204 protein-coding genes, 2 tRNA genes and 2 pseudogenes (1 of these 208 cut by a window edge) are annotated in these 230,686 nt (G+C 61.9%); 81 read left to right on the top strand and 127 right to left on the bottom strand.

Translation table 11 applies throughout. The features are described from left to right. Positions 1–1,144, top strand: the 3' portion of a protein-coding gene (locus NKI49_RS09455) for an ABCB family ABC transporter ATP-binding protein/permease (RefSeq protein ID WP_352607935.1). It extends 743 nt beyond the left edge of the window; 1,144 of the gene's 1,887 nt are visible here — the last part of the coding sequence; its start codon lies beyond the left edge, outside the window; its stop codon occupies positions 1,142–1,144. A 105-nt stretch (positions 1,145–1,249) separates the two neighbouring features. Beyond that, entirely contained in the window at positions 1,250–1,591 is a 342-nt protein-coding gene (locus tag NKI49_RS09450; RefSeq protein WP_352607933.1) for an antibiotic biosynthesis monooxygenase, read from the top strand. On the opposite strand, the gene NKI49_RS09445 is transcribed toward NKI49_RS09450, so the two are convergent. Next, positions 1,588–2,454, bottom strand: coding sequence for an SMP-30/gluconolactonase/LRE family protein (locus NKI49_RS09445; RefSeq protein WP_352607931.1), 867 nt, complete (start codon positions 2,452–2,454; stop codon positions 1,588–1,590). The two genes, NKI49_RS09450 and NKI49_RS09445, sit on opposite strands and share 4 nt — an antisense overlap. 243 nt (positions 2,455–2,697) lie before the next feature. On the opposite strand from NKI49_RS09445, the gene NKI49_RS09440 reads away from it, so the two are divergent. Then, positions 2,698–3,396: a phosphatidylserine decarboxylase gene (locus NKI49_RS09440; RefSeq protein WP_352607929.1), complete on the top strand. Its 699-nt coding sequence runs from the start codon at positions 2,698–2,700 to the stop codon at positions 3,394–3,396. A 3-nt stretch (positions 3,397–3,399) separates the two neighbouring features. After that, positions 3,400–4,218, top strand: a complete 819-nt coding sequence (locus tag NKI49_RS09435) for a CDP-alcohol phosphatidyltransferase family protein (protein ID WP_027026362.1) — start codon at positions 3,400–3,402, stop codon at positions 4,216–4,218. A 42-nt stretch (positions 4,219–4,260) separates the two neighbouring features. Here the strand turns inward: NKI49_RS09435 and cimA are convergent, their stop codons facing one another. The 7 genes and pseudogenes from cimA to cysS all read right to left on the bottom strand — a co-directional run bounded on the left by cimA (position 4,261) and on the right by cysS (position 10,365). Then, positions 4,261–5,883 (bottom strand): citramalate synthase, encoded by a 1,623-nt coding sequence (cimA, locus tag NKI49_RS09430; RefSeq protein ID WP_352607926.1) that lies wholly within the window; start codon positions 5,881–5,883, stop codon positions 4,261–4,263. Between the two features lie 205 nt (positions 5,884–6,088). Continuing rightward, on the bottom strand, positions 6,089–7,039 hold the full coding sequence (pip, locus tag NKI49_RS09425; RefSeq protein ID WP_352607924.1) for a prolyl aminopeptidase: 951 nt from the start codon (positions 7,037–7,039) through the stop codon (positions 6,089–6,091). After that, positions 7,036–7,512, bottom strand: coding sequence for a GFA family protein (locus tag NKI49_RS09420; RefSeq protein WP_352607922.1), 477 nt, complete (start codon positions 7,510–7,512; stop codon positions 7,036–7,038). Before NKI49_RS09420 ends, pip begins: the two co-directional genes overlap by 4 nt. Then, the gene (locus tag NKI49_RS09415) at positions 7,509–8,000 is read right to left on the bottom strand and encodes a GFA family protein (protein WP_352607920.1); all 492 of its coding nucleotides are present in this window, start codon (positions 7,998–8,000) and stop codon (positions 7,509–7,511) included. The genes NKI49_RS09420 and NKI49_RS09415 overlap by 4 nt, the downstream gene beginning before the upstream one ends. A 6-nt stretch (positions 8,001–8,006) precedes the next feature. Next, a complete protein-coding gene (locus NKI49_RS09410) occupies positions 8,007–8,393 on the bottom strand; it encodes a VOC family protein (protein ID WP_352607917.1) in 387 nt (128 codons plus the stop codon). Then, a pseudogene (locus NKI49_RS09405) lies at positions 8,390–8,518 on the bottom strand (endonuclease domain-containing protein); the annotation flags it as partial. The gene NKI49_RS09410 and the pseudogene NKI49_RS09405, both read right to left, overlap by 4 nt. A gap of 395 nt (positions 8,519–8,913) precedes the next feature. After that, positions 8,914–10,365 carry a cysteine--tRNA ligase gene (gene cysS / locus NKI49_RS09400; protein WP_352599739.1) on the bottom strand — a complete coding sequence of 484 codons (1,452 nt, stop codon included), beginning with the start codon at positions 10,363–10,365 and terminating at the stop codon, positions 8,914–8,916. 165 nt (positions 10,366–10,530) lie between these two features. On the opposite strand from cysS, the gene NKI49_RS09395 reads away from it, so the two are divergent. Beyond that, positions 10,531–10,671, top strand: coding sequence for a hypothetical protein (locus tag NKI49_RS09395; RefSeq protein ID WP_352599737.1), 141 nt, complete (start codon positions 10,531–10,533; stop codon positions 10,669–10,671). A gap of 320 nt (positions 10,672–10,991) precedes the next feature. Here NKI49_RS09395 and NKI49_RS09390 read toward each other — a convergent pair whose 3' ends face one another. After that, positions 10,992–11,753: an SOS response-associated peptidase gene (locus tag NKI49_RS09390; RefSeq protein WP_352599735.1), complete on the bottom strand. Its 762-nt coding sequence runs from the start codon at positions 11,751–11,753 to the stop codon at positions 10,992–10,994. 127 nt (positions 11,754–11,880) lie between these two features. Here NKI49_RS09390 and NKI49_RS09385 point away from each other — a divergent pair, with 127 nt between their 5' ends. From NKI49_RS09385 to NKI49_RS09370, 4 genes are all read left to right on the top strand, one after another. Further along, on the top strand, positions 11,881–12,315 hold the full coding sequence (locus NKI49_RS09385) for an NUDIX hydrolase (RefSeq protein WP_352599733.1): 435 nt from the start codon (positions 11,881–11,883) through the stop codon (positions 12,313–12,315). Positions 12,316–12,377: 62 nt separating this feature from the next. Next, entirely contained in the window at positions 12,378–12,755 is a 378-nt protein-coding gene (locus NKI49_RS09380) for a TIGR02301 family protein (RefSeq protein WP_352599731.1), read from the top strand. Between the two features lie 451 nt (positions 12,756–13,206). After that, a complete protein-coding gene (locus tag NKI49_RS09375; RefSeq protein WP_008874920.1) occupies positions 13,207–13,464 on the top strand; it encodes a hypothetical protein in 258 nt (85 codons plus the stop codon). A gap of 69 nt (positions 13,465–13,533) precedes the next feature. Beyond that, positions 13,534–14,322, top strand: a complete 789-nt coding sequence (locus NKI49_RS09370; protein ID WP_352599728.1) for a hypothetical protein — start codon at positions 13,534–13,536, stop codon at positions 14,320–14,322. A gap of 47 nt (positions 14,323–14,369) precedes the next feature. Here NKI49_RS09370 and NKI49_RS09365 read toward each other — a convergent pair whose 3' ends face one another. Continuing rightward, positions 14,370–15,701, bottom strand: a complete 1,332-nt coding sequence (locus tag NKI49_RS09365; RefSeq protein WP_352599726.1) for a dihydroorotase — start codon at positions 15,699–15,701, stop codon at positions 14,370–14,372. An 82-nt stretch (positions 15,702–15,783) separates the two neighbouring features. Here NKI49_RS09365 and ygfZ point away from each other — a divergent pair, with 82 nt between their 5' ends. The 3 genes from ygfZ to NKI49_RS09350 all read left to right on the top strand — a co-directional run bounded on the left by ygfZ (position 15,784) and on the right by NKI49_RS09350 (position 19,491). Further along, on the top strand, positions 15,784–16,650 hold the full coding sequence (ygfZ, locus tag NKI49_RS09360; protein WP_352599724.1) for a CAF17-like 4Fe-4S cluster assembly/insertion protein YgfZ: 867 nt from the start codon (positions 15,784–15,786) through the stop codon (positions 16,648–16,650). Further along, positions 16,650–17,285 carry an HD domain-containing protein gene (locus NKI49_RS09355; protein WP_352599722.1) on the top strand — a complete coding sequence of 212 codons (636 nt, stop codon included), beginning with the start codon at positions 16,650–16,652 and terminating at the stop codon, positions 17,283–17,285. Before ygfZ ends, NKI49_RS09355 begins: the two co-directional genes overlap by 1 nt. 139 nt (positions 17,286–17,424) lie before the next feature. After that, on the top strand, positions 17,425–19,491 hold the full coding sequence (locus NKI49_RS09350; protein ID WP_502899491.1) for a putative bifunctional diguanylate cyclase/phosphodiesterase: 2,067 nt from the start codon (positions 17,425–17,427) through the stop codon (positions 19,489–19,491). A gap of 16 nt (positions 19,492–19,507) precedes the next feature. Here the strand turns inward: NKI49_RS09350 and NKI49_RS09345 are convergent, their stop codons facing one another. The 21 genes from NKI49_RS09345 to rpoZ all read right to left on the bottom strand — a co-directional run bounded on the left by NKI49_RS09345 (position 19,508) and on the right by rpoZ (position 39,977). Then, entirely contained in the window at positions 19,508–20,335 is an 828-nt protein-coding gene (locus NKI49_RS09345; protein WP_352599718.1) for a fatty acid desaturase family protein, read from the bottom strand. A 306-nt stretch (positions 20,336–20,641) separates the two neighbouring features. Beyond that, positions 20,642–22,105, bottom strand: a complete 1,464-nt coding sequence (locus tag NKI49_RS09340) for a RimK family ATP-grasp domain-containing protein (RefSeq protein WP_352599716.1) — start codon at positions 22,103–22,105, stop codon at positions 20,642–20,644. Further along, positions 22,102–23,208 (bottom strand): peptidase C39 family protein, encoded by a 1,107-nt coding sequence (locus NKI49_RS09335; protein ID WP_352695611.1) that lies wholly within the window; start codon positions 23,206–23,208, stop codon positions 22,102–22,104. The genes NKI49_RS09340 and NKI49_RS09335 overlap by 4 nt, the downstream gene beginning before the upstream one ends. A 207-nt stretch (positions 23,209–23,415) precedes the next feature. Beyond that, entirely contained in the window at positions 23,416–24,207 is a 792-nt protein-coding gene (locus tag NKI49_RS09330) for an anti-sigma factor family protein (protein ID WP_352599714.1), read from the bottom strand. Continuing rightward, positions 24,204–24,722, bottom strand: coding sequence for a sigma-70 family RNA polymerase sigma factor (locus NKI49_RS09325; protein WP_352599712.1), 519 nt, complete (start codon positions 24,720–24,722; stop codon positions 24,204–24,206). The genes NKI49_RS09330 and NKI49_RS09325 overlap by 4 nt, the downstream gene beginning before the upstream one ends. Positions 24,723–24,886: 164 nt before the next feature. After that, entirely contained in the window at positions 24,887–25,321 is a 435-nt protein-coding gene (locus tag NKI49_RS09320) for a type II toxin-antitoxin system VapC family toxin (RefSeq protein ID WP_352599710.1), read from the bottom strand. Beyond that, positions 25,321–25,563: a type II toxin-antitoxin system VapB family antitoxin gene (locus NKI49_RS09315; protein ID WP_352599708.1), complete on the bottom strand. Its 243-nt coding sequence runs from the start codon at positions 25,561–25,563 to the stop codon at positions 25,321–25,323. The genes NKI49_RS09320 and NKI49_RS09315 overlap by 1 nt, the downstream gene beginning before the upstream one ends. A gap of 61 nt (positions 25,564–25,624) precedes the next feature. After that, complete coding sequence (locus NKI49_RS09310; protein WP_352599706.1) at positions 25,625–28,369, bottom strand: DUF2339 domain-containing protein; 2,745 nt, start codon at positions 28,367–28,369, stop codon at positions 25,625–25,627. 83 nt (positions 28,370–28,452) lie between these two features. Beyond that, a complete protein-coding gene (locus NKI49_RS09305) occupies positions 28,453–28,971 on the bottom strand; it encodes a PaaI family thioesterase (RefSeq protein WP_352599704.1) in 519 nt (172 codons plus the stop codon). Continuing rightward, entirely contained in the window at positions 28,968–29,744 is a 777-nt protein-coding gene (gene recO / locus NKI49_RS09300) for a DNA repair protein RecO (RefSeq protein WP_352599702.1), read from the bottom strand. The genes NKI49_RS09305 and recO overlap by 4 nt, the downstream gene beginning before the upstream one ends. A 134-nt stretch (positions 29,745–29,878) precedes the next feature. Further along, positions 29,879–30,973: a porin gene (locus tag NKI49_RS09295; protein ID WP_352599700.1), complete on the bottom strand. Its 1,095-nt coding sequence runs from the start codon at positions 30,971–30,973 to the stop codon at positions 29,879–29,881. A gap of 492 nt (positions 30,974–31,465) precedes the next feature. Next, complete coding sequence (locus tag NKI49_RS09290; protein ID WP_352599698.1) at positions 31,466–32,362, bottom strand: aminoglycoside phosphotransferase family protein; 897 nt, start codon at positions 32,360–32,362, stop codon at positions 31,466–31,468. A 109-nt stretch (positions 32,363–32,471) separates the two neighbouring features. Next, entirely contained in the window at positions 32,472–33,398 is a 927-nt protein-coding gene (era, locus tag NKI49_RS09285) for a GTPase Era (protein WP_352599696.1), read from the bottom strand. Next, positions 33,395–34,120: a ribonuclease III gene (gene rnc / locus NKI49_RS09280; protein ID WP_352599694.1), complete on the bottom strand. Its 726-nt coding sequence runs from the start codon at positions 34,118–34,120 to the stop codon at positions 33,395–33,397. Before rnc ends, era begins: the two co-directional genes overlap by 4 nt. Before the next feature lie 4 nt (positions 34,121–34,124). Continuing rightward, entirely contained in the window at positions 34,125–34,874 is a 750-nt protein-coding gene (gene lepB / locus NKI49_RS09275; protein ID WP_352599692.1) for a signal peptidase I, read from the bottom strand. A 79-nt stretch (positions 34,875–34,953) separates the two neighbouring features. After that, positions 34,954–35,367, bottom strand: a complete 414-nt coding sequence (gene acpS, locus NKI49_RS09270) for a holo-ACP synthase (protein ID WP_027026391.1) — start codon at positions 35,365–35,367, stop codon at positions 34,954–34,956. Continuing rightward, the gene (locus tag NKI49_RS09265; RefSeq protein ID WP_352599690.1) at positions 35,364–35,963 is read right to left on the bottom strand and encodes a DUF2062 domain-containing protein; all 600 of its coding nucleotides are present in this window, start codon (positions 35,961–35,963) and stop codon (positions 35,364–35,366) included. The genes acpS and NKI49_RS09265 overlap by 4 nt, the downstream gene beginning before the upstream one ends. A gap of 258 nt (positions 35,964–36,221) precedes the next feature. Beyond that, positions 36,222–36,602, bottom strand: coding sequence for a VOC family protein (locus NKI49_RS09260; RefSeq protein WP_352599688.1), 381 nt, complete (start codon positions 36,600–36,602; stop codon positions 36,222–36,224). A 13-nt stretch (positions 36,603–36,615) separates the two neighbouring features. Next, positions 36,616–37,194: an orotate phosphoribosyltransferase gene (pyrE, locus tag NKI49_RS09255; protein WP_352599686.1), complete on the bottom strand. Its 579-nt coding sequence runs from the start codon at positions 37,192–37,194 to the stop codon at positions 36,616–36,618. Positions 37,195–37,218: 24 nt separating this feature from the next. Then, on the bottom strand, positions 37,219–39,447 hold the full coding sequence (locus NKI49_RS09250) for a RelA/SpoT family protein (RefSeq protein WP_352599684.1): 2,229 nt from the start codon (positions 39,445–39,447) through the stop codon (positions 37,219–37,221). 128 nt (positions 39,448–39,575) lie between these two features. Beyond that, a complete protein-coding gene (gene rpoZ, locus NKI49_RS09245) occupies positions 39,576–39,977 on the bottom strand; it encodes a DNA-directed RNA polymerase subunit omega (protein WP_027026396.1) in 402 nt (133 codons plus the stop codon). Positions 39,978–40,298: 321 nt separating this feature from the next. On the opposite strand from rpoZ, the gene NKI49_RS09240 reads away from it, so the two are divergent. Next, positions 40,299–40,880, top strand: coding sequence for a LabA-like NYN domain-containing protein (locus tag NKI49_RS09240; protein ID WP_352599682.1), 582 nt, complete (start codon positions 40,299–40,301; stop codon positions 40,878–40,880). Between the two features lie 11 nt (positions 40,881–40,891). Continuing rightward, positions 40,892–41,548: a uracil-DNA glycosylase gene (locus tag NKI49_RS09235; RefSeq protein ID WP_352599680.1), complete on the top strand. Its 657-nt coding sequence runs from the start codon at positions 40,892–40,894 to the stop codon at positions 41,546–41,548. 61 nt (positions 41,549–41,609) lie between these two features. On the opposite strand, the gene NKI49_RS09230 is transcribed toward NKI49_RS09235, so the two are convergent. Further along, positions 41,610–42,083 (bottom strand): Lrp/AsnC family transcriptional regulator, encoded by a 474-nt coding sequence (locus tag NKI49_RS09230; RefSeq protein ID WP_352599678.1) that lies wholly within the window; start codon positions 42,081–42,083, stop codon positions 41,610–41,612. Positions 42,084–42,221: 138 nt separating this feature from the next. On the opposite strand from NKI49_RS09230, the gene NKI49_RS09225 reads away from it, so the two are divergent. Beyond that, positions 42,222–43,112, top strand: a complete 891-nt coding sequence (locus NKI49_RS09225; RefSeq protein ID WP_352599676.1) for a DMT family transporter — start codon at positions 42,222–42,224, stop codon at positions 43,110–43,112. Between the two features lie 16 nt (positions 43,113–43,128). On the opposite strand, the gene NKI49_RS09220 is transcribed toward NKI49_RS09225, so the two are convergent. From NKI49_RS09220 to dapA, 3 genes are all read right to left on the bottom strand, one after another. Next, positions 43,129–43,839, bottom strand: coding sequence for a glycoside hydrolase family 25 protein (locus NKI49_RS09220; protein WP_352599674.1), 711 nt, complete (start codon positions 43,837–43,839; stop codon positions 43,129–43,131). Between the two features lie 77 nt (positions 43,840–43,916). Next, positions 43,917–44,396, bottom strand: coding sequence for an SsrA-binding protein SmpB (smpB, locus tag NKI49_RS09215; protein WP_013896388.1), 480 nt, complete (start codon positions 44,394–44,396; stop codon positions 43,917–43,919). A gap of 25 nt (positions 44,397–44,421) precedes the next feature. Further along, the gene (gene dapA / locus NKI49_RS09210; protein ID WP_352599671.1) at positions 44,422–45,303 is read right to left on the bottom strand and encodes a 4-hydroxy-tetrahydrodipicolinate synthase; all 882 of its coding nucleotides are present in this window, start codon (positions 45,301–45,303) and stop codon (positions 44,422–44,424) included. A 249-nt stretch (positions 45,304–45,552) separates the two neighbouring features. Between dapA and NKI49_RS09205 the strand changes: the two genes are divergently transcribed. Both NKI49_RS09205 and NKI49_RS09200 read left to right on the top strand, forming a co-directional pair. Continuing rightward, positions 45,553–47,583: a lytic transglycosylase domain-containing protein gene (locus NKI49_RS09205; RefSeq protein WP_352599669.1), complete on the top strand. Its 2,031-nt coding sequence runs from the start codon at positions 45,553–45,555 to the stop codon at positions 47,581–47,583. 183 nt (positions 47,584–47,766) lie between these two features. Beyond that, on the top strand, positions 47,767–48,666 hold the full coding sequence (locus NKI49_RS09200) for an alpha/beta fold hydrolase (RefSeq protein ID WP_352599667.1): 900 nt from the start codon (positions 47,767–47,769) through the stop codon (positions 48,664–48,666). A 250-nt stretch (positions 48,667–48,916) separates the two neighbouring features. Here the strand turns inward: NKI49_RS09200 and NKI49_RS09195 are convergent, their stop codons facing one another. Then, positions 48,917–49,975 (bottom strand): tyrosine-type recombinase/integrase, encoded by a 1,059-nt coding sequence (locus tag NKI49_RS09195; RefSeq protein WP_352599664.1) that lies wholly within the window; start codon positions 49,973–49,975, stop codon positions 48,917–48,919. A 239-nt stretch (positions 49,976–50,214) separates the two neighbouring features. Then, positions 50,215–51,315, bottom strand: a complete 1,101-nt coding sequence (locus tag NKI49_RS09190; RefSeq protein WP_352599662.1) for a porin — start codon at positions 51,313–51,315, stop codon at positions 50,215–50,217. 453 nt (positions 51,316–51,768) lie between these two features. Between NKI49_RS09190 and NKI49_RS09185 the strand changes: the two genes are divergently transcribed. The 4 genes from NKI49_RS09185 to NKI49_RS09170 all read left to right on the top strand — a co-directional run bounded on the left by NKI49_RS09185 (position 51,769) and on the right by NKI49_RS09170 (position 54,719). Further along, positions 51,769–51,859 (top strand) — tRNA-Ser (locus tag NKI49_RS09185). A 57-nt stretch (positions 51,860–51,916) separates the two neighbouring features. Next, on the top strand, positions 51,917–52,174 hold the full coding sequence (locus NKI49_RS09180; RefSeq protein ID WP_352599660.1) for a GIY-YIG nuclease family protein: 258 nt from the start codon (positions 51,917–51,919) through the stop codon (positions 52,172–52,174). A 97-nt stretch (positions 52,175–52,271) separates the two neighbouring features. Next, positions 52,272–53,468 (top strand): porin, encoded by a 1,197-nt coding sequence (locus tag NKI49_RS09175; RefSeq protein WP_352599658.1) that lies wholly within the window; start codon positions 52,272–52,274, stop codon positions 53,466–53,468. A gap of 138 nt (positions 53,469–53,606) precedes the next feature. Beyond that, positions 53,607–54,719: a pyridoxal phosphate-dependent aminotransferase gene (locus NKI49_RS09170; protein ID WP_352599656.1), complete on the top strand. Its 1,113-nt coding sequence runs from the start codon at positions 53,607–53,609 to the stop codon at positions 54,717–54,719. Here NKI49_RS09170 and NKI49_RS09165 read toward each other — a convergent pair. Beyond that, positions 54,716–55,246 carry a MarR family transcriptional regulator gene (locus NKI49_RS09165; protein WP_352599654.1) on the bottom strand — a complete coding sequence of 177 codons (531 nt, stop codon included), beginning with the start codon at positions 55,244–55,246 and terminating at the stop codon, positions 54,716–54,718. The two genes, NKI49_RS09170 and NKI49_RS09165, sit on opposite strands and share 4 nt — an antisense overlap. A 184-nt stretch (positions 55,247–55,430) precedes the next feature. On the opposite strand from NKI49_RS09165, the gene NKI49_RS09160 reads away from it, so the two are divergent. From NKI49_RS09160 to NKI49_RS09135, 6 genes are all read left to right on the top strand, one after another. Beyond that, on the top strand, positions 55,431–55,715 hold the full coding sequence (locus NKI49_RS09160) for an acylphosphatase (RefSeq protein ID WP_352599652.1): 285 nt from the start codon (positions 55,431–55,433) through the stop codon (positions 55,713–55,715). A 64-nt stretch (positions 55,716–55,779) separates the two neighbouring features. Next, positions 55,780–56,421 carry a TetR/AcrR family transcriptional regulator gene (locus NKI49_RS09155; RefSeq protein ID WP_352599650.1) on the top strand — a complete coding sequence of 214 codons (642 nt, stop codon included), beginning with the start codon at positions 55,780–55,782 and terminating at the stop codon, positions 56,419–56,421. After that, positions 56,390–57,553: an isovaleryl-CoA dehydrogenase gene (locus NKI49_RS09150; protein ID WP_352599648.1), complete on the top strand. Its 1,164-nt coding sequence runs from the start codon at positions 56,390–56,392 to the stop codon at positions 57,551–57,553. The genes NKI49_RS09155 and NKI49_RS09150 overlap by 32 nt, the downstream gene beginning before the upstream one ends. A 1-nt stretch (position 57,554) precedes the next feature. Beyond that, positions 57,555–59,162 (top strand): carboxyl transferase domain-containing protein, encoded by a 1,608-nt coding sequence (locus NKI49_RS09145; protein WP_352599646.1) that lies wholly within the window; start codon positions 57,555–57,557, stop codon positions 59,160–59,162. A 1-nt stretch (position 59,163) separates the two neighbouring features. Then, on the top strand, positions 59,164–59,691 hold the full coding sequence (locus NKI49_RS09140) for an O-acetyl-ADP-ribose deacetylase (RefSeq protein WP_352599644.1): 528 nt from the start codon (positions 59,164–59,166) through the stop codon (positions 59,689–59,691). Positions 59,692–59,817: 126 nt separating this feature from the next. Next, on the top strand, positions 59,818–61,800 hold the full coding sequence (locus NKI49_RS09135; protein ID WP_352599642.1) for an acetyl/propionyl/methylcrotonyl-CoA carboxylase subunit alpha: 1,983 nt from the start codon (positions 59,818–59,820) through the stop codon (positions 61,798–61,800). Positions 61,801–61,882: 82 nt separating this feature from the next. On the opposite strand, the gene NKI49_RS09130 is transcribed toward NKI49_RS09135, so the two are convergent. Further along, on the bottom strand, positions 61,883–63,004 hold the full coding sequence (locus NKI49_RS09130; protein ID WP_352599640.1) for a branched-chain amino acid ABC transporter substrate-binding protein: 1,122 nt from the start codon (positions 63,002–63,004) through the stop codon (positions 61,883–61,885). A gap of 391 nt (positions 63,005–63,395) precedes the next feature. Further along, positions 63,396–63,662 (bottom strand): SEL1-like repeat protein, encoded by a 267-nt coding sequence (locus tag NKI49_RS09125; RefSeq protein WP_027026420.1) that lies wholly within the window; start codon positions 63,660–63,662, stop codon positions 63,396–63,398. Between the two features lie 452 nt (positions 63,663–64,114). Here NKI49_RS09125 and NKI49_RS09120 point away from each other — a divergent pair, with 452 nt between their 5' ends. The 5 genes from NKI49_RS09120 to NKI49_RS09100 all read left to right on the top strand — a co-directional run bounded on the left by NKI49_RS09120 (position 64,115) and on the right by NKI49_RS09100 (position 67,818). Further along, entirely contained in the window at positions 64,115–64,456 is a 342-nt protein-coding gene (locus NKI49_RS09120; RefSeq protein ID WP_027026421.1) for a DUF2147 domain-containing protein, read from the top strand. A 216-nt stretch (positions 64,457–64,672) separates the two neighbouring features. After that, positions 64,673–64,837, top strand: coding sequence for a hypothetical protein (locus NKI49_RS09115; RefSeq protein ID WP_352599765.1), 165 nt, complete (start codon positions 64,673–64,675; stop codon positions 64,835–64,837). A gap of 40 nt (positions 64,838–64,877) precedes the next feature. After that, positions 64,878–65,072: a hypothetical protein gene (locus tag NKI49_RS09110; RefSeq protein WP_352599636.1), complete on the top strand. Its 195-nt coding sequence runs from the start codon at positions 64,878–64,880 to the stop codon at positions 65,070–65,072. A 116-nt stretch (positions 65,073–65,188) separates the two neighbouring features. Continuing rightward, positions 65,189–66,649 (top strand): AMP nucleosidase, encoded by a 1,461-nt coding sequence (locus NKI49_RS09105; protein ID WP_352599634.1) that lies wholly within the window; start codon positions 65,189–65,191, stop codon positions 66,647–66,649. Positions 66,650–66,807: 158 nt separating this feature from the next. Further along, positions 66,808–67,818: an endonuclease/exonuclease/phosphatase family protein gene (locus NKI49_RS09100; protein WP_352599632.1), complete on the top strand. Its 1,011-nt coding sequence runs from the start codon at positions 66,808–66,810 to the stop codon at positions 67,816–67,818. A gap of 20 nt (positions 67,819–67,838) precedes the next feature. Here NKI49_RS09100 and NKI49_RS09095 read toward each other — a convergent pair whose 3' ends face one another. Together NKI49_RS09095 and NKI49_RS09090 are read right to left on the bottom strand one after the other, a co-directional pair. Next, entirely contained in the window at positions 67,839–68,435 is a 597-nt protein-coding gene (locus NKI49_RS09095) for a DUF922 domain-containing Zn-dependent protease (RefSeq protein ID WP_352599630.1), read from the bottom strand. 139 nt (positions 68,436–68,574) lie between these two features. Next, complete coding sequence (locus NKI49_RS09090) at positions 68,575–70,254, bottom strand: electron transfer flavoprotein-ubiquinone oxidoreductase (protein WP_352599628.1); 1,680 nt, start codon at positions 70,252–70,254, stop codon at positions 68,575–68,577. A 219-nt stretch (positions 70,255–70,473) separates the two neighbouring features. Here NKI49_RS09090 and NKI49_RS09085 point away from each other — a divergent pair, with 219 nt between their 5' ends. The 3 genes from NKI49_RS09085 (at position 70,474) to NKI49_RS09075 (ending at position 73,083) form a co-directional block, all read left to right on the top strand. Continuing rightward, positions 70,474–71,118, top strand: a complete 645-nt coding sequence (locus tag NKI49_RS09085; RefSeq protein WP_352599626.1) for a hypothetical protein — start codon at positions 70,474–70,476, stop codon at positions 71,116–71,118. A 174-nt stretch (positions 71,119–71,292) separates the two neighbouring features. Beyond that, on the top strand, positions 71,293–72,174 hold the full coding sequence (locus NKI49_RS09080) for a uracil-DNA glycosylase (RefSeq protein WP_352599623.1): 882 nt from the start codon (positions 71,293–71,295) through the stop codon (positions 72,172–72,174). A 99-nt stretch (positions 72,175–72,273) separates the two neighbouring features. Next, the gene (locus NKI49_RS09075; protein ID WP_352599620.1) at positions 72,274–73,083 is read left to right on the top strand and encodes a helix-turn-helix domain-containing protein; all 810 of its coding nucleotides are present in this window, start codon (positions 72,274–72,276) and stop codon (positions 73,081–73,083) included. Between the two features lie 25 nt (positions 73,084–73,108). On the opposite strand, the gene NKI49_RS09070 is transcribed toward NKI49_RS09075, so the two are convergent. Next, entirely contained in the window at positions 73,109–74,011 is a 903-nt protein-coding gene (locus NKI49_RS09070) for a DMT family transporter (RefSeq protein ID WP_352599761.1), read from the bottom strand. Positions 74,012–74,082: 71 nt separating this feature from the next. Then, the gene (locus NKI49_RS09065; RefSeq protein ID WP_352599618.1) at positions 74,083–76,389 is read right to left on the bottom strand and encodes a xanthine dehydrogenase family protein molybdopterin-binding subunit; all 2,307 of its coding nucleotides are present in this window, start codon (positions 76,387–76,389) and stop codon (positions 74,083–74,085) included. Positions 76,390–76,539: 150 nt separating this feature from the next. On the opposite strand from NKI49_RS09065, the gene pepN reads away from it, so the two are divergent. Further along, on the top strand, positions 76,540–79,185 hold the full coding sequence (pepN, locus tag NKI49_RS09060; protein ID WP_352599616.1) for an aminopeptidase N: 2,646 nt from the start codon (positions 76,540–76,542) through the stop codon (positions 79,183–79,185). A gap of 43 nt (positions 79,186–79,228) precedes the next feature. Here the strand turns inward: pepN and NKI49_RS09055 are convergent, their stop codons facing one another. Both NKI49_RS09055 and NKI49_RS09050 read right to left on the bottom strand, forming a co-directional pair. Then, positions 79,229–79,534 carry an addiction module antidote protein gene (locus tag NKI49_RS09055; RefSeq protein ID WP_352599614.1) on the bottom strand — a complete coding sequence of 102 codons (306 nt, stop codon included), beginning with the start codon at positions 79,532–79,534 and terminating at the stop codon, positions 79,229–79,231. A 1-nt stretch (position 79,535) separates the two neighbouring features. Further along, positions 79,536–79,823: pseudogene (locus tag NKI49_RS09050) on the bottom strand (type II toxin-antitoxin system RelE/ParE family toxin); the annotation flags it as partial. Positions 79,824–80,041: 218 nt separating this feature from the next. Between NKI49_RS09050 and NKI49_RS09045 the strand changes: the two are divergent. Continuing rightward, positions 80,042–82,363, top strand: coding sequence for a PAS domain-containing sensor histidine kinase (locus tag NKI49_RS09045; RefSeq protein ID WP_352599612.1), 2,322 nt, complete (start codon positions 80,042–80,044; stop codon positions 82,361–82,363). Positions 82,364–82,406: 43 nt separating this feature from the next. Here the strand turns inward: NKI49_RS09045 and NKI49_RS09040 are convergent, their stop codons facing one another. The 19 genes from NKI49_RS09040 to NKI49_RS08950 all read right to left on the bottom strand — a co-directional run bounded on the left by NKI49_RS09040 (position 82,407) and on the right by NKI49_RS08950 (position 103,247). After that, a complete protein-coding gene (locus NKI49_RS09040) occupies positions 82,407–82,895 on the bottom strand; it encodes an EF-hand domain-containing protein (RefSeq protein WP_352599610.1) in 489 nt (162 codons plus the stop codon). Between the two features lie 150 nt (positions 82,896–83,045). Beyond that, a complete protein-coding gene (locus NKI49_RS09035; protein ID WP_352599608.1) occupies positions 83,046–86,000 on the bottom strand; it encodes a bifunctional [glutamine synthetase] adenylyltransferase/[glutamine synthetase]-adenylyl-L-tyrosine phosphorylase in 2,955 nt (984 codons plus the stop codon). Further along, on the bottom strand, positions 86,000–87,475 hold the full coding sequence (locus tag NKI49_RS09030; protein WP_352599606.1) for a sensor histidine kinase: 1,476 nt from the start codon (positions 87,473–87,475) through the stop codon (positions 86,000–86,002). Before NKI49_RS09030 ends, NKI49_RS09035 begins: the two co-directional genes overlap by 1 nt. An 8-nt stretch (positions 87,476–87,483) precedes the next feature. Further along, positions 87,484–88,158, bottom strand: coding sequence for a response regulator transcription factor (locus NKI49_RS09025; protein WP_352599604.1), 675 nt, complete (start codon positions 88,156–88,158; stop codon positions 87,484–87,486). A 352-nt stretch (positions 88,159–88,510) separates the two neighbouring features. Continuing rightward, positions 88,511–90,058, bottom strand: coding sequence for a Do family serine endopeptidase (locus tag NKI49_RS09020; RefSeq protein WP_352599602.1), 1,548 nt, complete (start codon positions 90,056–90,058; stop codon positions 88,511–88,513). A gap of 131 nt (positions 90,059–90,189) precedes the next feature. Next, on the bottom strand, positions 90,190–90,657 hold the full coding sequence (locus tag NKI49_RS09015) for a cytochrome c-type biogenesis protein (RefSeq protein WP_352599600.1): 468 nt from the start codon (positions 90,655–90,657) through the stop codon (positions 90,190–90,192). Further along, complete coding sequence (locus tag NKI49_RS09010) at positions 90,654–92,645, bottom strand: heme lyase CcmF/NrfE family subunit (RefSeq protein WP_352599597.1); 1,992 nt, start codon at positions 92,643–92,645, stop codon at positions 90,654–90,656. The genes NKI49_RS09015 and NKI49_RS09010 overlap by 4 nt, the downstream gene beginning before the upstream one ends. Positions 92,646–92,677: 32 nt before the next feature. Next, complete coding sequence (gene ccmE, locus NKI49_RS09005; RefSeq protein WP_352599594.1) at positions 92,678–93,121, bottom strand: cytochrome c maturation protein CcmE; 444 nt, start codon at positions 93,119–93,121, stop codon at positions 92,678–92,680. Between the two features lie 7 nt (positions 93,122–93,128). Further along, positions 93,129–94,265 (bottom strand): c-type cytochrome biogenesis protein CcmI, encoded by a 1,137-nt coding sequence (gene ccmI / locus NKI49_RS09000; protein WP_352599592.1) that lies wholly within the window; start codon positions 94,263–94,265, stop codon positions 93,129–93,131. 129 nt (positions 94,266–94,394) lie between these two features. Next, on the bottom strand, positions 94,395–94,832 hold the full coding sequence (locus NKI49_RS08995; RefSeq protein WP_352599759.1) for an RT0821/Lpp0805 family surface protein: 438 nt from the start codon (positions 94,830–94,832) through the stop codon (positions 94,395–94,397). A gap of 187 nt (positions 94,833–95,019) precedes the next feature. Then, positions 95,020–96,453 (bottom strand): ATP-binding protein, encoded by a 1,434-nt coding sequence (locus tag NKI49_RS08990; protein ID WP_352599590.1) that lies wholly within the window; start codon positions 96,451–96,453, stop codon positions 95,020–95,022. After that, positions 96,437–97,102 (bottom strand): response regulator transcription factor, encoded by a 666-nt coding sequence (locus NKI49_RS08985; protein WP_027022797.1) that lies wholly within the window; start codon positions 97,100–97,102, stop codon positions 96,437–96,439. The genes NKI49_RS08990 and NKI49_RS08985 overlap by 17 nt, the downstream gene beginning before the upstream one ends. A 69-nt stretch (positions 97,103–97,171) precedes the next feature. Continuing rightward, positions 97,172–97,471: a hypothetical protein gene (locus NKI49_RS08980; RefSeq protein WP_352599587.1), complete on the bottom strand. Its 300-nt coding sequence runs from the start codon at positions 97,469–97,471 to the stop codon at positions 97,172–97,174. 266 nt (positions 97,472–97,737) lie between these two features. Beyond that, positions 97,738–98,145 carry a DUF3168 domain-containing protein gene (locus tag NKI49_RS08975; RefSeq protein WP_352599585.1) on the bottom strand — a complete coding sequence of 136 codons (408 nt, stop codon included), beginning with the start codon at positions 98,143–98,145 and terminating at the stop codon, positions 97,738–97,740. A gap of 138 nt (positions 98,146–98,283) precedes the next feature. Next, positions 98,284–99,090, bottom strand: a complete 807-nt coding sequence (locus NKI49_RS08970; protein WP_352599583.1) for an ABC transporter permease — start codon at positions 99,088–99,090, stop codon at positions 98,284–98,286. Positions 99,091–99,092: 2 nt separating this feature from the next. Continuing rightward, a complete protein-coding gene (locus NKI49_RS08965) occupies positions 99,093–99,926 on the bottom strand; it encodes an ABC transporter permease (RefSeq protein WP_352599581.1) in 834 nt (277 codons plus the stop codon). Between the two features lie 22 nt (positions 99,927–99,948). Next, positions 99,949–101,064, bottom strand: a complete 1,116-nt coding sequence (locus NKI49_RS08960) for an ABC transporter substrate-binding protein (protein WP_352599578.1) — start codon at positions 101,062–101,064, stop codon at positions 99,949–99,951. Between the two features lie 72 nt (positions 101,065–101,136). Beyond that, positions 101,137–102,231 (bottom strand): ABC transporter ATP-binding protein, encoded by a 1,095-nt coding sequence (locus NKI49_RS08955; RefSeq protein ID WP_352599575.1) that lies wholly within the window; start codon positions 102,229–102,231, stop codon positions 101,137–101,139. A 119-nt stretch (positions 102,232–102,350) separates the two neighbouring features. After that, positions 102,351–103,247 carry a LysR substrate-binding domain-containing protein gene (locus tag NKI49_RS08950; protein ID WP_352599573.1) on the bottom strand — a complete coding sequence of 299 codons (897 nt, stop codon included), beginning with the start codon at positions 103,245–103,247 and terminating at the stop codon, positions 102,351–102,353. A gap of 77 nt (positions 103,248–103,324) precedes the next feature. Between NKI49_RS08950 and NKI49_RS08945 the strand changes: the two genes are divergently transcribed. From NKI49_RS08945 to NKI49_RS08880, 14 genes are all read left to right on the top strand, one after another. Beyond that, entirely contained in the window at positions 103,325–104,953 is a 1,629-nt protein-coding gene (locus tag NKI49_RS08945; protein WP_352599571.1) for a zinc-binding metallopeptidase family protein, read from the top strand. Next, positions 104,940–105,872 carry a dimethylarginine dimethylaminohydrolase family protein gene (locus tag NKI49_RS08940; RefSeq protein ID WP_352599569.1) on the top strand — a complete coding sequence of 311 codons (933 nt, stop codon included), beginning with the start codon at positions 104,940–104,942 and terminating at the stop codon, positions 105,870–105,872. Before NKI49_RS08945 ends, NKI49_RS08940 begins: the two co-directional genes overlap by 14 nt. Positions 105,873–106,032: 160 nt before the next feature. Further along, positions 106,033–106,650: a cupin domain-containing protein gene (locus NKI49_RS08935; protein WP_352599566.1), complete on the top strand. Its 618-nt coding sequence runs from the start codon at positions 106,033–106,035 to the stop codon at positions 106,648–106,650. A gap of 139 nt (positions 106,651–106,789) precedes the next feature. Further along, positions 106,790–107,731 carry an ABC transporter substrate-binding protein gene (locus NKI49_RS08930; protein WP_352599563.1) on the top strand — a complete coding sequence of 314 codons (942 nt, stop codon included), beginning with the start codon at positions 106,790–106,792 and terminating at the stop codon, positions 107,729–107,731. A 98-nt stretch (positions 107,732–107,829) separates the two neighbouring features. Further along, positions 107,830–108,630 (top strand): ATP-binding cassette domain-containing protein, encoded by an 801-nt coding sequence (locus tag NKI49_RS08925; protein WP_502899489.1) that lies wholly within the window; start codon positions 107,830–107,832, stop codon positions 108,628–108,630. Beyond that, positions 108,627–109,640: an ABC transporter permease gene (locus tag NKI49_RS08920; RefSeq protein ID WP_352599558.1), complete on the top strand. Its 1,014-nt coding sequence runs from the start codon at positions 108,627–108,629 to the stop codon at positions 109,638–109,640. Before NKI49_RS08925 ends, NKI49_RS08920 begins: the two co-directional genes overlap by 4 nt. Position 109,641: 1 nt before the next feature. Next, positions 109,642–110,730 (top strand): phosphotriesterase family protein, encoded by a 1,089-nt coding sequence (locus NKI49_RS08915; RefSeq protein ID WP_352599555.1) that lies wholly within the window; start codon positions 109,642–109,644, stop codon positions 110,728–110,730. Positions 110,731–110,760: 30 nt separating this feature from the next. After that, on the top strand, positions 110,761–111,531 hold the full coding sequence (locus NKI49_RS08910; RefSeq protein WP_027022812.1) for a glutamine amidotransferase: 771 nt from the start codon (positions 110,761–110,763) through the stop codon (positions 111,529–111,531). 2 nt (positions 111,532–111,533) lie between these two features. Next, a complete protein-coding gene (locus NKI49_RS08905) occupies positions 111,534–112,445 on the top strand; it encodes a ribokinase (RefSeq protein WP_352695609.1) in 912 nt (303 codons plus the stop codon). Beyond that, the gene (locus NKI49_RS08900; protein ID WP_352599757.1) at positions 112,442–113,290 is read left to right on the top strand and encodes a BtpA/SgcQ family protein; all 849 of its coding nucleotides are present in this window, start codon (positions 112,442–112,444) and stop codon (positions 113,288–113,290) included. The genes NKI49_RS08905 and NKI49_RS08900 overlap by 4 nt, the downstream gene beginning before the upstream one ends. Further along, entirely contained in the window at positions 113,287–114,531 is a 1,245-nt protein-coding gene (locus tag NKI49_RS08895) for a Zn-dependent hydrolase (protein ID WP_352599553.1), read from the top strand. The genes NKI49_RS08900 and NKI49_RS08895 overlap by 4 nt, the downstream gene beginning before the upstream one ends. A 252-nt stretch (positions 114,532–114,783) precedes the next feature. Beyond that, positions 114,784–116,937 carry a transglycosylase domain-containing protein gene (locus tag NKI49_RS08890; protein WP_352599550.1) on the top strand — a complete coding sequence of 718 codons (2,154 nt, stop codon included), beginning with the start codon at positions 114,784–114,786 and terminating at the stop codon, positions 116,935–116,937. 104 nt (positions 116,938–117,041) lie between these two features. Continuing rightward, complete coding sequence (locus NKI49_RS08885; protein ID WP_352599548.1) at positions 117,042–117,626, top strand: DUF1214 domain-containing protein; 585 nt, start codon at positions 117,042–117,044, stop codon at positions 117,624–117,626. Then, the gene (locus NKI49_RS08880) at positions 117,619–118,188 is read left to right on the top strand and encodes a DUF1254 domain-containing protein (protein ID WP_352599545.1); all 570 of its coding nucleotides are present in this window, start codon (positions 117,619–117,621) and stop codon (positions 118,186–118,188) included. The genes NKI49_RS08885 and NKI49_RS08880 overlap by 8 nt, the downstream gene beginning before the upstream one ends. A gap of 55 nt (positions 118,189–118,243) precedes the next feature. Here NKI49_RS08880 and NKI49_RS08875 read toward each other — a convergent pair whose 3' ends face one another. Next, complete coding sequence (locus NKI49_RS08875) at positions 118,244–118,429, bottom strand: hypothetical protein (RefSeq protein WP_352599542.1); 186 nt, start codon at positions 118,427–118,429, stop codon at positions 118,244–118,246. 211 nt (positions 118,430–118,640) lie between these two features. On the opposite strand from NKI49_RS08875, the gene NKI49_RS08870 reads away from it, so the two are divergent. Next, positions 118,641–119,669 carry a hypothetical protein gene (locus NKI49_RS08870; RefSeq protein WP_352599539.1) on the top strand — a complete coding sequence of 343 codons (1,029 nt, stop codon included), beginning with the start codon at positions 118,641–118,643 and terminating at the stop codon, positions 119,667–119,669. Here NKI49_RS08870 and NKI49_RS08865 read toward each other — a convergent pair. The 3 genes from NKI49_RS08865 to NKI49_RS08855 all read right to left on the bottom strand — a co-directional run bounded on the left by NKI49_RS08865 (position 119,647) and on the right by NKI49_RS08855 (position 122,551). Continuing rightward, positions 119,647–119,994, bottom strand: a complete 348-nt coding sequence (locus tag NKI49_RS08865) for a DUF1491 family protein (RefSeq protein ID WP_352599537.1) — start codon at positions 119,992–119,994, stop codon at positions 119,647–119,649. The genes NKI49_RS08870 and NKI49_RS08865 overlap by 23 nt on opposite strands. Positions 119,995–120,066: 72 nt before the next feature. Continuing rightward, entirely contained in the window at positions 120,067–120,828 is a 762-nt protein-coding gene (locus NKI49_RS08860) for a peptidoglycan-binding domain-containing protein (protein ID WP_352599534.1), read from the bottom strand. After that, on the bottom strand, positions 120,803–122,551 hold the full coding sequence (locus NKI49_RS08855) for an ATP-binding protein (RefSeq protein ID WP_352599755.1): 1,749 nt from the start codon (positions 122,549–122,551) through the stop codon (positions 120,803–120,805). The genes NKI49_RS08860 and NKI49_RS08855 overlap by 26 nt, the downstream gene beginning before the upstream one ends. 534 nt (positions 122,552–123,085) lie before the next feature. Between NKI49_RS08855 and NKI49_RS08850 the strand changes: the two genes are divergently transcribed. Both NKI49_RS08850 and NKI49_RS08845 read left to right on the top strand, forming a co-directional pair. After that, complete coding sequence (locus tag NKI49_RS08850; protein ID WP_027022824.1) at positions 123,086–123,439, top strand: DUF5330 domain-containing protein; 354 nt, start codon at positions 123,086–123,088, stop codon at positions 123,437–123,439. Positions 123,440–123,540: 101 nt separating this feature from the next. Continuing rightward, on the top strand, positions 123,541–123,969 hold the full coding sequence (locus tag NKI49_RS08845) for a SufE family protein (protein ID WP_352599532.1): 429 nt from the start codon (positions 123,541–123,543) through the stop codon (positions 123,967–123,969). Between the two features lie 126 nt (positions 123,970–124,095). On the opposite strand, the gene NKI49_RS08840 is transcribed toward NKI49_RS08845, so the two are convergent. Both NKI49_RS08840 and NKI49_RS08835 read right to left on the bottom strand, forming a co-directional pair. Continuing rightward, entirely contained in the window at positions 124,096–124,521 is a 426-nt protein-coding gene (locus NKI49_RS08840; protein WP_352599530.1) for a Ros/MucR family transcriptional regulator, read from the bottom strand. 410 nt (positions 124,522–124,931) lie between these two features. Further along, entirely contained in the window at positions 124,932–125,300 is a 369-nt protein-coding gene (locus tag NKI49_RS08835) for an SH3 domain-containing protein (RefSeq protein WP_352599753.1), read from the bottom strand. Between the two features lie 116 nt (positions 125,301–125,416). Here NKI49_RS08835 and NKI49_RS08830 point away from each other — a divergent pair, with 116 nt between their 5' ends. The 3 genes from NKI49_RS08830 to NKI49_RS08820 all read left to right on the top strand — a co-directional run bounded on the left by NKI49_RS08830 (position 125,417) and on the right by NKI49_RS08820 (position 128,715). Next, a complete protein-coding gene (locus tag NKI49_RS08830) occupies positions 125,417–127,540 on the top strand; it encodes a S9 family peptidase (RefSeq protein ID WP_352599528.1) in 2,124 nt (707 codons plus the stop codon). Next, positions 127,537–128,163, top strand: coding sequence for a LysE family translocator (locus NKI49_RS08825; protein ID WP_352599526.1), 627 nt, complete (start codon positions 127,537–127,539; stop codon positions 128,161–128,163). Before NKI49_RS08830 ends, NKI49_RS08825 begins: the two co-directional genes overlap by 4 nt. A gap of 150 nt (positions 128,164–128,313) precedes the next feature. Further along, the gene (locus NKI49_RS08820; RefSeq protein WP_352599524.1) at positions 128,314–128,715 is read left to right on the top strand and encodes an SET domain-containing protein; all 402 of its coding nucleotides are present in this window, start codon (positions 128,314–128,316) and stop codon (positions 128,713–128,715) included. Here NKI49_RS08820 and NKI49_RS08815 read toward each other — a convergent pair. The 4 genes from NKI49_RS08815 to NKI49_RS08800 form a co-directional block, all read right to left on the bottom strand. Next, on the bottom strand, positions 128,712–129,668 hold the full coding sequence (locus NKI49_RS08815; protein ID WP_352599522.1) for a cytochrome c: 957 nt from the start codon (positions 129,666–129,668) through the stop codon (positions 128,712–128,714). The two genes, NKI49_RS08820 and NKI49_RS08815, sit on opposite strands and share 4 nt — an antisense overlap. Before the next feature lie 14 nt (positions 129,669–129,682). Continuing rightward, on the bottom strand, positions 129,683–130,120 hold the full coding sequence (locus tag NKI49_RS08810) for a c-type cytochrome (protein ID WP_352599520.1): 438 nt from the start codon (positions 130,118–130,120) through the stop codon (positions 129,683–129,685). Positions 130,121–130,371: 251 nt separating this feature from the next. After that, the gene (locus NKI49_RS08805; RefSeq protein WP_352599518.1) at positions 130,372–130,974 is read right to left on the bottom strand and encodes a superoxide dismutase; all 603 of its coding nucleotides are present in this window, start codon (positions 130,972–130,974) and stop codon (positions 130,372–130,374) included. A 433-nt stretch (positions 130,975–131,407) separates the two neighbouring features. After that, positions 131,408–132,286, bottom strand: coding sequence for a branched-chain amino acid aminotransferase (locus NKI49_RS08800; protein ID WP_352599751.1), 879 nt, complete (start codon positions 132,284–132,286; stop codon positions 131,408–131,410). A 156-nt stretch (positions 132,287–132,442) separates the two neighbouring features. Between NKI49_RS08800 and NKI49_RS08795 the strand changes: the two genes are divergently transcribed. Then, on the top strand, positions 132,443–133,105 hold the full coding sequence (locus NKI49_RS08795; protein WP_352599749.1) for a haloacid dehalogenase type II: 663 nt from the start codon (positions 132,443–132,445) through the stop codon (positions 133,103–133,105). 224 nt (positions 133,106–133,329) lie between these two features. Continuing rightward, positions 133,330–134,160 (top strand): L,D-transpeptidase, encoded by an 831-nt coding sequence (locus NKI49_RS08790; RefSeq protein ID WP_352599516.1) that lies wholly within the window; start codon positions 133,330–133,332, stop codon positions 134,158–134,160. Positions 134,161–134,300: 140 nt separating this feature from the next. On the opposite strand, the gene NKI49_RS08785 is transcribed toward NKI49_RS08790, so the two are convergent. After that, positions 134,301–135,848 (bottom strand): helicase HerA-like C-terminal domain-containing protein, encoded by a 1,548-nt coding sequence (locus tag NKI49_RS08785; protein WP_352599514.1) that lies wholly within the window; start codon positions 135,846–135,848, stop codon positions 134,301–134,303. A 279-nt stretch (positions 135,849–136,127) separates the two neighbouring features. Here NKI49_RS08785 and NKI49_RS08780 point away from each other — a divergent pair, with 279 nt between their 5' ends. From NKI49_RS08780 to NKI49_RS08765, 4 genes are all read left to right on the top strand, one after another. Continuing rightward, positions 136,128–137,570: a methylmalonyl-CoA mutase subunit beta gene (locus NKI49_RS08780; protein ID WP_352599512.1), complete on the top strand. Its 1,443-nt coding sequence runs from the start codon at positions 136,128–136,130 to the stop codon at positions 137,568–137,570. Beyond that, positions 137,567–139,687, top strand: a complete 2,121-nt coding sequence (gene scpA / locus NKI49_RS08775) for a methylmalonyl-CoA mutase (protein ID WP_352599510.1) — start codon at positions 137,567–137,569, stop codon at positions 139,685–139,687. The genes NKI49_RS08780 and scpA overlap by 4 nt, the downstream gene beginning before the upstream one ends. A gap of 74 nt (positions 139,688–139,761) precedes the next feature. Further along, on the top strand, positions 139,762–139,983 hold the full coding sequence (locus tag NKI49_RS08770; RefSeq protein ID WP_352599508.1) for an AbrB/MazE/SpoVT family DNA-binding domain-containing protein: 222 nt from the start codon (positions 139,762–139,764) through the stop codon (positions 139,981–139,983). After that, positions 139,980–140,369, top strand: a complete 390-nt coding sequence (locus NKI49_RS08765) for a type II toxin-antitoxin system death-on-curing family toxin (protein WP_352599506.1) — start codon at positions 139,980–139,982, stop codon at positions 140,367–140,369. Before NKI49_RS08770 ends, NKI49_RS08765 begins: the two co-directional genes overlap by 4 nt. Here the strand turns inward: NKI49_RS08765 and greA are convergent. Then, complete coding sequence (gene greA, locus NKI49_RS08760; RefSeq protein ID WP_352599504.1) at positions 140,366–140,839, bottom strand: transcription elongation factor GreA; 474 nt, start codon at positions 140,837–140,839, stop codon at positions 140,366–140,368. The two genes, NKI49_RS08765 and greA, sit on opposite strands and share 4 nt — an antisense overlap. A gap of 118 nt (positions 140,840–140,957) precedes the next feature. Between greA and NKI49_RS08755 the strand changes: the two genes are divergently transcribed. Continuing rightward, positions 140,958–142,334 (top strand): TIGR03808 family TAT-translocated repetitive protein, encoded by a 1,377-nt coding sequence (locus tag NKI49_RS08755; protein ID WP_352599502.1) that lies wholly within the window; start codon positions 140,958–140,960, stop codon positions 142,332–142,334. A 9-nt stretch (positions 142,335–142,343) separates the two neighbouring features. Here NKI49_RS08755 and NKI49_RS08750 read toward each other — a convergent pair whose 3' ends face one another. Both NKI49_RS08750 and NKI49_RS08745 read right to left on the bottom strand, forming a co-directional pair. Next, the gene (locus NKI49_RS08750; protein ID WP_352599500.1) at positions 142,344–143,348 is read right to left on the bottom strand and encodes an asparaginase; all 1,005 of its coding nucleotides are present in this window, start codon (positions 143,346–143,348) and stop codon (positions 142,344–142,346) included. A 123-nt stretch (positions 143,349–143,471) separates the two neighbouring features. Then, positions 143,472–144,638: an acetyl-CoA acetyltransferase gene (locus NKI49_RS08745; RefSeq protein ID WP_352599498.1), complete on the bottom strand. Its 1,167-nt coding sequence runs from the start codon at positions 144,636–144,638 to the stop codon at positions 143,472–143,474. A 200-nt stretch (positions 144,639–144,838) separates the two neighbouring features. Between NKI49_RS08745 and betI the strand changes: the two genes are divergently transcribed. Genes betI through betB form a run of 5 tightly spaced genes read left to right on the top strand, consistent with a single transcriptional unit; the run spans position 144,839 to position 151,140 of the window. Further along, positions 144,839–145,429, top strand: coding sequence for a choline-binding transcriptional repressor BetI (gene betI, locus NKI49_RS08740; protein ID WP_352599496.1), 591 nt, complete (start codon positions 144,839–144,841; stop codon positions 145,427–145,429). Beyond that, on the top strand, positions 145,426–146,955 hold the full coding sequence (betC, locus tag NKI49_RS08735; RefSeq protein WP_352599494.1) for a choline-sulfatase: 1,530 nt from the start codon (positions 145,426–145,428) through the stop codon (positions 146,953–146,955). The genes betI and betC overlap by 4 nt, the downstream gene beginning before the upstream one ends. Continuing rightward, positions 146,952–147,962, top strand: a complete 1,011-nt coding sequence (locus NKI49_RS08730; protein ID WP_352599492.1) for a threonine/serine dehydratase family protein — start codon at positions 146,952–146,954, stop codon at positions 147,960–147,962. Before betC ends, NKI49_RS08730 begins: the two co-directional genes overlap by 4 nt. Positions 147,963–147,965: 3 nt before the next feature. Beyond that, positions 147,966–149,618: a choline dehydrogenase gene (betA, locus tag NKI49_RS08725; protein ID WP_352599490.1), complete on the top strand. Its 1,653-nt coding sequence runs from the start codon at positions 147,966–147,968 to the stop codon at positions 149,616–149,618. A 58-nt stretch (positions 149,619–149,676) separates the two neighbouring features. Then, a complete protein-coding gene (gene betB / locus NKI49_RS08720; protein ID WP_352599488.1) occupies positions 149,677–151,140 on the top strand; it encodes a betaine-aldehyde dehydrogenase in 1,464 nt (487 codons plus the stop codon). A 190-nt stretch (positions 151,141–151,330) separates the two neighbouring features. Here betB and NKI49_RS08715 read toward each other — a convergent pair whose 3' ends face one another. Together NKI49_RS08715 and NKI49_RS08710 are read right to left on the bottom strand one after the other, a co-directional pair. After that, positions 151,331–153,571: an AGE family epimerase/isomerase gene (locus NKI49_RS08715; RefSeq protein WP_352599486.1), complete on the bottom strand. Its 2,241-nt coding sequence runs from the start codon at positions 153,569–153,571 to the stop codon at positions 151,331–151,333. 4 nt (positions 153,572–153,575) lie between these two features. Beyond that, positions 153,576–155,102 (bottom strand): phosphomannomutase/phosphoglucomutase, encoded by a 1,527-nt coding sequence (locus NKI49_RS08710; protein ID WP_352599484.1) that lies wholly within the window; start codon positions 155,100–155,102, stop codon positions 153,576–153,578. Positions 155,103–155,300: 198 nt separating this feature from the next. Between NKI49_RS08710 and NKI49_RS08705 the strand changes: the two genes are divergently transcribed. Together NKI49_RS08705 and NKI49_RS08700 are read left to right on the top strand one after the other, a co-directional pair. Continuing rightward, positions 155,301–155,377: transfer RNA gene (locus NKI49_RS08705), tRNA-Pro, on the top strand. Positions 155,378–155,742: 365 nt separating this feature from the next. Further along, the gene (locus tag NKI49_RS08700; protein ID WP_352599482.1) at positions 155,743–156,087 is read left to right on the top strand and encodes a hypothetical protein; all 345 of its coding nucleotides are present in this window, start codon (positions 155,743–155,745) and stop codon (positions 156,085–156,087) included. A 48-nt stretch (positions 156,088–156,135) separates the two neighbouring features. Here the strand turns inward: NKI49_RS08700 and NKI49_RS08695 are convergent, their stop codons facing one another. The 4 genes from NKI49_RS08695 to NKI49_RS08680 form a co-directional block, all read right to left on the bottom strand. Continuing rightward, the gene (locus NKI49_RS08695) at positions 156,136–157,755 is read right to left on the bottom strand and encodes an ABC transporter ATP-binding protein (RefSeq protein WP_352599480.1); all 1,620 of its coding nucleotides are present in this window, start codon (positions 157,753–157,755) and stop codon (positions 156,136–156,138) included. Positions 157,756–157,772: 17 nt separating this feature from the next. Further along, on the bottom strand, positions 157,773–158,894 hold the full coding sequence (locus NKI49_RS08690; RefSeq protein ID WP_352599478.1) for an ABC transporter permease: 1,122 nt from the start codon (positions 158,892–158,894) through the stop codon (positions 157,773–157,775). After that, entirely contained in the window at positions 158,887–159,810 is a 924-nt protein-coding gene (locus NKI49_RS08685) for an ABC transporter permease subunit (RefSeq protein ID WP_352599476.1), read from the bottom strand. The genes NKI49_RS08690 and NKI49_RS08685 overlap by 8 nt, the downstream gene beginning before the upstream one ends. 160 nt (positions 159,811–159,970) lie before the next feature. Beyond that, positions 159,971–161,563, bottom strand: coding sequence for a peptide ABC transporter substrate-binding protein (locus NKI49_RS08680; protein WP_352599474.1), 1,593 nt, complete (start codon positions 161,561–161,563; stop codon positions 159,971–159,973). Positions 161,564–161,932: 369 nt separating this feature from the next. Here NKI49_RS08680 and NKI49_RS08675 point away from each other — a divergent pair, with 369 nt between their 5' ends. Both NKI49_RS08675 and NKI49_RS08670 read left to right on the top strand, forming a co-directional pair. Then, positions 161,933–162,388, top strand: coding sequence for a TadE family protein (locus NKI49_RS08675; RefSeq protein WP_352599472.1), 456 nt, complete (start codon positions 161,933–161,935; stop codon positions 162,386–162,388). Beyond that, the gene (locus NKI49_RS08670) at positions 162,389–164,143 is read left to right on the top strand and encodes a Tad domain-containing protein (RefSeq protein WP_352599470.1); all 1,755 of its coding nucleotides are present in this window, start codon (positions 162,389–162,391) and stop codon (positions 164,141–164,143) included. A 21-nt stretch (positions 164,144–164,164) separates the two neighbouring features. Here the strand turns inward: NKI49_RS08670 and bglA are convergent, their stop codons facing one another. The 10 genes from bglA to NKI49_RS08620 form a co-directional block, all read right to left on the bottom strand. After that, complete coding sequence (gene bglA / locus NKI49_RS08665) at positions 164,165–165,781, bottom strand: beta-galactosidase BglA (RefSeq protein ID WP_352599468.1); 1,617 nt, start codon at positions 165,779–165,781, stop codon at positions 164,165–164,167. Further along, complete coding sequence (gene glgX, locus NKI49_RS08660) at positions 165,781–167,784, bottom strand: glycogen debranching protein GlgX (RefSeq protein ID WP_352599466.1); 2,004 nt, start codon at positions 167,782–167,784, stop codon at positions 165,781–165,783. The genes bglA and glgX overlap by 1 nt, the downstream gene beginning before the upstream one ends. Positions 167,785–167,935: 151 nt before the next feature. After that, positions 167,936–169,564, bottom strand: a complete 1,629-nt coding sequence (locus NKI49_RS08655; RefSeq protein ID WP_352599464.1) for an alpha-D-glucose phosphate-specific phosphoglucomutase — start codon at positions 169,562–169,564, stop codon at positions 167,936–167,938. A gap of 3 nt (positions 169,565–169,567) precedes the next feature. Next, complete coding sequence (gene glgA, locus NKI49_RS08650) at positions 169,568–171,013, bottom strand: glycogen synthase GlgA (protein ID WP_352695608.1); 1,446 nt, start codon at positions 171,011–171,013, stop codon at positions 169,568–169,570. 76 nt (positions 171,014–171,089) lie between these two features. Beyond that, entirely contained in the window at positions 171,090–172,355 is a 1,266-nt protein-coding gene (gene glgC / locus NKI49_RS08645; RefSeq protein WP_027022864.1) for a glucose-1-phosphate adenylyltransferase, read from the bottom strand. A 35-nt stretch (positions 172,356–172,390) separates the two neighbouring features. Continuing rightward, the gene (glgB, locus tag NKI49_RS08640) at positions 172,391–174,604 is read right to left on the bottom strand and encodes a 1,4-alpha-glucan branching protein GlgB (protein WP_352599459.1); all 2,214 of its coding nucleotides are present in this window, start codon (positions 174,602–174,604) and stop codon (positions 172,391–172,393) included. A gap of 101 nt (positions 174,605–174,705) precedes the next feature. Further along, the gene (locus NKI49_RS08635) at positions 174,706–177,174 is read right to left on the bottom strand and encodes a glycogen/starch/alpha-glucan phosphorylase (protein WP_352599457.1); all 2,469 of its coding nucleotides are present in this window, start codon (positions 177,172–177,174) and stop codon (positions 174,706–174,708) included. Between the two features lie 133 nt (positions 177,175–177,307). Next, entirely contained in the window at positions 177,308–178,090 is a 783-nt protein-coding gene (locus NKI49_RS08630; protein WP_352599747.1) for an ATP-binding cassette domain-containing protein, read from the bottom strand. Positions 178,091–178,092: 2 nt separating this feature from the next. Continuing rightward, positions 178,093–179,154: an ABC transporter permease gene (locus NKI49_RS08625; RefSeq protein WP_352599455.1), complete on the bottom strand. Its 1,062-nt coding sequence runs from the start codon at positions 179,152–179,154 to the stop codon at positions 178,093–178,095. A 157-nt stretch (positions 179,155–179,311) separates the two neighbouring features. Continuing rightward, entirely contained in the window at positions 179,312–180,289 is a 978-nt protein-coding gene (locus NKI49_RS08620; protein WP_502899492.1) for a sugar ABC transporter substrate-binding protein, read from the bottom strand. A 269-nt stretch (positions 180,290–180,558) separates the two neighbouring features. On the opposite strand from NKI49_RS08620, the gene NKI49_RS08615 reads away from it, so the two are divergent. The 4 genes from NKI49_RS08615 (at position 180,559) to NKI49_RS08600 (ending at position 184,553) form a co-directional block, all read left to right on the top strand. Next, positions 180,559–181,779, top strand: coding sequence for an ROK family transcriptional regulator (locus NKI49_RS08615; protein WP_352599453.1), 1,221 nt, complete (start codon positions 180,559–180,561; stop codon positions 181,777–181,779). Continuing rightward, positions 181,780–182,220, top strand: coding sequence for an RbsD/FucU family protein (locus tag NKI49_RS08610; protein WP_352599451.1), 441 nt, complete (start codon positions 181,780–181,782; stop codon positions 182,218–182,220). Positions 182,221–182,222: 2 nt separating this feature from the next. Beyond that, on the top strand, positions 182,223–183,146 hold the full coding sequence (locus tag NKI49_RS08605; RefSeq protein WP_352599449.1) for a carbohydrate kinase family protein: 924 nt from the start codon (positions 182,223–182,225) through the stop codon (positions 183,144–183,146). Between the two features lie 264 nt (positions 183,147–183,410). Then, positions 183,411–184,553, top strand: a complete 1,143-nt coding sequence (locus NKI49_RS08600; protein WP_352599447.1) for a DegT/DnrJ/EryC1/StrS family aminotransferase — start codon at positions 183,411–183,413, stop codon at positions 184,551–184,553. Positions 184,554–184,566: 13 nt separating this feature from the next. Here the strand turns inward: NKI49_RS08600 and cysQ are convergent, their stop codons facing one another. Genes cysQ through cysD form a run of 3 tightly spaced genes read right to left on the bottom strand, consistent with a single transcriptional unit; the run spans position 184,567 to position 188,214 of the window. Further along, positions 184,567–185,358 carry a 3'(2'),5'-bisphosphate nucleotidase CysQ gene (gene cysQ, locus NKI49_RS08595; protein ID WP_352599743.1) on the bottom strand — a complete coding sequence of 264 codons (792 nt, stop codon included), beginning with the start codon at positions 185,356–185,358 and terminating at the stop codon, positions 184,567–184,569. 10 nt (positions 185,359–185,368) lie between these two features. Then, positions 185,369–187,306, bottom strand: coding sequence for a sulfate adenylyltransferase subunit CysN (cysN, locus tag NKI49_RS08590; protein ID WP_352599445.1), 1,938 nt, complete (start codon positions 187,304–187,306; stop codon positions 185,369–185,371). Between the two features lie 2 nt (positions 187,307–187,308). Continuing rightward, a complete protein-coding gene (gene cysD / locus NKI49_RS08585) occupies positions 187,309–188,214 on the bottom strand; it encodes a sulfate adenylyltransferase subunit CysD (protein WP_027022876.1) in 906 nt (301 codons plus the stop codon). Positions 188,215–188,678: 464 nt separating this feature from the next. Between cysD and NKI49_RS08580 the strand changes: the two genes are divergently transcribed. Together NKI49_RS08580 and NKI49_RS08575 are read left to right on the top strand one after the other, a co-directional pair. Continuing rightward, a complete protein-coding gene (locus NKI49_RS08580; RefSeq protein WP_352599442.1) occupies positions 188,679–189,977 on the top strand; it encodes an O-antigen ligase family protein in 1,299 nt (432 codons plus the stop codon). 17 nt (positions 189,978–189,994) lie between these two features. Further along, entirely contained in the window at positions 189,995–190,942 is a 948-nt protein-coding gene (locus NKI49_RS08575; protein WP_352599440.1) for an NAD-dependent epimerase/dehydratase family protein, read from the top strand. A gap of 38 nt (positions 190,943–190,980) precedes the next feature. Here the strand turns inward: NKI49_RS08575 and NKI49_RS08570 are convergent, their stop codons facing one another. The 3 genes from NKI49_RS08570 to NKI49_RS08560 form a co-directional block, all read right to left on the bottom strand. Next, positions 190,981–191,520: a sugar transferase gene (locus NKI49_RS08570; protein ID WP_352599438.1), complete on the bottom strand. Its 540-nt coding sequence runs from the start codon at positions 191,518–191,520 to the stop codon at positions 190,981–190,983. Positions 191,521–191,642: 122 nt separating this feature from the next. Continuing rightward, on the bottom strand, positions 191,643–192,575 hold the full coding sequence (locus NKI49_RS08565; protein ID WP_352599436.1) for a glycosyltransferase family 2 protein: 933 nt from the start codon (positions 192,573–192,575) through the stop codon (positions 191,643–191,645). 105 nt (positions 192,576–192,680) lie between these two features. After that, positions 192,681–194,663: an SDR family NAD(P)-dependent oxidoreductase gene (locus NKI49_RS08560; RefSeq protein ID WP_352599434.1), complete on the bottom strand. Its 1,983-nt coding sequence runs from the start codon at positions 194,661–194,663 to the stop codon at positions 192,681–192,683. A 283-nt stretch (positions 194,664–194,946) separates the two neighbouring features. On the opposite strand from NKI49_RS08560, the gene NKI49_RS08555 reads away from it, so the two are divergent. Continuing rightward, entirely contained in the window at positions 194,947–196,734 is a 1,788-nt protein-coding gene (locus NKI49_RS08555; RefSeq protein ID WP_352599432.1) for a capsular polysaccharide synthesis protein, read from the top strand. Here NKI49_RS08555 and NKI49_RS08550 read toward each other — a convergent pair. The 14 genes from NKI49_RS08550 to NKI49_RS08485 form a co-directional block, all read right to left on the bottom strand. After that, the gene (locus NKI49_RS08550) at positions 196,631–198,139 is read right to left on the bottom strand and encodes an ABC transporter ATP-binding protein (RefSeq protein WP_352599430.1); all 1,509 of its coding nucleotides are present in this window, start codon (positions 198,137–198,139) and stop codon (positions 196,631–196,633) included. The two genes, NKI49_RS08555 and NKI49_RS08550, sit on opposite strands and share 104 nt — an antisense overlap. After that, on the bottom strand, positions 198,129–198,917 hold the full coding sequence (locus NKI49_RS08545) for an ABC transporter permease (RefSeq protein WP_352599428.1): 789 nt from the start codon (positions 198,915–198,917) through the stop codon (positions 198,129–198,131). Before NKI49_RS08545 ends, NKI49_RS08550 begins: the two co-directional genes overlap by 11 nt. 17 nt (positions 198,918–198,934) lie before the next feature. Continuing rightward, positions 198,935–200,980, bottom strand: coding sequence for a methyltransferase domain-containing protein (locus NKI49_RS08540; RefSeq protein WP_352599426.1), 2,046 nt, complete (start codon positions 200,978–200,980; stop codon positions 198,935–198,937). A gap of 24 nt (positions 200,981–201,004) precedes the next feature. Beyond that, entirely contained in the window at positions 201,005–204,997 is a 3,993-nt protein-coding gene (locus tag NKI49_RS08535; protein ID WP_352599424.1) for a glycosyltransferase, read from the bottom strand. Continuing rightward, positions 204,994–205,896: a dTDP-4-dehydrorhamnose reductase gene (rfbD, locus tag NKI49_RS08530; RefSeq protein ID WP_352599422.1), complete on the bottom strand. Its 903-nt coding sequence runs from the start codon at positions 205,894–205,896 to the stop codon at positions 204,994–204,996. The genes NKI49_RS08535 and rfbD overlap by 4 nt, the downstream gene beginning before the upstream one ends. After that, the gene (rfbB, locus tag NKI49_RS08525; RefSeq protein WP_352599420.1) at positions 205,893–206,963 is read right to left on the bottom strand and encodes a dTDP-glucose 4,6-dehydratase; all 1,071 of its coding nucleotides are present in this window, start codon (positions 206,961–206,963) and stop codon (positions 205,893–205,895) included. Before rfbB ends, rfbD begins: the two co-directional genes overlap by 4 nt. A gap of 40 nt (positions 206,964–207,003) precedes the next feature. Then, entirely contained in the window at positions 207,004–207,558 is a 555-nt protein-coding gene (rfbC, locus tag NKI49_RS08520; protein ID WP_352599418.1) for a dTDP-4-dehydrorhamnose 3,5-epimerase, read from the bottom strand. Beyond that, positions 207,559–208,440, bottom strand: coding sequence for a glucose-1-phosphate thymidylyltransferase RfbA (gene rfbA / locus NKI49_RS08515; protein ID WP_352599416.1), 882 nt, complete (start codon positions 208,438–208,440; stop codon positions 207,559–207,561). Positions 208,441–208,583: 143 nt separating this feature from the next. Continuing rightward, positions 208,584–209,918 carry an O-antigen ligase family protein gene (locus tag NKI49_RS08510; protein ID WP_352599414.1) on the bottom strand — a complete coding sequence of 445 codons (1,335 nt, stop codon included), beginning with the start codon at positions 209,916–209,918 and terminating at the stop codon, positions 208,584–208,586. Beyond that, on the bottom strand, positions 209,915–211,174 hold the full coding sequence (locus tag NKI49_RS08505) for a tetratricopeptide repeat protein (protein ID WP_352599412.1): 1,260 nt from the start codon (positions 211,172–211,174) through the stop codon (positions 209,915–209,917). Before NKI49_RS08505 ends, NKI49_RS08510 begins: the two co-directional genes overlap by 4 nt. Then, the gene (locus tag NKI49_RS08500; RefSeq protein WP_352599410.1) at positions 211,062–213,440 is read right to left on the bottom strand and encodes a GumC family protein; all 2,379 of its coding nucleotides are present in this window, start codon (positions 213,438–213,440) and stop codon (positions 211,062–211,064) included. Before NKI49_RS08500 ends, NKI49_RS08505 begins: the two co-directional genes overlap by 113 nt. Positions 213,441–213,453: 13 nt before the next feature. Continuing rightward, positions 213,454–214,059, bottom strand: coding sequence for a polysaccharide biosynthesis/export family protein (locus NKI49_RS08495; protein ID WP_352599408.1), 606 nt, complete (start codon positions 214,057–214,059; stop codon positions 213,454–213,456). A 321-nt stretch (positions 214,060–214,380) separates the two neighbouring features. Next, positions 214,381–214,992, bottom strand: coding sequence for a hypothetical protein (locus NKI49_RS08490; RefSeq protein ID WP_352599406.1), 612 nt, complete (start codon positions 214,990–214,992; stop codon positions 214,381–214,383). A gap of 700 nt (positions 214,993–215,692) precedes the next feature. Continuing rightward, positions 215,693–215,947, bottom strand: coding sequence for a DUF1127 domain-containing protein (locus NKI49_RS08485; RefSeq protein ID WP_352599405.1), 255 nt, complete (start codon positions 215,945–215,947; stop codon positions 215,693–215,695). Between the two features lie 125 nt (positions 215,948–216,072). Between NKI49_RS08485 and NKI49_RS08480 the strand changes: the two genes are divergently transcribed. Then, a complete protein-coding gene (locus NKI49_RS08480) occupies positions 216,073–217,590 on the top strand; it encodes a winged helix-turn-helix domain-containing tetratricopeptide repeat protein (RefSeq protein WP_352599403.1) in 1,518 nt (505 codons plus the stop codon). A 48-nt stretch (positions 217,591–217,638) separates the two neighbouring features. Here the strand turns inward: NKI49_RS08480 and NKI49_RS08475 are convergent, their stop codons facing one another. The 12 genes from NKI49_RS08475 to NKI49_RS08420 form a co-directional block, all read right to left on the bottom strand. After that, a complete protein-coding gene (locus tag NKI49_RS08475; protein ID WP_352599401.1) occupies positions 217,639–218,031 on the bottom strand; it encodes a GFA family protein in 393 nt (130 codons plus the stop codon). Between the two features lie 108 nt (positions 218,032–218,139). Continuing rightward, positions 218,140–219,258, bottom strand: a complete 1,119-nt coding sequence (locus tag NKI49_RS08470; protein ID WP_352599399.1) for a glycosyltransferase family 4 protein — start codon at positions 219,256–219,258, stop codon at positions 218,140–218,142. 144 nt (positions 219,259–219,402) lie between these two features. Continuing rightward, complete coding sequence (locus NKI49_RS08465; protein WP_352599397.1) at positions 219,403–219,714, bottom strand: type II toxin-antitoxin system RelE/ParE family toxin; 312 nt, start codon at positions 219,712–219,714, stop codon at positions 219,403–219,405. Beyond that, positions 219,711–219,986, bottom strand: coding sequence for a type II toxin-antitoxin system ParD family antitoxin (locus NKI49_RS08460; RefSeq protein WP_352599395.1), 276 nt, complete (start codon positions 219,984–219,986; stop codon positions 219,711–219,713). Before NKI49_RS08460 ends, NKI49_RS08465 begins: the two co-directional genes overlap by 4 nt. 131 nt (positions 219,987–220,117) lie before the next feature. Beyond that, a complete protein-coding gene (locus NKI49_RS08455) occupies positions 220,118–221,242 on the bottom strand; it encodes a glycosyltransferase family 4 protein (RefSeq protein WP_352599393.1) in 1,125 nt (374 codons plus the stop codon). Beyond that, a complete protein-coding gene (locus NKI49_RS08450) occupies positions 221,239–222,576 on the bottom strand; it encodes a lipopolysaccharide biosynthesis protein (RefSeq protein WP_352599391.1) in 1,338 nt (445 codons plus the stop codon). The genes NKI49_RS08455 and NKI49_RS08450 overlap by 4 nt, the downstream gene beginning before the upstream one ends. Beyond that, entirely contained in the window at positions 222,569–223,819 is a 1,251-nt protein-coding gene (locus NKI49_RS08445; protein WP_352599389.1) for a hypothetical protein, read from the bottom strand. The genes NKI49_RS08450 and NKI49_RS08445 overlap by 8 nt, the downstream gene beginning before the upstream one ends. A gap of 50 nt (positions 223,820–223,869) precedes the next feature. Further along, a complete protein-coding gene (locus NKI49_RS08440; RefSeq protein ID WP_352599387.1) occupies positions 223,870–225,087 on the bottom strand; it encodes a glycosyltransferase family 4 protein in 1,218 nt (405 codons plus the stop codon). Then, positions 225,017–226,159 carry a glycosyltransferase gene (locus tag NKI49_RS08435; RefSeq protein WP_352599741.1) on the bottom strand — a complete coding sequence of 381 codons (1,143 nt, stop codon included), beginning with the start codon at positions 226,157–226,159 and terminating at the stop codon, positions 225,017–225,019. Before NKI49_RS08435 ends, NKI49_RS08440 begins: the two co-directional genes overlap by 71 nt. Positions 226,160–226,224: 65 nt before the next feature. Further along, on the bottom strand, positions 226,225–227,250 hold the full coding sequence (locus tag NKI49_RS08430) for an NAD-dependent epimerase (RefSeq protein ID WP_352599385.1): 1,026 nt from the start codon (positions 227,248–227,250) through the stop codon (positions 226,225–226,227). Then, complete coding sequence (locus NKI49_RS08425; RefSeq protein WP_352599383.1) at positions 227,250–228,524, bottom strand: nucleotide sugar dehydrogenase; 1,275 nt, start codon at positions 228,522–228,524, stop codon at positions 227,250–227,252. Before NKI49_RS08425 ends, NKI49_RS08430 begins: the two co-directional genes overlap by 1 nt. 41 nt (positions 228,525–228,565) lie before the next feature. After that, positions 228,566–229,891 carry a sugar transferase gene (locus NKI49_RS08420; RefSeq protein WP_352599381.1) on the bottom strand — a complete coding sequence of 442 codons (1,326 nt, stop codon included), beginning with the start codon at positions 229,889–229,891 and terminating at the stop codon, positions 228,566–228,568. Positions 229,892–230,686 lie beyond the last annotated feature (795 nt).

Below are 230,686 nucleotides of genomic sequence, written 5' to 3'. Positions count from 1 at the left end.
CGACCGCTCGATGGCGCGTTACGAGCTCGCCGCCACAAGGACCTGGACCTCGCTCGGCTGGCTGAACTTCGGCCAGGGCGTCATCTTCGGCCTCGGCACGGTGGTCGTCATGTGCATGTCGGCGCTCGAGGTACAGGCCGGCACGCAGTCGGTCGGCGATTTCGTCTTCATCAATGCCATGCTGGTGCAGCTTTCCGTGCCGCTCAACTTCATCGGCTTCATCTACCGCGAAATCCGCCAGGGGCTGACCGATATCGAGCACATGTTCGACCTGCTCGACGTGCCGCAGGAGATCGTCGACAAGCCCGATGCAAGGCCCTTGGTCGTCGGCGCCGGCAAGGTCGAGTTCCGCGACGTGCATTTCTCCTATGATCCGAACCGCAAGATCCTGAAGGGTGTCAGTTTCGAAGTGCCGGCCGGCAAGACGGTCGCCATCGTCGGTCCGTCAGGCGCCGGCAAATCCACCATCTCGCGGCTGCTGTTCCGCTTCTACGACGTGCAGGCCGGCCAGGTGCTGATCGATGGCCAGGACATTCGTGACGTGACGCAGGAAAGCCTGCGCGCCGTGCTCGGCATGGTGCCGCAGGACACGGTGCTCTTCAACGACACCATCGCCTATAACATCCGCTACGGCCGGGTCGGCGCCAGCGAGGACGAGGTGCGCAAGGCGGCCGAACTTGCCCAGATCGGCCCGTTCATCGACAAGCTTCCCGACGGCTATAAGTCCATGGTCGGCGAGCGCGGCCTGAAGCTTTCCGGTGGCGAGAAGCAGCGCGTGGCGATCGCCCGCACCATCCTCAAGGCGCCGCCGGTCCTGATGCTCGATGAAGCCACTTCCGCGCTGGACAGCCACACCGAGCAGGAGATCCAGGCCGCACTCGATCTTGTCAGCAAGGGCCGCACCACCATCGTCATCGCCCACCGTCTGTCGACGGTGATCTCCGCCGACGAAATCATCGTGCTCAAGGACGGCCAGATCGCCGAGCGCGGCACCCATGCCGAGCTGATGCGCGCGCACGGCCTCTACGCCTCGATGTGGGATCGCCAGCGCGAGGCGACGGAGGCCGAGGAGCGGCTGCGCATCGCCCGCGAGAGCGACGAACTCGGCGTCGTCGTCCGCCGGCGGACGTCGGAGATGTCGTAGGAATTTTGGAGCGCCAATTTCCTGAAATTCCGCTTGACCTCAACTTTGGTTGAGATTGTACGCCGTCCTTGGAGCCCGCGAACATCCAGGAACGGAACAATCAAGATGAGCAAGAAAAATCAGAATGGCGGCAGCGTGTTCAGGGTGGACAAGTTTGTCGTCCCCGCCGCCGCCCGCGAGGAAATACTCGCCAAAGTCAGGACAACGCATGAATTGCTGCGCCGGCAGGATGGTTTCGTGCAGGATTTCCTGCTCGAGCAATTCTCCGGCCCCGGCGAGTTCAACCTCGTTACCATCGTCGAATGGGAAAGCCAGGCGGCCGTCGACCAGGTGGTGCCGATCGTCAAGGCAGCGCATGAGCGCATCGCCTTCGACCCGAAGGAGACGATCGCCCGGCTCGGCGTGCGGGCTGATATCGCCAACTATCGGCGAGTGCCCGGGCTCTAGCCAGGCCAGCCAACGCCAGGTGCCGGGGCTCCAACGCCGAGCACCTGGCCGGTGCGGGCATCCCCCGTCATGTGCTCGAATCCTCGCCATTCGGCAGCGACGATGAACAGCGTTTGCCTGCCCGCACCGCCCAGCATGCAGGCAAAGCAACCGCGATCGACAGCGACCGTCTGCAACACTGCCCCGCCTTCGCGCACCCGCACGCAGTGTTTGTTCGGTACGTCTGCATACCAAATCGCCCCTTCTGCATCGAGGCAGATGCCGTCGGGATAGCCGTCGAGATCGGCCCAGACGCGGCGTTTGGACAAGGCGCCGTCGGCTGCGATGTCGAACGCCGTCAACCGGTTGGCGTGGGATTCGGCAACGATCAGCGTCCTGTTGTCCGGCGTCACGGTCATGCCGTTGGCAAACGCGATATCTTCCGCCACTTGCCGGACTGCGCCGTCCGGCGTGATCAGCACGATGGTACCCGGACCGAAATGCTGGCCGGGAGCCGGCGCCGGCCCGCCGCCGTTGACATAGATGTTGCCGCGGCCATCGACCACGATCTCGTTCCACGGACTTGTCGAAAGGGCACGCAAATCTGCATGGACGACGAGGGCGCCGTCGGCTTCCTGCCGCAGCAGCAAGCCTTCGCGGCCGGACACGACGAGCAGACGGCCGTCCGGCAACCAGTCGATGGAGTAGGGCAGCACAGCCGGTAAGGTGAGCATGAGTTCGCTGTTGCCGCCTGCACCGACCGCGACGATCTCGCCCGTACCCCAGTTGCAGACCCACAGGCGTCCATCATGCCAGCGCGGCGACTCGCCGAAAGCGAGGCCGGAGGTAACGAGACGCGTTTTAGGGACTGGTGGTTTCTGCATCTGCGAGAACTCCTTGTTGCGCACGGCATCATGGCCGAGATGGCCGTGAGAGGCGTCGTCTCACCAAGGACGGACGAGCAGCCCTGGTTCCTACACCGCCTTGTCGCTTTTCGCACCCTCCTGCCGTTGCACACCGCCACCTCTTCAAGCTGCGGCCAATGCGGTCTCCGCTATTGTTGCGTTGCGGCGATGAGGGCTTTCGGCTATTGAGGCCGGACTTGAAACGGAGCCCGCCCCAGCCCGATGAGCCTTGTCGATACGGTCAAGAACGCGTTCGTACCGATCCATCGCGAAGGCTACCCCTTCATCGCGGCCTTTGGCGCGGCGACGCTTTTCCTCGGCTATTTTTCTTCGATCCTGTTCTGGATCGGCCTTATCCTGACCGCATGGTGCGTCTATTTCTTCCGCGATCCCGAGCGCGTCACCCCGGTCGACGACCGCCTGGTGATCAGTCCCGCCGATGGCATCGTCTCGGCGGTCGGACCGGCGGTGCCGCCGCGTGAGCTTGGCCTGGGCAATATCGAAATGACCCGCATCTCGGTGTTCATGAACGTCTTTTCCTGCCATGTGAACCGCGCTCCGGTGCGCGGCCGCATTGCCAGGATCGAACATCGGCCCGGAAAATTCCTCAATGCCGAACTCGACAAGGCCAGCACCGAGAACGAGCGCAACGGGCTCGTGATAGAAAGCCCCAACGGCACGGTTGCCGCGGTGCAGATCGCCGGCCTGGTGGCGCGACGCATCGTCTGCTGGGCCGAGGCCGGCGGTTCTATCGGCATCGGCGAACGTTTCGGGCTGATCCGCTTCGGCTCGCGCGTCGACGTGTTCCTGCCTTTGAGCGCCACGCCGCGTGTGGCCGTCGGCCAGACGGCGGTCGGCGGCGAAACCGTGCTGGCCGAATTCGGCGGCGTCGCCGGCACGCCCCTCGTGCGGGTTTCCTGACCGGTGGGCACGCAATACAAGAAGTTCGAGGCTCACGGCAGCGGAGGCCCGCGCATCCGCGAAATCCCCATGCGCATGGTGCTGCCCAATCTGGTCACCGTGCTTGCCATCTGTGCCGGCCTGTCCGGTATCCGCTTCGGCTTCGAAGGCCGCTTTGAGCCGGCGGTGGTGATGGTGCTGCTCGCGGCGTTCCTCGACGGCATTGACGGCCGCCTGGCGCGGATGCTGAAGGCGACCTCGAAATTCGGCGCGCAGATGGATTCGCTGGCCGATATCGTCAATTTCGGCGTAGCGCCCGCGCTGGTGCTTTATGCCTTCCTGCTCGACCGCGCCGGCTCGCCGGGCTGGATCGCAGCCCTTCTGTTCGCCATCGCCTGCGGGCTACGGCTCGCCCGTTTCAACGTGCTCGACGACGAGAAAGGCGAACGCCCGATATGGCAGAGCGAATATTTCGTCGGCGTGCCGGCACCGGCGGGCGCGGTGCTGGTAATGCTGCCGCTCTATCTCTATTTCCTGCGCCTCGGGCTGGAGCCCAGCCGCCCCGCCGCCTTCGTTGCCACTGGATTCACCGTCCTGGTCGCCTTCCTGCTGGTCAGCCGGTTGCCGGTCTATTCCGGCAAGAGCCTCAAGATCCCGGGCGACCGGGTGCTGCCGATCATCCTTGGCGTCGTGCTCTACGTCCTCTTGCTGATGACTTATCCCTGGTACACGCTGACCGCTTCGGTCGCCGGTTACCTGATCTTCCTGCCGTTCAGCGTGCGCGCCTATTCCAAGCGCGCCAAGCTTGAAGGCGAGAAGGTGCCGCCTTCGGACATTGGATAGGCTGGATCGGAGGGCGACCTCAGCCTCTGACTGCTTCGCGCATCACTCCGCAGCCACCAGTCCCGCCATTTCCCGGTTCTTCATCAGCTTGTAGACGATCGAATCCATCAGCGCCTGGAACGAGGCGTCTATGATGTTTTCAGAAACGCCGACCGTCCACCAGCGCGCGCCGGTGCCGTCATGCGATTCGATCAGCACGCGGGTGATCGCCTCGGTGCCGCCATTGAGGATACGCACCTTGAAGTCGGCGAGCTCGAGATCGGCGATTTCGCTCTGGTACTTGCCGAGATCCTTGCGCAGCGCGATGTCGAGTGCGTTGACCGGGCCATGCCCCTCGGCCACGGACATCTTCTCCTCGCCGTCGACCAGCACCTTGACGATCGCTTCGGAGACCGTCTTCAGCTGGCCGTTGGCATCGAAGCGGCGCTCGACCATGCAGCGGAAGGAGGTGACGTTGAAAAACTCCGGCAATCCCTGCAGCATCTTACGCGCGAGCAGCTCGAAAGAAGCGTCGGCGCCTTCATAGGCATAGCCCGAGGCCTCGCGCTCCTTGACGACAGCGATCAGCGCATCGAGCCGATGATCGTCCCTCGGCACATCGATGCCGCGCCGCTTCAGCTCGGCAAGGAAATTGGCCTTGCCGCCCTGGTCGGAGACCATGACGCGGCGGCGGTTGCCGACCGCTTCGGGGGGGACATGCTCATAGGTCGCCGGCTCCTTGGCAAGTGCGGAGGCATGGATGCCGGCTTTGGTGGCGAAGGCCGAGGCGCCGACATAGGGTGCCTGGGCTTCAGGCGCCCGGTTGAGGAGTTCATCGAAAGCGCGAGAGAGCCTGGAGATGCCCATGAGCGCTTCGGCTGAAATGCCCGTCTCGAAGCGATCGGCGAAGGCCGGCTTCAGCGCCAGCGTCGGGACGATGGAGATCAGATTGGCGTTGCCGCAGCGTTCCCCGATGCCGTTCAGCGTGCCCTGGATCTGGCGCACGCCGGCCTCGACGGCGGCTAGCGAATTCGCCACCGCCTGGCCGGTATCATCGTGGGCATGAATGCCGAGGCTGTTGCCGGGAATGCCGGAGGCAATCACCCGCTCGACGACAGCGCGGATTTCCGAGGGCTGCGTGCCGCCATTGGTGTCACACAGCACCACCCAGCGCGCACCGGCATCATGGGCGGTCTTGGCGCAGGCGAGCGCATAATCCGGATTGGCCTTGAAACCATCGAAGAAATGCTCGCAGTCGACCATCGCTTCCTTGCCGGAAGCGATCGCCGCCTCGACCGAAGTCTTGATCGACTCCAGATTCTCCTCGTTGGTGCAACCGAGCGCGACTCTAACGTGATAGTCCCAGCTCTTGGCGACGAAGCAGATGGCATCGGATTTCGATTGCACAAGCGCCGCAAGGCCGGGATCGTTGGAGGCCGACACCCCTGCCCGTTTGGTCATGCCGAAGGCGACGAATTTGGCGTTCGCCGTGCGCTTCTCCTGGAAGAAGGCCGTGTCGGTCGGATTGGCGCCGGGATAGCCGCCCTCGACATAATCCATACCGAATTCATCAAGCAGTTTTGCAATCGCGATCTTGTCCTCGACCGAGAAGTCGATGCCGGGCGTCTGCTGGCCGTCGCGCAGGGTCGTGTCGAAGAGGAAGAGGCGTTGCTTTGTCATGGTCATAGCTCGAAAGGCCGCGATCCTTCGCGCCCCCCTCTGTCCTGCTGGACATCTCCCCCACAAGGGGGGAGATCGAACCGCACACCGGCTTTCGCTAATCTCCAGCGCTGCACGGCGAGCGACATGGCCGAAGCTGCCAATCTCCCCCCAAGTGGGGGAGATGTCCGGCAGGACAGAGGGGGGCGCCGTAGTGCACGAACCTGCATGGTTATTTCCCCGCAAACCCATCCGTCGCGCGGATCAGCCGGTCCAAAATCCCGGGCTCCGAATAGGAATGGCCGGCGCCCTCGATCAGGTGAAAATCCGCCTTCGGCCAAGCCTTGTGCAGGGCCCAGGCGTATTTCGCCGGGCACGGCATGTCATAGCGGCCATGAACGATGGTGCCGGGGATGTCCTTGAGCTTGTGCGCATCGCGCAGCAGCTGTCCCTCGTCCAGCCAGCCGGCATGGACGAAATAGTGGTTCTCGATGCGGGCAAAGGCGATGGCATAGTCGTCCTCGCCAAACTTGCCGCTGGTTTCCGGCTCCGGCAGCAGCGTGATCGTCTCGCCTTCCCACAGGCTCCAGGCGAGCGCCGCTTCCAGTTGCGCCTTGCGGTCGGACCCGACCAGCCGCTTGCGATAGGCCGCCATCATGTCGCCGCGCTCGGCCTCGGGGATTGGCGCCACGAAACGTTCCCACTTGTCGGGAAACATCTCGGACACGCCGAACTGATAATACCATTCGAGTTCCGCACGGGTCAGCGTATAGATGCCGCGCACCACCAGTTCGCTGACGCGATCCGGGTGGGTTTCGGCATAGGCGAGCGCCAGTGTCGAGCCCCAGGAGCCGCCGAAAACCAGCCATGTGTCAAACCCAGCCATCTCGCGCAGGCGTTCGATATCGGTCACGAGATACCAGGTGGTGTTGGCTTCGAGCGAGGCGTTTGGCGTCGATTTCCCACAGCCGCGCTGGTCGAACAGGATGATGTCGTAAAGTTTCGGGTCGAACAGCCGCCGGTGTTTTGGCGAGATGGTGCCGCCCGGACCGCCATGCAGGAACACCGCCGGCTTGGCGCCCTTCGTGCCGGAACGTTCCCAATAAACCATGTGGCCGTCGCCGACATCGAGCATGCCCGAGTCAAACGGTTCGATCTCGGGGTAGAGGGTGCGTAAGCTCATAGTTTAAGGCCTTGCTGCGGCCAGTTGGCCATCTCGTGATCTGGATGCTGGAAGGAGATGATCTGCTCCTGCCTGGCGTAATAGTCGGGATCGTCATGGACCGGCGCCTTGAAGATTGTCTCCACCCAGGGCAGCCGCGCGGCGTAGTTGACCTGGATTTGCGGCGCCAGGTCCGAACGGTCATCGAAGGCGCCGATGGCGATCTCCAAGCCGCCCGGCTGCCGGTAGGTCAGCGGCGTGCCGCAGCGGGCGCAGAAGCCGCGATCGATATTGACCGAGGATTGGAAATAGCTCGGCTCTTCGTGAGTCCATTCGACGCCGTCTTGCGGCACCGTCACCAGCGCACCGAAGAAGGAGCCGAACTGTTTCTGGCACATGCGGCAATGGCAGATCGACGGGCGTCCGAGCGCGCCCTTGATGCGGAAGCGCACGGCGCCGCACTGGCAGCCGCCGGTTCGAACGGTTTCGGTCATGATATCTTCTCCGGCGGCCATTGCTCGGTGTCGTGGTCAGGATGCTGATAGGAAACGAGATCAGCCAGATAGGGGGCCGAGTCGATGTCGGCCATCGTGTCCTCACCCGGCAATTGCGGGATGGTGTCGACGTAGGGGAGCTTTGCTTCCGTGCCCCACTGGACCACCGGCACGATTTCGGCCGGATTGTCGAACGCGCCAATGGCGAGGCCGACCCCGTCGGGCGCGGTGAAGGTCAGAGGCGTGCCGCAATCGGCGCAAAAACCACGCTGGACATGGTTGGACGAACGGAAGTATTTCGGCTCGCCGCGGGTCCAGTCGAGCTTGGCGCCGCGCACCGAGACCAGCGGCGCATAAAACGAGCCGAACGCCTTCTGGCACATGCGGCAGTGGCAGATCGAGGCTTCGCCGAGCGCGCCTTCGACGCGGAAGCGCACCGCGCCGCACTGGCAGCCGCCTGTGTAGACCGGCCTGTTGTCGAGGCTCATCACGTCTCACTCCGGATCATGACAGACGGCCTCGACATTGTTGCCGTCCGGATCGAAAACGAAGGCGCCGTAATAATTCGGGTGATAGTGCGGGCGCAGCCCCGGCGCACCATTGTCCTTGCCACCAGCAGCAAGGGCCGCGAGATGGAACGCATCGACCTCGGCGCGGCTGCGCGCGGTGAAGGCGACGTGCTGATGGGCCCTGGGCTTGTCCTTACCGGCATGCAGCCAGAACACCGGCCGCTCGCGGCCATAGCCGCCGACCTTGGCACCGCCAGTGTATTCCTGCGGCACCATATAAAGCAGCGCCGCCCCCAGCGGCGCCATCGCCCTGTCGTAGAAAGCCTTCGAAGCATCGAAATCGGCAACGGTGATACCGAGATGGTCGATCATGAAACGGACTCCCTTGCTGGTTCGCCCACCGGCATTTCAGCTGCGGCCAAACCGGCCTCGATCACGATATGCTGGCAGACATTGTCGATATCGCGAATGACGTCGTCGTTCCAGAAGCGCAGGAGCACCGGCGAGAGCCTCCTGACAGTTTCGAAGCTTATTGCGGTTCGTGTTCTATGGCGCCCCCCTCTGTCCTGCCGGACATCTCCCCCACTTGGGGGGAGATTGGCCGTCATGGCGGCTTTCGCCAATCTCCAGCGTCGCAAAGGCAGCGCAGTCGACGAAGCTACCGATCTCCCCCCTTGTGGGGGAGATGTCCGGCAGGACAGAGGGGGGCGCTGCCCCGCCGGCCTGTCGGCTTGAGACCACTGTGCGCTCGGGAAAAGAGAGGAGTCAAAGCGAACAAGCGGAAACGTCGGCGATCCTTCACACCCCCCTCTGTCCTGCCGGACATCTCCCCCGCAAAGGGGGAGATCGGCTGTCGCCACCGCTTTCGCCAACTTGGTATTCAGCACCACCCTCACCGCTTGACCTCCCACGTCGTCACGCGCTCACCGGTGACCGGGTCCTTGCCGTCCTTCAATTGCACGCCTTGCGCCAGCAACTCATCGCGTATGCGATCGGCCTCGGCCCAATTCTTGGCGGCGATCAATTCCAGGCGCCTGGCGATCGCCTCAGCGATCGCGGCCTCATTCACTTTGGCCGCGCCGACATCGAAGCCGAGGAAGGCAAGCGCCGCCTTCAGCGAGGCTGCGGCAGCGTTTTCGCCATTTTCATTGAACTCGATGGCCTCGCTTGCCAGTTGGGTGAGTTGCTGGAAAGCGGCATAGGTGGCAAGATCGTCGGACAGCGCCGCCACGACCTCTGTCGGCACCTGCCCTGCCGCTGCCGGCGCCAGATCCGCCGCCCGTTTCCATTTGCGCAGTGTATTCTCGGCCTCTTCCAGCTTGCGCACGGAAAAGTCGATCGGTTCGCGGTAATGCGTCATCAGCATGGCCAGCCGCAGCACCTCGCCCGGCCATTTGCGGCCGCCGAACGTATCGGTCTCCAGCAGCTCATGGATCGAGTAGAAATTGCCGACGCTTTTCGACATCTTCTGCCCTTCGACCTGCAGGAAGCCGTTGTGCATCCAGACATTGGCCATGACATCGGTGCCATGGGCGCAGCGCGACTGGGCGATTTCGTTCTCGTGGTGCGGGAAGATCAGGTCGAGGCCGCCGCCATGGATGTCGAAGACATCGCCGAGATAGGCGGCCGACATCGCCGAGCACTCGATGTGCCATCCCGGACGGCCCCTGCCCCAGGGCGAATTCCAGCCCGGCTCTTCCGGCGACGACAGCTTCCACAGCACGAAATCGCCGGGACTTTTCTTGTGAGCGTCGACGGCGACGCGGGCGCCGGCCTGCTGCTCGTCGAGATTACGCTTCGACAGTTGGCCGTAGGCCGGCATCGACGCCGTGTCGAACAGGACTTCGCCTGCGGCGACATAGGCATGGCCGCGTCCGATCAGGCTTTGAATCAAGGTGATCATGTCGGCCTTGCCATCGGCCCTGGGCTCGACGAATTCGGTGGCGCGCGGCTCGACGGTCGGCTCCAGGCAACCGAGCGTGGCGACATCCCTGTGGTACTGGTCGGCGGTTTTTTCCGTCACCCGGCGGATCGCCTCGTTGAGCGACAATTTTCCGGCGGCGATATCGCCGCCGAAGTCGCGCAACGCGCGCGCGTTGATCTTGTCGTCGACGTCGGTGATGTTGCGCACATAGGTGACATGCGCCTCCCCGTAGAAATGGCGCAGCAACCGGAAGAGCACGTCGAAGACGATCGCCGGCCTGGCATTGCCAATATGCGCGAAGTCGTAGACTGTCGGGCCGCAGACATACATGCGTACATTGCGCGCATCGATCGGGACGAAGTCCGCCTTCGTCCGCGTCAGCGTATTATAGAGGCGCAGGCTCTTCGATGCGTCAGACATTCCATGCCTTCCCGGTCCAGAACTTTTGTTTGGATGGAGCCAGCCTCGCGCCGAGACGCAAATAAGACTCCAGCCTGCTGGCCGGGGCGTTTGTCCAATCTGGGGAAAGATGAGGCGAAAACGTCCGGACCAGCGCGAGGCTAGCCAATAATGCAAATGCCACAAATGGCGAAAGACGTTTTCATGGGCGGCTTTATCGCCCTGGCCGGTGTTGCCGTCAAGTCGCTGGTCCTAGGAAAAATGTCGAGAAGACTGGCAAATGCGTCGCTCGATCACACGGAATCAGGCAGTGAAACATTTTATTAAACATGTCGGCACAGTCATGAAACATTCGCCGGCTAGATCAACAAGCGTCACGATTTGGTCCGATTCGGCAATCAAACGCAGGCACGAAAACATTATCTGGGAAGAGACACATGCCTCGAAGCAAGCAAGACGCCAGCCGCGCCAAGCAACCGGCGCTGGCTAGCCACTATCGTGCAATCGGCCCGGCCGCGATTGTCGCCGCCCTTCTTCACACAGCAAAGAAGAAAAAGCCGGCGCAGAAGATCGTATCGCCCCGCGCTGCCTGAAGCTGCCGGCGCCACTCTGGTGAATTCGGACGCCGGAATGGATAACGGCTTGCGCTAGAACAGCGTCATTTGACTGTCGTCCGCGCCGGGCTTCTTGCGCGTCACCTTCTCTGGCTCCGGTCCAATCTCGCCTCTCTCCTGAATCTCCGGTCCGGTGTTGGCGACCTTGTTGACGAGGTCGGACACGGGAATTGCTTCGAAGAAATCGAGCGGGGCCGGCCGCAGCAGGCCGGCTACATCGCGTGGCTCGAGCGTGCGGCAATCAAGCCAGCGGGCGAAATCCCTGATATCGATGACCACCGGCATGCGATCGTGGATATGCGCTATATCGGCATTGGCGTTGACGGTCAGGATGGCGCCGGTGTCCATTTCCGAACCGCCAGGCTCGGCGTAGGTCTCGATCAGGCCGGCGAAGGCGACCAGTCCGCCGTGTTTGGGCCGAATCCAATAGGGCTGCCCCTTCTTGCCGCCGCTTTGCCGCCATTCGTAGAAGCCGGATGCCGGCACCAAAGCGCGGCGATGACGCATGGCGGTCTTGAACGAAGCCTTTTCGATTGCGCCTTCAGAGCGTGCGTTGAACAGCAGCGGAAATTCCCTGGTGTCCTTGACCCAGGCGGGGATCAGCCCCCAACGCACCAGCATCGGTTGCCGGTCCGGCAGATTGGAGCCAGGCGCCCTCGGAACGCCGGCGATCGCCATCAGGATCGGCTGCGTCGGCGCGATGTTGTAGCGTGCCGGAAATTCCTCCAGTTCAGCCAATCCCAGGAAGGCAGCCGTCTGGTCCGGCGTCGCGGTCAAGGCAAAGCGTCCGCACATGATCGATCGGGCCTTTCGAACGGTTGGATTTTGAAAGTGGCGATCGAACCGGCGTTGCGCAACCGCTAAAGCTTCCCCATGCTGGGCGGTCCACAAGACCTGCCTTCAAATGAGCTGATCGAAAACTATGAATGAAGCACGCAAGGTACTTCCAGCAGTCTCGGTGGCTGTGGTGCGTGGCGACACCGTGCTCCTGGTCAGGCGGGCAAGGGCGCCTTCGCAAGGGCTCTACGCATTCCCGGGCGGCAAAGTGGAGGCCGGAGAGACGCTGGAGGACGCGGCACAACGCGAACTGCTGGAAGAGACCGGTTTGCGGGCGACCGGTTTTCGCCCCCTCCGGGAAATCCATATCGACGGCAGCGACGAAAGCCACCCGGTCGATTATCTCCTCACGGTCTTTGGCGCCGCCTACGCTGCCGGCGAGGCCGTAGCCAGCGACGACGCCGAGACGGCGGCATTCTACACACTGCGCGAGATGACGGCGCTGCCGCTCGCCGGTTCGGTGTTCGCGGTGGCCGAGGACTTGCTCGGTCGAACCGACGGTTTCCCTGAAAGTCCCTGAATTCCCGGTTCGCCGCGCCGAAATCGCCTTGCAGGCGACAAATTGTTTGGCCACATAGACTTATGAGCCGCACTTCTTTTCTCGTTGCCTTGTGCCTTGCCGTCAGCATGGCCGTAACGGCACGACCGGCGATGAGCGCCGAGTCGCCGTTCGAGCCGGGGCTGATGCGATTGGCCGAGGTTTTGGGGTCGCTGCATTTTCTGCGCAATCTGTGCGGCGAGAAAGGCGACCAATGGCGCGTCGAGATGCAGAAGCTTCTTGATTCGGAAAATCCCGACGCCGAACGGCGCGCCCGCTTCATCGCCAGCTTCAATCATGGCTACCGCTCCTTCGGCGGCACCTATACGCGGTGCACCGCTTCAGCCGCCGAAGCCATCAGCCGTTACATGAAGGAAGGCGAAACGCTGTCGCGGGACATCGCCTCGCGCTACGGCAACTAGGCAATTCCAGCAAAAGCTTGAACCGGTATCCGTCCGTAATTGCACCAGGGCAAGACGAGAAGCGGTTCTGCGTTTCAGCGAAAAACGATGAACCGCTCCAGGCATTCATCAACAGGTATTCGGGCTGTTGCCAGCGAGCGCTGATCTATCCGGCTTGTGCCGGTCGATATCTTGGTGCAATCCTGATGTTGCACTTCTGCAACAACATTAATGAAACGTTACGGGGCAAATGCGGAATTAACTCAAACTGAAGGTTTTCACCCCGCGAGCCGGCCTAATCGGCTAAGTTTGATCCGAACTGAACGCAGCTTCGCCAGACGCAGCGGACCCCCTGTAAAACCGACCAAAAAAATGTCGTATTTACAGGCACTTAATTCGGTCCAATGTGAACGGAACAGATCGAGCCTGATCCACACGGATGGATCGCCGCTTGAAAGGGTGGACATCGCTTATGGAACATGGTGTCAACGACATCGACGCGCTGGTCAGGGAAGAAAAACGCCTGACGGCGGTGGAGAGCCACAGCGAAGCCTGGGCGGAAGGCCTTTCGGCGGGGATCGAGCCGGAGATCATTGCCGAGGCGGCGCTCGAGACTGCCTTCGGTGAAATGTTGCGCGCCAACGGCGAGACCTCGGCACTTGCCTTGCTCGACCGCATGCGGGAAAAGGTGATTGCTGGCGCCTTCGAACCTGAGCGGCTGCGGCACTGAACCGACGTCCGGTTCTTTGGCGATAGATGCCGTTCGGGCAAAATGCCCGGGAGCAGGGAGATACGGGCAGTGAATTTCACGATGTCAGGCAAGCCGAAGGGCTTGGTCCTCTACATCCGACTCGCTGCTTGCTGTGCCGCGATTACCTTGCTGACGTGCCTGGCGAGCAGCCCAGCCCACGCCTTGAGCGAAATCAAGCGCGAAGAGCTTCCCTCTCCCGTCACACCGTCGGCGGATGACGATATCTCGTCGCCCGGAAGCGCAATTCCCATGCCCGATCCCGTGGAGGCACCGCCTTCGACCAGCCGGCCGGCTGCTCCGGACGCAGCGGAGCCCGACAGTCCATCGGATGGCACCAGCAACAGACCGCGTGTCGATCCGGAAGCACCCTTGCCCGAGGTCGTCTACGACCTCGGCAAACTGCCCGAACCGGTGCGGCGTATGCACGACCTGATCGTGGAGGCCTGCAAGGGCGGCGACATCGAAAAGCTGAGGCCTTTGATCGGCCAGGGCGAGAGCATGACGCAGATATCGCTGGCCGACATAGACGGCGACCCCATCGCCTTCCTCAAAGGCCTCTCCGGCGATCCGGACGGCCAGGAAATCCTGGCTATTCTGGAAGAGGTGCTTACCGCCGGCTACGTTCACGTCGACGCGGGGACACCGCAGGAACTCTATGTCTGGCCGTATTTCTTCGCGCTGCCGCTGGACAAGCTCGACGCCAAGCAGCGGGTCGAACTGTTCAAGATCGTCACCGCCGGCGATTTCGACGACATGAAGCAGTTCGGCGCTTATATCTTCTACCGCGTCGGCATCACGCCCGCAGGGCAATGGACCTTCTTCGTCGCCGGGGACTGAACCTCTAATCCTCTCCTTGTGGGGGCGCCGAAGGCAAGACAGGGAGCCTAGCGGGGCAACGCCTCGGAAAATTCCACAGCCCTGCCCTGACCCAGCGTAACGATCTCGCCTTCCCACATGATGCGCTGGCCGCGAATGACGGTGCCGATTGGCCAGCCGGTCACTTCCTTGCCGTCATAAGGCGTCCAACCGGCTTTCGAGCCGGCCTGAGCATTGGTGATGGTCTCGCGCCGCTTCATGTCGACAATGGTGAAGTCGGCGTCGTAGCCGGCGGCGATGCGGCCCTTGCGCGCCATGCCGAAGATCCGCTGCGGGCCATGGCTGGTCAGGTCGACGAAGCGCTGCAGGGTCAACCGGCCGGCATTGACGTGGTCGAGCATGATCGGCACCAGCGTCTGCACGCCGGTCATACCCGATGGCGAGGCGGGATACGGCTTGGCCTTCTCGGCCAGCGTGTGCGGCGCATGATCGGAGCCGAGCACGTCGACGATGCCTTGCGCAATGCCGTGCCAGACACCGTCGCGATGGCGGGCAGCGCGCACCGGCGGGTTCATCTGGATCAGCGTGCCGAGCCGCGCATAGTCGTCGGCGCTCAGTGTCAAATGGTGTGGCGTCGCCTCGCAGGTCGCGACGTCCTTGTGATGTTCAAGGAACGAGATCTCCTCGGCTGTCGAGATGTGCAGGACATGGATGCGGGCGCGAACGTTGCGCGCGATACGCACCAGTCGCTCGGTGCAGCGCAAGGCCGCGATCTCGTCGCGCCACACCGGATGCGATGACGGATCGCCTACGATGCGTTCGCCCAGGCGTTCGCGCAGCCGGAACTCGTCCTCGGAATGAAAGGCGGCACGGCGGCGCGTATTCCTAAGGATCGAGGCGACGCCTTCGTCGTCTTCGACCAGCAGGTCGCCGGTGGAAGAGCCCATGAAAATCTTGATCCCGGCCGCGCCCGGCAACCGCTCGAGTTCGCCGACGTCTTTTGCATTCTCGCGGGTGCCGCCGACCCAGAAGGCAAAGTCGCAATGCATGCGGCCGCTGCCACGCCGGACCTTGTCGGCGAGCGCTGCCTCGCTGGTGGTCAGCGGATTGGTGTTGGGCATCTCGAACACCGCGGTGACACCGCCAAGCACCGCCGCCCGGGAGCCCGTCTCCAGGTCTTCCTTGTGCTCCAGTCCCGGCTCGCGAAAATGCACCTGGCTGTCGACGACACCCGGCAGGATGTGCAGGCCACGGCAGTCGATCATCTCGCCGGCCGAGGCCTGGCGGAGATCTGCGATGGCGGTGATGCGCCCGTCCTTCACGCCAATATCGCGAAGACCCTCGCCGTCATGGTTGACCACCATGCCGCCTGTCAGGATGAGGTCGTAGGTATTGGCCATGCTGATCGATCTCTTGCGGGGGGAGTGTCAGCGGCTTACGTAATGACCAACCGTTTTGCAAGATCAGGCTTTTATTCGCCCCATGCCCTTTGCCCTCCTGAACGACCGCGCGCTCATCTCCGTCTCCGGCCCGGATGCCGAGCACTTCCTGCAGAACATCCTGACCACCGATCTCGATGCGCTTGGCGCCGGCGAAGCAAACCCCGGCGCGCTGCTTTCGCCGCAAGGCAAGATCCTGTTCGACTTCCTGATCTCTCGCGCCGGCGAAAACGCATTCCGGCTCGAATGCCGTGCCGACATTTCAGATGATTTCGTACGCCGGCTGACGCTTTATAAGCTCCGCGCGAAAGTCGAGATTGCCAAGTCCGAACAAGCGTTTGTCACCGTTGCGTGGGGGAAAGAGTCAATCGCCTCGCAAACTGATTCAACCGTGGTTGCCGACAGACGCTTCCGCGATGAAAGCGTCACCCGCTCTTATGCCGGTGCCGGCAGCTCAGAAAACAGCGACACCGCAGCGTGGCAGGCTCTCCGCGTCGCCCAAGGTATTGCCGAAAGCGGGGTCGACTATGCGCTCGGCGATGCCTTCCCGCATGACGTGTTGCTCGACGAGATGGGCGGCGTCGGGTTCAAGAAGGGCTGCTATGTCGGCCAGGAAGTCGTCTCGCGCATGCAGCACCGGGGCACCGCCAGGCGACGCGTGCTGATTGTCCGGTCCGAGCGTCCCCTGCCCCCCGCAGGTGCCGAACTCACCGTGGGGGGACGACCGGTCGGCACGCTCGGCTCGAATGCCGGCACGACCGGGCTTGCCATTGCTCGCATCGACAGGGTCAAGGCGGCGTTGGATCTCGGTCAGCCGATCCTGGCGGGAGACCAGCCGGTGACGCTGACTATCCCCGTCTGGGCGAAGTTCAGTTTCCCGCAGGAAACCGTCGGCGCGGAGGAAGCCTGATGGCGGCGGACCGCACCGGCGCGCCGCCACGCGCCTGGCAGCGCATGCTGTCCGGCCGCCGGCTCGATCTGCTCGATCCCTCGCCGCTCGACATCGAGATTTCGGACATTGCCCATGGGCTCGCACGCGTCGCCCGCTGGAATGGCCAGACCAGCGGCGAGCATGCCTTTTCGGTTGCCCAGCACTCTCTGTTGGTCGAGGCCCTGTTCAACGACCTGATGCCGGCAGCTTCGCCCGACGACCGGCTGGCGGCCCTGCTGCACGATGCGCCGGAATATGTCATCGGCGACATGATCTCGCCGTTCAAATCGGTGATGGGGGGCAGCTACAAGGATTGTGAGTTGCGCTTGCAGCGCGCCATACACCTGCGGTTCTCGCTGCCTCCCGAACCGGCTGCCGCGCTGCGCAAGGAGATCAAGCGCGCCGACCAGATCGCCGCCTATTTCGAGGCAACGCTGCTTGCCGGCTTTTCGGCCGCCGAGGCGACGGAGTTCTTCGGCCGCCCGCGCGGCTTCAGCGCCGAACGCTTCGATTTCACGCCGCGCTCGGTAATTTGGGCACAGAACGCATTCCTGAAACGATTTTTTGCAATCGAGAAGTCGCGGCGCCAGGTCCCCGCACCAGCGGTTGGATAGCAAACGCTAAATTAACCGTCAGCGACCACAGTATCCCGTCATATCACGAGCCGCAGGCACGCTCATGCCCGTCGCCGATGACAAGGGTAGTTCGTTCGTCCCGGGACGGGATGCAGAAGGCGTGGAGCGCTCGCAACGCATGGAAGACGAACTGCGCGCGCAGAACGAACGCTTCGCAGCCGCGGTCGAGAACATGTCACATGGCCTGTGCATGTTCGATGCCGACGAGCGCATGATCATCTGCAACGGCAACTATATCAATCTCTTCCGCCTCGACGCCAAGGTGATGCAGCCGGGTATCCGCTTCATCGACATTCTGAGGCACAGCGTCGATATCGGCGTCGCCTCGCAAAGCGCCGACGAACTCCATGCCATCCGCAAGCCCTATATCGACCAGGCGAAACCCTCGACCTACGAAGAGACGCTGTCGGATGGTCGCATCATCAGCATCTCGCACCGCCCGCTGGCCTTGGGCGGTTGGGTCTCGATCTACGAGGACATCACCGAACAGCGACGCGCCGAACAGGATCTGAAGGAGCAGCACCGCCGCTTCGACGCGGCACTCGCCAACATGTCGCAAGGCCTGGTGATGTACGATGCCGACGGCAAGATGATCGTGCGCAACCGGCGTTTTCTGGAGCTCTACAATGTCACCGAGGCGGACTTCCCGCTTGGAACCACGCATCGCGACGCTCTCGAACGATTGCTGGAACTCGGCATCTATACGAAGATCGACGTCGACAGCGAAGTCGCCAAAACCGAAGCCTGCCTGAAGGCGGCAAAAATCCATTCGGCCTATCGGCATCTTACCGACGGCAGGACGGTTCTGGTCACACGTCGACCGATGAGCGGCGGCGGTTGGGTAGTGACCTTCGACGACGTTACCGAACGTCGCCGCATCGAAGAGCGCATGACCCATCTTGCGCATCACGACGCCTTGACCGGACTGCCCAACCGCTCGATGTTTCGCGAACGGCTCGACCTGGCGCTCGAGGATGCGGCGGCTGCGCCGTTGGCGATCTTCTCGCTCGATCTGGATCGCTTCAAGGCGGTCAACGACACCCTGGGACATCCGGCTGGCGACTGGCTGCTGAAGAGCGTGGCCGAGAGGCTGCGGCGTTGCCTGCGCAATGAAACAGACATGGTTGCCCGTTTCGGCGGCGACGAATTCGTCGTTATGCAGTTCAATTTCAAGGGCATCGCCAATGCTGAAAAGCTGGCGAAGCGCATCATAGAATCAATCGCAAAACCCTTTCGCGACAAGAGCCTGGACATGCATGTCGGTATCAGCTTGGGCATAGCTGTTTTCCCCGACGACGGCACGGATGCCGACACACTGCTGAAAAACGCCGACACCGCGCTCTATCGGGCGAAGAGCGAAGGGCGCAATCTCTATCGCTTCTTCGAACCCGCAATGGACGCCATCGTGCAGGCCCGCCGGGCGCTTGAGGTCGACCTCGAGGCCGCGGTGCCACGCCAGGAATTCGATCTCGATTTCCAGCCCATCATGAACATCGCCTCCGGCGAGATCGTCGGCGCGGAGGCCTTGATGCGTTGGCATTCGCCGGCGCGCGGCACGGTGGCGCCGGACGAATTCATTCCGGCTGCCGAAGAGACCGGAGTAATCGTGCCGCTCGGCGAGTGGGCGCTCCGGAAAGCCTGCACGACGGCCGCAAGCTGGCCTCCCGGCTTGCGCATTGCGGTCAATGTCTCGGCCGTTCAGCTCAAAAGCGGCGGTTTTGCTCGCGACGTCATCTCAGCTCTGGCCTTTTCAGGCGTGCCGGCCGGACAGCTGGAACTGGAAATCACTGAAACCGTGTTGATGGACGAAAGCAAAGCCGTGCTGAAGACACTGCGACAGTTGCGCGAACTCGGCATCCACATCGCGCTGGACGATTTCGGCACCGGCTATTCCTCGCTCGGCTACCTCAGGCGTTTCCCGGTCGACAAGATCAAGATCGATCGCTCATTCATTCACGACATGGGCAATCGCGACACGGCGGCCATCGTTCGCACCATCATCGGGCTGGGTGCAGAACTCGGCATCATAGTCACCGCCGAGGGGGTCGAGACCGAGGCGCAGCTCGACATGCTACGCAAGAATGGCTGCGTCGAGGCGCAGGGTTATTTGATTGGCGTGCCGTCAAGGGCAGCGGACATCCCGCGTCTGTTGAAGCTGCGTGCGTTGCACAGCCAGACGGGCTGACGGCATCGGCGGAAGGTCAGCTCAGCGCCTCGATATATTTCTCATGGAAGCTGACATAGCCCGGCTCGACCACCTTGAGATGCCGCTCGATCAGCGCGTGAAACTGCGGCAATTGGTGAAACGGCACACCGGGATAGGCATGATGCTCGGCATGGAACGGCATGTTCCAAGCCAGCTTGCGCACCACCCAATTGGTCAGCGTGGTTCTTGTATTCTCCAGCATGTTGGCGACGAACGGACAACGGCCATGCTCGGCCAGGAGATAGAGGCGCAGAAAGGGTTGACCGAGCAGAGCCGGAACGATCCAGGCATAGAGAATCAGGGTGAGCCGGAAATAGACGGCAAGCAGAAAGACCGCCCCGTAAAACACGATCATGGCGCGCGCCTCGGCGCGTACCTTGGGCCGGCCTTTCGGCGGCACATAGCTTTCCTTGCTGCCTCGGGTCGCGTTGGCGCAGAGCGTCTTGAAATGGCCCCACCACAGCGGGATTCCGGAAACATGCACGAGGTACTGCCATAGCGTCTCGGGCTTGGGAGATGCCAATTCCGGGTCGTTCTCGGGATCCTGGGTGAAGCGGTGATGGGCGAAATGGAAATAGCGGAACCAGTCGGCCGGCAGCGCGAGCGCCAGACTACAGACCCGCGCCACCGCATCGTTCAACCATTGCGTCTCGAAAGCCGTGCGGTGAACCGTTTCGTGGAGGACCGTGAACAGGAATACGATCAGTATGCCTTGCGGCAACATCAGTAGCGGCCAGAACGGCACCCTGGCGGCGATCAACGCTCCTAAAAGGATGATCGCTCCCCAGTGGACGGCGAGCTGAGCTAGGCATACATGGACCATCGCGACGTTATCGCATCCCTGACGCCGGAAGAGCGCAATCGCCTCACCGCCAAATCGGACGCGTTCGCCGATTGAGTTCATCGCGCCAAGATACCTCGACATGGGGAATGCCTGCGCAGGAGCGTGACGTCGTCAGCCCCGACCAACAGGAAGCATCGACTCATCTCCGCCGCGATCCAGCTGTGGTGCACGACAAGTTCGTCCGGTTTTAGGCGGCCCGGTCGCGGAAGCGACGATAGATCTCCTTGCGATCGCAGCCGGCAAAATCCTCTATGACGATGAACTGCATGTTTTGCCCCAATTAAACTACCGCCCCGGCCGGTCCAACCGTTCCAGGAACCACTGCGTCAATCGCACCCATACCTCGTCCTTCTCGCCGGAGTCCTCCCAGCCATGGTCGAGATTGGGATTGTCGTTGACCTCGATGACGAAGACGCCGTCCTTGGTCTCCTTGAGGTCGACGCCGTAGAGGCCGTCGCCGATGCAGCGCGCCGCCTTGACTGCGGTCTCGACGACATGTGCCGGCGTCTCCTTCAGTGTGAAGGTCTTGATGCCGCCCTGGTCGGGCTTGCCGCTGGCCTTGTGGTTGACGATCTGCCAGTGCTTCTTGGCCATGAGGTAGTGAACGGCAAAAAGCGGTTGGCCGCCGAGCACCCCGACGCGCCAATCATATTCGGTCGGAATGAATTTCTGGGCGATCAGGAGATCGGAATCCTCCAGCCACTCGGTGGCGAGCCGCGTCAGCTCCTCCAAATTGGCGCATTTCTTGACGCCGCGAGAGAAGGAAGAATCCGGGATCTTCAAGACCAGTGGAAAACCGAGCGTCTGCGCCGCCAGTTCGAGGTCCGAGGCGCCGGCGATCATCACCGTCGGGGGCACCGGTACCTTGTTGTATGCCATCAATTCGTTGAGATAGACTTTGTTGGTGCAGCGGATCATCGACAGCGGATCGTCGATGACGGGCATGCCTTCCTGCTGGGCGCGGCGGGCGAAACGATAGGTGTGGTTGGAGATCGACGTCGTCTCGCGGATGAACAGGGCGTCGTAATTGGCAAGCTTGGCGAGGTCCCGCTTGGTGATGGGTTCGATTTCGACGCCCATCTTCTCGGCGATCTTGGCCCAGTAGCGCAGCGACGAGATTTCCGAGGGCGGCAATTCCTCGTGCGGGTCGACCAGCGTGGCGAAGGTATAGCGCGCCGGCGTGCGGCCCTTTGTGTCGCGCCATTCGCGGTTGGTGTAGGTCTCCAGGCACTGGATGAAGCTTGCTTCTTCGTCCTCCGTCATCCGCGCCAAGGGATGGAAGCCGATCTTGCGAATCGAGGCCCATTCGGCGCTATCCTTGACATGAACTTCGAGCGCGGGTGCGCGGAACCAGTCGAACAGCAGCTTGGCGAAGCGGTCCCAGACTTTCGATGGACCGATGCCGAAAAAGATGCAGACCTTTGCCGGGAAGACACCACCAAGATCCTTGCGGCACTTGTTGAGCGCCAGTTCGAGTTCCGGCAACGCATGCTCGTAGAGCTTGCGTTCCGACAGGTCGATCATCGTCTCGACGGTTGGGATGACCTTGTGGCCGCGCGAGCTCGCCAGCAGTGACGCATAATAGCCACGGCTTTGATAGCCGTAGTTATTCGACAGGTTGATGACCTTCGGCCGCTGGCCGCGAAACAGCGCCGGATGCGCAAGATAATCGCGATTGGTGATGATCTTGTGCGGCGTCGCCACCTGGTCGAGATCGCTCTGCCGGCCGGTAAGGATGACCCAGGTCATTGTCTGTCGCGCTTTCCCAGAGTGATGGCGGCACGCAGTCCATCGCGGCCGAACTGCGCCATATTCATGAAGATGCCGTAGGGCACCGGAATATTGGCGGCATCAAGGATGGTCTCCTGCCTTTCGTCCTCGACCCAGGGATCGTGGATCAGGATATGGTCGCCGTCATCTCCGATGGCCAGCACCCAGTGCGGCACTTTCTTGCCGAACATCAGGAAACCGCTGATCAGCACCAGAACCAGTTTCCCCCCGGCGATCGCGGCGCGAATGTCGTCGATGGTGAACGGACGGTAATTCACCGGGATGCCGTAAAGTTCCGCGCGGCGGCGAAAGTCGACCTGGGCCAGTTCCATGACCCGGCGCTTGTCCTCGCTGCGCACCGATTGCAGGAACAGCGCGCCGTAGAAGGAGACGTAGACCTCCGCCGCAAGCCCGCTTTCATATCCCGAGACAGCGAGACCGAACGGCTCGCAACCGCCCGGTCCCGACATCATGAAGACGGTCGTCGCCTCGCGCCAGAGGCGGATTTCCATCACCGGATCGGGCACGAAGCCTGGGTCGAAATTGGCCATGGCCATCATCAGGCAGCAAGGGCCGCAGGTGAACTCGCAGGTCTGCTGATAGAACGGCACCATGGTGGCGGCCGGAAGATCACCGCGCAGGGTCTTTTCATAGCGAAGCGCCGTCTCACCGTCCTCATAGTAGCCCGGCTCACGCCCAATCTTGCGGTAGCCGGCCTGCTCATAGATGCGAATGGCGCGCCCGTTGTCCTCCCGCACTTCGAGACGCAGCATCATGCGGCCATGCTCGAAGGCGGCATCCTCCGCGGCTGCGAGCAACTGACGGCCGACACCAAGTCCGGCGAAAAACGGTCCAACGGCTAGGGAATAGAGCCGCGCCACACCGCTGCCCTTGCGAAACAGCACGATCGCGTAGCCGGCGACGCGGCCATGGACCTCGGCGATCAAGATCTCGGCGGTCTCGCGCTCGATGAACAGGCGGAAGGAGCGGCGGGAAATGCGGTCGCTCGAGAAAACGGCTTTCTCGATGGCGGCGAGGTCATCGACGTCAGACGCGCGGGCCGTGCGGATCTCGGCAGGCATGCGGGCTTGGAAAACCTCGATTGGATTGTGGAAAAGGCCCGATCAAAAGCGTCGCAAATACCGCCTGAAGCGCCGGTATTCGTCAAGCGCTATCGCTCCTTGATTAGGGCCGAATTGTGACAGTTTCCGCCGCGGCAAGGAAGCACTCGGACTTTGAACAGGATCGCCTTTTTTAAAGGCTACCGGCCGCGAAAAGCCGCGGCCGATTCAGCTTGCGAGACCGGCCAAAAGCTGGCCGTAGGCGCTCTTCGCAACGATCGCCAATTGCTCGCGCGGCAGCGAGCCGACGACGGCACAGCCATAGCCCTTGTCCAGCCAATAGACAGCCTGCGGGCCGTCTTGCGCCGAGGCATAGGTACCCTTGGCGTTCTCCGTCGATTCTGCGGTGACGAAGAGAGATATGCGCTCGCCCTTGTCGTCCTCGTAGAGCAGCATCGCGGCCTTAGCCTCGCCGGCCGGCAGCAATCGGCCACCGATCAGCTGAAAACCGTTCGCGGTCAGGTCCGGCGCCACCAGCTTCAGCCCGACCCGGTCGGACAGCCAGGTCTGCAGGTGATCCTTGTCGTTGGCAGGCACCTCGACCGCGTGCCGCTTTTCGGCGGCATAGATGACATGGGCGGCGATTGCCTGTTCGGCGAGCTGATCTTCCGCCTGGTCCTCCCGTCCGACGCCGCCGATGCCGGCAAGATATCCGCCAAGTCCACCCGCGGCCAGAAGTACGGCCGCGGCGGCGGCAAGCCACCAGCGCGGGCGTAGCGCGGCGGCCTTGGCCGGCGCCTCACCGAGCACCACATTGCGCAATCGCGCTGGCACGGGTTCATCCAGCACGCTGGCGAGGGCCGCACGCATCGCATCCCGGTCGGCGGCGAAGCGGACGCTCCTGGCCTTCATTTCGGGGTTGGCGTCGAGCCAGGCATCGTAGGCGATGCGTTCGTCGGCTGGCAGTTCGCCGTCGAGCGCCATGTGGATGTCACGTTCGGAAAAATCGCGGCGGATCATTTCTCGACGATCCTTATCGTACGGCGGCGGGCCGTGTCGTCCAGTAGCCCGCGCAGTTCCTCGCGGCCACGCGCGATGCGCGACATCAGCGTGCCGGCCGGTACACCCAGAATGTTGGCGGCCTCGGCATAGGAAAAGCCTTCGATGGCGACCATGACAAGCGCCGCGCGGCGGTCGGGGCTGATCGCCTGCAACGCATCCATGATCTCGCGCGAAGCGATGCCTTCCAGCTGCTCGGCCGGCTGGGCAACCGCCTCGCCGGCTTCCAGCGGCAGCATCGCCGCCTCGCCGCGACGGTTCACCTTGCGCATCTGGTCGATGAACAAATGATGCATGATCGTAAACAGCCACCTCCTGGGGCTTTCTCCTGTCTGCCAGTTGTCGAGCCGCACAAGCGCACGCTCGAGGCAATCCTGGACGAGATCGTCGGCGGCATCGCGGTCGCGCAAAAGCGAGCGCGCGTAGCGTCGCAAACGCGGTATTTCGCCGAGGATTGCTGCCTTCTTTTCGTCCATGACCGCTGGTTCTGAGGTCGCCCTTGTTGATCTCGATTGAACGCGCCTTCCGGGCGCGGCGCAAGCGGCCAGCGCGAAGCGGTCCGCCGCCCCGGTCACCCAAGCAATGAGACAACGCCGGCGGGTGCCGGTTTATTCCCGGCTACCAACGGTCAAACCTTGATTTATGCTAAATCCGTCTGAAGGAAATCGTTGCCCTTGTAGAGCAACGGAACATCGAGCGCCTTTGCGCAGGCATAGGCAAAACAGTCGCCAAGATTGAGATCGGCCGGATGACCGACCGCTTTGCCGTAGCGGATACTGGCGTCAATGGCGCGCTCGCCAATATCTCCATCGATGGAGACATTGCGAGCGTCGATCTCGACAAGGAACGCATCGACCAGATCGCGCGCCGCCACGAGCATTCCGGGGGTCGGTTTTCTTTGGTCACCAGCACTCATTCGTCCAAGGCCGATTCTTCCAAGGCCAAGCGTTGCTTCGAGTCGGACGAACGCAGAAATATACAATGGACCGGCGGCGCCGGCGATCTGCTTGAACAATTCCTCCCAGCCCGGTTCCCTGGCGAGAATCGCAACGATCACTGACGCATCGACGAACATCAGTCTTCCCACATCTCGTCCATGAACGCTTTCATGTCGAAGTTTGGATCGGGCGACCCCAACGCAGCCGCCTGGGCCTGAAGAACGGCAATCCTCTCGCGCAGCGGCTTGCGGTCGCGATTGCGTTCAAGCTCATGCAAAAGTGCGGTCCGCACTGCTTCCGTCTTGCTCGGCGCGTTCGTCTCGCGCTGCAGCTTCGTCGCCAGTGCATCCACCTCGTCGTCGCGGATATAAAGCGGCATTGTGAATATCTCCTATGGAATATTCATATATTCCATTTTGAATATTCCGACAACCCAATCCTCAAGCCTCCCTTGCCGCGCGCGTCAAAAGCCGCTGGTAGAACAGGCCGATGCCGATCAGCACCGCGCCAAGCCCGATGAAGGACAGCGCCCTGAGCACGCCTTCCAGCTCGGACATGTCGAAGAGAAAGACCTTCAACACCGCGACCGCGATCAACGCGGCGGACGCAATGCGCAGCACCTGCGACTTCAGCCAGACACCGGCGGTGAGCAATGCAACGCCGATGACCAGCCAGAGCGCCGAGTAGGTGTAGGTTTCCAACTGGCCAAGGCCGCTCCACAGGCCGATGAACTCGCCTTTGAACAGGCGCCTGACCGACAGGGTGGCATAGGCGAAGGCAAGCACAGCCGCCACCAGCGCCAGCATCTGCGCATACCATTTCGGCCGCTTGTCCCTGCTATAGAGCGCCAGCCCGCCGGCGGCGACGGCCGGCAGGAGATAGGCGAGGAACAACAGGTTGAAGGCCGGGATCCGGCCGGTCGATTCGTCGGTGAACAGCGGGTTCAGCACCACGAAATGCCGGATAACGATGAGGGCGACCGATGCCACACCGGCGGCCATCGAACCATAGCGCAGCACCGAGCTTGGCGAGCGCATGTCGATGGCGACCAGAATGGCGCCGGCGCCGATGGCGATCAGTGTGTAGATCGCTTGTTCGGCGAGCGTGATGGCACCCGTGTCGATGACGCCGCCATGCATGGCATGGCGCACCAGCATTGCGAGCGTGAGCAGCGCAAACAGTGCCGCGGCTGCTTCCATGGCGAGGCGCGGCCGGCCATTGGTGGTGCGGGCGAGCTGCCAGGCGCAAAAACCGAAGACCAGTGCTGGTATGCCGTAGCCCGGCAACAGCCAGTTGAACACGGGTGTCGTGGACAGGAATTCGGCGCCGACGATGGTCGGGTCGAAGGCGATGCGGCTAAGCACGGCGATCACGGCGCCAACCGAAATCCAGCCAAGCACGGGATAGGAGCGCCAGCGCGTCGCCAGCGCCGGCACGATGGCCGCGGCGCCAAGCAGGATGGTGGTCCAGCCGGAACCGAAGGCCATGTGCAGCATCAACAGGCCCGCGAGCGCTGCGCCACTCATGGCGAACGACACGGCCGCGCCTCCCCTGAGCGGCGGTTCTTCGCCGCGCGCGATCCATTCGCCGCCGGCAGCGAAAACCAGGACCAGCAGAGCCGCGACGGCGGCATATGCAAAGTCACGGTCGAGATTGCCGAAGGTGGACCAGAGCGCCAGCAGGATGACCAGCGGCACGATGACCGCTGATGCCGCCCACGAGGTGGCGCGAATCCAGGTCGCGGCGGCAAATTTGCGCGCGGCCCACAAGCCGGCGCCGATGAAGACAAGGCCAAGCGCGATGCCGATACGCAACGTCAGGGCGTCGGACGCCACCACGGGCTGGCCGTCGACGCCTAGAGCACCGCTGGAAAAATCCGACGCCACCGATGTTGGCGGAATGATGCCGAGATAGATCAGCACCGTCGCCAGTCCGGCCGCATAAAGCAGCGGCAGCGCCATTGGACGATAGAGTGCGACTGCGACCATCGCAGCGAGGATCATGGCGGCCTGCAAAGCATCGCCAGCGGCGGCGAAGGCCGGGTCGACGGACAGGCCCAGCGCCGAAAATGCTACGAACAGGCCAGGCGCGATCGACGGCCAGTCGAAGACCCTGGCTGATCCGGCTGCGTCGTCACGGCGGCCGAGCCAGACAAGGGCGAGCACGGCCAGCGTGACGGCATCGATGAAGAGGATGGCGGAGAGGTTCGCGCCCGGCGCATCCATCATGTAGAGAATGGTCCAGATGCCGGTGCCGACAAAAGCCGCCGCCATCAGCGATTTCCAGTCGCGCATGCGCGCGATGACGCCGGTGGCGGCGAGCACGATCGCGAGATAGCCGAACAGCGCCCAAGGATTGGGCGCCTGCGAAGCAATCAGCATCGGCGTCACCATGGCGCCGACGAGGCCGATACCGGCCAGCGCCAGGCCATGGACAAGGGCAGCAGCGATGGTGGCAACGCCAATGGCGCCGAGCAGCGTGAAAGCGAGCGCCGGGCCGATGAAGCCGTAAATGCCATGCGCGGCATAAACGGTGCCAAACAGGATGAAGGCACCCGCCGCAGTCAGGATGGCCGGAATATAGGCACCGGCCGCGCCCTGGACCGGTACCTTGAGGCCGGTGCGCCGGATGAACTCGCCAGCGGCGACCAGCACCAGGCCGAGCACGGCCGCCATGATGAGCCGCGCACCGGGACCAAAAATGCCGGACTCGATCGTGTAGCGGATCAGGAACAAACCACCCAGCGCCAGCGCGATGCCGCCGACCCAGACCGCCCACCGGGTGCCGAGCGCCGTTTCGACATTGGACTGGCGAGCGGCGGCTAGCGCCGCTGCGGCCGGCTCGACAACATCGGCTGTCTTCGGCGCCGCCTCACCGGCGGCCCATGGGCCGGGCACAGGCTCGCCAGTCGGGATCTCCGCCTCTGCCGCCGGCGTCTGCGCGCCCTCGCTCACCACCGGTGAGGCGATATCGGCCGGTGCCACAGCCGCGTCGGCCACATCGGCAGGCTTGCTATCGGCAGCTGCCTGTTCGGACGGTTTGTTCACGGGCGGCACGGCGCCCGAAAGCACAAGGCTGCGCAACGCGCCAAGCTCGCGCTCGACGAGAGCTATCCGGCTCTGCTGGCGCGAAATGATGACGAACAAGGCGATGATGGCCACAAGGCCGATCAGGCTTTCAAACATGGCGGTTCCCCCAAACCAGGCCAGTTTTCACTGACGTTCAGTCTCACTGACATTCAAATGCGGCGGCCAAACGGCCACAAGACTCAGCGTGCCGACAGATTGGCGGCTGGAAAGATCGAGCATGTCTCGGTGCCGAAAGCCCGCAGCTTGCCGCCGGCATCCTTCAGCGTCGCTTCCGATACCGCCAGCGTACGGCCTTTGTGGACTACCTTGCCTTCGCAGACGACCTCGCCGGTCCTGGGCGTGATCGGCCGCGTCAGATTCACCTTGAACTCAGCCGTGGTATAGGCCTCGCCCTTTTCGAGCAGCGTCTGCACGGCGCAGGCCAGCGCCGAATCGAGCAGGGTCGCCGCCCAACCGCCATGCACACCACCCAGCGGGTTCAGATGGCGCTCGTTCGGCACGCCTCGGAACACGGCACGGCCTCCCGAGACTTCGGTCAGCGCGAAGCTGAGCTGGAAGGAGATCGGGGGCGCCGGATATTTGCCATCGACGATGCGCTGCAAAAGTTCCAGGCCGGTATAGTCAAGGATATCGGCATGCGGAATGGTGCCGAGGCCGAGCGGCGAAACCCGGCCCGGATAAAGCTCGACTTCGCTCATGTGATGATTTCCCTGGCGGCATTCTCTCCAGCAACGGCCTTGCGCGTCGCGTGGTGCTTGCGCAGCGCCGCAAGGAAGCCGGCACGGGCGCCGGGCTCTTCGATACCACGCGGCTCATAGACGTGGCGGGTGAAGAAGAAACCAGTTAGCCGGAAGGCATCCTCGACCGCTGCCGGATCCGCGCGCAGGCCCGAGCCGCGCTGCAGGAAGGACGGCAGCGCCAGCATCTTGTCGCGCCATGGCGCGCCGGCCTCTCGCGAAACCGCCCGTCCCGATTTCGGCGAGACGTAGGCAAGGTCCTGTTGAGTGCCGGTGGCGGCGCAGCGGCTGAGATCGAGACCGAAGCCGAGTTCATCGAGGATCAGAAGCTCGAAGCGCGCCACCAGTTCGCCGGCGGCATCGGCATCGTCGAGATGGCCGATCATCACCGCAAGCGCCTCGTAGAGGCCGCCATGGCCGTCGCGCTCGGGCAGCAGGCGCAGATGCGCGGCCATGGTCTGCAGCCCATAGACGGCAACCGCGCTGTCCATCAGCCGGGCGGCGTTCATCTCGATCGCCTCGGCCTGAAACGTGCCGAGATGCTCGTCAAGGCGCGCCCGCCATAACAGGTCGACACGATTGCCTGGCTGGAGAACGGGCTGCTGCTTGCGCGAACGACCACCGCGGACGAGACCGAGATGGCGGCCATGCGCGCGCGTCATCACCTCGAGGATGGCGCTGGTTTCGCCATGCTTGCGGGTGCCGAGAATGATTCCCTCGTCGCGCCATTCCATGCCCAAGCTTTTCACCGGTTGGGTGGCGAAATCAAGGTATGGATTGGTGCCCGGCGGGGCCGACTTTCACATCGGCAAACAAAAGCCGCCCGCAGCGATGTGCCGCGGGCGGTCTGGTAAGGTCGGTCTATCCGTTAGAACGAGCGCTGGAAGCGAACGATGCCGCCGACGCCGTCCTTGAATTTGTCGTCGAAATTCTTGAAGTAATCGACTTCGGCCGTGATCGTGTAGCCGGGGACGATGGTGTAGGCGACGTTCGCGGCAACCGCGAAGTCCTCGAAGTCGGTGTAGGAGACCTGCGCGTTGAGCTGGACCTTCTTGTTGACGGTGTAGGTGCCGCCGCCCCAGACGGCGAAGTTGCCCGTCCACGGCTTGTAGAAGTTGGTCGCCTTGTTGTCGTCGGTGCCGTAACCGCCCATGATGAAGAGCGTCAGGTCCGAGGTCGCCTTGACATCGAGGCGGACCTTGCCGGCCCATTCTTCCCAATTGCTGTTATAGGCGCCAACGGCGGTGATCGCACCCCAATCGCCCTTGTACTTCACACCGCCCACGACATGCGGAACGTAGCTGTCGATGGTCTCGGCGCCCGAACCCTCTTCAAGCGAGGCCACCGCCGAGAAGCCGTTGCCGGCATCGAAGTAGTAGCTGATCAGGTTCGTATCCTTGAGGCCGTAAGGAATGATCGTGTCCTGGACGACGTTGCCGGCATAACCGATGAAGCTGTCATAGGCCGTTTCGTCCTTACCGACGCGCAGCCCGCCAAGCTGGATCCAGGCGAAATGCAGATCGGCAGCCTTGTTGCCGGCCTCGCTGTCAATCGCGAAGCCATCGGCGCCTCTAGCGGTGGTTACACTACCGAAGTTGAAGCGTGTCTCGGTGTAGGTCTTCAAGGTGCCGAGTTCGGTCTCCTGGCCGGTCCACGTCTTCAGCGTGAAGCGCGCGTTCTTGTTCCAGGTGTCGTTGATGCCGCCATCCATCGAATCTATGGCCTTGGTGCCGTCCAGCACGCGATTGCCATCACCGAAGCTGGCGTCGTAGCGGATATAGCCGCCGATGCGCAGGCATGTCTCGGTGCCCGGAATATAGAAGTAGCCGGCGCCGTAGACGTCGCAGATCTTGACGTATTCGGCCGGCTCCGGTTCGGCGACGACGACAGCATCCGCGGCGCGTGCGCCGGAAACCGCGATCAGCGCCGCGGCTGAGCCGAGAAGGAGGCTCTTGATATTCATTTTCTGACCTCTCCAGTCAAAGTTAAAAATGGCTTCGGATTTGTGGATGGCGGCAATGTTTTCCCACCTCACCCCCACAATGAAAAAGGCTCGCACCGCTCCCCCTTTTCGGCGGCGAACATACCCATCGAACTCCCGCCTTCAATGACGATTTCCAAAATAAATGAGATTATTCAAACAGATTAATGCTGTGTTGCACAAATAACACTTACAAAAACACAAGATGGCACAATCGGCACACCGTCATTAATTCAATATATATCTGAATACTTTCTCCGGCTAATTACATTTCTGATATCTGTAAATCCACGAAAACGTCAAAGAAGGGGCTTTCCTGACGATTCCGAGTGAAAATATCAATATTTCGCCACTCGCCCCTCCGCTGTCACCCATCCGCTAAACCGTCCTTTGGTGTTGCGGGGAATACCGATTGCCGGTTGGCTCGGCCGCAGGCTCTCCAACTCAACGCGAGAAGCGTGGCCGAACGAGGAATCACATCGCGCTGCGTCTGTGGTCGGCAAGCACTTCATCGATCACTTGCCAGGATTTTCCAACCTCGACCGGGTCGACGTCGATATGGCCCGCGGCGGTGATCAGCGCCTTCCACAGCGCCCAGCCACGCCCTCGTGCCCAGATCGCCTTATCGGCGGCAAGACCGGCGCGGAACGCCTCCCGGCTTTCCCCTTCGAACAGCGTCCAGGCAATCGCCAGATCGCAGGACGGGTCGCCGACACCGGAGGTGCCGAAGTCGATCACGGCGCTCAAGCGGCCGTTTTCGACAAGGAGATTGCCCCAACTGACATCGCCATGGAACCAGACAGGAGGACCTTGCCAGGTCGCGGCCAGTGCCGCGTCCCAAATGGCGCTGGCTGCTCCGGCATCGATGCTGCCCTCGAGCGCGGCGATCGCCTGTCTCGTCTCGCCGTCATAGACGGTCAGCGGTCCACCGCGAAAGAAGTTGTGCTGCCCCGGCGCCGGGCCGCCGGTAGCATCGATCCGTCGCAAGGCGACGAGGAACTCGGCCAGATCCGTCGCGAAATGCGACAGGTCGGCGATACGCTCTCGCTTCACCGTCTCGCCTTCGATCCAGCGGTAGACGGACCAATGCCAGGGATAATCCTCGGCCGGAACCCCCATCGCCAACGGCACAGGAATCGCCAGCGGCAGCAGCGGCGCGAGTCTCGGCAACCAGCGATGCTCCTTTTCCACTTGCAGGGAATAGGCGGCCGCACTCGGCAGCCGCACGGTCATCTCGTCGCCGAGATGAAAGGTCCTGTTGTCCCAGCCGCCAAATTCAACCGGGCTGACCGCGAGGTCCTTCCAGCGGGGAAACTGCGTGGCGACCAAACGGCTGACCAGCGCCGTGTCGATGGTGAGCTTGCCGTCCATGCCCCCTTGCGCGGGTTGGGCGTCTCACGGAAACCCGAACCGCCTTCATCTCTCTGGTTGACGCAATTCAGGACGGACAACCCGTTTTCGCACTTTTCGCGGAATTGCTTTAACGCGGAAACTCCAGCCCCATCTCGCGGTAGCGTTCGGGATCATCGCCCCAGTTCTCGCGGACCTTGACGAACAGGAACAGGTGCACTTTCTGCTCGAGGATGCCAGCGATCTCCATGCGCGCGGCCTGGCCGATGGCGCGGATCGTCTCGCCCTTGTGGCCGAGAACGATCTTCTTCTGGCTGTCGCGTTCGACATAGATGGTCTGGTCAATGCGCACCGAGCCGTCCGGCTTCTCTTCCCATTTCTCGGTCTCGATATGCGAGGAATAGGGCAATTCCTGATGCAGCCTGAGATAAAGCTTTTCGCGCGTGATCTCGGCGGCGAGCTGGCGCATCGGCAGGTCGGAAATCTGGTCTTCCGGATAGTACCAGGGGCCAGCCGGCAGCGCTTCGGCAAGATAGTCGAGCAGGTCCTTGCAGCCCGAACCGGTCAGCGCCGAAACCATGAAGGTACGCTTGAACGGCACTTTTTCATTGGCTGCCGCCGCCAAGGCCAGCAGCGCCTCGTGCTTGACGCGGTCGACCTTGTTGAGAATCAACACCATCGGCTGGCGCACATCCTTCAGCCGTTCGAGGATGGCGTCGGCGTCGCCCCTGATGCCGCGCTCGGCGTCGATCAGCAGCAAAACGATGTCTGCGTCCTTGGCGCCGCCCCAGGCCGTGGTCACCATCGCCGTATCCAGCCGGCGCTTGGGCTTGAAGATGCCTGGCGTGTCGACGAAGACGATCTGCGCATTCTTATGCGTGGCGATGCCCCGCACGATGGCACGTGTCGTCTGCACCTTATGAGTGACGATCGACACCTTGGCGCCGACAAGCTGGTTGACCAGCGTCGACTTGCCCGCATTCGGGGCGCCAATCAGCGCAACGAAGCCGGAGTGCGTGGTTTCCGGTCCAGGAGTTGTGTCTTCGATGGCGGTCATGCCGCGCTCCCTTCATTGGCCCAGACGCCTTCGCGAACAAGCAGTGCTGCCGCGGCGGCCTGCTCGGCCTCGCGCCTGGAACGGCCACTGCCGGTGGCCGGCAGAAATGCGCCTACCCTGACGCTGACCGTGAACAACGGATCATGGTCCGGCCCCTCACGGCTGTCGATTCGATAGACCGGCACCGCGCTGGCCGCCTGATGCGCCCATTCCTGCAATTCGGTCTTGGCGTCCCGGCGAGCGGCACCGGAGGCCTGCGAACGCGGCTGCCAGTATCTGTGGATGAAAGCGCGCGCCGCTTCCAGCCCGCCATCGAGATAGAGCACGGCGATCAACGATTCCAGCGCATCGGCGCGCAGATTGACGCGCTTGCGCCCATCGAGCCCACGCACATCCGATCCGGCGCGGATCAGGGCCGGCAGCCCGATTTGCTCGGCGATGTCCGACAACGCCTCGGCGTTCACCAACGCGTTGAGCCGCAGCGACAATTCACCTTCCGCCGCATCCGGAAATGCCTCAAGCAGCATGTCGGCAACGACCAGGCCGAGAACCCGGTCGCCAAGAAACTCGAAACGCTCATAGTCGGTGCCTGCATTGACGCCGCGGGCACTGGCGTGCGTCAAGGCCCGCTGCAAACGCTGACGGTCGGCAAAGGCATGACCCGTGCGTTCCACAAGCGCTTCGGCGAGCGCGTCGGCGGTCAACCGTTTTGTTGCCGCCATGACCCTAGTTGACGAAATGGAACAGGCGCGAAGCGCGCATCAGCGACGGCCATTTCCAGATTTCGAGCGGGCTCGCCTTGCCGCCGATCGAGAAGAAGACGAGATTGGCGCGGCCAACCAGGTTCTCAGCGGGAACGAAGCCGACGGTGAAGCGGCTATCGGCGGAGTTGTCCCTGTTGTCGCCCATCATGAAATAATGGTCTGGCGGCACGTCGAACTCGCGGGTGTTGTCGCCGATCGAGTTCGGCGACAGGTCCAGCGTGTCGTAGCTGACGCCGTTGGGGAGCGTCTCGCGGTAGACGTCGATCGGATAATCCTTTTCGGTGATGTCGGGATTGTCGATCTGACCTGTCTTCACGCGCGGCACGCCGACGCCGTTGATGAACAACTGGCCATCCTTCACCTGGATCTTGTCACCGGGCAGGCCGACCACGCGCTTGATATAGTCGACGGAAGGGTCCGGCGGGAACTTGAACACCGCCACGTCACCGCGCTTCGGCTCGGAGCCCCAGATACGGCCAGAGAAAATGTCGGGTCCAAAAGGCAGCGAATAGCGGGAATAGCCATAGGACCATTTGGTGACGAACAGGTAGTCGCCTTCCAGGAGCGTCGGCCGCATCGATCCCGACGGGATCGAAAAGGGCTGGAACAACAGCGTGCGGATGACCAGGGCGAGCAAAAGCGCCTGGACGATGACGCTGACGGTTTCGCCAAGCCCGCCGGATTTCTTCTGGGATTTTTCAGCCACGCTCATGTCGTCCTCGATTGTGCGTTGGATGGGTATAGAGTCTCGGCGCGCGCTGGGCAACGTCAATGCCGGTGGTCAGATGCAATCAATGTGGCGCTTGTTCGACCGGCAGCGCTTCTATGATCACAAAGGCTTGAGCAAGCGGGAAATCATCCGTGATGGTGAGGTGGATCGCCGCACGGTGGCCCTTTGGCAGTATCTTATCCAACCGGGCCAAGGCGCCGCCGGTCAACGCCATCGTCGGCGCACCGCTGGGCAGGTTGACGACGCCCATGTCGCGCCAGAAGACGCCTTGCGCCAGACCGGTACCCAGCGCCTTGGCGCAGGCTTCCTTGGCGGCGAAACGCTTGGCGTAGGAGGCCGCACGGGCGCGCCGGTTCTCCGACCGCGCCTGTTCCATCTCAGTGTAGATTCTCTGGATGAAGCGCTGGCCGTGACGCTCCAGCGACTTCTCGATCCGTCTGATGTCGATCAGGTCGCTGCCGATGCCGATGATCATTGTGCGGCGGAGCCGATGCCGCCTCTGGGATGGGGCGATTGTCCATGACGGGTTGCGCGCTCGGCAAGGCGCTTGCGCCGCTGCTCGCGAAAAGCGCTCATACCCCAGCGCGTGATGCCGTAGAACAGAAGTCCAAAGACCAGTCCGAGTGGCACCGCACCGATCAGCATCGGCTCAAGCACCGGCTTCCACAATTGTGCGAAGGAAAGCTTGTGCAGCATCTCGCCCAGATGAGCGGGCGGGCCATGCGCCGGCAGGCGGTCGTGCAAGATCAGCTTGCCGGTTTCCCAGGACGCGCCCCACAATAATGGAAAGGTCAACGGATTGCCGAAGAAAACAGCGCCGAGTGCCGCCGCCACCAAATTGCCGGCGATGAGCCAGCACAGAACCGCGGCAATGGCGAAGTGGAACCCCACGGGGAAGAACGAGGCGAAGACGCCAGCAGCGACACCGGCGGCGACGGCATGCGGGGTGGCCTTCAGCCGCAGGATGCGCTTGGAGAAATACTGGAGCGAGCGCGAAAACGAACGGCGCGGCCACAGATAGGTACGCACCCGCTCTAAAAGGCCATCAGGCTTGCGGCGTCGAAAAAGCACTCTGTTCCCGTTCCACAGCTTCCGCCCCGGCTTTTTTCAGCCGGGCAGGACAGCCACATCTTGCGCTTGACGATCGCCCGATGGCAATCGCTACCTTGATATAGAGACGCGCTGGCGGAAGAACAACCGAACGCCACCCTCACGGCCCGCCTGTGCCAACCGTCTCGGATGGCGCTGTTCGCTTCGAACAGGGGACGATCAAGGCGAATTTATGGAACCGGCGTGCCGTATCGCCTGAAGAGGCGGCGTCCGTGGCGGCTACGGCTGGTATTCACTGACCTCGACCAGATTGCCATCGGGGTCGCGGAAATAGACCGACATCATCGCACCCCGCGCTCCAATGCGTTCGACAGGCCCGAGCTCCACCGCCACGCCATTGGCCTCCAGGCTGGCGAGGAGTTCGTCGAGCGGCCGGTCCGTGATCAGGCAAAAATCGCCGGATCCCGGCGTCGGCGACTTCGCTTTCGGCTCGAAGGTGCGGTCGACCTCGTGCACATTGATCTTCTGGTTGCCAAAAGCCAGCGCTGTCGGCCGGCCCGGCGCATCGATGCGTTCAAAGCCCAGCACGCGCTGATAAAAGGCACAGGTCGCATCGAGCGAAGCGACCGTCAGCACGAAATGATCGATGCCGGCGATCATTTCTGGCTCCTTGTCAGATGTTGCGGCTACCGGGCTTAACGGCCGGAATAGCGGCGAGTTCCGGCGGCAGCCGGTCGGCCGGGTAGGCAGGGACCTCATATTCGGCGAGCGCGATCAGCGGCACGCCGACATCGGTCTTGCCGGCCGAACGGTCGATGATGCAGGCGGCGGCAACCACTTCGGCGCCGAGCTCCCGCAGGCACTCGATGGTTTCGCGAATCGACAGGCCGGTGGTGACGATGTCCTCGACGATGACGACACGCGCGCCCTTGGCGATCTCGAAGCGGCGCAGCCTGAACTTGCCCCCCTCCCGCTCGACCCAGATCGCAGGCACACCCAGATGCCGCGAGGTCTCGTAGGCCGGGATCAGGCCGCCGATCGCCGGGCCGACGACATAGTCGATCTTACCGGGTACGCCCGCGCGGATCTTTTCGGCCAGCGCCTTGCACAGCCGCTCGGTCTTGTCGGCATGCATGAACACCCGTGCCTTCTGCAGGAAGACCGGGCTTCTCAGGCCCGAGGTCAAAATGAAATGTCCTTCCAGAACAGCACCCGCCTCGCGAAAAACGTCCAGCACTTCATCGGTCTTCATATAGCCTGTCCCAGATCAGCCGTGTCAGCCATTGACGCGCCTTGCATCGCTGACGCTCGAATTGTCCTTGAGCTGCGACAGCAGCCGGTTGAGGTGCTTCAAATCCCAGACTTCGAGATCGATCAGCATTTCGGTGAAGTCTGGCGCGGTGCGCACCATCGACAGCGTATGGATGTTGGCATCGTTCGACGCAACGACCTGAGCGATGTCGGCGAGCGACCCCGGCGCATTGATGGCGGTGACCGAGACACGCGCCGGAAAGCGTTCCTTGGTGCGCTCGTCGATATCCCAGCGCACGTCGATCCAGCGCTCCGGCTGGTCGTCGAAGGCCTGTAGCGCCGGCGATTGGATCGGATAGATGGTGATGCCCGTGCCCGGCTGGACGATGCCGACAATACGATCGCCTGGGACCGCCCCTTCCGGCGCGAACCGCACCGGCAAATCGCCACGCACGCCGCGGATTGGAACCGCGCCGTCGCGCGGCTGGTCCTTGTCCTTGCGCGCTGCGCGGCCCGGAATCTGGAACAGCATGCCGGCGGCATTGCGGATCTTCGACCAGCCCTCCTCTCGCTGCTTGGGAGCCGCCGGCGTGACACGCTCGTCCTTGTAGTCGGGGAACACCGCCTTCATGACGTCGGTGGAGGCAAGCTCGCCACGGCCGACCGAAGCCAGCACATCCTCGATGTCCTTGCGCGCCAGCCGGTGCAGCACGGGCTTCAGGCTCTCCTTGGTGAAAGTCTTGCCCGCCCGTTCGAAGGCGCGCTCCAGGATACGGGCGCCAAGGCCCGAATACTGTTTGCGGATGGCGTTCTTGGTGGCACGGCGGATGGCGGCGCGGGCCTTGCCGGTGACGACGACCGACTCCCAGGCGGCAGGCGGCACTTGCGCCTTCGAGCGGATAATCTCGACCTCGTCGCCGTTCTTCAGTTCCGTCATCAGCGGCATGATGCGGCCGTTGACCTTGGCGCCGACGCAGGTATCGCCGACATCGGTGTGCACGGCATAGGCAAAGTCGATCGGCGTGGCACCTTTCGGCAGCGCGATCAGCATCCCCTTTGGCGTGAAGCAGAACACCTGGTCCTGGAACAGCTCGAGCTTGGTGTTTTCGAGGAAATCCTCGGGATTATCGCCCTCGGCCAGCTGTTCGATGGTGCGCCGCAACCAGGCATAGGCGTTGGTCTCCTTCGAGATCGCATGGGCGGCGCCGTTGGTCTTGCCGCCGGTGTCCTTGTAGATCGAATGGGCGGCGACGCCGTATTCGGCGATCTTGTTCATCTCGCGGGTGCGGATCTGCAATTCTACGCGCTGACGCGACGGACCGACGATGGTGGTGTGGATCGAGCGATAGTCGTTCTGCTTCGGCGTCGAGATGTAGTCCTTGAAGCGGCCGGGCACCATCGACCATGTAGTGTGAATGGCGCCGAGCGCGCGATAACAATCCTCGACCGTATCGAGAACGACGCGGAAGCCGAAAATGTCGGACAGTTGCTCGAAGGACAGCGCCTTGGCCTCCATCTTTCGGAACACCGACCATGGCTTCTTCTGCCGGCTTTTGACGCCGGCATTGATCGCGTGTTTTTCGAACAGAGCCGAAAGTGCCTTCTCGATCTCGGACAGCACCCCCTTGTTGCGCTCGAATATTTCGGCCAGCCGGGCGGTAACGGCCCGATAGGCCTCCGGATTGATGTAGCGGAAGGCGATCTCCTCCAGCTCCTCGCGCATGCCTTGCATGCCCATGCGCCCGGCCAGCGGCGCATAGATGTCCATCGTCTCTTCGGCGATGCGCAGGCGCTTGGCCTCCGGCATATGGTCGAGGGTGCGCATGTTGTGCAGGCGATCGGCGAGCTTGACCAGAAGGACACGGACGTCTTCCGAGATCGCCAGCAGGAGCTTGCGCAGGTTCTCCGCCTGCTCGGCCTTCTTCGACACGAGGTCGAGCTTCTTCAGTTTGGTCAGCCCCTCGACCAGCTTGCCCATTTCTGGCCCGAACAGCTCGTCGATCTCGGCCCTGGTGGCGGTCGTGTCCTCGATGGTGTCGTGCAGCAGGGCGACGGCGATCGTCGCCTCGTCCATGTGCATTTCGGTGAGGATGGCGGCGACTTCGAGCGGATGCGAGAAATAGGGATCGCCGGAGGCGCGCTTCTGGTGACCATGCTTCTGCATGGCATAGACATAGGCTTTGTTGAGCAGCGCCTCATTGACGTCAGGCTTGTAGCGCTGGACGCGCTCGACAAGCTCATACTGACGCATCATGGGCGGAATCTCTCGGCGGTGAAATGAATCATGCGCCGCACTGCTGTACGGCGCATGTCATAGATAACCACGAAACTGCCGAGACGGAAGTGCCGGAAGATCGTTCCAGGCGCTTCCGTGGAGCTGTCTTAATAGTCGTCGCTCTTTTCCGGCGGCACAAGACCTTCGATGCCGGCCAGCAGGTCTTCCTCGGTCATGCGATCGAAGGTGACATTGTCTTCGGCGTCGTCGGTATCGGCGGCCGCAACAGCGCCACCGGTCTGGTCGGCGATCGCCTCGCCATCTGCTTCGGGCTCGTCGACTTCGACATGCTTCTGCAGCGAATGGATCAGGTCTTCCTTGAGATCGTCAGGCGACAGCGTCTCGTCGGCGATTTCGCGCAATGCGATGACCGGGTTCTTGTCGTTGTCGCGCGGCACGGTGATCTGCGCGCCCTGGCTGATCTGACGCGCACGGTGGCCGGCAAGCAGCACCAGCTCGAAGCGGTTGTCGACCTTGTCGATGCAGTCTTCAACGGTTACGCGGGCCATGGATTGCCCCTTTCATGCCTGGATTTGATGGAGAACAGGCGCGGTCCATAACCCGGATGCCGCCAAAATACAAGCATTTTGGCAATGGCCGGACTATAGGGCGCTCGATCCTCGTTCAAACACCGGATTTGACAAAACGATGCCGCACTTACGGTCCGGCGCCGCGATCACAATTGCTTGCAGTGCGGCGACCGCCCTTGGATTGCCACCAAACTGGCGTTATTTCGATTGATGGAAGGTCAGCCGGATTATTATGACCTGACTGGTAGTCGCTACCGCATTTCGTTTAGACGACCGCTTATTTCGAAAAGGGTATTTTCCATGTTCGATCCCCGTGAAAAAATCGCCCTGTTCATCGACGGCGCCAATCTCTACGCCACCTCGCGCGCGCTCGGCTTCGACATCGACTATCGCAAGCTCCTGTCGAGCTTCCAGAAGCGCGGATACCTGCTGCGCGCCTATTATTACACGGCACTCGTCGAGGACCAGGAGTACTCCTCGATCCGCCCCCTGATCGACTGGCTCGACTATAACGGCTTCAAGGTGGTGACCAAGCCCGCCAAGGAATTCACCGACTCGACGGGCCGCCGCAAGATCAAGGGCAATATGGACATCGAGCTCACGGTCGATGCGCTGGAACTCGCCGATGTCGCCGACCACTATGTCATCTTCTCGGGCGATGGCGACTTTCGCACGCTGGTCGAGGCTTTGCAGCGGCGCGGCCGCAAGGTGTCGATCGTCTCGACCATGGCCTCTCAGCCGCCAATGATCTCCGATGATTTGCGCCGCCAGGCCGACCATTTCATCGATCTGATAACGCTGAAGAACGAGGTCGGCCGCGATCCCTCCGAGCGGCCGGTGCGCCGGTCCGAGCCGGCCGAAGTCGACGAGGACGATTACTGAGAGCGGTCGCCTTGACCGCCCTTACCTCTTCCGAACCCGACCGCGATTGCCCACTCTGCCCGCGGCTGCACGACTTCATCGCCGAGTGGCGGCAGCGCGAGCCCACCTGGTTCAATGCACCGGTACCGACCTTCCTGCCGCCGGAGGGGGACGACACGGTCAGGCTTCTGATCGTCGGCCTGGCGCCCGGCCTGCGCGGCGCCAACCGCACCGGACGTCCCTTCACCGGCGACTATGCCGGCGACCTGCTCTACTCGACGTTGATCTCGCACGGTTTCGCACGCGGCGAGTTCAGGGCGCGGCCCGATGACGGGCTCGAGCTAGTCGGCACGGCGATTACCAACGCGGTGCGCTGCGTGCCGCCGGAGAACAAGCCAGTCGGCGCCGAGATCGCCACCTGCCGGACATTCCTGGTGCCGACGATCGCCCGGTTCCCAAACCTGCGCGCCGTGCTGACGCTGGGATCGATCGCGCACCAGTCGACGGTGCGCGCGCTTGGCCAGCGCGTTGCAGCCTATCCATTCAAGCATGGCGGGCAGCAGCCGGCCGGCGGCATCACGCTGTTTTCGAGCTATCACTGCTCGCGCTATAACACGAACACCGGCGTGTTGACGGAGGCGATGTTCGTCAAGGTTTTCGGCGAGATCGCGGCGTTCCTGAAGAACTGATCGGGCTCGCCCGCGGCAAAGCGGACTCTAGTCTCCGGCCAGCGCTTACACCGGCGAGGGCTTACACCGGCAGCAGTGCGTCGGGTTTTACGTCGCCGATCGAGGCATAGGTGTGCGTCTCCTTCACTCCCGGCAGCGGCAGGATCACACGTTTGAGAAAATCCTGGTAATCGGCCATCTCGGCAATGCGCGCCTTCACCAGATAGTCGAAGCCGCCGACGACCATATGACATTCCAGAACCTCGGGTGCCTTTGCCACAGCCTCGGCGAAACGGTCAAAGATGTGCGGAGCGGTGTGGTCGAGCCGAACCTCGATGAAGACAAGCGTGCCGCGGCCAATCTTTGCCGGGTTGAGGACGGCCCTTACAGCAGTGATGAACCCGTCGCGAAACAGGCGTTTGACCCGCTGGCTGGTGCCTGTTGGCGACAGGCCGACGCGCGCCGCCAGATCAAGCGTGGTGCGGCGGCCATCTTCCTGCAGCAACCGAAGGAGACTGCGGTCGACCGGGTCGAGATCACTTGCTCCGGGATTCACGTTTGAGCCGTCCTGTTTGCGTGAATTTCACTCAACTATTTCAAAAAGAATGTATTTTATCGCGGCGTCACCGGCAATAGCGTGTGCATGCGCCACACTGGAACCATCTCCGGCGCGGCATCTTTACGGTGGCAGGACGTGGCTGAGAATTCGGGAAACACAAGGCTGGCGATCATTGCCGGGCTGACCATGATCGGCATTTATGCCGTGCAATTCGTCGCTGCCCGCTTCAGCCTCAGAGAGCATCTGACAGTGACCGACATGGCCACCCTTCGCTTTGCGGGTGCAGGCGTGGTCTTCTTGCCGATTGTCTGGCGAAACGGCCTGGAACAGCTGAGGGCATTGGGCTGGCGCAAGGCATTGGCGTTGGCGGTGCTGGCCGGATTGCCTTATCCACTGATCATCAACTGGGGGCTGACCTATGCGCCTGCCGTCCATGGCGCGGCGCTCTGCCCCGCCTCGATCGTGTTCTTCTCGTTCCTGCTGTCGCTCCTCGATGGACGCGCTTCAAAGCAGCGCACCATCGGCGTTGCCACGATCCTCGCCGGCTTGTTGCTGTTCATCGCGCCGGCGCGCGTCGGCACGAACGAGGTTCTTTTCGGAGATCTGCTGTTCGTCGGATCCGGGCTGATGTTTTCCGCTTATGCGACCTCTGTGCGGCAATGGCGTATTGATCCTGTCACAGCCACCGCCGCCGTCGTGCTTCTGTCATGCCTGCCGCTGCCGCCTCTCTATCTCTTCGCGCCAAGCGGCTTTCATGCCGCGGCGGGCGCCGAGATCGTCAGCCAGATCATCGTCCAGGGTCTTCTCGCCGGCGCCGCCGCAATGTTCCTCTACACCTACATCGTCGGCCAACTCGGGTCGCAGGCTGCATCGCTGTTCATGCCGGGCGTACCGATCGCCACGGTGATGGTCGGCATGGCCGTGCTCGGTGAAACGCCGACGACGATACAATTGGCTGCCATAGCGATCATGGCAGCGGGAATGGGCCTCTCAGCAATGCCGAGGCGCGCCGCCCGGGTGGTTTGACGATGTCGGCCGCCCCTCAATGCGTATATGCAAGTAGCGTCGCCAGTTTTTCCTGGCCGCCCTGAAGCACATTCAGATCGACATCGCCATCGATGCCGTCGACACGCCCCCTGTTGTGGTATTGCCAGTAGACCCAATCGCTGCGATCCGGCTGCAGGAGCAATGAGCGAAGCCAGAGCGGGCGCGCGGCGATTTGACCGGCATAGGCAATCGCTGCCTCATCGGTCAGATACACGATGGCTTTCTTTCCGAAAACAGCCTCTACCGGTCCGAGGAAAGCTTGGAGTTCGGTGTTCAGTTGCTCTGGCGTTGGCCGCTGCGGACAATTGCCGCCGAACTCGATGTCGACGACCGGTGGCAGCAAGGGCTGGTCGTGCGGCACCACCGCGATGAAATTTTTCGCCTGGTCGAGGCCAGGCCGGCAGAAGGTGAAGAAATGATAGGCGCCGACGGCGAGCCCGGCGGCGCGCGCCTCGCGCAGATTGGTCGAGAAGGCGTTATCGACATGATCGCCGCCCTGGGTCGCCTTGATGACGGCGAAGGCCACGTCGTCGGCGGCAACGCGGCGCCAGTCGATCCGGCCCTGATGATGGGAAACGTCGATGCCCCTGACCGGATACTTCTCGCGGTCGGGAGAGAAGGTGCGGAAATAGAAAAGGCCGGCCGCCGCGACGAAACACGCCAGGACCAGACTGGCCAGGCCCCACAGGACGATCCGGTTCTTCAAGACGATCTCCTGTTGCCGGCTCGGATTGCCCGAAACTTGAAAGCCTGACTGTTGCTTTTTTCAGGCTATCGCCTTTCTCACCCGCGCTCCTTCAACAGCCGGCCTTTTTCGCGCGACCAGTCGCGCTGCTTCTCGGTCTCGCGCTTGTCGTGCAGCTTCTTGCCACGGCCGACGGCGAGCAGCAGCTTGGCGCGGCCCTGATCGTTGAAATAGATTTTCAGCGGCACCAGCGTCATGCCTTCGCGGTCGACGCTCTGCGCCAGCTTGGCCATCTCGCGCTTGTTGAGCAGGAGTTTGCGGCGCCGGCGCGGCTCGTGATTGAAGCGGTTGGCCTGCAGATATTCCGGCAGATAGGAATTGATCAGCCAGATCTCGCCGCCCTCGACAGAGGCATAGCTGTCCTGGATGTTTGCCTGGCCCTGGCGCAGCGACTTGACCTCGGTGCCGGTCAGCACCAGGCCGGTCTCGATCGTGTCGAGCACCTCATAGGAAAACCGCGCTTTGCGGTTTTCCGCAACGGTCTTGTTGTTGGGATCGGCTTTTCTGACTTGATTCATGATGCGGAGAGGTGGCGCCTCATCCCTAATTTATCAAGCCGGCGTGCTTCATCGCCGCATCGATCTTCTCGGCGGTCGACTGCTCGACCGTCACCAGCGGCGAACGCAGCACGTTCTCGACCTTGCCCAGCATCGACAGCGCATATTTGGCGCCGGAAACGCCGGGCTCGATGAAGATCGCCTTGTGCAGCGGCAGCAGGCGGTCCTGCAATTCCAGCGCCTTGGCGCTGTCGCCGGAAAGCGACGCTTCCTGGAATTCGGCGCAGAGCCGCGGCGCGACGTTCGACGTCACCGAGATGCAGCCGATGCCGCCATGCGCGTTGAAGCCGAGCGCTGAAGCGTCTTCGCCGGAAAGCTGGATGAAATCCTTGCCGCAGGTAGCGCGCTGCTCGGACACCCGCTCGACCTTGCCGGTGGCATCCTTGACGCCGACGATGTTTTTGAAGTCGTGCGCCAGCCGTCCCATCGTCTCCGGCATCATGTCGATGACCGAGCGCGGCGGGATGTTGTAGATGATGATCGGCAGCTTGGTCGCCCTGGCGACGGCAGCGAAGTGCTCGTAGAGGCCGCGTTGGGTCGGCTTGTTGTAATAGGGCGTGACGACCAAGGCCGCGTCGGCGCCGGCCTTCTCGGCATATTGCACGAGGCCGACCGCTTCCTCGGTGTTGTTGGAGCCGGCGCCGGCGACGACCGGAGCCCGGCCCTTGGCCACTTCGATACAGACCTTGACGACGTGGCGATGCTCGTCGTGCGACAGCGTCGGCGACTCGCCAGTGGTGCCGACCGGGACCAGGCCCGTCGTGCCTTCGCCGAGTTGCCATTCGACGAACGCGCGAAAGGCTTTCTCGTCGAAACGCCCGCTCTTTTCGAACGGTGTCACGAGCGCAGTAAGCGAGCCTCTCAGCATATCGTCCAACTCCTTGGGACTTATCGAATTTTGGCGTTCGGGTTAATCGTGCGCGCCTTCTAGCCGAAAGCGAAGCCGCGCACCATAGTCTCGACATGGTTGCGCGGCAAGCATTGCCGTGGTGCCAGCGAGCGCAATTCGGACGACCTCGATAACTCTTTGTTTACGGGCTCTTCACGACCTAAGTTTAGGCTTCGAGGCTTCTCGGCCTGCCGGTAGAATGCCAGGACAAGGAAAGACCCAAAGACCATGCCGGCCAGTCGGCCTCACCTCCTCGCGCTGCTTGGCGCCATCGCCGCACTGATGCCCGGCGGGGCGATCGGCGGCAGCGTCGATGTGCGGGTCACGGCGGCCATTCCGATACCTGGCGTTCAGGCCGAGGCGCAGCAGGATCCCTCGCCTGGCGTGGCTCTCTTGAAGAGCGGACTGGATGCGCTGGCGGCCGGCGATATTCCAACCGCGCGTGGCGTGCGCGACGCGCTTCCCGTTCATTCGCTCGACCAGCATATTCTTGCATGGGCGATCGCGCTTTACGGTGGCGACAAGGTTCCGAGGGGCGACATCGCCGCCGCCGCGAAAATGCTGCCCAACTGGCCGGGCACCGTCGCGCTGCGCAAGAATAGCGAGCGAGCGCTCTATCGCGAGAACCCTGCCCCAGACATCGTGATTGCGGCCTTCGACGGCAGCCAGCCGCAGACATTCGAGGGTGTGATGGTTCTCGCCCGCGCCTATGTGTCGTCGGGCAATGCCAACGCGGCGCGCTCGGTGCTGTCGCCGTTCTGGCGCACCGCGATCCTGGAAGCCAAGGACGAGACGGCGCTGATCAAGGAGTTCGGCAGCCTGATCCCTGCCGCCGACCACCGTTTCCGCATGGAGCGCATGTTCTATGCCGACCGGGTGAATTCCGCCTTGCGTGTCGCAGGCCTGGCCGGTGCGCAGCCACTTGCCGATGCCTGGGCAGCCGTCAATAAAGGCGACAAGAACACGCCCAAACTGCTGAAGGCAGTGCCGGCGGCACAGCGTTCGGCGGGCTATTTCTTCGCGCAGGCCGAATATCTGCGCAAACAGGAGAATTTTGCCGACGCAGCCGCAGTGGTGATGAAGGCACCGACCGATCGCGAAGCCTTGGTCGATCCGGACGCCTGGTGGGTCGAGCGCCGGGTGTTGTCGCGCGAATTGGTCGACCAGGGCGACATGAAGACAGCATACAAGATTGTCGCAACGCACGCCGCCGAAAGTGCCGCCGATGCGGCGGACGCCGAATTCCATGCCGGCTGGTACGCGTTACGCGGCCTGAACGATCCAGTGCTTGCCGCAACGCATTTTTCGCGCATCGCCGATCTCGCGCAGGGGCCGATGACGTCGTCGCGCGCCTACTATTGGCTCGGCCGTGCGGCGGAGGTCGGCGGCCCCGGCAACGCCAAGGACTATTTTGGGCGCGCGGCCACCTATGGCACGACATTTTACGGCCAGCTGGCCGCGGAGCGTGTCGGCCGGCAGGCACTGACCATTGCCTACCCGCAGCCTGATGCCGCCGACCGGCAGAACTTTGCCGGCCGCGAAGCCGTCAGCGCCATCAAGCGGCTGCAGGAGGCCGGCTACGACCGCTATGCCGAAACGCTCTATCGCGACCTTGCCGGGCAGCTGACCAGCCCAGGCGAACTGGCGCTGCTGGCTGTCCTCGCCGAAAAGCAAGGCAATCATTTCATGTCCCTGAAGATCGGCAAGATCGCCGGTGCGCGTGGCATCGATGTCGGCGCGCTGTCGCATCCGCTCGGCGTCATTCCCGATTCGGCCAACATTTCCGGTTCGGGCAAGGCGCTGGCCTATGCCATCGCCCGCCAGGAAAGCGAATTCAACATCGGCGCGGTGTCCAGTGCCGGCGCGCGCGGGCTGCTGCAGCTGATGCCAGGAACCGCCAGGCAACTGGCGAAGAAGGCCGGATTGCAGTTTTCGCAGGCGCGGCTGACCACCGATGCCGGCTACAACGCGACGCTTGGCTCGGCCTTCCTCGGCCAGCAACTCGACCGCTTCAACGGCTCCTATGTGCTGACCTTCGCGGGCTACAATGCGGGTCCCAACCGGGCCAGCCAATGGGTGGCCAAATATGGCGATCCGCGCGGCAAGGACATCGACGCAGTCGTCGACTGGATCGAACGTATTCCCTATACCGAAACAAGAAGTTACGTGCAGCGCGTGATGGAGAATTACGAGGTCTACAAGATGCGTATTTCCGGCAAGTACGACATCGTGGGCGATCTTGTGAACGGGCGCAGTTGACAGCGCGTTCCGCCACTTCGCACCGCGACGTTTATACGGAATTCAAAGACCTTCGATCGAGTTCCTTCGCCCCCCTCTGTCCTGCCGAGATATCCAAATTCCCAGCGCGCAGGCGCTTCAATTGACCGTCCCTGCGCTCGCCTGTAGCAGTCGGGAACAATCCGGTCAGGGAGTCCTTGTCAGATGGCGGGCGAGCAGGGTTTTTTCGACTATTTCTACGCCGCACCGGATAGGCTTCGGCTTCATGCACGCCTCTATGGCGAATCGAATTCCGGCCATTGGCCGGTCGTCTGCCTGCCCGGCCTGACCCGCAACGCGCGGGATTTCCACGAACTGGCGCTCTATCTTTCGACACGGCCCGTGGCTCCACGCAAGGTCGTCGCCTTCGACTATCGCGGGCGCGGGCAATCCGCCTACGATCCCGATATCAGTCACTACAATATCGGCGTCGAGGCCGGCGATATTCTCGCCGGGCTCGCGGCGCTCGGCATTGAAGAGGCGGCCTTCATCGGCACCTCGCGCGGCGGGCTGATCATCCATGTCCTGGGCGCATTGCGGCCGGCCGTGCTGAAAGCCATTGTTTTCAACGACATCGGGCCGGTGATCGAGCCAGCCGGGCTTGCCCATATCCAGTCCTATCTCGGGAGCAAGCCGACGCCGAAAACCCATGCACAGGCTATTGCCGCCCAGCGTAGCGTGCATGGTAAGGACTTCACCGCACTTGGTGGGCCGGATTGGGATCGGATGGTATGGGCGCTCTACCGCGAAACCGACAGCGGCCTAGTGCCGGATTTCGACCCGAGGCTGGTCGGCACGGTTGCCAGTCTCGATCTGACGCTGCCGCTGCCTGATCTATGGCCGCAATTCGAGGCGTTGGCCGCGATTCCTCTGCTTGCCATACGCGGTGCCAATTCGAGATTGCTGTCCATCGCAACGCTCGAAGAAATGCGAAAGCGTCATCCCAATATCGAGACGATCACAATCGACGGCCAGGGCCATGCCCCTTTCCTGGAGACCGACAAGATGCCAGACGCCATCGCGGCCTTTCTGGATCGGACCGAGCGACGAGCCGATTCAGAGTAACGCAGCAGAGTGACAGTAAAAACGTCTGGGAATTCTGGGCGAAACGCCGAGTTAATGATCGGAAAGCGACCACTTGTCGAAATCGGCGCCGCCCCCTCATTGCCCTGCCCGTCCTCCGCAGCAGCTGCGCGGCAGCTGCGGAGCGTGGACCAGGCATTTCTCCCCGTATAGTGACGGCGAGAAAGTAGCTCGCCCAGCGTTGGCGCGCCCTTGCCCGGAACGGGCTTAAAAGGTCAAGCAGGTAATACTGTTAGGATTTTGCTCTTTTCTTGACGATCTTCGAAGGCTTTTCATCCACGGGCGACTTAATTTCCTTCTCGCCCACCGTCGAGTGTGAAGGACATGGAGAGCTTTCCACGCTACTGCCTGCCCCACTGCATCGAGGTGTTTCCAGCACGACGACGCAGCCGTCAAGATCGTTGGTGGCAAGGTGTGCGTAACGCATGGTCATCGACAGCGTCTGGTGGCCGAGCCACATCTGCACGCGCCTGATGTCGATGCCGCCCTGGACGAGACGCGAGGCGCAGGTGTGGCGCAAGATGTGCGGCACCACCTGGTCGTCGGCGCCAAGGCCGACTTCGGCCTTCGCATCGTTCCAGATGGCACGGAACTGTGCCTGGCTGAATTTTGTGAACGGGCCTTTCGGCCGGCGACCTTCGGCCGGAGGCAGCTTGATGACCTCCTTGACCCGCTCGGTCATCGGGATGGTGCGACTGCGGCCGGATTTTGTGATCCAGAAGGAGACGCGATGCTCCTGGATGTCATTCCAGATCAGCCCGAGCGCCTCGCCGAGACGACAGCCGCTATCGACCAGGAAGACGGAAAGCCGGTAGGCATCCTCGCTGCGGCCCTTTATGGCGGCAAATAGCCGCGCCTCTTCGTCCCTCTCGAGGAAACGAATCCGTCCCGCCCGCTCTTTCTGGCGGCGGAACTCGGGCAGGCTGTGGATATCCCCCATCTTGTGAGCCTTGCGCAGCAGTTTGCTGAGGGCAGCCATCTTTCGATTGATGGTTGCGTTGCTGTTGCCGCGCTGGCGCAAGGTGCCGATAAGGTTATCCAGGGTACTCTGGTCAAAGGCGCTGAAACGCTCCCCAAGGAGAATCTCGTCTATTTCGCCGATGAAGGAGCTGACATTGTATTTATGCCGCCCATCATCCCACAATATGTCCCGAGCTGAAAACAGCTCTCCAACCCTATGCGATTTTACTTCTCTAATCTTGTTGTACGTGTAGTTAAACTTCGAATTTTGAGAAGAGAACACCGCAAAATGATCAGAGGGATATCCCTCTTGAATCGCTTCGTTTGTCATTATTTGACCACACCCCCCGGTTGATAGGTCCACCTATCCTACCTGGAAGTGTCCTTTCAAGAGTTTTTGTCCGACAAATCGATTTCATCCGCGAACCGCGGTTCCCACGAAATCGTTCCACAGACTTTATTCAGCTACCGTTACCCCCTGTTCCTTCTGTTTCCCAAGCCAATCACGAAACAAAAACAGCCCGGGCGGTGAAACGCCCGGGCTGGATTTTACCTGTAAGGAACCAGCCCTTAGAACGAGCGCTGGAAGCGGAGGATACCGCCGAAGCCGTCGTCGCTGACGTGGTATTTGCTGTCGCCAAGGTTGACGTAATCAACTTCGGCCGTGATCGTGAGGCCTGGGACGATGTCGTAGGCAACGTTTGCCGCCAGGGCGAATTTCTTGCCCTCATCATACGCAAGCTGAGCATTGAACGAGGTCTTCTCGTTGATCTTGTAGGAGCCGCCGCCCCAGACCGCCCAGCTGCCGTCCCACTTCTTGTAGAAGTCATGACCGCCGCTGAAGACATTGTCGTCGCCAGTGCCGTAGCCGGCCATGACGAACAGCGACAGAGCGTCAGACGCGGTCACGTCCAAGCGGACCTTGCCGGTAACTTCTTCGTAGTTGCTGTCATAAGCAACGACGCCGGAGATCGCGCCCCAGCCCTGCGTGTACTTCACGCCGCCGACGACGTGCGGAACGTAGCTGTCGATCGTGTCGACATCCGAGCCTTCTTCAAGCGAGACCACGGCCGAGAAGCCGTTGCCAGCGTCGAAGTAGTACTGGATGACGTTGGTGTCGTACGGACCGTCAACAACGAGATCGTCGTCGATGACGTTACCGGCGTAACCGATGAAGGTCTGGAATGCCGTTTCATCCTTACCGACGCGGAGACCACCGAGCTGGATCCAGGCGAAGTTCAGCGAGACGTCGCTGTTGCCAGCCTGCCAGCCGTTACCGCGGATTGCATAATCGCCCGCGCTGTTGCCGAAGTTGAAGCGGGTTTCGGTGTAGGTCTTCAAGGTGCCGAGTTCGGTTTCCTGGCCGGTCCAGGTCTTCAGCGTGAAGCGAGCGCGCTTGAAGTAGGTGTCGTGCTCGCCGTCACCCATGTGATCCGGAACGTTCTGGACGCCGTTGATGTCACCCACGCCGATGTCGTAGCGGACATAGCCGCCGATGCGCAGGCAGGTCTCGGTGCCGGGGATGTAGAAGTAGCCAGCGCCGTAGACGTCGCAGATCTTGACGTATTCAGCGGGTTCCGGCTCGGCGACGACGACGGCGTCGGCGGCGCGCGCACCGGAAACTGCGATCAGGGCCGCAGCGGAGCCGAGAAGAAGGCTCTTGATGTTCATTTTCTGACCTCCAGTCAAAAGTTAAAAAACGGGTCTGGGTATTCTTTGCTGAAGGACAGCGTTCCCTGCCCCATCCCCACTACCGAAAAAGATGCGCACCGCGCCGCTCCTTCGAAATCGACATTACCCATGAGGCGGCGGGGTTCAACCACGATCGTACCGGCGAAAGGACTGTTCGGCTGCTATCCCCTGGCGTTGTTGCACAAATGACACGATTTGGCCTCACTCAGAAAGCTCTCGTTAACCATCCGGCCCGCCGCAACCGCCTGTTTCCGGCCGAATCCGGCGGTCGGCCGACGGAATCATGGCAACGCCGCGAGTCGCGAGCCAGGGATTTGCCGCGGAACCGCCGCACCCGTGGAAGGCCGGCAGCTCGGTGCGTCCTTATTTTTCCATATTAATGGCTGGGGCTTGTTGATTGTGCCCGCACTTTTCTTTATCCAGCGGCGCAACGGAGAGGTGGCCGAGTGGTCGAAGGCGCTCCCCTGCTAAGGGAGTAGAGGTCAAAAGCTTCTCGTGGGTTCGAATCCCATCCTCTCCGCCACCCTACGCCCTGCGGGCTTCGGGTGGCAGGCCACCCGAAGCCGCATTTGGGCGCAGGGTGTCGCCCGAAGCTACGAAGTACCTGCAGCTCCGTAACGGCGATGTCTATGTCGGATCGACAAACGATCTCCGACGCCGGCTCGAATCGCATCAATCAGGCTATGTGACGTCGACCAAGGCTCATCTGCCTGCCGCTTTGAAGACGTATATTGCGGTTGAAACCGAGGCCAATGCACGGCAACTCGAGCGATATTTCAAGACCGGGTCGGGCAAGGCTTTTGCGAACAAGCGGTTTTGGCCGATAGAGCCTCACTGACGACCTCCAGACCTATCTCTCTGAAATCAAAAGAAAAACCGCCAAAATAGTTGCGTTTCGCCGACCTCCACCCGCGATTCTGACTGGAGGTCAGAAAATGAACATCAAGAGCCTTCTTCTCGGCTCCGCTGCGGCCCTGATCGCAGTTTCCGGTGCGCGCGCCGCCGACGCCGTCGTCGTCGCCGAGCCGGAACCCGCTGAATACGTCAAGATTTGCGACGTCTATGGCGCCGGCTACTTCTACATCCCGGGCACCGAGACCTGCCTGCGCATCGGCGGCTACATCCGTTACGACATCGGCGTGGGTGACGTCGGCTCGTTCGATGGCGCCCGGACCGGTGACACCGAGGACGCCAGCGAGAACGACACCTACTGGAAGCGTGCTCGCTTCACGCTGAAGACCTGGACCGGCCAGGAAACCGAACTCGGCACCTTGAAGACCTACACCGAGACCCGCTTCAACTTCGGCAACAGCCAGGCTTCTGCCGATTCCGTCACCAATCCTGACGGTAGCGTCACCTTCTTCCCGAATGCCGCCGGCAACAGCGGCGTCTCGCTGAACTTCGCCTGGATTCAGCTCGGTGGCCTGCGCGTCGGTAAGGACGAATCGGCTTTCGACACGTTCATCGGCTACGCCGGCAACGTCATTCAGGATACGCTGGTTCCCTACGGCGATTTCGACACCAACGTCATCCAGTACTACTTCGACGCTGGCAACGGCTTCTCGGCCGTGCTTTCGCTCGAAGAAGGTGCGGGGGGCGGCGTTGATGGCTCATACGGCGTGGGCACGATCGACAGCTACGTTCCGCATGTCGTCGGCGGCGTGAAGTGGACGCAGGGCTGGGGCGCCATCACCGGTGTCGTCGCTTATGACAGCAACTACGAAGAAGTCGCTGGCAAGGTGCGCTTGGATGTGAACGCCACCAACGAACTGTCGCTGTTCTTGATGGCCGGTTACGGCACTGACGACAACCTCAGCGATCCGACCTATGCATTCGCGGCCGGCGGCCGTGGCTTCTACAAGCAGTGGGGCGGCAACTGGGCAGTTTGGGGTGGCGGCACCTACAAGTTCAACGAGAAGACCTCGTTCAACCTTCAGGCGTCGTATGACGAGTGGAAGAATCTCGGCATTGCCGCGAATGTCGCCTACGACATCGTCCCCGGGTTCACGGTCACGGCCGAAGTCGACTACCTCAATGCAGGCAAGTTTGACGACGCCGATTTCTCGAACTGGACCCATGCCACCAAGAAGAGCAATATTGGCGGCCTTCTCCGCTTCCAGCGCTCGTTCTAATAGATTTCGCTTCGTCGAAATCGAAAACCCGGCGGGCAACCGCCGGGTTTTTTCGTGTTGAAAACGGACCTCACCGCAACTTGCGCCCACCCACCCGGCGCGCTAGCAAGAAAGCCCGTTTTCAAGCGAGCTTCCGTCATGCGCCAACGCCCTCCCCTCACGCCGCTTGTCGGCGCGCTTCCGTCGACCGTGCCGTTTGTCGGCCCCGAAGCGCAGGAGCGGGAGCGCGGCCACGCTTTCCGTGCCCGCATCGGCGCCAATGAGAGCAGTTTTGGGCCGTCGCCGCGCGTCATCGCGCGCATGGCCGAGATCGCCCCAGAGATGTGGATGTATTGCGATCCCGACAATTACGATCTGAAGGTTGCGGCTGCCGCGCATCACGATGTTAAAGTCGACAACGTCGTCGTCGGCGAAGGCATAGACGGCCTGCTCGGCCTCGTGGCGCGCATGTATGTGGCATCAGGCGATGCGGTGGTCACGTCGCTCGGCGCCTATCCGACCTTCAATTTCCACGTTGCCGGCGTCGGTGGGCGGCTGTTCACGGTTCCCTATGAGAACGACCGCGAGAGCCTGGACGGCCTGCTCGCGGCGGTTCGTCGGGAAAAGGCGCCGCTGGTCTATCTGTCCAACCCGGACAATCCGATGGGGAGCTGGTGGGAAGCGGGCGAGGTCATCCGCTTCATCGAAGCGCTGCCGGAAACCACCATGCTGGTGCTCGACGAGGCCTATGGCGAATTGGGGCCGGCCTCGGCGCTGCCGCCGATCGATATTTCCAGGCCGAACGTCATCCGCATGCGCACCTTCTCGAAGGCTTACGGACTTGCCGGAATTCGCTGCGGCTATGCGGTGGCGGAAGCCCAGACGATCCGCGATTTCGAGAAGATCCGCAACCATTATGGCGTCAGCCGCATGGCGCAGATCGCGGGTGTCGAGGCGCTTGCCGACCAGGCCTATCTCGAAACCGTGGTGGCGAAGGTGGCTGCCGGGCGCCGGCGCATCGCGGCAATCGCCGAGCAAAACGGGCTGAAGCCGCTGGCATCGGCGACCAACTTCGTCACAATCGACTGTGGCCACGATGGCGCTTTCGCGCTGAAAGTGCTGCAGGGCCTGCTTGCGCGCGACGTCTTCATCCGCAAGCCGATGGCGCCCAGGCTCGACCGCTGCATCCGAGTCAGTGTCGGCCTCGACCACGAACTGGACATTTTCGCCGAGGAACTGCCCGGCGCCTTGGCGGCCGCGCGAGGAAACTAGAGCGCTTCGCCGGGTCCGGAAGCCCTCGCCCCGCCGAGCAGGCGCGCAGCCTTCTCCAGCGCCGCCGAAAGCGCGGCGGCTTCGTCGTCTGCCAGGCCAACCGTCAGACGGGCGAGATCGCGATCCGCCGCCGCTTGCAGTCCGGCCAGCACGGTATCGCCCCGGGCGGTCAAGGACAGGATGCGTCGACGACGGTCGTCCGGATCGGCGCGCAGCTGGATCAGGCCGGCAGCGGCGAATTTTCTCGGGATTTTCGTCACGTAGGCTGGATCGAGCCGAAGTTCGCGGGCGATCTCCGACACAGCGGGCCCGAGATCGAGGCCGAACGCACGCGCCAGGAAACCGGCCTTGCCGCTACGGTGGGCAGCAGCAGAGGTCGGCCGACGACCCAATTCGAACAGCACGCGTGCTTCGGTCAGCGTGTAGGGACTGTGCATGAGCGTCTCGTCGAGCAGACCGACCAGGCCGGTGTAGAACCGGCTGAAGCGGCGGATATCGGCGACCAAGGCATTCCGATCGACTGGCATGTCGGGCGCTTTCCCAAGAGATGCCACACCGCCAGATCATTGCCCCAAAAGTTGACTAAGTCAATTATCTATTCGCTCGGAGCCATCTCCGAACGAGCCCGGCGTCAATTCGACAGTACCAATCCCTCCAAGCCAGTTGCTTTCGCTCGATCCTGAGCCAGATTCTGAGCCAAGGGAGCGAGCGATGAACGACCGGAAAAGAGCGGTGCAGGCCCGCGTGCACGGCAAGGTGCAAGGTGTCGGCTATCGGATGTGGGCACGAGGCGAAGCGATGGAGCTTCGGCTGTCGGGTTGGGTGCGCAACGAAAGAGACGGCTCGGTGACGGCGTGGTTGGCCGGGGCCGATGCGGCGGTTTCGGCCATGATCGAACGGCTTTGGCAGGGCCCGGCGGGCGCGGCGGTCTCACGCATCGATGTGGAGGAACTCGAGACCTGGACGGCACCCGAAGACTTCAAGATCGTCGCGTAGGACAAACCGCCCCTTGAATTAATTGAACGTTCGTTTTATTATTCACCGTCTTAGCGAGGCAGTCATGGCACGCACAGCCGGATCCGATGGTGAAAAGACCGAGGCAGCCATCCGCGAGGCGGCCGTCAACCTGATCGCGCGCTTTGGCTACGAGGCGATGTCGATGCGCCGGCTCGCCGGCGAAGTCGGCGTCCAGGCGGCCGCGCTCTACCGCTACTTTCCGACCAAGGAAGACCTGCTGTTCACGCTGATGCGCGAGCATATGGAAGGTTTGGCGGATGCTTGGGAAGCAGCCAGGCCGGCAAGTGGCGATCCGGCGCAGCGGCTTTCTGCCTATGTCGAAAACCACATCGCTTTCCATATCGAGCGCCGGCACGCCACGCATGTGTCGAACATGGAATTGCGCAGCCTTTCGCCCGGCAGGCTGACGCAGATCCTGCGCATGCGCACGGCCTATGAAAAGGAACTGCGAGGCATCCTGCGCGACGGCGCCGAGATGGGTGTCTTCAGCATCGACGACACCGGCCTGACCGCCATGGCGCTGATCCAGATGATGACCGGCGTCATCGTCTGGTTCCGGCCGGGCGAGCGGCTGTCGGTCGATGAAGTGACGGCGACATATCTTTCGATGACAATGCGCCTGGTCGGCGCGACATCTGCCGTGGAGGAACGAGATGTACACGAACACGCTCAGCTTCGGGCATGACGAGGACATCGAGGCGCTACGCGACATGGTGCGCCGCTTTGCCCAGGACAGGATCGCGCCAATCGCCGCCGACGTCGACCGCGCGAACGAATTTCCGGCGCATCTCTGGGGCGAACTCGGAGCGTTGGGGTTGCTCGGCATCACGGCAGATCCCGATTTCGGCGGCAGCGGCATGGGCTATCTCGCCCACGTCATCGCGGTGGAGGAGATTTCCCGCGCTTCGGCATCGGTCGGCCTCTCCTACGGCGCCCACTCCAACCTCTGCGTCAACCAGATCAACCGCTGGGCGACGCCGGAGCAGAAGGAAAAATTCCTGCCGCCGCTTTGCTCGGGCGAGCGTGTCGGCGCGCTTGCCATGTCGGAATCCGGCGCCGGCTCGGATGTGGTGTCGCTCAAGCTGCGCGCCGAAAAGCGCAACGACCGATATGTGCTCAACGGCACCAAGATGTGGATCACCAACGGGCCGGATGCCGAAACACTGGTCGTCTACGCCAAGACCGATCCGGAGCGGGAATCGCGTGGCATAACCGCCTTCATCGTCGAGAAAACAATGGCCGGGTTTTCCGTGGCGCAGAAACTCGACAAGCTCGGCATGCGCGGTTCCAACACCGGCGAACTGGTATTCGAAGATGTCGAGGTGCCTTTCGACAATGTGCTGCACGAGGAAGGATGCGGCGTCGAAGTGTTGATGTCCGGGCTCGACTATGAGCGCACTGTGCTCGCCGGCGGCCCGATCGGCCTGATGGCGGCTTGCCTCGACGTGGTGATCCCTTACGTGCACGAGCGCAAGCAGTTCGGCCAGCCGATCGGCGAATTCCAGCTCGTGCAAGGCAAGCTGGCCGACATGTACACGACGATGAACGCCGCACGCGCCTACGTCTATGCCGTCGCCTCCGCTTGCGACCGCGGCCAGACGACGCGCAAGGATGCCGCCGGCTGCGTGCTGTTTGCCGCCGAGAAGGCGACACTGATGGCACTCGACGCCATCCAGCTGCTTGGCGGCAACGGCTATATCAACGACTATCCGACAGGCCGCCTGCTGCGCGACGCCAAGCTCTACGAGATCGGCGCCGGCACCAGCGAAATCCGCCGCTGGCTGATCGGGCGCGAAATCATGGCGGAGGGGGTGTAGCGTGGCCGTCCTCCAAACCCAGATATCCCTCGCCTCCGACACCTTTCGCGCCAATGCCGAGCGCATGAGGGCTTTGGTCGCCGACATCGCCGAGAAAGCTGTGACCGTCGAGCTCGGCGGTTCGGAGGAAGCGCGCGAGCGCCATGTTTCGCGTGGCAAGCTCTTGCCGCGCGAGCGTCTCGCGCAATTGCTCGACACCGGCTCGCCCTTCCTCGAGATCGGCCAGTTCGCCGCGTGGTCGATGTATGGCGAGGAGATTTCGTCGGCCGGCATGATTGCCGGCGTCGGTCGCGTCGAAGGCACCGAGGTAATGGTCGTCGTCAACGACGCCACGGTGAAGGGCGGCACCTATTATCCGCTGACGGTGAAGAAGCATCTGCGGGCGCAGGAGATCGCGCTGCAAAACAATCTGCCCTGCATCTATCTCGTCGACAGCGGCGGCGCCAACCTGCCCAACCAGGACGAAGTGTTTCCCGACCGCGAGCATTTCGGCCGCATTTTTTACAACCAGGCCAATATGTCGGCGGCCGGCATTCCGCAGATCGCCTGCGTCATGGGCTCCTGCACGGCGGGCGGCGCCTATGTGCCGGCGATGTCGGACGAGACGATCATGGTGCGCAACCAGGCGACCATCTTTCTCGGCGGGCCGCCGCTGGTGAAGGCAGCCACCGGCGAGGACGTCAGCGCCGAAGACCTTGGCGGCGCGGATGTGCATACCAGGCTGTCCGGCGTCGCCGACTACTATGCGCTGGACGACGAGCATGCCCTGGCCATTTGCCGACGCATCGTCAGAAACCTGAATCGGAACAAGACTGTAAACCTGGCTTTGCAGAAATCGATTCCGCCGCTTCATCCGGCGGACGAGCTCTACGGCATCGTGCCGACCGATCTGCGCCAGCCCTACGACGTGCGCGAAGTGATCGCGCGTATTGTCGACGGCTCCGAATTCGACGAGTTCAAGCAGAACTACGGCACGACGCTGGTCACCGGCTTTGCCCACCTTCACGGCATGCCGGTCGGCATCATCGCCAATAACGGCGTGCTGTTTTCCGAAAGCGCGCTGAAGGGCGCACATTTCATCGAGTTGTGCTGTCAGCGCAGGATTCCGCTGGTCTTCCTGCAGAACATCACCGGCTTCATGGTTGGCCGGAAATACGAGGCCGGCGGCATCGCCAAGGACGGCGCCAAGCTGGTGATGGCCGTTGCCACCGCCAAGGTGCCGAAGGTGACCGTCATCATCGGCGGTTCGTTCGGCGCCGGCAATTACGGCATGTGCGGCCGCGCCTACTCGCCGCGCTTCCTGTGGATGTGGCCAAATGCGCGCATCTCGGTGATGGGCGGTGAGCAGGCGGCGACGGTGCTTGCCATGGTCAAGCGCGAAGGCATCGAACGCAAGGGCGGAGAATGGAGCGCCGAGGAGGAAGCCAAGTTCAAGAAGCCGATCCTGATGAAATACGAGCATGAAGGCCATCCGCTCTACTCGTCCGCCCGTCTTTGGGACGACGGCATCATCGATCCGGCGAAGACGCGCGAGGTGCTGGCACTCAGCCTGTCCGCCGCGCTCAACACCGAAATCGAGGAGACACGCTTCGGCGTGTTCCGGATGTGAGATGAGCGCGGCGCAGGACAGGATTCGCATCCACACCGGCGACATCACGAAGCTGGATGTCGACGCCATCGTCAACGCCGCCAACACCTCGCTGCTCGGTGGCGGCGGGGTCGATGGCGCCATTCACAGGGCAGCAGGACCGGAGCTCCTGGACGAATGCCGGATGCTGAATGGGTGCAAGGTCGGCGAAGCCAAGATCACCGACGGGTACAGGCTGCCCGCACGCCACGTCATCCACACGGTCGGACCGGTCTGGCAAGGTGGCAACGAGGGCGAAGCCGAACTACTGGCCTCCTGCTATGTCAAGTCGCTTGAACTCGCCGCTGCCAATGACTGCCGCACGGTGGCGTTTCCGGCAATTTCGACCGGTGTTTACCGCTACCCGAAAGATGAGGCGACGAAGATCGCCGTCCGTACGGTCAGCACGTTCATCGAAGAGCAAAACATGCCGGAAACTGTCATTTTCTGCTGCTTCGACGAGCCAATGGCGGAACTATATCGTGCCGTTGCTTCCGGTGGTGGAGGCTAGACTTATGGACAGGAGCGCTATTTCAGTCATCGCAGGTAAGGTTCGTGACATCGGACAGCTAGGCTGGCGGGACAGCGCGAAGGAACGTCTCCCTAACCTGAAGCACTCTCTGGCTGCGGAGGCACCATGTTCGCCAAGATCCTGATCGCCAATCGGGGCGAGATCGCTTGCCGTGTCATTCGTACGGCGCGGAGGCTGGGTGTTCGCACTGTCGCCGTCTATTCGGATGCCGACGCGAAATCCATGCATGTCGAGATGGCTGACGAGGCGGTGCATATCGGCCCCTCGCCCGTCGGCGAAAGCTATCTGCGCGGCGACAGGATTGTCGCTGCTGCCCTGGCCACGGGCGCCGAAGCGATCCATCCGGGCTATGGCTTCCTGTCGGAAAGCCCCGATTTCGTCGACCAGGTGGTGGCGGCGGGGCTGATTTTCATCGGCCCATCGGCGGCCTCGATCCGTGCCATGGGGCTCAAGGATGCCGCCAAGCGGCTGATGGAGAAGGCCGGGGTACCAGTTGTACCGGGCTATCACGGCGAGGCGCAGGAGATCGTGTTGCTTGCCTCCAAGGCGCGCGAGATCGGCTATCCCGTACTGATCAAGGCACGCGCTGGCGGCGGCGGCAAGGGCATGCGGCGCGTCGAGCATCCAGATAATTTTTCCGAAGCATTGTCCAGCGCGCGGCGCGAGGCGAAGGCCGCCTTTGGCGACGACCATGTGCTGGTCGAGAAATATGTCGACAAGCCACGACATATCGAAGTGCAGGTCTTCGGCGACAGCTTCGGCAATGTGGTGCATCTCTTTGAGCGCGACTGCTCGGCGCAGCGCCGCCATCAGAAGGTGATCGAGGAGGCGCCTGCCCCCGGCATGACACCGGCACTGCGCAAGGCGATGACCGACGCGGCAGTGAAGGCCGCCAAGGCCATAAACTATTCCGGCGCCGGCACCATCGAGTTCATCGTCGATGCCTCGCAGGGCCTGCAGGCCGACCGCTTCTGGTTCATGGAAATGAACACCCGTCTGCAGGTCGAGCACCCGGTCACCGAGATGGTCACCGGCACCGATCTTGTCGAGTGGCAGTTACGGGTCGCCAGCGGCGAGAAGCTGCCGAAGACGCAGAGCGAGATCGCGCTTGGCGGTCATGCCTTCGAGGCGCGCATCTATGCCGAGGATGCGGCAAGGGGCTTCCTGCCGGCGACCGGCACGCTGCACCATCTCAAATTTCCCGAAACGGCCCCCGAAGGTGCGTCTATGCGCATCGAGACTGGCGTGCGGGCCCGCGATGCCATTTCGCCCTACTACGATCCGATGATCGCAAAGCTGGTCGTCCACGCAAAGGACAGGAAGGCGGCACTGGAAGCGCTCGGCGAAGCGTTGTCACGAACCGAGATCGCCGGCTCCACCGTCAACACCGCTTTTCTCGCAGCTCTTGCCGCCGATCCGGATTTTTGCGCGGGCAATGTCGATACCGGCCTGATCGGCAGGCACCAGCCAGCGCTGACCGAGGTCGCGCCACCGAATGGAGAAACCGTTGCTGCAGCCGCCGTTGCAGCGTCGAGTGCCGGAGTATCGCCGCCAACCGACGATCCCTGGTCATCCCTTGCCGGCTATGCGCATTTCCACAGCGTGGCGCGGCGTACGCGGCTGAAGTTCGGCGAAGACGACATTTTGGCAAAGGTGTCGGTGCGGCCGGACGGACATTTCCAAGTGGCGCTGGACACACCATATGACAGCGCCAATTCGCATGATTTGCGCGCAGCGCCACGCCTCGCCCACTGGCCAGGCCACATCACCGTATTCGAAGGCGCCGTTGGCTATACTTTCGCCGTACCGGACCCGCTGGCCAGAACCGACGAGGCCGCGGCAGCCTCCGGCAGCCTGCGCGCGCCGATGCCAGGGCTGGTCAAACTAGTCCGCGCGGCAAAGGGCGACGCCGTGATCAGGGGGCAGCCGCTGCTGATCCTCGAGGCGATGAAGATGGAGCATACCATCGCCGCTCCGCATGACGGGGTGATCGCCGAAATCGCCACGGAAGGAGCGCAGGTCACTGACGGAACGGTGCTGGTGCGGTTCGTCGAGGAACAGGGTGCCTCGACCGCGGTTGCGGGCTGACAGCCGGAACGGACGGTCGGCCGCAAAGAAAATGGCCGGGACGAACCCGGCCATTTCTCAAGCTGTTTGGTCGCCGGAGCGACTACTGCGCGATCGGCGCGTACTTGCCGTCATGCCACTGGTTGATGTCGTAGCTGGCATTCTTGAGGTCACCCTTCTCGTCGAAGGTGACATCGCCAACAACGGTGCTGATCGGCGTGCCGTTCTTCAACGCTTCGGCAACCTTGGCCGGATCGTCGCTGCCCGCGCGCTTGATGCCCTCGGCGAAAGCCTGGATGGTGGCGTAGGAGAACAGCGTGAAGCCTTCCGGCACGAAGCCGCCCGCCTTGATCTTCTCGACGGCCGCCTTGGCTTCGGGCTTTGCCTGCGGATCCGACGGGAACACGAACATCGTGCCCTCACCGGCGGGGCCGGCAACCTGCCAGAATTCCGGCGAAGCGATGGAGTCCGGCATGATCAGCTGGAACTTGAGGTTCTGCTCCGCCGACTGACGCAGGATCAGGCCAGCTTCAGGGTGGTAGCCGCCGAAATAGACGACGTCAGCCTTGAGATCCTTGAGCTTGGTGACGAGCGCCGAATAGTCCTTCTCGCCAGGATTGATGGCGTCATAATACACTTCCTTGAGGCCGCCGGCGTTCATGGTTGCCCTCACGGCATCCGCCACGCCCTGACCGTAAGCGCTCTTGTCGTGCAGGACGACGACGTTCTTGCCGGCATATTTCTTGGCGATCCACGGGCCGATGAATGCGCCCTGTGCATCGTCACGCGTGTAGAGACGCATGATTGTCGCCCAGCCGGCCTTGGCCGCGGCATCGGTCAGCACCGGGTTCGAGGAAGCGGGGCTCATCATCAGGGCACCGGCTTCGGCATAGACGGCCGAGGCTGGGATGCTCGAGCCCGAGCAGGCATGTCCGTCGATGAACTTGACGCCGTTGGCGACGATGCGGTTGGCGACCGATACGGCCTGCTTGGGATCACACTGATCATCCTCGATATCGAGCTTGACCTGGCGCCCTTCGATGCCGCCCGCCGCGTTGATGGCGTCCGCAGCAGCCTGTGCGCCCTGCTTGAACTGATCGCCGATTGTGGCGAGTTGTCCAGTCATCGGGCCGACCACCGAGAAAGTAATGTCCTCGGCGAATGCGGCCGGCGCACTCATCATCAGGCCGAAAACGGCCGCGCTCAAAATACTCAATTTTTTCATTGTGGTATAACTCCTCCACTCACGCGCGGCCGCCCCGGCCACGCTTCTTCCAGAGAGGCGGGACAATTTCATCGTTCACTGGGCGTGTCTAGGCGCATCGGCGCCGCTCGATTGGGCCTGCAAAGACGTTTCAGCAAAGCAAAAGCCGCGCCAGCCTTGTTTCGGCTGGTCGCGGCCTTGCCTGTCGAGCCGTTTCCCAAGTGCCCCCGCACCCAGACCCCAACTCGCCTTCCCTGTCTTCCCGGCCGGCTGGAAGCCGGATCGTTGCACGGCTTGGATTCTACCCGCCGCATTCTCGTTTTTGTAGTTCGACTGTCTTACGCAGCCTATCCCTGTTCTGGCCCGACCGTCTGGTGCGGCCTTGGCCAAGCCTTCCCCATCCTGGCGGAACTCAGTGCATGGTCATCCATTCGCGGGCTTCGCGCAGCGCCTTGGCGATCTCGATCTTCGACATGGCCGCCGACAGTTCCGAGCGCAGTTCCGCGGCGCGCGCCGAGCCCTTGATGGCGGCGATGTTGAACCATTTGTGGGCCGCGACGACGTCGGTCTCGCAATCGCGGCCGGTCGCATACATCATGCCCAATTCGAAAAGAATGTCGGCCTGGGCAGTTGCCCCCATGGCGCCGAAGCCTGCTTCAAGCATTTCAAAACGTGCCATTTTTCAATCCCCTTGTTCTGGCCCTGTCCGGCTCCCGAGAGCTGCCTCCGTTTGTCTGTCCGGGCCGCTCCTTCGATGCTTTCGAGAATGCCGGCTAGGCTTGAATCCGTCGTTAAATGGCGTGCTTAATTTGGGGAAAACAAAGCTAAAACAATAGGTAAACGTCGAAATTCGTTAAGGATACGAAGCCAGCAATTCAGCTGGTTTTCTCCAAATTTGACGAAAATTTTCGCGCCCGGAAGCAACACTCTGCTAACCACGGGAAACAAACGGCATGCAGGGATCGTTTCATATCCGCGCTGGCGTGGCGCATTCAGGCCGCTTCAGAATCCCCAACTCTTCCCTTGCGGCACCCGCTTTTGTTTTGCCGGGAGCTGGATTAGCTTACGTTTGCGTAAGCGGCAGACCGGCGAGGCGGAGCATCCTGCCGGATATCCAAAGGGAGGAAGATCATGTTGCGAAAAGTGAGGCTGGCCCTTGCGGCCACCTTCATCATGACCGGTGCGGCGTGGGCCGATCCGATCGAAGGCAATTGGAAGACGCAAGCGGGCGATACTGCGGCCATTGCTGGCGGCGGCGCGTTTTCCATCACCCTCAAATCCGGCAAATATGCCGGCAAGACCATCGGCTCGCTCAAGGCGGCCGGCGACAACAAATATGCCGGCAGCATCACCGACCCGGCAAACGACAAGACCTATTCGGGCAAGGCAACCCTGTCGGGCACCTCGCTCAAGATGAGCGGCTGCGTGCTCGGCGGACTGATCTGCAAGAGCCAGACTTGGCACAAGCTCTGATCGACCGTATCTCTGCGACCTGACGACGGGGCCCCTCACGGGCCCCGTTTTCGTTTCATCGACATGTGATGCACTGGTGTTCGATGTTCCGGCCGGAGGATGTCCAGACCGACCCCGGCCATTCAGATCCCGTCAATCAATTTGAACCGCAGATGAACGCCGGCATCAGAGCCGGTTCAGAGGCGTTAGGGCATTCTCCGGCGTGTTGAAGGAGACATGAACCCAATGCTCGCCCGCCGCTTCACCATCGTCTGCCTGTTGATGAGCCTGTTTGGAATATTCTTCGCCATCCTCGTCGCCGAAGCGGGCCGTCCGGCCCGCTCCTGGGACGGGGCCACAGGGATCTGCCGCTTCGCCTGCCCAGCCAGCCTTCGCCACTGAAACAGAGAACTGAGACCTCGAAAAGAAAAGCTGAAACATCATGGACCGCATCGCCGCCAGCGCCCTCAAGACCCTCCGGCTTCTGCCGCGGGCGGCGCTTATCCTGATGCTCTTGGCAGCTCCGGTCCTGGCCGTGCCGATGATGCGCGCCGATGCCGGCTCGACGATCGAGGCGCCGGCCCTTAGGAAGTCCGGCGTCGGCTTCGTGCTGCTGGTCAGCCTGCGGCGGGGATAAAGAAAAATGGCACTTTGGGCGCCTTCGGCGGCCGGCCCCCTCCCAACGGCCCGTTCAAGTCTCTATATTGGGCCATGGAAAAGCGAATCTACCCACAAGCCATCGAATCCGTCGTCATGCCGGAGCCATTTGGCCGGCAGAGCTACAACAGCGCCGAAAAGGCCGTCGCCGCGCTGCAGGCGCTCTACGATCGCAACACCAAGTTCCTGCGCGACTCCTTCGCAGCACTTGCCGCTGGCGGCGACAGCAGCAAGCGCTACCGGGCGTTCTATCCCGAGATCGGCGTCACCACGAGTTCGTTCACCCAGGTCGACTCGCGCCAGGCTTATGGCCATATGCCGACGCCCGGTCATTTCGCCACCACGATCACCCAGCCCCAACTGTTCTCGACCTATCTCGTGGAGCAGCTTCGCCTGATCATGCGCAATCACGGCGTGCCGGTGACGGTCTCGGAATCGACCACGCCGATCCCGCTGCATTTCGCCTTCCTGGAGGGCACCTACGTCGACGGCGCCGCGGCCGAACGCATAAAGCGGCCGATCCGCGATTTGTTCGACGTGCCGGATCTCGACGGCACCGACGATCAGATCGCCAACGGCACGTTCGAAGTCGCGTTCGGCGAACCCCGGCCGCTGGCGCCGTTCACGGCGCAGCGCATCGACTACTCGTTGCACCGCATGACACATTATACGGCCACCAGCCCGCAGCATTTTCAGAACTTCGTGCTGTTCACCAACTACCAATTCTACATCGACGAGTTCGTCGCCCGTGCGCGCGAACTGATGGAGAATGGCGGCGACGGCTATGTGGAATTCGTCGAACCGGGCAATGTCGTGACCCGCGCCGGCGGCGGCATGGCAAGCGAAGGCACGCCGCCCGCCCGACTGCCGCAAATGCCGGCCTACCACCTGAAGAAGCCGAACCATGGCGGCATCACCATGGTCAATATCGGCGTCGGCCCCTCCAACGCCAAGACGATCACCGATCATATCGCGGTGCTGAGGCCGCATGCCTGGGTGATGCTCGGCCATTGCGCCGGGCTGCGCAACACACAGGCGCTGGGCGACTATGTGCTGGCGCATGCCTATGTACGCGAGGACCACGTGCTTGACGACGATCTCCCGGTCTGGGTGCCGATCCCGCCGCTGGCCGAGATCCAGGTGGCGCTGCAGGAAGCGGTCGCCGAGGTCACCGGCCTGTCCGGCTATGATCTGAAGCGCATCATGCGCACCGGCACGGTCGCCACCATCGACAACCGCAACTGGGAACTGCGCGACCAGCGTGGACCGGTGCAGCGCCTGTCGCAGTCGCGCGCCATCGCGCTCGACATGGAATCGGCGACCATCGCCGCCAATGGCTTCCGCTTCCGTGTCCCCTACGGCACGCTGCTGTGCGTTTCCGACAAGCCGCTGCATGGCGAGTTGAAGCTGCCAGGCATGGCGACCGAGTTCTACAAACGGCAGGTGGCGCAGCACCTAACGATCGGCATCAAGGCGATGGAGAAACTTGCCGAGATGCCGATGGAGCGGCTGCATTCGCGCAAGCTCAGAAGCTTTTCGGAGACGGCGTTCCAGTAGAGGTGGCGTTCCAGTAAGTGGTGCTGCGGGCGGTGCACTTTGGCCGAGATCGCATTGGGCTTTTGGCCATCTTGATTGAGCCGCATTTTTGCCGATAACCGAGCCAGGACCATCTCCAGCACCCGTGCAGACCTGACCCGATGAGACGCAGTCGATACATGGCGGCTTCACTGGCATTCATCGCGATGATGATGTTCTCGGTTGCGCTGGTGGCCGGGTTCTTCGGCACGCTGCATCACGCACTCGATTCCTTCGCCCATTTCCGCATCCATCTCGCCGTGCTGATGGCGCTTTGCGCGCTGCCGCTGCTGGCGACGTCGTTTCGCCTTCAGGCGGCCGCGGCTCTGGTCTTTGCCGTGGCAGCTCTTGCCACGACCTCGAACGCGCTGCCTCGTCTATGGCCGGTTCAAGCGGTCGCCGAACCCGCAGACCAGATCGTCTACAGCCTGCTCCAGATGAATCTGCGCTACGACAATCCGACGCCAAAGAAGGTGCTGTCACTGATCGGCCGGACCAATCCCGACGTGATCACCCTCGACGAGGTCTCGGCGATGTGGACGACCGAGCTTGGTTATATCAGCAGCGCCTATCCATACCGAATCCTCTGTCCCTATCCGAACGGCATATTCGGCGTCGCACTGCTCTCGCGACGGCCGTTTGCCGCCGGAACAGAACCGCGATGCGAGTGGCGCGGCGCGATGGCGACCGCGACCGTCGATTTCGGCGGCACGGGTGTCGACGTTGCCGCCATCCATCTCAGCTGGCCGTGGCCTCGCGAGCAATATTGGCAGATCGGCGAGTTGGCGGGAACACTCTCTTCCCTCGGCGAAACGGCGATCATGGCCGGCGACTGCAACGCCGTGCCGTGGAGCGCGGCGGTGCGCCGTGTCGCTTCGCTCGGCGGGCTGACAATCATGCCGTCAGCGGGACCGACCTGGACCTACATCAAGTTTCCGGATTTCCTGCGGCGTTTCGCCGGCCTGCCTATCGACCAGGTGTTCAGCAAGGGAGCGGTGCTGATCCACGGCGCATCCAGGCTCGAGGAGACCGGCTCCGACCATCTGCCGGTCCTGGTAGAATTCTCACTGCGGCCCGCTGACAAGCAGCCCGAGGATGAAGGCGCGACAGCACTCGCGGCGCGCGACCTGCCCGGCGCGCCGCGCGGCTGACGCACGAACGGATCGCTCCTTCAGCGCTTGCCCACCAGGGCCGCGATCAGATGCTCGACATGCCCGTCGTCCCGATGCTCGCGCGCGTCGAAAGCGTTCTGCCTGGCCTCGTATTTGGCATAGACCGCCCGAATGCGTCGCTGTGCCTCGCGACGTACCTTGTAGCAGGACGGATCCTCGGTGATCTTGAGGCTGGCGAGCGACCTTTCCGTGGCGCGCATCATCTCTCCGGCGATGCGGCCATGCGTTTCCTCATGAGCGCGTACACCGGCGAAAAACCGGTTCCAGCGTCTCTTCAGCACCGGCGTCGTCGATGAAGCAATACGAGGGAAGGTGTAGAGGAGATTGAGCGTGCCGTTGGCCCGCCGAACCCGGCAGAGGCCATTGTCTTGGCCGGTGTCGAGAGTCCAGTCGACGGTATAGGCGGTCTGAGCGATGGCATGCGTCATGAAGCCGTGCTTGGGGCCCTTGCTGTCCATGGCCTCGACGAGGGCAGCGCCCGAGTTTCCCATGATGTCGTAGGTCCGCGTTTGGACCACAGCCTTGGTGCCGGCCAGCGCCTCCGGTGCGCCCAGCGCACCGATGGCGGCAAGACATGTTAGAATTGTCCGGCGCATGGGCCTTCTCCCTATCTGGAGAGGGAACCATAGACCGGCGACCGTTTCAACGGTGCTGCTGTCCTACATGGCGAGATGGACAGGTGCCTTCGCTCGCATTTTTGCTGCCAGCAGTGGAGACAGCCCGGTCGGTGCGGGCTTACATGTTCTGGTAGACCGGGCCTTCGCCGCCTTGTGGCGGCACCCAGTTAATGTTCTGGTTCGGGTCCTTGATGTCGCAGGTTTTGCAGTGGACGCAGTTCTGCGCGTTGATGACGAAACGCACGTCCTTCGCCGCCGGATCCGCGGCGGCATTGCCGTCCTTGTCGACCCACTCGTAGACGCCGGCCGGACAATAACGCGTCGACGGCCCGGCGAAGACATCGTGTTCCGACCGTTTCTGTAGGTCCATGTCGCCAACCAGCAGGTGGACCGGCTCGTTTTCCTCGTGATTGGTGTTGGACAGGAACACCGAGGACAGGCGATCGAAGGTTAGCACGCCGTCTGCTTTCGGATAGGTGATCTTCTTGTGCCGGGCGGCAGGTTCGAGCGTGGCATAATCGGCCTTGCCGTGTTTCAGCGTGCCGAAGGGCGAGACGCCGAACAGCGTGTTCAGCCACATGTCGAGCCCGCCGAGGCCGACGCCGACAATGGTGCCGAAGCGCGACCATAGCGGCTTGACGTTGCGCACCTTCTTCAAATCCTTGCCGATGTCAGTCGCACGCCACGCCGCTTCGTAGGAGGAAAGCTCGTCATTGGCGCGGCCGGCACCGATCGCCTCGGCGACATGTTCGGCCGCCAGCATTCCGGAAAGCACCGCATTGTGCGAACCCTTGATACGCGGCACGTTGACGAAGCCCGCCGCGCAGCCCATCAGCGCACCGCCGGGGAACGACAGTTTCGGCACCGATTGCCAGCCGCCCTCGGTGATGGCCCGCGCGCCATAGCCCAGCCGCTTGGCACCTTCGAACGTGCCTGCGATCGCCGGATGCGTCTTGAAGCGCTGGAATTCCTCGAACGGCGACAGATACGGGTTCTTGTAATTGAGGTGGAGGACGAAGCCGACCGCCACCTGATTGTCCTCCAGATGATAGAGGAACGAGCCGCCGCCGGTCTTCATGTCGAGCGGCCAGCCGAAGGAATGCTGGACAAGGCCCGGCCGGTGGTTCTCCGGCTTGACCTGCCAGAGCTCCTTGAGGCCGAGACCGTACTTGCCGGGCTCGCGGCCATCCGAAAGCTTGTATTTCGCGATCAGTTGCTTGGCGAGCGAGCCGCGGGCGCCCTCGCCGATCAGGACATATTTGCCCATCAGTGCCATGCCCGGCGCGAAGCCGGGGCCATGCGTGCCATCCTTCTCGACGCCCATGTCGCCGGTGATGACACCGGTGACGGCGCCCTCTTCGTTGTACAGCAGGCCGGCGGCGGCAAAGCCCGGATAGATCTCGACGCCAAGCGCTTCCGCCTTGGTCGCCAGCCAGCGGCAGACATTGCCGAGCGAGACGATGTAATTGCCGTGATTATTCATCAACGGCGGCATCAGGAAGTTGGGCAGCCGGAACGATCCGGCAGGGCCAAGAACGAGGAAGTGATCCTCGGTGACCGGCGTCTTGAATGGATGGCCCTCCTCCTCGCGCCAGCCGGGCAGCAGCCGGTCTATGCCGATCGGATCGACGACAGCGCCCGAAAGGATGTGGGCGCCGACTTCGCCGCCCTTTTCCAGCACCACGACGGAAAGCTCGGGATTGACCTGTTTGAGGCGGATGGCGGCGGCGAGGCCGGCCGGACCGGCGCCGACGACGACCACGTCGAATTCCATGCTTTCGCGTTCGATGTCGCTCATCAACCCCTCCGCACTGGCTTATCCCATTCGGGCATCTTGCTGGCTCCTGCGCTGCATAGCGCATCAATTGGCGACAGGAAACCGGCGCATACGTGACAATGCGGATTTGGCCAAAAAGTCGCGCACCCGAGCGGCACCACGGCTGTTTTGCCCGGCGGGCCTGGTTTCGCTCACGTTTTTAAGTGTTCGGCGGCTTGCTTATCGGCCATACTTCGCGCCATGCGCATTCCTGGGCCAGCCGGCTTCACATCGACGCGCTTTCCATCGACGCCCGGCCGGGCCTGCCGGGCGCTTCTTTTGGCTCTTCTGATGGCGACACCGACCAGCGTTGCGGCGGACGAGGTGAAGGTCTGGGCGACAGGCGCTTATTCGTTTTCCGACGAGCTCGGCGGCTTCCGCATCACCAGTGTGTCCGGTATCGGGACCAAGGATGATCCGCTGGTCATCACCGAAGAGCTGAATTCGGCGACGCCTGTCACTTTGACCATCCGCACGGCAAAGCCGATACAGGCCTTTGGCAAGGCCGGCGAGTTCGCCAATGGCATCATGTATATGCGCATCGACGTGCTCAACAACAGCGGCCAGGCCTGGATCGAATTCCAGTTCGAGCTGCAGGAGATACTCGATCGGCCGAGCGTGTTCGGCGACGGGCTGTCATTCGATCAGCGCAACAAGACGCCCGACAACATCCAGTCCAGCAACTTCGCCGATTTCGGCCGCGATTTCGAGCCGTATGATCGTCTGCTGTTCAGGAACGGCAAGGTCGATCCGCTGAAGACTGTCAGTTTCGAATTTCTGATCACCGACTACACGCCGCGCTGGACCTTCTATCTCGTGCAGGATCCGCGCATACCGACGGGGTAAAGCCCGCTCTGAGTGGAAAGCGAATTGGCGAAATTCGCCGAGGAGAGGCTGGACGCGCAAAGCCCCCGCTCCGACCCGCTGGCCATTTCCTCTTCAAGGAGAAGATTGGCTGTCACCACCGCTTTCGCCAATCACAAACTTGCAAATGGTGCTCGCCCGGACGAATGTGCGGACATGACTGCCGCCTCCCCAAACAACAGACCGGACCTTGCCGACCTTTTGGCTTTCTACGCCAGCGCGGGTGTCGACGAGGCGCTTGAAGACCAGCCTGTCAACAGGTTCGCCGAGGCAGCGCCAAGGCCAGCGGAGCGCGCGCCGAGGACGGCGCCCTCGACTGACACCACCGAACCGCCGCCTCGCTCGACGAGCTTGTCCCGCGCTGAGGCCAGCGACAGAGCAAATGCGCCGCCGGCAGCGCGCGTGCTCTCTGCCACAACGGTTCCCGACGAAGCGCAGGCAGCGCTGGCGCGCCAGCTGGCGGCAACGGCTATGACCCTGGAGCAGCTTCGCCAGCACATGGCGGCATTCGACGGCTGCAATCTCAAAGCCACGGCCAAGAACCTCGTGTTCGCCGACGGTAATCCGGAGGCCGCCGTGATGCTGGTCGGAGAAGCGCCCGGCCGCGACGAGGACATCGAGGGCCTGCCCTTCGTCGGCCGCTCGGGCCGGCTGCTCGACCGCATGCTGGCGGCGATCGGGCTAGATCGGACATCCGTCTACATTGCCAATGTCATTCCCTGGCGGCCACCTGGCAATCGCACGCCGACGCCGCACGAAACCGAAATCTGCCGGCCGTTCATCGAGCGGCAAATCGAACTGGTCAATCCCAAAGTGCTGATCAATCTCGGCGGCCCGTCGGCCAAGACCTTGCTCAACACCTCGGAAGGCATCTTGCGGCTACGTGGCAATTGGCGCGTCCATACGACAATGTCCGGCATCGCCATCCCCGCCATGCCGACGCTGCATCCTGCCTATCTGCTCAGGACGCCTGCGCACAAGAAGCTGGCGTGGCGGGACTTTCTTGAGGTGAAGGCGAAGTTGCGAACGCTGGGTTGAAGACGCGCGAGTAGCCGATCTCCAAAGTTATGAAAATGTCCGCTCCCATGACCTCGCAGGTAATTGAAGTGCCGTCCCTGCCGGCCTAGTCATCCCATCATGACAACCATCCAAACCTCCGCCGGCAGCCTCATTCGCGAATGGCGTACACGGCGTCGCCTGAGCCAGCTCGATCTCGCCATGGAGGCGGAGATCTCGCAGCGGCATCTGAGCTTCGTCGAAAGCGGACGTGCCGCGCCCTCACGCGACATGGTGCTGCATCTGGCCGAGCAACTGGCGATCCCACTCAGGCAACGCAACCAGTTGCTGCTCGCCGCGGGCTTTGCGCCGAGCTTCGGTGAACGGCCCCTCTCCGACCCGACGCTGGCGCCAGCGATGGCGGCGGTGGAGATAGTGCTGAAGGGACATGAACCGTTCCCGGCGCTTGCTGTCGACCGGCACTGGAACCTGGTTTCGGCCAATGCCGCCATCGCGCCTTTTCTCGCCGACGTCAGCGAAACTTCGCTGCTGACGGCACCAGTCAACGTACTCCGCCTCAGCCTGCATCCAGGCGGCATCGCGCCGCGCATCGTCAATCTCGGCGAATGGCGGACGCATCTGCTCGAGCGTCTCAGGCACCAGAATGACGCCACAGGCGATCCGGTGCTGGTCGAACTGGAGCGAGAGCTGCGCAGCTATCCTTCCGGTCTCAAGGGCAGCCGGCCGGCGCCGGTCGAGCCGGACGCCATCGTCCACCCGCTCAGGCTTGCCCATGGTGACCAGGTGCTGTCGTTCATCAGCACCATCACTGTCTTCGGCACACCGCTCGACGTGACGCTGTCGGAACTGGCGATCGAATCCTTTTTCCCGGCCGACGAGCAGACACGGGCGGTGCTGGTGCGGCTGGCGAGCGAGCGCGGCACCACATAGCCTCGCAGAATCCGGCTCGGCTAGATCACCCCTGCGGCAAGGCCGCCTTACGTGTGCGAGTGCGTTCCAAACCCAGCTGGCGTTCGCGCCAGATTATGAAGATACCGGCGGCAACGACGATCAGACCACCGGCCAGCGTGTTGAGCGTGGCGACGTCGCCGAAGACGAGATAGCCGACGACGACGCCGAGGATCATCGAGGTATATTCGAAGGGCGCCACCACCGACGCCTCGGCGTGACGATAGGCCGATGTCATCAGGATCTGGCCAAGGCCACCGCAGAAGCCGGCGGCGACAAGAAGAGCCGCTTGCACCGACGTCAGCGCCTGCCAGCCGAAGGGCAGCGACAGCAGCGCCATGGCGCTCGCCGTCACCGAAAACCACAACACGATGGTCGCGGTGCGCTCGCTTTGGACGAGGTTGCGCACGAGCAGCATCGCGACGGCCGAGATCGCCGCCGCGACAAGAGCTGCAACGACACCGAGCACTTCCTGATCGTCGAGCGCCTCGTGCGAACTCAGCAGCGTCAGTTCGGGCCAGGAGATGATCAGCACGCCGACCAGACCGACGGCGACCGCGCTCCAGCGGTAAACGCGGATGGCTTCGCCGAGGAACATCGAGCTGAACACCACCACCAGCAGCGGCTGCGCATAGTTCAGCGTGATCGCCTCGGGCAGCGGCAGCCGGGTCAGCGCGAAGAAGCCAAGGCCCATCGCGCAGACACCGACGACACCACGCGCGATGTGGTTGAGCGGGCGCTTGGTCGAAAAGGCCGTGCCAAGGTTCCCCTTGAGGGCGAGGAAGCCGATGATCGGAAAGATGGCGAAAAAGGAGCGGAAGAACACGATCTGGCCCGCCGGCACCGTACCGGCCGCCTTGATGCAGGTGGACATGCAGACGAAGACCGCGACCGAGACGATCTTGAGCATGATGCCGGTGAGCGTGTCGTGCCCGACGGCATGATCGCTGGGCGCGACCGATGAGCTGACCGGGCTTGCGGTCACGCTCCCGTGGCTTCCCGGATCGCGGCCCAGATTCGCGCCGGTGTTGCCGGCATCTCGATATGCCGGATGCCATAGGCGCGCCAGAGTGCGTCGGTCACGGCATTGAGGGCCGCCGGTGTCGCGCCGATCGTGCCCGCCTCGCCTGCCCCCTTGATGCCCAGCGCATTGGTTGTCGAAGGCACGTTGCGGGTCTCGAAATGGAAAAACGGGAAATCGTCGGCGCGAGGCATGGCGTAGTCCATGAAACTCGCCGTCAGCAGCTGCCCATCCTCGCCATAGACGGTGTCCTCGGTCAGCGCCTGGCCGATGCCTTGCACGACGCCGCCATGCACCTGACCGGCAAGCAGGAGCGGATTCACGGTGACGCCGAAATCGTCGACGATGGTGTAGCGGACGATCTCGGTGGCGCCGGTATCGGGATCGATCTCGACCTCGCAGATGTGGGTGCCGTTCGGATAAGTGCACTCGTCCTGGACGAACTCGCCGAACCCTTTGAGATCGTCCGGCGTCTTGGCGGCCTTGGCGATGGTTGAAAAATCGATCGTACGGTCGGTGCCGACGATGCGGGCAACTCCATCAGACAATTCGATATCGCCGGCCGAAGCTTCCAGCTCATCGGCGGCGATGCGCTTGATCTTGTTGGCCAGGTCCTCGCCGGCGCGCGAAGCCGAGACGCCGCCGAGCGGGATCGAACGCGAGCCTCCGGTGCCGCCGCCTGCCTTCAATTCGTCGGTGTCGCCCTGGCGGACATGGATCTTGTCGATGTCGAGGTTGAGCTTTTCCGACAGGAACTGCGCGTAGGCGGTGGCGTGTCCCTGCCCGTTGGTCTGGGTGCCGATCTTGAGCGTCACCGTGCCGTCGCCGTTAAGTTCGACAAAGGCTGGTTCGGAGCCGGGAAACGCGCAGGCCTCGATATAGGTCGCCATGCCGATGCCACGGATCTTTCCGCCTGCCTTCGCCTGCTCGAGGCGGTTTGGAAATGCCTTCCATTCCGCCTGTTCGATGGCGCGGTCCATATGGCCGGCGAATTCGCCGGTGTCGTACAGGCGGCCGGTCTGGGTGCGGTAGGGAAACTGCTCGGGCCGGATGAAGTTGCGGCGGCGGATCTCTTCGACGGGCAGGCCGAGATCATGGGCGCAGGCATCGACCAGCTTTTCGAGCAGGAACGCCGCTTCCGGCCGGCCGGCGCCGCGATAGGCATCGACCGGGCAGGTGTTGGTGTAGAGGCCGGTCACCGAAACGTCGAGCGCCTGGATATCATAGACCCCGGTCGACATGGTGACGCCGATGTAGGGAATAAAAGGGCCGTATTGCGAGACATAGGCGCCGATATTGGCGAGCAGGTTCACCCTCATGCCAAGGAAGCGGCCATCCTTGTCCAGCGCCATTTCGGCCGTCACCGCATTGTCGCGGCCTTGCGCGTCGGTCAAGAAGTGCTCGGTGCGGTCGCCGGCCCATTTCACCGGACGGCCGAGCCGTTTCGCCGCTTCGAGCACCAGGGGATGTTCGCGGTAGACGAAGCTTTTCGGCCCGAAACCGCCGCCGACATCCGGCGTGATGACGCGAATCTGACCCTTTTTGATCTTGAACAGGCCGGCCAGGATATACTGCATGGAATGCACGCCCTGCGACCCCGTGGTCAGCACGAAGCGGTTCTCCTGCGTGTTCCATTCGCCGATCGCCGAGCGCGGCTCCATGTAGTTGCAGACCAGCCGGTTGTTGACGAATTCGATACGGGTGACATGAGCGGCCTTGGCAAAAGCCGCGTCGGTCTTGGCTTTGTCGCCCATGTGGTAGGTAAATGCGCGGTTCGAGCCGAGTTCCGGCCAGACCAGCGGCGTGCCTTCCGCAAGCGCCGTCGCCGTGCCGGATGCGGCGTCCTCGGAGTCGTAGTCGACGTCGATCAGTTCGGCGGCATCCTGCGCCAAAGCGCGGCTGTCGGCGACGACGAAGGCAACGGCGTCGCCGACATAGTTGACACGGTCACGGCAGAGGATCGGAATGTCGCGGGTCGGCGCCTTGGTTCCGTCCGGCTGGTCCTGCATGACGCCGGACCTGAGGTCGCCAAGGTGCGCGAGGTCCTTGCCGGTCAACACCAGATGAACGCCGGGTGCCGCCTTTGCCGCATCGGTCGAACCGATGGTGAAACTTGCCTTGGCGACCGGCGAGCGCAGGACATAACCATGCAGGACGCCGGCTGGCTGAATGTCGTCGGTGTAGCGGCCCTGCCCCTGGATGAAGGCCGTATCCTCGCGCCGCAGCACGGATGCACCCATCCCGAATTTCGGAGTGACGATGGTCATGGATGCCTCGCGATGATGGAAAGGAAGGCCTGAAATAGGCTCTGCCGCAGTTTTGTCGAGGGACCGTTTCGTGTAAAGAGCGCGGGCTTCAAATTTTTTGGATCAGGCCCAACATGCCCGGTCGCTGGAAAAGACAGGAAAAGCCAGGGAATGCGTACCGACACCGGCCAGGTCTTCAAACTCGAGGACTATCGCCCCAGCGACTACCTCATTCCGGAAACGAACCTTGAATTCCGTCTTTCGCCAGACGCCACGATCGTCACCGCAACACTGACGGTCGAGCGTCGTGACGGCATAGCGGCATCGGCGCCGCTGGTGCTTGACGGTGACGGGCTGGCGCTCAAGCGCGTCGAAATCGATGGCAGGAAAGCGAAGCCCGCGGATTTGCTGGCGACATCAGACCAACTGACCATCCTCACGCCGCCTGCCGCGAAACGCTTCCAATTGCTGATCGAGACCGAGTTGGCGCCGGCGGGCAACGAAGCGCTGATGGGCCTCTATCGCTCCAGCAACGTTTATTGCACGCAATGCGAGGCCGAGGGCTTTCGCCGCATCACCTATTTCCTCGATCGCCCCGATATCCTATCCGTCTACACCGTGCGGATCGAGGCGCGGCGCAACGAGGCGCTGCTGCTCCTGTCCAACGGCAACCCCGTCGACGGTGGGGACCTCGGCGATGGCTGGCACTTCGCGGTCTGGCATGACCCCTTCCCCAAGCCCTCCTATTTGTTCGCGCTGGTGGCCGGCAATCTCGGCAAGGTCGCCGACAGCTTCGTCACCCTGTCCGGCCGCAAGGTCGAGCTCGGCATCTATGTCGAGCCCGGCAAGGAGAAGCTGGCTGGCTATGCCATGGACGCCCTGAAACGATCAATGAAGTGGGATGAGGAGGCGTTTGGCCGTGAATACGACCTCGACGTCTTCAACATCGTCGCCGTCTCCGACTTCAACATGGGCGCGATGGAGAACAAGGGTCTCAACATCTTCAACGACAAATATGTGCTGGCTGATCAGGAGACCGCGACCGACGCTGATTTCGCCAACATCGAAGCGATCATCGCGCATGAGTATTTCCACAATTGGACAGGCAACAGAATCACTTGCCGCGACTGGTTTCAGCTTTGCCTGAAGGAAGGGCTGACGGTCTTCCGCGACCACGAATTCTCCGCCGACCAGCGCTCGCGGGCGGTCAAGCGCATCGCAGAAGTGCGCACGCTGCGCGCGCATCAGTTTCCCGAGGATCAGGGCCCGCTGGCGCATCCGGTGCGACCGCGCCGCTACCGCGAGATCAACAATTTCTACACGGCGACGGTCTACGAGAAAGGCTCCGAAGTGGTGCGCATGATCCGCACCATTCTTGGGCCGGATGCGTTTCGTGCCGGCATGGACCTCTATTTCGAGCGCCATGACGGCGACGCGGCGACAATCGAAGATTTCATGAAGGTGTTCGAGGATGCGTCGGGTCGCGACCTGTCGCAGTTCGCGCTCTGGTACCAGCAGGCAGGCACGCCAAACCTGACGGTCAGTTCGACGCACAATCCGGCTGCGCACGAATTCACGCTCGAAATCGAGCAGTCGGTGCCGCCGACGCCCTCCGAAAGCCGCAAGCGGCTGATGCATATCCCGCTCGCCTTCGGCCTGATCGGCGCGAGCGGCAAGCCGGTCGAGTATAGCGGCGTCGAGGGCGCCAGCGTGGAGAACGGCGTCATCCATGTCCGCAAGCGCCGCCACATGGTGCGCTTTTCGGGCGTTGCCGAACGGCCGGTCGTGTCGCTCAATCGCGGTTTTTCGGCGCCGGTAACGCTTTCCATCGAACAGAAGGCCGACGACCAGTTCTTCCTCGCTCGCCATGACAGCGACGCCTTCTCACGCTGGCAGGCTTTCAACACGCTTCTAACCGATGCGCTGATCGCCGCGTTCCGCGAGATTCTCGGCGGCAAACGACCAGTGTTCGCGTCGCGACTGACCGAGCTTGCCGGCGGCATCGCCGGCGACGAAACGCTCGAGCCGGCCTATCGGGCACTGGCGCTGGCGCTACCCGGCGAAGCCGACATTGCCCGCGACATCGGCAGGAATATCGACCCTGATGCCATTCACACGGCCCGCGAGGCGCTGGCATTGGCGATTGGCAGCGCAAATCGCGACGTCTTTTCCAGCCTCCATGACCGCCTCGCCGACAAGGAAGCGTTCAGTCCTGACGCGGCAAGCGCCGGACGGCGTGCTCTTCGCAACGTCCTGCTGGACTATCTCTCACTGCAGCCGGGCGGTGCGGCACTTGCCACCGCGCATTTCCAGTCGGCGAGCAATATGACCGACCGCGCGGCAGCACTCGCCGCACTCGCGCACCGCCATCACGGTTCGTCCGAGGCCATCAAGGCACTGGCGATTTTCGAGACGCAATATGGGGCCGACCCGCTGGTCATGGACAAATGGTTCCAGATCCGGGCGAGTGTGCCTGGGCCGCAAACGGTCGAGACGGTGCGCGCGTTGACCAATCATCCGGCCTTCTCGATGGGCAATCCCAACCGGGTGCGCTCGTTGATCGGCACATTCTCCAGCGCCAACCAGACCGGTTTCCATCGCGCCGACGGCGAAGGCTACCGGTTCTTCGCGCAGACGGTGCTCGAGGTCGAAAAACGCAACCCGCAAGTGGCGGCGAGGCTGGCGACAGCGCTGCGGTCATGGCGTTCGCTCGAACCTGGCCGGCAAGCCAAGGCCAGGGAGGCTCTGCTTTCGATCGGCAATGCAGAAAACCTGTCGGCGGATCTGCGTGATATCGTCGAGCGAACGCTGGCTTAGCCCTTCCCTTGCGGGACAACGAAATTGGAGTTCCGGATGGCCGTCAAACCAGCCCAGGCTGATGTTGCTGGGGCTTTGCGGTCAATTCGATCCCTAGCGCCTTCATTACGGCAATCGTCGTTTTCAGAGTCGGATTGCCGTTTTCGCTGAACGAACGATAAAGCTGCTCGCGCGAAAGTCCCGTCTGGCTCGCTATTTGGGCCATACCTTTAGCGCGGGCTACGACACCCAGCGCGTGTGCGATATAGCCGGAATCTTCGGAAGAAAACGCTTCCGCCATGAATGCGGCAATTGCCTCGTCGGAGGTCAGGCCTTCAGCCGGATCAAAAGTTGTCAGTTTTTCAGCCATGTCACTCACTCCATTCTCTTGCCAGACGTTTCGCCACCTTGATGTCCTTCTTCTGGGTGCCTTTGTCGCCGCCGCACAGGAGCACGATGATCGTGCTCCCTCGCTTCTGAAAATAGATGCGGTAGCCGGGGCCGTAGTGAATACGCAATTCGCTTATCCCTTCTCCTACCGGCTCAACATCTCCCGTATGCCCATAAGCAAGCCGGTCGAGCCGGGCGAAGATCGCGCCTCGGGCGCGCTCATCCTTTAGCCGCGTCCACCATTTTCGGAACGTCTCAGTCTGCTTTAGATGATCATGACAGGATGTAGTTTATAAACTACATCCTGTCAACGATCCGTGCTCCACGCCGAGCATTGCCCATTTCGGCGTTATTTTAGTCGATTTTTAATCTTTTTTGGCCGGACCACTGGACAAGGCGAATCACCTTTGATTCTTTACTGACGATTCGGAAGTGCGGTGTTTGCCGGATCACCAGACAGCATAGGCAAATTCGGGGAGTGCCATTTATGGCGAAGGCGGACGCGTGGGGCGCGCCCGGTGGGATAGCTTTTACGCGTCGCGAGACGCGAAGCGACGGCCTTGCCGGAAACACGCGGCTCATCGCCGAACCGGCCTACAAGCGGCTTCTGGCCGCCGAGCCGCTGCTGCGCCGATCGATACCGGCTCTCATCATCATCTTCCTGATGGTCATCGCGGCGCTGCGCGTCCTGTCGCTGATGAACGAGCGCGACGATGTGGAGCGCGATGCCAAGGCGATCCTTACCCTGGCGGCTGGCCAGCTGGCCAGTTCGCTTGCCACCACGTCGGATACGCTGCCAGGAGCCATACAGGATCTGCTGGAGACCACCAGCCGCCAAGGCGCTATGGGTCGCAGCCACGTACTTGTCATCACCGACGACGCCTTCAAGATCACCGCGGTGACCCCGCGCTCGGTGCCCTGGCAGGGCCATTCGCTGGACGGCCTCGTCCAGGGCGGCCAGCCCCTGTTCATGTTCGGTGACCGCGCAGGCGTCATGGAGGTCAACATAGGCGGCCAGGACTGGTATGCGGCGGTCAGCCTGGCCAAGGACAGGAAGGGAGCCGCGGCGGCGCTGGTGCCGCAGGAAGCGGTCTTCGACGCATGGCGAAAAACCGTCTCGCTGAACGTCACGCTGTTCGTGCTGACAGCCGGCGTTCTGATCATCATTCTCTACGCCTATTTCGGACAGGCGGCGCGCGCGCAGGCGGCCGACCGCATCTACCTTGAAGCGCATCAGCGCATCGACATGGCACTGGTTCGCGGCCGCTGCGGCCTGTGGGATTGGGACATGGTGCGCGGCAAGATGTACTGGTCGCGCTCGATGTACGACATGCTGGGCTACGAGCCATGCGACACGATGCTGTCCTTCGGCGAGGTCGACGAGATCATCCACCCCGAGGACGGCGACCTGTTCCAGATCGCCAACCGAATAGTCGCACGCGAGATCGACCAGATCGACCAGGTGTTCCGGATGCGGCATGCCGACGGTCAATGGGTTTGGATGCGTGCCCGCGCACAGGTCATGGATCCGGAGGCACCGGAGATCCAGTTGATCGGCATCGCCGTCGACGTCACCGAACAGCGCCATCTGGCGCTGCGTTCGGAGGCGGCCGATCTTCGGCTGAGGACCGCGATCGAGAACATCAACGAATCCTTCGTGCTCTGGGATTCGGCCCAGCGCCTGATCATGTGCAACTCCAAGTACCAGCAGGACAACGGGCTTTCGGATCGCGATGTGATGCCGGGTGTGACGCGCGCGGCCTTGGAAGAACGCATGCTGGCCTTTGCTTCGGAACGGCGCCTCGCCAACACCAATGGGTTGCAAGGTGGCGCCACTTTCGAGCGGCAGCTGTCCGACGGCCGCTGGCTACAGGTCAATGAACTGAAGACCAGGGACGGCGGCATCGTCTCGGTCGGGTCCGACATCACCCAGATCAAGCTGCACCAGGAAAAGCTGGTCGACAGCGAACGCCGGCTGATGGCGACGATCCATGATCTCAGCCTCGCCCGCCGGGCCGAGGAGGAGCGCTCGCGCGAACTGGTCGACCTCAACCGCAAATACATGAAGGAAACCGAGCGCGCCGAGGCGGCAAATCGGGCCAAATCCGAATTCCTGGCCAACATGTCGCATGAACTGCGCACGCCGCTGAACGCCATTATCGGCTTCTCCGAGCTGATGGAGCAGGGTCTGTTCGGTCCGCTGGGATCGGCACGCTATGAGGAATATGCCACCGACATCAACAGCAGCGGCAAATATCTGCTGGGCGTCATCAACGATATTCTCGATATGTCCAAGATCGAGGCCGGCCAGTTCTCGCTGGACCGCGAACAGATCGATCTCGGTCCGCTGATCAGCGAAACGGTCCGCGTCGTCTCGCTTCAGGCGGCACAGAAGGCGATCGCCGTGGAGACGCGCATCGCCGACGCGTTGACGTTGTTCGCCGATCGCCGCGCGATCAAGCAGATCGTCATCAATCTTCTGTCCAACGCGGTGAAATTCACCGGCCAAGGCGGCCACATATCGGTCAGGGCCCGCAACACATCCGCGGCGCTGGTGCTGACGATCGAAGACAATGGCTGCGGCATCCCGAAGGAGGCGCTCGGCAAGCTCGGGCGTCCCTTCGAGCAGGTGCAGAACCAGTTCTCCAAAAACCATGCCGGATCCGGGCTCGGCCTCGCCATCTCCCGCTCACTGGCTGAACTGCAAGGTGGCGCGCTGAAGATCCGCTCGACCGAAGGTGTCGGCACGATCGTGTCGGTGCGCATTCCAGTGAGAAAGCCGCAACCGGCGATCAGGGAAGCAGCCTGAACCAGGCTCCGGTTGACGTTGCCGGAGCCCGGGTCAGCCAATCTCACTGCATGCCGTCGTCGTCGTTGTCGTTGCCTTCGTCGCTCCACTGGCGGTGACGGCCAAAGTGGCCGCCCTTTGGCAGTTCGCCCTTCTCGATCTTGCCGTCATTGTTCCTGTCGATCATGGCGAATATCTTCTTCTCACGACCGGTAATGTCCTCGGTGGTCAGCGTGCCGTCGCCCTTGGTGTCGTAGCGGGCGATGATACGTTTTGCCATCCGCTCGAAACGCGCCTTCTCCAGCGCGTCGGCGAGTTGGGCGACGGTCAGCTTGCCGCCATTGTCGGCAACGAGCTTCTTCAGCCGCGCGTTCATGGCATCGGAAAACTGGTCGAAAGTGATGGTGCCGTTCGAATCCTTCATCGCTTTGTCGAGGCGCATCATCATGCCATCACGCATTTTCGCGCTGGCATTGTTTTCGGCATAGGCGGTGGTGCCAACGGCGCCGGCAAGGGCTACGAAGGCAAGGGCAAGTTTGGTCGACTTTCTCATAGTCTTCTCCTGTTGCATCGTCACCCCCGATGCCAGAGCGTCGGATCTTCGATCCTGTCGCCGCTCCGTCTCTCAGTTCGAGCATCGGATTTCCCAAAACCGGTTCACACTTTCGGGTCCGGTGCTCTGGCCGGAACAACCGCGTCGCGGTCATCCCGTGCGAAGCAAAAGATCAAAATCCTTCCTGACCTTTCGCGACGTCTCTTTGAGGTGTGCCTCCAGCACACCGAAATCCGGCAGGTCGGTGACGGCCAGAAGCAGATCCGAAAGCCCCGGCGGAACATCGTCACGTTCGAAGGCGCCGGTCAGGCACAGCCGTGTCATCTGGGTCAGCGCCAGATAAAGCGCATAGGCGTCGCCAAGCTCCTGCCTGACTCCGGCACCGGCAAAGCCAGGCGCGAGACGAGACAGGACCTCGGCCGTGCCGGTGGCACGCGGCCCGGCTTCGATCTGCCCGGTTATGACAGCCACCTGGGCGATGAATTCGAGGTCGATCAGCCCGCCGGGGATCAGCTTGATGTCCCACAGGTCGCGCGGCGGCTTTTCCTTCTCGATCATAGCGCGCATGTCCGAGGCCTCGGCCATCACCTTTGCCGCGTCGCGCGGCTGGCCGAGCAGTGTCGCGACCTCGGTTTCAACTTCGGTGCAAAGCCCGGCATCGCCTGCAACGGCGCGCGCCCGCGACAGTGCCATATGCTCCCAGGTCCAAGCCTCCTGGCGCTGGTATTTTTTGAAGGCATCTATATGGGTGGCCACCGGCCCCTTGTTGCCGGACGGCCGCAGCCGCAGGTCGAGTTCGTAAAGCACCCCCTCCGCGGTCGGCGCGGATACGGCCGATATCAGCCGCTGCGTCATGCGGCTGTAGTAGTGCGACGGCGCCAGCGGCTTTTCGCCATCGGACTCCTCGGCGTCCGGATCGTGGTCGTAGAGCAGGATGAGGTCGACATCCGATCCGGCGGTCAGTTCACGGCTGCCGAGCTTGCCCATGCCGAGCAGCGAAACCACACCGCCGGCAACCCTGCCATGCCGGTTTTCGAACTCGGTCATCACGGCCTGCAACGCGGCCTCGATGGTGAGATCGGCCAGATCGGAAAAGGCGCGGCCGGCCCGGGCCGGGTCGATCGAGCCGGCAAGCAGCCGCACACCGATCAGGAATTTCTGCTCGGAGGCAAAGATGCGCAGCCGGTCAAGCACGTCCTCATAGGCTTTGTCGCCTTCGAGGAAGGCGGAAAGCCGTGCCGAGAGATAGGCTCGGTCCGGCAATTCGCTCAGCAAGGCCGGGTCGAGCAGGCCGTCAAAAACGTGCGGCCGGCGCGTGATGATCGCCGCCAGCCGACGTGCGGCGCCCATGATCGTCGCCATCAGCTTGAGCAATGCCGGGTTCGATTGCAGCAATGAGAACAGCTGGATGCCGGCCGGCAGGCCGGCAAGAAACTCGTCGAAGCGGATCACGGCCTCGTCGGCCCGGCGCGTCTGGCCAAAAGAGCGCAGCAGCGCCGGCGTCAATTCCGTCAGCCGTTCGCGCGCCTCCGCCGACTGGGTGACGCGGTAGCGCCCGAAATGCCAGCCGCGGATGACGCGGCAGATGTCGCTTGGCCGCTGGAAGCCGAGACCATGCAAGGTCCGCAAGGTGTCGGGGTCGTCGACATCGCCGGTGAAGACCAGATTGCCGATGCCCGCCGAAAGCTCCGGCGCTGTTTCGAACAGCGCGGCATAGTGCCGTTCGACCTGCTGCAACGAGGCACGGAACGCTCCGGCAAAGCCTGCCGCATCGGCAAAGCCGAGCATGCGGGCGATGCGCTCCAGCCCTTCGTCGTCTTCCGGCAACGTATGCGTCTGCTCGTCGGCCACCATCTGCACGGCGTGTTCGACGCGGCGCAGGAACCAATACTGGCGGGCGAGCGCATCGCGTGCGTCGGCGGTGATCCAGCCACGTGCCGCAAGCTGGCCGAGCATCGGCACGGTCTCGCGGCCGCGCAGTTCCGGGAAGCGGCCGCCGGCGATCAACTGCTGGGTCTGGACGAAGAACTCGATCTCGCGGATGCCGCCGCGTCCGAGCTTGACGTTGTGGCCCTTGACGGCGATCTCGCCATGACCCTTGTGAGCGTGGATCTGGCGCTTGATCGAGTGGACGTCGGCAATCGCCGCGTAGTCCATGTATTTGCGCCAGATATAGGGCTGGAGTTCCTTGAGGAAGGCAGTACCCGCGGCCAGATCGCCGGCCACCGGCCGCGCCTTGATCATTGCGGCGCGCTCCCAGTTCTGGCCGCGCGCCTCATAGTAGCGTAGCGCGGCTTCGACCGGGATCGCCAGCGGAGTCGAACCTGGATCGGGGCGCAACCTGAGATCGGTGCGGAAGACATAACCGTGCTCTGTGCGGTCCTGCAGAATACGCACCAGGCGTCGCGTCAGGCGCGAAAACAATTCGGTGGCATCGAGCAGGTCGACGACAGCAGGCGCTTCCGGATCGAAGAATACCACGAGATCGATGTCGGAAGAGAAGTTCAGTTCGTGCGCGCCGAGCTTGCCCATGCCGAGCAGGATCCAGCCCGATTGTCGGGACGGATTGTCGAGGTCGGGCAGCTTAAGCTTGCCCTGACCGTGGGCGTCACGCAGCAGGAAGTCGACGGCGGCACGGGTGCAGGCGTCGGCAAGGTCGCTCAACCGCCGCACGGTCAGCGACGGTTCGGCCTCACCTGCGAGATCGGCCAGCGCGACCAGGAAATGCGCCTCGGCCTTGCATTGGCGCAGCTCCATCATCAGGCCGGATTCAGAGACCGCCTTGGCCAGCGGCGACTGATCGACCGCAGCGCAGATCGCTTTCAGCCGAGCCTCGACTCCCTGGTCGAAAAGTCTGTCCAGGATCTGCGGCCGGCGACGCGCCACGTCGCGCAGGAACGGCGACAGGTCGAAGACCGCGGCCAGGAAATCCTGGCGCTCCCCCTTGCCGGACAGGAATTTGGCCAACCGCGCCAACCCTTCTTCGCGGGCAACGGCAGCGATTTCGGCCAGTTCCTGGCGTGCCCGGCCTTCGTCGAGAGGGGCAAGCGTGGTCGCCGGCTTCAGCAGCCAGTCCGTCGCTGTCCGCTTGGCAGCCGCCGCCATCAATGATCCTCCCGTGCGGGGAAACTCATGACGACGGACAGTCCAGGATTGCCCGGCAAGAGGTCAAGCCGTCCGTAGTGGAACGTCATGACCGCCTTGGCGAGGCTAAGACCAAGACCGGAACCCGGCTGTGAGCGGCTCTTCTCCAGGCGCACGAAACGTTCGGTCACCCGGGCGCGATCGGCATCGTCCGGGATACCCAGGCCGTTATCGGTGACGGAAAGCCTGATCTCTCCATTTGTGCGCTCGAGCGTCACCCGGACCGACGGCCTGGAGGTGGAATCGGTGGAATATTTGATCGCATTGTCGACGATGTTGGACAGCGCCTGACCGATCAGCTCGCGGTTGCCGTCGACAACGAAGGCGCCGTTCACCTCGGCTTCCAACGAAACGCCAGCCTCTTCCGCCGCCGGCTCGTAGAGTTCGACGACATCGCGCACCGCCACGGCCAGATCGACGCGGCTGGTGCTCTCGGAAGAATAGCCAGCCTCCAGCCGAGAGATCATCAGGATGGCGTTGAAGGTCTTTATGAGCTGGTCGGACTCGGTGATCGTGCCTTCCAGCGCCTGGCGGTAGTCGGTGATCCTGTGCTTTCCGGAAAGCGTTGCTTCGGCCCGGTTGCGCAGCCGGGTCAGCGGCGTCTTCAAATCATGCGCTATATTGTCGGAAACCTGCTTCAGACCTTCATTGAGCGTTGCGATCCTCGCCAGCATGGCATTGAGGTTCTCCGAAAGCCGGTCGAACTCGTCGCCGGTCCCGGTAACCGGCAGCCTGCCGGAAAGATCCCCGCCCATGATGCGACGACTCGCCTCCGACACGCCGTCGATACGCTTCAGAGCTGCGCGGCCGACGAAGAACCAGATCAGCAGCCCGCCGAGCCCCATCATGCCGAGCGCCAGCGTCAGGGCGCGGCGGATCACGGCGCGGAACCGTTCAGGCTCCCCCAGATCGCGGCCTACGAGCATGATCATCTGGTTCGGCAGCCGAAGCACCAGGGCAATGGCGTTGTGGCCTTTCTCGCCCTGCGCCTGCGTTTCGTTCTGCTCGGGCTGCGTGGTTCCCTGCTCGGCGGACAGGTTGCGCTGGCGCTCGAGTTCTCCCTCGCCAAACCGCTGGTAGGAGAACGGATTGCTGGTCCAGCCTTCATCGTCGAGAACGCCCGGCTCCAGGCTCTGCACGTTGCCGGTCAGGACCTGGCCGTTGGCATCGGCAATCAGATAGAGATTGGCGCCGGGCTGGCGCGAGCGCTGCTCGACCACGCGCACCAGCACCGGCAGGCCGCCGCGCTGGTAGGCCCGGGCCAGACCGAGCACTTCGTCGTTGATGGTCTCTTGCGTCTGCGCGGTCAGCATGCGCGCCGACAGCGAGGTCATGTAGAAGACAAGCAGCACCGCGCAGAGCGCGAATAGCAGCAGATAGAGCGCCGAAAGCCGCGCAGCCGTCGTCTTCATGATGGCGGGCACGGAAAGGGCCATGCCGCCGCCTAGCCGCCCTTCAGCATGTAACCGGCACCACGAATCGTATGCAGGATGGGCTTGTCGAAACCTTTTTCGATCTTGCCGCGCAGCCGCGAGATGTGGACGTCAATGACATTGGTCTGGGGATCGAAATGATAGTCCCAGACGTTTTCCAGCAGCATGGTGCGCGTCACCACCTGGCCGGCATGGCGCATCAGATATTCGAGCAGGCGGAATTCACGCGGCTGCAGCGTGATCTCGCGCGACGCGCGCCGCACCGAATGCGACAGCCTGTCGAGTTCGAGATCGCCAACCCTGTAGACGGTTTCGGCCTCTTTGGCGCTGGCGCGGCGGTTCAGAACCTCGACACGTGCCAGAAGTTCGGAGAAGGCATAGGGCTTGGTCAGATAGTCGTCACCACCGGCGCGCAGGCCGGTGACCCGGTCGTCGACCTCGCCCAGCGCAGACAGGATCAGCACCGGCGTGGTGTTGCCCCTGGAGCGGAGACCGGCAATGACCGACAGGCCGTCGCGGCGCGGCATCATCCGATCGATGACCATCACGTCATAGTCGCCGGTGTCGGCAAGCGCGAAGCCGGTCTCGCCGTCACCGGCGACATGCGCGGTATGACCGGCTTCGGTGAAGGCTTTCTGCAGATAATCCGCGGCTTCGCGATCGTCTTCCATGACGAGAATCTTCATAGGGCCGTTATACGCGATTTCGCTGGAAGGTTGAGTGGCTAGCATCTGCATTTAGCCTTTGCCAAAGCGCATCGCGATCAAGATGATCCGGACCATGCGCGACAAAATCTTTGTTCTCCGGTGTCGTTACGCCGGGCATTTCCAATTCCGGGGCATGCCGCCATCCCGAAATCACCGCGATCCTCGGTCCGCCCCGAGGCGGCTTGGCCGGATCATTGATGTGCGGCAGCGGGCGATGGGAAGCCCGCTGCCGTCGGAGGAGGGCACGATGACTGACTAACGTGCCCGGCTCCATGCTCTTCCATGCGGCGGCTCGGGGGTGTTTAAGCCGCCGCATCGGAAAAGTCGCTGGTCACCCCTTGGCGACGGGCAGTGCAACGAAGCGATTGGTGTCGTCGCGGGTTATCTGCATCAGCACGGCCTTGCGCCCCGATTTCACCGCTTCGGTCATTGCCTTGGAGACATCGTCGGTGCCGTTGATTTCCATCGAATTGACAGCGGTGATGACGTCGCCCGGCTGGATGCCGCGATCGGCGGCATCGCTGTCGGGATCGACATCGGTTACCACCAACCCCTTGCCGTTTTCGGACTTGGTGACGGTGAGACCGAGATCGGCCAGCGTGTCGGGCTTCGCCGGAGCGGCGGGCTGCTGCTGGTCGGCCGACGCTTGCTTGTCGCTCGAGGGCAGTTTGCCGAGATCGACCTTGACGGTCTGGCTCTTGCCGTCGCGCCACACGGTGACATCGACTGACTTGCCAGGCGAGTAGGCGCCGATCAGCCGAGCCAGTTCCTTCGGTGAGGCAACGTCCTTGCCGTCGACCTGGGTGATCACGTCACCGGCTACGATACCGGCTTTCTTGCCGGGACCATCGTCCTGTGCACTGGACACCAGTGCGCCGTTCTGGGACTTCAGGCCAAGCGATTCGGCAATGTCCGACGTGACCGGCTGGATCTCGACGCCGAGCCAGCCGCGCTGCACGGCGCCGTTCTTCGTCAGGTCCTCCACGACCTGCTTGGCGGTCGAGGCAGGAATGTCGAAGGCGATACCGACGCTGCCGCCCGAAGGCGAGAAGATCGCGGTGTTGATGCCGACCACCTGACCGTTAAGGTTGAAGGTCGGGCCGCCCGAGTTGCCGCGGTTGACCGAGGCGTCGATCTGGAGGAAATCGTCATACGGGCCGGCGCCGATGTCACGGCCGCGCGCCGACACGATGCCGGCGGTTACGGTGCCACCGAGACCGAACGGGTTGCCGACGGCCACCACCCAGTCGCCGACGCGAACCTTGGAATCGTCGGCGAAATCGACATAGGTGAACTTGCCGCCACCCTCGACCTTGAGCACGGCGAGGTCGGTGCGCGGATCGGTGCCGACCAGCTTGGCGTCGAGTTCCTTGCCGTCATTGGTAACCACGGTGAAGGCGCTGCCCTCTTCGACGACGTGGTTGTTGGTTACGAGATAGCCGTCTTCCGAAATGAAGAAGCCGGATCCCTGTGCCACCGGGCGCGGCTGATCGTTGTTGTGGTCGCGGCGTCCAAACCGGCGGTGACCATCATCGTTCTGGCCGCCTTGATCGCCAAAGCCGCGGAATTCCTTGAAGAAGCGGCGCAGCTGCGGATTGTTGGGAAGATTGTCGAGACCGTCCTGATCGTCGGAGCCGTCATCGGCCGTCGGCTGCATCTTGGCCTTCACCTTGACACTGACCACGGCGGGCGAAACCCGCTCGACGACGTCGGCGAAACCAGGAACCTGCGGAGCCTCGACACGCACAGCATCGGCCAGAACAGGGCCTGTCCCACTGGTCAGCGCGCCAACGCCGATCGCGCCGGCGACGGCGACGGAAGCGGCGGCGGCCAGGAGACGCTTGCGGGTGCGGGAATATGAATTGGGGGCGATATTCATGGGTCTCGTATCCTCTTGCAAAGGGACGCGCCTTAATCGGCATCCTCGGAAGAGAGAATTAGAGAGGCGTACATTACGGCGCCATTTCCGATACATGAAACTTTGGTAATGTTTGCAGGCCACCGCAGCCGTCAGTCACGGTGCAGGATCGCGTCCAACGCCGTCTGTTCTTCGGCCGACAGGGATTTTGTCGCCAGATTCCGGCGCGATCGCGCGCCCAGCAAAATAAACGCGCCACCCACCAAAAGCAGCAGGACAGGCGTGCCCCAAAGCAGCGCGTTGCGCAGATCGAAACGGGGCTTCAGCAGCACGAACTCGCCGTAGCGCGAAACCACATAGTCCATCACCTGCTGATCAGTGTCGCCGGCGGCGAGGCGCTGACGCACCAGGATACGCAGGTCGCGAGCGAGGTCGGCGTCGGATTCGTCGATCGACTGGTTCTGGCAGACCATGCAGCGCAGGCCTTCGGACAGCGCGCGAGCCCTCGCCTCCAGCGCCGGGTCGGCCAGCATCTCGTCGGGCTTCACCGCTTGCGCCGCGCCGGAGAAGAGCAGCGCCAGCAACAGGACAAGCGAGGTCAGCGAAAGCCTTGCGTTCATGACGTGCCCGCGGGTGTAACGGCGCTCGCCTGCTTGCGGCGGCGCGATGGCGCGCCGACGCGCAGGCGCCTGTCCATCAGCGACATGGCCGCGCCGGCCATCATCATCAGGCCGCCGCCCCAGATCAGCGTCACCAACGGTTTCCACCACAAACGCACCACGACCGAGCCATCCTTGCCCTCGTCGCCCAGCGAAATATAGAGTTGGGAAAGGCCAAGGGTCTTGATGCCGGACTCCGTCGTCGTCGTCTGCCGCACCGGATAGAAACGCTTGGCGGAGCTGATTTCGCCGACAGGATTGCCGCTGACACCGATCAGTTCGAAGCGGCCGCGATCCTCGCTGTAGTTCGGTCCCTGGGCAGGATAGAGCCCGACGAAACGTATCGTGCGGCCGGACAGTTCCACCGTCTCGCCGGCACGCATCGAGAGGATCCTTTCGGTGCCGAAGCAAAGCGTGCCGACGATGCCGAGCACGGTCAGGCCGAGGCCAAGATGAGCCAAGGCAGTGCCGAAGACCGAGCGCGGCAAGCCGAGCAGGCGCCGCAACATGACCTTCGCCGCAACATTGCCGAAGCCGGATTTGACCGCAAGATCGGTGAGCGCGCCAAGGATCAGCCAGACGGCAAGGCCCATGCCAAGCGCCGCGAACACCGAAGCACCATCGATCAAAAGGGCAGTGACCAGCGTCGCCAGCAAGGCGGCCCCGAACGCCACCATCAAGCGTTGCGCGACAGCGAAGACATCGCCGCGTTTCCAGGCGAGCAGCGGTCCGAACGGAACCACGATCAGCAGCGGCACCATCAGCGGCCCGAAGGTCAGGTTGAAAAACGGCGCGCCGACCGAGATCTTGTCGGCGGAGAAGGCCTCGACGGCGAGCGGATAGAGCGTGCCGACGAGCACGGTGGCGGTGGCCGTGGTCAGGAACAGATTGTTGAGGACAAGCGCGCCTTCGCGCGAAATCGGGTGGAACAAGCCGCCGGCGGCCAGCCGCGAGGCGCGCAGCGCAAACAGCGCCAGCGAGCCGCCGATGAACAGCATCAATATGCACAGGATGAAAATGCCGCGCGTCGGATCGGTGGCGAAGGCATGGACGGAGGTCAGGACGCCCGAGCGCACCAGGAAGGTGCCGAGCAGCGACAGCGAAAAGGTAAGGATGGCGAGCAGCAGGGTCCAGATCTTCAGCGCCGAGCGCTTTTCCATGACGATCGCGGAATGCAGCAGCGCGGTGCCCGCCAGCCACGGCATGAAGGAAGCGTTCTCGACCGGATCCCAGAACCAGAAACCACCCCAGCCAAGCTCATAGTAAGCCCAGTACGATCCCATGGCGATGCCGCCGGTCAGGAACATCCAGGCGACCAATGTCCATGGCCGCACCCAGCGCGCCCAGGACGCGTCGATGCGGCCTTCGATGAGGGCGGCGACCGAGAAGGAAAAGCAGATCGAAAAGCCGACATAGCCGAGATAGAGCAGCGGCGGATGGACGGCGAGTCCGAGATCCTGCAGGACAGGGTTGAGATCGCGGCCTTCGATCGGTGCCGGATTGAGCCGTACGAAAGGATTGGAGGTTACCAGGATGAACAGGAAAAAAGCCGCGCCGATCGCGCCTTGCACGGCAAGCACATTGGCGCGCAGCGTCGCCGGGAGGTTGGAGCCGAAAGCAGCGACAAGCGCGCCGAAGAAGGTCAGGATCAGCACCCAAAGCAGCATCGAGCCTTCGTGATTGCCCCAGGTTCCGGTGATCTTGTAGATCAGCGGCTGCAGCGAATGCGAGTTCTCCCAGACGTTTTCCAGCGAGAAATCGGAGCTCGCATAAGCACTCGCAAGCGCGGCGAAGGACAGGGCCGTCAGAGCAAAGCCGGTCACGGCGACGGGGCCGCCGACGGCCATCAGGCGCTGGTTGTTCAAGCGCGCGCCAAACAGTGGCACGATCGTCTGCACCAGCGAGAGCGCAAACGCCAGAACCAGGGCGAAATGTCCGGTTTCAACCATGCCCGTAATTCGCTCCCATTTCCCTGCCGCGGCTACTCACTCTTGCTCTCCTGCCAGACACCCTTGGCCTTCAGGCCGTCGGCCACCTCCTTGGGCATATAGCGCTCGTCGTGCTTGGCCAGGACGCTGTCGGCAACGAAAATCCCGTCCGGGCCGAAGGTGCCTTCGGTGATGACGCCCTGCTCCTCGCGAAAAAGGTCGGGCAAGATCCCGGTGTAGGTGACCTTGACCGTTTTGTGCGTGTCGGTGACCGAAAAGGCGACCGTCGCCCCCTGCCCGCGCTGGATGGTGCCTTTTTCGACCAGACCGCCGAGCCGGATGCGCTGGCCGGGCTGGACGCTGGCGGTGGTGAGATCGGCCGGCATGTAGAAATAAGACGCTTTCTGGCCGAGCGCGTAGAAGGTCAGCCCGGTGGCGGCGCCGAGGAAAGCCAGCCCACCCGCGATCACCGACAGCCGTTTCTGCTTGCGCGTCATGTCAGTCCTACTCCGTCGCCGTCAGGCCGAGCGAGGCGGCGAACGCGGTGAATTTCTTTGCCTCGTCACTGTCGGCTCCGAAGACGGCAATAGCGCGACCCAGTGCGTCACGCGCCTGATCGGGCTTGCCCAGCACGACATAGGAACGAACGAGCCGCATCCATCCTTCCGGATCGCGTGGATTTTGCCGCAGTTTCTCGCCGAGACCAGCCACCATTGTGTTGATCATGGCCTCCCGATCTTGCGGCGACATTGAGGACGCGGCGTCGATATCCGCGGCATCGGGCCCTTTCGCTGCTTCGCCGGCGGCCATTTCGGGGTTGCCGGACTTGGCCAACGCCTGCTCGACAGCCCCGCGCCATGGCGAATCTGGCGGCAGCTTGCCCAGCATTGCCTGCCAGGCGGCAACCGCTTCCTTGACGCGGCCTTCCTGTGCCAAGGCGACAGCCAGGTAGAAGCTGGCCTTCGCATTGGCCGGATCGAGCTTTTGCGCCGCTTCGAAGGCCTTCTGTGCATCGGCCGAAACAATGCCCCCTGCCGCACCGGCAATCGCCTCGCCAAGACCGGCCTGGCGGACGGCGCTGTCGCCGTCGAGGCGAATAGCGTTGCGATAGGCGGCCACCGCGTCGGAGAAGCGCTGCATGCGCAGATAGACCGGCGCCAGTACGTCCCAGCCCCTGCCATCGGAAGGATTGGCGGCGAGATGGGCTTCCGCGCGCGCCACCAATTCGTCGACCGAACTGTCGGCTGGATTCTTGGCCAGCCGCTCGCTGAGCGGCTGTGACGGCAAATCAGGCGAGCCGATCTTGGCGTAGAGACCCCAGCTGACCAGCGGCACCACGAGCACCGCCATCGTCGCGACCAGCTTTGCCGCGACCGACGCCCGGCTGGTGGATGTCTTGCCGGCCGAACCGCTATCGAGGCGAAGGATGCGGCGGGCGATCTCGGCGCGTGCCTCGGTCGCTTCCGCCGGTTGGATCAGGCCACGCGCGGCGTCGCGGTCGAGCTCGGACAATTGATCACGATAGACTTCGAGATCGTGATCGCCGCTCGACGACACGCCCTTCGCGCCGCCGGCCAGCGGCAGCAGCACCGCCAGGCTCGCACCCAGCGTGAGAATTGCGGCTATGACCCAGAACAGCATGGTTATTCCAATAACGGCAGAGCTCTGCCCTGCCAACACGGGCGTCCTGCGACGCTTTGACGGCAGCCACGCCTGATGTCCTTGATCGACGTCAACCCGGGCCGATCTCGGCTGGATCCGGCCAGAGCGTCAGGTCAACGGCGTCCAGCTGCCGTCGGCGTTGCGGCAAGCGGTTCCGCGGGCCGTCACCCCGGCCCCGCCGGTGAATACGGTCTGCGTGTACTGGCGGCAATCCTGCGAACCGACGCGGTAGGGCTGGGCCGGAACCACCTCGCCATAACGCGAGGCCTGGGCGCCCTTCCACGTCACCTTCTGACCGCTCGTCGTGTATTCGAGCGCCTTGTATTCAGCCTCGAGCGCGCTTCGCTTCTCAGCATCGCTGAGGCCGCTGCCAATCGATCCGCTAACGAGGCCACCGCCCATCGCGGAAATGATCGACGTGGCAACCTTGCCACCGGAAGGAGGCGTCGAGGCCGGCGTCGGCGCAATCGTGGGGCCCTTGCCGCTCAAGGTGGTGCAGCCGGACACGGCCAGCAATGCGGAAATAAGCGCGACGCGAATCTTCATGCCAACAACCGGTTTTCTTGAGTTGAAGCCTGCCATGGATGAGCCGGGTGCCGCGTCATCGGGGAAGTGGGCGTGGCCATAGTGTTGATATTTGTCGGAAATTTGGCCGCTGACAGCCGATCATGGACCAATCGAAATGCCGCCATAACACGCGCCATGCATCGATGTCGATTGGCTTGGGAAAGCATCATTGAAGGCTCCGCAGCCGCACCACGGCCTTCAATCCGCCCATGCCGGACCGTTCGAGCGCCAGAACGCCCCCATATTCGTTGACGAGGTCGGCCACGATGGCAAGTCCCAGGCCCGTTCCCGGCTTTGTCTCGTCCAGGCGCCGTCCCCGCTTCAGCGCTTCGCGCGCCTTGTCCTCGGGAATGCCCGGGCCGTCGTCCTCGATGCTGATCTCGAACAGGCTGGCGGGGTCGTCCTTGCCGGTCGAAGGTACGACCGACACCGACACCGCGCCTTTTGCCCATTTCATCGCGTTTTCGAGCAGATTGCCAAGCAGTTCCTCCAGGTCCTCGCGCTCACCAGCAAAGACGATCTCGCTGGGCGGCAGCGACAGCGACAGACTGGTCTGCGGGTTGAGCTTTTGCAAAACCCGCACCATGCGCTGCACCAGCGGCGCCACAGGCGTGCGGTAGACGACGCTGTCGCGTTGCGCCGCGACGCGGGCACGTTGCAGATAATGATCCACCTGTTTCTGCATGGAAGCAGCCTGATCGGCGATCAATTGCCCCTTGGCGCCGCCAAGCGCGCGGCCCTCGTTGAGCAGCACCGCGAGCGGTGTCTTCAACGAATGGGCGAGATTGCCCACCTGGGTCCGGGAACGCTCGACGATGCGTTTGTTGTTTTCGATCAATGCGTTGGTTTCATTGGCTAATGGTTCTATCTCGGCCGGAAACCGCCCATCGAGTCTTTGCGCGGTACCCTCGCGTACCATGGCGAGTGCGTTCCTCACCCTGCGCAGAGGCTGCAGGCCAAGCAGGATAGCGATCGCGTTGATGGCGATCATGCCGACGCCGAACAGGGACAGATAAGTCAGCAGCCGGCCCTGAAAGGTGGCGATCTCCTGTTCGAGTTCGCTCTGGTTGCCCATGACGCGAAAACGGGCGGCGCGGTTCTTGGCGTCGAGAACGAATTCGCTTTCGAACACTTCGAGTTGCTCGCCGTCGATGCCTTCGGCCGCATAGCTGCGCTGGAAGCTGGAGTTGAAAGGCACCTCGGCAACGCTTGGCGAAGGGATGGTTTTGGTCATCGAGGATGAATGAAGATCGCCATGCACGCCTTCCGAGGCGGGTTCCACCGACCAATACCAGCCCGAACCCGGCTCCGAGAACCGCAGGTCGCCCAGATCGGGCGCGCCGGTGAGCGCTCCCGTGTCGGAAATGCCGATGGAGCCGATCAGGTTGAACAGATGTGCCGAAAGCAGGCTGTCGAAGCCCCGCTCGCTGGCCTGACGGTAGAGCGTGGTGATCAGGGTGAAAATAACCACCAGGGTCAGGATCGCCCAGACCGTGGAAAAGGCGATCACGCGGAACGTCAGCGAACGCGGCCACGAACGCAGCGAAAGCAACGTCCTTACGGTTGGTTTGAGCGGTTCCGAGTTACGCCTCCGGCTCACGCATGCGGTAGCCCATGCCGCGCACGGTTTCGATCATGTCGATGCCCATCTTCTTACGCAGCCGCCCGACAAAGACCTCGATGGTATTGGAATCGCGGTCGAAATCCTGATCGTAGAGATGCTCGACCAGTTCAGTCCGCGAGACGACCTCGCCCATATGGTGCATCAAATAGGCAAGCAGGCGGAATTCATGCGACGTCAGCTTCAGCGGCATGCCATCGACATCGGCCTTCGATGCCTTGGTGTCGAGACGCAGCGGTCCGCAGGTCAGTTCGGACGAGGCATGGCCGGCGGCGCGCCTGATCAGGGCCCTGAGCCTCGCCAACACCTCCTCGATGTGGAACGGTTTGGTGACGTAGTCATCGGCGCCGGCGTCGATGCCGGAGACCTTGTCGCTCCAGCGGTCGCGCGCCGTCAAGATCAGCACAGGCATCTTGCGACCGCCGCGCCGCCAGCGTTCGACCACGCTGATGCCGTCCATCTGCGGCAGGCCGATGTCGAGCACGACGGCGTCGTAGGGCTCGGTGTCGCCGAGGAAATGGCCTTCCTCGCCATCGAAGGCGCGGTCGACGACATAGCCGGCATCGACCAGCGCATCCGCTATCTGCCGGTTGAGATCCTTGTCATCCTCGACGACGAGTACGCGCATGCGGAGTTCGATACCTGTTGAAGAGCTAGGCAGATATAGGCCGATTCCAGCCGCTGGGAAACGGCAGGGTCAGTTCTGCGGAACGACGATTTCGGTACGGCGCGGGCGTTGTCCGTCCTTACCCGGGACAAGCACGACAATGACGCAGACCGGCTGGCCGCCGCGTGTCGACTGCGAGGCCTTGGCCAGCGTTCCGCCATTCTGTTCGGCTACCTGTTGGCCGATGGCATAACAATCGGACGCAGCCAATACGACCGGGCTCGACTGGTCGGGCGCGATGACCGGCATCGCCATCGCCTGCGACGCGAACAGCCCGGCAGCACAGAGCGCCAGTGTCGCGGTTCGGAAGTGGGAGCGAAGCGTTTTCATGTCCGGCGTTGTAACGCATCGGTGCTGAACGTGAAATGAACGGTGAACGCCATCAATAACATGCCCGCTACACCCCTGAAACGCGAGACAATCGATCGGAATCCGCCGCCCACCCGGCGAAACCCGAAGACGGCAGTCTAGATCAATTCCGGGAAAAGTGTGAAGCGGTTTTCCGTCCGGAATTGCGTCGAAACAAAGAGATAGAGTGTTCGGCGTTTCGTGAAACGTGAACCGCTCTGGACCCCATTCCGGCAACATTGACAGCGTCAGGCGCTTTCCTGCGTCAATGCACGAAAGCGCAGCATCCCATGGTGGACGAGGAGCTCCTCGTCGTAACGGGCCTCGGTGAATTCCAGCGACAGACGCGTCTGACCGCGAGGACCTATCACCAACACCGCGTCGGCGAGGCGAGCCTCGATGGCGTCCATTATGGCAAGCGTTTCGTCCTCGCCCTGGGCTTTCGACCAGACATGCAGCGTGATCAGCTGATCGTCGCTGTTCTCGGCACCCGTATCCCAGTCAAAGGCGCTGGTCTGGCCGCAAGTCACGTAGGGAAAGGCGGCATTGTCGGTTACCCGTTCGAGCAACCCAGCGCCACTCAGCAGCGCCGACAGCGGTGCATCGCTTTTGAGCCTCAAAAACAGTGCCTGCTGCAAATCGCCGGGCGCGGTCATCGTCCTTGTCCTCTTGCCAGTGCGGTGGCGACCGGTGCTGCCTTGCCAGATACAGCCATTCGCCGCACGCAGGCGGTGGCGATCATCGGAAGGAGGAATGCCGACGATCTCGAAAATACGAATTCGCCGACAGGCTCTTCAGCTGATGTCGCGCAGCCTAACGATGAAGCTGCGAAGCGCAAGCACCAGCACCGTGATGATGATCAAGATCACCGAAAGGGCTGCGATCGCAGGATCGATGTTGTCGCGCAGGCCCATCCACATCAGCCGTGGCAGCGTGATGGCATTGACCGAGGTGATGAACAGGGTGACGCCAATCTCTTCCCAGGAGAGCACGAAGGACAGCAACGCCGCGGTGACGATGCCGAACTTGATGTTGGGCATGATGACGCGCGTGGCGCGCTCCCATACCGTGGCGCCGAGGCCCCGCGCGGCGAGGTCGATGCGCCGGTCGAGCTGGCTGAGCGAGACCAGGATCAGCACGGTGGCGAAAGGCACCGTCATCACCGAATGCGCCATGGCGACGCCGAGCCAGGTGTCGTAGCCGAAGAAGGAGCTGACGCCGGAGATCGAGGTGAGCAGAAAATAGAGCGTCACCGCCGAGACCACCGGCGGCACCACCATCGGCAACAATACGAAGCCGACCAGAGCGGCTGTGAAGCGCGGCTGGAACATCCACACGCCGAGGCTGAAGCATAGCGCCAGCACGGTGGAGATGGCACTGCTGAGGATGCCTATCCGGATCGAGAGCAGGATGGACTGGAGCCAGCGCGGATCCTCGATCAGCGACCGGTAGTGGCGCAGCGACAGCTCGCCCGACGGCATCGCCAGCATGCGGCTCGGCGTCAGCGAGACCGGGATGACGGCCAGCAGCGGCAACAGCAGGAACAGCGCCACCAGCACGGCGAGGATCAGCGAGACGGGTCCAGGGCGATAAGTCGGCATCGCTACACCAGTTGCTTCGGTCTGACATAGCGGAACAGCAGCGCCATCAGCGCGCCCACGAACAGCACCAGCACGACGCTGATCGCCGCGCCCAGCCCCCAGTCAGGGCTCTGGAATATCCTGAGATAGATCAATTCGGCGATCATCACGCTGCGGCCGCCGCCAAGGATCGCCGGCGTGACGAAGAAGCCGAGCGAAAAGACGAAGACGATCAGCGCCGAGCCAATGATGCCGGAGCGCGTCATCGGCACGAATACCGTCCAGAAGGTGCGCATGCGGCTGGCGCCCAGCCCGCGCGCTGCGAGCAGCACGCGCTCGTCAAGGCTGCGCATGGCGGATGCCAGCGGAAAGACAGCGAAGGGAATGAGGAAGTGCGTCATACCGACGATGACGTCGAACTCGTTGCGCACCAGGGTCAACGGCTCGGAGACGAAGCCGATCGATTGCAGCCAAGTGTTGATCAGGCCGCGATTGGACAACAGCGCCACCCAGCCGAAAGCCCGCGTCAGCACCGAAATCCAGAACGGCACCAAGATACAGAATTCGGCAACGAGGCGCTGGGCCGGCGTGCCGCGCACCCAGACCACGGTGATGGCATAGGCAGCGGCGACCGAGCCGATGGTAACGATGGCGGCAATGCGCAGCGTGCGTATGAACACTGACTGCACGAGGCTATCGGTGAGCAACGCCCGATACTGGCCCAGCCCCGGCGTCGGCAGCGTGAAGCTCCATTTGACGACGCCGAGGAACGGCCAGGCATAGGCCAGCACGAGGAACAGGAGCAGCGGCGCCATCAACAGCGCCGCGCCCATCCTGTTGGAGAGAACGCCTCTCATATCAGGTCAATATCCCCGTCGGTCAGGCGGAGATTATCTTGGTGTATTCGTCGAGCGCGGCGCCGTAGTTCTTGGCATACCAATCCATGTCGAGCGCGATCTGCTTCTTCATGTTCTCGGGGTCGACCGGGTTGATACGCTTCTTGTCGGCCGGGATCAGCGCGTCGGTCGCCGGATTGGCCGGGCCCTGTCCGAGCTTGTCGAACATGACCAGCTGCTTTTGCGGGTCCTGTGCGCTGGCGATGAACTTCATCGCCGCGTCCTTGCCGCCGGGGTTGTTCTTGAGTACGGCAAGCGCACCGGGCGAGATCAGGCCCTGGTCCCAGATGAACTTGATCTTGCCGCCCGAATCCTGCTCGATCAGCGAGGCGCGGGTCGACCAGACGATGGCCATCGAAGCTTCACCGTTGAGCAGCACGCTCTGGCTCTCGGCGCCACCGCCCCAATAGGCGACGATGTTCTCCTTGAAAGCGGCGATCTTGTCATGCGCGCGCTTCAGGTCGAGCGGGTAGAGCGATGCCGGTGCGATGCCGTCGGCCAGCAGGGCGACTTCCCAGCTCGATACGCCCCATTTGTAGAGAGAACGCTTGCCGGGAAACTTCTTCACGTCGAAGAAATCGGCCATGCCGGTAGGTGCATTGCTGCCATATTTTTCGGAATCATACGCGATCACATAGGAGAAGAAATAGGTCGAGGCGGCATAGTCCCAGCCGAAGCCGGGGCGCATCTTCTTCTTGTCGACGATTGTGTAGTCGATCGGCTCGAGCATGCCTTGCGCACCGAGCGTGATGGCCGAGAACGGGTCGACGTCGACCAGGTCCCAGGTGGGCGCGCCGCTCTTGAACTGCGCCGCAATGGCGCCTTCGGTCGGGCCCGAGCCGTCCATCTTGACGGTGATGCCGGTATCCTTGGTGAAGGCCTGGCCGTAGGCGGCGTCGTAAGCCGTGATGGCGTCGCCGCCCCAGTTCACCAGCACCAGTTCTTTTGCCGCGGCAAAAGATCCGGTCGAGCGCAACAGCATCGGCGTGCCGGCCAGTGCGAGTGCCGCCAACTGCGTGAATTGCCGGCGAGAGATCTCACCGCGAACCGCCCTGGCGGACAGGCTCTCGATGGCTTCTTTCTTGGTATCTTTTGTCATGTCAGTTCCCCTTTTTTGTTGTTGATCATTTCCGGAAAGCCGGTGCGGCGGATATCAGGCCGCGCCAGCCGCTCATTGTCCTCCGTCCGGAAGGAGGAAACCTTTTTCCGCCGGCCACGTCAGCCAGACGGAATTGCCGTTGCTGAGTGCGGCGGCCGCGACTTCATTCGGCACCGAGACAGTCACTCTGGCACCCTGCCGCGTCGTCAGGTCGAGCTTGGTCGCGGCACCCATGTAGGTCGAGGCTATGGCGGTCGCGGCGATGCCGTTCTCGCCGACGGCCGCCTCGCGCGCAATCGACATATGTTCGGGCCGGACCGCGAGAATGGCGTCACCACGGACTTTCTCGGCCTTGCAGTGCATGTTGACGGCGCGATCCTCACAGAGTCCCGTCGAGCCATTGTCGGCCGGGCGTACCCCTTTGAGCGGCAGCATGTTGATCTCGCCGAGGAACTCGGCGACGAAGCGGTTGTCCGGCCTGTCATAGACCTCGTCCGGCGCGCCGACCTGCAGCAGCTTGCCGTGATTGAAGATGGCGACGCGCGACGACAACGCCAGCGCCTCGCTCTGGTCGTGGGTGACGAAGACGAAGGTGGTGCCGGTCTCCTGATGCAGCCGCTTCATCTCGGCCTGCATCTGGCCTCGCAGGCTCTTGTCCAGCGCCGAGAATGGCTCGTCGAGCAGGAGTACGCCGGGTTCGAACACCAAGGCGCGGGCGAGCGCCACGCGTTGCTGCTGGCCGCCGGAAAGCTGCGCCGGCAATTTCTTCTCGTGACCGATCAGGCCGACACGCTCGATCATTTCCCCGACCCGGCGCTTGACCTCGGCGGCTGACTTCTTGCGCACCTTGAGCGGGAAGGCGATGTTAGCCTCCACGCTCATATGCGGAAACAATGCATAGCCCTGGAACACCATGCCGGCGGCGCGCTGCTCGGCCGGACGATCGGTGATGTCGGTGCCGTCGCTGAAGAGCCTGCCCTCGGTCGGCTGTATGAAACCGGCCAAGATCATCAGGAAAGTGGTCTTGCCCGAGCCGGAGGGGCCGAGCAGCGTCAGGAACTCGCCACGGCCTATATTGAGCGTCAGATCGTCCAGCGCACGGAACGAGCCGAAGCTCTTGCCGATCCCGATTGCCTTGATCTCTGCGGCCCGGCCGGGTTGCTGCATTCTGCCTCTTCCTCAGTCCAAGATGAAATCGTAGGCAGGCCGGCGGCTCACCGCAACCGAATAGTTTTCGCCTGATCGGCAAATTTCATTCATCTATGGTGCGTTGCGAGATCGAACTCTCAATACGGCCGAACGCGGTTCTCCGACAGCTTCGACCTCAGCCATCCGCCAAACGCTTCCAGCACCGGGTGGCTCGCCTTGGCATGCTCGGACACCAGGAAATAGGAGCGCGGCGATTTGATCGCTATGTCGAAGGGTTTGACCAGCCGGCCCTCGCTCAGCGCCTTGCGGCTGGTCAGTTCGTCTCCCATGGCGATGCCCTGGCCGGCAATCGCCGCCGAGAAGACGAGGTTCATGTCGGAAAAAAAGATGCCGCCTTCGGTATCCGGGTTCTCGACCTTGGACAACGCCAGCCAGCGCGCCCAGTCCTCGGTATCGCCAAGGTGGAGGAGATTGGCGCGCAGGACATCGGCGGGCCTGGAAAAGCCACCGACCTTGTTGAGCAGCGTCGGGCTGCAGAGCGGCGTGAACGAGATTTCGCACAGCAGCTCGACCGCACGGTTCGGCCAGTTGCCGACACCGAAGGCGATGAAGGCGTCGGCCTCGGCGTTGCTGACGTCGTCGAGCCGCCTGGGCGTCAGTATATGCAGCGCCACATCCGGATACATCTGCCGGAACTCGGCGATATGGGTGCACAAAAACAGCGAGGCGAAGCCCGGCGTGCAACTGACGGCGAACGAACCGCCGACGCCAGTACCTGCATCGCGCGTCACCGCATCGCCGAGCACGGTCAGCGCCTTGCGCACGTCGCTGGCATAGCGTTGGCCGCGTGGCGTCAGGGCCACGCCCTTGCCGATGCGCTCCAGGAGGTCGAAGCCGAGATCGCGTTCGAGCAGGCGAAGTTGATGGCTCACCGCGCTGCGGGTCAGGTGCAGTTCGTCGGCGGCGCGCCAAACGCTGCCATGGCGGGCGAAACTGTCGAGGGCGCGCAGCGCCTGTGTGGAGGGAATTCTCAAGAGGTGAACCGAATTTGCATGAACCGGGAAAACATATCACTTTTTGGCGAGCCGCTTCACTGCTTTCTTCTCTCGCCATGGAGAAAGCGGTCACCACACCGGCGCAAGCGACCGCGCTTGCCTGCCTCGATGGCATCCAGCCATCGCTGTCGCAATGGACGCGCACGATTTTCGACTACGGCGAGACTGCCTGGCGTGAATATCAGTCGGCCGCCTGGTATGTGGCGCGGCTGAAGCATGAGGGCTTTTCGGTCGAGGAGGGCTCGGGCGGGATGCCGACCGCGTTTTGCGCCCACTGGACGAACGGCGCAGGCCCAACCATCGGCATGTATGCCGAGTACGACGCGGTGCCCGGAAACTGCCAGGACGCAGTGACGGTGAAGCAGGCACGCCCCGGTCTCGGTTTCGAAGCGGGCGGCCACACCGATCCGCATTCGGGATTGGGCATGGCGGGCCTCGGCGGTCTGCTCGCCACCAAGGCTGCGATGCAGCGACACGGCATTCCTGGCACGCTGCGCTTTACCGGTGAACCCGCGGAAAAGGTGCGCGGGTCGAAGCCTATTCACGCGGCCAAGGGCTATTATGACGGCCTCGCCGGCATGATCTCCTTCCATCCCTTCTACATGCTGCCGCTCTGCAACACGGCGCGCTGGGACACGCATTGCGGCGCGGCTTACGCCATGATCTACCGCTTCATCTGCGACGAGCCGGAGAGCTGGGTACTGGCGGGCGACGGCGCGCCGATCCCGCAGGCGCACTCGGCGGTCCGCGCGCCCGGCGCCAACGATGCGCTGATGACGATGTACATGGCCTCCAAGGCGCTACGTGACTCCATGCTGCCGCACCAGGGCGGCTGGTCGATCAGCGAGGCGATCCTGACTGCCGGCCAGGCCACCGCCGACAATCTGCCGGCCGGACTGGCGGAAATCCAGTACATGATCCGCGTGCCGACGCTTGCCATGGCCGAACAGGTCACCGCAGCGCTCGATCGTAATGCCGCCGCCGCCGCCGCGATCAGCGGCTGCCGCTACGAACGGCATTGGGTATCGAAGTCGCGGCCGGGGCTGGCCAACCACGCCATGGCCGAGATCGCCTATGAGGCTCTGTCGACGGTCGGCCCGCCCCAATGGGATGAAGCCGCGAAGGCGATCGCCCGCGAGATCCAGATCAATGCCGGCGGCGTGGCGACCGAAAACCCGTTCATCGACGAGCTGGAGCAACTGGTCGACCCCAAGCAAGCCGAGGCGATCCTGCGGCGTGACCTGCCGCCCTCGCAGGTGAATTCGACCTCGGACGACTACACGGACATGAGCTGGCACGCGCCGACGGCGCGCTTCTATGTCGCCCGTCCGGCGCTGCGCTCCACAAACGGTCGTGCCTATCCGGCCTGGGTGATGAATGCGCTGGGCGGCATTCCGGCGACGATCGATCCGATGGTCACCTGCGCGGCAAAAACGATCGCGTGCTCCGCCCTTCGCCTGCTGGAGGACAAGACGGCCCGCGATGCGGCGATGGCCGAATTCATTGCCCGAACCGCGGGCGGCATTGGCGGCTCGAACTGGATCGCGCCGCTCTGCGACTACGAACCGCCGATCGGTTTTCGCTGGCCGGAATATGTCACCACGCCGCGCGGCCGCGACTGGTGGATCCCAAGCAACCAATCCCCCCAAACCGCCTCACGAGGAGAACTCCATGACCGTTCATGACCGCATCGTCGCCGAGCCGTTTTCGCTGCAGCGCCGCAATCCGGCCGGCGGCACCAAGCCATTGACCGCCTGGGGTTTTGCCAATGAAACCGACGTGCTCACTGATGTGCTGCTCGGCTCGCCCAATTTCCTGCGCCATCTGTCGACCAGCTCGCTGTCGCGCAAGCACCTGCGCGAGGCGCCCTGCAACGTCCAGATCGCGCAGGCGCAGCACAAGGACCTTGTCGCCGCCTATGAGCATTTCGGTGTCAATATCCACTGGCACGAGCCAACGCCGGAGCTGCCGATGCAGGTCTATTCCCGTGATTCCAGCGTCATGACGCCTTATGGCGCTGTGATCACCGCCATGGCCAACTGGTGGCGGCGCGGCGAGAACTACGCCGCGATCCGTACCTACGAAAAACTCGGCATTCCAATCTATGACATGGTTACCGCTGGCACGTTCGAAGGCGGCGACTTCAACGTCATCGAGGATGGCGTGGTGCTGATCGGCTGCGGCGGCGCCCGCACCCAGGAAGAAGGCGCGCGCCAGGTGCAGGGCTGGTTCGAGAAGGAGGGCTGGGAGACCCGTATCGCCTTCATCGACGAATACTACGTTCACATCGACCTGATGGTGGTGCCGATCGCCGAAAAACTGACCGCCGTCTGCCTCGCCTGCACCGAGCCCGGCATCGTCGACTGGCTGAAGGGCAAGGGCCACGAGATCATCGACGTGCCGTTCCAGGACACGATGGCGCTCGGCTGCAATTTCATGTCGCTCGGCAAGGACAGGGTGATCGCGCCGACCTCCAGCCAGACGCTCATCGGCCAGCTCAAGGCGCGCGGGTTCGAGGTCGCAGCGGTCGACATGAGCGAAATCTCCAAGACCGGCGGCGGCATTCATTGCATGGCGCAGGCGCTGAAGCGCGAAGCGGCATAAGGGACCGCCGCTCTCGCCGGCATCGAAACGGCGAGCGCGGCGCCTGCCATGGATGGTCCTCGGCTCCCGTCCGGCGCGTTGTCCGATTTTTCACGGGATGGACAACGCCCGGGATCGGTTTTACGAGTCGGCCCAACCAGCGGAGTTGTTCGCGTCCCCGATGAACAAGATCGATACCCACAACAGCAAGGGCAGCGACGAGCGATCGACCGCCACCAGCCTCTTGCGGCTCGGCACCCGGTTGAAGCTCTCCCGGCAGACGCGTGGGCTGACCTTGAAGGCGCTCGCCGCCGCCGCGAACTGCTCTGAAAGCCTGCTTTCCAAAGTCGAAAACGGCAAAGTCTCGCCCTCGCTTCCCATGCTTCACCGGCTTGTCGAGGTGCTCGGTACGAACATCGGCTGGATGTTCGAGGAGGCCGATGGCGAGGAAGGCATCGTCTTTCGGGCTGGAGCGCGGCCGTTGATCGCACTAGATCCGCTTCGGCGCGGCGAAGGCATCTCGCTGGAGCGTGTCATTCCTTATTCGCCAGGCCATCTTCTGCAGTGCAACATCCATCATATCGAGGCGGGCGGTGAAAGCGCCGGCCCGATCCAGCATGCCGGCGAGGAAGTCGGCTATCTCCTGGAAGGCGCCATCGAACTGATGGTCGGTGAAAAGACGTTTCGCCTGTCCGCCGGCGATTCCTTCGTTTTCAACTCCGAACTGCCGCACTGGTACCGCAATGTCGGCGATGAGCGCGCCAGCATTTTCTGGGTGAACACGCCGGCGACATTCTGATCCGCCGCGCTCCATTTCCTTTCGTTGACACTAATTCAAGTCACTTGACAATAAATCAAGCATCTTGAATTATGGCTGTGCGCCAAGGCGCCAGGTGAGCCCGATCAAGGGCCTTTCGCAAAAACCAAGGGGAACCGGAATGCGTCTTACCAAGATACTTTCAGGCTGCGTCGCAGCCATCGCCATGACCCTCGCGCTTGGCTCTGTTTCCGCCATGGCCGAGACCTATGCGCTGGTGACCATCAACCAGCAGGCTCTGTTCTTCAACCAGATCAATGACGGTGCGACAGCTGCGGCAAAAGCTGCCGGCGTCGACCTCGTCATCTTCAACGCCAACAATGTGCCGAGCGCGCAGAACGACGCGATCGAGAACTACATCACCCAGAAGGTCGACGGCATCATTCTCGTCGCCATCGATGTCAACGGTGTGAAGCCGGCAATCACCGCGGCCAAGGCCGCCGGCATTCCCGTCATCGCCATCGACGCGCAGATCCCGAATGGCGACAACGTCGCCTTCGTCGGTGTCGACAACACCAAGGCCGGTGAGGATATCGGCAAGTTCTATGCCGAATACGTCAAGGCCAAGCTGAACGGAACCGCCAAGATCGGCGTCGTCGGCGCGCTCAATTCGTTCATCCAGAACCAGCGCCTCGACGGCTTCAAGAAGGCCGTCACCGACAGCGGCCAGAAGGTCACCTTCCTCGACACCGTCGATGGTCAGAACGTGCAGGACGTAGCACTTTCCGCCTCCGAAAACCTGATGACCGCCAATTCCGACATGACGACGCTTTACGCGACCGGCGAGCCGGCGCTGCTCGGCGCGGTTTCCGCCGTCACCAGCCAGGCTCGCACCGGCGACGTCAAGGTGTTCGGCTGGGACCTGACCAAGTCGGCTGTGCAAGGTCTCGAAGAGGGCTGGGTGGTCGCCGTCGTCCAGCAGGATCCGGCCGGTGAAGGCAAGGCTGCCATCGAAGCCTTCGTCAAGCTCAAGAAGGGCGAGAAGATCGAGCCGATCATCAATGTTCCGATCACCATCGTGACCAAGGAAAATGTCGGCCAGTTCAAGGACATGTTCAAGTAAGATCCTCCCCGGACAGCCGGGCTGCGCATCGACCTCACGGATTGCGTGCGCAGCCCGGCAGCCTATCATTCGAACATGCCGCGCAGAGAACTGGAACCATGATGAGCGATGGCGAGACCTACCGCGTCAGGATGACCGGTATTTCCAAACGATACGGCCCTATCCAGACGCTGGACGATGTCTCACTGAACCTGAAGCCTGGCGAGGTGCTCGGTCTGGTCGGCGACAATGGCGCCGGCAAATCCACCCTGAGCAAGGTTCTGTCCGGCGCGGTCATTCCGGATTCCGGCACGATCGAGATCGATGGCAGACCTGTATCCTTTTCGTCACCGGCCGATGCCCGCGCCGCACGGGTGGAGATGGTCTACCAGGACCTTTCGCTCTGCGACACGGTGGATGTGGCGGGCAACCTCTTCCTCGGCCGCGAACCGCGCCGCCACGTTCTCGGCGTTCCCTTTCTCGACAACAAGCGCATGCATGACGAGACCCGCGAAATGCTCGACCGGCTCGGCATCGTCATCGCCGACACGACGCTCAAGGTCGAAAACCTCTCCGGCGGGCAGCGCCAGTCGATCGCCATTGGTCGCGCCGCTTCCTTCGACCCGTCGGTGCTGATCATGGACGAGCCGACAGCCGCCCTTGCGGTGGCGGAAGTCGAGGCGGTCCTGGAACTCATCCGCGCCGTCAGCGCCCGTGGTGTCAGCGTTATCCTCATCACCCATCGGCTGCAGGACCTGTTCCTGGTCTGTGACCGCATCCAGGTCATGTATGAGGGCCGCAACGTCGCCGAACGAAAGATCGGCGACACCAGCATCGAGGAGGTCGTCAACCTGATCGTCGGCCGGAAATTCATGGCCCGTTCGGCCCGCGCCAGCCGCGACGAGGAGGTACAGCCATGAACGTCACCTCCGCCGATGTTGGCGCCCCGCCGGCCAAGCGCGCCCACAACAGCACTTGGAGGGATGTGGCGATAGCCAATGGCAGCGTCGTATCCATTGCGCTGTTCTTCATCGTCGTCTGCGTGGTCTTCTCGCTGATCACCGGCTCCTTCCTGACGACGCCCAACCTGCTCAACATCGTGCGCCAGTCAGCGCCGCTGCTGATCGTCGCGGCAGCGATGACCTTCGTCATCACCACCGGCGGCATCGATCTTTCGGTCGGTTCGGTGCTGGCCCTGACGGCGACACTGTCGGCCGTCTTGCTTCAGGCTGGCCTGCCATGGCCGCTCGTCATCATCGCCATGCTGGCGCTCGGCGCGGCGATCGGCGCCTTGCAGGGCTTCTTCATTGCCTATGAGCGGATACCGGCTTTCATCGTCACGCTCGCCGGGCTCTCGGTCATTCGCGGGGTGGCGCTGCTGATCACCGGCGGCTACTCGATCCCGGTCGAGCCGACGAGTTTCTTCGTCAACATCGGCAGGGCCTGGTTTCTCGGTGTTCCCGTACCCGCACTGCTCGCCCTTGTCGTCCTGATCGTCGCCTATCTCGCCTTCAACCAGACGCCGTTCGGCCGCTACGTCACCGGCATCGGGGCCAATGCCGAAGCCGTGCGCCGCGCCGGCGTCGATACACGCTTCACGACGCTCTTCGTCTATGTCCTGTCGGGCACGGCGGCGGCGGCGGCCGGTATTGTTCTTGCCGCCCGGCTGGGTTCCGGCTCGTCGAATTCCGGCCAGGGTTTCGAACTCGATGTCATCGCCGCCGTAGTGCTTGGCGGCACCAGCCTGTTCGGCGGGCGCGGTACGATCATCGGCACGGTGCTCGGTGCGTTGACCGTCGCGGTCATCGGCAACGGCCTGATCCTCGCGCACATGTCGCCCTTCCTGACGCCGATCGTCACCGGCACAATCATCCTCGTCGCCATCTGGCTGAATTTCCGCCTGTTCAAGGGCGCCACGCGGAGCCGCTGACATGGATCACCTGTTCGACAACACGCCGAAACAACGGGTGCCGATCGGCGTTGGCTCTGGCACCGTGATCACGGTTACCGGCCCGGTCGCGATCGCCGACATGGGCGTGACGCTGATGCACGAGCATATCCTGCTGGATGGCGCGACATCGTGGAAATGCCCATGCCATCCCGACGAGAAGAAGATCGCCGAACAGCCGGTCAGCATGGAGATCATCGGCGAGCTGCGGATGAATCCCTACATGAACCGCGATAACGTCTCGCTCGACGACAGCGACCTGGCGCTTTCGGAACTGGCGAAGTACCGGGCGCTCGGCGGCCATACCGTGGTCGACGCCACCAATATCGGTATTGGCCGCGATCCGGTGAAGCTGGCTCGCATCGCCCGCGCCTCCGGACTGCGCATAGTCATGGGAACAGGCTTTTACTTGCAGCACACCCACCCCGAATGGCTGAAGGCGATGGACGTCGACGACGTCACCGAATTCCTCGTCAATGATGTCGGCGGCGGGTCGACACAGCCCGAAATCATGGCCGGCATCATCGGCGAGGTCGGCGTCAGCAAGGACTTTACCGACGAGGAGCGCAAGTCGCTGCGGGCTTCGGCCCGCGCCGCCAAGATCACCGGCGTGCCGCTGACCATCCATCTGCCGGGTTGGGAACGGCTGGCGCATGACGTGCTTGATGTGGTGGAGGCTGAAGGCGCCGATCTCAGGCATACGGTGCTTTGCCACATGAATCCGAGCCACAACGATCTCGCCTACCAGAAAAGCCTCGCCGCGCGCGGCGCTTTTCTGGAATACGACATGATCGGCATGGATTTCTATTATGCCGACCAGGACGCGCAGTCGCCTTCCGACGAGCAGAATGCGCAGGCGATCCGCTCGCTGATCGACATGGGGCTGGTCGACCGGATTCTGCTGTCGCAGGACGTCTTTCTCAAGATCATGCTGACGCGTTTTGGCGGCTTCGGCTACAGCTTCATCCTCAAGCATTTCGTGCCGAGGCTGAGACGCCATGGCGTCGAGCAGTCGGCAATCGACCGCATGCTCATCGACAATCCAATGACCGTGTTCGGCGAAGGCCCCTGAGCCGCGGCTCCAAGCAACAAGGGAATATACATGTCCAGGAAGAAGGTTCTTCTCGCAGGCGAGTCCTGGGTCTCGACCGCGACCCATATCAAAGGCTTCGACCAGTTTCCGACCGTGACCTATCACACCGGCGCCGATGAACTGCTGACAGCGCTGAAGGATGGTCCGTTCGACGTCACCTTCATGCCGGCGCATGAGGCACAGCGAAATTTCCCGCAGACGATGGAAACGCTTTCGGCCTATGACGCGGTCGTACTTTCCGATCTTGGCGCCAACACGCTGTTGCTTCACCCCGACACCTGGATCCATTCCAAACCAACACCGAACCGGCTGCGCCTGCTGCGCGACTATGTCGGCAATGGCGGCGGCCTGTTGATGTTCGGCGGCTATTACAGTTTCCAGGGCATCAATGGCGGCGCGCGCTATCACAAGACGCCCGTCGAGGAGGTTCTACCGGTCACCTGCCTGCCGGTGGACGACCGCGTCGAGGTTCCCGAAGGCTATGCGCCAGTCGTTGTCGGCCCGCAGACCCATCCGATCCTCAAGGGCATCGGGAAGGATTGGCCAATCCTGCTCGGCTTCAACGAGGTCGCCGTCAAGGACGGCGCGGAGGTTCTCGCCACGGTGTCGTCCGACTACCGTTCCCTGCCACTGCTGGTTACCGGCAAATATGGCAAGGGCCGTACCGTTGCCTGGACTTCGGATGTCGGCCCGCACTGGCTGCCGCCGGGCTTCATCGCCTGGAATGGCTACAAGACGCTGTTCGAACAGATGCTGGGCTGGGCAACGGCCAGGGATTAGCCATGCGCGTCCATGTCGTCGGCAATGTCTGCGTCGATACGACGTTTCGGCTGGACCGGTTTCCGCGGCCTGGCGAGACGCTGAGCGCATCGGAACATGGCGACGGACTTGGCGGCAAGGGGGCGAACCAGGCGGTGGCCGCCGCGCGTACGGGAGCCGACGTCCGCTTCCATGCGGCGATCGGCAACGATGCCGCCGGAGCATGGATAAGCGAGCAGTTGCGCCGCGATCTCGATGCCAGCCATCTGACGATGCTGGCGCTGCCCAGCGACCGGTCGACGATCCTGGTCGATGTGCGGGGCGAGAACCTCATCGTCACCGGCGCCAGTTGCGCCGCCGCCTTCGATCCCGTGGCTGACGGCGGCTTCATCCGATCGGTCGAGCACGGCGATATCTTGATGATGCAGGGCAACCTTGGTGCGGATGTGACGGCGGCTTGCCTCAGGGCGGGGTGCGATGCGGGAGCCGTTACTATCTTCAATCCCAGCCCGCTTGTTGCCAGCCGTGCACCCAGTTTGAGCGCCGTCGGCCTTGCAATCGTCAATGCGGGCGAAGCGGAGCAATTGACCGGAGCCAGCGACCCTGCCGCGGCAACCCGCGAATTGATCCGCCGGGGCGCCGACACCGCGATCGTGACGCTTGGCGCGGGTGGCTGTCTGGTGGCCGATGGCGAAGGACGGATCGACCGGTTCGCGGCGCCGAGCGTGGCCGTGCTAGACACCAGCGGCGCGGGCGATGTCTTTTGCGGCTGCCTCGCCGGCTGCCTTGCAGGCGGCATGGACCTCGCCACGGCGGTGCGGATCGCGGTACGCGCCGCGGCGATCTCGGTCGGACGCGCCGGAACGCTCGAATCCTGCCCCGACAGACGCGAGATGAAAATACTCATGGAAACGACGGAAGCGGAAACCGCATGACAAAATCCACAAAATCCATCGGTTCCAAACAGGTCGCCAATGACGCGCTGCGGTCGATCTTCGGCAGAAGCAAAGTGGTGATCGGCGTCGTTCACCTGGCACCCCTGCCAGGCGCGCCACGCTACGATGGCGAGGCGGTCGAGGCCATCTACCAGCGGGGCCTCGACGACGCCAAAGCCTATCTCGATGGCGGTTGCGACGGCGTGATCGTCGAAAACCACGGCGACGTGCCGTTCGCCAAGCCGGACGACATCGGGCCCGAAACCTCCGCCTATATGTCCGTCGTCTCCGATCGGATCCGCAGGGAACTCGGCCGGCCGATCGGCATCAACGTACTCGCCAATGCCTCCATTCCCGCGCTGTCGATCGCCAGTGCCTCCGGCGCGGCCTTTGTCCGCGTCAATCAATGGGCCAATGCCTATGTCGCCAATGAGGGCTTTATCGAAGGCGAAGCGGCGCGCGCCATGCGTTTCCGCGCCAGACTTCGGGCCAACGGCATCCGCATCTTCGCCGATGCGCATGTCAAGCACGGTGCCCATGCGATCGTCGCCGACCGGCCGGTCGAGGAACAGGTCAAGGACCTGGTCTTCTTCGACGCCGACGCGGTGATCGCCACCGGCCAACGCACCGGCCATGCCGCCGACCTCGGCTACATCAGGATGATCAAGGACGCCGCTGGACTGCCGACGCTTGTCGGCAGCGGCGTGACGCCCGAAAACGCCAACGATATCCTCGACATCGTCGACGGCGTCATTGTCGCCAGTTCGCTGAAACATGATGGCGTCTGGTGGAACCAGGTCGATAGGCAGCGGGTAAACGCCTTCATCCGCGGTCTCAAGCGGTGACTTTGGTGCCGGAGATCGACGGCGAGCGGCTGCTCGGACGGCTCGACGCGTTCGCCCGGATCGGCGCGACTCCCGCCGGGGGCGTCAACCGGCAGGCGTTCAGTGCGGAGGACCGCGGCGCACGGCGCCTGCTGGCGGAACTCGCGAAGGAGCGCGGCTTCGCCGTTTTTCAGGATGGCATCGCGAACCTCTTCATCCGCCGCGATGGCGTGGATGCCAGGCTGCCGCCGCTGTTGATCGGCAGTCATCTCGACAGCCAGCCGACCGGCGGACGCTTCGACGGTGCGCTCGGTACGCTTTCCGCCTTCGAGGCGTTGGAGGCGCTGGAGGACGCGCAGGCCGAAACCCGAATGCCAATCGAGGTCGTTGCCTGGGCCAATGAAGAGGGCAGCCGCTTCGCGCCGGGTGCGATGGGCTCCATGGCCTTCGCCGGCACCGACGTCGCCGCATGGAAATCGATAGTCGGTAGCGACGGCGCGTGCCTCGGGACGGAGATCGAGGCAACGATCGCTGCCTTGCCGGAGGCGGGCCTTCGTCCGCTCGGCATGTCGATATCAGGCTATATCGAGCTGCATATCGAACAGGGACCGTCCCTGGAACAGGAGCGATTGCCGATCGGTGTCGTCACCGCCGTTCAGGGCACGCGCTGGCTGGAAGTTTCCATTGAGGGCGCTGCGGGTCACGCCGGTACGACCGCCCTCGCCTACCGCAGGGATCCGATGGTCGCCGCCGTTGCCGCAATGCACAGGCTGCAGACGACTATCATGCCGCTCGATAGCCGCGCGCGGTTCACGGTGGGCCGGGTAGCCGCTCAGCCGGGATCGATCAACGCCATACCGCAATCCGTGATCTTCACCGTCGACATCAGGCATCCGCAGCCGGAGCGGCTCGAGGCCATCGAGGCCGAGGTGCGCCAGGTCTGCGCGGCGGAGGCAGGAGCCCAGTATTGCTCGGCAGTGATCAGACGGTCGTTCGACATGCCGGGGGCGGCATTCTCTCCCGACATGGTGAAAATAGTCGAGGAGGCAGTCCGTTCGCTGCGGCTACCGCACAAGCAGATAATATCGGGCGCATTCCATGACGCGCTGTTCCTCTCTCGGGTGACGCCCGCCGCGATGATTTTCGTGCCCTGCCGTGACGGGCTTAGCCACAACGAAGCGGAATATGTAGAGCCCGCCCACGCGGTCATCGGCGCGCGGGTTCTGCTGCAGGCAGCAATCGCGGCGGCCTCGCCGCGATGATCGTTTGAAGCACTGCCTTCTGGCAGGATGATCGCTCCGACCTTGGGCCAGCCAGATCAAGACGCGCGGCTTCGAGGCGGCGGCGGTCGCCATCCATGCCTGCCCCCGCCCTTTGCGCCAACAAACCGTGCGCTGTGCCCTGGCCGCCCTTGTGAGTGCCCGCAAAATGGATGAATAGTCGGGGCGGAGCGCTGCCCTGAAATTGTCTGCTTGCGGTTTTCAGGTCATGCCACAGCCGAGCCGGGTTTTTGAATGGTCAGCCCTGAACCGCGCAAGAGAAGAGGTCCGATCGCCTCCCGCCTGCTGGCGCTGGATGCCTGGATCGATTCCTCGCTCTACGAGATCGGCTTCAAGGCGCGCCAGTTCTGGGAAGCGGCGACGATCTTCTCCCGGCACTTCCGCTTCACCGGCTGGCGTCGCGGCATCATCGAACTGCTGAGCGAAGGCTTTACGCTGGGTGCCGGCGGTATCGTGGTGATGCTGGCATTGGCCATTCCGGCCTTCCAGGATACGGCAGGCGACTGGCGCGCGCAGGGCGACTTCGCCGTCACTTTCCTCGATCGCTATGGCAACGAGATAGGCCAACGCGGCATCATCCAACGCGACTCGGTGCCGGTCGACGAGATGCCTGATCATGTCATCAAGGCGGTGCTCGCCACTGAAGATCGCCGTTTCTTCGATCACTACGGCATCGACGTGCTGGGCCTTTCGCGCGCAATCTTCGAGAATGTGCGGGCGAACTCCGTCGTCCAGGGCGGCTCCAGCATCACCCAGCAACTGGCCAAGAACCTGTTCCTCACCAATGAGCGCACGTTCGAACGCAAGATCAAGGAAGCCTTCCTGTCGCTGTGGCTCGAGGCCAATCTGTCGAAGAAGGAGATCCTGCAGCTCTATCTCGATCGCGCCTATATGGGCGGCGGCACGTTCGGCATCGAGGCGGCCGCCGACTTCTATTTCGGCAAGAGCGTCAAGGACCTGAACCTTGCCGAGGCGGCGATGCTTGCCGGCCTGTTCAAGGCGCCGACCAAATACGCTCCCCACATCAACCTGCCGGCGGCGCGCGCGCGCGCCAATGTGGTGCTGTCCAATCTTGTCGATTCCGGTTTCATGACCGAGGGCCAGGTGCTGCAAGCAAGATTGCACCCAGCCGATGTGGTCGACCGCGGCGAGCAGAAAAGCCCCGATTACTTTCTCGATTGGGCCTTCGACGAGGTCAAGAAAATTGCCAAACCCGGGCAGCATTCACTGGTTGCCCACACCACTTTCGACGCCAACATCCAGAAGGCGGCGGAGGAGTCGGTGGAATTCCATCTGCGCCAGTTCGGCAAGGAATACAATGTCACCGAAGGCGCTGTCGTCGTCATCGAGACGAACGGCGCGGTGCGGGCCATCGTCGGCGGCCGCGACTACGGCACCAGCCAGTTCAACCGCGCCACCAAGGCGTTGCGCCAGACCGGCTCGTCGTTCAAGCCCTATGTCTACGCAACCGCGATGGAACACGGCTTCACACCGAACTCGGTCATTTCGGGTGGTCCGATCAGCTGGGGCGCCTGGTCGCCGCACAATTACAGTGGCGGATCGGCCGGCAACGTCACGCTGCTGATGGCGATGGCCAAATCGATCAACACCGTGCCGGTTCGGCTGGCCAAGGATTACCTCGGCATTCCCCCGATCAAGGCGATGGCGGAATCGTTTGGCGTGGAATCGCCACTCGAGGGGCACAAGACCATGGTGCTCGGCACCTCGGGCATGACGGTGATGGATCAGGCGACGGGCTACAGCGTGTTCGCCCAGAACGGCTTCGTCGGCTCCCGGCACGGCATTGCGCAACTCGTCACCCGCACCGGCGAAGTGGTCTACGATTTCGCCAAGGACGCGCCACCGCCGCACCGCGTCCTGTCCGAGCAAGCGCTGAAATCGATGAACACGATGCTGGCGGCGGTGCCGGCGATAGGCACGGCGAGACGCGCCCAGTTGCCCAATATCGTCGTGGCCGGCAAGACCGGCACGACACAATCCTACCGCGATGCCTGGTTTGTCGGCTTCACCGGCAACTACACCGCGGCCGTGTGGCTGGGCAATGACGATTTCACCCCGACCAAGAAGATGACGGGCGGCTCGCTGCCGGCGATGGTGTGGCAGCGCCTGATGGTCTACGCACACCAGAATATCGACCTGAAGCCGATCCCCGGGATCGACAAACCCTTTGTCGACGAGGAGATCGCGGCCAAGGCCGCGGACGCGCAGAACAAGAACGACGAGCAGGCCGCGACCGATGCCGCCGCCGAACGGCCGGCGGTACTGTCGGGCCGGACCACGCAGACTTTGAGGGACATGACCAAGCTGTTCCTGTCGGCACCTGCCATAGATCCACCAGCATCGCCCGAGACGCTGTCGGCGCTGTGATTCTTTCTGAGTGGCTTAAGCGGGCAAATCCGGTCGGCCCGCTTGCCACGAGGCACCACGCCGCGATATCCCCGAGCGGCAATTCTTCATGTACCGGCCCCTTCATGCTCAAGAATGCCTTCCTGACGCTGCTTTCGCTTGCCATAGCCATTGGCGGCGGCGGCGCCAGCGTCTGGTATGCACTGAAAATCCAGGATGGCGTCGGCGCGATCAGGATCGGCCAATGGACCGCCTTTCCCGATATCGGCACACCGGCCGCGGACCCCTATTCCAAGGCTCGCGTGGCGCGCGAGGGCGTGCTTGCGCTCGGCCGCGCCGAAGGGCTGTCCTTCGTCGCCGAAAATGACGCTGCCGGCGACCAGCTCAAGCGCGAATGCACCTACACGATCGAGGGCGGATTTCCGACCGCCCGGTTCTGGACGCTTTACGCCGCCGATCAATCGCTTGGCGTGGTCGAAACCGGCAAATCGCGGCTTGCCGCGCTTCAATCCTATGAGGTGCTGCGCCAATCCGACAATTCGGTGATCATTTCCGTCGGCCATCACCCGATGCCCGGCAACTGGCTTTTGACCGACGGCTTCGGCAGGATGTATTTCGTGCTGACATTCTACGACACACCGATCGCCAGCAGCACCGGCCTGTCCGATGTTTCGCTGCCCAGGATCGCGAAGGTCGGCTGCGATGCGTAGTTTCAACGCCGCGATGCGCAGGCTTCTGCATGCCGTCCTGCTCGGCCTCATCGGCGCCGGCATCGTGCATATCGTCGTCCTGCTTCTTGTGCCTGAATTTTCAGAACGCGACGCCTGGTCGCGGCTGTCCATGGTCTCGGATCTCTATCGGATGAACCGGCTCGATGCCGAGGCCGGCGGCGCGCCGGTGGTGAAATCGGTCGACCCGCTGTTCTACGCCACTGCCTGCCGCTTCGACCTGGACGAGGGAATGGTCCGGATCAAAGCGCCGGGAAACGTGCCGTTCTGGTCGGTATCGGTCTATGACCGCGGCGGCCACAACATCTATTCCTTCAACGATCGCACGGCGACCGGCGGCGTGCTGGATGCCGTGGTGTTGACGCCGGCGCAGATGATCGACGTGCGCAAGGATCTTCCCGAGGATCTGCAAGGTGCGATCTTCGTCGAAGCGCCGATCGACGAAGGTATTTTCGTTATCCGCAGCTTCGTGCCGGACGACAGCTGGAAGCCTATCGTGTCGCGCTTTCTCGATCAGAGTTCCTGCGAGCTGCAGGATTTCTAACGGTCGGTGGCGCAATTCCGGACGGAAACCGCCGCGCACTTTTCCTGGAATTGCTTCAGTGATGCGGCATCGGCGTTCGTGGCGATCCCGGCTTGTCGGGCCCGGCGGGCCGCGCTTCGCCGGTGTTGGACCGCTCGTACCGGATGCCGGGAAAGATGATCACCGCCGCCGGTATTTCGGTCGCTTGCTTTGCCCGATTGCTCGGTGCCGTTCTCGGCACGAAAGACAGTACCATGCCCATGGTTCGCGCATTCCTCTCGGTTTCCCCGGAGCACAACGCAACGCCTCCAAATATCATTAAGGCCGGCAGAGGGTTAACGGAGCGCTAACGGATCGTCGCTAACTTGATCTTTGTTCTGAGGTCAGGGCGTTCTGGCCTGAGGCAATCGCGAAACCGACATGGTCCCGGTCAAGCGTAATCAAGTGTGTGTCTGTTATCGGGCGTATCCTTCGTGTCATCTTCGGACTTCAGGCAAATCGCGGCACGGACGGAATCGGGAAAGGCCGAAAGGCTGTTTCGCGCCTCGGTGTCGGCGTTCTGCTCGCTCACCCGTCCGTCGCGCCGTGAGATCGGCCAGCTTGAGGACCTGACGCTGCCGCTGTTCGACCATGTATCCGTCGAATCGCGACGCTATGTGGCAGCCGCGCTTTCGGAATGTGAATATGCGCCTGCCGCGCTGGTGCGCCGTCTCTGCGAGGAACCGGTCGACATTGCCGCGCCGCTGCTCATCCGCTCGCGCGCGGTCAGCGATATCGACCTGATTGCGTTGATTGGCCGGCATGGGCTGCCGCACGCGCGCGCCATCGCGCGCCGCAAGGATTTGAACCCGACCATCGCCGATCTGATCAGGGCACTCGAAAGGCCGACCCTGGTGCGGGTGCGGGACCCGCAGACGGAGAACCCCGCGGAACAAGCCATCGCACCCGGCAAGGCAGAAGCGGCCGCAAGCAGCACCACAAAGCAACAGGCGCCCGGCATTGCCGCCGAAGACGCGCGGCACAGACTGCGTTCCATGATGCGCACCGGCGATCAAGCGTTGGCGGCGAAGGTCGATGCGTTCTCCGGCGCGGACATCTACGTCAAACTGCGCGAGACAGCGCTGACGGGAAACGCAGCGTTCTTCCAGACGGCGCTCGCGGACGTCCTCGACATCGATTTTTCGACCGCGCGATCATTGGTCGCCAGCCAGAACTATGCCTCGCTGCTTGCGGCGCTACGGTCGCTCGACCTGAGCGAGGACCGGGCGTTCCTGATCACGGTTGCCGTCTATCCCGGCCAGTTTCCACACCCGCAGGCGATCCGCACCTTCCTCGACCGCTACCGTCTGCTGCACCGCGATGTGGCCCTGGAGAGGGTGCGGGGATGGAAAGCCGAGCCCGCGCCCACGCCGGTTAGCGAAGCCGCGGCCGCGAACAGCGATAGCAGCAAGGCATCGACCGGCGACGATACCGCCCGCCTCAGGGCGTCTTCACGGAAATAAGCTCCTCGACGGGAACGGTGCCGGCCTCGATCTCGACCACCCAGATGTCGGGATCGAACTTCTTTTCCCTCTCCAGTCGCGCGTCCAGGACGGCGGGGTCATCGCCGGCGGCGAGAAGGCTGAAGAAGCGGTCGTCGGGCTTGGCCGAATCATAGCTTGTCTGCGGCGCCGGTCCGTAGAGGGCCATTTCGCCCAGCCTGCCTCGCGCCAGAACGAAAACAGCACCGGCTTCTGTCGCGCCGCGCTTGACCACGGCGGCAAATCCGCTGGCGCCGAAAACCCGTCGCAACAGGGCTGAAACCCACAGGTCCGTGGTAACGCGCATGACAAAACTCCGGAAAGCGTGCGGGCTATCTACCGATATTTCCGCCGCCCGGCGAGGCGTCGTTTTCAGCCGTCAGTTAGTCAGGCCGATCTCCCGCATCTTGACGTAGACGATCTCATCGGGCTCGCCGGTCTGCGGTAGGCCGAACAGGGACTGGAATTCCTTGATCGCTGCCTTGGTGCGGGCGCCGACGACGCCGTCCAGTTGCATGTCGTCATTGCCGAACGCCTTGAGTCCGGCCTGTATCTTGACGATGCGGGGATCGGGTCCCTCGGGTGCCGCGCCTGTCTGCAGGGACACCGGAACCGCCGGCGATATTTCGGGACGAGCCTGCGGCTTCGGCACGGCGGCCGTCTTCGGCGTTGCGCCGAGCTGATCCAGCAGGAGTGCATCGATATCCCCGGAAGCGTCGAGGCCGACCTTCTGCTGATAGGCCTGTATGGCCTTGCGCGTGTTGGGGCCCGAAATGCCGTCGACCGTGCCGGCGTAGAAATCGAGGTCCTTCAAAATGCCTTGCACCTGCTCGACCACCGGATCGCCCTTGATCGGTGCCGGCGCTGCATTCGGCCGCACGATGTTGAACGTCGTCTCAGGCTCGTCAGCGGCAGCGTGCGGGAAACCCTGGAAGCTGCGGGTGACGAAAAACGCCCCGGCATGCGGGAAAGGCTGATACCAAAGCGCATTCGCCGAGACATAGAACAGCGTCACCAGAAAGGCCGTCGACCCACCCACCAGGACAGGATTGCGCGAAATCATGCCGCCGACGGCGACGGCTCCGTCCTGAAAGGTACTACGGCGCTTGACCGCCTTACGCTGTTTTGCGGAGCGAGCCATTTCCGTCCCCTTTCGCCCTCGTCAACGGCATCGGCAGCACCCCTGCCTGGCTGGCCGGGCGCCCCTTCGGCCCATTGACCGGCAGACTGATGGTCACCGTGGTGCCCTCGCCCGGCATGCTTTCGATCGTCATGGTGCCTTCGTGCAACGCCACAAGGCCCTTCACCAATGAAAGGCCGAGACCCGTCCCCTCGAAACGGCGGGTATAGTCGTTCTGGATCTGCATAAAGGGCTTGCCGAGATTGGCGAAATCCTCCTCGGCGATGCCGATGCCGGTGTCCCTGACCCAGAAATGCAGACGGGAGCCGATCCGCTTGGCGCCGACGACGACATCGCCGCCATCGGGCGTGAACTTGATCGCATTGGAGACGAGATTGATGAGTATCTGCTGCACGGCACGGCGATCGGCATTGATGTCGCCTGCGTCCGGCGCGATCTGCGCCTGCAGGTCGATGTTCTTGGCCTGCGCCTGCAGCCGCATCATGGACTGGCACATTTCGACGGCTTCCATGAACCGGAACGGCTCCGGTTCCGTCGCGTAGACACCCGATTCGATCCTCGACACGTCAAGTATGGACGTCACGACGGCAAGCAGATGCTGGCCCGAATCCCGCACCAGAGCGACGTATTCCTTCTGGCGCGGGTCCTTGAAGGCACCGAACATCTCGTGCAGCAGCATGTCCGAGAAGCCGATGATGGCGTTCAACGGCGTGCGCAGTTCGTGGCTCACCACCGCCAGGAACCGGCCCTTTGCCACTTCGGCGGACGCGGCCGCCTCTTTGGCTCCCGCGAGCTCTTCGCGCAGCCCGGCGATCTCGTCATTCTCGCGCAGGACAAGCATGAAGACATCGCCGTGATCTTCACCACGCACCAGTTCGAGCGAGAATGGCCGATAATTGTCGGCGGCCAAGCGATTTTCATTCTGCCCGTTGCCATTCTGCGGCAGCCTGATGCGCAGGTCGAGCCGCCGCGACAGTGCGCCGTCGCGCATATCTGCCAACGCGCTGAGATAGGAGACGCGATCGGAAAGATGGACCCGGTCGAAGAAGCCGGTTCCGGAAAGCAGCTCCGGCGGCAATTTCAAAAGCGTGCGCGCCCTTGCGGAAGCATCCAGGACCTCGCCATGGCGAGCGACGCGCAAGACCACCGCGTCGATGATGTCTTCCAGCCGATCCCCGGCATCCACGATATCGGTCGTAACGGAGCTGTCGCGAAACGCCGATACGCGCGGGATGAGCGTGAGCGCCCAGGCCAGCGGCACCAGCCAATGCCAGGCCGCGATCTGCGCACTCGCGAATGGAAAGAAAGCCGGGGCCAGGGGCTGAAGCGCAATGGCGGTGACGGCTGAAACGGCGCCCCAGAGCGCGGCACGCCGCGAGCCGCCAATCCACCAGGCTTCGTATGGAAGCGCGACGACCAGCATGGCGACAGGAGAGCCCAGCCCGCCGCCGGCGGCGATGAGAGCGCCAAGCGCAGAGCCCGCCATGGCCAGCGCGATCTGGCCCGCCACAGCCATCTTGCCGGTCGCAGCCACCAGCAGTGCGACGAACCAGCACAGACCGAATGCGGCGAAGATCGCGGCCACGGTGACCGCGGCGCCCATGCCAGAAGTGACAAGCGTGACCGCAGTTCCGGCAGCAAAGAATGGAGCGGCCAGCATGACGCCGATGAAGCGGCGCTGGCGCTCGCGGTCGTTCCGCCCAACAATGGACGGATGGACCATCCGTTCGCAGCCGGCGGCCATCGCGCCAGGCAATTCTGCGTATCTGGCCTTGATCGGCATCAACTCAACGCACCCGCACTCGTCGTGAACAGCTCTGCTTTGCAGATTGTTTTGGTTGGCTTTGAAACTCGCATCCAGCGTTTAAAGAATGGATAAGGCTGAGCCGACCAAAGCCCGACCTGCGGCGAATATCGGGACGGCGGCGGTCAAAAACCCGGGCAAATGCAGCCATAGTAAACGGAGGGTTATCCGGGAACGCTTCCCGTCGGCGGACGAGGCGCCGCGGCCGAACCGCGCAATTTTACAGAAACTGCAATGAAACCAGGGGGATAAGTGGTTGTCAGGTGGTAACGAAAATCGTACCGATTTGAAATTAAATCGATTGCAAAACGCTTCGTTTCGAATTTGCCTAAAATTTGCGGAAAATTCTCGCTTTGCCTGCAAGCCGTCCTTTGTGCCTATGTGCCAAGATCCTGCCCACAAAAGAGGTCATGCCAAATGGATGCATGATCCGGTCACGACGAGAGGCAAGGCATGTTCTTCCTGATGAGAATGGCTTTCTGGTTTTCGCTGGTGCTGCTGGCGCTGCCGCTGAGCGTCGGTTCCGACGAGCCAGGTCGGGAAAGCGTCGGGCCGATCCAGGCTCTGTTCGCGGCACGCGACGCCGTCGGCGACATTGCCGGCATCTGCGAACGCAAGCCCGACGTGTGTGAAACCGGCAAGTCGGCGATGCACACCATCACCGCCCGGGCCAAAGAGACCGCCAAGATTGCGGCCGCCATGCTGGACGACAAGTCCGCTGCTGGGCCAGACACCTCGACGACCACCGGCAGCGTGCCGGAAGAAATCGTCCTGCCCGAGACCGTCAACCTGCCGGTGCGGAATTAGGCCGTTTCGACGGCGCACCGCGGGTCTGTCTGCCCTCTCGACGCCCGCGGTGTCCTTGTTTTTTCCGTGACGCGGCGCCGCCGCGTCACTATATCCGGGTCATGACGACCACGATCCAGACGATCCGCGACGATTTCTCGTTCCTCGACGAATGGGACGACCGCTATCGCTACGTCATTGAACTCGGTGAAGCGCTGCCGCCGTTTCCCGATCAGGAACGCAACGCCGCCAACAAGGTGCCCGGCTGCGTCAGCCAGGTTTGGCTGACCACGGAACGTGGCCCCGGTGCGGACCCGGTGATCACCTTCAAGGGCGATTCGGACGCCCACATCGTTCGTGGGTTGGTGGCGATCATGCTGGCGCTGTTTTCCGGAAGGACCGCCAGCGAAATCCAGAAAACCGATGCGGAGGCGACGCTGAAGGCACTCGGGCTGAACGAGCACCTGTCGCCGCAGCGCGCCAATGGCCTTCGCTCCATGGTCAAGCGCATCAAACGCGACGCCGAGATGGCACTCGCGCAGACAGCCTGAGCATGCGTCGGCCAGCCATCCCGCTGGCCGTTTCAGAACGTCAGCGCGCCACGATTGACTACCCTGCCGTTGAAAAATCAAACGGCGCCCGAAGGCGCCGTTGATGCCGGTGTGGTCCGACAGCGATCAGCGCGATTTGCGCTTGCGGCCGAGCCCCATCTTCTTGGCAAGCTGCGACCGGGCAGCGGCATAATTCGGCGCAACCATCGGATAGCTCGGATCGAGATTCCACTTCTCGCGATACTGGTCGGGCGTGAGATCATAATGGGTCATCAAGTGGCGCTTGAGCGACTTGAACTTCTTGCCGTCTTCAAGACAGACGATGTAGTCGTCATGAACCGAGCGCTTCGGGTTTACAGCCGGCTTCTGCTTATCGGCAGGAGGCTGTTCGGCGGTTCCGCCCACACGCCCGAGAGCGGCGTGGACATCAGAGATCAGGCTCGGCAGTTCGCCGACCGGAACGGGATTGTTGCTGACATAGGCAGCCACCACATCGGCGGTCAGTTCGATCAGCGCGTCATTGCTCGTAGAAGGTGTTTCGGCAATATCCATGGTCTTCAGGCCCCAACAAGAGTTACGTCCGTCTGCGCCCTTTTTTACAAGCAGGGCACTGCACGAATTTATGCAGATAGAGCTTCTGCGATTCGTGTCACGTGGACATCAATGCGTCCATGGGTCAAGTAAGTCAATTCGCGTCCGCATTTAAGGATGTTGATCAACTATTCCCGGATCAGCTTCAATCTTTCGTGCATTTTGTAATTTTTCGATATTTCGCTCGCCAAATCGGCAAAAGCCGACGCGGCGTCAGTTTGTCGTTACATTCGCGCTAACTCACAAAGCAGATGTAAATGCTCCAGTTTGCTTAGCCAAGGGCGCCGGCGACATTGGTTGTTCACATCTGTTCACAAAACCAGAGGTTGCCGCACGTCTTCGCGCAAGCAACCACGATCGATGCGAGTCAATCAATATGGAGTGATGTATTTGCCATAGGCCCAACCGGTGACGAAGCTGCCGTCGGTGGCGGGATCGTGCCAGACTTGGCACCAGCGGTAGCGAACCGCCTGCCGCTGCTGCCGTGCCGGCTGATTGGCGATGTCGAGCAGATTTATCCCGCCGGTGCATCGTCCGGTCATCTGCAAAACCGTCCCGTTCGGGTACGCCGCCTGTTTCTGGGATGTGCCAGACGGATATTTGCGGACGTTGAGCGTATCGCCGAACGGCACATTGGCCACTTGCCAAGCCGCGAATACGGTCGCATGAGACTGGCCGGTAGAAGCCAGACTTAGTGAAGCAACGGCGAAAGCCGTGGCAGTCCAAGAACGAATATCCATCATTTCTTCCCCCGGCCCATCTCCTGGAGCCACGTGACTTCTACGCTGCGGCTCTTGAACCCGCCCTGATCGGCGTGTTCATTCGCCATTCAAGATCATCCCCGAAGCGAGACGCAATGACCAAGACTTCCGCATTTCCGATCCTCAGCCCGCCAACGCCCGAAAGGCGGCCGGTGTCCGACACTCATCACGGCGTCACGCGAACCGACGAATATGCCTGGCTGCGCGCCGACAACTGGCAGGAGATGTTCAGGGATCCGTCACTGCTCGATGCGGGCATCCGCGCGGAGCTTGATGCCGAGAATGCCTATCAGTCAAAAATGATGGCCGACACGGTCGGGCTGCGGAAGCAGCTGTTCAAGGAGATGAAGGGCCGCATCAAGGAAGACGATTCTTCCGTGCCGATGAAGGATGGACCCTATGCGTACGGCTCTTCCTTCAAACTCGGCGGCGAGCAGCCGCGCTATTTCCGCACGCCGCGCGACGGCGGCGCCGAGCAGATCCTGCTCGATGGTGACGCGGAGGCCGAAGGCAAGGCGTATTTCCGGCTCGGCGGCGTCGATCATTCGGCCGATCATCGCAAGCTCCTGTGGGCATTCGACGACAAGGGTTCCGAATTCTACACGCTGCGCGTGCGTGACCTTGCCGACGGCAGGGAACTGGCGGACCAAATTCCCGCTACCGGCGGGTCGGGTGTATGGGATGCGGGCAATGACGGCTTCTTCTACACCCGCCTCGATCCCAATCACCGGCCGTCGAAGGTGCTGTTTCATACGCTCGGCGACAGCCATGAAAACGACCGGCTGATCTACGAGGAAACCGATCCCGGCTTCTTCATGGATGTCGGCGGCACCCGTTCCAACGAGTGGATCATGATCGGTATCAACGATCACGAGACGTCGGAATACCGACTGTTGAGCGCCAGCGACCCGTTCGGCGAACCCAGGCTGGTCTCGCCGCGCGAAATTGGCCTTCAATATGACCTGGAAGAGGGCGGCGACATCTTCTTCATCCTGACCAATGCCGACGGCGCCAAGGATTTCAAGATCATGACGGCGCCGGCGAGCGACCCGGTGCGCGCAAACTGGCAGGAGTTGGTGCCGCACGAGCCGGGCCGGCTGATCCTGTCGGTGATCGGCTTCAAGGACCACATGGTGCGGCTCGAACGCAAGGAGGGCCTGCCGCGCATCGTCGTGCGCGACCGCATGAGCGGCGAGGAACATCTCCTGTCTCTCGACGAGGAGGCCTTCTCGCTCGGCCTGTCGGGCTCCTATGAATACGACACCGAGGTCATGCGCTTTTCCTACTCGTCGATGACGACGCCGGCGCAAGTGTTCGACTACAATATGCGCACCCGCGAGCGGGTGCTGCTGAAGACCCAGGAAGTGCCGTCCGGACATGATCCGGACCACTATGTCACCAGGCGGCTGATGGCGCCCGCCGCCGACGGCGAGTTGGTGCCGATCTCGCTTCTGCACCACCGCGACACGCCGTTGGATGGATCAGCACCTTGCCTGCTTTACGGCTACGGCTCCTATGGCATCACCGTGCCGGCCGCGTTCAACACCAACTGGTTCTCCCTGGTCGACCGCGGCTTCGTCTTTGCCATCGCTCACGTCCGCGGCGGCAAGGACAAGGGCTATTGCTGGTACGACGACGGCAAGCGAGCACACAAGATGAATACGTTCACCGATTTCATCGCCTGTGCGCGCCACCTTGTCGCCGAGCGCTACACGACGCATGACCGCATCATCGCGCAAGGCGGCTCGGCCGGCGGCATGCTGATGGGCGCGATTGCCAACATGGCTCCGGAATGCTTCGGCGGCATCGTCGCCGAGGTCCCTTTCGTCGACGTGCTCACCACCATGCTCGATGCCAGCCTGCCGCTGACGCCGCCGGAATGGCCGGAATGGGGCAATCCGATCGCTTCAGCGGAAGATTACCGGACGATCGCCGCCTATTCGCCCTATGACAATGTCGCAGCGCTCGATTATCCGCCGATCCTGGCGCTCGCCGGTCTCACCGACCCGCGCGTCACCTATTGGGAGCCGGCGAAATGGGTGGCGCGGCTGCGCGACCGCAAGAGCGGCGACAATCCGGTGCTGTTCAAGATCAACATGGATTCTGGCCATGCCGGCGCATCCGGCCGATTTTCCAGGCTGGAGGAAATCGCTTATACCTACGCCTTCGCGCTGAAGGTCGCAGGCAAGGCGCAGCTCACGGGAGAAACCAGCCAATGATCGATCCGGCCACCTTGATCACCTACATCGCGGTGGTGCTTGGCTTCGTCTTTATTCCCGGTCCCGCCACGCTGCTGACGATCGCCCGGGCGACGAGCTCGGGAACGAAGGTCGGGATCGCCACCGGTGCGGGGATCGCGGCCGGCGACGTGTTTCATACAGTGATGGCGATGGTCGGCATCTCGGCCATCATCGCCACGTCGGCGACGCTGTTTAGCATCATAAAGTATATAGGGGCGGCCTATCTCGTTTATCTCGGCATTCGGGCGATCCTCGAGAAAGCGCCGGTGGATCCGGCGGCCGGATCGCTGGCGATCTCTACCGGCAAGGCTTTTCGGCAAGCCGTCCTCACCGAGATGCTCAACCCCAAGACCGCGCTTTTCTTCCTCGCGTTCCTGCCACAGTTCGTGCGGACCGAGAGCGGATCGGTGGTTCTCCAGTTGACCACACTGGGAATCATCTTCGTCGTGCTGGGGCTTTTCAGCACGGTCGTGTTTGCCGTGAGCGCCGGTCGGCTCGGCACTTTCCTGCGCCGAAATCCGACGGTGTTGCGGTGGCAGGGCAAGGTCGTCGGCGGCATCTATTGCGCCTTGGGCGTCCGTCTGGCCTTGCAGCAACGCTGACGCCGGTAGGCCCCAGTCCCCGCGCGAGCCTGACAAGCAGGTTTTTTGAATTCCGCGTTGCTCATTTTCACTCGCAATTGCGACGGTCGCGCGCTACCCAAAGCACGATTTTCCCGGGCCACGACGCCCACAATCGCACAAGGTTCCATTATGCTGCTCGTCGACGTCTATCTCGACAAATCGCCAATCCAGGGCATCGGCGTCTTTGCCAAGAACGCTATTTCCCGCGGCACGCTGATCTGGAAGCTGGATCCGAGATTCGACCGGCTGATCGCGGTCGAGACCTATGAGCGCGAGACCGGACCGGTGAAGAATTACCTCGACCGCTACTCCTACCCGGACCGGCGAGATCCGAACTATATCGTCTTCGAGGCCGACGACGCGCGCTACATGAACCATGCCGACGAGCCGAACTGCGACGTCTCATCGCCCGAGGAGACCTTTGCATTGCGCGACATCGCGCCCGGCGAGGAATTGACCTGCAACTACAATCATTTCTTCGAGACGGGCTTCGACTTTCTGGGCGACCGCCACTTGTCATCGGACAACTAGTTCGCGGCCTTCTTGCGCGCCGGATAGCCGTTCGGATGCGGCGGAACCGCCTTCAGATAGGCGGCGATGGCCGCACGATCATCCGGCGTCAGTTCGGCCATGTTCCGCTGCACGTCGACCATGGCGCCGCCGACGGAATCGAAATCGGGCGTGAAGCCGGTTTCGAGGTAGTTGGCGATGTCGGCTTGCGACCAGTCGCCGATACCGCCCTCGCCCGAGGTGACGTTCGGCACGATGCCGCTGCCTTCGGCGGCCACGGCGCCCGCCAGCCACTGGTTCTTCTTCGTGCCGCCCGCAAGGTCGCGCGGCGTGTGGCATTCGCCGCAATGACCCGGCCCTTCGACCAGATAGCGGCCGGCCCTCACGGCATCAGGCGCGCCATCGGGCAAGGAGACAACAGGTTGGTCGCTGAGATAGAGCAGCTTCCACAGGCCGATGCCGCGACGGATGTCGAAGGGGAAACCGAGCGAATTGTCCGGCGCCTTGCCGGTAACCGCGGGCAGCGTCTTCAGGAACGCGTAAAGGTCGGCGATGTCGCCCGGCTTCATGCGGGCGTAGGACGCATAGGGAAACGCCGGATAAAAATGCTCGCCGGAAGGCGACACGCCCTTCAGCATGGCGTTGGCCAGGTCCTCCACCGACCATGCGCCGATGCCGTCCTTGGTGTCCTGCGAAATATTGGGCGGCACGAAGGTGCCGAACGGCGTCTTGAGCTTGAGTCCCCCAGTGAGTTCAAGCCGCGCCTCGCCCTGCGAACCGGGCTTGGCGTGGCAGGAGGTGCAGCCACCGGCATAGAAGATGCGCTTGCCCCTGGCGACGTCGCCTGGCCCAAGTTCAGCCACCGTCGCGGCGTCGAGCCGGACCGGTGCCGACAGAAACCATGCGGCAATCGCGCCGACGCCGCCCAGGACAAAGGCGGCGCCGACGAGCCTTCCAAGCAAGGGCCCAAGCAAGGGCATCGCCTGGATCAGCCCTTTTTTACCCGATAGGTCTGGTGGCAGGTGCCGCAATCACCACCGATAATATTGATCTGTGATTTCAGCGCGTCGATGTCCGCGGGCGCGGCGGCGACAGCGGCCTTGACGTCGGCGAGATATTTGTCCGCGGTGGCCTTGAAGCCGGCCATGTCCTGCCAGATCTTCGGCGACGCTGTGGTGTCGCCGGTGTCGCTGCCTGCCGGAAACAACGCGTCGGCGTCGAATTTCTCGGCATTCGCCTGGAGCGCCTGCAATGTCGTCAGCACGGCAGCGGCGTCAAAAGGCTCCTCGCCCTTGACCACTTTCGACAGGCCGCCGACGATCTTTCCACGTTCCTTCATCAGGGCCTGCCGATCGAGCATCGGGTCGGCAAAGGCCGCCGAACCGGCAAGCGCGAGCATAGAGATGGCGATGACAAGCTTTCTCATTCATTGGCTCCATGATGAAGGCATTTCGAGACGGAACGTTAACGGATGTGACGGGTGGAATATTCCCTTTTCCCGCATGATTTTTGCGGGACCTGCAGGACTTCGATGCGGAAAAAAGAAAAGCCCCGGCGGGGCTTTTCTGGACGATCGATCAGGCTACAGCGCCGCATGCCTTTCTGGCGCGCAAAGGACGCTGTAACGCTTTGATCCAGCGCATGATCCTTGCCGAAAATCGAATCCGATTTTCGGGGTCATGCGCGGGCTTTCTCGTACAATTCGAGGACATGGTCCCAGTTGATCAGGCTGTCTACGAACGCCTCCAGATATTTCGGGCGGGCATTGCGATAGTCGATGTAGTAGGAGTGTTCCCAGACGTCGACGCCAAGGATCGGCGACGCACCATGAACGAGCGGGTTCTCGCCGTTCGGGGTCTTCGAGATCGCCAGTTTGCCGTCCTTGACCGAAACCCAGGCCCAGCCCGAACCGAATTGCGTCGTTCCAGCGGCGATGAAGTCGGCCTTGAATTTGTCATAGCCGCCGAGATCGCTGTCGACCGCCTTCTGCAAGACATCCGGCAGCTTGTTGCCGCCGCCGCCCTTCTTCATCCACTTCCAAAAATGGATGTGATTGTAGTGCTGGGCGGCATTGTTGAAGAGGCCGGCATTCTTGCCGAAGGACTGCTTGACCACCTCTTCGACCGACAGATCGCCCAGTCCGGCCTCGGCAGCCAGCTTGTTGCCGTTGTCGACATAGGCCTTGTGGTGCTTGTCGTGGTGATATTCCAGCGTCTCTTTCGACATGTAAGGCTGCAAGGCCTCATAGTCGTAAGGCAGAGCGGGCAATTCAAAAGCCATGGATGGTACTCCCTCGTGGAAAAATCCGGTGTGGATACCGGACTAACATAGGTCTGGATTGAGCTGGAACAACTCCGGAATGAAGCGCCAGTTCCCTTCTAATCAGGTTCCGGAAAACTGTCACATGGTTTTCCCAGGAGCAACGGATCCGGGTTAACGGGACCGTTCGGAGCGTTCGCCGGCGCTCCTCTGGAGCGTTCGCCGGCGCGTTGGTTGAGAAGCATCACACGAAAAACCCGCCTGTGCGGCGGGTCATCGGCGCAAATCTGCACCATAGATAAATATCTACCATAGCTGCACTCACCCTGTCAAGAAAAAATTCCTATCACGAAAGCTGCCCGCCGATGTTGGCCGTCGTCTGGCGTTTGCCAACCCGAGTTCGGAGTCCTGCGGTTTTCCCAGATACAACGCGCAGCGACAAAAGGCGGAGGCGTCAGCCCGTCGACGCCGAATGTGCCCAATCCCAATAGAGCTCGCGCGCCTTCTTGGCCACCGGCCCGGGTTGCAGGTTGCGGTCCTCGATACGGATGATCGGCACCACCTTGGAATGGTTTCCGGTCGAAAAGATCTCGTCCGCCTCGAGGAAATCCCGCACCGACAGCGTCTTTTCCGTGGTCCTGAATCCATACTCGCCAAGCAGCGTCATCGTGCGCGAGCGCGTGATGCCGGAGAGGAAGGTGCCGTTCGGCGCCGGCGTCAGCACATGGCCGTCCTTGACCAGGAAAATGTTCGAGGTTCCGGTCTCGGCGACGTTGCCCAGCATGTCGAGCACCATCGCATTGTCGAACCCGCGCATCTTGGCTTCAAGGATGGCACGGCCATTGTTGGGATAGAGGCAGCCGGCCTTGGCATTGGTCGGCATGGTTTCGATGGTCGGACGCCGGAACGGCGACACGGTCACCGAGAAACCGGTGGGCGGGATCATCGGCGATTCATAGAGGCAGAGGCAAAAGCGGGTCGAGGCGGGATCGGCCGGCACGCCCATATAGCCGCCATGCTCGGCCCAGTACATCGGCCTGATGTAAACCGCGGTCTTGCCGTCGAATTTCTTCAAACCATCCCAGGTCAATCCGACGATCTGTTCAGGCGTCATGTTCGGCTTGAGGCCGAGCGCGATCGCCGAGGCATTCACCCTTCCGGCATGGAGTTCCAGGTCTGGCGCTACACCCTCGAACCATCGAGCGCCGTCGAACACGCTGGTGCCAAGCCACATTGCGTGGCTGCGCGGCCCCAGAATGGCGACATTGCCCTCATACCAATCGCCATCCACGAAAGTCCATGTCGCGGATTGCGCCGCAGCCGCCAGTGTCATCGCCTTGTCCCGCTTCAATCGACATCGTCCAGGCGCCATTGGATGACGCCTGGCGGGCGCCGTCAACCGGCATCAGCGGAGTTTTGTTGAGGCCAGCGGCAGGCATGATGCAATCAAGGCTTGCACCTTGTGGCGGCTCGTCTCAAAACTGTCGTCATGCATTATGCCGCCTATGTTTTCGACGCTTATGGCACGCTCTTCGATGTGCACGCCGCCGTGCGCCGGCATGCCGACGAGATCGGCCCGGACGGTCAGCTCCTGTCCGAGATCTGGCGCGCCAAGCAGCTCGAATATTCCTGGGTGCGCACGCTGATGGGCGCCTATGCCGATTTCTGGCAATTGACCGAGCAGGCACTTGATTTCGCCTTGCGCAAGGTTCCCTCGGCCGATCCGGGCATCAAGGCGAAACTGCTGGACGCCTATTGGCGGTTGGACTGCTATCCGGAAGTGCCGGCCGTTCTCAAGGCGCTCAAGGCTTCGGGTGCAAGACTGGCGATCCTGTCCAACGGCTCGCCGGAAATGCTCGAGGCGGCGGTGAAATCCGCCGCGCTCGACCACGTTCTGGACGACGTCTATTCCGTCGATGCCGTGCGGCGCTTCAAGACCGATCCCGCAGTCTACGACATGGTCGCCACCGGCTGGCGGCTTTATCCCGGCGCGGTTTCCTTTCAGTCCTCCAATCGCTGGGACATTGCCGGGGCGACCAAATTCGGCTTCCGCACAGTCTGGATCAACCGATCCGACCAGCCGGAGGAGTACCGGGATTTCCCGCCGGCCCTGATCCTGCCGTCGCTCGAAGCGCTGGTGTCCGGCAGCTAATGCACGTCGCCCAAAAAGTGGCCTCGGGTTTGGACGCGACGTGCTTCAGGTCGCCACCCTGTGTCCCCGGCGCCACAGTGACGATGCTGTCACAGCTTCGCCTTTCTTTGTCCACGTTCGGGCCAGAATCGGAACCGCCTATCGCGCCGGCTGTTGGTCAGACATCCACGCAGCAGGTGGTGTATTCACGCTTTGTTGCTATTTGAGTTCTAAAGAAGGCAACCATGTCCATAACCGAAATCGAATCCTACCGCCTGAGCCGTCGCGGCTTCCTCAACGCCGCTGCATTGGGCGCCGCCTCGATCGCGGTTTCCGCATGCGCCACCACCGGGCCGGGGCCGGTCGAGCCGCCGCCGCCGGCCTATGTCGAGCCGCCGCTTGCCGACTATGCAGCCATGTACGCGGCCGTCAGCGATGGCGGCTTCGATCTGCCGGCCATCCCGGTCGACAGGATCGACCCGCAGTTCCTGCGTCAGATCGTTCCTGATCCGACCGGGCAGAAACCGGGAACCATCGTTGTCGATACAACCAACCATTTCCTTTATCTGGTCCGTCCAGGCGGCCAGGCGATCCGCTACGGCGTCGGTCTCGGCCGTGCCGGATTCGAATGGTCGGGCGATGCCGTCGTCCAATGGAAGCAGAAATGGCCGAAGTGGACGCCGCCGGATGACATGATCGCCCGCCAGCCGGAACTGAGGCAATACAGCGCCGACAATGGTGGCATGCCCGGAGGGCTGAAGAACCCGCTTGGCGCGCGCGCGCTCTATCTCTTCCAGGGCAATGTGGACACGCTATACCGCCTGCACGGTTCGCCGGAATGGCGTTCGATCGGCAAGTCGGTCTCGTCCGGCTGCGTGCGCCTGATGAACCAGGACATCATCGATCTCTATGATCGCGTGCCTACGAAGAGCCCGGTCATCGTGACCAGCGACGCCAGCCAGCCGATGGTGGCCGCGGCGACGGCCAACCACAAGGCCATTCCGATCGACGCCGGTGTACCGGACGGATCGGTGCTGCTTGGCCCGGTGAAGGCGATCACCGACTCGATCTTCTGATCTCGACCAGAACGCTGCACGACCCGGAAATCGGATTCGATTTTCGGGTCGTGCACAAAATCAAATTGCTATGGCGTCCTTTGCACACCAAAGGGCGCTGGCCTGGAGCGGCGATCGCGCCGCTCTGCTTTGGTCGACGCTCAGCGTCCTCGCGACAGGCTGCCCAAAATCCCGCGCACGATCGCCCGGCCCACCGACGAGCCGACGGAGCGAACCACCGACTTGATCGCCGCCTCGGCTACCGTCTGGCGATTGGACGGACGCGGTCCGGGGGCGCGACGGCCGCCTGATGGCGGCGCGGGATCGTCATTGCCAAAGCCTGGAATGGTCCAGCGTGAACCGCCGCTGCCTGCCTGCTGCGCCTGTTGTTCGGCGTCCTGCGCCTCCTTGGCTTTCTTCTGCAGCATCTCGAATGCGGATTCGCGGTCGATGACTTGGTCGTACTGGCCGGCGACCGGGCTCTCCGCGATCAGCTGGCGGCGCTCGTCGGGCGTGATCGGGCCAAGGCGCGACGATGGCGGGCGGATCAGCGTTCGCTGCACCATGGACGGGACGCCCTTGGCTTCCAGCGTCGAGACCAGCGCCTCGCCAGTGGCGAGCTGGGTAATGGCGGTCATGCAGTCGAAATCGGGATTCGGCCGGAACGTCTCGGCCGCCGTCCTCACCGCCTGCTGCTCACGCGGCGTATAGGCGCGCAGCGCGTGCTGTACGCGGTTGCCGAGCTGAGCCAGGACCTTTTCAGGAATATCCAAAGGGTTCTGCGTGACGAAATAGACGCCGACGCCTTTCGAGCGGATCAGGCGGACCACTTGTTCGACGCGATCGATCAGCACCTTGGGCGCTTCGTCGAAAAGCAGGTGCGCTTCGTCGAAGAAGAACACCAGCTTCGGCTTGTCGGGGTCGCCGACTTCCGGCAGCACCTCGAACAGTTCCGACATCAGCCACAACAGGAAGGTCGCGTATAGCCGCGGGTTCATCATCAGCTTGTCGGCGGCAAGCACACTGATGGCGCCGCGCCCGTCGCGGGTGGTGCGCATGATGTCGGAGATCCGCAAGGCCGGCTCGCCGAAGAAATTTGCCGCACCCTGCTGCTCCAGAACCAGCAAGGTGCGCTGGATGGCGCCGACCGACGGCTTCGTGACGTTGCCGTAGCGGGCGCCGATCTCGTCGGCGCGCTCCGCGATGTTGGCGAGCAGCGCCTGCAGGTCCTTCATGTCGAGCAGCAGCAGGCCTTCCTCGTCGGCCAGACGGAAGGCGATGTTCATGATGCCTTCCTGGGCCTCGGAGAGATTCATCAGGCGCGACAAGAGCAGCGGCCCCATTTCCGAAACCGTCGCGCGGATGGGATGGCCCTGCTCGCCGAACAGATCCCAGAAGATGACAGGAAACTCCTGGAAGTCGTAAGGGTCGAGCTTGATCTGTTGGGCGCGCTTGACCAGGAAGTCCTGGGCCGTGCCCATCATGGCGATGCCTGACAAGTCGCCCTTGATATCGGCGCAGAACACCGGCACGCCGGCGTTGGAAAAACCTTCGGCCAGTATCTGCAAGGTAACTGTCTTGCCGGTGCCGGTGGCGCCGGTTACCAGGCCGTGGCGATTTCCATATTGCAGCAGCAGGTTCTCGGCACGCTGATAGCTGTCGTCCGGCTTGCGGCTGGCGCCGATAAAAATACTGGTGTCGTCAGCCATATGTCCGGTCTCCGCAAACTGATGTGTCTAAAGCCAGCCCTTGCCCGAAGGTATAGTGAGGCCGTCGCACAGCGACAATGCCAATCGTCGAAATCGGGTTTTTGGAGCTTGCGGATTTTGCCGGTGTTTGGCAATCGTTCATGGTTCGTCCTCTCGGGCCGGTGCACGCCTGGCGGATCGAATCCTGGTCTCGGAAGGCATTGCATTGCGATATCGCACCGGGGCTCGTAGACTGAAGTGCTCCAAGCTGATGCGGCCAAATGACAAAGAGGAAAACGGATGGGCGCCGGAGCCTCGACCAGGGATACCGAACTTGAGAATGCCGACCGGCAGCGATGGCTCGGGCTGGCCGAAAAGGCGCTTGCCGGTGCATCCTTCGAGGAAAAACTGGTCTCGCACACGGATGACGCGATCCGCGTCGAACCGCTCTATGACCGATCGGTCGGGGCAGAACCGATTGTGCGCGCCAACCCCAAATCGCCATGGATCGTGAGCCAGCGCGTCGACGATCCCGACGTCGGCCGCGCCAAGGCCCAGGTGCAGGAGGATATCGAACAGGGCGCGACGGGACTGTCGCTCGTCTTCGAAGGTGCGCCGAATGCATTCGGCTACGGCCTGCCGCGGACTGCGCAGGCGCTGGAGGCGGTGCTGGATGGCGTGCCCCTCAACCGCATCCAGATCCGCATCGACGCGCACCCGTGGAGCCGCCCGATGGCCGACTGGCTGGTGGCTTTCCTGGGCAAGCGCCGCTCGGATCCGGCAAAGCTCAACCTCTCCTTCGGCATCGATCCAGCCGCGATCTTCGCCGGCACCGGCCGCTTGCGCATGTCGATCGAGGCTTTGCAGGAATCGATGCCGCAATCGCTGGCGCATTTCTTCTCGATGGGCGTTCCGGGCGTGCTGCTCGAGGCGGACGGGCGCGTTTTCCACAATGCCGGCGCCACGGAAGCGCAGGAACTCGGCACCATGCTCGCTTCGGCTGTCTCCTATCTCAGAATGTTCGAAAAGGCACGGCAGCCGCTTGTCTACGCCGCCCCTCATATCGGGTTCGCGCTCAGCGTCGATCAGGACCAGTTCCTGTCAATTGCCAAGGTGCGGGCGCTGCGCAGGCTTTGGGCACGGGTTCAGGAAGCCTGCTCGATCCCGAATTCCACTGCCAGTATCCATGCCGAGACATCGTTTCGGATGATGACGGCATTGGACCCGGAAACCAATATCCTGCGCACGACGATCGGCTGCTTCGCAGCGGCCGCGGGGGGAGCCGATTCCATCTCCATCCTGCCGCATACGATCGCGCACGGCCTGCCGGCGGCTTTTGCCCGCCGCGTCGCCCGCAATGCGCAGCTGATCATGGCCCATGAAAGCCATATCGATCATGTCGCCGATCCTGCCTGCGGTTCTGGAGCGGTCGAAGCGCTGACCGGCAACCTGTGCGAAGCGGCATGGGCGGAGTTGCAGGCGATCGAGGCCGAGGGAGGTGTGTTGTCCAGCCTTCAGGATGGACATATCCAGCAGCGCGTTCGCGCAGCCTCCGCTCGACGTGACGCCGCCTTCAAGGCGGGCGAGCGGGCTATCGTCGGCACCACACTCTATCCGCAGCAGACCGAGCGGCCGGTCGAGACGCTGGACGCGGAGCGGCGGACTGCCTTCACCGAGGGCGCCACCACATGCGAACCGCTGTTTCCGGTCCGCATCGATCAATCAGTCGGGGTTGCTCCTTGATACCGGATTTCAGCCAGATCGGCTGGGTGTCGCCGCGCCGTGCGCCCGTCGAGGTGAAGGGCCAGCGGATGACGCCCGAAGGGCTTGTCGTCAAGCATCTCTACGGTCCGGGCGACCTCAAGGGCGTGCCGCATCTCGATACATATCCGGGCCTGCCGCCCTTTGTGCGCGGCCCCTACCCGACCATGTATGTCCAGCAACCCTGGACGATCCGCCAATATGCCGGCTTCTCCACGGCCGAGGAATCCAACGCTTTCTACCGGCGCAATCTTGCAGCCGGCCAGAAAGGGCTGTCCGTTGCCTTCGATCTCGCCACGCATCGCGGCTATGACAGCGACCATCCCCGCGTTGCCGGCGATGTCGGTATGGCGGGCGTCGCCATCGATTCCATTCTCGACATGCGGCAGCTCTTCGACGGGATTCCGCTCGGCGACATGACGGTGTCGATGACGATGAACGGCGCGGTGCTGCCGATCATGGCCCTTTACATCGTCGCGGCGGAAGAACAGGGGGTCGCGCAGAAGGATCTGGCCGGCACCATTCAGAACGACATTCTGAAGGAGTTCATGGTCCGCAATACCTACATCTATCCGCCAAAGCCCTCGATGCGGATCGTTTCGGACATCTTCTCCTATACGTCGAAGAACATGCCGAAGTTCAATTCGATATCCATCTCAGGCTACCACATGCAGGAGGCCGGTGCGACGGCCGACCTGGAGCTTGCCTATACGATCGCCGACGGCATCGAATATGCCCGCGCCGGCGTTGCGGCGGGCCTCGATATCGACCGCTTCGCGCCGCGCCTGTCCTTTTTCTGGGCGATCGGCATGAACTTCTTCATGGAAGTCGCCAAGCTCAGGGCCGCGCGCCTGCTGTGGGCGACCCTGATGAAGAAGAACTTCGCGCCGAAGGACGAGCGCTCGCTGTTGTTGCGCACTCACTGCCAGACCTCGGGTTGGTCGCTGACGGCGCAAGACCCTTACAACAACATTATCCGCACCATGATCGAGGCGATGGCGGCGACGCAGGGCCACACCCAATCGCTCCACACCAACTCGTTCGACGAGGCAATGGCGCTGCCGACAGACCACTCGGCGCGCATCGCCCGCAATACGCAGCTCATCCTGCAGAAGGAATCCGGCACCACGCGCATCATCGATCCGTGGGGCGGCTCCGGCTATCTCGAACGGCTGACGCACGACCTGGCGGCGCGTGCGCTTACCCATATCGAGGAGGTGGAGGCCCTCGGCGGCATGGCCGCCGCGACCGAGAAGGGCATTCCAAAGCTGCGCATCGAGGAAGCGGCGGCGCGCACGCAGGCGCGCATCGATTCCGGCGAGCAGATGCTGGTCGGCGTCAACGCGCATCGCCCGGAGACCGACATCGAGGTCGACGTGCTGAAGATCGACAATGCCGAGGTCAGGGCCCGGCAATTGTCGAAGTTGCAGCGGCTGAAGGGCACGCGCGATGTCGCCGCCGTCGAAGACGCGCTCAATGCGCTGACCCGTGCCGCGCAGGGCAACGAGAACCTGCTGGAGTTCGCCATTCGCGCCGCGCGCGCCAATGCCACGGTCGGCGAAATCTCGTTCGCGTTGGAAAGAACCTTTGGCCGCCACGTCGCGACGGTGCAGACCATTTCCGGTGTCTACCGCAAGACGCTTGGCGACAACCCCGTGGTCGACGGGTTGAAGGACAAGCTTGACGTCTTCGAGAAGAAATTCGGCGGCAAGCCACGCATCCTCGTCGCCAAGATGGGACAGGATGGTCATGACCGTGGGCAGAAAGTCATCGCCACGGCCTTCGCCGATCTTGGCTTCGACGTCACTGTCGGTGCGATGTTCCAGACGCCGGAGGAGATCGCAAGGCTGGCGGCCGAGCATGATGTTCATATCGTTGGCGCCTCGTCGCTGGCGGCGGGGCATCTGACGCTGATCCCCGAGTTGCGCGATGCGCTGAAAAAGCTCGGTCGCGGCGACATGCTGATCGTCGCCGGCGGCGTCATCCCGCCACAGGACTACCAAGCGGTGCGAGAAGCCGGCGCGGCGGAAATCTTCCCGCCGGGCACAGTCATTCCAGAAGCAGCGGATCGGCTTATGGAGCGGCTGCTGGCGGGCTGACGGCCTTGTTATAATTTCTGTTGCAACAGCGCGCCTCGGGCGTTATAATAGGTGTTGCAACAGGATAATCCGTCATGAACACGACCATTCGCAAGATCGGCAATTCCGAAGGTGTGATCCTGCCGAAGGATCTGCTCGACCGTATGAACATGAAGACAGGTGATCAGCTCCAGATCGTCGAAACGGACAAGGGTATTGCCCTTGAGCCGGTCGACGATAGCTTCGAGCGCCAGATGGAAGCCGCTCGCAAGGTCATGGACAAGTACAAGGTCGCACTTCAGAAACTCGCGGAATGACCTGGGAGTTTCTGTCACGTCGCGCGGTCGAAGCGATGCATGCCGAGCAATTGCGCAGGCACGGCGGGGCGCAGGGTCTAAGAGATGAAAATGCTCTTGAATCGGCGCTCGCCCGGGCCGAGAACAAGGCCAACTATGGAGACCCTTCGGTTGAAGATCTCGCAGCCGCCTATGTCTTCGGCATTGCGAGGAACCATGCCTTTGTCGACGGCAACAAACGGACTGCCATCGTGGCCGCCGGCGCATTTTTGATCGTAAACGGCCACGTCCTGACAGCCGATAACGGGACGCTTTACGAATTCGGCATGGCCGTGGCTTCAGGCGATATCGATGAAGCCGGAGCCGCGGCTTTCTTCCGCGACCATGTCGTCAAGCTCGAAGACTAGTTGTCGGAGAGCTTGACGATTTCCCATTCCTTGCCGTTGACCACGGCAATTTCGCCGACCTTCTTGCCAAACAGGGCGACCGCCATGGGCGACACGTGCGAAATCGTGCCTTTGGCCGGATCGGCTTCGTCCTCGCCGACGATTTTCCAGTGCACTTTCCTGCCGTCGTCGCCCTCGAGCGTGACGCCCATGCCGAAACGCACCAAGTCGCTGCCCGGCCCCGGCACGGAAAGCTCCGCGTTTTCCCGCCGCGCGGTCCAGTAGCGGAGGTCGCGCGAAACGACCGCTATGCGCTCGCGGTCGCTCCGCCTCTCGGCCTTTGCCAGTATGTCGCGCAGCTCGGCCAGGTTGTCCTCGATCATCGCCAGGCCGCGCTCCGTCACCAGATTGCGATGGTGGCTGATCGGCCGCTCGCCGACGCCGGCGATGGCGTTTTCGCTGTCTTCCTCGCGAGTGAAAGCTCTGCTCATCCCATGAACTTAGGCGCCTAAAGGCTACTCCACAAGCCATTGTCGTTGCCTCCAGGGCGAAGCACAGCGTCTGGCACGATTCCTGCGAAGCCAACATTGAACACCAGGACCTGTGCCGATGTTGAACAGACGAACGCTGCTGACGCAGACCGCCGGCTTTGCCGTAATGGGCCTCTCTCTTGGCAGGGCGGCGGCCGCCAGCCTGACCGGCATCGAGAAAGCCTCGATGCGTGGTTCGATCAACGCCACCGAACTTGGCGTCCAACCCGGCACCTTCGACGATCAGAGCAAGGCCTTCGCCAGGCTGCTGCGTGACGCGAGCGGCCGCGACATGCCAGTGTTCCTGCCGCCGGGCACCTATGTGGTGTCAAACCTCTCGCTGCCCAGCCGTGTGCGGCTTTCCGGCGTGCCGGGCGCGACGCGGATCGTCTATGGCGGCGATGGCCACCTCTTGATGGCCGAACAGGCCGAGCATATCGAACTCAACGGACTGGTCTTCGATGGCGCGAACCGCTCGATAGGCGACTACGCGCAAGGGCTGCTCGATCTGCGCCGCGTCGCTCACCTTGCGATAGACAATTGCCAGATAACCGGCAGCGGCAAGAACGGACTGGCGCTGGAACATGCGGCGGGTCGCGTCGAGCGTTCGGAAATATCGGGGGCCGCCGATGCCGGCATCTATTCGGTCGAGGCCGGCGGACTGACGATATCAGGCAATACCGTCTCCGATTGCGCCAATGGCGGCATCCTCGTGCACCGCTGGCAGGCGGCGGAAGACGGCACCATGGTCACCGGCAACCGCGTCCAGCGCATTACGGCGCGCAGTGGCGGAACCGGCCAGAACGGCAATGGCATCAATGCTTTCCGGGCCGGGAATGTCGTCATTTCGGGCAACCTCGTCGAGGATTGCGCCTTCTCCGCCATCCGCGCCAACAGTGCCAGCAATCTCCAGATTTCAAGCAATACCTGCTCGCGTTCGGGGGAGACCGCGGTCTATTCCGAATTCTCGTTCGAGGGCGCGATCATTAGCAGCAACATAGTTGATGGCGCAGCCAACGGCATCTCGATCGTCAACTTCAACGAAGGCGGCCGCATGGGTGTCTGCTCCGGCAACATCGTGCGCAATCTGTCGACCAGCGGCCCCTACCCCGCAGATTCGCCCGGATTTGGCGTTGGCATCGGCGTCGAGGCCGACACGACCGTCTCCAACAACGTCATCGAGAACGCGCCACTCTACGGCATGTCGATCGGCTGGGGGCCGTATTTGCGCAACGTCGTGGCCATCGGGAACATCATCCGCAAGGCCGGAACGGGCATCGTCGTGTCCGTGGTCGAGGGCGCCGGCACGGCGGTCATATCGGACAATGTCATCGACGGCGCACTGAACGGCGCCATTGTCGGCCATCGCTGGGCCGAGCCGGCAACCGGCGACCTGACGTCATCGGACAATACCGGCTTTGCGCATCTGAGCGTCGAGCGCAATCACGTCAGTTGAGTGCCGACTTCAATTCAAGGCTGCGGTCGGCCTGAGGCCTCCGACCTTGGCGCCGATCCGGCTTGCGATCGGTACGCTTGCCAGTTCGAGCAGCTTCGCCGCCAAGGCCTCGTCCGCGCGCAACAGCTTGGCTAGGACAGCGGCAACGATGGCTTCGCCGGCGCGGCCGGCGCCATCGTCGCATTTGAGCGCGATGCCGAGGCCAAGTTCCGGGATTGCCGCACAGTGGACGCCCTCGGCGCCGCCCTTGACAAAAATCCGCCCAGGCGCGGCTTCCATCAAAGCGACGTCGGCGCGGCCGGTGCCGGCGACAAAGAACGGCTCGGCCATGCAGGCCGCCAGCAGACGCTTCGCGGCCTTGGCCCTCTCCGGGCCGAAGCCTCGTGCCGTGGCCATGCGGGCAAAGCCGAGTGCGAAACTCTTGAGCGGCACCGCATAGGTCGGGATCGAACAGCCATCGGTCGCCCGCTCGTCGGCGCCATGAATGGCACCAGTTACCGCCTGCATCGCGTCGCGCACCATGTCCTGCAAGGCGTGATCCGCCTTGACATAGCCGCGATGCGCAATGCCGGAATGAACGCAGGTGCAGAGGAAACCGGAATGTTTGCCGGAGCAATTGTTGTGCAGCGCGTTCGGCAACTCACCGGCGCGGGCGAGTGCGATCTCCGCGCCATGGTTGGATGGCCAATGCGCGCCGCATTCGAGCGCCGACCCGTCCAGCCCGGCCCTGGCGAGCATGGATCGCGCCAGTTCAACATGCGCCGGCTCGCCCGAATGGGATGCGCAGGCGAGCGCCAGTTCGCGGTTTCCGAAGCCATACGCATCGGCCGCGCCGCTTTCGACCAGCGGCAGCGCCTGAATGGCCTTGACGGCGGAGCGCGGAAACACCGGCTTCGAGGTATCGCCGATCTCCCAGACCGACTTGCCGTCGGCATCGAAGACCGCGACGGCACCACGATGCGCGCTCTCGACGATCGCGCCGCGCAGAACCTCGATCAGTACCGGATCTGTCATGTCACCTCCCGATGGCGCACGATCTCGAAAATCGGAACCGACTTTGGAGACGTGCGCCGAATCAAAGCGTTACAACGTCCTTTGCGTCCGCTAAAAGGCGCGCTGCGCGGTAATTCGGGCGGTTTATCTGATCCGGTCGAGAATGGAAACGTAGTTGGCGACCGCCGCGCCGCCCATGTTGAAGATGCCGCCGAGTTTCGCGCCCGGCACCTGGATGCCGCCGGCTTCGCCGACAAGCTGCATGGCGGTCAGGACATGCATCGACACTCCGGTGGCACCGATCGGATGGCCCTTGGCCTTCAGGCCACCGGAGGGATTGACCGGCAGGCGGCCATCCTTGGCAGTTGTGCCGTCCAGGGCCAGTTTTGCGCCCTCACCCGGCTTTGCCAGGCCCATCGCCTCATATTCGATCAGTTCGGCGATGGTGAAGCAGTCATGCGTCTCGAGGAAGGAGAGATCGTCGAGGGTCACGCCGGCGTCCTTCAGCGCGCGTGTCCAGGCCTGTTCGCAGCCCTCGAACGACAGGATGTCGCGTTTCGACATCGGCAGGAAATCCTGCACATGCTCGTTGGCGCGGAAAGCGACGGCGCGGCGCATTTTCAAGGCGGTCGCCGTGTCGGCAAGGACAAGGGCGGCGGCACCGTCGGAGACTAGCGAGCAGTCCGTACGCTTCAACGGGCCGGCAACGAAGGGGTTCTTTTCGCTCTCCTGACGGCAGAATTCATAGCCGAAATCCTTGCGCATCTGCGCATAGGGATTGTCGACGCCGTTCTTGTGGTTCTTGGCGGCGATCATGGCCAGCGCATCGGACTGGTCGCCGTAGCGCTGGAAATAAGCCTGCGCGATCTTGCCGAAAACGCCGGCGAAGCCCGCCGGCGTCTCGCCGTCCTCGGGCAGATAGGAAGCCTTGAGCAGGTTCTTGCCGATCTCGGGACCAGGCGTCGTCGTCATCTGCTCGGCGCCGACCACCAGCACGATGCGGGCGGCGTTTGCATCGATGGCGCGGATGCCTTGCCTGACCGCCGCCGACCCTGTGGCGCAAGCGTTCTCGACGCGCGTCGCCGGCTTGAAGCGGAGCCGGTCGTCTGCCTGAAGAACCAGACTGGCGGTGAAGTCCTGGGCGGAAAAACCGGCGTTGAAATGGCCAAGCACGATCTCGTCGACCTCGTCAGGACCGACGCCGGCATGATCGAGCGCGTCCGTAGCGACCTTGACGATCAGGCTCTCAAGCGTCTCACCTTCGAGCTTGCCGAAGCGCGAATGCGCCCAACCAACGATGCATGCGGTCATGGCGGTCTCCATGCTTGGCGCCTGCCTAGTAAGTGGCTCACGGCGCATCTCGCCTTTATTGTTCAAATATAAACAATTCGACCCGCCTCGAAAAGGGCCGGAATCAGACAATCGCTTGGTGCAGGTTGCATCGGGTCGTCGATTCTTTGTTGATTGACCCGTCAATAAAAAATAAACTCGAGGCAAACGCCGGGAACAGCATGCCGAAAGTCGGAATGGAGCCAATGCGCCGCAAGGCGCTCATCGACGCGACGATCTCGGCGATCGGCGAGCGCGGTTCGCTCGACGTAACCATGTCCGAAATCGCCGGACGCGCCGGAGTGTCGTCGGCCCTAGCCCATCATTATTTCGGCGCCAAGGACGAGTTGCTGCTGGCGACGATGCGGCACATCCTGGCCGAACTGACCGCCGACACGTTGCGCGCCCTTCAGGCCGCCGGCACGCCACGCGAACGCGTCTCGGCGGTCGTGGCCGTCAACTTCTCGGACATCCAGTTCCGGCCGCAGACCATCGCCGCCTGGCTCGCCTTCTATGTCGAGGCGCAGAAATCGTCCTCGCTGCGCCGATTGCTCAGGGTCTATGCGCGGCGGCTGCATTCGAACCTGATGAGCGGGTTGACCGGGATCCTGCCCAGAGCCGAAGCCGACCGCGTCGCCGAAGCGACGGCGGCGATGATAGACGGGCTCTATATCAGGCGTGCATTGAAGGACGGCGTGCCTGACGCCGCGACCGCGATCGCGCTGGTCGAGGACTATCTCGAAACCAAACTCGGCGAGCGGTGCAGGCAGTGACAACGAAGCGGCCCAATTTCCTGATCGTCATGGTCGACCAGCTCAACGGGACCTTGTTCCCGGACGGGCCGGCAGCCTTCCTGCATGCTCCGCATCTGAAAGCGCTGGCGGCGCGCTCGGCACGATTTGCCAACAACTACACGGCCTCGCCGCTCTGCGCGCCAGGCCGCGCCTCGTTCATGAGCGGCCAATTGCCGTCGCGTACCGAAGTCTATGACAACGCCGCCGAGTTCGCCTCGTCGATCCCGACCTTTGCCCATCATCTGCGCTCCGACGGCTATCACACCTGCCTGTCTGGCAAGATGCACTTCGTCGGCCCGGACCAATTGCACGGATTCGAGGAGCGACTGACCACCGATATCTATCCGGCCGATTTCGGCTGGACGCCGGATTATCGCAAACCCGGCGAGCGCATCGACTGGTGGTATCACAATCTCGGCTCCGTCACCGGCGCGGGTGTCGCGGAAATTACCAACCAGATGGAGTATGACGACGAGGTCGCCTTCCACGCGGTGCAGAAACTCTATGATTTCGCCCGCGTTTCCGACGAGACCGCGCATCGACCCTGGTGCCTGACGGTCTCTTTCACCCATCCGCACGATCCCTATGTGGCGCGGCGCCAGTATTGGGATCTCTACGAGGACTGCCCCGCGCTCGAACCCGAAGTGGGCTTCATCCCTTACGACAAGCAGGATCCACATTCGCAGCGGCTCTACAAGGCGTCCGACTACGACAGTTTCGACATCACGGCGGAGCAGGTCCGCCGCGCGCGGCGCGGCTACTTCGCCAACATTTCCTATCTCGACGATAAGGTCGGCGAATTGTTGTCGGTGCTGGAACGCACGAGGATGCTCGACGACACGATCATCCTGTTCTGCTCGGATCACGGCGATATGCTCGGCGAGCGGGGACTGTGGTTCAAGATGTGCTTCTTCGAAGGCTCGGCGCGGGTACCGCTGATGATCGCCGGAAAGGGCGTGCCGGCGGGCCTGATCGGGGCGCCTGTTTCCAATCTCGACGTGACGCCGACACTATGCGATCTCGCCGGCCTCGACATGAGCGCGATCGCGCCCTGGACCGATGGCCAGTCGCTGCTGCCGCTATTGGATGGCAAGCAGCGCACCGCGCCCGTGCTGATGGAATATGCCGCCGAAGGCTCGAATGCGCCGTTGGTGGCGATCCGCGACGGCCGCTACAAATTCATCCACTGCGAGATCGATCCGCCGCAACTCTACGATATCGAATCCGATCCGCACGAGCTGAGCAACCTGGCCACCGATCCGGCGCATGCCGATCTGGTGGCGGCTTTCATGGAAAAGGTGCGCACGCGCTGGGACATGGCGGCTTTCGACGCTGCCGTGCGGGCCAGCCAGGCGCGGCGCTGGGTGGTCTATCCGGCGCTGCGCAACGGCACGCACTACCCCTGGGAGTTCCAGCCGCTGCAAAAGGCCTCGGAACGCTACATGCGCAATCACATGGATCTCAACGTGCTCGAAGAGCAGAAACGTTTTCCGCGAGGCGAATGATGGCAGACCTTCTCGTCCCGTCCCTCGACCATCTCAGGCAGGCCTATGCGGTCACCTCCCGGGCGACGCAGATCACGCCGCTGCTGGAATCGACGGCCTTGGCCAGAGAGATCGGGGCCGCCCGCGTGTTCATCAAGCCGGAATCGCTGCAATGGGCGGGATCGTTCAAGGTGCGCGGCGCTTACTGGCGTTTGAAGCAGCTTTCGGCCGATGAAGCCAGGGAAGGTGTCGTCGCCTATTCATCCGGCAATTTCGCACAAGGGCTGGCCGCCGCCGGCCAGGCTCTCGGCATTCCCGTGACCATCGTCATGCCGATCGATGCGCCGGCCGCCAAGCGCGACGCCACGGCGGGCTACGGAGCCCGCGTCGTGCTGACCGACCATGGCGAGCGTGCGCGTGAGGAAGTCGCGGCCGCCAAGGCGCGCGAGATCGCCGAAACGGAAGGCCTGGCGCTGCTGCATCCCTTCGACGATCCGGAAATCGTTGCCGGCCAGGCCGGTGCCGGGCTGGAAGCGCTCGACCAGCTCGCGGCCAAGGAGGCCAGCGCCGACCTGTTGTTCTGTTCTGTCGGTGGCGGTGGATTGATCGGCGGCGTTTCGCTCGCCTTCCACTACCTGTCTCCCGCTACCGAGATCATCGGTGTCGAGCCGGAAGGTTTCAACGGCATGGGCTCGTCGCTGGCGCATGGCAGTATCGAGACGATGCCGATCGGCCCGAAATCGATCTGCGACGGACTGATGTCGCGACGGCCGGGCGATGCACCCTTCGCTGCGGTCAGGACCGCCGGCGTTCGCGGCATCACCGTCGACGATCAATCGGTGCGGCGCGCCATGCGGATCGCCTTCGAGCGCATGAAGCTGGTGCTCGAGCCGTCAGGCGCCGCGTCCCTTGCGGCACTGCTCGGCGGCAAGGTGGATGTGAAGGGCAAGACCGTCCTTGTGGTGGCAACTGGCGGCAATGTCTCGCTCGCCGATTTCATCACGCATATGAACGATGGGCGCATATGAACCATGCTTGAAGCGGATTTCGTCATCATCGGCTCCGGTTCGGCCGGCTCGGCCATGGCCTATCGGCTGTCGGAGGACGGCAAGCATTCGGTCATCGTCATCGAATTCGGCGGGTCGGACATCGGGCCGCTGATCCAGATGCCTTCAGCGCTATCGATCCCGCTCAACATGAGCCTCTACGACTGGGGCTTTGCCAGCGAGCCGGAGCCACACCTCGGCGGCCGCGTGCTGGCGACACCGCGCGGCAAGGTCATCGGCGGCTCGTCCTCGATCAACGGCATGGTCTATGTGCGCGGCCATGCCCGCGACTTCGACCACTGGGTCGAACAGGGCGCGGCCGGTTGGGGCTTTGCCGACGTGCTCCCCTATTTCAAGCGCATGGAAGACGCGAACGGCGGCGAAGATGGCTGGCGCGGTCACGGTGGCCCGCTGCACGTGCAGCGCGGCTCGCGGCGCAATCCGCTCTACGGTGCGTTCGTCGAGGCCGGCCGCCAGGCCGGGTTCGAACTGACCGACGACTACAATGGCGCCAAGCAAGAAGGCTTCGGGCCGATGGAGCAGACCATAAGCGGCGGCCGGCGCTGGTCGGCTGCATCAGCCTATCTGAAGCCGGCCCTCGGGCGCAAAAACGTCAATCTGGTCAAAGGCTTTGCGCGGCGCGTGATCATCGAGAATCAACGCGCCGTCGGCGTCGAGATCGAGGCTCACAAACAGATTCAAGTCGTTAAGGCGCGACGCGAGGTGATCGTCGCCGCGTCGTCGATCAATTCACCCAAGATCCTGATGCTGTCCGGCATCGGCCCGGCCGAGCATTTGCGCGAAAATGGCATCCCTGTCGTGGCCGACCGGCCCGGCGTCGGCCGCAATTTGCAGGACCACATGGAGCTCTATATCCAGCAGGAATCATTGCTGCCGATCACGCTCAATTCGGTGCTGAACCCGTTCTCGAAAGCGCTGATCGGCGCGCAATGGCTGTTCTTCAAGTCCGGTCTCGGCGCCACCAATCACTTTGAGGCGGCGGCCTTCGTGCGCTCGCGCGCCGGCGTCGACTATCCGGACATTCAGTACCATTTCATTCCGGCGGCGGTACGCTATGACGGCAAGGCGGCGGCGAAGTTGCATGGCTTCCAGGCGCATGTCGGACCGATGCGATCGAAGTCGCGCGGCTCGGTGACGCTGCGCTCGCCGGACCCGAAATCGAAGCCGGTGATCCGCTTCAACTACATGTCTCATCCCGACGACTGGACGGAGTTCCGCCACTGCATAAGGCTGACCCGCGAAATCTTCGGCCAGCCGGCATTCGACGCCTATCGCGGCAAGGAAATCTCGCCGGGCAGCCATGTGCAGTCGGATGCCGATCTCGACATCTTCATCAGGGATCATGCCGAGAGCGCCTACCATCCTTGCGGCACCTGCAAGATGGGCCGCGCCGACGATCTGATGAGCGTCGTCGATCCGGAGTGCCGGGTCATCGGCATTGACGGACTGCGGGTCGCCGATTCCTCGATCTTTCCGCGGGTCACCAACGGCAATCTCAACGCGCCGTCGATCATGACCGGCGAGAAGGCATCCGACCACATTCTCGGGCGCACGCCGCCGGCACCGTCCAACCAGGAACCATGGATCAATCCGCGCTGGCGGGTATCGGACAGATAGCGCATGATCGTGTCACCGCACGATCCGCATGCCGCGAAAGACAATTCGGAGACCTCCCATGCGCGCGCAGCCCACGGCATCGCACTATGTCAACGGACGCTACATCGATGATGAGCAAGGCGCGCCGCTGCCGGTCATCTATCCCGCAACCGGCGAGACCATCGCCATGCTGCGCTCGGCGACGCCGAACGTTCTGGAGCTCGCCATCGAGGCGGCACGTGCCGCGCAGCCGCCCTGGGCGCGGCTGAAGCCGGTGGAGCGCGGACGCATCCTGCGCCGCGCCGCCGACATTTTGCGCGCCCGCAACGCCGACCTTGCGCGGATCGAGACACTCGACACCGGCAAGGCAATCCAAGAGACGTTGGTCGCGGACGCACCTTCGGCCGCCGACTGCCTCGAATATTTCGGCGGCGCGGTCGCCACCTACAATGGCGAGGCTGTCGATCTGGGTGGCCCCTTCGCCTACACCAGGCGCGAAGCGCTCGGCGTGTGTGTCGGCATCGGCGCCTGGAACTACCCCATCCAGATCGCCGGCTGGAAATCGGCACCGGCGCTCGCCATGGGCAACGCCATGGTGTTCAAGCCGTCGGAAAACACGCCGCTTTCGGCGCTCGCGCTGGCCGAGATCTACAGCGAAGCCGGGTTGCCCGACGGGCTGTTCAACGTCGTGCAGGGTTACGGCGATGTCGGCGCCGGGCTTGTCGGCCACGACGTCGTCGCCAAGGTCTCGGTGACCGGCTCGGTGCCGACCGGCCGAAAGGTGCTGTCGCTTGCCGGCTCGAAGATGAAGCATGCGACGATGGAGCTTGGCGGCAAGTCGCCGCTGATCGTCTTCGACGATGCCGACATCGAGAACGCCATCGGCGGCGCCATGCTCGGCAATTTCTATTCGACCGGCCAGATCTGTTCCAACGGCACGCGCGTTTTCGTGCAGAGCGGCATCCACGATCGCTTCGTCGACCGTCTGATAGAGCGGACGAAGAAAATCCGCATCGGCGATCCGCTCGACCCCGAGACCCAGATGGGACCGCTGGTCTCGAAAGCGCAGCACGACAAGGTGATCGGCTATATCGAGATCGGCAAGCAGGACGGGGCGACGCTGGCCTGCGGCGGCAACATGCCTTCGCTGCAGGGCTTTGACGGTGGCTTCTTCGTCGAGCCGACGGTGTTCACCGGCGTCACCGACACGATGCGCATTGCCCGCGAGGAAATTTTCGGACCGGTGATGAGCGTGTTGAAGTTCGACGGCGAGGACGAGGTGATCGACCGCGCCAACGATACCGAATTCGGTCTTGCCGCAGGCGTCTTCACCCGCGACCTGCCGCGCGCCCACCGCGTCATCGCCGAATTGCAGGCCGGCACGTGCTGGATCAATGCCTACAACCTGACGCCGGTGGAAATCCCCTTCGGCGGCTTCAAGCAGTCCGGCATCGGCCGGGAGAATTCGCTGGCCGCACTGGCATTCTATTCGCAGTTGAAGTCGGTGTATGTCGAGACGGGGGATGTGGCGAGCCCGTATTGAGTGGCCGGCGCGAAGCACCCCCCTCTGCCCTGCCGGGCATCTCCCCCTCAAGGGGGGAGATCGGCTACTTTGGCGCCAACCCCTCTTTGCAACGTTGAAAATTAGCGAAAGCGTTGAAGCGCGTAATCTCCCCCCTTGAGGGGGAGATGCCCGGCAGGGCAGAGGGGGGCCTGACGGAGTGCAACGGCTCTCAAGTCGCCTTCTCCGCCGTCCCATCTAGATACTGGGTCAGCGCGCAGACCAGATGATAGAAGATGCTGGCCGGCACGTCTGATGCCAGCGAGCGGCCGCGTTCGTCGATGCGGTCGATCCACAAGCCGAGCGGCGCCGGGTCGATGTGCCAGCGGAACAACCGGCCGACACGCGCCTCGATCTCCGGCTTCAGATCGGGACCGCCCGATCCATCGAGCGCGATCGCGGCCTTGATTGCCTCGGCCTGCGGCCAGCTGCGCGAGACGCGATCCAGCGGCAGGCCTTGCCGCGAGACGGCGCCATAAGCGAGACCAGTGGCACGATTCAGGCCATTGGCGATGGCCGAGGCATAGAGCTTCCTGGCGAAGCCGCTCAATTCGGCCTGGCCGCTGCGCCGAGCGAAATCGACCAGCAGCGAGGCCCATTCGAAGTGGTGGCCGGGCTCTGTCCACGTACCTTTCTCACCTGCGGAGGGTTTCCATTCGGCATCGAAATATTCGCCGAGCGTCCAGCTTTCCGGATCGAAGAAATGACTGCGGAAGAGGTCGATAATGCGCGCCGCGCGCCGCAAATGGGCGCGCTCGCCTGTCGCCTGATGCCAGGCCAGAAAGGCCTCGAGCAAATGCATATGCGGGTTGGAGCGCCGCTCGCCTTCGCCGTCCGATGTTTCCAGGAAGCCGGTCATGCGACGATCCTCGAGATGCGCATCGAGAAAGGTGAAAGTCTCTTCGCCGAGCCGCAAGGCGTCTGGGTTGCCGGACATGTGCGCATGCGCCAGCGCCAGGAGCACGCAGGAATGGTCATAGGCGTCTTCGGTGGCGTCGACGACAGAGCCGTCGACATTCAGCGTGCGCACCCAGCCGCCCTTGCCGGTGCGGCCCTTCCCGGCCATGAACCCGATACCGTGGCTGATCAGCCGATCGGCCGGACCGTTCCAGCCGCGCGCCTTGGCGACGGCGAAAGCATAGACCTGCCTGGCCTGGGTGCGCATGCGTTTGGGCTTCATCAGCGGCGAGGCGTCGAGGCCAAGCGCTTCGTGGAACCCGCCATGGCGGTCGTCAACGCCTGAAGTCGACCATAGCGGCAAGGTTTCCTGGAACAGCCAGTGATGCACGCGCCGCCGCCAGGCGCCGCTTTCGATGACGCGATCATGCGCCGGTGTGAACCTGGCCTCCAGCCGACCCGACTTTTCGAGTTGTTCGACGATCTTCTTGACGTGCTGGCTGTGGCTGACCGGGGCGACGAAAGTGGCGTCCGATGTCGAGACGATGGCGACGTCCTTCATGCCGATCGCCGACAGCAAGCGGCCGTCGCCACGGATATAGGAATTCTCGCAATCGATGGCGACGACATCGCCGACGATGACATTGCCCTTGCTGTCGGACGGACCGACATCGAGCAGCGACTGCCAGGAGCCGAGGTCGTTCCAGCGGAAGCCGGCCGGCACCATGGCGATATGCTCCGCCCGCTCCATGATGGCGTAGTCGATCGAGGTAGAGGGAATGGCGGTGTAGAGTTCAATCGGCATGTAGAGGCCGGAAAGATCCGATGTCGCTGCCAAATAGGCGGTTTCGGTCGTCTGCCATATCTTCGGTTCGAAAGCCGCGAAGGCATCGCGCATGGCGCTGGCCCGAAACAGGAAGATGCCGGTGTTCCAATAGAAGTTTCCGGCCTTGAGATAGCCCCGCGCCGTCGCAAGGTCCGGCTTTTCGACGAAACGCGAGACGTCGAAGACACCGGCCCTGTCGGCCGCGACCTCGATATAGCCGTAGCCGGTCTCGGGCTGGGCGGGCTTGATGCCGAACACCACCAACCTGCCGGCGCGCGCCGCCTCGGCACCCGCCTCGACGCTCCGCCAGAATTGGCTCGACGTCGATATCTCGTGATCGGACGGCACCACCAGCACCAGGCTGTCGCCGAACTCCGACAGAGTGCGTAGCGTCGCCAGCGCGACGGCGGCGGCGGTGTTGCGTCCGGTCGGCTCGAACAGCGGACCACCGCCGGCGAGATCGAGGCCAGCAAGGTCGGCATGGACCCGCTCGGCGTGGCGCTCCGAAGCGATCAGGAAGATCGGCGTTTCACCTTCCGGCCGCGCTGCCAGCCGACGCAAGGTCTTGGCCAACATCGAGCCGTCGCCGGACAGATCGTGGAACTGCTTGGGATTGTCCTCGCGCGACAGCGGCCACAGCCGCGAGCCGACGCCGCCGCTCATGACGAAACTGACGATGCGCTCGGTCATTCGACTACCATTCAAAAATCTGGTTGTAGGCGCCCACTTCCGGGCTGCGCCGCAGCACGGCGTCGACGGCGTCGAACATCTGCCGGCGGCGGTCGGACGATACCGGGCTCTCCACCACCACGACAAGCTCGGGCTTGTTCGACGAGGCGCGCACCAGCCCCCAAGTGCCGTCTTCGGCGACGACGCGCACCCCGTTGACGGTGATGAGGTCCGATATTTTCTGCCCGGCGAAAATCGCCCCTTCGCGCTTCATCGCCTGAAAATCCGACACCACGCGCTCGACCACGGCATATTTCACATCATCCCCGCAGTGCGGCGACATGGTCGGCGTGCCGAAGGTCAGCGGCAGCGCATGAAAGAGATCGGCCATCGAACTGGCCGGATTGCGGTCCAGCATCTGACAGATGGCGATGGCCGTGACCAGGCCGTCGTCATAGCCGCGCCCGATCGGCGCATTGAAGAAGAAGTGGCCTGACTTCTCGAAGCCGGCGGCCGCGCCCAGTTCGGCGACACGGCGCTTGATGTAGGAGTGGCCGGTCTTCCAGTAATCGGTGACGGCACCGTTGGCGCGCAACACTGCGTCGGTGTTGAACAGGCCGGTCGACTTGACGTCGACGACGAAGATCGAGCCGGGATGCTGGCTGGAGATGTCGCGCGCCAGCATCACGCCAACCTTGTCGGCGAAAATCTCGTTGCCTTCATTATCGACGACGCCGCAGCGGTCGCCGTCGCCATCGAAGCCAAGACCGACATCGGCGCCGGTCTCCAGCACCTTGTCCCTGATAGCATGCAGCATCTGCATGTCTTCCGGGTTGGGATTGTAGCGCGGAAAGGTGTGGTCGAGTTCGACGTCGAGCGGGATGACCTCGCAGCCGATACCTTCCAGTGCCTGCGGCGCAAAGGCGCCGGCGGTGCCGTTGCCACAAGCGGCGACCACTTTCAGTTTTCGGGTGATGCGTTTTTCGCGAGTGAGGTCATCGAGATAGGCCGCGCGAAAATCGCGGACGAAATCATAGGAGCCGCCGCCAATGAGATCGAAATCGCCAGCGAGCACGATCGCTTTCAGCGCGCTCATTTCTTCCGGACCGAAAGTCAGGGGCCGCGCCGCGCCCATCTTGACGCCGGTCCAGCCATTCTCGTTGTGCGAAGCAGTGATCATCGCGACTGAAGTCATGTCGAGAGCGAATTGGGCGAAATAGGCCATCGGCGACAGAGCGAGGCCGATATCCGTTACCCGCGCGCCGGCTGCCATCAGCCCGGACACCAGCGCCAGCTTGATCGAAAGCGAATAGGAACGGAAATCATGCCCGGTGACGATATCGGGGCCGGCGCCAAGGCGGCGGATCAACGTGCCGAGCCCCATGCCGAGCGCCTGGACGCCGACGAGATTGAGCTCCGGCGGCACGGTCGAGCCGGTATGACCGAACCACCAGCGCGCATCGTATTCGCGAAAGCCGGACGGACTGATCAGTGCGGCGGTTTCGAATTCGAAGCTGTTGGGTCGCGCCTCGCCAACGATCCTGGGGGTCAAGACTGGAAAACTCCGAGCGGCTGCATCACAGACTGTCGAGATCTTGGCTACCACACAAAGCATTTAAACCGTGTTTATTCCTGGGAAAATCCTCCCGGCGACGACATGCACGGTGAAAGCTGATGAAATGCGACAGAAGGGCTGCCATTGCCGCTTGCAGGAACGAGGTATGGCGGTTATAAGCCCGCGGTCTGGTCACGGAGTGTAGCGCAGCCTGGTAGCGCACCTCGTTCGGGACGAGGGGGTCGCAGGTTCAAATCCTGCCACTCCGACCAGAAAAAACAATATGTTAGCGCATCCCGACTTTGGCGCCCCACCTGATATCCCACCTGAAACTTGGCGCCATGAGCGGCTGCCTCCTAAAAAGTTCCGTGAATTCCTCCAGGCGATGTCTTCGATGTCCCGAAGTCCGCCTTCATCAAATCCGATGCGAGCCGGCGACTTGATTGCGGTCTCCATGATTGGGGTTGAATCAGCCCTATGCGTTGGCCTTTAGATCTCCGTTCCAGCGACAAAGTGATCGCAACAATGGTTTGAGCCAATGGCTGATGATCGGTAGGGCATTTTGACGAGACAGACCCCTGCGCTACCTCAATAATGGGATCACGGCTGACGAAGCAGTGCCAGAGAGGTTGCGGATATGAATGTTATTTCGAACTCGGGCCTGTCGTCCTCCGTGGTACTCGCTTTGTTTCTTGCCGCCGGCTGTTCGTCGATCGGCCGAACCGTCGATCCGTCCAAATATGAAAGCATGAGCTGTACCGAGCTCAACAGCGCGCTGGGAGACACCGCCCGCAATATCTCGCAGACCGCAATCACCCGCGGCAAAGTCGCGAACACCAGCGTTCCACGCTGGTTGCTGGGCGGCTCGCGCGTGAAGGCGGCGATCGCCAACCGTGAAACGGCTGGCATCGACCGGCTGAAGCAGCAGCAACAGGCCATCGTCGCGGTGCGGGCGCGCAAGTGCCTGAGGTCAGCGGACTAGCGGACAGTGTGGTCCTGAAGAATTTGCATCATCTCGCGGTGACTGCCCTCAGGCGCTCAAACGGAACCGCGTGACGTCGATCGCGGCATTCATGAGCGTCTGCGTATAGGCAGCTTGCGGGTTGCTGAAGATGGCCTCGGTCGGCCCCTCCTCGACGATCTTGCCCTGCTTCATGACGATGATGTAGTCGGCCATGGCGCGCACGACGGCAAGGTCGTGGCTGATGAAGAGGTAGGACAGTTCGTGGTCAGCCTGCAGCTTGCGCAGCAATTCGACGATCTGTTTCTGCACCGAGCGGTCGAGCGCCGAGGTCGGCTCGTCCAGTACCACCAGCTTTGGTTTCAGGATCATGGCGCGGGCAATGGCGATGCGTTGCCGTTGCCCGCCGGAGAATTCATGCGGGTAGCGGTTGCGGGCGTTGGGATCGAGACCGACTTCCCGCAAGGCCTCGACCGCGCGCTGGTCGCGCTGCTTGCCCGACAGGTGCGGCTCGTGCACCAGCAGCCCTTCGGTGATGACCTGGCCCACAGTCATGCGCGGTGACAGCGAACCGAACGGATCCTGGAAGACGAGCTGCATCTCGCGCCGCAGCGGCCGCATCGCCTGCCGGTCGGCCTGCGAAATGTCGCGGTCGCCGAAGCGGATGAGGCCATCGCTGGGCAGCAGCCGCAGCAAGGCGCGGCCGAGCGTGGATTTGCCCGAGCCGGATTCGCCGACGATGCCGATGGTCTGGTTGCGTTGCAGCCGGATGGAAATGTGATCGACCGCACGCAGCATCAGCGGCTCGCCGCCGAGAAAACCGCCGCCGATCCTGAATGTCACTTCGACATTCCTGCCTTCGAGCACCACGGGAGCGGCGGCAGGCGGCGGCGCCTTGCTGCCGGTCGGCTCGGCCGCCAGCAGCATCTTGGTATAGGCATGCTGCGGATCGACGAAGATCGCTTCGGCGTCGCCCTCCTCCACCACCTCGCCTTGGCGCATCACATAGACCCGATCCGCGAAGCGGCGGACGATGCCGAGGTCGTGGGTGATGAAGACGATCGCCATGCCGAGCTTGCGCTGCAGCTCGGCAAGCAGCACCAGGATCTGCGCCTGGATGGTCACGTCCAGCGCCGTCGTCGGCTCATCGGCGATCAATATGTCGGGATCGTTGGCAAGCGCCATGGCGATCATCACGCGCTGGCGCTGGCCGCCGGACATTTCGTGCGGATAGGATTTCATCCGCCGTTCCGGATCTGGAATATGCACAAGCCGCAAAAGCTTGAGCGCCTCTTCGCGCGCTTCGGCGGCCCTCAAGCCGCGATGCCGGCGGATCGGTTCGATCAGCTGGTTGCCGATCGAATAGAGCGGATCGAGCGAGGTCATCGGCTCCTGGAAGATCATGCTGATCTTGCGGCCGCGGACCTGGTTCAGCTCGGTTTTGCTCAGCGTCAGAAGGTTGCGGCCGCGATAGTCGACACTGCCTGACGCTTCGCCATTGGACGCCAGCAGGCTCATCGCCGCCATCATCGTCTGGCTCTTGCCGGATCCGGATTCGCCGACCACGGCAACGGTTTCGCCCGCATTGACGTGGATGTTGATGCCTTTCACCGCCTCGACCGCACCGTCGAGCGTGCGGAAGCGGACGCGTAGGTCCTTGACGCTGAGGATCGTTTCGGAAGCAGCCATTTCAGCGGTCCCCACTTTTATCGATCTCTAGGGTCGAGCGCGTCGCGCAAGCCGTCGCCGACGAAATTCAGGGCGAACAGCGTCGAGACGAGGAAGAAGGCGGGAAACAGCAGCAACCAGTTGGCCGTGCCGATATTCTTGGCGCCGACGGAGATCAGCACGCCCCAGCTGGTCATCGGCTCCTGGATGCCCAGCCCAAGGAACGACAAGAAGCTTTCCAGGATGATGACCTGCGGCACCAGCAGCGTCATGTAGATGACGACCGGACCGAGCAGATTGGGAATGACGTGGCGCAGCAGGATGCCACGCTGGCCAACGCCCATGGCTTCCGCCGCCTGGACATATTCTTGGCGACGGATCGACAGCGCCTGGCCGCGCACGATGCGCGCCATGTCGAGCCACAGCACGGCGCCGACCGCCAGGAACATCAGCACGAAGTTGCGGCCGAAGAACACCACCAGCATGATGACGAAGAAGATGAAGGGCAAGGAATAGAGCACATCGACGATGCGCATCATCACCTCGTCGACCTTGCCGCCGGCAAAGCCGGCAGCCGCACCATAGATCACCCCGATGACCACCGCCACGACACCCGCAAGCAGGCCGATGGCCAGAGATATGCGCCCGGCCATCAGCGTGCGCGACAGCAGATCACGGCCGGTGTTGTCGGTGCCGAACAGGAAATATTGCTGCTTGATCGACGCACTCATCGTCACTTCAAGTCCGTCGGGCGATTTGCTCTCGATGCTGGTCCCGTCAAAGGCATCGGAACGGTCGAGGTAGCGGATGTTGCGATCGTCGATCGGCTTGGTCGACTTGACGGTAACGAAAACCTGACTGCCTTCCTGCCGCCATTCCTTGATGTCGACCCGCATGCGCCTGATCGCTTCGCTAAGCGCCGTCTCGATCATCTCGGCCTTCGGATAGGCCGACAGGCTTGGCGGCATGCGCACGTAATCGGCGTAGATCGTGGTGTATTGATGCGGCACGAACGAGGGTCCGAACACACTGATGAACGCAATCGCGGCGACATAATAGAGGCTGAACATGGCGGCGCGATTGGCCTTGAGGCGTGCCCAGGCATCGCCCCAGAGCGAGCGGCCGATGATAGCGGGAGCCGTGGCTGTGATATCAGTCATAGCGCACCCTCGGATCGACGACCGCGTACATGACATCGACGATCAGGTTGAAGACGATGGTGAAGATGGCGATCACCACCACCGTGCCCATCACCAGCGTGTAGTCGCGGTTGAGCGCGGCATCGACGAAATAGCGGCCGACGCCCGGGATGGAGAAGATCGTCTCGACGATGACCGAGCCGGTCAGCAGTGCCGCGGCTGCCGGGCCGGTGAAAGAGACGATCGGCAGGATGGCGCCGCGCAAGGCGTGCTTGACGACCACCGACCAGTCGGAGAGGCCGAGCGCGCGTGCCGTGCGTATATGATGGGATCGCAGGGATTCGATCATCGAGCCACGCATCAGCCGGGCGACGATGGCGATCTGCGGCAGAGCAAGCGTCAAAACCGGGCCGACCTTGTTGATAAAGGCGCCGTCGCCCCATCCACCGATCGGCAAAAGCTTCCAGGTCAGCCCGAACAGGAGCTGGATCACCGGGGCGATGACGAAGGTCGGGATGGTGCTGCCGGCGGTCGCCAGCGCAATCACCGTATAGTCGCCAAGCTTGTTCTGGTTGAGCGCGGCAATGGTGCCGAGCATGGAGCCGAGGAGCAGCGCCAGGATCAGCGCCGAGGCACCGAGCTGGACCGAAATGGGCAGGCCCTTGGCGAACAATTCGGTGACGGTGAAATCCGGCATGTTGTAGCTCGGCCCGAAATTGCCGCGCAACAGATTGCCGAGATAATGGACAAATTGCAGCCAGAGCGGATCGTTGAGCCCAAATTGGGCTTCGAGATTGGCCTTGATCTCGGGGCTTAGCCCTCGCTCCTGGTTGAACGGGCCGCCTGGCGCGACACGCATCAGGAAGAACGCCATCGTCACGATGACGAAAAGCGTCGGGATGGCGGTTAAAAGCCGCCGGAATACGTATCGCAGCATCGGTGCCCCGCTTGATCCAGAGCAACGCGCGTCCAGCTGGACGATTGCGCTCTAGCCTTCAAATCTTCGCATCGGGCTTTCCGAAAATCGATCCGATTCACGGGGTCCGATGCGACGGCAAGCCACCGCGCATTTCGATGCGCGGTGGCCCGGCCAGGGATCAGTCCTTGCTGATGAAGCGGGACGGATGCACGTCCATCACATTGTCGACGAAGCCATGCAGCTTCGAGGAGACGATATCGTGGTAGCTGTAATAGAGAAGCGGAATCTGGCCAACGTCGTCGATGAGGATGCGCTCGGCTTCAGCGAGGTCCTTCATGCGCTCTTCGGGCTTGCCGCCGGCGGCGGCTGCCTTGTCCATGGCCTCTTCGTATTTCGGGCTGTTGTAGTTCGAATAGTTGTTGCCGCTGGCCTTGCGCGTGATGCCGAGGAAGGTCTCCGGATCCTTGTAGTCGGCGATCCAGGCGGCACGCGCGACGTCATAATCGCCCTTCTGCTCGAGGAAGGAGTAGTGGGTCTTGGTGTCGGTATTGAGCAGCGTGACGTCAACGCCAAGCGGCTTCAACTGTTCCTGGATGGCGACCGCGGTGTTCTTGTGGTTTTCCGAAGTGTTGTAGCGGATCTCCATCTTCAATGGATGCTCGGGCGTATAGCCGAGTTTCTCGAGGATCTTCTTGGCGGCGTCCTCGCGGTCGATCTGAGGCATGTCGGCATATTTGGCCAGTGCCGGCGTGTAGCCCTCGATGCCGGGAGGCACCATCGAATAGCCGGGCAGCATCGAGTTCTGCCAGACCTTTTCGGCAATGAAGTCACGGTCGATCGCCATCGAGATGGCATTGCGCAGCTCGACATTGTCCCAAGGCGCCTTGTCGGTCTTGATCGCGTAATAATAGGTGCCGAGATACGGTCCGACGTGGATCTGGTCGCCAAACTTGGTCTTCAGGTCGGCGAGCTGTTCTGTCGGCAGATCGTCGTAGCTGTCGAGTTCGCCAGCCTCGAAGCGCTTCATCGCAGACGAGCGATCTTCGGTCGGAATGTAGTTGACCACGTCGAACTTGACGCTCGCGGCATCCCAGAATTTCGGATTCTTGACCAGTTTCATGTGGTCGTTGGGAACCCATTCGGCAAGCGAATAGGCGCCGTTGGACACCAGATTGCCGGGCTTGATCCAATCGGCGCCGAGCTTTTCGATGGAGGCCTTGCTGACCGGGTAGGTCGCCTGGTGGGTCAGCATCTCCAGGAAGTAGGGTGTCGGCGCCTTGAGCGTGATCTCCAGGGTATTTGCGTCAATCGCCTTGACGCCCATGTCCTCCGGCTTGCCCTTCTTGGTGTTGACTTCCTCGGCGTTCTTCACGGGATAGAGCATGGAAGCATATTCGGCGCCGGTCGCCGGATCCTCCAGCCGGTGGAAAGAGTAGACGAAGTCATCTGCCGTCACCGGGCTGCCATCCGACCACATGCCGTCCTTGCGAAGCTTGAACGTATAGACGGTGCCGTCATCCGAAACCGTCCAGCTCTCGGCGGCGCCTGGAATGACGTTGGCCTTCTCATCCTGCATGACCAGGCCCTGGAACAGGTCGCGCAAGACATTGGCCTCATAAACCGTCGAGGTCTTGTGCGGGTCGACCGATTCCGATTCGGCGGCGGTGCCTCGGTTGTAGACGGTCTCGGCGAAAGCCGGCGTATAGAATGTGCCGGCGGCTACCGCCATGGTCGTGGCGAATACCGTCGCCTTCAGCATATTTTTCAGCATGAAGTTCTCCCTGTCGGCGCTGCCGTCGGCACGCCTTTAAGTGTTGACGCCCCGGAACCGATTTCTGGCCCCTTTGAGCGCGCCGCCGGTTCCCTTCCTGCGGCTGGTGTCCAGACACTAACGCGGAGAATTTTTATTTCAACAGACTCTCTGGGTCACCCAAAGTAAGGCGGCACGAAAGCTGTGCCACGGCGATGAAAACACCAGCCGAAACCATAAGCTTGACTTGGTTTCCTCACCTCCACGCGATTTCTCTCGGGGAGTTTGCGGCCGCGTCGGTCCGTCGGGATGTGTTAATGCGTTTTTAAGCAACCAACAGTTACATTACAATCGGCTTCTATATAGTTCCTTCTCAGATGCGTGATAGTCATGAGTAGCAGAGCAAGTAAATTATCGATATTTTGCGAAATTTTGAATAAATTCAGAGAAGAACGTGCAACTTCCGCCGTTGAATTCGCCCTGCTCTCACCACTCTTCATTCTAATTTTGCTCGGCATGGTTGCATACGGTATATACTTCGGCGCCGCCAATTCGATCCAGCAGATCGCTGCCGATGCAGCCCGGACTGCCATCGCCGGATTGAATCAGACCGAGCGGCAGACGCTCGTGGCGAGTTTCGTCAGCAACAATGCCGGCGGATATCCCTTCGTCGACGCCAGCAAATTGACCTATCAGGCCAACGACAGTGCGGCCGACGGAAGCCAGTTCGTGGTGGCCATCCAGTACGATGCCCGCAACCTGCCGATCTGGAACCTTTTTCCAGGCATAGCCATGCCGGGGACCACGATCAAGCGCCAGTCGACGATAAGAGTTGGGGGCATCTGAATGTTGCTGCGCGGGCGCAAGAGGATCGGCCGGCTTGCTCGGCTGATGCTGGATGACAGGAAGGCGAACTTCGCCGTCATGACGGCATTGAGCGCGCCGGTCGCGTTGGCGTTGGCCGCGGTAGCCATCGACGAAGCCTCGATCTACGGCGAGCGCCGCGAAGCCCAGGCGATGGTGGACCTGGCGGCGATCACCGCGGCCTCGAACATCACCAAAATTCAAACCGCGGTGGTGACCACCCTCACCGACAACGGGATGCCAGGTGTTGTCGTTCAGAGTTCGGGACAGACGATCGCTCCAGCCGTCGGAAAGACCGTCGTGTCGGTTACGCCCGGGCGATACGCAACATCAACCGCCAATGTCAGCCAACGCTTCCAGGCTGGCGTAACACCCTACAACGCCGTCCATGTCACCCTGAAGAAGATTCCGGCGCGTTATTTCGCGAGTTCGCTTATCCCTTCTCCCATCATCGGCACCGAGGCCACCGCCAGCATGACGCCGGAGGCAACGTTCTCGGTCGGGTCGAGGCTGGCCAGCGTCAATGGCGGCATTCTCAACGCTTTGCTGAATGGTCTTCTCGGCAGCAACATCTCGCTCAGCGTCATGGACTACAACTCGCTGATCGCCGCGGATGTGAGCGTATTTTCGTTCGTGGACGCCCTGGCCGTCCAACTGAGCTTGACCGGAGTATCATATTCGGATGTGCTGGCATCCAAGGCGACCGTCGGCCAGATCGCCACCGCAATGGCTAACGTGCCCGGCCTCGGCAATACGGCAAAAGTCGCCTTGCAAACCATCGCGACCAAATCGACCAGCACGGTCAAGATTCCGCTCAGCCATCTCATCGATCTCGGTTCCGCCGGCAGTCTCGGCCTCGGGCAAAGGCCAGCCGGCCTCGGCGTCGACGCTAGCGCGATGGGAATGCTGATGGCCGCCGCCGGACTGGCAAACGGTTCGAAGCAGATCGACCTCGGTCTCAGCACCGGCATACCGGGAGTGCTGTCGACCACGCTCGCCATCGCCGTCGGCGAACCGCCGCAATCCTCGCCATGGCTGGCAGTCGGAGAAGTCGGCACCATTGTGCGGACGGCCCAGACCCGCATCAAGCTGGTGGTGAAGATCGGAGGCGGCAACAGCAGTATCGGGGGCGGCATTACCCTGGTGTCGGTCAGCCTGCCCCTGCATGTCGAAGTCGCCTATGCCGAGGCCAAGCTCACCGACATAAGTTGTCCGACAGGCCCGGACAGTATCAAGGTCAGCATCGCTACACGTCCCGGTATCGTGGAAGGGCATCTCGGCGACAGCAGCAGCGCCGGCTTCGCCGATTTCACCAAGAAGGAGACGTTTTCCAACACCGAAATCGCGGGCGTGAAACTTCTGCTCATCCCGCTGCTGTCCGTGGTGGGCTCAGCGGCGTTTGACATGGCCAACAACACGCCGACGACGCTGACTTTCAACAAGGCCGATATCGATGCCAAGACGATAAGGACCGCTTACACGCAAAATTTTACCCAATCGTTGACCACGTCGCTGGTCAGCGATCTGTCGCTGACGGCGAATTTGCTGGGTCTGCCGCTGAATCTGGACAGCCTTCTGGGATTTGTGAAGCCTCCAGTGGTGGCGCTTCTGAACGGCGTGGCGGCTCCGGTCGACACGTTGCTTGCCGACCTGCTCGCAACGCTCGGCGTGCGCCTCGGGGAAGCCGACGTCCGGGTCACCGGCGCAATTTGCGGGCGTTCCGTACTTGTTCAGTAAGGTGGCCGACGCCGCGCTGAATTAGGCAAGCCGTCCAAGAAAGCACCCGAGTGCCGGCAGCGAAAGCTCGTCCTCCCTGTGGGGCGAGGCATCGCCGCCAAGTTTCGCAACCCCTACGATATCCCGCGGCACCGGCCAATTCGCCGGCTCTCCGGAGAAGTTGAAGACGCAGAGCAGTCTTTCGCCGCCCTCCTCGCGGACAAAGGCCAGTACGTCGCCTTCGGCGTCGAGAAAGCGGATCGAACCTCCGACCAGCGCCGGATGCCGCTTGCGCAAAGCGAGCGCCGAACGGTAGGCGGAAAGTACCGATTCATCGCCGCTCTGTACATCGACCGCGCGAGCGCGGTGGCTTTCCGGCACCGGCAGCCAGGTTTTGCCGGTGGAGAAACCTGCATTGTCGGCGCCTGCTTCCCAGACCATGGGCGTGCGGCAGCCATCCCTTCCCTTCACACCGGGCCAGAAGCGGATGCCGACCGGATCGCGCAGGTCCTCATAGGCAAGTTCCGCCTCCTGCAAGCCGAGCTCCTCGGCCTGGTAGAGGCAGATCGAGCCGCGCAGGCAGGAGAGCAGCATGATCGAGAATTTGGCGACCGCGTCGGGATCGCCGCCCGGTCGCGTCCAGCGGCTGACATGGCGCACCACGTCATGGTTGGAAAACGCCCAACAGACCCAGCCATCGGTGACCGCATTTTCAAACGCCTCGACGCAGCCCCGCACATGGGCCGCCGAAAACTGCGGACCAAGCAGGTCGAAAGTGTAGCACATATGCAGTCTGTCGGCGCCAGAGGTGTAGGCGGCCAGCGTCTGCAACGAGCGGCCTTCATCGCCGATCTCGCCGACGGCAGCGCGGCCCTCATACTCGTCGAGCAGCGCCCTGAAGCGCTGGAGGAACGCCAGGTTCTCCGGCTGTGTTTTGTCGAACAGATGCTCCTGGTAGAGGTAGGTATTGGTCTCGCTGTTGGTCCCGGCGACGCTCGACGCCAAGGGTGGATTGCTGCGCAGCCAGCGGTCGTGGACATAGTAGTTGACCGTATCGAGCCGGAAACCGTCGACGCCACGGTCCAGCCAGAAGCGCACCGTATCCAGAAGCGCATCCTGGACGTCCGGATTGTGAAAATTCAGGTCCGGCTGCGAGGCGAGGAAATTGTGCATGTAGTATTGCCGGCGGGTCGAATCCCACTCCCAGGCCGGGCCCCCGAAGACGGACAGCCAGTTGTTGGGCGCGTTGCCATCGGGCTTGGTGTCGGCCCAGACGTACCAGTCGGCCTTGGGATTGTCGCGGCTGGCTCGGCTTTCGACGAACCATTCGTGCTGGTCGGATGAATGCGACAGCACCTGGTCGATGATGATTTTCAGGCCAAGGCGATGGGCCTCGGCGACAAGCGCATCGAAATCCTCCAACGTGCCGAACATCGGATCGACGGCACGGTAGTCCGACACATCGTAGCCCATATCGGCCATCGGAGACTTGAAGAAGGGCGACAGCCAGACGGCGTCGACGCCGAGCGCGGCGATGTGGCCTAGCCGAGATGTGATGCCCTTGAGATCGCCGCTGCCGTCGCCGGTCGAGTCCTGGAAGGATCGTGGATAGACCTGATAGATGACACAGCCGCGCCACCATTCGGCGTTGTCAGCCATCACGAACCCTTCCCGGCGCTGGCCTTTCCGGCCCGGCGCTCAATCATGAAGTTCACGCTGCGGCCCGGCAACGGGCGCGCAAGGTCGATCGGCTGCGTCTCGATCGCCTGATGCCATTGAAAGCCATCCCGCGACGGCAGCGCGAACACGCATTGCCGGCGATCGCCATTGATCATCACGGCAAGGCGGCCGGCCACTCCGCTGCTGTCGCCAAGCAGCATGACGAGGCGGTGCCGCGAGAGCTCACTCCAATCGGACTGGCCGAGCGGCGCTCCGGTTTCCGTCAGCCAGGCGACATCGGGGATGCCTGAAAGATCGGTGGCCTTCCCGGTCAGGAAATGCGTGTCCGACAGCGCAGGGAAAGTACGGCGCAGTGCGGAGAGCATCCCAACGTACCGCTCCAGCGCCTCGTCACGGCCTGCCCAGTCGAGCCAGGTGATCGCGTTGTCCTGCGCGTAGGCATTGTTGTTGCCTTGCTGGGTGCGGCCGAATTCATCGCCGGCCGTAAGCATTATGGTGCCGCGCGAGGCGAACAGCGTGGCAAGCAGCGTCTGCTGGTCGTTGAGGCGAGCCAATGCCACGGCCGGGTCGCCCGCCTCACCTTCCACGCCGTTATTCCACGACAGGTTCTCATTGTGGCCGTCGCGGTTCTGCTCAGCATTGGCGTCGTTATGCTTGCGCTCATAGCGCACGATGTCGGCAAGCGTCATGCCGTCATGGGCTGCAATGAAATTGACCGTACGGCTGGTCGGCTGGCCGGCTCTATCGAAAATGTCCGAGGATCCGGCAAGCCGGGTCGCCAGCGCGCCGATCATGCCTGCATCGCCACGCCAGAAGCGCCTGACATCGTCGCGGTATTTGTCGTTCCATTCGAGGAAGGGCGGCGGGAAATTACCAAGCTGGTAGCCGTCCACACCGATGTCCCAAGGCTCCGCGACCAATACGCGGTCGGCCAGCAGCGCATCCGTGCGCATCGCCTTCAGCAATGGCGCATCGGCATCGAATGTTCCGTCAATCCGGCCGAGGACCGGCGCCAGGTCGAAACGAAAACCGTCGACGCCGGTATTGAGAATGAAATGGCGGAGCGTATCGAGGACCATTTCCCGAACCACGGGATGGTCGCAGGCAAGAGTATTGCCCGTCCCGGTATCGTTGACGAGCCTGTTGTCCGACATGTGCCGGTAGTAGGCCTGGTTGTCGAAACCACGCAGCGACAGCGTCGGGCCAAGCCCGTCGCTCTCACCGGTGTGGTTGAAGACGAGATCGAGAATAACGCCAATGCCAGCCTCGCGCAGCGCGGCGACCGTAGCCCGCAATTCCATGATCCCGCCCGGCGCGAGACGCGGGTCGAGCGCCATGAAGGTGACGGGATTGTAGCCCCAGGCGTTGCGCAGCCCGAGGGGTGGCAAATGCCGTTCATCTATCGATGCCGTCACCGGCATCAATTCGACGGCGGAGACCCCGAGTTTTTTCAGGTGCTCGATGATAGCCGGGTGAGCTAGCGCTGCGACCGTACCGCGCAATTTTTCCGGGATATCCGGATGCAGCAAGGTGAAGGCACGCACCGGCACTTCGTAAATCAGACCACCGGGCTGAAAAAGCGGCGGCGCAGCCTTTGCCGGTTTTAGGGTGGCGGCAATCGCCTTCGGCATCAAGGGAGCGGTATCGGCCCCCTCGCCCCGGCGCTGGGCCAGCCGCCAGTCATGCGCGTAGGGCCTATCGATTTCGACGGCGTAGGGATCGGTCAGCAGCTTGTCGGGGTCGAACCACAACCCGCGCTCGGGCGCATAGTCGCCATCGGCACGAAAACCGTATCGGGCGCCGGCGGCAAGGCCTGGCACGAAGAGGGCATGGACGCCGTTGCCTTCCGGCTGCAACTCCAGCCGCTCGAACTCACGGCTTCCCTGCTCGTCGAAGATCGAGACCCAGAGGCGACGGGCCGACGACGACCAGGCGGCAAAGCGGATGCCTTCGGGGGTGATGATGGCGCCGAGCTGGTTCATGGGCTCGTCCTCCACCCTCCCGCTTGTTGGGAGGGTCGCGAACGACGTGAGCGGGGTGCGGTGCGCCGCAGGAAAAGCGCTTTACGAGCACCCCGATCCGCTTCGCGGATCGACCCTCCCCACAAGGGGGAGAGTGAAGCCGCCACCACGCTCAAGTAATCACGCTCGGCTTGTCGCGGCCGGTGTGGCTCTTTATCCCGGCTATGTCATCGGCGGCAGCAATGAGATCGGCGAGTGCTGCCTGCGTATCGAGATCGTGCCTCGCCTTGTCCGGCTCGTAGCGCTCGATGTAGACGCGCAAGGTCGCGCCCGAGGTGCCTGTGCCGGAGAGCCGGAAGACGACACGCGAGCCGCCTTCGAACAGCACCCGGATGCCTTGATGCTCGCTCACCGAACCATCGACCGGATCGCGATAGGCGAAGTCGTCGGCGCTGGCGATCGTCATGCCGCGCACGCCGGTGCCCGGCAGCGAGCCGAGCCTGGCGCGCAGTTCATCGACCAGCGCGTTGGCGCGGTCGCTCTCGACCTCTTCATAGTCGTGGCGCGAATAATAGTTGCGTCCGTAGGCCGCCCAATGCTCGGTGACGATCTGCTTGCAGCTTTCGCCGCGCGCGGCAAGGATATTGAGCCACAAAAGCACCGCCCAAAGGCCGTCCTTTTCGCGGACATGGTTGGAGCCGGTGCCGGCGCTTTCCTCGCCGCAGATCGTCGCCATATCGGCGTCGAGCAGATTGCCGAAGAACTTCCAGCCGGTCGGCGTCTCATAGATGCCGATGCCGAGTTTTTCGGCGACGCGATCGGCCGCGCCGCTGGTCGGCATCGAGCGGGCAATGCCTTTCAGCCCGTCCTTGTAGCCCGGCGCCAGGCGGGCGTTGGCGGCAAGCATGGCGACAGAATCCGACGGAGTGACGAAAATGCCCTTGCCGATGATCAAATTGCGGTCGCCGTCGCCATCGGATGCGGCGCCGAAATCCGGCGCGTCCGGCCCCATCATCTCATCATAGAGATGTTTGGCATGGACGAGATTGGGGTCCGGGTGATGGCCGCCGAAATCCGGCAGCGGCTTGAAATTGCGGCAGGTGCCGTTGGGCGCGCCAAGCCGGTGTTCGAGAATCTCCTTGGCGTAGGGACCGGTCACCGCATGCATGGCGTCGAAGCGCATGCGGAAGCCAGACTTGAACAGCTTGCGCAGCGCGTCGAAATCGAACAGGCTTTCCATCAGTTCGGCATAGTCGGCAACCGGGTCGATGATCTCGACGGTCATGCCGCCGGCCTTGACGGTGCCGATCGTGTCGATGTCGATCGGATCGATGTCGGCGGTCTTGAAGCTCGAAATCGCCTTGGTCCTGGCGAAGATCGCATCGGTCAGCTTTTCCGGCGCCGGACCGCCATTGCCGGCATTGTACTTGATGCCGAAATCCTCATGCGGGCCGCCCGGATTGTGGCTGGCGGAGAGGATGATGCCGCCGAAGGTCTTGTATTTGCGGATGACATGCGAGGCGGCCGGCGTCGACAGGATGCCGCCCTGCCCGACCATCACCTTGCCGAAGCCGTTGGCGGCGGCGATGGCGATGGCCTTCTGGATAACCTCGCGATTGTAGAAGCGGCCGTCGCCGCCGATCACCAGGGTCTTGCCCTTGAACCCGTCGAGCGCGTCGAAGATCGACTGAATGAAGTTCTCGGCATAGTGCTCCTGCTGAAACACAGGCACCTTCTTGCGCAGGCCCGACGTGCCAGGCTTCTGATCGGAATAGGGTTTGGTGGGAACGGTCCGTATCATGCTTCAAGAAACCCTTTTCGAAAGCAGCAGGCGATAAAGTTCGACATATTTTTCCGCGCTTCGATCCCATGACACGTCGGACTTCATGCCCTGGCACTGGATGGTTTCGAAGGTCGCGGGACGGGCGAACGCGTCGGCAAGGCGGCGAATGGCGTGGATAAGCGCACCGCCATCGTTCGGCGCAAACTGAAAGCCGGTCGCCACACCTGCCGCCATTGCGGCCTCGTTGGCGTCGATGATGGTGTCGGCGAGGCCGCCGGTGCGGGCAACCACCGGCACGCAGCCGTAGCGCAGCCCATAAAGCTGCGTCAGCCCGCAAGGTTCGAAGCGCGACGGAATGACGATGGCGTCGCAGCCGCCTTGCATGATGTGGGACAGCCCCTCGTCATAGCCGATGACGACGCCGATGCGGCCGCGGTGGCGCGCGGCGGCGGCAAGCAGCGCGCCTTCGAGGCCGGCATCGCCGGAGCCAAGGATGGCCAGCCGCGCGCCCGTCGCGACGATACCGTCGACGACCGTCGCCAGGATGTCCATGCCCTTTTGCCACGTGAGGCGGCTGACGACGCAGACGATAGGGCTCTCGTCGCGGTCTAGGCCGAAGCGGTCCTCGACGGCGGCCCTGTTGGGCGCGCGCGCTTTCAGTGTTGCGGCCGTGTAGTTCGACAGCAGATGCTTGTCCGTTTCCGGATCCCAGATGCCGGTGTCGATGCCGTTGACGATGCCATGGAGATCGCTGGAGCGCATATTGATGAGGCCATCGAGACCCATGCCGAATTCGGGCGAACGGATCTCTTGCGCATAGGTCGGGCTCACTGTGGTGATTGCCCAGGCGGCCTGGAGGCCGGCCTTGAGGAAGCCGACGCCGCCATAATATTCGACGCCGTCAAGCGCCATGGCTGCCGCGGGCAAGCCGAGTTCGGCGAAAATGCCGGCGCCGAACTGGCCCTGGAAGGCGAGATTGTGGACCGTCATCATCGACGGCGTGCCGACCGCCTTGCCGTAGCGCATATAGGCAAGCGTCATGGCCGACTGCCAGTCATGGGCATGAACGATGTCGGGAAGATAGCCGGAGATGGCTCCGCCGGCGATATCGCCGCCAACCCGGCTCAGCGCCGCGAAGCGCCGCCAATTGTCCGGCCAGTCCGCACCCAAGGCATTGCCGTAGGGACCGCCGGGGCGGTCGAAAAGATGCGGCGCGTCGAGCACGAAGAGATCGAGCCCGGCAAGTTGGACGGAATGGACCGAGGCCTTGCCGCCCTGAAGCAGCGGATACTGGTAAACCGCCTTCTTTTTCTTGAAGGCGTCCATCACCGCGGGAAAGCCTGGAATGAGCGTGCGCATGGTCACGCCCTTGGCGGCGAGCGCGATGGGCAGCGCCCCGGTCACGTCGGCAAGCCCACCGGTCTTGATCAGCGGAAAAATCTCGGGCGTGGCCGAAAGAACCTGCATGCGCTTAACGATCCGCTCCTAGTGCATGTCGCCCAAAAGTGTAGTGGTTTTGGGACAACGGCATGCACGAAACACCCTAAAGTGACAGCTTGTTGATCATGTCCTGCGTGACCAGGCAGATGCCTTTTTCCGAAACGCGGAAGCGCTTGGCGTCGAGCACGGGATCCTCGCCGACCACCAGCCCTTCCGGTATCCTTACACCGTGGTCGATGACGACGCGCTTCAACTTTGCGTTCCGGCCGACATGGACGTCGGGCAGCATGACGACCTCTTCCAGCGCCGAATAGGAATTGATCCGCGCGCCGGTGAAGATCAGGCTCTTCCTCAGCGACGCACCGGAGACGATGCAATCGCCCGAGACCAGCGAGGAGATGGCCGAACCGCGCCGGCCGTCCTCGTCATGGACGAACTTCGCCGGCGGCTTGAGCTCGGCATAAGTCCAGATCGGCCAATCGCGATCGTAGAGATCCAACTCCGGCGTCACGTCGGTCAGATCGATATTGGCTTCCCAATAGGCGTCTACCGTGCCGACGTCGCGCCAATAGGCCTCGTTCTCGGCGGTGGAACGCACGCAGGACTTGGCGAAGCGGTGGGCGATCGCCTTCCCATGCTGGACGATGTATGGGATGATGTCCTTGCCGAAGTCGCGACTCGAGCCCGGTTCGGCGGCATCGCGGCGCAGCTGCTCCATCAGGAACTTGGTCCTGAACACGTAGATGCCCATGGAAGCCAAAGCAAACTCCGGCTTGTCGGGAATGCCGGGCGGATCGGCGGGTTTTTCGACGAAGGCGATGATATTGTCCTTGGCGTCGACATGCATGACGCCGAAGCCGGTCGCTTCCATGCGCGGCACTTCAAGGCAGCCGACCGTGACGTCCGCGCCGGCATCGACGTGCTGGCGCAGCATCAGCTCATAATCCATCTTGTAGACGTGGTCGCCGGCCAGGATCACCATGTATTCGGGGCCATAGGCCTCGATGATGTCGATGTTCTGGTAGACGGCGTCCGCCGTACCCTCGTACCACTGCGTTTCCGACACGCGCTGGCTGGCCGGCAGGATATCGAAGCTCTCGTTTCGCTCGGGCCGCAGGAAGTTCCAGCCGCGCTGCAGATGGCGGATCAGCGAATGCGCCTTGTACTGGGTGGCGACGCCAAGGCGGCGAATGCCGGAGTTGAGCGCGTTGGAGAGCGCGAAATCGATGATGCGTGTCTTGCCGCCGAAGTAGACGGCTGGCTTGGCGCGCCGGTCGGTCAGTTCCTTGAGGCGGCTGCCGCGGCCGCCGGCCAACACATAGGCCATGGCATCGCGCGCCAGTGGCTGGGTCCGTTTCAAGTCTGCCATTTCTACCCTCCCAATTTACTCAATCCCGACATGGCTCAGCCGGCAACGAGTTCAAGCATGATCGTCGACAGCGGCGGCAAAAGCATCGTTGCAAAGATGCTCTCGCCTTCTGCCCGCGCCTCGACGGCGCCGCCATTGCCCTTGCCGGAACCGCCATATTCGGAAGCGTCGGTGTTGATGATCTCGCGCCACGTGCCGGCGCTCGGCAACGGCACGCGATAATTGTCGCGCGGCACCGGCGTAAAATTGGAGATGACGGCCACCGGACTGCCGCCCGGAGCGCTGCGCAGCCAGGCAAAAACCGAGTTTTGGCTATCGTCGACGATCAGCCAGGAAAACCCTTCCGGCTCGCAGTCGCGGCCGTGCAGCGCCGGGCGCGAACGATAGAGATAGTTGAGGTCGCGCACCACTTGCCAGACGCCGCGATGCGGCCGGAAATCAAGCAGGTTCCAGTCGAGCGCGCGCGCCTCGCTCCATTCGCGGCGCTGCGCGAACTCCTGCCCCATGAACAGCAGCTTCTTGCCGGGATAACCCCACATGAAGCCGTAATAGGCACGCAATGTCGCGAATTTCTGCCAGTCGTCGCCGGCCATTTTGCTTAGCAGCGTACCTTTGCCGTGCACGACCTCGTCATGCGAGAGCGGCAGCACGAAATTCTCTGAAAAAGCATAGACCAGCCCGAAGGTCAGGTCGTTGTGATGGTGCTTGCGGAAAATCGGCTCCTTGGAGAAATACTCCAGCGTGTCGTGCATGAAACCCATGTTCCACTTGAAGCCGAAGCCCAGCCCGCCTTCGTGAACCGGTGCCGAGACCTTGGGCCATGAGGTCGATTCCTCGGCGATGGTCATCACACCCGGATGGTGGCCGTAGACCTCCTTGTTCATCTTCTGGAGGAAGCTGACCGCCTCGAGATTCTCGCGGCCGCCCTTCTCGTTGGGGATCCATTCGCCCGCGTTGCGCGAATAGTCGAGGTAGAGCATCGAGGCGACCGCGTCGACGCGCAACCCATCGACATGATATTTCTCGGCCCAGAACAGCGCATTGTTGACCAGGAACGACACCACCTCGCGGCGGCCGAAATTGTAGATCGCGGTGTTCCAGTCGGGATGAAAACCCTTGCGCGGGTCGGCATGTTCATAGAGCGCGGTGCCGTCGAACTGAGCCAGGCCGTGCTCGTCGACCGGGAAATGCGCTGGAACCCAGTCGAGAATGACGCCGATGCCGGCGCGGTGGGCGCCGTCGACGAAGCGGGCAAAGCCATCGGGATCGCCAAAGCGAGCCGACGGCGCGTAGAGTCCCGTGGTCTGATAGCCCCAGGACGGATCATAGGGATGTTCGGAGATCGGCATGAACTCGATGTGGGTGAAGCCGGTCTCGACCACATAGGGGATCAGCCGGTCGGCGAGTTCATCCCACGATAGGAAGGTACCGTCGTCGCGAAGCTGCCAGGAGCCGGCATGGACCTCGTAGATCGAAATGGCCTCGCGCCGGGGATCGGCATTGCGCCAGAAACTGCGGTGCGCCTCGTCGCCCCACGGATGCGACGACGACACCGCGGTCACCGACGCCGTTGCCGGCCGCAGTTCGGACTTGAAAGCGAACGGATCGGCCTTCAGCGGCAGCCTGACGCCGTCAGGGCCGATGATCTCGTATTTGTACGGCCGGCCGGCGCCGATATCGGGAATGAACACTTCCCATATGCCGGTGTCGCGACGGTCACGCATCGAATGCCTGCGGCCGTCCCAGTCGTTGAAATCGCCGACCACCGAGACACGCCTCGCATTGGGAGCCCAGACGGCGAAATGCACACCGGTAGCGCCTTCGTGCTCGATGACATGGGCGCCGAGTTTGTCGAAAAGCCTCAAATGCGACCCCTCGGCGATATAGTAGTCGTCCATCGGGCCGAGCACGGGACCGAAAGAATAGGGATCGGTCAGCCACCAGTCGCCGCCGGCATTCCTGGCGTGATAACGCAGCGGCTGGCGTTTTTTTATCGACAGCGTGCCTTCGAAGAAACCGGCATCGTCGCGCCTGAACAATTCGCCGGCCTTGATACCGGTCAGCGTGTAGGCGGTGACGGACTCGGCATGCGGAACGAAGCAGCGGGCAAACAGGCTTTTGCCGATCTCATGCACGCCAAGAATCGAGAACGGATCACCATGCGTGCCCGCGACAATCGCCGCAACATCGCTGGCTGGCGCCAGTCCGTCCGGCCCGCTTGTCGCAGCGGTCACGCGCGGCTTCTTCATCAGGCAGTGTCCCTCCCCGGGCACCAGGTGTTTGCTTTAGCGGTGTGAATTCGACACCCACACCATCAGGACCACGTTGTTCGCAGCCTCATGCAATCACATCAGACAGGTACGTTCCAGATGTCTTTCGCATATTGGCGGATCGTGCGGTCGGACGAGAACCAGCCGACCCGTGCGACGTTGCGGATCGCCTTGGCATACCATTGCGGGCTGTTGCGCCAGACTGCGTCCACGTCGCGCTGGCAAGCGGCGTAGGCGTCGAAATCCGCAGCGACCATGAACCAGTCGCTCTGGTAGAGCCCATTGATGAGATCGCGGTAGCGGTCGGGATCGTCCGGCGAGAAGACGCCCGACGAAACAGCGGCCACGGCCTGTGCCAGTTCGGATGATGCTTCGATCACACCGCGCGGATTGTAGCCATTGTTGCGCCGCTCGGCGACCTCGGCGGTGGTCAGGCCGAAGATGAAGATGTTGTCGTCGCCGACACACTCCTTGATCTCGACATTGGCGCCGTCGAGCGTGCCGATGGTCAGCGCGCCGTTGAGTGCGAATTTCATGTTGCCTGTGCCCGACGCTTCCATGCCGGCGGTGGAGATCTGTTCGGAAAGATCGGCCGCCGGCATCATGATCTCGGCCAGGCTGACATTGTAATTCGGCACAAAAACCACTTTCAGCAAGCCGCGAACGGCCGGATCGCGATTGATGACCCTGGCGACGTCGTTGGCCAGCTTGATGATCAGCTTGGCGTTGTGGTAGCTGGGCGCCGCCTTGCCGCCGAAAAATTTCACCCGGGGCATCCAGTCGCGCTCGGGATGCGAGCGGATCTGATCGTAGAGCGCGATCGCCTCGAGGATGTTGAGGAGTTGGCGTTTGTATTCGTGGATGCGCTTGATCTGGATGTCGAACAGCGCCGAGGGATCGACCTTGATGCCGAGCCGGTCGGCGACGAGATTGGCCAGCCGCACCTTGTTGGTGCGCTTGACGGCGGCGAACTTGTCGCGAAAGGCGGCATCATCGGCGAAGGCGTCAAGACCCTTGATGGCATCGATGTCATCGAGAAAGCGGTCGCCGATCGCCTCGCGGGCGAGCGACGTCAGCCCGGGATTGCACTGGATCAGCCAGCGCCGTGGCGTGATGCCGTTGGTCTTGTTGTTGATGCGGTCGGGATAGAGCTTGTGCAGGTCGGCAAACACCGTCTCCTTCATCAGATCGGTGTGCAGCGCCGAGACGCCGTTGATCGAGTGTGAACCGACAAAGGCCAGATTGCCCATGCGCACCCGGCGGTCGCCATTTTCCTGGATCAGCGAGATGCGGCTGATCTGCTCGTCCGAGAACTGGTCGGAGGCACGCGCTTCCAAAAGCACTTCGGCGTTGATGGCGTAGACGATCTGCATATGGCGCGGCAAAAGCCGCTCGAACAGCGGCACCGGCCAGCTTTCCAGCGCCTCGGGCAACAGCGTGTGGTTGGTGTAGCCGAACGTGCGCTTGGTGATGCTCCAGGCCTGATCGAAATCCATGCCGTGGACATCCATCAACAGGCGCATCAGCTCGGGCACGGCAATCGCCGGGTGGGTGTCGTTGAGGTGGATCGCCGCCTTGTCTGGCAGCGATTTCAGGTCGCCATACTGGCTGAGGTGACGCTGGACGATGTCCTGGAGCGAGGCGGTGGAGAAGAAATATTCCTGCCGCAGCCTGAGCTCTTGCCCGGCCATGTGGGAATCGGCGGGATAGAGCACGCGCGACAGCGCGTCCGCCTTGTTACTCTCTGCCAGCGCGCCGATATGGTCGCCGGCGTTGAACTTGTCGAGCAGGATCGGATCGACCGGCATGCCCGACCACAGCCGCAGCGTGTTGACGCGGTTCGCCCGCCAGCCGACGACCGGCGTGTCGTAGGCGACGGCCAGAACGTGCTCGGTCGGTTTCCAGACATGGCGTTCGAGTCGACCGTCCTTCGACGTGACCGATTCCACCGAACCGCCGAAGCCGACCTCGAAGGAACGCTCGCGCCGTTCGAACTCCCAGGGGTTGCCGTGGTCGAGCCAGGTTTCGGGCAGCTCGACCTGCCAGCCGTCATGGATCTCCTGGCGGAACATGCCGTTGGCGTAGCGAATGCCGTAGCCATGCGCGGGGATGTCGACGGTCGCCATGCTTTCCATGAAGCAGGCGGCGAGCCGGCCAAGGCCGCCATTGCCGAGGGCGGCATCCGGCTCGAGCGCAGCGATGAGATCGAGATCGACACCCAGAGACGAGAGCGCCTCGCGCATATTGTCCATCAGGCCGAGATTGGAGAAGGCGTCGCGCATCAGGCGGCCGATGAGGAACTCCAGCGACAGGTAGTAGACGCGCTTTTCCTTCTGGTCGTAGGCCTCTTTCGTCGCCTGCATCCAGTGGTCCACGATGCGGTCGCGCACGACCTTGATCGAGGCGGTGAGCCAGTCGTACTGGGTCGCGACGGTGGTATCCTTGCCGACCCTGTATTTGAGGGCCATCAAGACTTCCCTTGCGAGCGTCTTTGGATCAGGATTTTCAAGGAGGGGCGGAAGGGGTTCGGATGTCATCGCGCGCGTCATGCTACCTCTCGTGCGGTTGCCACGATCATACCGGCTTTCAGCATTCCTCCCAGCCCATGGTAGTGCATCCTTCGATATGTTCAATCGATTTAGACAGCGAGACCGCCGGAATGACCCTGCGGCAATTTGGCAGTCAGGCGGCGAGCGCCGCTTCGGGAGGCGTCTTGGCGCCGGTCATGAATGCGACGGCGTCCGACATCGTGTACTGCTTGGGGTCGATGACGCAGAGGCGTCGGCCAAGGCGATGGATGTGAATGCGGTCGGCGACCTCGAAGACATGCGGCATGTTATGCGAGATTAGCACGATCGGCAGACCGCGCTTCTTCACGTCGAGGATCAGTTCCAGCACGCGACGGCTCTCCTTGACACCGAGCGCTGCCGTTGGCTCGTCCATGATGACCATTTTCGAGCCGAAGGCGGCGGCGCGCGCTACGGCCACGCCCTGCCTTTGGCCACCCGAGAGCGTCTCAACCGCCTGGCTGATGTTCTGTATCGTCATCAGGCCCAGTTCGGTCAGCTTGTCGCGGGCGCGCTTCTCCATCGCCGGGCGGTCGAGCATGCGCAGCCACTGGCCGACAAAGCCGGGCTTGCGGATCTCGCGGCCAAGAAACATGTTGTCGGCGATCGACAATGCCGGCGACAACGCCAGGTTCTGGTAGACGGTCTCGATACCGGATTCTCGGGCTTCCATCGGGGACTTGAAGGCGACGGGTTTGCCTTCAAGCCGGATTTCGCCTTCATCGGGCACGACGGCGCCTGAAATCGCCTTGATGAGCGACGACTTGCCAGCGCCGTTATCGCCGATGACAGCGAGGATTTCGCCGGGGTAGAGGTCGAAGTCGGCATTGTCGAGAGCGGTGACGCGGCCATAGCGCTTGACCAGGCCACGAGCGGTGAGAATGGGTTCCTGGGTCATGGTTATGCCGAAACCTTTCTGATCCATTGGTCGACCGCCACGGCGCCGATGATCAAACCACCGGTGAGCAGCACTTTCCATTGCGGATCGGCGCCCAGCATGTTGAGGCCCATGGAGACGACGCCGACGATCATCGCGCCGAACAGCGTGCCCAGGATCGAGCCGCGCCCGCCGAAAAGAGAAATACCGCCGATCACCGTCGCGGTGATCGCCTGCAGATTGTAGTCGGTGACGGCAGCCGAAGGCGAGATCGAACCATTGCGGCCGATGGAGACCCAGGCAGCGAAAGCGGCGATCAGCCCGGCAAGCGTGTAGACCGTCATCAGCACTTTCTTGGTCTGGATGCCCGAGAGCTTCGCCGCCTCCTGATCGTCTCCGACGGCATAGACATGGCGGCCCCACGCCGTGTGGTTGAGCACGTACCAGAGGAGCAGCACCAGCGCGACCATGGCAATGACGCCGGCCGTCAGCACCGCGGTGCCGACCTTGAAGCTCAGGGCGAACAGATGCAGCAGTGGTGCCTGGATATCGACATCGGTGTCGCGGATCGTCTCATTGGCCGAGTAGATGAAGTTCGTGGCCATGACGATATTCCAGGTGCCGAGCGTCACGATGAAGGGCGGCAGCTTCATATAGGCGACCAGCACCCCGTTGAGCAGCCCGCAGGCCGCGCCGGCGGCAAGCCCGATCGCCACGGCGAGCACGCTCGGCAGGCCGTAACTGACCGCGCAATTGCCCATGATGACTGCCGAGATCACCATGATCACGCCGATCGACAGGTCGATGCCGGCGGTCAGGATGACCAGGGTCTGCGCGGCGCCCAGAATGCCGACGATGGCGATCTGCTGCAGGATGAGCGTCAACGTGTAGGACGAGAAGAACCGCCCTCCAATGGTGAGGCCGAAGATGATGATCGCGAGAACCAGCACGATCAGCGGCACCGCCGCCGGTGTCGAATGCAGGAAGTGCTGGATGCGCCTGACGGCCGATTTATGCTCGTCGAAAGCGGCAACGCTTGTATCGCTGCCCGAGAGAACCTTCTCGAATTCCTGAGTTTGAGCCATGTTTCCTCCCCGTAGGGCTTCAGCCACGCACTGAGGCCGTCCACGCTTTCCGGTCTGCCGCCGGGATTGTTCGCGGTTACGCGACCCATCGTCCACCCGAAGCGGCCGGGGATCAAGCCCAGACCGCTTCGGTTTGTTGTTACCGGTCAGACCGGCATCAGCCCCAGCACTTGGCGAGGCCTTCCTTGGTATCGATGGACTTCACGCCATTGGCCGGCTTGTCTGTCACGAGATTGACGCCGGTATCGAAGAAATTCTTGCCCTCGGTCGGCTTCGGCTTCGTTCCGTCCTTGGCGAAAGCAGCGATCGCCTCGATGCCGAGAGCCGCCATCTGCAGAGGATATTGCTGCGACGTCGCACCGATGACGCCTTCGGCAACCGATTTCACGCCAGGGCAGCCGCCGTCGACCGAGACGATCAGCACCTGGCTTTCGAGGCCGACGGCCTTGAGCGCCTGATAGGCGCCGACAGCGGCCGGCTCGTTGATGGTGTGGATGACGTTGATGGTGCTGTCCTTCTGCAGAAGGTTCTCCATCGCCTTGCGGCCGCCTTCCTCGTTGCCATTGGTGACGTCATGGCCGACGATGCGCGGATCGCTCTCGTCGCCGATCTTGTTGGCGTCCTTCACGTCGATGCCGTAGCCCATCATGAAACCCTGGTCGCGCAGCACGTCCACGGTCGGCTGCGAGGGGGTCAGATCGAGGAAGCCGATCTTGGCGTCCTTGGCCTTGTCGCCGAGCGTGGCGGCGGCCCAGGCACCGATCAGCTTGCCGGCTTCGAGATTGTCCGTCGCGAAAGTCGCATCGGCCGCGTCGATCGGATCGAGCGGCGTATCGAGGGCGATCACCAGCAGACCGGCGTCGCGCGCCTTCTTCACCGTCGGCACGATGCCCTTGGTGTCGGAGGCGGTGATCAGGATGCCCTTGGCGCCGTCGGCGATGCAGCTTTCGATGGCCGCTACCTGGCTCTCGCTGTCGCCGTCGATCTTGCCGGCATAGGTCTTGAGGTCGACCCCAAGCTCCTTGGCCTTGGCGGCGGCGCCCTCCTTCATCTTCACGAAGAAGGGATTGGTGTCTGTCTTGGTGATCAGGCAGGCGCCGACACCGGCTGCGGATGCGGACGATGCAAATGCCATCAGGCCCAGAGCGGCCGCCGCGAAAACGGTGGACTTCAACAGTTTTGTATTGGTCACGATCTTCCTCCCAGTGGAACCATCCCGGATGCCGGCCAACCGGCATCTACGGCGCATCCAACGAACTTCTCCCAGCGTGGACGCTGCTTCAACAGAACACCAGAGCGCGGCCTCTGTCAATAATTAAATCACTCTTATTTATTATTGACAGCCTTGCTTCGTTCACTCATTCTGGCCCAAAAGCATTGCGGGGAAACGACGGGAGGAACAGGGTGGAGACCGCCAGGCACGGTTCGCCCGATGTGAATGAGAGCCTTATTCACCGCGGCACCAATCAGAGCGGCATGCGCGACCACAACGAGCGGCTGGTGCTCTCGCTGGTGCGCCAGCACGGCAGTCTGGCGAAGTCCGACATCGCCCGCATGACCGGACTTTCGGCGCAGACGGTTTCCGTCATCATGCGCGAACTCGAGGAAGAAAGCCTCCTCGTCCGTCAGGCGCCGATGCGCGGCAAGATCGGCCAACCCTCGATCCCGATGGCGCTCAATTCCGAAGGCGCCTTCTTCATCGGCCTCAAGATCGGCCGCCGCAGCGCAGAGCTCGTTCTGATCGACTTTCTCGGTAATGTGCGCTCGATGCTGCAGCATTCCTACCGCTATCCGGCACCGCGCGAGACCGTGGAATTCGTCACCAACGGCATGCGGCAGATGCGCGGCGAACTGACGCCTGCGCAGGACAAGCGTATCGCCGGGCTCGGCATCGCCATGCCGTTCGAATTGTGGAACTGGGCCGATACCGCCGGCGCGCCGCGCGACGTCATGGACGAATGGCGTCATCGCGACATCAGGGCCGACATCCAGGCGCAATGCGAATTTCCAGTCTATCTGCAAAACGACGCCACATCGGCCTGCGGCGCGGAACTGGTCTTCGGGCAGGCAGGTGCCGCGCGTGACTTCGTCTATTTCTATATCGGCGCCTTCGCCGGCGGCGGCATCGTGCTGAACGGCCGCCTGTTCGGTGGCCCGACCGGCAATGCCGGTGCGCTGGGCTCCATGCCTGTACCCGGACCCGATGGAAAGCCGACCCAGCTGATCGATGTCGCTTCCATCGCCATGCTCGAAAAGGCGCTCAATGCGCGCGGCATCGAGGCCTCGCATCTGTGGACGTCGCCGGAGGACTGGGGCGAGATCGGCGCCGAGCTCGACGACTGGATCGCCGTCGCCTCGCAGGCGCTCGCCTATGCCATCGTCGCGGCATCCTCGGTCATCGATTTCGAGGCCGCGGTGATCGACGGCTGGATGCCGAAGGCGGTACGCCGCCGGCTGGTCGACGCCGTCATCGCCGCTATCGCGGCGATCGACGGCGAAGGTTTGAAACTTCCAGCCGTTCGCGAGGGAAGCGTGGGCATTCATGCCCGGGCGCTAGGCGGCGCCAGCCTGCCGCTTTCCGAACGCTTCCTTATCGGTTCGACGACGATTTCCAGGAGCGTGTGAATGCTGATCGGAATCCCGGCGCTGCTCGGCCCGGAGCTTCTGGCGACACTGCGCGCCATGGGCCATGGCGACGAGATTGCCCTCGTCGACGGAAACTACCCCGCGGAAGACCAGGCTAACCGGCTCATCCGGGCCGATGGTCATCATCTCTTGCCGGTGCTCGACGCAATATTGAGCGTTCTCCCGGTGGACGACGCCGTGCCGGAGGCGCTGTTTCGCGCGTCGGTAAAAGGCGACCCTTCGCTCGCCGATTCCGTCCACCATGAGATGGAAGCGATCTGCGCCAAGCGCGCGCCGGGCCGCAAGGTGGTTGCGCTGGCCGGCGCCGACTTCTATGCACGGGTCAAATCGGCACATGCCATCGTCGCGACAGGCGAGCCTAGGCTCTACGCCAACATCATCATCCGCAAGGGCGTGATCTATCCGCCGGAGACCAAGTAGCCATGATCCTCTGCTGCGGCGAAGCCCTGATCGACATGCTGCCGCGCACCACGACGCTGGGTGAGCCGGCCTTTGCTCCCTATGTCGGCGGCGCGGTGTTCAACACGGCCATCGCGCTCGGCCGTCTGGGCGCGCCGGCCGGCTTCTTTTCCGGCCTGTCGTCGGACCTGTTCGGCGGCCAGCTCCGCGAGGCGCTGGGGGCAAGCAACGTCAGTTCCACCTATGCGCATACCTCCCCTCGCCCTACTACGCTCGCCTTCGTTCGGCTGAACAATGGTCAGGCGACCTACACCTTCTATGACGAAAACACCGCCGGGCGCATGCTGACGGTCGACGACCTGCCGCAACTCGGCAGCGAGATCGAGGCCATGCTGTTCGGTGCCATCAGCCTGATCTCTGAGCCAGCCGGCAGTGCCTATGAGGAATTGATGCGGCGCGAGCACGCTGGCCGCGTCATGATGCTCGATCCCAACATTCGCCCGAACTTCATCCCTGACAAGGCAAAGCACCTCAGGCGCATCCGCTCCATGATGGCGATGGCCGATATCGTGAAACTATCGGACGAGGACCTCAACTGGTTCGGGGAAGCCGGCTCGCATGAGGATGTCGTGCGCAATTGGCTCGACCGCGGCCCCAAGCTCATCGTGGTCACGCATGGCAGCGATGGGGCGGTCGGCTACAGCAGGGACCACGCCGTCACGGTGATCCCGGAAAAGGTCGAAGTGGTCGACACGGTCGGCGCGGGCGACACGTTCAACGCCGGCATTCTCGCCTCATTGCATGAACAAGGGCTGCTATCGAAGTCAGCGATCGCCGCGCTTTCGCAAGACGCCATCCGCAAGGCGTTGGCGCTGGGGGCCAAGGCGGCGGCGGTAACCGTATCGCGGGCTGGCGCCAACCCGCCCTGGCGGCGCGAGATCGGCTGAGCCGCTGTTCAATATAAGTTGAGCCCGTCGATCACTTTATGTTTCGCAGAGCCGATTCCCAGGACTATAAAGGCCGCATCGCGCCCGACGGAGCCCGGATTTGCGGCATCCAGCGAAGGTCCGCCGGGATATAAAGGTAACAGCCGCGATATTTGCGCAATTCGCGGCTCTGCCTGCCCGGCTTTCTCGGCAGGCACAACTCTGGTACCAGCGGGCCGTTATCTGGCTAAACCGCCTACTCTGGTCAAACCGTTCGAGGCCGACATGCAGTTCATCGATCTTGGCGCACAGCGCGAACGAATCCGCGACCGGCTGAAGGCCGCCATCGACCGTGTCGTCGAGGAAGGCCGCTATATCCTGGGACCTCAGGTCACCGAATTCGAGAACAAGCTCGCCGCTTATGTCGGCACCAAGCATGTCGTGGCCTGTGCCAACGGTACCGATGCGCTGCTGTTGCCGCTGTTTGCCGCCGGCATCGGCCCGGGCGACGCGGTGTTCGTGCCGAGCTTCACTTTCGCCGCCACCGCCGAAGTGGTGGCATTGGCCAAGGCAGAACCGGTTTTCGTCGACGTGGATCCCAAGACCTACAATATCGACGTCGCCAGCCTTGAAGCGGCCATCGCGATGATCAAGAAGGAAGGCCGGCTGAAGCCGAAGGCAATCATCCCGGTCGATCTGTTCGGCCTTGCCGCCGACTACGAGGCGATCCTGGCGATCGCCAACCGCGAGAATCTGATGGTGATCGAGGATGCCGCCCAGTCGATGGGCGGTTCGGCGGACGGCAAGATGTGCGGCTCGTTCGGCGCGGTCGGCTCGACCAGCTTCTATCCCGCGAAACCGCTTGGCTGCTATGGCGATGGCGGCGCGATGTTCACCAATGACGATGCGCTGGCCGAGCAGCTCAGGTCCTTCGCCTTCCACGGCAAGGGCGAGACGCAATATGACAATGTCCGCGTCGGCATCAATTCACGGCTCGACACGATACAGGCGGCGATCCTGATCGAGAAGCTGGCTATTCTCGAGGACGAGATGGTCGCGCGCCAGGTGGTGGCAAACCGTTATGCCGAAGGGCTTGGCGACATCGTTACCGCCGCCCGCAATCTGGACGGCAGCCGCTCGGCCTGGGCGCAATACGCGATCGAGACGCCCAAGCGCGACGGACTGAAGGCACATCTTACGGAAAAGGGCATTCCGTCGGTCATCTACTACGTCAAGCCGCTGCATGCCCAAGTCGCCTATCGCGACTACCCGCGCACGCCGACCGGTCTTGCCGTTTCAGAGGAACTGCCGAAGCGGATCCTGTGCCTGCCGATGCATCCGTATCTCAGCGAAGCCGACCAGGACCGGATCATCGAAACGATCCGCAACTATGTCGGCTCAAATTCGGCGCAGGCTGCGGCCGAGTAACAGTTGGCCGGCCTTAGACGGGGCCCGCCCCTGCCTTGCCGCTGGCGATGAAATGCGGATTGGCGAAATCTTCGTCGTCGGCCTGATTGCGTTTGCCATAGGCGAGCGGCTGGCCGTCCAAAGTGCGTGTCATGCCGCCGGCCGCGCGCAGCACCGCGTCGCCGGCCGCCGTGTCCCATTCCATGGTGCGGCCGAAGCGTGGGTAGACATCCGCCTCGGCGCCGGCGAGAAGGCAGAATTTCAACGACGAGCCGACCGAGACGATCTCGGCGGCACCGAGGTCGCGAATATAGGCCTCGGTTTCCGGGGTGTTGTGAGAGCGGCTGGCAACGACGGCCAACGGTGTCACGGCTGTCCTCACCGAGATCGGCCGGCGGCCGACGATCCGGTAATCGTCACTGACCTCGATCGTTTCCGCCCTACCCGGCCGGCCGGAAAAGAACCGGCCGGTACAAGGCGCAAAGACGACGCCGACTTCCGGCACGCCATGGCGGATAAGGGCGATGTTGACGGTGAAATCGGTGCGGCGGTTGACGAATTCCTTGGTGCCGTCGAGCGGGTCGATCAGGAAGAAGGCGTCGCCAAGATCTGGCGGCATGATGCCGGCCGCCGCTTCCTCCTCGGCCACGCACGGAATGTCGGGGAATGCGGCGCGCAGCCCGGCGAGAATGATCTTCTCGCTCTCGCGGTCCGCCTCGGTCACCGGCGAAGCATCGGACTTACGGTCGACCGCGCAGCCGGCATGGAACACACGCATGACCTCGCGGCCGGCCGCCAGGGCCAGTTGCTCGAAGATTTCGAGCATCGGCCCGTCGTCAGATGCCGCCGCCGCTGTCGTATTGGTCTTCGGCAATGTCGCGCTCGTTCAGCCAGTGTTCCAAGGTATCTACCATCTCTTCGGCCGATTTGCCGAGCGTCTCGAGATGGATTTCCGGGTGTTGCGGCGCTTCGTAGGGGGAATCGACGCCGGTGAAATTCTTGATTTCGCCGCTCAACGCCCGCGCATAGAGGCCCTTCGGATCGCGCCGGGCGCATTCCTCGAAAGGCGTGTCGACAAACACCTCGATGAACTCGCCATCGGCCATCAACTCGCGCGCCATGCGCCGCTCGGCGCTGAACGGCGAAATGAACGAGACGATGACGATCAGCCCGGCATCGGCCATCAGCCTGGCCACTTCGGCGACGCGGCGGATGTTCTCGACGCGATCGGCGTCGGTGAAACCGAGATCGCGGTTGAGGCCGTGACGGACATTGTCGCCATCCAGGATATAGGTGTGGCGGCCGGTGGCGGACAGCTTCTTCTCGAACAAATTGGCGATGGTCGACTTGCCCGAGCCGGACAGGCCGGTGAACCAGAACACCGCCGGCCGCTGGTTCTTCATGTCGGCGCGCACGCGCTTGCCGACATCGAGCGACTGCCAATGGATGTTCTCGGCGCGGCGCAACGAATGCAGGATCATGCCGGCGCCGACGGTGGCGTTGCTGATCCGGTCGATCAGGATGAAGGCGCCGGTGATGCGGTTCTCGGCGAAAGGGTCGAAGGCGATCGGCGCCCGCGTCGAGATGTTGCAGATGCCGACTTCGTTCATCTCCAGCGATTTGGCCGCCTCATGGGCAAAGTCGTTGACGTTGATCCGGTATTTGAGATCGGTGACGGTGGCGCTGGTCTGGTCGGTCTCGGTGCGCAGGATGTAGGAGCGGCCGGGCAGCAGCGCATGCTCGTCGAACCAGACGATGTTGGCGGCGAACTGGTCGGCGACCTGCGGCCGCGCGGCGGGCGAAACCAGCATGTTGCCGCGCGAGACCTCGACCTCGTCGTCGAGAACGAGCGTGACGGCCTGGCCGGCGACCGCGTGTTTGAGATCGCCTCCCTGGGCGACGATGCGCTTGACGTGCGAGGCCTTGCCGGATTTGGCGACGACGACCTCGTCGCCGGGCGCGACGGAGCCGGAGGCGATCGTGCCGGCAAAGCCGCGAAAGTCGAGATTGGGGCGATTGACGTACTGGACCGGAAAGCGCAGCGGCAGCTCCGCGGCGGCTTCTTCGACCGACACCGTTTCGAGATGCTCGATCAGCGTCGGACCGGAATACCATTGCAGGCGTTCGGAGCGGCTGCTCACATTGTCGCCATAGCGGGCCGACATCGGGATCGGCACGATGGTCTGGAAGCCGAGATCGCGCGAAAAGCGGCGATAGTCTTCAACGGTGCGGTCAAAGACCGCCTGGTCGAAATCGACGAGATCGATCTTGTTGAGAGCCACCACGATGTGGCGGATGCCGAGCAGCGAGGCGATGATCGAATGACGCCTCGTCTGGCGCAGCACCCCTTGCCGGGCATCGACGAGCACGATCGCCAGGTCGGCGGTCGAGGCGCCGGTCGCCATGTTGCGCGTGTACTGTTCATGGCCGGGCGTGTCGGCGACGATGAACTTGCGCTTCGGCGTGGCGAAAAAGCGGTAGGCGACGTCGATGGTGATGCCTTGTTCGCGTTCGGCCTCGAGCCCGTCGACCAGCAGCGCGAAATCGACGTCGTCGCCGGTGGTGCCGTGCTTGCGCGAATCGCGTTCGAGCGCGGCGAGCTGGTCCTCGAAAATCTGCTTGGTGTCGGACAGCAGCCGCCCGATCAGCGTCGACTTGCCGTCATCGACAGAACCGCAGGTCAGGAAGCGCAGCAGCGACTTCTTCTCCTGCGCCGCCAGATAGTCGCGGACCCCGTCCGTCGGTGCCAGGCTCTTTGCCATGATGTGGCGCATGGTCAGAAATACCCCTCGCGCTTTTTCTTTTCCATCGAGCCGGATTCATCGCGGTCGATCAGGCGGCCTTGCCGTTCGGACGTGCGCGCGGTCAACATCTCGCCAACGATGGCTTCGAGCGTGTCGGCATCCGATTCTATGGCGCCGGTCAGCGGATAGCAGCCAAGCGTGCGGAACCGCACCAGCCGGTTTTCGACAACCTCGCCGGCGCGCAGTTTCATACGCTCGTCATCCCTGAGGATCAGCATGCCATCGCGTTCTACCACCGGCCGTTCCTTGGCGAAATAGAGCGGCACGATCGGAATATCCTCCTGAAGGATGTATTGCCAGATATCGAGTTCGGTCCAGTTCGACAGCGGAAAGACGCGGATCGACTCACCGGACGCGATGCGGGTGTTGAATATCTTCCACATTTCGGGCCGCTGGTTCTTCGGGTCCCAGACGTGCTGCGCATTGCGGAAGGAAAAGATGCGCTCCTTGGCGCGCGACTTTTCCTCATCGCGACGGGCGCCACCAAAGGCGGCATCGAAACCGTATTTGTCGAGCGCCTGGCGCAGCGCCACGGTCTTCATCACATGGGTGTGGGTGTTCGAGCCGTGGTCGAACGGATTGATATTGTCGCGCACGCCGTCTTCGTTGACGTGAACCAGCAGGTCGAAACCGAGTTTCTGCGCCATCTGATCGCGAAAGGCGATCATTTCACGGAATTTCCAGGTCGTGTCGACGTGGAGGAACGGGAACGGCGGTTTGGCGGGATAGAACGCCTTCATCGCCAGATGCATCAGCACGGATGAATCCTTGCCGACCGAATAGAGCATGACCGGCTTGGCAAAGGCGGCCGCAACCTCGCGAAAGATGTGGATGGACTCGGCCTCTAGCCGCTGCAGATGCGTAAGCGCTGTTGTCATGGACTGTGAGTGTTCTCTCGTGCGACAGAAGACCTTGCGTCAGATCGTCGGGGCCTTTGCGCCCGGTTCAAGCTTCGCTTCTGGATAATGTGTTCCGTGCGGGCGTTCTAGCAGATCGCCGCAGTCGAGAACAATGCAAGACGAGCGCGCCACCGTGGGTTCGAGAATGAATTTTCCATGGGCGCCCCAAAACCCGGAAATTTCTGCCCGCTAGGCTGATGGCCGGGAAAGCGACGGGAAAATATTAGTTGAACCAAGGCATCCCGCCGAACGCCATCCCGGATTACTGGCGCCGTTGCCGATTTTTCCGTGACGATCAGCCCAACACTATCGAAAACGGAGCCCGGCCGTTATACCAGCCTCTGAACGAGGGAAAAATGCGTCATCAGGCATGGGCAATTTCGACCGGAACCATTCGATTCCCTCTGCTTTATGAAACTTCCAGAAAATAGCGGGCAAGACAATTGAACCGGCTTTCGTCGATCAGGCAGCAATTCACGGCTTCTCGGGTCAATATCTACTTCTCCATCATTTGCTTCCTTTTCCCGCCGATCCTGGGATCGGTGGTCAGCTTCGTGTTCAATGGCGGCGGCCTGGCATCGGCCCTATTGATTGCCGTCAGGAAAAGACATTTCAACATCGACCGGGCGATGATGGCGTTGACCGTCGCGATCTATGCTTATTGCGCAGCCAATCTGATCGCTTCCATCGTCAACAATTCGATCGTCCGGGACGCCTCCCACCTCATCCCGCTGGTAACCTTGCTGTTTTTCCCGCTCTCCTATTCGACCTGGAGCATCACGCAGAAGGCAGTGCTTGTCCGCATTATCGTGCTGAGCAGCATGGCGGCGTGTTTTGCCGCGCTGCTGCTGGCGATCATTCAGCAATATTGGCTTGGGATGAGGGCCGAGGGCGGAGCCGGAAATGCGATTATCTTCGCCACGGTGCTGTGCCTTGCCGTGATGGTCTGCATGGCCGGCGCCGTGTCGGATATCGAGAAGCGCGGGGGCGCCCTCGTCTGCGCCTCGCTCTGCGGGACGATCGCCATCATCTACTCCGGGTCGCGCATTATCTGGCTGGCGCTGCTGATTGCCGGCATCGCCGTTCTAATGATCAACCGGCAGAAGCTGAGAGAGATGAATGCCGTCCGCCTGCTGCTACTGCTGGCGGCGGTCGGCATCGTGATCGCTGCTTTCGGCTTCCAGACGATATCCGGGCGCCTCGACTTTCTGCGCTCCGACTGGGATACGCTTGGCGTGCACGGCAATTACGACACCTCGTTGGGGATGCGTGTCGCGCTCTGGGAGATCGGCCTGAAGGCGTTCCGGGAGATGCCCCTGTTCGGACATGGAGTGGGTGCAACCCAGCTTTTGATAAAGCAAGGTTTCCAAGACCAGTTCGCGATGGACGCAGGCTTCAATCATTTCCACAACGGCTTTCTGACTGCATTGGTGCAGGCAGGAATTCTGGGCGCGGTAACGCTTGCGGCGATCTTTGTCGTTGCCGCCAGGAATGCCGCCGTGGTGCTGCGCAACAGCGTCGATCCGATCGAGCAGTTCGGCGCCACCATGATCGTCGTCGCGGTGATCGTTTATCTGACCGGTGGGATGACCGGCATTCTGGTCGGCCATGACATTCTGGACTCGGTGCTGATGGTCTTCCTGGTGTCGGGAACATATCTTGCCTGCGGACATCAGGCCCCACTGCCGGAAGAGCAAGCGTCAAGGGTGGAAGAGCAGGCTCTTCCATCAGCCGCTCGATAGCCATTGCGGGCTGGACAATGAAAGTGTTGGTCACCGGCGCGACGGGTTTCATCGGGCGCGTTGTCGTCAGCCAGCTTCGCGAGGCTGGTGCCGAGCTTCGCCTCGCCTCCCGCCGCCCCGAGGGGCTTGGCTCCGGGGACGATGCGGTGCTTATGCCCGATTTCGATGCGCCGGACGCGGCTTTTGCCGCGCTTACCAAGGATGTGACGCATGTCGTCCATTGCGCGGGCCTGAACAACGATCAAGGCAATGCCACCGAGGCCGACTTTCAGGCAGCCAACGCCGAATTGACCGCGCGGCTGGCGCATGCCGCTGCCACGCAGGTGAGCGGACGCTTCATCCACCTGTCCTCGATCCGGGCCGTGATCGGCGCGCGGGTCAGCGCAACGATCGACGAAGAGACGATCCCCGACCCGCAATGCGCCTATGGGCGCTCGAAGCGCGAAGGCGAGATCAGGGTGCTGGACGCCTATGCCTCGCGCGGCCGTCCGGATGCCACCGTATTGCGCCTGCCTCCGGTCTACGGAACCGGCATGAAGGGGAATCTGGCGACGCTGATGCGCCTGGCCGATACCGCCCTGCCGCTGCCGACCGGCGCCCTGACAGGAACCCGCTCGCTGCTGTCATCGCTATCGGCCGCCCGAACGGTACGGCATTTGCTGATGCATCCGGGACCACTGCATCCGGTCTATGGTGCCAGCGATGTGCCGCCGGTTTCGGTTGGCGCCATTGTCGGCGCTTATCGCAGCGGCTTCGGACGGCCGGCGCGCCTGATGCCCATGCCGGCCCAGTTGATGCGGGCGGCCGCCGTCCTGCTGGGCAAGCGGACATTTTGGGACAGCATGACCGCGACGCAGACATGCGACCCTTCCCTGCTGATATCCCAGGGCTGGACGCCTGAAAACGGCACGCTGGAGCGGCTGGCGGAGATGGCACGGCTCGGCAAATCGCAGTTTCTTGCTTGACCATGGTCGTTCCAACGAACCGGCTTGCGCTGGGCCGCTCAACTTCGATAGAGCGTTCCAACCAGGATCCGAAGATCGAGCCAGAACGACGCTGCCTTGAGATAGGCTGCATCGGTTTCGGCCAAAAGCTGCGGGTTCGACATGTCGATACCCTTGATCTGGGCCAGGCCGGTAATGCCGGGAAGTGCCGCCGAGACCCCCAGCCGCTCGCGACACTCGATCAGTTCCGTCTGGGTCGGCAGACAGGGACGCGGCCCGACCAGGCTCATCTCGCCCTTCAGGACGTTCCAGAACTGTGGCAGCTCATCGAGCTTGAATTTTCTCAAGACCTTTCCGACGGACGTCACGGCATTCGCCGGCGCCTCGTGCGAGGGCAATGACGGCGTTCCCTGATACATCGTCCTCAGTTTGTGGCAGCGAAAAAGCACACCGCCGCGGCCGACCCGCGTCTGGGAAAAAATTACCGGACCGGGCGATGATGCCCGGACGGCAAGCACGGCGAGCAGCAGCACGGGGGATGTGACCATCAGCAGCAGCGTTGCACCGGCGACGTCGAAGATTTGCTTGGCTGTCGTCATGAACGGCCGACTATGCTCCTGGTCAAAGCTCCCCGTGGCAATGCGCGGACGAAGCTGGTCAATCCGGCCGACGTAGCATGAGGACCCCTCTTGACCAAGCGCGCCTTGCAGCCGTTCGAAGTTCAGATGCGACCCAGGATGAATGCGAGGTAGAGCCCCAGCGTCCCGGCAAAAGTCTGGCGATAGACGCCGCTTTTGCGCAAACCATCCAAGCGGCGGAAAAGACCGCCTCGCCGACTATTTGTGAACAGGTCGACGCATGCCGCGGCATCCTGGGTAAGCAAGTCGCGATTGACGGCAAGGCCGGCAAGATTGAGATCGGTCCAGCCGGCAAAGTCACCCTTGAACAGGCGGCCAAGCCGCGAGATTCTCGCCTGCCACGATGCATTGGCGCCAACCAAATTCGCCGCATGCTGCCGGTAGCGCACCAGCGGTCGCGGATCGTAGCGGACGAGCCCGCCGGCCCCGGTGACAATCAGGTAGGCCCACCAATCGTGGCTGACGAAGCCGCTCCGCGCAGAAGCCGTGGCCAGCAGATCGCGCGCCGTGCGGTTGAGCAGGATGGTGTTGCCGCCGGCGATGCTTTGAACAAGCGCGTTGCGGAAGGACGGCGGCCGCCGAAACAGCGGCGAATGGCCGACCAGGCTTCCTGTTTCGGTCATGGTCGCGGTCCGCGAGCAGAACATGAGCGGGATTTCTGCGTCGAATGCCTGCATCCAGGTGATGGCGCTTTCCAGCCTGTCGGGTTCCCAGATGTCGTCCTGGTCGCTGAATGCATAGCAGTCCGCATCGATGCGCCGATCGAGGAGCATCGACCGGAAATTGGCGGCGAACCCTTGCCGCGGGCCTTCCATCAGGGTCATTCGACCCTTGGACCAGCGAGGTTTCCATGCCTCGACAATGGCAGTGGTGCCATCGACGGAGCCGTCGTCGGAGATCCACAGATCGATCAAGGGGTGCGACTGCATGAGCAGCGACTGCAACTGCTCATCGATGAAAGCGGCGCCGTCTTTCGTGCCCATCAGGACCGCGATGCGCAGATCTGCCCTATCCACGAATGTCAAACACCTTGTAAGGTTTTCAGATCCACGAAATCGCGCCCATCTGTTGTTAAGCGGATTTTGCGACGCCAAACGTTTCCGCCCAGGCTGCAAATTGCTCTAACTCGCCTGGCCGGCTGTCTTCGGGATCAGCCGTGCGTGCGCCCTTGTCTTCGTCGTACGGTCGAGGTCCGCCAGGACGGCGAGCGAGCTTGCCTTGTCCTGCCCCTTCATCGATTGCTGCAGCGCGGCTAGCGCGGCCTGGACATCGGGCCACTGCGCGACATCCGTGCTCAGGCCAAAAATCTTCGAGGTGCTGAGTTCGACCAGTTCCTCGTCTTCGCCGTGCAGCGTCTCGTGAAGCTTCTCACCTGGCCGTATGCCGGTGAAGCGGATCGGAATGTCGCTGTATGGGCTCTTTCCCGCCATGCGGATCATCGTCTCGGCAACTTCGAGGATCGGCACCGGCTTGCCCATGTCGAGCATGTAGACGGCGTAATCCTGGCCGGCCGGGCGCGACGCGGCGTCGGCGGCGGACATGATGACCAGGTCGACGGCTTCGGCGACAGTCATGAAATAGCGCGTCATGCGCCGGTCGGTAATGGTGACGGGCCCGCCGGCCTCGATCTGCGCCTGGAATATGGTCGCCACCGAGCCGTTGCTGCCGAAGACGTTACCGAACCGGACGGCTATGAACTTGGTGGCGGAGCGGCGCCCGGTCGGCTCGCTGGCCGCTGTTCCGTGCAAGGCGCTGACGATCTGTTCGGCGGCACGTTTTGTCATGCCGAGCACGGATGACGGATCGACGGCCTTGTCGCTCGATATCAGGACGAATTGCGCCACCCCGCACTTGGCGGCAACCTCGGCGCAGACGAGCGTGCCGAAGACATTGGTCTGGATGGCCGATTCCCAGTTCTCCTCGAGCAGTGGCACGTGCTTCAGCGCCGCGGCATGGAAGATGATGTCGGGCTTGAATTCCGTCGCCACGCGCGTCATCTGGCGCCGGTCCGCGACATCGACGATGCGGACCTTGAGACGGTCGTGGTCCTTCTCCTCGACATACTGGCTCAACTGAAAGATGCCGAACTCGGAGTTGTCGGCGACCAGCACCGCCTCGGCCCCCAGTTCCAGCGACCGCTTGACCAGCGTGCGGCCGATGGACCCGGCGCCTCCCGTAACCAGGACCCGCTTGCCGCCGACGAAGGCGCCGATGCGCTCGATATCGGACGGCACCGTCTGGCGGCGCAGGATGGTCTCCATCTCGACCGCGTCGAGAACGAGCTTTCCCTCATGGCCCAGCTGCGAGAGTCCCGAGAACTGGACGACCGCGATGTCGGCATGCCGCGCGACGCGGACAAGCTCCGAATATTCCTCGATCTCATGCTCGGCTCCGCTGCCGAAAATCAGGAGATCGAGGCTTTGGGTGCCGGATGTATAGTCCTCGAGGACCTCGATCAGGCGCGGTCGGGTCGCCACCACGGGAACGCCTTGGATCCGCGTGCCCAGCGGCGCGCCCTGCTCGGTCGCCATGATGCCGGCGATCGAGTGGTCGGCCGGCTGCGCCGTGCGTGTGAAGCGGATGATCAGGTCGGCCTCGCCGAGCCGGCCGACGAACAATGCCTGCTTGGTCCGCGTTCTATCGGCATTGCGATTCAAGATGCCCCAACTCGCGCCGTCGCGCAGGAAGCGGTAGAACAGCCTGGGCGCGGATATGATGGTGAAGGAGACCAGCAGAAAAACGATGAACTGGCGCTCGTTGAGCCCTTGCACGGGCTGGAAAGAACGAACCAGCAGCGAAACCAGGTAAAGAGTGAGCGTCAAAATCGCGCAGCTCTTCAGGATGTTGAAAAAGTCCGGCGTCGAGGCAAAACGCCAGACCGTGGTGTAGAGCCCGCAATACCGGAACAGCAGATGGCCGATGAGAACGATGCTCGCCCAGGTGGCCAGCCCCTCGGTGGACAGCGCATCGAACGAAAGGTCCGACCGCGACAAAACGAGGCTAAGCGCCACCGCGACCAGGACCATGATCACGTCCTGGACCATGATGAAGACACGCCGCATCTCCGGCCTGAGTCCGAACACAGCTTCCAGGTAAGAATTCATGGGATAGTACTAGACTCCAGGCTTTCGGACATCAGCAACAGCGAAGTGCGGACACGAAGACATTCGCGGCCGATCACTCCTACAAAGCACAATCTCCGGCCCCCGCCGTACTGTATCGCATACTGCGGGCGTGAACGCATAGCCAGAGGTTTTTTGGCGTATGGCATTCTCGGGCAAAATCGAGCCAGCATGTTGTCTGTTGGACTGAGCAGCGTGGGTTGAGGAGTGGAATGTCCACTGCTAAAGGCAGGTCTAAAGCGAGAATTCGCAACCGAGATGAACGATGCCCCCTAAAATTATCTGGACGGCGTGGCTGCAAGGCATCGACGCCGCGCCACCAATCGTCAAAGCGTGTGTGACCTCTTGGCAGAGAAAGAACCCCGGTTGGACGATTCACATCCTCACCAGGGAGACCCTTGCGGATTTTTTGCCGGAGGTAAGTGATCCAAGCTCAATCCTTTCCAGGTCGCTTTCAGAGGCAACCTATAGCGATATAGTGCGCATCGAACTCCTGTGCAGATATGGGGGAGTTTGGGTCGACGCTACTTGCTATTGTCTGCGGCCTCTCGATGAGTGGCTGGATGGATTGATGTCAGAGGGCTTCTTTGCCTTTGAGCGACCGGCCCCTACCCGAATGCTGTCTTCATGGTTTTTGGCGGTATGCCAGTCTTCTTACTTAGCTCACGAGTGGCGCCGACTGGTCTATCGACATTGGCAGAACCGATCAGGTGATTCGGACTACTTCTGGTTCCACCATTTGTTCGGCGAGGCTTATCAAAAAAATAAAAAATTTCGTTTGTTGTGGGATTGCGTGCCCAAGATATCGGCTGGGCCGCCACATCTATTCGCACCTTATGAGACGCGATTGCTCGGCGCGATTTCAAAGGAGGATCGAGAGAGCATATCTCTTGCCAAGCTTCCGATCCTAAAGCTTACACACAAAGTCGATCACAGCGCCGTGCATGAAGGAAGCGCTTACCAATTTCTTTGCAACTTTATTTGGCGCTCGCCCGGACCAGACGTCCAACCTTCGAGCGGCCGACACACAGTGGTCACTGACGCCAAAGCGCAACCGATTCTTTTGTGCTGGTATGGATCGCTGAAGGACAATGGAACTATCGGAGATCTGTACGCGGTGCAGAGTGTCGCTGCTCGCATGAAGGCGCTAGGCTTGAATTTCAGGCATTTAACAGCGAGCCCCGCGTTTGAAATTTCAGGAGAAAGGGTGTCACTGGACGAAATCGACGGGAGTGACTATGCCACTTTGGTTTTCGTTTGCGGTCCAGTCATCAAGGATCATCCGATTGTAGAGACGGTAATTTGTCGATTTCCGTCGATTAGAAAAATCGGGGTCAGCATCAGCCTGTTTGATCAAAACCATATCAACTATGCCCAGCCGTTCGATGTCGCATTGGCTCGAGAAGGCGGCGGTCGGCGCTTTGAGGACGTCGCTATCCTCGCACCTTGGCGGCCTACTCCAACGCGGGTGCGTGGGTCGAACGTACCGCTTGTTGTCGGATTGGTGCTTCGTGGTGAACAGGGTGAGTATGGACTCCAAAATTCACTCCATGATCGCACCAGTGCTCTCACCGCGCGCGTACTCGACACCCTCGCCGCAAATTATCAAGTGAAAACGGTTGAGATAGAACACCACTTGACCCGTTCCGGTCGCGCACCAGTGGAAATCGAGGCTCTATACTCATCTTGCGATCTCGTGCTCACGTCTCGTTTTCATGGTGCAATTCTGGCGATGCGAAATGAGGTTCCTTTCATCGCGATCGATCAGATTCGCGGCGGCGGAAAGCTGACAAGTCTACTTTCCGCCTCTGGATGGCCATTTGTTTATCAGATTGAGCACGCAAAAGAGGATGTGGTGGCCCGCGCTGCCCTCGACCTCATTGAGGGGCGCAAAGTCGACCTGCTGCTGGATGTTATCGAAGGCACCAAATCCAGGGCTGCCGAGACGCTCAGTGCTCTGGAAGTTCTGCTGAAGCCAAAGACACCTGCGGCGTCGCGTCCAAGTTTGCGTAGCCGATTGCGGCAAGGTCTGGCTCGCTGGCGACGCGTATGAGAATGCCTTCAACAATTTTGTGAAGCATACACAATTCATCGTTCACCAACCCTCGCACGCCGGCACTTGCGAGGTAGACTCCCGGCAACATGACACAGTTAAATGTAAAACCTACTGTCATTTCTGAACCGGATCTGGCCAATCGAGTTCTTTCTGCTTTCACCCTGTGCGTGTCTGAACCTGCCAACACCAAGCCCGTTACATTTTTGAACAGGAACTCAAAGCCAACCTCCCTTGCTTCAGAAGAAAAGTTTACTGTGTATTCGAAGATGTACCGCTTTCCCATTTGGAGTACGTTCACCTTCTCGCCACTGAGGGTCAGAACGCGAAGGTCCCGAATGCGGGCGCCTCGTTCTTCGAGATAAACTGCGGACTTCGACTTGAGGTTAGGATCGTAGTAGTCTGCGTACTGACCGGCGGTGTCGCTCGGTTCGATTTTGATAGGTAACGCGACGACCGTACCGGAGGCTTCCGCAGCAGGGTATTTCACGGCGGCGGCCCATTTAGGATCGGGGGCGGCGGGCTTGTCAGCAGCTGATGTCTTGTCACTCGGCGAAACATCGCTGCGCGCCATAATCCCAGCGCGGATTTCTTTCGCCGCCTCCATGCTGGCGTTGACCAGCCGCTGGTATTGCGCCACCACCGCTTTTGGTCGGCCTGCCAGGATGAGTTCACCTGTATCCACGAGCATCGCCCGTGAGCACAATTGCACGATAGTCTGAGCCCCATGGCTCACAAACAGAATGGTGCCGCCCCGTTCCTTGATCTGCTCGATGCGGGCGTAGCACTTGCGCTGAAACGCTTCATCGCCCACCGACAGCGCCTCGTCGACTACCAAAATATCCGGATCGACATTGATGGCCGTGGCAAAGGCCAACCGCACATACATGCCTGACGAATAGGTCTTCACCGGCTGGTCGATGAAAGGCCCAATATCGGCGAAACGAGCGATGTCATCGAAACGCCATTCCATCTCCTTGCGCGGAACACCCAGGATCGAGGCATTGAGAAAGACGTTTTCGCGGCCGGTGAATTCGGGATTGAATCCAGCGCCGAGTTCCAGCAACGCGGCGATGCGGCCGTTGACCTCGACTGAGCCGCTGGTTGGTTGCAGCGTACCGCAAATGATCTGCAGCAGCGTTGATTTCCCGGAACCGTTACGACCGATAATGCCGACCGTCTCGCCGCGGCCGATTTCGAAGGACACACCCGACAGAGCCGCGAAATCTCGGAAATAGCGGCGCGGCGGGCGCCCAATCAGCCGCTCCAGCCGCGGAACGACCATTTGCTTGAAGCGATCTTGCGGCCGTTCAAACATGACATAATGTTTCGACACATCGCGCACGCGAATCGCAAATTCCGAGGTATGTCCGTCCGCCTCGATTGCAGACTTGTTAGAGGACATCGGCAAAGCCCCTGCGGGTCTTCTGAAAAAACTGATAACCGAGAACAGCCACCGCGACTGCTACGCCCGAATAATAGCCGAGCGACATCCAGTTTGGCAGTACGCCGAAAATGACGACGTCGCGGAAACTTTCGACTGGAATTGCGAGCGGATTGAGTGACAGCCAGGGTTGCAACCAGGCTGGCAGCGACGTTCTTTGAAAGAAAACCGGGGAAAGAAACATAGTCGCGGTCACTAGCGGCGCTATGATCTGGCTCATGTCACGAAAATAGACACCGATCGATGCCAACACCCAAGCAATGCCAACCACCATCACGACGAGCGGCGCAAAAACCGCTGGAGCCAGAAGCGCCGTCAGTGGGATATGGCCAAAAACGATATAGGCGAAAGCGAAAAGCACCAGCAGGCTGACAGCAGCATGGAACAGCGCGGCTCCAGCCGAGACAGCCGGCAGGATTTGGATGGGGAAAACGATCTTCTTGACGTAGTTGGTGTTGGTTACAATCAACGACGGCGCAGACGAAACCACCTCAGCAAAAAACTGAAAGACAATCAGCCCGCAAAACAGAATGACGGCGAATTCTCCGGTCGAATGCGTAGCACTCGGCTGGTCTGGAACCGCCCACCGTGATTTCATCACGACACCGAATACGAAAGTGTAAACGGCCAGCATGAACAGCGGATTGAGCAGTGACCATAATAATCCAAGCATGGAACCACGGTAACGACCGACCACCTCTCGACGGATGAGGGATATTAAAACGTCCTTATTTGCCATATCTTGCTTATGATGTCCTAATTCGCAGGAACTTGAGATTCAGCAATCTCGGCACGAATCCGGCGAGCTAATTCCAGCCGATCGGCGATCGGTGAGCTGCCCTTCGCCATATTGACAATGAATTCGTAGCCTTCGGTCTCAAACGAAACTTGCTCCGAGCAACCGACTAGATTCAAGGAGAAAAGGTCATTCATGATCAAAGAAAACGATGCCGGCGTAAATCTCCAGTTATGCACATCAAAATAAGTTTGCTCGACTTGGGACCGCTGGTATAATTCTTCTGCCTGCTGAAAGGTATGCAGGAACTTCAAATCGCCCATCGCACCACGGCGCCATGATGGTTTGCCATCCAAAAACGCAGCAAGGGATACGTGATCAAAGATCGTTCCGGGAGTGTGGCGCTTTCGTTTCTCGACAAAAGCCTGAAGAACTTCTCCTGTCGTAGTGATTCCCCGGAAAATGTCGAAACAATACCGGCAATCCGGTATCGCCAACGAAATTACCCCACCCGGCTTCAACATGGACTCGCATTGCCTAATAAAGCTTACAAGATCTGTCGTATGTTCAATGACGTGCGAAGCAAGGACAAAATCGTAATATTCTCGACGTCCGGTGAGCTCATCCAAAGGCTCTCCCTGCCAAACAAAATCGACTTCCTCTATTAGATTTATGTCGACACCCATTCCTTTGTATTTGCGCCGCAACTCATCCGCAGGCGCATGATCGAGAGTCTCAACGCGGTAGCCCTGCGCCTTCGGTAGCAGAGGACTGTACCCTGGGCCTATCTCAAGGCCCAAACCCTGCGGGTCTATATGCCATAGCAATTTCTCCTGCCTATTCAATTGACGGTCGGGTCGCGCCTTCCTTGTTGGCCGCGAATTTGCGACATCCTCGAAGCTTGAATCTAAGCGAGGATTGCCACTCCTCGTCGCCCGATAAGAATCAGCCGCAATGGCACCGAAACCGGGCCGCGCGGGTTGTGATCGGCTTTCGGTCATAAACCGTTCCATGGCATCGATCCAGTTGCCGGCCTGCTTCGTCAGCACTCGCGAATCCCAAACTTCATTTGAACAATTGGTGGCAATGCGGCGGCGCATTTCATCATCTTGGATCATACGATCTAAGGCGCTCGACCATTCATCATGATTTGCATTGGCCAAAAGGCCGTTCTCATCATGACGTATCGTGCCTCTATAAGCAGCGACGTTGCTATAGATCCCCGGCACGCCAATCGCACTATAGTCAAGAAATTTTATATCGGATTTTGATCTATTAAAACGAGTGTCATTTAGCGGTGCGATTGCAAAATCCCAATCTATCGTCTCCTGCATCCATTTGACAAATCCGGGATACTCCACGCTCTCATGAGGAACTCCGGATATACGAATTGGCGTGGAGCCGAATAGAGAAATAACTTCCGAAGAGCCAGCAACGCCCACGATCTCAAATTCGACATTTGGATTCAACGATATAAACCTTCGAAGAGGCTGTACGATGCCCAACAGATCCTCAAAATGGGTGAAGGTCCCCATATACCCAAATCGCAACTTCCGCGGCGAGGAGGAAGAGGTCCTTGGCTTGCGACGCTTAAATAACGTGTCGTCTATCTGATTGGGCAGAACAGCGATGTTAGGGTTTAGGCTCCCTATACGTTCTGCCAGAGTAGGAGTCGAAGCGATAACGCCGATACTTTTTTGGATAAAGCGCCTGCATATTGTCCGTTGAAGCGCTCCGGGCCAAGGTGCGCATCCTGGCTCATCATTCAGGTCAAGAAGGTTGTCGTCTAACGAATAGACGAGGGGAATTCGCCGTTGTTCGAGCTCAGAAAAAAGGGCGGCCTGCGCAACAGCTTGTTGCCCGGCATCAAAATCTTGGCGCCACAGGCGGTCAACCACGACAACGTCAACAGCATGATTGGGCAGCTCCACGCCGGTCGACAACGCAATTCTTGCCGCGTTTGCATGATGTCCTAGCGGTCTGAGCAGCCGTATATAGCTAGCTCCGAACGGAGTTCGGCCATCTCCACTTTCAAACAAAACATGGACCTTGAGTCTTTTCGACAACGTCCTCAACTCCACATCATCACTTTAAATGTCCGGAAATAAAGCATCGAGTATCCTGACTGCTGACTTCTCCGCGTAATATTTGGAAGCGGTTTTGATGCCGGTCAATTGTATTCCCGCTAGTAGCTGCCTGTCGCCAACAAGCTCCACAAGCGCCTGATAACAAGCGTCTTCATCTGACGTATCTATGATCAGCCCATCGCTGAGATGCGTGACAATCTCGGCTAAGCCTCCGTTTGCCGGCCCCACCACAGCAGTAGCGCAGCCCATCGCTTCCAGTGCCGTTAAGCCCATGGCTTGATAAACCGAAAAGTCCGCAAATATATCTACAGACGCGAGAAGATCCGACATTTGGTCAGGATCCAAGTGACCTCTTATCACCGCATTTGGAAGATGAGCGAAACGCCTCATAAGAGGATCTTCGGGCGAGCAACCAAAAATATGGACTTCCACCTGCTTTGGCTGATTACGACAGAGGCGCTCTAACACAGAGGCGGTTAACTCGGGTGCCCGGCGAGGCGTCGAGGGGCGGATCATAGCAGCGATCCGTGTTACGGTCTTGTCGTCACGTGTGCCTGGAAAAAAGCGATCGCTATCGTAGCTTGGCCCGACAATCGACGCCTTGACTCCAGCACAGCGCTCCAGCTCTCCAGCGTTCCATGATGTTTTGGTGAACAATTTCATATCCGGAATCGCCGTGTAACTACTCAGCGCTTGCGCATAAAGAGGATCCGATTCATCGAAGAAATAGGGTTCGAAATCCTGAACGTAATATCCAATACTTTGCGATTTTTCAAAACGCAGCCCTCTCAACCATTCCACTGTAAAAAAAACGGTGGCAACTATTGCGTCAAAATTCCCGCTTACATCCGCCAAGGATTGAGGGTTCTCCAGATATATTATCGGGACCTCGATGTTGGGATAGCTAAACTCGAATGCATCTCTGTGCATTTTTAAATTTGCAATTGTAACATCAACGCCCGCGCGCATCATGCTTTGGGCTTCGGTGAGCACAACATTGGCCCCTCCCCCAGAGTCCCGAATTGGCAGCAAAAGCAGGACGCGCCGTCCCTCGTGCCGACTACGAATTTGATCCCGAGCCAGAGTACGCTCCGAACTCACAGCAACTCTTGCGCGCATTGCTGCGAGACCGGTATTTTCTCTTGTCGCATCCACAGATGGCAAGATGCGGCTGCCGTGCTTTTCACGCAACATTAGGTCGGAGCGTTCGACGAGCTTACGTCGTCGCTCATTCGAATAGCTCTTTGATTGCGCATGATAGACGTATGTGTCCTCGGCCACTGCGAGTAGCCAGCCTGCGGCCGTGGCACGCAGACAATAATCATTTTCCTCTCCATACCCCTCCCCAAATGACGCCTCATCGAAATAGCCGACTTCTTCGATTAGAGACCGTTTGAGAAGAATACAAAAACCGTTTAGGAATCCGACCTTGGGATAAACTCGCGGAGAGCACTCGGCAACGCGCACAGCCATACCGTTCGCATCCACACCGTCGGGCAGCGGGTTCAATGCCCAATCGCCTTCTTCGACGGTCAGGGGCACAGACTGCCACGAGGCAGTGTTGCTCAAGGGTCCAACCATTCCAATCTTGGTATCCGATTGAGCACATTCGATTAGGCGATCGAGCCAAAATGACGTAACGACGGTGTCGCTGTTTAATAGGACGACGAAATCTCCGCTGGAGGCCCTTAGACCAGCATTGGCTGCACGCGTGTAACCTAAGGCAACCTGATGTCTTAGCAGCTTGCCCTGCTGCCCAACCATGAACTCCTTTAGATATGTCGCTGTTGGTTCGTCGCTGCCGTCGTCTACAACGATCAGGTTATAAGGAGGCATCGTCCGTATCGTAATCGACTCCAGACACCTGCGGACGTCATCCAAGGCGTTATGGACACAAACAATGATGTCCACAGCGGCAACGTGACGGCGAACCTCACTTGGACGTCGAACAGGCGCTTGTCTGATACCCGACGCCCCATGCGCAACCAGACTGGGGAGACTCGCGGCGCTATTCCGCTGTTCCAAAATCTTCATGCGGTACGCAATGCCTCTTACGCCCTCACGGCGAAGCACCCGCCAACTGGAAGATACGAGGGGTGCAACGCCGCCCGAAAAGCGCAGCGCGGCGGGTGCTAGCTTGAAAACTGACAATGGGCTGAGACGCGGACCAACCGGCTGAACCGTTCGCATTATCGAACTGCGCTCACTCCATTCCCCCTCATCTTTGCCGTGAGCTACGAAATGCGCCAGAGGATTTAAGCCGGCAAGTGCAACATCCGGACGGAGGCGTAGATAGTTACTGCTGCTGAACTGCGGATTTGGGTCACGACCCTCTTTGGCGCCGAAGACAACATAGTGTCGCAAAGGATCAACACGCCACTCAACAACATCAGGATTATTGCTGAGATACCAGTCTCTGTCGAAACTACCGGATTTTCTAATGATGCTCGCAGCTCGCACCTCGCGTATCGGTGCAAGAGTAAGCTTGGCTGCAGCTTTCCACAGAACTGAAAGGGGATAACCGACGTCGAATGTTGTGCGCCTAACGAAGCGCGTGGCCGATCGAAGAGGGGATGTCAGCCGCCAAGACGTGCTGTTGTGAATAGCTTGAAGGCGAATTCTACTCTCGGCGAGAGCTTGGTCCCGCTCCAGCAACATATTTGCATGAGCAACGCGATTGGCCTCCAGTTCCTGAGTCAAAAGGTGCAGCTGGTTTTCGGCATCGGATTTACGCTGTCGCTCACGCTCGACCTCCGCGGATAGCTCGCCCGTCAAACGACCGACGGCATCACACGCTCGAACGAGTTCAACCTCCTTCCTCGCGACTTTCACTCGAAGTTTTTCGAGTTCGGTTGTATTCGACGCCTGTTGTTCAGCCAGCCGGCGAAAATCTTGCTCTCGCTGTATTAGCTCCTTGTCTTTTACTTCCGTTTCTTGACGGAGCTTCTCCAATTCTGCCGTTTGTCGGCTAATTTCCGCAGCCCGTTCATCGGCCAGATGTTGCGCCTGCGAACCTATCTGAACCGACCGCTGAACACGCGTGTCAATCTCCCCGAAGAAGGCTTCGCCAAACACCGGAGTGACGGTATCGAAGGAGATCCGCACGGCGTCAAGACGCTCCATTGCGGTCGCATCCTCAGAATCCTTCTCAAGGCCTCTTAGCGCGCCGTAGGCTTGCTTTACCCATTCAACCACTCGTGGATCGGCGTCGAGCAAGTCCGCGCTTGCGACATGATGCTGATGATCGGTCGAAAAATGGGCGGACAGAGTTGTATGCGTTTTTTTCGAAATGGATTGTGGCCATTCAAGCCGCAGCGAATTGGCAATTTTCTCAATGTCGGCGCGCCAGTTTTCAAGCATGGCCTCATACGACACAAAGACGCGCGGCTTGCCACGCGTCGCGTGTTCGGCCTCTAGTGCATACCTCAGCCAAAGGAGAGTACTGAAGCCGAAGGTAAATCCATCTCGCTTTTCGAGCGAAGCAATGACTGCCAAGGGATTGCGCTGGGTCAGTACGTAGCGAACGTCGACCTTCATCCGCTCCAGTATTTCCGCATAAAGCGGTACGAAACGCGAAATACGCGGCTCCTTAAGCACGAAAAATGGAGCGCTGCCATATTCCTCGTCTAACAGCCGTGCGATCTCGGCCTTGTAGAAGCGCAGACGCGCCGAGCCAAGATCGGCTTGGTCAAAGGATCGCCAGTCATCCCATCGGCTGCCGGCCTCGGCCAGCATTCGGTCATGAAGGTCTACGAGCCGCAACGGCTCCCAATGGCCGGCAGGGTTAGTCGGATTAGCGCCGAGCATATTTTTCGGCAGCTCCGCGCCGAGCAGGCTAATCGCCCTCGTCAGGGCGCTGGTACCCGACCGGTGCATTCCAAGCACCATGATGCACGTACGCTTGGCAGCTTTCGGCTTTGCCTTGCGGGTTTTCGGCGCCGCCGCGTCAACGGGCGTTGCATCGCGCACATTTTCCGGTGATGGCTGTTTGTTCATGCAGTCAAAGCCTGTCTCGTCTCCAGAAGCCGGCGCACCACCTTCCCCGTTGAATCCCGCCAGTCCGGCGCCGTCCACCCGAACGCCGCTGCAAACTTTGCCGTCGAAAGCCGTGAATTGGCGGGGCGGCGCGCCTTGGTCGGATAGTCCATCGTAGAAATGTCCCGTACCCGCGCCCAAGGGCCACCAAACACGCGGCTTGTGTCCAGTATATGGCGGGCAAAGCCGCTCCAGCTGGTCTCGCCGGTGCCGGCCAGGTGATAGGCGCCGAACGCGCCGAAGTTGTTCTCGCCATGCAGCATCGCCGCCGCATGCAGGATCGCGTCGGCGATATCAAGTGCGGAGGTGGGATTTCCCCACTGATCGGCCACCACGGAAATCTCGTCCCGGTCGGCGGCGAGGCGCAGCATGGTCTTGACGAAATTCTTGCCGAACGGGCTGTAGACCCAGGCGGTGCGCAGGATCACATGGCGCGGGTTGGCGGCGGCGACCGCCTGTTCGCCGGCGAGCTTGGAGGCGCCGTAGACGCCGAGCGGCGCGGTCGGGTCGGTTTCGACGTAGGCGCGGTCCTTCGAGCCGTCGAAGACATAGTCGGTCGAAAGATGGATGACGGGAACGCCGAGGCGCGCGGCCGCTTCAGCCACTTTGCCCGCACCGACGGCGTTCACAGCAAATGCAAGATCGGGCTCATCCTCGGCCTGGTCGACGGCCGTGTAAGCGGCGGCCGACACGACGATGTCCGGCTTCGCCGCCGCGATGGCGTCGATCACCGTATCGGGGTTTGCCAGGTCGAGTTCCGGGCGGCCGATGGCGATGACCTCGACGCCGGCGCGCGCCTGGCCGGCCTCCAGAAGGCTCGCCGCGACCTGGCCCTCGCGCCCGGTGACAACGAGCCTCATACGGCCTCCTTGCGCGCTTCGCCCAGCCTTTCGCCGGCGTAGCGCTCCTCGCGGATCGGGCCCCACCACCATTTGTTGTCGAGGTACCAGTCCACGGTCCGCGCCAGGCCACTGTCGAAATTCTCCCTCGGCTCCCAGCCGAGGTCGCGAGCGATCTTGGAAGCATCGATGGCATAGCGCCGGTCGTGACCGGGGCGATCGGTGACGAAGGAGATCAGGTCGCGATAGCTCCTGCCGCCGGCCCGGGGGCGCCTGGCGTCGAGCAGATCGCAGATCGTCTCGACGACGGCGAGGTTCGTCCGTTCCGAATTGCCGCCGACATTGTAGCTCTCGCCGGGCGTGCCCCTGGTCGCGACCAGCTCCAGCGCCCGCGCATGGTCCTCGACGAACAGCCAGTCGCGCACATTGGCGCCGGCGCCATAGACGGGCAAGATTTTTTCATCGAGCGCGTTGAGGATGACGAGCGGGATCAGCTTTTCGGGAAAATGATACGGGCCGTAATTGTTCGAACAGTTGGAAAGCACGACCGGCAGGCCGTAGGTCTCGTGCCAGGCCCGCACCAGATGGTCCGAGGCCGCCTTGGAGGCGGAATAGGGCGAGGACGGCGCGTAAGGCGTCTCCTCGACGAACATGCCGCCGTCGAACGGCAGATCGCCGAACACCTCGTCGGTCGAGACGTGGTGAAAGCGGAAGCGGCTCTTCCTGTCGCCGGAAAGGCCGCGCCAGTATTCCAGCGTGGCATTCAGGATCCGGTAGGTGCCGACGATGTTGGTCTCGATGAAGGCGCCCGGCCCGTCGATCGAGCGGTCGACATGGCTCTCGGCGGCGAGGTTCATGACGATGTCGATATCGTCGCGGCGCAGGATCTCGAGCACCGCCCTCTCGTCGCAGATATCGGCCTGGGCGAAGCTGTAATTATGGGCATTCTCGACCGGCCGCAGCGAGGCCAGATTGCCGGCATAGGTCAGCTTGTCGAGATTGGTCACGCGGTTGGCCGGGTTGGCGCACAAATGCCTGCACACCGCCGAACCAATGAAGCCGGCACCGCCCGTCACCAGAAAATTCATGCCGCTGTCCTCATGCCCTTTGTCTCTTCAGCAACACCCATCAGGCGAACACCTCGGCGGCGGCCAGCATCGGCGCCTTGAGATCCTTCTCCGAAAGCTGAAATCCGCCAGCGATGGGCGGCCACTCGATGCCGATGGCGGGATCGTCGAAACGGATCGACCGGTCATGTTCGGGCGAATAGGTATCGGTCACCTTGTACAGCACCTCCGTGTCGGGCACGAGTGTGACAAAACCGTGCGCGAAACCCTTTGGCACCAGAATCTGGTTGCCCTTTTCGGCCGACACTTCGAGAGCGACCCATTTGCCAAAAGTCGGGGAGCCGCGGCGAATATCGACCGCAACGTCGAGGACGCTGCCACGGATGACGCGCAGCAGCTTGTCCTGCGCACGCGGCGCAAGCTGATAATGGAGCCCGCGCAACACGCCTGCCGCCGCGGAATAGGAATGGTTGTCCTGCACGAAATGCAAGTCTATGCCGGCCTGCGAAAAGCACTCTGCATTGTAGGTTTCCATGAAGAAACCGCGCGCGTCGCCATGTCGCTTCGGAACGATCTCCAGCACGCCTTCGAGACCAAGGGACCTGACCTCCAGCATCTATCCCTCCGAAAGATCGACGACACGCCGGCGCAGATAGGCGGCGTACTCGTTCTTGCCCAGCCGGGCGGCGCGCTGCAATACTTTTTCAGCCGTCAGCCAGCCCTGTTCGAGGGCGATCTCCTCGGGGCATGCGACCTTGATGCCCTGTCGGTGTTCGATCGTGCGCACGAAGGAAGAGGCTTCGTGCAGACTGTCATGCGTGCCGGTGTCGAGCCAGGCATAGCCGCGCCCCAACCGGTGCACATGCAGCTGGCCGCGCTCGAGATAAACGTTGTTGATGGCCGTGATCTCGATCTCGCCGCGCGCCGAAGGCCGTATCGTGGGCGCAATGTCGACGACCTCATTGTCATAGAAGTACAGGCCGGTAACGGCCCAGTTGGATTTCGGCGTTTGCGGCTTTTCCTCGATCGTAAGCGCCGTTCCCGTGGCCTTGTCGAAGGACACCACGCCGTAGCGTTCGGGATCCTCGACATGGTAGGCGAACACCGAAGCGCCTCTTTCGCGCGCTGCCGCGGTGCGGCAAAGCTGCGACAGCCCGTCACCGAAATAGATGTTGTCGCCCAGTATCATCGACACGCTGTCCTTGCCTATGAAATCCCGGCCGATAATAAAGGCTTCCGCAAGCCCGTTGGGCTGCGGTTGCTCGGCATAGGACAGCTCCAGCCCGAACTCCGATCCGTCGCCGAGCAGACCGCGGAAAGCCGGCAGGTCACGCGGTGTCGAAATGATCAGAATCTCGCGGATACCCGCGAGCATCAGCACGCTCAGCGGATAATAGATCATCGGCTTGTCGTATATCGGGAGGATTTGCTTAGAGACCGCTAATGTTAGTGGATAGAGACGCGTTCCACTGCCTCCAGCAAGGATAATCCCTTTCAAGAAGCTCTCCTTGAAATGCCAAAGCCCCCCGGCCTTGAGCGCCTGTGCTTAGGTTCCCTGTAATGGCTTGTCAATCGCGGCGTTGGGCAAACGATCGGACCGTGTTCGGTGCAAGGCCGCCATTGCGACCAAGCCGGCGGCTCCTACGTCGGCAAGGCCGACGGCTTGGCGGGAACAAGGAAATCACCATCGTCGGGATGGCCAGTCCGATCGTCCCTCCGGTTCAGCCGATCGGCGACACCCTTGTGAAAGATAATCCCATTCAAATAGGCAAACGTCATTGCAAGCGCTGCGGTTCGCAAGGGATAGTCGACAAGAGAGTGGACAAGCAGAAACAATATCGAGAGGAAAGAAGCCTTCCGGAGAGGATCCAGGCGAATCTTCGCAGAGCAGGCCACAAGCAATGCTGCATACGCGAATATCAACAGAAATGCTGGCACTCCACCCTCGAGAACAATCTCCAGATAATCGTTATGAGCGTGGTTCACATATGATTTGAAGATCATACTGCCTTTCTCGTATATCTGATAAACCTTCGGGAAAGCCCCGAAGCCAACGCCAGTCACCCAATTCCGTTCGATCCCCTCGATCGTGGTGCGGGCAAATTCCGCCCTGCCGAAGGCCGGATCGACCACTTTCGCGTCGATCTTTGTCCACGCGCCTATCGTAAAGATCGAAAGGCCGATGAAAACCGCGGGGATGCCATATCCGCCCACTCTCGAGCGAGCGGACAGGAAAACAACGGATATCGCGGTGATCGCCAGCCCGATCAGAATGCCGGCCCGCGAGCCCGCGGCCAGAAGCAGCAACAGCAGCAGCATCAAGCCGAGCGCCCCAGACAGAAGCTGCCCGCGGGACAGGCCGTAATAGACTATGAAGGGGATGGAGACGAAGAGCAGGGCCGAGAAATGATTCTGATTGGCAAACAGGCCCGCATTGATCGTGAACGGCAACAATCCATCCATGGCGACGGTATCCGACAGCGAATACTGGATCGCCGCGGCCAGGCCGTTGCAGACGACACCCATGAAAAAGAAGGGAAGGAGACCATAGACCTGCTCGGGGCGCAGGCGCATGACGCCGAGGAAGAAAGCGGCCGTCGCGGCGAAATACAAAAGACACTCGATCGTGCGCCCCACTCCGACGCTGACGAAGCGCAACCGGCTTTCCTCGCCCAACCATGGATTTGCAAGCAGTATCTCGGGCCGCCATCCGTCCAGCAGGGTCGCTGGCAAAGGAATGATCTGAAAACAAAACACGACGACCACAGAAGCAAGCAGCCACAGCACGGCGCGAGGGATCGTCTGTTCCGACGGCCGAGAGAGAACGGCCGCGGCCGAGACAATCGCCGCGATCTCGATCAGCGTTTCTGTGTAGAGGCCGCTTGCGGTGCCGCCCCCGATCAGCAGCGACAGAAAGAGAACCGAGCCAAGCAGGTACCTGTCCCACCCTCCCGGCCGTCGTGACCGCTCCCTCACGATGCCACTCTTTCGATGCTCAGTCGGTGCATGACCAACGTCCCGACGTAGCGAAATCGCCAACTCTGGGCAATTGCGGCTGTTTCCAGCCTCAGCACCTGCATCGGACAGCCGGTCGGCCCGACCGTGAAATCAAGGCTCAGACTGCGCCGGTTGAACGTGCCTTCCGGTATGTCGAAGCGCGCTATCTCGTTTGACGGATCGATGCATCTGAGGGACCAGAACAGCTCCTTGGGCAGCTTCAGGTTCGTCGCGGACGCAGTCAGCGAGATCCGGTAAGAGCCGGGCGGCAATTGAACATATTGCTGAAGCGCGGCGTTCCTGACGGGGGTATTCAGAAACCGAAACGTCGCTCCCCGATCGCCTTCATCCGTGCCTTGTGATCCGGCGAAAGTGATTTCAAGGCCCGAGCGATCGTGAAGCGTCCAGTCGAATGGCTTGCTGCTATAGACCGGTTCGAAGCCGCCATTGAAAATATAGCCACCGAGCTTGCGCTCCTGGTCGGACAGGCTGAAAAGAAACAGCCGATAGGCCGGCCCGTACTCTTTCTGCCTGATATAGCCGTCGATCACGGCAGACAATTCGCTCGAAGTCGGCGGCGCGTTGGATCCCGCGAGATCAAGCAGCAGCCGGTTTGCGGCCGGCAGGCCCTGGGGATTCTGGCCAAGGGTGGAAAAAAGCTTGCCTCGCCATGGTGCCTCGGACCGGACGGCCGCCAGCACGGCCCGATATCCATCCGGATTGGAGAGAATGGCCGGCCAGCCCGGGGCGATGGCCGAGAACCGGGCCGGCCACCGGCGCAGCAAGATGTCGATCTCGCCCACCGCCTTTGCCAGATCGCCCGTTTCGACCGAGCGATCGATCGATCGCTGCAACGCGTGCAGCTCGGTCTTGGACAGCATTCGAGCCCTGTCGAAGAGTTCGAAGGCAGCGTCTGTTTCGCCCTGCCGATACCTGATCTCGCCGATCAGGCTGTAGAGCCGTGCGTCCGCGACATCGAAACGAAGTGCGTTGCTGGCCTTGACGGCCAACGCATCAAGATCGGGAGCATTGTTGGTTTCGTTCAGTTCGCCCGCGATGTCGCCGATCAAGGCATCTACGTTCAATGGATCCAGAGCGAGAGAGACGGTTGGCGTCGCGGCCTCAAGGAGCCGACTTAGCCCGATCGACGAAGCCATCAACACCAGAACGGAGGCGACGAACCAGACGCTTGAACACAGGAGATTTTGGATGAGCGGGCTGGCCTGCTCCTTCATCGACTTTGCCCTCGATTTCTGGGGTATTCGTGCTGTAGTCGTAATAGTGGTAGTTCACGTACCCATAGGCGTAGTTGTGGTCGAACTTGTTCGCCGCGAATTTCGATATCGCCGCCCCGATCACGTTCGCGCCGGCCGCACGCAGCCGTTTCAGCGCCATCTTGGCCGATTTGCGCGTCACCTGGTTGGTGGAGATGACCATCAGCGTACCTTCCGCAAGTCGGCTGAGAATGGGCGCATCCGAGAGGCCGACTACCGGCGGCGCATCGATGATGACCAGATCGAAGCGTTTGCCAAGATTGGTGACGATCAGTGCCATTTTAGGCGAAGAGAGCAGATCCGCCGGATTCGGCGGGATCGTTCCAGATGTGAGAACAGTCACGTTTGGGTATTTCGTCGTCCTGAAGATGCCCGCCACATCTTCCTTGCGGACGGTGTTTGTCAGGAGATTGCTCAGCCCGATCGTGTTGTCGAGACCGAGCAGCCGATGCAGGTTCGGTTTGCGCAGATCGCCATCGACAAGCAGAACCCTTGCGCCGAGGGCGGCAAAATCCTGACCAAGCTTGAACGAGGTGGTCGACTTGCCTTCGGACGGCTCGGAACTGGTCACCAGGAGCGACCGCGGCGCGCCTTCGGCACCGGAGAATTGCAGCGACGTCCGCAGCGATCGATAGGCTTCCGAAAGCCCGGATTTCTGATCGGCGATGCTGGCCAGGAGTTCGCGGTCGCCAACGAGCGGCAATATGCCGAGCACGGCCAGTCCGAGTTCTTTTTCGATCTGCTCGGGGTTGGTGAAGGTGTTGTTCAGTAATTCGACGATGTAGATGATCGACCCGCTCAGCGCCATGAAAAGCGCCAGCGCGATCGCGAGATTGATGCTGAGGCGAGGAGAATAGGGACTCAGGGGCCGCGTCGCGAAATCGACGATCGCAGCGCTTTGCGTTTTCAGCTCCGAGCTCACCCCAACTTCATTCAGCTTGGCGATCAGGCTGTCATATTGCGATCGGTTGGAATCCACCTCGCGCTTGAGGATGGTGTATTTGATGTTCTTGTCGTTGAAGACGCCCTGTTGCTTTTCCAGTTCCGCGAGCTTGGCGCCGAGATCGGCTTCCTTGTCCTGCGCTTCCTGGTACTTCAGCCGCAGGGAATCGGTTATCGCCAGCACGCCATTGTCGTAGAGGCGCTGCAACTCCTTGATCTGCGACCGCAGCTGCTGCATTTCCGGAAAGCCGGGCTTCAGGATACCCAGCTTCTGCTGATATTGGCTTGTCAGATCCGCGAGCTTGTCGCGGAGCTTCAGCAGACCATCGCTTTCCAGAACCGGCCCCAGGCTCGAGCCGCGCCCCTTGTCTATCTGGTCCACCACCCGGCCGGCATCGAGACGATCCTGGACGGCGGTTGCCAGCGCCGTGTTGATGGCCTCGATATTTGATCCGATCAGCGATTTGTCGTCGCCGGTGACGGTGATGCCGGCATACTTTGCATAGGTTACCAGTTCCTCCTCGGAAGTCTGCAGCTTCTGCTTGACCTGTAAGACCTGTTCCTGGATGAACTGCCTTGCCAAGTCCGATGTCTCGCTGGTCTGGTCGATGCGTTGATCGATGAAACTCTGCGCGACCTGATTGGCGACATCGCTCGCATATTTCGGCTTCTGGTCGATAAAGGTGATCGACAGCAGACTTGTGTTCGTCACCAGATTGACCGTGAGATCATCCAGGACGCGCCTGATCGCCATTGCCTCGCGCTCTTCGGGGGTCTTTTCCTGGATCGAGGGCGATTTGGAAATTCCGAATGCACGATAGAAGATGTTGCTGAGCGAGAAGCTCGAGGTCGGGAACAGGAAATCGGGCTTGTCGGCAAGCCCGAGCTGAAACACCACGCGCTGCGCCAGCGCCCGGCTCTTCAGCTTCTCGCGTGCGGTCAGGAAGGTGCGGATGTCGCTGTTTTCGGAAACCACTTCGATGTCCTGGAAAACCTTTGCCGAAGGAACCAGAACTTCCAGTTGCGTCGTTGCCTGATACTTCGGCGTCTGCATCATCGTCACGACGACACCGGCGACGAGGCCAGCCATGGTCATCATGACGATCAGCCAGCGGTATTGGACCAGGTAGAAAAGCAGTTTGAGCGGGTTGAAGCCCTCGTCCTGAGCGGCATGGTCGCGACCGTAAGGGCCATAGTTCTGCGCTCCATCGTAATAGAAGTCCGCGAACGGGGCCCGGCCAGGTCCGGGATCGGCGATTTGATGCTGCCTGTTGCGATCGAGCATGACGCTGGTGACCCTAGGGAATGACCGCGATGCGGGCCGCGCTTGAGGCGAGGCCAAGGGCATCCTTCAGATTGTTCATCGCGATTTTCGACTTCGAAGCAAAAACGACGATCACATCGCCGCCATAAATGCGCGGATTGCGATTCCTGCCGGCGCGGATTTCCTCGACATTGTAGTTTGCGACCAGCTCGCTTTGACCGACATTGCGATAGACGAAGACCTTGCCGGCATCACTCACCGGGTTGAAGCCTCCGGCAAGCGCGACCGCATCCAGCAATGACGCGCTGCTGGAAACCGGATAAATGCCGGCCCTGTTCACCTCACCATCGACGGTAATGCGCTGGCCGGCCGATTCCTTGACGAAGATCGTCACATCCGGCGATTGCAGGTATTTTTCGCCGTAGGCGGTCTCGATTTCCTTTTCGAGCTGACGAACGGTTTTGCCGGCCGCGGTCATCGTACCGATGAGCGGAAGCGAAATCTGCCCACTGGCGTCGACCTGAACGGTCCTGTTCAGATTGTCGACCTGGAATACGCTGACTTCGAGCACGTCGTTGGCCGACAGCGGCTGCTCGCTACCATTTTGCGTGTTCCGCGGCGGCGGCAGATCCTTCACCATCCGCAACGCGCCACCGCCGGCAAGCGCCGACGAAGACGACCTCGGCCGCGGCGCATCGACGGAGCTGGTGGAAGGCGTGGACGAACTGCTCGAGCAAGCAGAAAGCGCAAGCAATGCGAGCAGCACGGGCGTGCCTGCACTGTGTCTTGCAAGATCGAAAATGCCCATCACCGAGCCCCCGCTCCTGAATAGCCGTCCCGATACGCCGAAACGGCTGGCACTGCCGGCGCCCGGCTTCTTCACATTCACTTTCGAATGGGCCACTTGTCGATTGGCCGCATCTCGCAGGCGTATACAAAACGGCGGACGTCAGCCCCTCGACTACCGGCTGACGGCATCATCATCATGTTGCAGGCCAAGAAGAACTGCCGCCCCACCGCCAACGGCGCCGGCGCCCAGCAGAACCGGCAAGACGCTAGATTCAGAACCGGCCGGCACCATGGCGGCCTGGGGCGCATCGACTGACACGCACATGCCATCTTCGACGGGATCGATCTTCACGGTCATATTCGCTGGAATGTCGAGCGCGCAATTGGCACCCACGGTGAGCGAAGCGGAAGCTTGGGCCCCTGTCATGATGCGCGCGCCCAGATAGACCGGCGCTTCGGCGCCTACTCCGGCGTAGCCGCCGGCCTGCGACACCTGCACATCACCACGAACCTGCGTCAGCTGACCGACCGGACCAGCGGATGCCGGCATGGCGGCGAGGCAGGAACAGGTCTGCGCAGTCTGGGCAAAAGCACCGGACGCAGAAAACAGGGCGCCTCCCGCAGTGAGCGTCGCAAAAGCAAAAACAGACTCGACCCCATAACGAACCCTCATTTCCGCCCCTCGAAAATCAGCGATCCGCCCCCGAAAATCGCTCACGCACTTCAAACCTGCAAAAAAGGCGATATGGTCAACGTACTCAACAAGAACATCATCCAGTCGCATTCAGCGTATGGTGGCCACCGCGGCAATTGGCCGTCGCTCAGCGGCAGACGGCGTTCTCCTATCCTGCGTCGAAGTCAGCACGCCGACGGTCAGCAGCGCACCAGCGAAAATCCCCCAGCGGACGGCTGACAGCTGCCTACTCCGAGCCCACCAGCCTGATAACGAGATACATCCGTATTTCCTGTTCCTCCCGCCACCTTTCAAGATGCAAAAAAGATGGTGATATCAGCGCCTAGCAGTTTTTGGCCACAATTCCAACCCAATTCGCGCAACGCAGCAATTTTGACCAGTGACGTGCCCTTAGGAATGTAAGATACCAGCGAATAGGCATGAACAGTTCTGATTGCGGATGGTTTTCTTATCCTCGAAGAAGAAATCGAAATTTCCCTTCCACTACGACTGCGCCCGAATGGAACCTGATCAAGACCTGAAAAACTGATGACGTGATCCGTGATGCGATTTCATCAAACCTGGCCAACGACTGGGCGATCACCGCGTCAGCGGCAGACAGATCAAGCAACGCTAGTCTGGGATGCTGCAATGCGCCTTCGCCGCGATACGGCAGCGTCATTCCACCTTTGCGGAATCATTGCGCGTTCATCTGACACTTTGCCGAAGAGCGATAGGGCCGTTTGTCCTGTTCCCGCGGCGGCGAGTTGGTATGCGAGGCTGTCGCCGCGGTCGGTGCATTTGCAGCGGCCTATGGTTGCCAGAAGCGCTTGGCGATCTCTGCCTCGACCTGCTGTTTCGTCAGACCGATATCGTCGATGAGATGCGGATTGTTCTTCAACATTTGCCCGAGTTGCCAGCGAAAGCGTATCCGCTCGCGCAAGGTCCGCTCCCGCCAGATGGCGACAATGCTTCGCAGGACGGTCAGGTGCCGACCCGACACCGGCTCTACGAGCATTCCCGGCCGCGCTGCCTGATCCGGGGCTGACGCAAGTGTATTGGTCATGGCAACCTCCATTTGGCTTGAGGGCCCGTGCCCTCGACCTGAAAGAGGATGGATTCTGCCGGATACGAACAGCGCCGTAATTAAGGTCTCCCAAATAGTTCTCAAAAGTTCCAAACGGGCTATAGATGCGCGCTATGCAGGGAGAGCGCTTTGCCTTCGGTCCGTTTGTGCTTGATTCGGGTGCGGGAACGCTGCTTCGGAACGACGTCCCCGTTGCCGTTGGCTACCGTGGGCTGAAGCTGCTGGCGGCGCTCGTCGGACGGCCCGGCGAAATCCTTGAGAAGGCAGAGTTGATGGACGCGGCATGGCCGGGCACGGCCGTCGAGGAAGGCAACCTCACCGTCCAGATCGCGCAGTTGCGGAAGCTGCTTGGTCCGGCCGCCGACGGCGGCGAGTGGATCGCCACGGTCCCGCGCGTCGGCTACCGCTTCACGGGGCCTGTCGAACAGCTCGGTGACGCAAAGCGAAAGCCTTTGCCGCTGCCCGACAAACCATCGATAGCCGTGCTGCCTTTCGTCAATCTCAGCAACGATCCGGAGCAGGAATCCTTCGCGGACGGATTGACCGAAGACCTGATCACCGACTTGTCCAGGAGTTCCGGCCTGTTCGTAATCGCGCGCAACTCGGCCTTTGCCTATAAGGGTAAGGCGATGGACGTGCGCGACATCGCACGGGAGCTTGGCGTACGCTACCTCCTGGAGGGCAGCGCAAGACGTGCCGCGGGGCGCGTGCGCATCAATGCCCAACTGGTCGACGCGGTGAGCGGCGATCACCTGTGGGCGGAACGCTTCGATCGCAGCCTGGAAGATGTCTTTGCCGTCCAGGACGAGGTGACGGCTAAGATCGTGGAGGCATTGCTCGGCCGGCTGCGCGCGCCGCCGCCGCGCAATCGGCCCAAGAATCTCGAGGCCTACGACCTGTGCGTGCGGGCGCGCAAGCTGATCGACGATTCGCCGCAGACGGCGCGGGAGGCGCATCTGATGCTCACGCGGGCTGTTTCGCTGGATCCGGAATACGCCGAGGCCTATCGCTGGCTTGCCATGAACCACTGGATGGGATGGGTGCATTGGGGCGAGCCGGTGGAACCTAATCGCCGCATTGCCCTGGAGCTGGCGCACAAGGCGGTGGCTATCGATCCCAACGACGCCGGCTGCCGCTGGGTGCTCGGTAACCTGCTTGCCTATGAGCGCAACTTCGCCGAGGCGGATGCCGAATTCGCCAGGGCCTTCGAGCTCGACCCCAACGAGGCCGATGCCTGGGCGACTTTGTCTGACATCTCCGTGCTCGCCGGATGGGTCGAGGAGGGGCTCGAACAGATCCGCAAGGCGTTTCGGCTCAACCCGTTTCCGGCAAGCTGGTATTATCTGACGCTCGGCGCGGCGCAATATGCGGCGCGCGACTACGAGGCCGCAGTCAAGACGTTGCGCCGCGACGAGACTTATCGAACGAGCTCACGCCGCTTCCTGGCGGCCAGCCTCGCGCAGCTCGGCCGGCTCGACGAGGCGCGCACGGAAGTGGAACTGTTTCTCGTCGGCAATCCGCATTTCACCACCAGCCACTGGGTCTGGACGGAGCCTTTCCGCGATACGGCGATGCTCGACCATTTCGTCGATGGCTTCCGCAAGGCCGGTCTTCCGGAGTGAGGCGCCGCCGGTCTCCTCGTCACGACGCCTTCCTGCCGTCCGCGCCACTTACTCCTCGAAGCGGCCCGTGGCGTCGCGATCGCGCTCGTATCGTCTCGTGACCGGAAACGGCGGCAACCAGGACTCGCGACGGACGGTCCAGCTTTCGTAAGTTGGTATCAGCTGGTCAGGGGCATCCAGGGATCCCAGATGCACTTCGATTTCGTCTGCGCTGCGTGCGAAAACGGACGAGCCGCAGCGGGGGCAGAAAAAGCGGCCGGCGTAGTCGCGTGTTTCGCCCTCGATCGTCACCGCATCCCGAGGAAATACCGCGGCAGCGTAAAAAAGGGCGCCATGATGCTTGCGGCAGTCAAGACAGTGACAAATGCCGACCCGGTATGGGAGCCCTGACGCCACAATCCGGACGTCGCCGCACAGGCAACCGCCGGTGAATCGGTCCATGCTGCGTCTCCTCTGAAATCAAGCGGTCGCAATGGCTACGACGAACAACGCCGTCATTGCAATCGCCCGCATCGCGGCGTCGGTGTGCTTACGAGCCAGATCACTCCCTCATTTCGCTGTGAGCGCAACGAGTTCCTCCATCTGCCGCAAGTACTTCTCGATGACGATCCGCTCGGAAAACTGCCGCTCGACCTTCTTCCTGCTCTCCATCCCCATCCGGTCCTTGGCGGCATCATCCATCATCGCGAACTCGATCATCCTGTTCGCCAGGTCACCGGCATCCCTCACCTTGCAAAGGAAGCCGTTGACGGCGTGATCCACCACCTCCTTGCAGCCGGGCACATCGGTCGCGATCAGCGGCTTGCCCATCGCGGCCGCTTCGAGCAGAGCGCGCGGCGTGCCCTCCCTGTAAGACGGCAGAACGATACAATCGGCCGCGGTCAAAAAGGGACGCACATCGTCAGTGGCGCCCAAATGCTCGATCAATCCCTCCTCGACCCATTGCTCGACCCGCGCACGACCGACCGCTGTGCGGTTCTCGACATCAAGAAACCCGAGGAGCTGGAAACGTGCCGCAGGCACCTTGCTGCGGACCAGGCGGGCAGCTTCGATGAACTCTCCGACGCCCTTGTCCCAGAGGAGCCGGGCCACAAGCAGAAAGACGGTGGCACCGGACCGCGGGCGCTGACCAGGCGGCGGCGAGAAACGCGCGAGATCGACACCGGAGCCGGGCAGCAGCGCGGTCTGGTTCTTGCGAACCAGGCGCTCGTTGACGAACAGCATCCTGTCGTCGTCATTTTGAAAGAAGACCGTTTTCGAACGTGCCAGCGCCACCCGGTACAAGGTCTTGGCAATTTCCTGAAGAAGGCCGCCACGGGCGAAAGCCGTGCCAAGACCGGAGATGTTGTTGATGGCCGGGACGCCGGCGAAATTTGCAGCAATCGAACCGAAGACATTTGGCTTGATCGTAAAGCTTACAAACGCGAGCGGGTTCTCGCGGCGCAGCATGCGCCAGTAGCGCCACAGAAGCATCATGTCGCGAAACGGCGACGTGCCGGAATTGTCCATTTCGACCTGAATGTAGCGGCAGCCCATGTCCGATATCAGGGAAGAATAGGCATCCCTGGGTGCGGCAATGACAACGTCATAACCCTGCCCCTGCAATGCCTCGATCAGGCCCTTCCGGAAATTGACCACGTTCCAGGATGTGTTGACCGAGATGAACACCTTTTTCTCAAGCATCGCCCATGCCCCTTCGGATGCTCACATGCCGTCACAACCCACCGTTGCTGCTCGTTCATCGTGCATACCACCCCAATATTCCATCGTGGTCGGGTATAGTAGGGCCGAATGGAGGCCCCCACTGGCCTGCTATTCTTCGCCATTCCGCAAATCTGCCTCATAATCCTGACCACCGTAATAAACGCCAATAATATTCACCGTCTTCTCCGCCACCTCGAATGCGATCGTTACGCGGTGGCGATACCCGAGCATCCTCAGGCGCGGCCGAATATCATCGCGCCGGGTGCCCCGGTGCGGGAAGGTTCCCAGATTCTCGCAATAGTCCACAATAGCATCAACATATCGTGCCGCCACGGCGGGCGACCCCGCCTCCGCTATATGGCCCTCCAACTCATCAAGCTGGTTGAGAGCTTCCGGGGTGAAACGAACAGTATGGGTCACTCCGAGGTTGGCCGCTTGCGCTTGTCCGCAAGGTGCTGACGCACCTGTGTCACACTGCGCGCCCGGCCTGGATCGGTTTTCAGTTTGTCGTAGGCGCCGGCTACCTCGGTGCGTAGCCAGGTATCAAGGGCCTTGTCGCGCGCCTGCAAGGCTCGCAAGCCATCGCGGATCACCTCGCTCTCACTGGCATACTCGCCCGAAGAAACCTTGGTCTTGACCATCTGCGCCATTTCGTTCGGCAACGTGATGCTAAATTGTTGCGTGCTGCGCATTGAAATCTCCTGCCACGGGGACGTTCTCAATAGGATTAAACACTATCATATCTAGGCTAGATCGGGAACACTGCACGCTTTTCACGCATTTTTCCGGGCCTCCTGGATGCCTGCACCACTGCTCGCATGCCTCACACCAACCGCCATCGTCGCATCCGCTTCGTCGCGAAAGCCTTGAACAGGCGCAGGATCTCATCGTCATTGGTGACAGATGAGATGCGCGAAAAGCAGACATCCCTTGCAAGCGACAGATCTTCGGGGCGAGCGAGAAGCGACGCTATTGCCCGCGCGATGTCAGCCGGATCTTCGGCATCGAAATCATAGGCGCGACCCTCAGGAATGTAGCCTCTGGTGCCGCTGTCGCGCGAGATCAGTACAGCACACCCCGCCCAGGCCGCCTCGATGGGGGATATCGCCGCGGGCTCTCTCCGCGAGGGCAATATCAGGAGATCGTGGCTGGAGAAAACCGAGAGCATCTCGTCATGAGCTACATTGTTCCGAAACTGGAGCCTGTCCGCCAGTCCAAGAGTCTGAGCCTCCTGTCCCAAAGCCTGACAGAAAGCGGCGTCGGACTGCGTTGCCTCCTCACCACAGAAGGTTATCGAGAACTGTGATTCCGATATCGCCGCCAAGGCTCTTAGAAGAGTGCTGTGCCCCTTTCGCTCCCGGTATTTTGCGACCATCAGGATGCGAGGCGGCCACTGCAATCGTCTCTTCCGCTGCTCTTCGACTTGCGTCGGCCCGAAAGGGCTTCCGAATGGCAGCGACACGGCAGCGCCAGTGCCGACGCGAGCATGGTTCGATGAGAGCCGCGACGTAAAATGTTGAATCCCCAAGCACTGGAACACCGTTCGGCGAACCCATGTGCTGCTCCATGCCGGAGGCGTGGCATCCTCCTGATCGTAGATGACCAATCTGCGCCCTTGCAGGACTGTGCATAATGCCGCGACCCTGCAAAACCAGCGCGTCACACCTCGAACGATCACCACATCCGGATCCTCGGCGCGCAGATGGCTCCAGTACGAAATCAGACTGGGAAAGGAAAAGGGCGAATTCGGAATGCCGCTCGAACGTCGGCGCATAATCCTCCGTGACAGAGCGGACGGGGCCATGACATTGGGAGAAAGCAGGGTGTGGTTCTCGGTGGGGCCGGTTTCGACGACATCGACCGCGACGTGATGCCCCGCCGACGTCAGTATGCGAACCCACGGCACGGCGTTGGTATGGTATCTCGGCAGGCAAAACAGGTACCTCAAACCAGCGGCCCTTCCGCCATGCGGACCCGCCTTTTCAGCAGCGATCGCGAAGCCATTGCCATTGCCGCGTAGATCGCAGCCGATACGATCAAACCTGCCCAGGCTATGCCCGAAATCCCCATCCAGCCGGATAGAGCCAGGGAAAGGGGGAGGTAGACGATGGTCGCAAGCGTCAGGATTTTGAGAAGCGGCTTCGTCCCGGCCAGAACCTGGATCAACGGATTGAAGTGCATGCCGGCCAGGCCGAAGCATTCCGCCGCGAACAGAATGGCAAACAGCTGCGGCGCTTCGGCATAGGCCGCGCCGACAGCCAGAAGGACGACGACTTTTTGCAGCAATATCGCGACAACCGTCATTCCACCGGCAGCACACGCCGAAAGCACGGTGACATGGTTGTTCAATCTGAATAACCGATCGGGGGGCTCGGCGTTGGACAGTCTGGCAATTTCGGGAAAGATCACCTGGTTCAATGGACCAGTCAGCCGAGAGACCATCGTCGCGAGGCGCGATGCCACGGAATAGGACCCGGCGGCGACTTCTCCCAAAAGAGATGCCACCAGGAACAATCCGACATGTCGCCTGGCGCCCACAAGCGTGGAGACCAAACTGGTCCCGGTCGCCATGGCAAGAAAAATCCGGAAGAAACGCCGTCTGGATCGTGAACCAAGCGGATTGAACAGGCCGATGTTTTCCCGCCTGGCACGGAAGAGCAGCCGGACGAACAGCGTCAGATTGTAGAATGCGCCGGCGGCAGCCAACACGGTCACATAGGCGAGCAATGACGCATCGACAGCCCAAAGCACGAGCGAGACGATCACCATGGCAGCCCCTTGCGCGACTTGATTGCCGGCAATGACATCGTACCGGCCGTCCAGCCGAAGCACGCCTTTTGGGGTGCCCGAAAGACTGGCCAGCAAGGTAAGGCTGTAGATTGCCGCCAGGAGACGATTCTCCCGCGACACGCCAATAGCCTCTCCAAACAGCAGAATTCCGCCGATCGCCACGATGGTGGCGAAAAGCGCGGCCGAAATGTCGAGAGTGATCCCGCTAGATGCGGCTGGCCCGAGACGTCGGCGCGACTTCGCGCATAGCCTGATCACAGGCTGCCAACTCTCAAACGTGCAAAGGCCGGAGATGAACGTGGCGTAAGCCTGTATTACGGCAAGGGTACCAAAATCTCCCGGCCCCAGCGACCGTGCGTTGAGCGCCAGCGCGAGGATGGAACATAGAGCTGCCACCGCGCTCGAGGATGTCGTCAGCGTCGCATCCCGCACGACCCGCCGTGCGCGCGCCCACCCGGAAGGCTGGGCGTCCACCGCCACGTTCTCAACCATTGTCTCGGCGCAGGACCGGCGCTCCCTGGGGACGCATCATCACCTCGGCAGGGGCTTGCGGAAAACATTTTCGGTGAACGTAAACCACGCCGAATATGAAAAGCGACACAAGAACGGCTCGCTTGGCGGAGATGAACGCGCCGAGCAGCTCCTTGCGCTGAATGTAGAACGTGAAGTGGATGATGCTCACGATCAGCCCCGCCTTCAGGGCCGCACTGCGGACATTGCGGACTATCGCTTCAATGGCGACGCAGACGAGCGAAAGAATGATGACGAGCAGCGGAAACCCGGCATACCCGAAATTGGCGTAGAACTCCGCCCAGATGTTTGCGGCGACACCACCGCTGTAGCCGGGGAAGAGAAATGGCTGGACCTGCTCGTTGTAAGTGCATCCGTCCTTGCCAAAGACCGTCTCCGAGAACGGAATGAAGGAAAGAGGCACCAACCAAAGATTCGAGCAAGGCAAGGTGTAATCATACCTTACGATCAGATCCAGGTGTGCCAACGTTAAGAATTGCTCCAACCCTACCAGCGCAGAATCCGACAATTGGTTGAACTGTATTCTCTGGCCCGCCAGCTCAAAATTTCCGGACTTTATCGCCGCGTATACCGACTTGTATACCGCCAGAAAACAGAACGATAACATTCCTCCGAGTAGATATCTCTTCTTGACCAGAAATAATGATTTGTTTCTGTATTTCACATAGGCGAACGACAAGATAGCTACGGCGATGGAAGAACGATGCCCGACGTAGAGCGTCAAGGCCAATCCAAGGCAGCTCAACGCTATGACCAGCTTTGATTTACGCCAACCGGACAGCACGCCGAATACGACACCGATTATGCAGGTATTGTAGAATATGTACTGAAATCTTCCGGTCGACGATAAGACGTCTGCTTTTGACGCGGAAAACAGTGCGGGGTTCGCTATCGAAATGCCGCCAAAGACCAGCAGCATCGCTATTATTGTTACCGACTCTCCCCGGCTATCGTGCTCGACCTCGAAACTCTGGCTTCGAGGCAGAAAGAGAGCCATCGCCGCGGCAATGCAGGAAAGAGACAGGAGAATGGCGTATCCAGTCCCTGCATGGTAGATGAAATCATATTTTCGCCCGCCCACGTCGACGTATTGGAACCCTCCAACAACGTATGGGACGAAATAGACCAAGCTGGATATGAACAGGAGCATTTGCGGGGTCAACGCAAATGGTGAAACCAGATAATCTCTGCCGATCCGCCCCACTTTTCGATCCAATGCTTTAAATCAAAGCGATGACAGCTTCGCTGATATGATCATGCATGTCGCGCCTGGTCTTCAATGGACAATCTCTCCCACAGCGCGCCGTATGATTTTGCCATCCGCTCAAGTGAAAACCGAGACGCGATACGATCCCGAGATGCCTGCCGCCTGATTGTCCAGGAAGCGGAATCCAGCATCTCCAAAGCCATGATTTCCATGGAGCGTGAGAGCGCCTCGGGATCCCGCTTGGGAACGACGAATCCCGCGTTCCCGACAAGCAACGCCACATCTCCAACATCCGTCGCAACACAGGGCGTACCGCACGCCATTGCCTCCGCGACCACATTGGGAAATGCTTCGCTGCTGGAGGCGAGGACGTGAATGTCGAACGCGTTCATCAGATCGGCAATGTCGTCGCGCGGCCCCAGAAGCATCACCTTGTCGCGAACGCCATGGTGATCCAGCAATCCGACAAGCTCGGCATTTTCGGCCGTGATCCCCGGACCGACAAGAATGCACTGGAAGGGAAGCCTGGTGCGCGCGGACAGCGCGGATAAGGCGGCGACAAGGTTCTTGTGATCCTTGTCTGGGTGCCAGCGCGCAACATTTCCAATGATGAACCGGTCGGCCTCTATCGACCAGCCCTGGCGCAATCGTGCACGGGCTTTCCCATCCGGTTCGAAAACCGCCAGATCATAGCCATTCGGTATTATTGTCCACTTCGAGCTTGAGTACCCCGCGCGGACATGGCGCTGCGACGCCTGCTCCGAACAGCTCACGATCCGGGCGGGAACCGCTCCGGATATCGATGCGCATATCCTGTCCACCGCCCTGGTGGCGAAGGGGGCGGCACGTGGGTCCAGTCCGGAACTATGCATCCCCCAAAGGATCGGCTTGATGCCGAAAAGACACGCCAGGACGCCTCCAACCAGATTGGCGTGGTACATCCAGCACTGAACCACATCCGGCCGATAGGTCGCGAATATGCGCCGAAGCGTTGCGAGCCCCTTGAGGCTCAACCTCCCCTTCGGCATCGACAGACAAACCAGGGATATCCCGGCCTCACGAAGCAGCGGCCCATATTTTCCCTCGCCAGAAAGCGAAACGACGAAATGCGAATGGCTGCGCTCGGCCGTGCAGAGACGAAACAGGGCCGCCTCGGCGCCGCCATTCTGAAGTCCCGTGATGATGTGCAGGACCTTAATGCGGTCGCTCCTTCGCCACGGCGTTCGTCGGGTCCACACCCATCGCGAGCAAATAGGCGTCGGCAATCTTTTCGACGCTGAAATCCTGCGCCCGGCGTCTCACATCCGGGTAGTCGGTTTCATCAAGAGTCGCCAATATCGCGGCCGCGAAGCCTTGGGCGTCGCCCACAGGAACAAGCCGTCCCCACTTGCCGTCCTCCAGAATTTCGGACGGCCCGCTTTCGCAATTCGTGCTCACCACCGGTGTTCCGCAAGCCATCGCCTCGATGATGGTGTTCGGGAATCCTTCCCGGCGGGACGACTGAAGGAACAACGCGGCGTGCCGCATCCATGGATATGGGTTCTTCGAAAAGCCGACCAGGGCGACCGAAGAGTTCAGCCCGAGTTCGTCGATCATCGTTTGCAGCGATGCACGCAATGGCCCTTCTCCGACAATCGCCAGTTTGACGGGCCTCGTCCTTGCGACCCGCGAAAAGCTGCGGATGAGCGTGGCGTGGTCTTTTGCGAAATCGAGACGACCGACGGCCACCAACAAGGCCCTGCCGTCCTCATCCGCGAAGGCATGACGGACGGGCTCGTCCGCCTGTGCCTCGATGTATTTGATATCCAAAGGATTGTGGATCGTTTCGATGCAATTCCGATCGACCCCGACGCTTCGAATGAGGTCTTCCGCAACACCACGCGATACGGCGATGATCTTGTCGGCATGACCGTAAGTCAGCCGCATGAAAAATGGCAAAAACCTTTCACGAACCAGTTTCGTATCGGCGATCGTCCTGGACAGGTTGCTCCTTTCAGAGATGACTATCCGTACCTTGTGCGATGAGAAAACAGACGAAACTATTCCCAGAATATTCGCGTGCGGCAAAGCCGTCAGCATCACCCGTGGCTGCTCTTTCCTCAGGTATCGGATCAGGCCGACTACGGAAAAGAGCAAGCGCGAGGCCTGGAGGTCCCTGACCCTTACGCCGTCGGGAACCAAGGCGAGATAGTCACCCGTCGCGCGCCCGAGCACCAGATCGGTCGGCAGTCCGCGCCTGTCAAATTCGCGGGCCAGAGTAAGCATGGCTCGCTCGGTGCCTCCGGCACGAAGGGAAGGGATAAAAACGGCTATATGCGCTGAGTGGCTGCTGGGCATTGTTTCGCCTCGGCGCAGCAGCGACACTATCTCACCATCGGTTTGGCGCGCAAAAAGTGACCTCTCTAGCCCTGCTCAAAATACGATTTGTACCAGTCGACGAACCGCCCTACCCCCTCGGTCACCGAAGTGCCGGGGCGATAGCCGACCGCCCGCTCCAGGGCGGAGGTATCGGCAAACGTGTCGGGCACGTCGCCCGCCTGCAGCGGCAGCAGCTCGACGATGGCCTTGCGGCCGAGCGCGTTTTCGAGCGCCTCGACATAGGCGGTCAGCTTGACCGGATTGCTGTTGCCGATGTTGAAGATGCGCCAGGGCGCGCCGCTCGTGGCCGGATCCGGGTGGCCGGAATCCCAGGCGGGGTTGGCGGCAGCGGGGCTGTCGCTGGCCCGGATCACCCCTTCGGCGATGTCCTCGACATAGGTGAAGTCGCGTGTGTGATTGCCGTTGTTGAACAGCTTGATCGGCTCACCGGCAAGAATGTTCCTGGTGAACAGGAACAGCGCCATGTCCGGCCTGCCCCAGGGGCCATAAACGGTGAAGAAGCGGAGCCCGGTGGTCGGTAGGCCGAACAGATGGCTGTAGCTGTGCGCCATCAGTTCGTTGGCGCGCTTGGTGGCGGCGTAGAATTGCAGCGGATGATCGGCCGGGCGATGCTCGGAAAACGGCATGTCCGTGTTGGCGCCGTAGACGCTCGACGTGCTGGCATAGGTCAGGTGCGCCACGCGGCCGCTGCGGCAGGCCTCCAGCATGTTGGTGTAGGCGACGATGTTGCTTTCGACATAGGCGCGCGGGTTTTCCAGGCTGTAGCGAACCCCGGCCTGGGCGGCGAGATGGATCACCCGGTCGAAGGCATGGTCGGCAAAGCAGCCGTCCACGACGTCTCTGTCGGCGAGATTGCCGTGGATGAACTGATAGCCCGAATTGGTCTTGCGGCTTGCCTCGCCCAGCAGCCCGAGCCGCGCCTGCTTGATCCGCGGATCGTAGTAGTCGTTGACGCTGTCGATACCGACAACGTCGTCGCCGCGCTCCAGGAGGCGCCTGGCCACATGATAGCCTATGAAGCCGGCGGCGCCGGTGACCAGAATTTTCATCAGAACCGCCCGTCCGTGATGTCCCTCGGAAACAGACCCTTGATGTCATATATGACACCCGGGTTCTTGCAAAGCGCCTGCAGGCCGGCAACGCCCAGCGCATGAAACTGCCTGTGCGCGACGGCGACGACGACGCCGTCGTAGCGTTCGGCGGGCGTGTCCTTCATGCTCGTCACGCCGAAGGCGTCAGCGCATTCCTGCGCGTCGACCCAAGGATCCCAGATGTCGATCTCGGCATTGTATTGCCGCAGTTGCGCGACGACGTCGGCGACCCTGGAATTTCTCAGGTCCGGACAGTTTTCCTTGAAGGCCGCGCCCATGACCAAAATCCGGCTACCAACGACAGGGATGCCCTTGCGCATCATCAGGCGAGCCGTCTGGTCCGCCGCGTGCTGGCCCATGCCGTCATTGATGCGGCGGCCGGCAAGAATCACCTCCGGATGATAACCGAGTTCCTGAGCCTTGTGAGTGAGATAATAGGGGTCGACGCCGATGCAGTGCCCGCCGACAAGACCGGGCGTGAAACGCAGGAAATTCCACTTTGTGCCGGCTGCCTCCAGCACTTCCGCCGTATCGATGCCCAGCTTGCCGAAGATCAGCGACAGCTCGTTCATCAGCGCGATGTTGAGGTCGCGTTGCGTGTTCTCGATCACTTTGGCCGCCTCGGCCACCGCAATGCTGGAGGCCCGGTGCGTGCCCGCCGGCACGATCGAGGCATAGAGCGCGTCGATGGCTTCAGCCGCCTCCGGCGTCGAGCCGCTGGTGATCTTGACGATGGTCTGAAGGCGATGCTCGCGGTCACCCGGATTGATGCGCTCGGGACTGTAGCCGAGGAAGAAATCCTCGTTGAAGCGCAGACCCGAATGTTTCTCTATCAGCGGTGCGCATACCTCTTGCGTGCAGCCGGGATAGACGGTCGATTCGATGATCACCACCGCGCCCGCGGACATCACCTCGCCGACCGTCGTCGACGCCATGATCAGCGACCGCAGATCCGGCCGGTTGGCCCTGTCGATCGGCGTCGGCACCGTGACGATGAAAACCCCGCAATCGCGGAGATCAGCCTTGTCGCTCGTGAACTTCAGTCGCGATGCGGCAGCGATTTCTTCCCTGCTGGCTTCGAGTGTGTGGTCGTCACCGCGCCGCAGTGCATCGACACGCGCCTGGCTGATGTCGAAACCGACGACATCCCTGTTCGCTCCGAAGGCTACCGCCAATGGCAGGCCGACATAGCCAAGCCCGATGATCGCTATCTTCCTGGAGGCGATGTCCATCTGGCTCCCGCGCCTGCAATCGACCCAAGCCCCGGCGTCGGCTATCGTGCGCCGAAACCGGTAAGCATCGTTTTCACAGTTCTAAGAACGATCAAGACATCCAGCCAGGGCGAGAAATTCTTGATGTAATAAAAGTCGTAATGTAATTTCTCCATCACATCGTCAATCGCCGCAACGTGCCCCTGGTTTACTTGCGCCCACCCGCTGATACCGGGCCTGACGATGTGCCTATAGCGATAGAACGGCAACTCGGTCTCATACATTTTCGACAGCACCACGGCCTCCGGCCGTGGCCCGATCCAGCTCATTTCGCCGCGCAGAATGTTGATGGCTTGCGGCAGTTCATCGATCCTGAACTTGCGCAGGACACGCCCCATCGGAGTGATGCGGTCGTCGTCACGCTTGGTGATCACGCTGTTCTTGTCGCTGCCGGTATCAGGCTCGGTCCTCATCGAACGGAACTTGTAGACGGTGTAGATCTTGCCCCGGTAGCCCACGCGCCGCTGCCGGAACAGCGCGGGACCGTCAGAATCCAGCCGGATCAGCAGCGCGATCAGCGCCAGGGCAGGAGCAAGAGCAAAAACCAGCACAAGCGCGGAAGCCCAGTCGGCTGCCTGCTTGATCTTGAGATAGGCCTGGTTCGGATTGAGCGAACCAAGCGTGTTTTCAGACAGATGCTCTATCTCGACTCGGCCGGTCAACGACTCGCTGACCTGCTTGACATGGTAGACGGGCGTGCCCGAAAGGGCGCGATCGGCGATGTATCTCTCCCATTCGTCGCCGAGATCGGCACGCAGATCGGCGACCACACCGTTTGCCTTCTCGACGATGACGTTGGTCGACTGGATCCAGAACCAATGCACGCCCTGCAGTGCCCTGAGGCGCTCGACATCCCCGCCGGGAACGACGACGAGGCGGTATGGGTCGAGACGCCGCGTGACGAGGCCCAGACCAAAGTACCAGAGCGTGGACTGCGTGAAACTGGCGGCGGCCTGGAAGCGGCTGTACTCGAAGCGAAAAAAGAAGATCGTCAGGAAAACGGCGCCATAAGACAAGGCAAAAGTCGGCAAGATATAGCTGGCAGCGGCCACGCCCGGGAAATTTCCGATGCGGCGATATGCAAGAAAGCCGGCCAGATGCGCCATCACCGCGGCGGCTACCGTCACCTGAAGATTAATCGTGTAGATAACCTCGGGATTGAAGCCAATCCGGATGATCGCCGGCGCAAAAATCGCGAAAGTCAGCCCACCAAGGAGCTGAAATCGAATTCTGAACAGGAAATGCCGGCTTCCCACAAGAGTTGATGCTGCAACATTCAACTTCTTCCCCTCCCCGGAAGTTGCCGTGTCAGCGGTTGCCTTTGCCATGACGCACCTGGGTCTGCAAAGCGAACCAGGCATCTCGTCATCGACGGCATTCGACTCAGTCGAGGATCAATGGCTACGCCAGTTCTACTGCATCAGCAAGTATTTATTTTGATGGCAAGTTAGTAGGTCTTTTGATCGACGGAATTATTCGATGCGGTCGAAAAGCCGAAGCTAACAGCCAGATCATCTATTACTTACAGCTAATAAAGGGCTCTGTTGTCCGAGCTCGATCTGGACGTCAAAATTTTTTGGCACCGGCCAGGCGCCATGAAAGCACCTGTCGATTCACCTGGGTCCGAGATAGTGTAAGGGCCGCACTTGCTTTAGCGCACCGGCGTCCATCTTGGAGCGCTTCTGGCCTACAGGTCCGATGGATATTAGCGTGGGTACTCCAAAACGATCACATAGCCAGATGGCTCCGTGAATGGACCGTTCTCCGTCGAAACATCACGTGTTGGCTGCCAAATCACGTTGATGATCCGGCTTCCCTCTTCACCCAGGCTATGGAGAAGCGTTTTCAGCCTTTCAACGTCGTCTGGGCATGTAGCGACAGCGTAGGGCATGAAACCTCCAAGGCTTTGCGGTAAGCTTATAGGAGTTCGGCCCTGATCGCGACAAACGGGGCGTCAAATTTCAAACTGAGGCACTACGGGGCCCGTTCTGATCGCCCTTCCCAGGCCCGAAATAAATTCGTCGACCGTGAACAATCCGGGCTCTAAGCGGCGACCGGCTTGGGCCGGAGTTGGAAGAGAGCGATCAAGAGGGACAAAAAACCCTTCAGCCACCTGAGCAGGA

Origin of the sequence: Mesorhizobium sp. M0587, from assembly GCF_040320945.1 — a bacterium.
Taxonomy (GTDB): Bacteria; Pseudomonadota; Alphaproteobacteria; order Rhizobiales; family Rhizobiaceae; genus Mesorhizobium.
This window is presented reverse-complemented; position numbering and strand designations above follow the sequence as displayed.

What these genes read in the sequence shown, in the direction of transcription:
- NKI49_RS09450 (WP_352607933.1), top strand. Translation starts at nt 1,250, where the DNA reads ATGAGCAAGAAAAATCAGAATGGCGGCAGCGTGTTCAGGGTGGACAAG.
- NKI49_RS09445 (WP_352607931.1), bottom strand. Translation starts at nt 2,454, where the DNA reads ATGCAGAAACCACCAGTCCCTAAAACGCGTCTCGTTACCTCCGGCCTC.
- NKI49_RS09440 (WP_352607929.1), top strand. Translation starts at nt 2,698, where the DNA reads ATGAGCCTTGTCGATACGGTCAAGAACGCGTTCGTACCGATCCATCGC.
- cimA (WP_352607926.1), bottom strand. Translation starts at nt 5,883, where the DNA reads ATGACCATGACAAAGCAACGCCTCTTCCTCTTCGACACGACCCTGCGC.
- pip (WP_352607924.1), bottom strand. Translation starts at nt 7,039, where the DNA reads ATGAGCTTACGCACCCTCTACCCCGAGATCGAACCGTTTGACTCGGGC.
- NKI49_RS09420 (WP_352607922.1), bottom strand. Translation starts at nt 7,512, where the DNA reads ATGACCGAAACCGTTCGAACCGGCGGCTGCCAGTGCGGCGCCGTGCGC.
- NKI49_RS09415 (WP_352607920.1), bottom strand. Translation starts at nt 8,000, where the DNA reads ATGAGCCTCGACAACAGGCCGGTCTACACAGGCGGCTGCCAGTGCGGC.
- NKI49_RS09410 (WP_352607917.1), bottom strand. Translation starts at nt 8,393, where the DNA reads ATGATCGACCATCTCGGTATCACCGTTGCCGATTTCGATGCTTCGAAG.
- cysS (WP_352599739.1), bottom strand. Translation starts at nt 10,365, where the DNA reads ATGTCTGACGCATCGAAGAGCCTGCGCCTCTATAATACGCTGACGCGG.
- NKI49_RS09395 (WP_352599737.1), top strand. Translation starts at nt 10,531, where the DNA reads ATGGCGAAAGACGTTTTCATGGGCGGCTTTATCGCCCTGGCCGGTGTT.
- NKI49_RS09390 (WP_352599735.1), bottom strand. Translation starts at nt 11,753, where the DNA reads ATGTGCGGACGCTTTGCCTTGACCGCGACGCCGGACCAGACGGCTGCC.
- NKI49_RS09385 (WP_352599733.1), top strand. Translation starts at nt 11,881, where the DNA reads ATGAATGAAGCACGCAAGGTACTTCCAGCAGTCTCGGTGGCTGTGGTG.
- NKI49_RS09380 (WP_352599731.1), top strand. Translation starts at nt 12,378, where the DNA reads ATGAGCCGCACTTCTTTTCTCGTTGCCTTGTGCCTTGCCGTCAGCATG.
- NKI49_RS09375 (WP_008874920.1), top strand. Translation starts at nt 13,207, where the DNA reads ATGGAACATGGTGTCAACGACATCGACGCGCTGGTCAGGGAAGAAAAA.
- NKI49_RS09365 (WP_352599726.1), bottom strand. Translation starts at nt 15,701, where the DNA reads ATGGCCAATACCTACGACCTCATCCTGACAGGCGGCATGGTGGTCAAC.
- ygfZ (WP_352599724.1), top strand. Translation starts at nt 15,784, where the DNA reads ATGCCCTTTGCCCTCCTGAACGACCGCGCGCTCATCTCCGTCTCCGGC.
- NKI49_RS09355 (WP_352599722.1), top strand. Translation starts at nt 16,650, where the DNA reads ATGGCGGCGGACCGCACCGGCGCGCCGCCACGCGCCTGGCAGCGCATG.
- NKI49_RS09350 (WP_502899491.1), top strand. Translation starts at nt 17,425, where the DNA reads ATGGAAGACGAACTGCGCGCGCAGAACGAACGCTTCGCAGCCGCGGTC.
- NKI49_RS09345 (WP_352599718.1), bottom strand. Translation starts at nt 20,335, where the DNA reads ATGGTCCATGTATGCCTAGCTCAGCTCGCCGTCCACTGGGGAGCGATC.
- NKI49_RS09340 (WP_352599716.1), bottom strand. Translation starts at nt 22,105, where the DNA reads ATGACCTGGGTCATCCTTACCGGCCGGCAGAGCGATCTCGACCAGGTG.
- NKI49_RS09335 (WP_352695611.1), bottom strand. Translation starts at nt 23,208, where the DNA reads ATGCCTGCCGAGATCCGCACGGCCCGCGCGTCTGACGTCGATGACCTC.
- NKI49_RS09330 (WP_352599714.1), bottom strand. Translation starts at nt 24,207, where the DNA reads ATGATCCGCCGCGATTTTTCCGAACGTGACATCCACATGGCGCTCGAC.
- NKI49_RS09325 (WP_352599712.1), bottom strand. Translation starts at nt 24,722, where the DNA reads ATGGACGAAAAGAAGGCAGCAATCCTCGGCGAAATACCGCGTTTGCGA.
- NKI49_RS09320 (WP_352599710.1), bottom strand. Translation starts at nt 25,321, where the DNA reads ATGTTCGTCGATGCGTCAGTGATCGTTGCGATTCTCGCCAGGGAACCG.
- NKI49_RS09315 (WP_352599708.1), bottom strand. Translation starts at nt 25,563, where the DNA reads ATGCCGCTTTATATCCGCGACGACGAGGTGGATGCACTGGCGACGAAG.
- NKI49_RS09310 (WP_352599706.1), bottom strand. Translation starts at nt 28,369, where the DNA reads ATGTTTGAAAGCCTGATCGGCCTTGTGGCCATCATCGCCTTGTTCGTC.
- NKI49_RS09305 (WP_352599704.1), bottom strand. Translation starts at nt 28,971, where the DNA reads ATGAGCGAAGTCGAGCTTTATCCGGGCCGGGTTTCGCCGCTCGGCCTC.
- recO (WP_352599702.1), bottom strand. Translation starts at nt 29,744, where the DNA reads ATGGAATGGCGCGACGAGGGAATCATTCTCGGCACCCGCAAGCATGGC.
- NKI49_RS09295 (WP_352599700.1), bottom strand. Translation starts at nt 30,973, where the DNA reads ATGAATATCAAGAGCCTCCTTCTCGGCTCAGCCGCGGCGCTGATCGCG.
- NKI49_RS09290 (WP_352599698.1), bottom strand. Translation starts at nt 32,362, where the DNA reads ATGGACGGCAAGCTCACCATCGACACGGCGCTGGTCAGCCGTTTGGTC.
- era (WP_352599696.1), bottom strand. Translation starts at nt 33,398, where the DNA reads ATGACCGCCATCGAAGACACAACTCCTGGACCGGAAACCACGCACTCC.
- rnc (WP_352599694.1), bottom strand. Translation starts at nt 34,120, where the DNA reads ATGGCGGCAACAAAACGGTTGACCGCCGACGCGCTCGCCGAAGCGCTT.
- lepB (WP_352599692.1), bottom strand. Translation starts at nt 34,874, where the DNA reads ATGAGCGTGGCTGAAAAATCCCAGAAGAAATCCGGCGGGCTTGGCGAA.
- acpS (WP_027026391.1), bottom strand. Translation starts at nt 35,367, where the DNA reads ATGATCATCGGCATCGGCAGCGACCTGATCGACATCAGACGGATCGAG.
- NKI49_RS09260 (WP_352599688.1), bottom strand. Translation starts at nt 36,602, where the DNA reads ATGATCGCCGGCATCGATCATTTCGTGCTGACGGTCGCTTCGCTCGAT.
- pyrE (WP_352599686.1), bottom strand. Translation starts at nt 37,194, where the DNA reads ATGAAGACCGATGAAGTGCTGGACGTTTTTCGCGAGGCGGGTGCTGTT.
- NKI49_RS09250 (WP_352599684.1), bottom strand. Translation starts at nt 39,447, where the DNA reads ATGATGCGTCAGTATGAGCTTGTCGAGCGCGTCCAGCGCTACAAGCCT.
- rpoZ (WP_027026396.1), bottom strand. Translation starts at nt 39,977, where the DNA reads ATGGCCCGCGTAACCGTTGAAGACTGCATCGACAAGGTCGACAACCGC.
- NKI49_RS09240 (WP_352599682.1), top strand. Translation starts at nt 40,299, where the DNA reads ATGTTCGATCCCCGTGAAAAAATCGCCCTGTTCATCGACGGCGCCAAT.
- smpB (WP_013896388.1), bottom strand. Translation starts at nt 44,396, where the DNA reads ATGAATCAAGTCAGAAAAGCCGATCCCAACAACAAGACCGTTGCGGAA.
- dapA (WP_352599671.1), bottom strand. Translation starts at nt 45,303, where the DNA reads ATGCTGAGAGGCTCGCTTACTGCGCTCGTGACACCGTTCGAAAAGAGC.
- NKI49_RS09205 (WP_352599669.1), top strand. Translation starts at nt 45,553, where the DNA reads ATGCCGGCCAGTCGGCCTCACCTCCTCGCGCTGCTTGGCGCCATCGCC.
- NKI49_RS09200 (WP_352599667.1), top strand. Translation starts at nt 47,767, where the DNA reads ATGGCGGGCGAGCAGGGTTTTTTCGACTATTTCTACGCCGCACCGGAT.
- NKI49_RS09195 (WP_352599664.1), bottom strand. Translation starts at nt 49,975, where the DNA reads ATGACAAACGAAGCGATTCAAGAGGGATATCCCTCTGATCATTTTGCG.
- NKI49_RS09190 (WP_352599662.1), bottom strand. Translation starts at nt 51,315, where the DNA reads ATGAACATCAAGAGCCTTCTTCTCGGCTCCGCTGCGGCCCTGATCGCA.
- NKI49_RS09175 (WP_352599658.1), top strand. Translation starts at nt 52,272, where the DNA reads ATGAACATCAAGAGCCTTCTTCTCGGCTCCGCTGCGGCCCTGATCGCA.
- NKI49_RS09170 (WP_352599656.1), top strand. Translation starts at nt 53,607, where the DNA reads ATGCGCCAACGCCCTCCCCTCACGCCGCTTGTCGGCGCGCTTCCGTCG.
- NKI49_RS09165 (WP_352599654.1), bottom strand. Translation starts at nt 55,246, where the DNA reads ATGCCAGTCGATCGGAATGCCTTGGTCGCCGATATCCGCCGCTTCAGC.
- NKI49_RS09160 (WP_352599652.1), top strand. Translation starts at nt 55,431, where the DNA reads ATGAACGACCGGAAAAGAGCGGTGCAGGCCCGCGTGCACGGCAAGGTG.
- NKI49_RS09155 (WP_352599650.1), top strand. Translation starts at nt 55,780, where the DNA reads ATGGCACGCACAGCCGGATCCGATGGTGAAAAGACCGAGGCAGCCATC.
- NKI49_RS09150 (WP_352599648.1), top strand. Translation starts at nt 56,390, where the DNA reads ATGTACACGAACACGCTCAGCTTCGGGCATGACGAGGACATCGAGGCG.
- NKI49_RS09140 (WP_352599644.1), top strand. Translation starts at nt 59,164, where the DNA reads ATGAGCGCGGCGCAGGACAGGATTCGCATCCACACCGGCGACATCACG.
- NKI49_RS09135 (WP_352599642.1), top strand. Translation starts at nt 59,818, where the DNA reads ATGTTCGCCAAGATCCTGATCGCCAATCGGGGCGAGATCGCTTGCCGT.
- NKI49_RS09130 (WP_352599640.1), bottom strand. Translation starts at nt 63,004, where the DNA reads ATGAAAAAATTGAGTATTTTGAGCGCGGCCGTTTTCGGCCTGATGATG.
- NKI49_RS09125 (WP_027026420.1), bottom strand. Translation starts at nt 63,662, where the DNA reads ATGGCACGTTTTGAAATGCTTGAAGCAGGCTTCGGCGCCATGGGGGCA.
- NKI49_RS09120 (WP_027026421.1), top strand. Translation starts at nt 64,115, where the DNA reads ATGTTGCGAAAAGTGAGGCTGGCCCTTGCGGCCACCTTCATCATGACC.
- NKI49_RS09115 (WP_352599765.1), top strand. Translation starts at nt 64,673, where the DNA reads ATGAACCCAATGCTCGCCCGCCGCTTCACCATCGTCTGCCTGTTGATG.
- NKI49_RS09110 (WP_352599636.1), top strand. Translation starts at nt 64,878, where the DNA reads ATGGACCGCATCGCCGCCAGCGCCCTCAAGACCCTCCGGCTTCTGCCG.
- NKI49_RS09105 (WP_352599634.1), top strand. Translation starts at nt 65,189, where the DNA reads ATGCCGGAGCCATTTGGCCGGCAGAGCTACAACAGCGCCGAAAAGGCC.
- NKI49_RS09100 (WP_352599632.1), top strand. Translation starts at nt 66,808, where the DNA reads ATGGCGGCTTCACTGGCATTCATCGCGATGATGATGTTCTCGGTTGCG.
- NKI49_RS09095 (WP_352599630.1), bottom strand. Translation starts at nt 68,435, where the DNA reads ATGCGCCGGACAATTCTAACATGTCTTGCCGCCATCGGTGCGCTGGGC.
- NKI49_RS09090 (WP_352599628.1), bottom strand. Translation starts at nt 70,254, where the DNA reads ATGAGCGACATCGAACGCGAAAGCATGGAATTCGACGTGGTCGTCGTC.
- NKI49_RS09085 (WP_352599626.1), top strand. Translation starts at nt 70,474, where the DNA reads ATGCGCATTCCTGGGCCAGCCGGCTTCACATCGACGCGCTTTCCATCG.
- NKI49_RS09080 (WP_352599623.1), top strand. Translation starts at nt 71,293, where the DNA reads ATGACTGCCGCCTCCCCAAACAACAGACCGGACCTTGCCGACCTTTTG.
- NKI49_RS09075 (WP_352599620.1), top strand. Translation starts at nt 72,274, where the DNA reads ATGACAACCATCCAAACCTCCGCCGGCAGCCTCATTCGCGAATGGCGT.
- NKI49_RS09070 (WP_352599761.1), bottom strand. Translation starts at nt 74,011, where the DNA reads ATGCTCAAGATCGTCTCGGTCGCGGTCTTCGTCTGCATGTCCACCTGC.
- NKI49_RS09065 (WP_352599618.1), bottom strand. Translation starts at nt 76,389, where the DNA reads ATGACCATCGTCACTCCGAAATTCGGGATGGGTGCATCCGTGCTGCGG.
- pepN (WP_352599616.1), top strand. Translation starts at nt 76,540, where the DNA reads ATGCGTACCGACACCGGCCAGGTCTTCAAACTCGAGGACTATCGCCCC.
- NKI49_RS09055 (WP_352599614.1), bottom strand. Translation starts at nt 79,534, where the DNA reads ATGGCTGAAAAACTGACAACTTTTGATCCGGCTGAAGGCCTGACCTCC.
- NKI49_RS09045 (WP_352599612.1), top strand. Translation starts at nt 80,042, where the DNA reads ATGGCGAAGGCGGACGCGTGGGGCGCGCCCGGTGGGATAGCTTTTACG.
- NKI49_RS09040 (WP_352599610.1), bottom strand. Translation starts at nt 82,895, where the DNA reads ATGAGAAAGTCGACCAAACTTGCCCTTGCCTTCGTAGCCCTTGCCGGC.
- NKI49_RS09035 (WP_352599608.1), bottom strand. Translation starts at nt 86,000, where the DNA reads ATGGCGGCGGCTGCCAAGCGGACAGCGACGGACTGGCTGCTGAAGCCG.
- NKI49_RS09030 (WP_352599606.1), bottom strand. Translation starts at nt 87,475, where the DNA reads ATGGCCCTTTCCGTGCCCGCCATCATGAAGACGACGGCTGCGCGGCTT.
- NKI49_RS09025 (WP_352599604.1), bottom strand. Translation starts at nt 88,158, where the DNA reads ATGAAGATTCTCGTCATGGAAGACGATCGCGAAGCCGCGGATTATCTG.
- NKI49_RS09020 (WP_352599602.1), bottom strand. Translation starts at nt 90,058, where the DNA reads ATGAATATCGCCCCCAATTCATATTCCCGCACCCGCAAGCGTCTCCTG.
- NKI49_RS09015 (WP_352599600.1), bottom strand. Translation starts at nt 90,657, where the DNA reads ATGAACGCAAGGCTTTCGCTGACCTCGCTTGTCCTGTTGCTGGCGCTG.
- NKI49_RS09010 (WP_352599597.1), bottom strand. Translation starts at nt 92,645, where the DNA reads ATGGTTGAAACCGGACATTTCGCCCTGGTTCTGGCGTTTGCGCTCTCG.
- ccmE (WP_352599594.1), bottom strand. Translation starts at nt 93,121, where the DNA reads ATGACGCGCAAGCAGAAACGGCTGTCGGTGATCGCGGGTGGGCTGGCT.
- ccmI (WP_352599592.1), bottom strand. Translation starts at nt 94,265, where the DNA reads ATGCTGTTCTGGGTCATAGCCGCAATTCTCACGCTGGGTGCGAGCCTG.
- NKI49_RS08995 (WP_352599759.1), bottom strand. Translation starts at nt 94,832, where the DNA reads ATGAAGATTCGCGTCGCGCTTATTTCCGCATTGCTGGCCGTGTCCGGC.
- NKI49_RS08985 (WP_027022797.1), bottom strand. Translation starts at nt 97,102, where the DNA reads ATGCGCGTACTCGTCGTCGAGGATGACAAGGATCTCAACCGGCAGATA.
- NKI49_RS08980 (WP_352599587.1), bottom strand. Translation starts at nt 97,471, where the DNA reads ATGAAAACGCTTCGCTCCCACTTCCGAACCGCGACACTGGCGCTCTGT.
- NKI49_RS08975 (WP_352599585.1), bottom strand. Translation starts at nt 98,145, where the DNA reads ATGACCGCGCCCGGCGATTTGCAGCAGGCACTGTTTTTGAGGCTCAAA.
- NKI49_RS08970 (WP_352599583.1), bottom strand. Translation starts at nt 99,090, where the DNA reads ATGCCGACTTATCGCCCTGGACCCGTCTCGCTGATCCTCGCCGTGCTG.
- NKI49_RS08965 (WP_352599581.1), bottom strand. Translation starts at nt 99,926, where the DNA reads ATGAGAGGCGTTCTCTCCAACAGGATGGGCGCGGCGCTGTTGATGGCG.
- NKI49_RS08960 (WP_352599578.1), bottom strand. Translation starts at nt 101,064, where the DNA reads ATGACAAAAGATACCAAGAAAGAAGCCATCGAGAGCCTGTCCGCCAGG.
- NKI49_RS08955 (WP_352599575.1), bottom strand. Translation starts at nt 102,231, where the DNA reads ATGCAGCAACCCGGCCGGGCCGCAGAGATCAAGGCAATCGGGATCGGC.
- NKI49_RS08945 (WP_352599571.1), top strand. Translation starts at nt 103,325, where the DNA reads ATGGAGAAAGCGGTCACCACACCGGCGCAAGCGACCGCGCTTGCCTGC.
- NKI49_RS08940 (WP_352599569.1), top strand. Translation starts at nt 104,940, where the DNA reads ATGACCGTTCATGACCGCATCGTCGCCGAGCCGTTTTCGCTGCAGCGC.
- NKI49_RS08935 (WP_352599566.1), top strand. Translation starts at nt 106,033, where the DNA reads ATGAACAAGATCGATACCCACAACAGCAAGGGCAGCGACGAGCGATCG.
- NKI49_RS08930 (WP_352599563.1), top strand. Translation starts at nt 106,790, where the DNA reads ATGCGTCTTACCAAGATACTTTCAGGCTGCGTCGCAGCCATCGCCATG.
- NKI49_RS08925 (WP_502899489.1), top strand. Translation starts at nt 107,830, where the DNA reads ATGATGAGCGATGGCGAGACCTACCGCGTCAGGATGACCGGTATTTCC.
- NKI49_RS08920 (WP_352599558.1), top strand. Translation starts at nt 108,627, where the DNA reads ATGAACGTCACCTCCGCCGATGTTGGCGCCCCGCCGGCCAAGCGCGCC.
- NKI49_RS08915 (WP_352599555.1), top strand. Translation starts at nt 109,642, where the DNA reads ATGGATCACCTGTTCGACAACACGCCGAAACAACGGGTGCCGATCGGC.
- NKI49_RS08910 (WP_027022812.1), top strand. Translation starts at nt 110,761, where the DNA reads ATGTCCAGGAAGAAGGTTCTTCTCGCAGGCGAGTCCTGGGTCTCGACC.
- NKI49_RS08905 (WP_352695609.1), top strand. Translation starts at nt 111,534, where the DNA reads ATGCGCGTCCATGTCGTCGGCAATGTCTGCGTCGATACGACGTTTCGG.
- NKI49_RS08900 (WP_352599757.1), top strand. Translation starts at nt 112,442, where the DNA reads ATGACAAAATCCACAAAATCCATCGGTTCCAAACAGGTCGCCAATGAC.
- NKI49_RS08890 (WP_352599550.1), top strand. Translation starts at nt 114,784, where the DNA reads ATGGTCAGCCCTGAACCGCGCAAGAGAAGAGGTCCGATCGCCTCCCGC.
- NKI49_RS08885 (WP_352599548.1), top strand. Translation starts at nt 117,042, where the DNA reads ATGCTCAAGAATGCCTTCCTGACGCTGCTTTCGCTTGCCATAGCCATT.
- NKI49_RS08880 (WP_352599545.1), top strand. Translation starts at nt 117,619, where the DNA reads ATGCGTAGTTTCAACGCCGCGATGCGCAGGCTTCTGCATGCCGTCCTG.
- NKI49_RS08875 (WP_352599542.1), bottom strand. Translation starts at nt 118,429, where the DNA reads ATGGGCATGGTACTGTCTTTCGTGCCGAGAACGGCACCGAGCAATCGG.
- NKI49_RS08865 (WP_352599537.1), bottom strand. Translation starts at nt 119,994, where the DNA reads ATGCGCGTTACCACGGACCTGTGGGTTTCAGCCCTGTTGCGACGGGTT.
- NKI49_RS08860 (WP_352599534.1), bottom strand. Translation starts at nt 120,828, where the DNA reads ATGGCTCGCTCCGCAAAACAGCGTAAGGCGGTCAAGCGCCGTAGTACC.
- NKI49_RS08855 (WP_352599755.1), bottom strand. Translation starts at nt 122,551, where the DNA reads ATGGTCCATCCGTCCATTGTTGGGCGGAACGACCGCGAGCGCCAGCGC.
- NKI49_RS08850 (WP_027022824.1), top strand. Translation starts at nt 123,086, where the DNA reads ATGTTCTTCCTGATGAGAATGGCTTTCTGGTTTTCGCTGGTGCTGCTG.
- NKI49_RS08845 (WP_352599532.1), top strand. Translation starts at nt 123,541, where the DNA reads ATGACGACCACGATCCAGACGATCCGCGACGATTTCTCGTTCCTCGAC.
- NKI49_RS08840 (WP_352599530.1), bottom strand. Translation starts at nt 124,521, where the DNA reads ATGGATATTGCCGAAACACCTTCTACGAGCAATGACGCGCTGATCGAA.
- NKI49_RS08835 (WP_352599753.1), bottom strand. Translation starts at nt 125,300, where the DNA reads ATGGATATTCGTTCTTGGACTGCCACGGCTTTCGCCGTTGCTTCACTA.
- NKI49_RS08830 (WP_352599528.1), top strand. Translation starts at nt 125,417, where the DNA reads ATGACCAAGACTTCCGCATTTCCGATCCTCAGCCCGCCAACGCCCGAA.
- NKI49_RS08825 (WP_352599526.1), top strand. Translation starts at nt 127,537, where the DNA reads ATGATCGATCCGGCCACCTTGATCACCTACATCGCGGTGGTGCTTGGC.
- NKI49_RS08820 (WP_352599524.1), top strand. Translation starts at nt 128,314, where the DNA reads ATGCTGCTCGTCGACGTCTATCTCGACAAATCGCCAATCCAGGGCATC.
- NKI49_RS08810 (WP_352599520.1), bottom strand. Translation starts at nt 130,120, where the DNA reads ATGAGAAAGCTTGTCATCGCCATCTCTATGCTCGCGCTTGCCGGTTCG.
- NKI49_RS08805 (WP_352599518.1), bottom strand. Translation starts at nt 130,974, where the DNA reads ATGGCTTTTGAATTGCCCGCTCTGCCTTACGACTATGAGGCCTTGCAG.
- NKI49_RS08800 (WP_352599751.1), bottom strand. Translation starts at nt 132,286, where the DNA reads ATGACACTGGCGGCTGCGGCGCAATCCGCGACATGGACTTTCGTGGAT.
- NKI49_RS08795 (WP_352599749.1), top strand. Translation starts at nt 132,443, where the DNA reads ATGCATTATGCCGCCTATGTTTTCGACGCTTATGGCACGCTCTTCGAT.
- NKI49_RS08790 (WP_352599516.1), top strand. Translation starts at nt 133,330, where the DNA reads ATGTCCATAACCGAAATCGAATCCTACCGCCTGAGCCGTCGCGGCTTC.
- NKI49_RS08785 (WP_352599514.1), bottom strand. Translation starts at nt 135,848, where the DNA reads ATGGCTGACGACACCAGTATTTTTATCGGCGCCAGCCGCAAGCCGGAC.
- NKI49_RS08780 (WP_352599512.1), top strand. Translation starts at nt 136,128, where the DNA reads ATGGGCGCCGGAGCCTCGACCAGGGATACCGAACTTGAGAATGCCGAC.
- NKI49_RS08770 (WP_352599508.1), top strand. Translation starts at nt 139,762, where the DNA reads ATGAACACGACCATTCGCAAGATCGGCAATTCCGAAGGTGTGATCCTG.
- NKI49_RS08765 (WP_352599506.1), top strand. Translation starts at nt 139,980, where the DNA reads ATGACCTGGGAGTTTCTGTCACGTCGCGCGGTCGAAGCGATGCATGCC.
- greA (WP_352599504.1), bottom strand. Translation starts at nt 140,839, where the DNA reads ATGAGCAGAGCTTTCACTCGCGAGGAAGACAGCGAAAACGCCATCGCC.
- NKI49_RS08755 (WP_352599502.1), top strand. Translation starts at nt 140,958, where the DNA reads ATGTTGAACAGACGAACGCTGCTGACGCAGACCGCCGGCTTTGCCGTA.
- NKI49_RS08750 (WP_352599500.1), bottom strand. Translation starts at nt 143,348, where the DNA reads ATGACAGATCCGGTACTGATCGAGGTTCTGCGCGGCGCGATCGTCGAG.
- NKI49_RS08745 (WP_352599498.1), bottom strand. Translation starts at nt 144,638, where the DNA reads ATGACCGCATGCATCGTTGGTTGGGCGCATTCGCGCTTCGGCAAGCTC.
- betI (WP_352599496.1), top strand. Translation starts at nt 144,839, where the DNA reads ATGCCGAAAGTCGGAATGGAGCCAATGCGCCGCAAGGCGCTCATCGAC.
- NKI49_RS08730 (WP_352599492.1), top strand. Translation starts at nt 146,952, where the DNA reads ATGATGGCAGACCTTCTCGTCCCGTCCCTCGACCATCTCAGGCAGGCC.
- betA (WP_352599490.1), top strand. Translation starts at nt 147,966, where the DNA reads ATGCTTGAAGCGGATTTCGTCATCATCGGCTCCGGTTCGGCCGGCTCG.
- betB (WP_352599488.1), top strand. Translation starts at nt 149,677, where the DNA reads ATGCGCGCGCAGCCCACGGCATCGCACTATGTCAACGGACGCTACATC.
- NKI49_RS08715 (WP_352599486.1), bottom strand. Translation starts at nt 153,571, where the DNA reads ATGACCGAGCGCATCGTCAGTTTCGTCATGAGCGGCGGCGTCGGCTCG.
- NKI49_RS08700 (WP_352599482.1), top strand. Translation starts at nt 155,743, where the DNA reads ATGAATGTTATTTCGAACTCGGGCCTGTCGTCCTCCGTGGTACTCGCT.
- NKI49_RS08695 (WP_352599480.1), bottom strand. Translation starts at nt 157,755, where the DNA reads ATGGCTGCTTCCGAAACGATCCTCAGCGTCAAGGACCTACGCGTCCGC.
- NKI49_RS08690 (WP_352599478.1), bottom strand. Translation starts at nt 158,894, where the DNA reads ATGACTGATATCACAGCCACGGCTCCCGCTATCATCGGCCGCTCGCTC.
- NKI49_RS08685 (WP_352599476.1), bottom strand. Translation starts at nt 159,810, where the DNA reads ATGCTGCGATACGTATTCCGGCGGCTTTTAACCGCCATCCCGACGCTT.
- NKI49_RS08680 (WP_352599474.1), bottom strand. Translation starts at nt 161,563, where the DNA reads ATGCTGAAAAATATGCTGAAGGCGACGGTATTCGCCACGACCATGGCG.
- NKI49_RS08675 (WP_352599472.1), top strand. Translation starts at nt 161,933, where the DNA reads ATGAGTAGCAGAGCAAGTAAATTATCGATATTTTGCGAAATTTTGAAT.
- NKI49_RS08670 (WP_352599470.1), top strand. Translation starts at nt 162,389, where the DNA reads ATGTTGCTGCGCGGGCGCAAGAGGATCGGCCGGCTTGCTCGGCTGATG.
- bglA (WP_352599468.1), bottom strand. Translation starts at nt 165,781, where the DNA reads ATGGCTGACAACGCCGAATGGTGGCGCGGCTGTGTCATCTATCAGGTC.
- glgX (WP_352599466.1), bottom strand. Translation starts at nt 167,784, where the DNA reads ATGAACCAGCTCGGCGCCATCATCACCCCCGAAGGCATCCGCTTTGCC.
- NKI49_RS08655 (WP_352599464.1), bottom strand. Translation starts at nt 169,564, where the DNA reads ATGATACGGACCGTTCCCACCAAACCCTATTCCGATCAGAAGCCTGGC.
- glgA (WP_352695608.1), bottom strand. Translation starts at nt 171,013, where the DNA reads ATGCAGGTTCTTTCGGCCACGCCCGAGATTTTTCCGCTGATCAAGACC.
- glgC (WP_027022864.1), bottom strand. Translation starts at nt 172,355, where the DNA reads ATGGCAGACTTGAAACGGACCCAGCCACTGGCGCGCGATGCCATGGCC.
- glgB (WP_352599459.1), bottom strand. Translation starts at nt 174,604, where the DNA reads ATGAAGAAGCCGCGCGTGACCGCTGCGACAAGCGGGCCGGACGGACTG.
- NKI49_RS08635 (WP_352599457.1), bottom strand. Translation starts at nt 177,174, where the DNA reads ATGACGCGCGCGATGACATCCGAACCCCTTCCGCCCCTCCTTGAAAAT.
- NKI49_RS08630 (WP_352599747.1), bottom strand. Translation starts at nt 178,090, where the DNA reads ATGACCCAGGAACCCATTCTCACCGCTCGTGGCCTGGTCAAGCGCTAT.
- NKI49_RS08625 (WP_352599455.1), bottom strand. Translation starts at nt 179,154, where the DNA reads ATGGCTCAAACTCAGGAATTCGAGAAGGTTCTCTCGGGCAGCGATACA.
- NKI49_RS08620 (WP_502899492.1), bottom strand. Translation starts at nt 180,289, where the DNA reads ATGGCATTTGCATCGTCCGCATCCGCAGCCGGTGTCGGCGCCTGCCTG.
- NKI49_RS08610 (WP_352599451.1), top strand. Translation starts at nt 181,780, where the DNA reads ATGCTGATCGGAATCCCGGCGCTGCTCGGCCCGGAGCTTCTGGCGACA.
- NKI49_RS08605 (WP_352599449.1), top strand. Translation starts at nt 182,223, where the DNA reads ATGATCCTCTGCTGCGGCGAAGCCCTGATCGACATGCTGCCGCGCACC.
- NKI49_RS08600 (WP_352599447.1), top strand. Translation starts at nt 183,411, where the DNA reads ATGCAGTTCATCGATCTTGGCGCACAGCGCGAACGAATCCGCGACCGG.
- cysQ (WP_352599743.1), bottom strand. Translation starts at nt 185,358, where the DNA reads ATGCTCGAAATCTTCGAGCAACTGGCCCTGGCGGCCGGCCGCGAGGTC.
- cysN (WP_352599445.1), bottom strand. Translation starts at nt 187,306, where the DNA reads ATGCGCCACATCATGGCAAAGAGCCTGGCACCGACGGACGGGGTCCGC.
- cysD (WP_027022876.1), bottom strand. Translation starts at nt 188,214, where the DNA reads ATGACAACAGCGCTTACGCATCTGCAGCGGCTAGAGGCCGAGTCCATC.
- NKI49_RS08575 (WP_352599440.1), top strand. Translation starts at nt 189,995, where the DNA reads ATGAAAGTGTTGGTCACCGGCGCGACGGGTTTCATCGGGCGCGTTGTC.
- NKI49_RS08570 (WP_352599438.1), bottom strand. Translation starts at nt 191,520, where the DNA reads ATGACGACAGCCAAGCAAATCTTCGACGTCGCCGGTGCAACGCTGCTG.
- NKI49_RS08560 (WP_352599434.1), bottom strand. Translation starts at nt 194,663, where the DNA reads ATGAATTCTTACCTGGAAGCTGTGTTCGGACTCAGGCCGGAGATGCGG.
- NKI49_RS08555 (WP_352599432.1), top strand. Translation starts at nt 194,947, where the DNA reads ATGCCCCCTAAAATTATCTGGACGGCGTGGCTGCAAGGCATCGACGCC.
- NKI49_RS08550 (WP_352599430.1), bottom strand. Translation starts at nt 198,139, where the DNA reads ATGTCCTCTAACAAGTCTGCAATCGAGGCGGACGGACATACCTCGGAA.
- NKI49_RS08545 (WP_352599428.1), bottom strand. Translation starts at nt 198,917, where the DNA reads ATGGCAAATAAGGACGTTTTAATATCCCTCATCCGTCGAGAGGTGGTC.
- NKI49_RS08535 (WP_352599424.1), bottom strand. Translation starts at nt 204,997, where the DNA reads ATGAACAAACAGCCATCACCGGAAAATGTGCGCGATGCAACGCCCGTT.
- rfbD (WP_352599422.1), bottom strand. Translation starts at nt 205,896, where the DNA reads ATGAGGCTCGTTGTCACCGGGCGCGAGGGCCAGGTCGCGGCGAGCCTT.
- rfbB (WP_352599420.1), bottom strand. Translation starts at nt 206,963, where the DNA reads ATGAATTTTCTGGTGACGGGCGGTGCCGGCTTCATTGGTTCGGCGGTG.
- rfbC (WP_352599418.1), bottom strand. Translation starts at nt 207,558, where the DNA reads ATGCTGGAGGTCAGGTCCCTTGGTCTCGAAGGCGTGCTGGAGATCGTT.
- NKI49_RS08505 (WP_352599412.1), bottom strand. Translation starts at nt 211,174, where the DNA reads ATGAAGGAGCAGGCCAGCCCGCTCATCCAAAATCTCCTGTGTTCAAGC.
- NKI49_RS08500 (WP_352599410.1), bottom strand. Translation starts at nt 213,440, where the DNA reads ATGCTCGATCGCAACAGGCAGCATCAAATCGCCGATCCCGGACCTGGC.
- NKI49_RS08495 (WP_352599408.1), bottom strand. Translation starts at nt 214,059, where the DNA reads ATGGTGAAGGATCTGCCGCCGCCGCGGAACACGCAAAATGGTAGCGAG.
- NKI49_RS08490 (WP_352599406.1), bottom strand. Translation starts at nt 214,992, where the DNA reads ATGCGACTGGATGATGTTCTTGTTGAGTACGTTGACCATATCGCCTTT.
- NKI49_RS08485 (WP_352599405.1), bottom strand. Translation starts at nt 215,947, where the DNA reads ATGACCAATACACTTGCGTCAGCCCCGGATCAGGCAGCGCGGCCGGGA.
- NKI49_RS08480 (WP_352599403.1), top strand. Translation starts at nt 216,073, where the DNA reads ATGCGCGCTATGCAGGGAGAGCGCTTTGCCTTCGGTCCGTTTGTGCTT.
- NKI49_RS08475 (WP_352599401.1), bottom strand. Translation starts at nt 218,031, where the DNA reads ATGGACCGATTCACCGGCGGTTGCCTGTGCGGCGACGTCCGGATTGTG.
- NKI49_RS08460 (WP_352599395.1), bottom strand. Translation starts at nt 219,986, where the DNA reads ATGCGCAGCACGCAACAATTTAGCATCACGTTGCCGAACGAAATGGCG.
- NKI49_RS08450 (WP_352599391.1), bottom strand. Translation starts at nt 222,576, where the DNA reads ATGGTTGAGAACGTGGCGGTGGACGCCCAGCCTTCCGGGTGGGCGCGC.
- NKI49_RS08435 (WP_352599741.1), bottom strand. Translation starts at nt 226,159, where the DNA reads ATGCCCAGCAGCCACTCAGCGCATATAGCCGTTTTTATCCCTTCCCTT.
- NKI49_RS08430 (WP_352599385.1), bottom strand. Translation starts at nt 227,250, where the DNA reads ATGAAAATTCTGGTCACCGGCGCCGCCGGCTTCATAGGCTATCATGTG.
- NKI49_RS08425 (WP_352599383.1), bottom strand. Translation starts at nt 228,524, where the DNA reads ATGGACATCGCCTCCAGGAAGATAGCGATCATCGGGCTTGGCTATGTC.
- NKI49_RS08420 (WP_352599381.1), bottom strand. Translation starts at nt 229,891, where the DNA reads ATGGCAAAGGCAACCGCTGACACGGCAACTTCCGGGGAGGGGAAGAAG.